The sequence below is a fragment of the Lysobacter daejeonensis GH1-9 genome, from assembly GCF_000768355.1.
Classification (GTDB): domain Bacteria; phylum Pseudomonadota; class Gammaproteobacteria; order Xanthomonadales; family Xanthomonadaceae; genus Aerolutibacter; species Aerolutibacter daejeonensis.
Genome location: NZ_AVPU01000002.1, coordinates 57,510 through 246,442, shown reverse-complemented (window position 1 = coordinate 246,442; position 188,933 = coordinate 57,510). Strand labels below are relative to the sequence as shown.

Genomic DNA, 188,933 nt, shown 5'->3' with positions numbered 1-188,933 from the left:
GAACCCATCGCTATCGAGCGCTCTAGCCAGTAGCGCCCCTCCCAACTGGGCAGTGCGCTTGTTGGGGCGTTTCACGTAAATGGGACGTAAGTGCAAGCTAGGACGGCCCGAGGAACGAAGTGCGGATGAAGATCATCCGCTGATACTTGCTGGAAAGCGTAAGCCATTGAACGACAAAGCCCCGCGTTAGCGGGGCTCTGAAGATGTGGTGCCGGAAATAGGAATCGAACCTACGACCTACGCATTACGAATGCGCCGCTCTACCAACTGAGCTATTCCGGCGAAGACCGGCAATTGTAAGGATCGCCCCGGCGAGGGTCAATCGACCAGCTGCAACCGCAGTTCCTTGGGCAGCGCGAAGACCATGTCCTCGGGCTCCCCATCCAGCTCGCGTACCTGCTTTGCGCCCAGCTCGTGCAGGCGCTCGATCACGCCGCGCACCAGCACCTCCGGCGCGGAGGCGCCCGCGGTGATGCCGATGTGGCGCTTGCCCTGCACCCAAATCGGGTTGATCTCCGGCGCGCCGTCGATCAGGTAAGCCTCCACGCCCTCGCGCTCGGCCAGCTCGCGCAGGCGGTTGGAGTTGGAACTGTTGACCGAGCCCACCACCAGCACCAGGTCGCAGGTCTTGGCGAGGTCGCGCACCGCATCCTGGCGGTTCTGGGTGGCGTAGCAGATGTCGTCGTGGCGCGGCCCCTGGATCGCCGGGAACTTGGCGCGCATCGCCTCGATCACCGCCTTGGTGTCGTCCACCGACAGCGTGGTCTGGGTGGTGTAGGCCAGGTTCTCCGGCCGGTCGACGACCAGCGCCTCCACATCGGCCACGTCTTCCACCAGGTAGATCCGGCCGCGACCCTGCTCGCGCTGCCACTGCCCCATGGTGCCTTCCACCTCGGGGTGGCCTTCGTGGCCGATCAGGATCACGTCACGGCCGGCACGGCAGTGGCGCGAGACTTCCAGGTGCACCTTGGTCACCAGCGGGCAGGTCGCGTCGAACACCTTCAATCCGCGGCGGTCGGCCTCGGCGCGCACCGCCTTGGACACGCCGTGCGCGCTGAAGATGACGGTGGCGCCATCGGGCACCTCGTCCAACTCTTCGACGAACACGGCACCGCGATGCTTCAGGTCATCCACCACGAAGCGGTTGTGCACCACCTCGTGCCGTACGTAGATCGGCGCGCCCAGCATCTCGATGGCGCGCTTGACGATCTCGATGGCGCGGTCGACGCCGGCACAGAAACCGCGGGGATTGGCGAGCAGGACGTCCATGGGCTGATTTTAACCCCTGCGGCCGGGGTCGGTCCTGCCGCCCTGCCCGCCCAGCAGGCCGAACAGGGCGATGCCGATGGCGCCACCGACGATGGCCATGTCGGCCACGTTGAACGCGGGCCAGTAGTGCTCCTTCCAATGCCACTGGATGAAGTCGACCACGTGGCCATGCAGCAGGCGGTCGATGACGTTGCCGATGGCGCCGCCGATCACCAGCGAGTACGGCAGCGCGGACTTCCAGTCGCCGCGGGCCGTGCGGCTGAGCCACCAGCCCAGCATGCCGCTGATGCCGACGGCCAGTACCACGAAGAAGTACTTCTGCCAGCCGCCCGCGTCACTCAGGAAGCTGAACGCAGCCCCCGTGTTGTAGGTGCGGTACCAGTTCCAGAAGCCCTCGATCACGGGGATCGCGGTGTATTCCGGCAAGTCGGACAGCACCCAGGCCTTGGTGATCTGGTCGAGCACGATGACCAGCGCGGACAGCGCGAGCCAGACGAGGGCGTTGGGCTTGGGACGGGAAGCAGTCAAGGGGTCTTTCCGGTTGCAAAAGGGGAATGGAGGCGGGCTCAGAACCAGCGACGGTCCTCGCCCTCGCCGTCCACGTTGTCCGCGCAGCGGCCGCACAGCTGCGGATGGGCGGCGACACTGCCGACGTCCTCGCGATGGTGCCAGCAACGCACGCACTTCGACTTTGCCGTGGCCGCGGCCTCGACGGTGATGTCGTGCGCGGCATCGTCGGCGATCAACCGTACGTCACCGCTGATGAACAGGAAGCGCAGTTCCTCGACCAGCGGCGACAGCCAGTTCTGGTCGGCCACGCCGCAGCGCAGGCCAATTTCTGCTTCCAGCGCCGCGCCAATCGTGCCGGCGGCACGCAGCGGCTCCAGCGTCTTGCTGACCTGCTCGCGCAGCGCCAGCAGCCGCTCGAAGTCCTCGGCCGACAGTTCGGCGTCGCCGCCCAGCGGCGCCAGCCCGTCGTACCAGGTGGCGAACAGCACATGCTCGTCGCGCTTGCCCGGCAGGTAGCCCCACATCTCCTGCGCGGTGAACGTCAGGATCGGCGCTACCCAGCGCACGAACGCCTCGGCGATGCGGTACATCGCGCTCTGTGCCGAACGGCGGCCGCGCGAATCCTCCTGCATCGTGTACAGGCGGTCCTTGGTCACGTCCAGGTACAGCGAACCCAGGTCGACGCTGCAGAAGTTGGCCAGCGACTGCACGATCTCGGCGAAGTCGTAGCGCTCGTAGGCGACCTTGATCTTCTCCTGCAGCTCATGGGCGCGGTGCACGATCCAGCGGTCCAGCGCGACCATGTCCTCCAGCGGACGCAGGTGCTGCGCCGGGTCGAAACCGTGCAGGTTGGCCATCAGGAAGCGCGCGGTGTTGCGCAGGCGGCGGTACACGTCGCCGCTGCGCTTCAGGATCTCGTCGCTCACCGCCATCTCATAGCGGTAGTCGGTCGACGCAATCCACAGGCGCAGCACGTCCGCGCCCATCGCATCCACCACCTTCTGCGGGGCGATGACATTGCCCAGGGACTTGGACATCTTGCGGCCGTCGGCATCGACGGTGAAGCCGTGCGTCAGCACCTGGCGGTACGGCGCCACGCCGTCCATCGCCACCGCGGTCAGCAGCGAGCTGTGGAACCAGCCGCGATGCTGGTCGGAGCCTTCCAGGTACAGGTCGGCCGGCTTGCGCAGCCCGTCCTGCGGGCGCTGCGCCAGCACGCATTCGTGGGTCACGCCGGAGTCGAACCAGACGTCGAGGATATCGGTGACCTTGTCGTACTGCGCGGCTTCATCACCCAGCAGCTCGGCGGCGTCGAGGTCGTACCACACGTCGACGCCGGCCGACTCCACGCGCTCGGCCACCTGGCGCATCAATTCGGGCGAGCGCGGATGCGGCAGGCCGGTCTCACGGTGGATGAACAGCGCAATCGGCACGCCCCAGGTGCGCTGGCGCGAAATGGTCCAGTCCGGGCGGCCTTCGATCATGCCGTAGATGCGCGCCTCGCCCCACTCCGGCACCCACGCCACCTTGCCGATGGCGGCCAGTGCGTCGCGGCGCAGGTGGGCCTGCTCCATCGAGATGAACCACTGCGGCGTGGCGCGGAACACCACCGGCGTCTTGTGGCGCCAGCAGTGCGGGTAGCTGTGGTTGAGCTTGGCCAACGCCAGCAGGTGGCCGTTGCCGCGCAGCAGCTCGACGATGGCGTCGTTGGCCTTCCAGATGTGCAGGCCGGCCAGCTCCACGCCCTCGGCGGAAGGGGTGCTGGGCAGGTACACGCCGCGGCCGTCGACCGGGTTCATCTGCGCGGCGGTGTAGCGCTCGATGATGTTGTATTTCTGGCTGACCGCGAAGTCCTCCTGGCCGTGGCCCGGCGCGGTGTGCACGGCGCCGGTGCCGTCCTCGGCGGACACGTGGTCGCCCACGATCAGCGGGATGTCGCGCTCGGCATAGAACGGGTGGCGCAGCAGCTCGCCTTCCAGTTCGCTGCCCATCGCGGTGCCGTGCACCACGACGTCTTCCACGCCGTAGCGGGCCAGCGCCTGGGTCGCCAGCGCTTCGGCCAGCACCAGCAGGCGACGGCCGCCGTCGGCGCGCTTGGGGCCTTCGACCAGTGCGTATTCGAGTTCCGGGCCGATGCTCACCGCCAGGCTGGCGGGCAGCGTCCACGGCGTGGTCGTCCAGATCGGCACGGCCACTTCCGTGCCCGCCTCCAGTGCCACGCCGAACAGCGCGGCCAACTTGGCGGCGTCCTGCGCGCTGTAGGCCACGTCGATCGCCGGCGACAGCTTGTCGGCGTATTCGATCTCGGCCTCGGCCAGCGCCGAGCCGCAGTCAAAGCACCAATAGACGGGCTTGGCACCGCGCGACAGGTGGCCGCGCTCCACGATCTTCGCCAGCGAGCGCAGCATGTCCGCCTCGAAGCGGAAATCCATGGTGCGGTACGGGTTGTCCCAGTCGCCCAGCACGCCCAGGCGCTTGAAGTCCGCGCGCTGCAGGTCGATCTGCTCGGCGGCGTATTCGCGGCACTTCTGCCGGAACTCGGCGGCGTTGAGCTTGTCGCCCACCTTGCCGAACTTCTTCTCCACCGCGATCTCGATCGGCAGGCCATGGCAGTCCCAGCCCGGCACATATGGCGCGTCATAGCCGTCCATCAGGCGCGACTTGACGATGATGTCCTTGAGCACCTTGTTGACCGCGTGGCCGATGTGGATTGCACCGTTGGCATACGGCGGGCCATCGTGCAGCACGAAGCTGCGCTCACGGCCCTGCGTCTTCTCGCGAATACGCTGGTACAGGCGCTCGCGCTCCCATTGCGCCAATGCGAGGGGCTCCCGCTTGGGCAGGTCGCCGCGCATCGGGAAGTCGGTCGCCGGCAGGTGCAGCGTGCTCTTGTAGGGGTTGGCGTCAGCGGTCACGCGTAGGCTCGTTGTTGGTCTTGTTCAAGGATGGCGCGGGCCTGCACGGCGTCGCGTTGCATCTGCGCGGTCAGTGCCGCCAGATCGGTAAATTTCTCTTCATCGCGCAGCTTGGCGACGAACTCGACTTCGATGCGGCGCCCGTACAGGTCGCCGGCAAAGTCGAACAAATGTGCCTCCAGCAGCGGCTCCACGCCGTCCACCGTGGGCCGGGTGCCAAAGCTGGACACCGACGGCCAGCCCGCTGCCGCCTTCATCGCGTCCACGCCCGGAAGGCCTTCCAGTCCGTGCACGCGCGTGGCGTAGATGCCCTGCAGTGCCGGCACCTTGCCGGCAAAGCGCAGGTTGGCGGTGGGGAACCCGAGCGTACGGCCGAGTTGCTTGCCGCGCACCACGCGGCCGCCAATCGCATAGGGGCGACCGAGCAGGCGCGCGACGCCTTCGAAATCGCCAGTCTGTAGCAGCACTCGGATGCGCGAGGCAGACACCCGCTCGCCATCCTGCAGCACCGGTGCGATCTCGCCGGCAATGAAGCCGTGCTCGGCGCCCAGCGCCTGCAGCAACGCCAGGTTGCCGTCACGCCCCTTGCCAAAGCCGAACTCAGGACCGACCCAGACCTCGCGCGCACCGACGCGTTCCACCAGCACCTTGCGGATGAAGTCCGCGCCCGGCAACGCGGTCAGCGCGGCGTTGAACCGCAGCAGGCCCACCTGGTCAACGCCCAGCCGGCACAACCCTTCCACTTTGGCATGCGGCAACAGCAGGCGCGGCGGAAGCACGCCCCTGGCGAAGAATTCGCGCGGCAAAGGCTCGAAGGTCAGCGCCACCGCCGGCACGCCCAGCAGGCGTGCGCGTGCCACAGCGTGGCGCACCAGTGCCTGATGCCCCAGGTGGAGGCCGTCGAAGGCGCCGATGCAGACCACACTGCCGTGCGGGCACCGGGGCCCGCCCTCGACGTCACGAAACAGCCTGCTCATCACCTTGAAGTATAGCCGCCGCGCGCCGGCTCAATGCCCGCGCAGGTCGCGGGGGCGGATGCCCTGCAGCCAGAGCACGGCCCCGTAGACCAGCCCACCAGCCCCGACCATGACGCCCAGACGGATGCCGCGCTGCCACCACGACCAGGCCGTCCAGTCCTGCCATAGCCACAGGAACACGCCAACCACGACGGTCATCGCCACGCTGGCCAGGCCGACCTGACGCAGGAACCGCGCCCAACCGGGCTGCGACTGGTAGACATTGGCCCGGCGCAGGTACCACCACAACTGCAGTGCGTTGGCCCAGCCCGCAACGGCAATGGCCAGCGCCAGCAGCGCATGCGCGCCCGGAATCCGGCCCAGTGCATCAATGGGATGCCCATCGGCTGCCGCCAATGCCTCGTGTCCTGCCGGGGTCAGGTAGACCAGTCCCGACATCAACGCGACCGTGCAGGCCAGGTTGATCACCACCGACGCCACCGCCGATTTCACTGGGGTCTTGGTGTCCTGCCGCGAATAGAACGCGGGCGCCAGCACCTTGACCAGCAGGAACGCCGGCACCGCAATCGACTGCGCAATCAGGCTCAATTGCGCCATCCGCGTGTCCTCGGCGCCGAAGCGTCCGTACTGGAACAGGGTGGCGATCAACGGCTCGGCACACAGGATCAGGCCCAGGCACGCCGGCACGCCGATCAGCAGACAGAGGCGGAAACCCCAATCCAGTCCCTTCGAATAGCCCAGCGGGTCCGACGCGGCATGCCGCCCCGACAGGTGCGGCAGGATCACCGTGCCGATGGCCACACCGAACATCCCCAGCGGGAACTCCAGCAGGCGGTCGGTGTAGTACAGCCAGGTCACGCTGCCGCCGATCAGGAACGAGGCCATCACGGTGTTCATGAGCAGGTTGACCTGCACGACCGACGAGCCGAACAACGTCGGCACCATCAGCTTCATGATCTTGCGCACGCCCGCATGGGCCACGCCCCAGCGCGGCCGGGGTAGCAGGCCAAGCCTGGCCAGCGACGGCAACTGGAACACCAGCTGCAGCAGGCCCGCGGCAAACACGCCCCAGGCCAGTGCCAACACAGGCTGCTCCATGCGCGGCGCCAGAAGCAGCGCCGCCGTGATCATCGAGATGTTGAGCAGCACCGGCGACAACGCCGGAATGGCGAAGCGGTTGAAGCTGTTGAGGATGCTGCCCGCCAGCGAAGCCAGCGAAATGAACAGCGCATACGGGAAGGTGATGCGCAGCATCTCCACCGCCAGCTCATGCTGCTCGCCATCGGGCGCGAAACCCGGCGCGAACACCTGCATCACCCACGGCGCCCCGGCGATGGCCAGGCCGGTGACCACCAGCAGCGCCGCGGTCAGCGTACCCGCGACCCGGTCAATCAGTTCCTTGACCGCGGCCTGGTCGCCCTTGGCCTTGTACTCGGCCAGCACCGGCACGAACGCCATGGCGAACGAGCCCTCGGCCGACAGGCGGCGCATGAAATTGGGGATGCGGAACGCCACCACGAACGCATCCATCGCGGGACTGGCGCCAAAGACGACGGCATACACCTGATCGCGGATCAGGCCGGAGACCCGCGAGATGAATGTCATTACACTGAAGATGCTGGCAGATCGAAGCAGGCCCTTAGCCATGAACGCTGCCCCACGCCACATCGGCCCCCATATCCCCCTTGACATCGGGCCAGTTGACGCAAGCTACTGAAACGGCCATACTTTCCCGTCTGATTTTCCGTTTCCCCATTCTACCTAGCTTCATCTACAAAATTTCAGGAATTCGCCGTGGCAAACATCAAGTCCGCCAAGAAGCGCGCCAAGCAGGCAGTTGTGCGCAATGCCCGTAACGCCAGCCAGCGTTCGATGCTGCGCACCGCCGTGAAGAAGGTGCTGAAGGCCCTGGGCGAGAACGACGCCGCCAGTGCCGAAGCCGCCTTCGCCGTGGCCCAGCCGGTCCTCGACCGCCTGAGCTCGCGTGGCCTGATCCACAAGAACAAGGCCGCCCGTCACAAGAGCCGCCTGACCGCTCGCATCAAGGCCCTCAAGGCCGCCTGATCGTTCGGTTGCACGCCTCACGAGAAAACCCGGCTCCGGCCGGGTTTTTTTGTGCCTGCGTTTTCCGGCCCACCCCATTGGGAAGAAATGCCAATACGGCAGGATTGATGATCGGCTGATCGGACAGTAGTCTCTTCCGGCCGTTCTTCACATGGATGAACGAACGGCCACAACATCACTCTTGGGGGAAAAACATGAAGTTGCTTCGCGCAGTGCTCGCCACTGCCATGCTGTTCGCCGTGCTCGTCCCGGCGCATGCCGGCAAGATGGCCAAGTCCAAGGAACCGCTCGCGGTCGCGCCGGACAAGGCCACCATTGTGTTCATGCGCCCCGGCAAATTCGTGGGTGCCGCCGTGGCGGTCCCGGTATTCGACGTCACGGGCGATGAAACCAAATTCGTTGGCCTGGCAGATGCCGGCAGCAAGGTTGCGTATACCGTGCCGGCCGGCGAGCACGTGTTCATGACCACGGTTTTTGGCGGCACCGCGGGCGTCCGGTTCTACAAGGCACAAGTTGAAGCCGGCAAGGTCTATTACTTCCGCGCGCGGATCATCCAAGGCATCTGGGGCCTGGAGCCGGTCCGCCAGGCTGAGCTGGCCACCGCGGACTTCAGTGGCGAGGACAAGGGCACCGCGCTGACGGTGAACTCCCCGAAGACCCTCGCCTGGGCCGAGGAAAACCACGAGGACGTCGCCAAGAAGCACCACGACCTCGAGCCTCAGTCGATCAGCGACGAAAATACGCTGCGCGTGGAAGACGGTCGCTGAAACCGGCCGGACGTTGCCTCCACAAAAAACCCGCCTTGTTCAGGCGGGTTTTTTTATGCCTCACTGCTGGGAAGCTTCCAGCGCGTCCTCACGCTGCCGGTCGAAGAAGGCCATGATGTCCTTCATGATCGGCCACGTGCCCTCGCGGCTGATGGCAGAAACCAGGTACCAGCGGTCGGTCCAGCCCAGCTCAGCGATGATTGCCTCGGCGACCTCCTTCTGCTCTTCCTCCAGCAGCAGGTCGGCCTTGTTCAGCACTAGCCAGCGCGGCTTCTTCAGCAGTTCGGGGTCGTGACGCTCCAGTTCGCGCTCGATGGCGCGCACCTGGTCGGCCGGGCTCATCTCCACCCCACCCTCCATCGGCACGATGTCGACGAGGTGCAGCAGCAGGCGGGTGCGCTGCAGGTGCTTGAGGAACTGGGTGCCCAGCCCCGCGCCTTCCGCAGCGCCCTCGATCAGGCCCGGAATGTCGGCGATCACGAAGCTGCGATGGGGCTCCACGCTGACCACGCCCAGGTTGGGGTACAGCGTGGTGAACGGGTAGTCCGCCACCTTTGGCGTGGCGGCGGACACTGCGCGGATCAGCGTGCTCTTGCCCGCATTCGGGAAGCCCAGCAGGCCCACGTCGGCCAAAAGCTTCAGCTCCAGCTTCAGGGTGCGCTCCTCGCCCGGCAGGCCCGGCAACGCCTTGCGCGGCGAGCGGTTGATCGAGCTCTTGAAGTGCATGTTACCCAGGCCGCCCTTGCCGCCCTTGGCCACCAGCAGGCGCTCGCCGTGGCGGGTCAGGTCGCCGATCACCTCGTCGGTGTCGACGTTGATGACCACGGTGCCGACCGGCACGGTGATGGTCAGGTCGCTGCCGCCCTTGCCATAGGCCTGCCGGCCCATGCCGTTCTCGCCGCGCTGCGCCTTGAACTTGGTCTCGTGACGGAAGTCGACCAAGGTGTTGAGGTTCTCGTCGGCGACCAGCCACACACTGCCGCCCGCGCCGCCATCACCGCCGTCGGGGCCGCCCAAGGGGATGAACTTCTCGCGACGGAACCCGATGCAGCCATTGCCGCCATCGCCCGCGGTGACCAGGATTTCGGCCTCATCGACCAGCTTCATGCAAACCTCTTTCAGTGTTCCAGAAAGCAAAAGGCCCCGCAGGAAGCGGGGCCCTTCGCAGCCAACGCGTCGCGATTACTCGCTGACGACGCTGACGGTGCGGCGCTTCTTCGGGCCCTTGGTCGAGAACTCGACCTTGCCATCAACCAGCGCGAACAGCGTGTGATCGCGACCGAGGCCGACGCCAGCGCCCGGATGGAACTGGGTGCCGCGCTGACGCACGATGATGTTGCCGGCTTCGATGGCCTGGCCGCCGTACATCTTGACGCCCAAGTACTTCGGGTTGGAGTCGCGGCCGTTGCGGGTTGAGCCTACGCCCTTTTTCTGTGCCATGGCGGCTTCTCCTTACTTGTTGCCACCGGCGATGCCGGTGATCTCGATTTCGGTGAAATGCTGACGGTGGCCCATCTGCTTGCGATGGTGCTTGCGGCGGCGGAACTTCACGATGCGCACCTTGTCGGCGCGGCCGTGGCCAACCACCTTGGCGGAGACAACGGCACCCTTCAGGGCGTCGCCGACCTTCACGCCATCGCTGCCGCCCAGCATCAGGACGTTGTCCAGCTTCAGCTCGCTGCCGACTTCGGCCTCGAGCAGTTCGACGCGCAGGGTTTCACCCTGCATCACGCGGTACTGCTTACCGCCCGTAACGATTACTGCGTACATTGACCAGATTCCTCTGTAGTTATTTTGGTCGCCTGCGCCGCCTTCGTGGGCGGACAGAAGCGGAATTGTAGGGGTTTCAGCGGGTTACGGCAACTATCGCGGACTCCCGCCGGGCCATGACCGCTCCGGGCCCGGCACCCCGTTGGCCTGAGGGCCGGTTCCGGCTCTCGCGGACTCCGCCCATTTCGCCATAATCCATTCAACATCAAGGACTTGCCCAATGTACGAGAAGATCGTCGAGCAGGCCGCCGCGGATTTCGGTGTGGACCAGCATCAGGTCAAGAAGGTCCTGGGCGAGATGATCGGCCTGGCCTTCAACCCCAAGCATGGCGGCCCCGAAGGGTTCCTGCAGGCTTTCCGGGAGGTGGGGCTGGGCGACGTAGTCAGCTCCTGGTTGGGCCACGGCCAGAACCGCCCCATCACCGCCCGTGAGCTGGAGGCGGCGGTGGGGCCCGATGCTCTACAGGCCATCGCCACCCACGCTGGGCTGCCCGTGCAGACGGTCGGCGACCTGGCGGCCGCGATGCTGCCCGATGCCGTGGATGTCCTCAGTGAGCAGGGCGAGCTGCCGGCACCGGGCTTGCTGGACAAGCTGCGAGAATGGTTCGGCGACATGGGCGAAGGCTGGGGCCACATCGAACGCTGGCGACGCGGCGGGATGTAACCCGCCAACGGCCGCCCGCTCGCGGCGCGGCTATCCGTCATTTAACGCGCACTGTGCTTCACTGGCTTGGGCGCCCAATCGCCCGCGCCTCCTGCAGGAGGAGACTCGCCGTGAAACCGCACATCATCGAACAGATCCAACGGCGGCTGCGCCATGAGCGCCCGATGCCGCCCCCGCAGGCCGAGGTCCAACAGCCCAGGAGCCGCCGGGAGCGCATCCACGACTGGCTCAGCGAGCTGAGCGAAGACCTCGCCAACATCGACCGCTCCCGCAAGGACACGCCGTCGCGGAAGGATTGAAAGCCGGGGCCGCGTACCGGGACCCGTGCTGCCTCGAGCACCGCAAGGGCGCGCGGCAGGCGGCGTGGTCGTGCCTGACCGTCCCGGACACGCATTTGCTAGTGCCCGCCCCAGTCGATACGCTCATCGGTTCGCCGTCGCTTTGACGGCCGCCCTCCCCCAGGCAGAGACCCAGAGACCCGATGGCGCTGGACTACATCCGCATCCGCGGTGCGCGGACGCACAACCTCAAGAACATCGACCTCGACCTGCCGCGCGACAAGCTGATCGTGATTACCGGCCTGTCGGGATCCGGCAAGTCGTCGCTGGCCTTCGACACCATATACGCCGAAGGCCAGCGCCGTTACGTCGAGTCGTTGTCGGCCTACGCGCGGCAATTCCTGAGCGTGATGGAGAAGCCCGACGTCGACCACATCGAGGGACTCAGCCCGGCGATTTCGATCGAACAGAAGTCGACCTCGCACAACCCGCGCTCCACCGTGGGCACCATCACCGAGATCTACGACTACCTGCGCCTGCTGTATGCGCGCGTCGGCCTGCCGCGCTGCCCCGACCACGGCTACCCGCTGGAGGCGCAGACCGTCAGCCAGATGGTGGACCAGGTGGTGGCGCTGGCCGACAAGCCCGAGACCGCCGAGCAGCGCTACATGCTGTTGGCACCGGTAGTCCGAGAGCGCAAGGGCGAGCACGCGCAGGTGTTCGACCAGCTGCGCGCGCTGGGCTTCGTGCGCGTGCGCGTCGACGGCGTGCTGCACGAGATTGATGCGGTGCCGCCGCTGGCGCTGCGGGTCAAGCACACCATCGAGGCGGTCGTGGACCGCTTCCGTCCGCGCGAGGACATGAAGCAGCGCCTGGCCGAGTCGTTCGAAACGGCGTTGAAGCTGGGCGACGGCATGGCCTCGGTGATGTCGATGGATGCCCCCGAGGCCGCCCCGTTGCTGTTCTCGTCCAAGTACAGCTGCCCCGTGTGCGAATACTCGCTTCCGGAACTGGAGCCGCGACTGTTCTCGTTCAACTCGCCGGTGGGCGCCTGCCCGACCTGCGATGGCATCGGCGTGGCGCAGTTCTTCGACCCGGCGCGCGTGGTGGTGCATCCGGAGCTGTCGTTGGCCGCAGGCGCGGTGCGCGGCTGGGATCGTCGCAACGCGTATTACTTCCAGCTGATCCAGTCACTGGCCAAGCACTACGACTTCAAGGTGGACACGCACTGGCAGGATCTGCCGGAGGACGTGCGCCAAGCGGTGCTGTTCGGCAGCGGCGAGGAACAGATCCAGTTCACCTACCTCACCGAAGGCGGCAGCAAGCACCAGCGCAAGCACCGCTTCGAGGGCATCGTCCCCAACCTGGAGCGGCGCTACAAGGAAACCGAGTCACCTGCGGTGCGCGAGGAGCTGTCCAAGTACATCAGCGAGCGCGCGTGCACCGAATGCGGCGGCGCGCGACTGAACCGCGCGGCGCGCAATGTGTTCGTGGCCGAGCGGCCGCTGCCGGACATCGTCGTGATGCCGGTGGACGAGGCGCTCTCCTTCTTCCGCACGCTCAACCTGCCGGGCTGGCGCGGCGAAATCGCCACCAAGATCGTGAAGGAAATCGGTGACCGGCTGCGCTTCCTGGTGGACGTGGGGCTCGATTACCTGACGCTGGAGCGCAAGGCTGACTCGCTGTCCGGTGGCGAGGCGCAGCGCATCCGCCTGGCCAGCCAGATCGGTGCGGGCCTGGTCGGCGTGATGTACGTGCTCGACGAGCCCTCGATCGGCCTGCACCAGCGCGACAACGAGCGCCTGCTCGGCACCCTCACCCGCCTGCGCGACCTCGGCAACACCGTCATCGTGGTGGAGCACGACGAGGATGCGATCCGCCTTGCGGACTACATCGTCGATATCGGGCCAGGCGCGGGCGTGCACGGCGGCGAGGTCGTGGCGCAGGGCTCTTACGAGGACGTGCTGAAGGCACCCCGCTCGCTCACCGGCCAATACCTGAGCGGCACCAAGCGCATCGAGATCCCCGCCAAGCGCCACAAGTCCAACCCGAAGGCGATGCTGCACCTGCGCGGTGCCAGCGGCAACAACCTCAAGGACGTTGACCTCGACATCCCGTCGGGACTGCTGACCTGTGTCACCGGCGTGTCCGGCTCGGGCAAGTCGACACTGATCAACGACACGCTGTTCACCTTGGCCGCCAACGAGCTCAACGGTGCCGCACACACCGTGGCGCCGCACCGTTCGGTGGAGAACATGGACCTGTTCGACAAGGTCGTGGACATCGACCAGTCGCCGATCGGGCGCACGCCACGCTCCAACCCGGCCACCTATACGGGACTGTTCACTCCGCTGCGCGAGTTGTTCGCGCAGGTGCCCGAATCGCGGGCGCGCGGCTACGCAGCGGGCCGCTTCAGCTTCAACGTGCGCGGCGGCCGCTGCGAGGCCTGCCAGGGCGACGGCCTGATCAAGGTGGAGATGCACTTCCTGCCGGACGTGTACGTGCCGTGCGACGTGTGCGGCGGCAAGCGCTACAACCGCGAAACGCTGGAGATCCTGTACAAGGGCTACAACATCAACGACGTGCTGGAGATGACCGTCGAGGATGCGCTGGCCCTGTTCGAAGCCGTGCCCTCCATTGCCCGCAAGCTTGAAACACTGATGGACGTGGGCCTGAGCTACATCAAGCTGGGCCAGAGCGCGACCACGCTGTCGGGCGGCGAGGCGCAGCGCGTGAAGCTGTCGAAGGAGCTGTCGCGCCGCGACACCGGGCGCACGCTGTACATCCTCGACGAACCGACAACCGGCCTGCATTTCCACGACATCGAGCACCTGTTGGCCGTGCTGCATCGCCTGCGCGATGACGGCAACACGGTGGTGGTGATCGAGCACAACCTCGACGTGATCAAGACCGCCGACTGGGTGGTCGACCTGGGGCCGGAAGGCGGCCATCGCGGCGGCACCATCCTGGCCACCGGCACCCCGGAGGACATCGCGGCGTTGCCGCACTCGCATACCGGACGTTTCCTGGCGCCGATGCTGGGCAAGGCACCTGCCACCACCAAGGGCAGGGCCGAGAAGGCCAAAGCTGAAAAGACCAAACCCAGCCCTGCCGGCACCACGGGCACCGGGCGCAAGACCAACAAGAAGAAATCCGCCGAATGAGCGACAACACTCCCACCGACGCCAAGCCGGCCCGTAAGCCGCGCAAGTCCGCTCCACGTCGGCGCAAGCCTGCGGCCCAGGCGGCTCCACCTGATACGCAGGCTGACGCCGCCTCCACGCCTACCGCCACGCAGCCACCGGTAACCGGATCGCAGAAGTCGGAAGCACACCCCACCAGGAGCGCTGAGGCCGCGACGCAGGCGGCACCGAACACCACCAAGACCAAGCCCCGCCCTCCGGAGAAACCAGCGCGCCCGGCAGCTTCATCGGCCAAGCCGGCAAATCCGACCGTCCGCGTAGCCACGCCTGGCACTGTCCCGGCGCCCCGCATCCTGATCCGCGTGCCGTTGAACGTGCGCTGGCGCGACCTGGACGCCTTCAACCACGTCAACAACTCGAAGTACCTCAGCTACCTGGAGGAAGCGCGCCTGCAGTGGATGCTGACCATGCCCGGCCAGGGCCTGGACGACCACGTGGCGCCGGTGGTGGCCGCCGCCAACCTCAACTACCGCCGGCCGATCGAATGGCCGAACGAGGTCATGGTCGAATTGTTCGTGGAGCGATTGGGCAACACCAGCGTGAGCATCGGCCACCGCATCATCGCCCGCGACGACGCCAGCGTGCTGTATTGCGATGGCAACGTGGTAATGGTGTGGATCGACCGCGGCACCGGTGCGGCCGCGCCCCTGCCCGCCGAAGTACGCGCCGCCTGCGGCTGAGCCTCAGCCCGCCGGCTTGTGCACCACGAATTCGCCGCGAAGGACGCCACCGTCCTTCAACGTGAATTCAATCACCACCTTGCTGCCTTCCTTCAAAGGCGCGCGCGGCTGCATCAACATCAGGTGCAGCCCGCCGGGCTTGAGCGTGGCGGCACCGTCGGGTGCGATGCGCAGTTCGGGCAAGTGGCGCATGCGGCTCACCCCCTCGACCACCCGCGTTTCGTGCAGCGAGACGTCGCCAAAGGCCGGACTGCTGGCCCCGACAATCGTGACCGGGGCGGCGCACGGATTCTCGATGCGTCCGAAGCCGGCCATCATCGGCATCGCCATCGGTGGCATTCGCACCCAGCCCTCCTTGACCTTGGCCGTACACTCGCGCGCCTGCGCGGGCGACAGGAAGGCGACGGTGGCGAGCAGGCACGCGGTAAGCAAGGGACGGAGTGCGTTCATGCGCCTATGATACCCAAGCGCACCTGACCGCCGGCCACACCTACGGGACCCCACGCCATGAGCCTCGTCGAAAGCACTTTCCAGGACGGAATCGCGGAGGTCCGCCTTGCACGGCCGCCAGTCAATGCGATGAACCCCGAACTGTGCCTTGCGGTCCGGGAGGCATTGGACGCCGCCATCGGCGCGGGCGCCCAGGGCATCATCCTCGGCAGCAGCGCCAAGGTGTTTTCCGCCGGCCTCGACGTGCCGCACCTGGTGTCATTGGGACAGGACCGCGATGCGCTTCGTTCGGCATGGCAGGCCTTCTTCGACACCGCGCTGGCGTTGGCCAACGCGCCGGTGCCCGTGGTCGCCGCGCTCAGCGGCCACGCGCCGGCGGGCGGCTGCGTGTGGGCACTGTGTTGCGATTACCGGGTGATGGCCTCGGGGCCCTTCCGGATTGGCCTCAATGAGACCCAGGTGGGGTTGGTGGCACCGGAGGGCATCCAACGACTGATGCGGCGCATCGTCGGTCCCCACCGCGCCGAGCGCCTGCTGGTGGCCGGCGAGATGGTCGAAGCCGAACAGGCGCTTGCCTATGGGCTCGTGGACGAACTGGTGGACGTCGACAGCGTCGCCACGCGGGCCCGGGTCTGGTTGGAGCAACTGCTCGCGCTACCCCGCGATGCGATGCTGGCAACGCGGGCCATCGCCCGTGCGGACGTGGTGGACGCCCTGCAACCGCACAACATCCAACTCGACCGTTTTGTCGACTCCTGGTATGCCGAAGGTACCCAAGCGGCACTACGCGCGCTTCTGGCCAAGTTGGGCAAGTAAGCGCGCGGCAGGGAGACAGGTCAGTTGACCCAGACCTCCACCCGATCGTTGACATAGTCCGCTTGTGGGTGCGCTGCCGCCGCCAGCGGCCTCATCATGCCCAGCCCGGCTGCGCGACGCACCACTACCCCGTGCCCTTGCAGGTAATCGGCCACCAGGTTGGCCCGGTCGCTGCTGACAAAAGTGGACACCAGGTTGCCCGCCGGATCGGCCGCACTGAATGCCAGCACCGTTGCCTGGCGGTTGGCATTGCCGGGCAGGCGCATGAACGCGACGATACGGTCCAGATCACGCTCGGCGCGGCTGTCGAACAGCGACTGCAGGCTGCCGACGTTGAAACGCAGACTTAGGGGTAAGCGCTGCGCGCCAGCCACCACGCTGCGGTATTCCTCCACCCCCGACGGCAGCGGCTGTTGGGGCGCCGGCCGCAGGGTGACGGCGATGTGCCCCGATGCTGCTACCGTCTGCTGCGCACGACGCCCCACGGCGAACAGCGCGAGACTGCGGCCCAGCGCCGACATCATCTGGCCACCGTAGAGGCTGTAACGCTGGACGAGCGGGTAGTCCTCGCTCTGGACGTTGATGCGCGTGGGCAACAACGCTTCCCCGCCGCGTCCGATCGCCAGTGGTCGCGACAGAGGGGCGACCGGACTGCGGAGGCCCATGATGCCGATGGCACCACGATCGTTTGCCACGGCGGCAGAAATGCGGCCCACGGGCGCTGATTGCCGCGCCGCGGTGAGCGCGGCACCTTCCATCACGCGGTGCTGCAGGAACTCCAGTTCGCCGCCGCGCGTGGGCGTGAAGACACGGATCGGCCCGGGCAAGCCGCCCAGATTGCGCCAGTCGGTGATGCGCCCGGACAGCACCTCACGCAGTTGCGCCACGCTCAAGGCGCGCACGGGGTTGTCCCGGTGCACCATCACCGCCAGACCATCCAGGGCGATCACGAATTCCTGGTCGGGCGAACCGAGTTCGCCCAGTTGCCAGGCCGCGTCGATCTCGGCGGCATTGGGCGCCCGCGCCATCATCGCAATTTCGGCGTTGCCGGCAACCAACGCACTCATCCCGCTGGCCGAACCATCCTTGGCAATCTCGACCACCAACGGCTCACCGTCACGCATGCCGCGCAACTCGGTGACGGACACACCGCGCTCGACGCGCTCGACGTCCTCGTAACCCAAGGACTCCATCCACGTGTGCACCACCGCCGGCACCAGCCTCGCACCCAGCGTGTTGGACCCGTGGATACGCAAACGCTCGGCATTGGCGTACTGCGCGGCGGCGGAAAGCGGAAAAGCAAACAGCATGCACATCGCGATCGCGATGCGCAGGAACTTCATGGACATTGAAATACTCCCCGAAAACGCGGGAAGTTTCTTTCCGTGCTGTTACGCCGTGATTACAACGAGACCTGGGTCACGCCCCACCGGTCGCCACCGGCCGCGCCGGATCGGCAATCCATCCACTCCACGAACCGGTGAACAAGCGCCCGCCCTTCAGTCCGGCACGCTCCATGGCCAGCAGGTGATGGCAAGCCGTGACACCCGAGCCGCACATCACCACCACCTGGTCCGGCGAATGCGTGCCCAGTAATGCGCGGAACTCTTCGGCCAGTTGCACCGGGGTCTTCAGATGGCCATCCACGGTGTTGTCCGTCCACGGGCGATTGCGTGCGCCAGGCACATGGCCCGCCACACGGTCGATGGTCTCGTTCTCGCCGCGGAAGCGATCGGCCGCGCGGGCGTCGATCAACAGGTCACCCGCCGCCAGCCGCTCCTGCACCTGGGCGGCATCGAGCAGGCGGTCCGCCTGGAACTCGCCGACGTAGCGCGTAGGCGCCGCCTTGGTCACGTGCGAGTCCACCGGGTGCAGGCCGTTGGCGGCCCATCGGCGCCAACCGCCATCCAGCACCGCGACCTTCTCGTGCCCCAGCGCGCGCAGCAGGAACCACAGGCGCGCCGCCTGCGCGCCTTCGCCATCGTCGTAGGCGACGACCTGATGCTGAGGGCTGATGCCCCAGTCGCCCAGCTTGGCAGTGAACGTCGCGGCATCCGGCCACGGATGGCGGCCCATGCCCGCCTTGCCCATGTCGGACAGGTCGCGATCCATGTGCGCGAACACCGCGCCCGGAATGTGCGACTGCTGGTACATCACTTCGCCGGCACCAGGGTTGGCGAGGGTGTGGCGGCAATCGACCACGACCAGGTCATCGCGCCCCAGGGCGATGGCGAGCGTTTCGGGTTGCACGATCGTGGTCCAGCCGGGCATGACGCATCCTCCGTGGGAGCCGGCGCCCCGCATCGAGCGCCATCAATCGGTCACTGTAACCAAGCGCTCGCGAAGGTTGTACAGGATGGAGGCAGTCACCCCCCAGATCCGGCGACGGCTGTCGCTGCGCTCAATGAATTCGAGTATGCGCCTGGGACGTCCCTGGAACTCGACTTCGCGAGCGATGAGGTTGTCGGGGGCCATCAGGAACTCCAACGGCACCTCGAACACTTCGGCCACCTCGCCGGGTTCGGGCAGGGCCTCGTAGGACGGCGCGACACGCGCGACCACGGGCATCACGCGGAAGCCTGTGACGGTCGCCAACGGATCCAGGAACCCCAGCGGAGTGACCAGGTCGGGACCGACGCCAATCTCTTCCCGCGTCTCGCGCAAGGCGGCACCAATGGGACCGCTGTCCTCGGGCTCGAGGCGACCTCCGGGAAAGCTCACTTGCCCGGCGTGATGGCGCAGGATGTCCGTACGACGCGTCAATAGCACCTGCGCGCCCTCGGGCCGTTCCACCAGCCCGACCAGCACGGCCGCCTCCTTCAGCGCGGCAGCCGGGTCCAGCAGGCCGTGCATTTCTTCCAGGTTCCAGGCGTGCATCTGCGGGGGCGCCGCCAGCGCGTGCAGCGCACGGTCCAGCCTGCCCAGCGCGAGCACCCGAGGGTTCACCCGCGAGCGGCCTCGCGTTCGGGCAGCACCACGTCCATCAGGTGCAGGCGCTCGTCGTCGCCCATGTGCACCCAGCGCGCGATCTCGGCGCCGGTGCGGTGGCAGCCTTCGCACAGCCCTTGGGCATCCAGCGTGCACACACCAATGCAGGGACTGAGGACGGCACGAAACGAACTCATGACGATACGACTCCAGATGCGATGGGGCGGCAAGACATTGCCCCCCAGAAACAGATTGCGCCGGACAGGCCGGCGCAATCGTTACCACGCTGCCAGTGGGCAGGTAGAGCTTACTTGACGCTAACGACCTTGAGCTCGAACTGGACCGCGACATTCGGCGGGAAACCGGTGCGCGGATCGGCGCCGTAGGCCTTGTCCGCCGGCAGCGTCACTTCCCACTTGGAGCCGGCCGGCATCTGCAGCAGGACCTCGCGCATCGCGGGCATCTCGACTTCGCTGACCTTGATGCCCGGGATGGTCTGCGCCGGACGTGCCTGCGCCGGACGCTCGCCCCACGCGAACGGACCGGCAACCTGCAATTCGACGGTGCTGGCCTGGGTCGGCTTGGCGCCGTTGCCGACCTCGATCACGCGGTACTGCACGCCGCTCGGCAGCGACTTCACGCCAGCTTTGGCCTTGTTGGCGGCGATGAAGCCGTCACTCTTGGTCTTGTTGGCCGCGGCCGCCTTTTCCCACTCGGCCTTGGCCTTGTCGGCCTGGCGCTTCTGCATGTTCTGCACGGCGGTGCGGAGCTGGTCGACCGGCACGGCCGGCTGCTTCTTGGCGATACCGTCCTGCAGGCCCTTGATGATGGCGTTGACGTCAACCGCCTCACCGCTCTCGATGGCATTGCGGCCGAGGTCGTACCCGAGCGCATAGCTGAGCTTGCCCTTCTCGGTCGAAGTGTCCTGCGCGACGGCGTTGCCGGCGGTCAGAGCCAAGGCTGCAACAGCGGCAGCAATCAAACGCAACTTCATTCGGTGCAATCTCCGGATATATGGCTCGGGACGGCAGGGGCCGTCCCGGTGGGTGACGCCCGTTGGCCACAGGGACCCGTACGGACGCGCTAGGATAGCGGCGCCCCGGCTTAACCGCCACTGACGCCAAGCCTTGTGACAACGGGCTTGGCGCAGAGTTCCGGAAAGCCTTCAGATTCCGTTATCCCAAGTCTTTTGCTCCCATGACCGACTTTCCCCTGCTGATTGCCGACCACGGCGCCGTCCGACTCATCACCGTCAACCGCCCCGACAAGCTGAACGCGCTGAACGCCGCGACGCTGGACGCGCTGCACGAGGCCTTCCGCGCCGCGGCTGCGGACGACACCGTCCGCGTGGTGGTGCTCACCGGTGCCGGGCCCAAGGCATTCGTGGCCGGCGCGGACATCGCCGAGATGAACACCCTTACCCCGGTGCAGGGCCGCGACTTCGCCCTGCGCGGCCAGCGCATGATGCGGTTCGTCGAAAAGATGCCCAAGCCGGTGATCGGCATGGTCAACGGTTTCGCGCTGGGCGGCGGCCTGGAGTTGGCGATGTGCTGCCACCTGCGTGTGGCCGCCGACACCGCCAAGGTCGGCCAGCCCGAGATCAACCTCGGCCTGATCCCGGGCTTTGGCGGCACGCAACGCCTGCTGCGCCTTGCGGGCCGCGCGGCCACGCTGGAGCTGTGCCTGGTCGGTGCGCCGATCGACGCGCAGCGCGCGCACGCCCTGGGCATCGTCAACCGGGTCGTCCCGGCGGCCGAGCTGGAAGCCGAGACGATGAAGCTGGCCGGGCAGTTGGCCAATGCCGCCCCGCTGGCCCTGCGTGGCTCGCTGGATTGCATCAATGTCGGTGGCGAGTGCGGCATCGAGGAAGGCCTGGAGTACGAGGCGGCGCAGTTCGGGCTCATGTTCGCCACGCAGGACATGCGTGAAGGCACCGCCGCCTTCCTGGAGCGGCGCAAGCCCGCGTTCCAGGGCACCTGATCCGGCCGGGCATGAACGCACCGCTGCCCTGCCCAAGTTGCACGTGCGCCAGTGCGTGCCCGGTTGGCTTGCCCACGGCCGCCCTGCTGCGCGCACTGCAGGCCGATGACGTGGACCTGGCTTTGAATCTGCGCCTGCTGGACTGCACGGGCTGCGGCGACTGCAGTCGCGCCTGCGGCTCCGGCGTTCCCGTCGCGCAGACGCTGATCGCCGCGCGCGATGAACGGCGTCGTGCACTGGCCGCGCGCGAACGTTTCCGCGCCCGCGCGTTGCGCCTGGAGCGGCGCGCTGCGGAGCGCGCCGCCAAGCGCATGCCGGCTGTGCACGCCGAAACCGTTGTGGTCACCCCGCAGCCGACCACCCTGTCCAGCGGCGCTGCCGCGGCGCTCGCACGTGCCAAGGCCCGGGCGGCGGAGCGGCACAAGCCATGACGCCACCCAAGGCGCCGACAAAGGCATCGAAGGCAACCATCGCGAAACGTCCGGCAGGCAAGGCAACGGCGAAAGCCGGCTCGAAGATCGCGCCGTCCCCATCGGCCACTCGTCGCAGAACGGCGGCGCGCATGCCCCAAGCGGACGTGGCCGAGATGTTCGCACGCCTGAAGGCACTGAATCCCGCGCCCAAGACCGAGCTTGAATACACCACGCCGTACGAGTTGCTGGTGGCGGTGACCCTGTCCGCACAGGCCACGGATGTGGGCGTGAACAAGGCCACGCGCAAGCTGTTCCCGGTCGCCAACACGCCGGCGGCCATCGCCGCGCTGGGCGTGGACAGGCTGAAGCCGTATATCGCCACGATCGGGCTGTACAACACCAAGGCCGTCAACGTGGTGGCCATGGCGGAACTTCTGCTGGAGCGCCACGATGGCGAAGTTCCGCACGACCGCGCTGCGCTGGAGGCCCTGCCCGGCGTGGGACGCAAGACCGCCAATGTGGTCCTCAACACCGCCTTCGGGGACCCGACCATGGCGGTGGACACCCATATCTTCCGCGTGGCCAACCGCACCGGGCTGGCACCCGGCAAGACCGTCCGAGCGGTGGAGGATGCGCTGCTGAAGGCGGTCCCGGACGAGTACCTGCGCGATGCCCACCACTGGCTGATCCTGCACGGCCGCTATGTATGCAAGGCGCGCAAACCGGACTGCCCGCACTGCGCCATCCGCGACCTGTGCCGGTTCGGGGAAAGAACCCCCGGTGAACCGGTGCCGGCCACTGCTTGACCTGACCCAAGTCATGCAGTCGTCACTCCAGCGAAATAAGTCAGTGCTGTCACATTTACGCAACCTTCACAATCTAGGCTACGCCTCATCTCTCCAAGCCCAGGGCATCCATCCCATGAAGCTGTCCCGTAACACTCTTGCCATCGCCATGCTGGCCGCGCTGGCCGCGCCGGCCGCCCATGCCGAGATCGCCATTGACGTGATCGGCGGTTCCGAAGTCAGCTTTGAGGGTCTGGTCCAGGCCGACTACAACGACTTCAGCAGCGACGTCGCCAACCTGAACGGCGACGGCCATGACGGCAGCGATTCCGACAACGAACTGCGCCGCGCCGAACTGATCCTGAAGGGCAAGGGCCCGGGCAACTTCGAGTGGGTGCTGGGCTACGACGCCAAGGCCGACAAGTACCTGGATGCCAACATCAAGTACAAGATCGGTGGTAACGGCAACCACTACCTGCAGGTCGGCCAGTACAAGCAGCCGAACAGCATGGAAGAGCTGTCGTCGACCAAGAACAACGACTTCATCGCCAAGGCCTCGATCACCAACACCTTCGCCGTCGCCCGCCGCACCGGCGTGGCCTATGGTCTGGGTGACAGCAACTGGGGCGTCACCGCCAGCTACTTTGGCCGCGAACTGACCCGCAACCTGGCGCACGGCTCGGGCTACGGCCTGCGCGGCACCTGGGCGCCGATCAGCGAGAAGGGCAACGTCCTGCACCTGGGCCTGTCGTACGCCGACTATGACACCGACGCCGACACCCTGCGCCTGCGTGCCCGCCCCATGGCCGATCTGGCTTCCGTGCGCCTGGTCGACACCGGCACCATGACTGACACCGACCGCGTGTCCACCACCGGCTTCGAGGCGCTGTGGATCCGCGGCCCGTTCAAGCTGCAGGGCGAGTACATGAAGTCCGACGTGCAGCGCTACCGCGCCGGCTCCAGCGACTTCTCCGGCACCGGCGGCTACATCACCGGCGTGTGGAACGTGACCGGCGAGACCTGGGGTTACAAGGGCGGCGTGCCGACCACCTCGGGCCCGAGCGATACCGCCAAGGGCATGTGGCAAGTGGGCCTGCGCTACGACACCATCGACCTGGATGACGGCAACGTGCTGGGCGGCCAGATGGACTCGGTGACGGCCGGCGTGAACTACTACTGGCGCTCGAACTTCAAGTTCATGCTGAACTACGTGAAGGTCGACAGCGAGCGTCGCAACGTGGAAGACAACCCGAGCATCACCGAGGCTCGCGTGCAGTTCTTCTGGTAATCGCTGCAGGTACGGTCCATCTCTCCCGGACCCGGGGGCGCGGCTCAAGCCGCGCCCCTTTTTGTTTTCACCGCGATGACAGGCGCTTCCGGCCTTCACACGGGCAGGCCTCCTGCCAACCGCACTGGCGGCGACACCATCCTTCCTCCGTCACCAAACTGCCATGTTGCAGACGCGTGACTGTAACGGGACGGTTATGAAATGGGCGCAGGGCGGGCTTCGCCCGCATCGTCCCATCGAGGAGCCTCACGTGTTCAAGTCCATCCAGTTCCGCATCGCCGCCATTGCATTGGCCACCGCCTTTGCCGCCAACGCGTCGGCCGCCGACGCCACCGGTGCGGGTGCTTCGTTCGTGTACCCGGTCATGTCCAAGTGGTCGGCCGACTACGCCGCAGCCACCAAGAAGAAGGTCAACTACCAGTCCATCGGTTCGGGCGGCGGCATCGCCCAGATCAAGGCGGGCACCGTCGACTTCGGCTCGTCGGACGCCCCGCTGAAGCCGGAAGAGCTGGACAAGTACGGTCTGGCCCAGTTCCCATCGGTCATCGGCGGCGTGGTGCCGGTGCTCAACGTGCCGGGCGTGGCCGCGGGCGCGATGAAGCTGGACGGCGACGTGCTGGCCGACATCTTCCTGGGCAAGATCACCAAGTGGAACGATCCGCGCATCGTCGCCACCAACGGCGGCCTGCAGCTGCCCAACCTGAAGATCACCATCGTCCACCGTTCGGACGGCTCGGGCACCACCTTCAACTTCGTCAACTACCTGTCCAAGGTCAGCCCGTCGTGGAAGGCGCAGGTCGGTGAAGGCACCTCGGTCAAGTGGCCGGCGGGCATCGGCGGCAAGGGCAACGAAGGCGTGGCCGCCTACGTGAAGCAGATCAAGGGCGGCATCGGCTACGTCGAGATGTCCTACGCGCTGCAGAACAAGATGACCTATTCGCGCCTGAAGAACCGCGCGGGCAACTACATCATCCCCAGCGATGAGACCTTCCAGGCCGCGGCCGCCAGCGCCGAGTGGGGCTCGTCGAAGGACTTCTACCTGGTGATGACCAACGCCCCCGGCGAGAAGTCGTGGCCGATCACCGCCACCAACTTCATCCTGATGTACAAGCAGCCGAAGAACGGCGCCGGCGCCAAGAACGCCAAGGAATTCTTCCGCTGGGTCTACGCCAACGGCGACGCCCAGGCCAAGAAGCTGGACTACGTGCCGCTGCCGGACGCCCTGGTGGAGCAGATCGAGGCCTACTGGGCCAAGGAAATGGCCTACTGATCCGATCCCGGACGTGAGTCCAGGTGGTCAAGGAAGCGGGCCTTCGGGCCCGCTTCTGCGTTAAGGGTGGCCAACGCTACAGAAACATGACGGTCATATGTCATTCGGTTGTAACAAAAACATCATTTCATAGCGTCATCCGCTGGCGATCCCGCCGGCACCGCCTTGGAGACGCCATGAACACCCCGGCCCGCCTTGCTGTCCTGTCCCTCGCCATCGCCCTGTCCGTGGCCGCCTGCAAGCCGGCCGGCGACACCCAGGCGCCCGCCGCTGACGCCGCCAAGCCAGCCGCCAGCGAAGCCCCGACCGCCGGCGACAAGGTCTCGGTGGAAATTACCGGCGCCGGCGCCACGTTCATCTACCCGCTGCTGTCCAAGTGGTCGGACGTCTACCACAAGTCCACCGGCGCCAAGATCAATTACCAGTCCATCGGCTCGGGTGGCGGCATCGCCCAGATCAAGGCCGGCACCGTCGACTTCGGCTCGTCGGACAAGCCGCTGACCAGCGAGGAACTGGCGGCCACCGGCCTCGGCCAGTTCCCCTCGGCCATTGGCGGAGTGGTGCCGGTGGTCAACGTGGAAGGCATCAAGGCAGGCCAGCTGCGCCTGACCGGCGCGCTGATCGCCGACATCTACCTGGGCAAGATCACCACCTGGAACGACGCCGCCATCGCCGCCGTGAACCCGGGCGTGACCCTGCCGGCCACCAAGATCAACGTGGTCAAGCGCTCGGACGGTTCGGGCACCACCTTCAACTTCGTCAACTACCTGTCCAAGGTGTCGCCGGAGTGGAAGACCAAGGTGGGCGAAGGCACTTCGGTCAACTGGCCGACCGGCATCGGCGGCAAGGGCAACGAGGGCGTGGCCGCCTACGTGAAGCAGATCAAGGGTTCGATCGGCTACGTCGAGCTGGCCTATGCCACCGAGAACAACATGGCCTACGCCGCCATGCAGAACGCGGCAGGCAATTGGGTGCAGCCGAGCGTGGAGTCGTTCCAGGCCGCCGCCGCGACCGCCGACTGGGCCAGCGCCAAGGACTTCAGCCTGGTCATCACCAATGCCCCGGGCGCCGACGCCTGGCCGCTGACGGCGACCAACTTCATCCTGATGTACAAGCAACCCAAGGACGCCGCGCGCAGCAAGGCCGCGCTGGACTTCTTCAAGTGGTCGCTGGAAAGCGGCCAGCCCCAGGCGCAGGAACTCCACTACGTGCCGCTGCCCGCGGACCTGGTCAAGCAGGTCGAAGCCTACTGGGCGGCTGAAATCAAGCTCTGATGACCTCCGCTCGCCGGCTGCGCCCGATCTCTCCCGGGCGCGGCCGGCGATGCACTTATTGCCCTCGCACGGATCCACATCCCCCCGATGAATGCCACCACCCTACCCGCTGCGCCCAACAGCGACCGTGACCTCAAGGATGCCCGAGCGGACCGGGGCTTCCGTTGGCTGGTCACGGCCGCCAGCCTGTTCGTCCTCGTCTCGCTGGTCGCCGTCGCGTTCTCGATGATCTGGGGCGGGCGCGAGGCCCTGCAGAAGTTCGGCGTGGGCTTCCTGTTCTCGAAGGACTGGAATCCGGTTGAGTTGACGTTCGGTGCGCTGGTGCCGATCTACGGCACCATCGTCACCGCACTCATCGCCATGATCATCGCGGTGCCGGTCAGCTTCGGGATCGCGATGTTCCTGACCGAGATCGCACCCAAGTGGCTGCGCGGCCCGGTGGGTGCGGCGATCGAACTGCTGGCCGGCATTCCGTCGATCATCTACGGCATGTGGGGCCTGTTCGTGCTGGTGCCGGTGCTGAGCGAGCACGTGTACCCGTGGATCGACGAGAACATGGGCCAGTGGCCGCTGGTCGGCGCGTTGTTCTCCGGCCCGCCGATCGGCCTGGGCATGCTCACCGCCGGCATAGTGCTGGCCATCATGGTGATTCCGTTCATTTCCTCGGTGATGCGCGAGGTGTTCCTCACCGTACCGGGCCGGCTGAAGGAGTCGTCGTACGCGCTGGGCTCCACCCGCTGGGAAGTGGTGTGGGACGTGGTGCTGCCCTACACCCGCTCGGCGGTGATCGGCGGCATCTTCCTGGGTCTGGGCCGCGCGCTGGGCGAGACGATGGCGGTGACCTTCGTGCTCGGCAACGCGCATGAACTGACCGCTTCACTGCTGATGCCGGGCAATTCCATCGCCGCGACCATCGCCAATGAATTCGCCGAGGCCGACTCGGACATGTACCGCTCGGCGCTGATCCTGCTTGGCTTCGTGCTGTTCCTGGTGACCTTCGTCGTCCTGGCGGCCGCCCGCCTCATGCTCCGCCAGCTGGCCAAGAAGGAAGGCAACTGATGGCTACGCTCTCGAACAACAGCCCCCTGTACGCGTACCGCCGCGTCAAGAACCTCGCCGCCCAGGCACTGGCGGTTGCCGCCACCGTGTTCGGCCTGTTCTGGCTGGTGTGGATCGTGTGGACCACGCTGACCAAGGGTCTTGCGTCGATCAACATGGACCTTTTCACCCAGATGACGCCGCCGCCCGGCGAGACGGGCGGCATGCTCAATGCGTTCTTCGGCAGCGCGGTGATGAGCCTGCTGGGCGTGGCGCTTGGCGCGCCGATCGGCGTCCTGGCCGGCACGTTCCTGGCGGAGTACTCGCAGAAGAGCTGGATCGGCAACACGGTTCGCTTCGTCAACGACATCCTGCTGTCGGCGCCGTCGATTGTCCTCGGCCTGTTCGTGTACGCGCTGGTGGTGGCCCAGATGGGGCACTTCTCCGGCCTGGCCGGCGCGATCGCGCTGGCGTTCATCGTGCTGCCGGTGGTGGTGCGCACCACCGACGAGATGCTGCAGCTCATCCCGGCACAGATGCGCGAAGCCGCCCTGTCGCTGGGCATCCCGCAGTGGAAGGTGACGCTGCAGGTGCTGTACCGCTCTGCCCTTCCGGGCATCGTCACCGGCATCCTGCTGGCGTTGGCCCGCATCAGTGGTGAAACCGCGCCGCTGCTGTTCACCGCGCTCAACAACCAGTACTGGACGACCGACATCTTCACGCCCATGGCCAACGTGCCGGTGGTGATCTTCCAGTACGCAATGAGCCCGTACGAAAGCTGGCACTCGCTGGCCTGGGCCGGTGCCTTTGTCCTGACCCTCTTCGTGCTGGTCGTGAGCCTGGTTGCGCGCGCCATCGTCGCACGCAACAAGGTGGCACATGACTGACCTCCCCTATTCCATTTCCCGGACCCCGGACATGAACGACGCCCGCATCCACCTCGCGACGGCCCACCACGCGCCGCTGGCCGATACCGCGCCGGTCAAGCTCTCGGCCCGAAACCTCGATTTCTACTACGACCAGTTCCGCGCGCTGAAGAACATCAACCTGGACATCCCGGAGAAGCGCGTGACCGCGCTGATCGGACCGTCGGGCTGCGGCAAGTCCACCCTGCTGCGCATCTTCAACCGCATCTACGCGCTGTACCCGAAGATGGAAGCGAAGGGCGAGGTGCTGCTCGACGGCCAGAACGTGCTGGACCCGAAGTACCCGATGAACCGCCTGCGCAGCAAGGTGGGCATGGTGTTCCAGAAGCCGGTGCCGTTCCCGATGACCATCTTCGAGAACGTGGCCTATGCGATCCGCCACCATGAGCGCCTGTCGAAGGCCGACATGACGGTGCGCGTGGAGCAGGCCCTGACCCAGGCCGCGCTGTGGGACGAGGTGAAGGACAAGCTCGGCCAGAGCGCGCTGGGCCTGTCCGGTGGCCAGCAGCAGCGCTTGTGCATCGCGCGCGCCGTGGCCCTGCGCCCCGACGTGCTGCTGTTGGACGAGCCGACCTCGGCGCTGGACCCGATCTCCACTAGCCGCATCGAGCAGCTGATCGAAGAGCTCAAACGCAATTACACGATCGCCATCGTCACCCACAACATGCAGCAGGCGGCACGCGTGTCGGACTACACCGCCTTCATGTACCTGGGCGACCTGGTCGAACACGGCGCCACCGAAACCATCTTCTCCAACCCGACCAAGCAGCAGACCGAGGATTACATCACCGGTCGCTTCGGCTGATCGAGGACACCCCATGAGCCCGACCCCAATGAACGAGCACATCGTGAAGAGCTTCGACGACGAACAGCGCCGCCTGCTTGAAGAGACCCTGCGCATGGGCGAGATGGCCGCCGCGCAGCTCGAATCCGCACTGGACGTGCTGGTGCGCCGCGACGACAAGGCCGCCGAACGCATCATCGCCAACGACGAGGCGATCGACGCACTCGAGAACGAGATCAGCCACGATGTCATGAAGCTGGCGCTGCGCGGCCCCATGGCCCGCGACCTGCGCGAGATCCTGGCGGCGATCCGCATCGCCTCGGACATCGAGCGCATTGGCGACTACGCGGCGAATGCGGCCAAGCGCTCGACCGCGCTGAACCTGCTGCCGCCGCTGCCGCAGATTGTCGGCCTGCAGGCGCTCGGCACGCTGGCGGTCAAACAGTTGCGGGCGGTGCTGCAGGCCTACCGCGACAGCGACGTGGAGCTGGCGCAATCGGTTCGCGCCGGCGATGCCACCATCGATGCCGCCTACACCGCGCTGTTCCGCGAACTCCTCACCTACATGATGGAGGATCCGCGCAACATCACGCCGTGCACGCACCTGCTGTTCATCGCCAAGAACCTGGAGCGGATCGGCGACCACGCCACCAACATCGCCGAGAACGTCTGGTTCCTGGTGCGCGGCGAAGAACCGCTGCCGCCGCGCGAAAAGCGCGACCTGAGCAATACGGCGACCTGAGCCCGCGGTGACCGGAGATACAGCCGTCTGATCGGCGGCAAAATCGCCCGGGCCACCGCCGGCTGACCGGCGGCGGAACCGGGCAGTTCGGCCGGCTGCCCGCACCGGCTGAAGCGGAGTAGCATGGGGATCCCACCGCGGCGGATGCCGCACCAATGGAGATCGACCCATGTCCCACAGCAAGAAGCCGATGCTGTCCGCCACCGCCCTGGCCGGTGGCCTGATCCTCGCTGGTTCCGCGTTTGCCGCCACCCCGCTGGCGCAGGGTTACATGCTGGGCACTCAGAGCACCCCCACCGCCGAAAAGGCAGCTGACGCCTCGTGCGGCGCCAAGCACGCTGCAGGCAACTGCGGCGGCATGATGATGCGTGGCCACGAAGGCGGCTGCGGCATGGCGATGATGGACGCCAACAAGGACGGCAAGATCACCCGCGCCGAGTTCGATGCCACCCATGCTGGCAAGTTCGCCCAGATCGACACCAACAAGGACGGCGTCATCGACGCCGCCGAGATGAAGGCCCACCACCAGGCCCGCATGGGCGCCGCCAAGGCCGGTGAAGGCAAGTGCGGCGAAGGCAAGTGTGGCGCCAGCGCCGACAAGAAGCCGGCTGAAGGCAAGTGCGGCGAGGGCAAGTGCGGCTCGATGTAAGCCGCGCGTTGTTGGCGTGACCATGGCCGCGACAGCACTTCCACCCACTGCCGCTGGCCTTGGTCTCCGGCGGGCCCTGCTGGGCCCGCTGCGCGCCGCCCCCGAGGGCAGTTTCGACTTCCTCGAGGCGGCACCGGAAAACTGGATGGGGGTTGGCGGCGCCTTGGGCGAGGCTTTTGATGACCTTGCCGCGCGCCACCCCATCGTCTGCCACGGCTTGTCGCTGTCGCTGGGCGGCACCACGCCGCTGGATGACCTGTTCCTGGTCCGCCTACGACAGTTCCTCGATCGCACCGGCTGCGTGCTCTACAGCGAGCACCTCAGTGCCTGCAGTGACGACCGCGGACAGCTCTACGACCTGATGCCGCTGCCGTTCAACCGGGGCGCGATTGACCACGTCAGTTCCCGCATCCGGCACGTTCAGGACATGCTCGGGCGACGCATCGCGGTGGAGAACATCTCCTACTACGCCACCTTGTTGCCTGCCGACAGTCCCGGAGCGATGCGCGAGAGCGATTTCATCAACGAAGTCCTGCACCGCGCCGACTGCGACCTCTTGCTGGACGTCAACAACATCATCGTCAACGCGACCAACCACCGCTACGACCCGCTGGATTTCCTCCACGCCATGCCGGGCGACCGCGTCGCCTACCTGCACGTGGCCGGCCATTATGATGAAGCCGAAGACCTGAAGATCGACACCCATGGCGCACCGGTCAGCCACCCGGTGTGGGACCTGCTGGCCGAAACCTACCGCCACTTCGGTCCACGCCCAACGCTACTGGAGCGCGACTTCAACCTGCCGCCACTGGACGAACTGCTGGGCGAGCTGGCCACCGTGCGCACGCACCTGGCCGCCACCGGCGCCGCGAGCCGTCGCGATGCCGCCTGAGTCACGTGACCCGCTTGCGACGCAACGCGCGCTCGCCGAACACATCCGCGACCCAGCCCACGCACCCGCGCCGGAGGGCATCGAGCCGCGACGCCTGCAGATCTACCGCGACCTGTTCTTCAACAACGTGCAGAGCCTGCTGGCTGGCAATTTCCCAGTCATCCGCCGCATCTTCGACGACGCGACCTGGAAGGCGCTGTTGCGCGACTTCTACCGCGAACATCCGGCCCGCACGCCCTTGTTCCCCGAATTGCCGCGCGAGTTCCTGTATTACCTGGACACCCGCGCCGAGCAGGGCCGCCCCGACCCCGCGTGGCTGCGCGAGCTGGCGCACTACGAGTGGGTCGAACTGGCACTGCAATTGCATGAGACCACGCCCGCGGACGTGGCCCATGATCCGGCCGGCGACCTGCTCTGCGGCCGGCCGATGCTGTCGCCGCTGGCGTGGCCCCTGGCCTACCAATGGCCGGTCCACCAGCTTGGTCCGGATTACCAACCGGAACTGCCGCCCGCGCAACCCACGCTGCTGCTCATGCTGCGCCGTGCCGATGGCCAAATCGACTTCCAGGCCCTGAGCCCGCTGACCTACCGGTTGCTGGAGCGTCTGGAGGCCTTTCCCGCGCTCACGGGTCGCGCGCAGTTGGAAGCCCTCGCCGAAGAGGCGTCCGCGCCCGACGTAGCTGCGTTCGTACGCGAAGGCGCGACGATGCTCTCGCAGTTGCGCGACGACGGCGTACTGATCGGCACACAGCGCGACTGACGCTTGCCGGAAGCCGGCAAGCACAGCGCCTCTGCTACGCTATTCCCGATGAATGACGCGAGTAACACCCCCACCACCCCATCGTTCCAGAGCATGGCCGCGCGTTTCCGTGGTTTCCTGCCGGTGGTGGTGGACGTGGAAACCGGCGGTTTCGACTGGAACCGGCATGCCCTGCTGGAGATCGCCGTGGCCCCGCTCGACCTGGATGCCCAGGGCCAGCTGGTGGTGGCCGAGGTCACCAGCAGCCACGTGATCCCGGCAGCGGGCACGGAGATCGACCCCAAGTCGCTGGAAGTCACCGGCATCGACATCGACAATCCGCTGCGCGGCGCCCTGCCTGAGCGCGCGGCGCTGGATGCGGTGTTCGCGCCGGTGCGCGAAGCCGTGAAGAAGCACGGCTGCCAGCGCGCCATCCTGGTGGGCCACAACGCGCATTTCGATCTCAACTTCCTCAACGCCGCGGTTGCGCGTTGCGGACACAAGCGCAATCCGTTCCACCCTTTCAGTGTGTTCGACACCGTCACCCTGGCCGGCGTGGCCTACGGGCAGACGGTGTTGGCGCGCGCCGCGCAGGCCGCCGGCCTGGACTGGGATGGCTCGTACGCGCACTCCGCGGTCTATGACACCGAGCGCACCGCGCAGCTGTTCTGCCGCATCGTCAACGCGTGGAACGCGAACCGGGCCGACTCAGCGTCGTAGCTTGCGCCGCAGCAGCCATGCAGCATAGACGCTGAAAACCACCGCCAGCACCGCCAATCCCACCAGCCACCAGCCTTCCCGGCGAACCACGCCTTCGCCGGCAAGCACGGTGCCCACCGCGTACGGCAGCTCGGCAATGGCCAGCGCCGACAGATACACCAGGAAGCGCACGCCCAGCAGCCCGCACAGGTAACCCGGCACCTCCGAGGGCAGCGCGAACTGCAGCAGCAGCACCACCGGGAAGTGCGCCTCGGCAGGGACCTTGTCGCGGTAGAAGTCGACCAGTCGCATCGCGCGCTGCGAGTGCACCAGGGGGCGACGGAACAGACGCCCCATCCAGTAGGCGCTCACCCCGCCCAGCAGCCAGCCCAGCCACAGCAGGCCGATGGTGACCGGCACGCCCCAGGTGTAGACCGCCACCGGCACCAGCAGCGCGCTGGAGAAGAACGCCAGCATCGCCGATGCCGCCGAAAGCGCCACGAACAGCAGCCCCCCGGTCACCGGGTGCGCCGCGATCACTGGCTCGGCCGCGGCCAGCAAGCGGTGCAGCGCGGCATTGGTGCTGTCCATCGACAGCAAAAGTGTCAACAACGCGAGCCCCAACAGGACGAAGACGGCCTGCCGCCAATGCGCTGCCACACGTTGCTGGAACGGAGTCATGACGCCAACTTGAGGCCGACCAGGCCCGCGACGATCAGCACCACGCTGGCCAATCGCAGTGCGCCCATCGGTTCGTTGAACAGCAGCACGCCCAGGATGACCGTGCCCACCGCGCCCACACCTACCCAAACGGCGTAGGCGGTGCCCACCGGCAGCGACTTCATCGCCAGCCCGAGCAGGCCGAGGCTGACGAGCATCGCCGCCGCGGTGCCCAGCGACGGCCACAGGCGGGTGAAACCTTCGGTGTACTTGAGGCCGATGGCCCAGCCCACTTCAAACAAGCCGGCCACGACCAGCAGGAACCATGCCATGGGGAAATCTCCATACCGCGTGGGGCCGTCCCCGGATGAGTATGGAGCGGCGGGGTCGTCCCCGCTTCCCGACTTTGGTGGCGACATCATCGAACGGGGCGGATGAACCGCCACGCACCCAACCGGTATCAGCCGGCGACGCGCTGGCGCACCGCCTCGAACAGGGTCACGCCCGCCGCCACCGACACGTTGAGGCTTTCCACCTCACTGCCACCGGGCATGGGGATGCGCACCAGTTGGTCGCAGTTCTCGCGGGTCAGGCGGCGCAGACCGTCGGACTCGCCGCCCAATACCAGCGCCACGTTGCCGCGCAGGTCCAGCGCATACAGCGACGCCTCCGCCTCGCCGGCCAGGCCATACAGCCATACGCCCTGCTTCTGCAGGTCGCGCATGGTGCGCGCCAGGTTGGTCACCGGCACCACCGGGATGCTGTCCGCGGCACCGGCCGAGGTCTTGCGCACCGTGGCGTTGACCTGCACCGACTTGTCCTTGGGGATGACCACCGCGGTGGCACCGGCCGCAGCGGCGCTGCGCAGGCAGGCGCCGAGGTTGTGCGGGTCCTGCACGCCATCCAGCACCAGCAGCAACGCGCGGCCCTCGGCCGCTTCGATCAGGCCTTCGAGGTCGTTTTCGCCATAGGTCTTGGCCGCCGCATAACGCGCGACCACGCCCTGGTGGCGCAGGTTGCCGACCACACCATCCAGCGCCTGCGTGGCCACCTTGCGCACGGCAATATCCAGGCGCTGGGCGCGGTTCTCGATCTCGGCCAGGCGCGGGTTCTTGGCGCCGGCTTCGATCAGCACCTCGCGCACGTGTTCGGCATCGTGCTCAAGCGCGGCCGAGACGGCATTGATGCCGGCAATCCACTGTTTCTGGCTCATTCGGGTTCCGGGGCGGGCGGCAGCGGAGCGCTGCGGCAATGCGTGGGGCGCCGCCCAAGGCGGCATGGCCGGCTATTTTCCCACATTCTCCCGGGCGTGGCCCCGGAGGCTGCCGGTTGTAGCCCGCCCATCTGCCCGTCCAGACCGCAACGTCCGGCGCGGCGTCAGTATTTCTGCTTCACCCGCTTGGCCGGCTTGCCGCGCGGTGGCAATGGCTTCACACCGCGCTCCTCCACCAAGCGGAAGTCGATCCGGCGGTCCTCCACACTGGCCTTCAGCACCACGATATCCACCCGGTCACCGAGGCGGAACTCGCGCCCCATGCGCTCGCCGCTGAGCGTGCGCCGGATCGGATCGAAGTGGTAGTAGTCGTACGGCAGCTGGGTCACGTGGATGAGGCCGTTGACCTTGGAGTCGTCCAACTCGATGAACAGCCCGAAGCTGGTGACGCCGCTGATCACACCGGAGAACTCGCCGCCGACGTGGCGCTCCATCCACGCGGCGCGGTAGCGCTCGTCCACCTCGCGCTCGGCCTCGTCCGCGCGACGCTCGCGCTCGGACGACTGCAGCGCCAGCTGCGCCATCTCGCTGGGCGAATACTTGAACTTTTCCGGGCGCACGCCGCTGAGCGCGTGCTTGATCGCGCGGTGCAACAGCAGGTCCGGGTAGCGACGGATCGGCGAGGTGAAGTGCGCGTATGCCTCCAGTGCCAAGCCGAAGTGGCCGACGTTGCCGGTGGCGTACACCGCCAGGCTCTGGCTGCGCAGCAACACCGACTCCAGCAGCGCGGCATCGGCACGCTCGCGGATCTTCTTCAGCAATTGGGTGAAGTCGCGCGGTTCCACCTGGGCCCAGGCGGGCATGCGCAGGCCGAACTCCTTGAGGAATTCCTGCAGGTCGGCGTACTTCTGTTCGGGCGGGCGCTCGTGGATGCGGAACGGCGACGGCACGTCGGCGTCGATGACGAACTTCGCCGCCTCCACGTTGGCCGCGATCATGCACTCCTCGATCAGCTTGTGCGCGTCGTTCCGCTGCAGCATGCCGGCCTGCACGACCTCGCCCTTGGGGCCAAGCACGAAGCGCACTTCGCTCGATTCGAACTCGATCGCGCCGCGGCGCTCACGCGCCTTCGACAGCACCTGGTACAACTGGTGCAAGCGCTGTACCTGCGGCAACAACGAACCGATCACGCCCAGCGCGTCCTCGCGCGCGTCGTCGGGGATGCCCTCGCCCACCGCGTTCCACACCTGGGTGTAGGTCAGGCGCGCGTGCGAATGCATCACGGCCTCGTAGAACTCAGACGAGGTCACCTCACCCTTGCGATTTACCTGCATGTCGCAGACGAAGCACAGGCGGTCCACCTTGGGCTTGAGCGAGCAGATGCCGTTGGACAGCGTCTCCGGCAACATCGGCACGACGAAACCGGGGAAATACACCGACGTGGCGCGCTTCTGCGCCTCGTCGTCCAGCGGTGTACCGGGGCGGACGTAGTGCGACACGTCGGCGATGGCCACCACCAGGCGATAGCCATTGCGGCTCGGTTCGCAGTAGACCGCGTCGTCGAAGTCCTTGGCGTCCTCGCCGTCGATGGTCACCAGTGGCAGGTGGCGGATGTCCACGCGGCCGGCGACTTCCGCCGGCTGCACATCCACCGGCACCGCAGCCGCTTCGGCCAGTACCGCAGCCGGGAATTCGTGGGGCAGTTCATGGCCGTGGATCGCGGCCTGCACGGCCAGCGAGGCGGTCAGGCGGTCGCCCAGCACCGTCAGCACGCGGCCGATCGGCGGGCGGTTGGTGTCCGCGGCATGTACCAGCTCGCACACCACCAGTTGGCCGTTCTGCGCGTCCATTCGCGCATCGGCGGGGATCATCACGTTGCGCTGGATACGGCGGTCGTCCGGCACGACGAAGCTGATGCCGGCTTCCACGGTGAAGCGGCCGATCAGGCGGTTGAGCCTGCGCTCCAGCACCTCGACGATCGAGCCTTCGCGACGGCCGCGGCGGTCCACGCCGGTCACGCTGGCCAGCACGCGATCGCCGTGCATGGCCTTGCGCATCTCGAACGGCGGCAGGAACAGGTCGTCGCCACCGCCCGCATCCGGGCGCAGGAAGCCGAAGCCATCCGGGTTGGCGATGACGATGCCGGGAATCAGGTCCATCCGCTGCGCGGGCACGAAGCCACCGCGACGGTTCTGCAGCAACTGGCCATCGCGCAGCATGGCGCGCAGGCGGTTGCTGAGGGCCTCGAAGCGGTCCGCGTCGGTCAGACCCAGGCGCTCGGCCAAGGTGGCGGCATCCATTGGGCCATCGGCTGCGGTGATGAGCTGCAGGATCAGTTCGCGGCTGGCGATGGGGTGCTCGTACCGCGCGGCCTCGCGCTCGGCGTGCGGGTCGCGTTGCACGGACTTGCCGGCGGCCCGGACTGCGGGCGCTACGGCTTTGGCCGCAGTGCGCGGCTTGAAGCCGGGAGGCGGTGGCTCCGGCATCCACCCTGGTCGCTTGGACGCGGACTTGCCCGCACCTGGCTTGGTCGCCCGGGCCTTGCCACCACCCGCCGCGCTGGCGCCTTGGCGTTTGCCGCCCGGCCCTGCCGGCTTGCCGGTGCCCGTGAACCCTGCGCCGGCCTTGCCCGCGCCACCCTTACCACGTCCTGCGGTTTTTCTTGTCATGCCGGTGATGGTCTCACATCGCCCCATTAAGACGGTGTGGGTGCGGGCGGATGCGCGGTTGGCCACAGCGGGCGTCCACGGCCTGCCGGCGGCGGAGTTGTCGCAAATCAAGGACGACACCTGCGCATCCCCCTAGCCTGCCAAGGTCACACCATTGGCCCCGCCATGCCTGCCCCTGCTTCCCATCTCGACCTGGCCTTGCGGCTGCTGCCGTTGCTCGACCTGACCAGCCTGGGCGAGGACGACACGCCCGCGCAGATCGCGGCGCTCTGTGCCGCAGCCGTGTCGGCCAGCCCTGGCCCGGCAGCGGTCTGCGTGTACCCGGAGCATGTCACTACCGCACGGCATGCCCTGGGCGAAGGCACGATCAGGGTCGCCACCGTGGTGAATTTCCCGGAAGGCAACGGGGGCGTGGAGCGCATCCACCGCGAGACCCGGCGTGCGCTGGCCGCGGGCGCCGAAGAGATCGACATGGTGTTCGACTACCGCGCCTTCCTGCGTGGCGACGTCGCGCTCGCCAGGGACGGTGTCATTGCCTGCCGCGAGGCATGCGGCAAGGACGTGCCACTGAAGCTGATCCTGGAGACAGGCGTCCTGGGCGAAACCAGCCTGATCCACCGCGCCAGCCGGATCGGCATCGAGGCCGGTGTCGACCTCCTCAAGACCTCAACCGGCAAAGTCGCGGTGAACGCCACGCTGTCCGCCGCAGGCGCGATGCTGGATGCGATCGAAGCCACCGGGGGACATTGCGGACTGAAAGTGTCCGGCGGCATCCGCACCCTCGACGACGCCGCGCCGTACCTGGCATTGGCCGATACGCGCATGGGGCCCGACTGGGCCACGCCACGCCACTTCCGCATCGGTGCCAGCGCACTGTTCTCCGCGGTGCTGGCCGCCATCCACTGACACGACCTTCCACATGAGCACACCCCACCTCGACGCCGAACCGGGCCAGATCGCCGATACCGTGCTGCTGCCGGGCGACCCGCTGCGCGCCCGCCACATCGCCCGCGAGTTCCTCGATGGTGCGATGGAAGTGAACACCCGCCGCAACATGCTGGGCTACACCGGCACGTTCCGCGGGCAGCGGGTGTCGGTGCTGGGCAGCGGCATGGGCATCCCGTCGTGCGCGATCTACGCCACCGAGCTGGCGCGTTTCCACGGGGTCAAGCGGATCGTGCGCATCGGCACCTGCGGCGGCGTGGGCGACGTCGCCCTCGGGGACATCCTGCTGGCGCAATCGGCCAGCACCGATTCGCGATTCAACCGGCTGCAGTTCGGCGGGCACGATCTCTCGGCGTGCGCCGACTTCGATCTGCTGCGCGCCGCTGTCGACGCAGCAGGGCAGCTGGACATCCGCGCTTCGGTAGCAGGGGTGTTCAGCACGGACAGCTTCTACGACGGCGATCCGCACCTGGTCGAGCGGCTGGTCCGTCACCGCATTGTCGGGGTGGAGATGGAATCCGCCGGGCTCTATGGGCTGGCGCTGCGCGAGGGGGTTCGCGCGCTATCCGTGCTGGCAGTCAGCGACCACCTGCAGCGTGGCGAGCACATGGCACCGGAGCAGCGCGAACAGGGCCTTTCGACGATGGTGGCGCTGGTGCTGGATGCTCTTGCCGACGACGCGGGTTAGGCGGCTGTTTGGGACGACGCGAGGGATTTGCGGGACCGACAGCGTCGTGGGCGACCGCAGACGCCCCAACAGAAGGCCTGTTTTCCCTACCTCAGAAACACAAAACCCCGCTCGTTGGCGGGGTTTGCGAAGGGATGTACCCTTTTGATTTGGTGCCCAGGAGAGGACTCGAACCTCCACGGTTTTACCCGCTAGTACCTGAAACTAGTGCGTCTACCAATTCCGCCACCTGGGCATTTCGTTCGGCGATGTTGCTGCCTTGCGAGCCGCGTATTCTGGGACTACACCCCCACCCTGTCAACACCTTTTTTGTCGGCTTGAAGAAGAATCCGTTCGGGGCTACGGTTTGGCCACAACCAGTGAACTTGCGGGCGGTGCGCACGGCGCGTCGCCCGCTTCTACTTTTGGAGAAGAGCGTGACCAAGCCCACCCCGCCCCCCTTGCTGATTTCCCGCTTCGATTGCGAGCGCCTGGAGGCGCTGCTGGAAACCCCCATCGCGCGCGGACACGACACCCAGGCCCTGCAGGCCGAGCTGGAACGCGCCGAGATCGTCGAGCCAGCCCAGATGCCCGCCGACGTCATCACCATGAATTCCACCGCCCGCTTCCTGGATGAGAACAGCGGCGAAGAACGCGAAATGACCCTGGTGTTCCCGCGCGATGCCGATGGCAGCGCCGACAAGGTGTCCATCCTCGCCCCGGTCGGCAGCGCCCTGCTCGGCCTGCGCATCGGCGACAGCATCGAGTGGCCCATCCCGGGCGGCCGCACCATCCGCCTGCGCGTGCTGTCGATCCAGTACCAGCCCGAGGCCGCCGGCGACTTCACCCGCTGAGCCTCGCGCGCCGTTTGCGGCCACGGCGGTCGCAGTGTTTGCGACCGCTGCCGCATATCGTCACCGCCCCGGCCCGACGGCCGGGCCGGCGGTTAGAATCGCCGGGACACCCGAGCGAGCGCACCGCCTCCGCATGACCGGTTTTGCCCAATGAATGATTCCGTACGCCCGGCCTTCCACGGCTTCGAGCAGATCCCGCTGCGCGAGTACGCCGAACGCGCCTACCTCGACTACTCGATGTACGTGGTGCTCGACCGCGCCCTGCCCTTCCTGGGCGACGGGCTCAAGCCGGTGCAGCGCCGCATCATCTATTCGATGAGCGAGCTGGGGCTGAACGCCGCCTCCAAGCCGAAGAAGTCCGCACGCACCGTCGGCGACGTCATCGGCAAGTACCACCCGCATGGCGACAGCGCTTGCTACGAGGCGATGGTGCTGATGGCGCAGCCGTTCTCGTACCGCTATCCGCTGGTGGAGGGCCAGGGCAACTTCGGCTCCACCGACGACCCGAAGTCGTTCGCGGCGATGCGCTACACCGAGTCCAAGCTGACCCCCATCGCCGAAGTGTTGTTGGGCGAGCTGGGCCAGGGCACGGTGGACTGGACGCCCAACTTCGACGGCACGCTGGAAGAGCCCTCGTGGATGCCGGCGCGCCTGCCGCACCTGCTGCTCAACGGCACCACCGGCATCGCGGTGGGCATGGCCACCGACGTGCCGCCGCACAACCTCAATGAAGTGGTCAGCGCCTGCGTGCGCCTGCTCGACGACCCGGACGCGACCACCCGCGACCTGTGCGAGCACGTGCTCGGCCCGGACTACCCGACCACGGCCGAGATCATCACCCCGCGCGCCGACCTGCTGCAGATGTACGAGACCGGGCTGGGCAGCGTGCGCGCCCGCGCGGTATACGAGAAGGACGGCAACAACATCGTCGTCACCGCACTGCCTTACCAGGCCTCGCCGGGCAAGGTGATCGAGCAGATCGCCACGCAGATGCGCGCGAAGAAGCTGCCGTGGCTGGAGGACCTGCGCGACGAGTCCGACCACGCCAATCCCACCCGCATCGTGCTGGTCACGCGCAGCAACCGCGTGGACACCGACCAGCTGATGGGTCACCTGTTCGCCACCACCGACCTGGAGAAGAGCTACCGGGTCAACTTCAACGTGATCGGCCTGGACGGCCGCCCGCAGGTGAAGGGGCTGAAGCAGTTCCTGAGCGAGTGGCTGCACTTCCGCACCGACACGGTCACGCGCCGCCTCAAGCACCGCCTGGACAAGGTCGAGCGCCGCCTGCACCTGTTGGCCGGCTTGCTGGTCGCTTTCCTCAACCTGGACGAGGTGATCCGCATCATCCGCACCGAGGATGAGCCCAAGGCCGTGCTGATGGCGCGCTTCGGGCTGACCGAGGAGCAGACCGACTACATCCTTGAGACCCGGCTGCGCCAGCTGGCGCGCCTGGAGGAGATGAAGATCCGTGGCGAGGAAGCCGAGCTGATCGCCGAGCGCGACCGCATCCAGGCCACGCTGGAAAGCAAGGCCAAGCTACGCAAGCTCGTGAAGGATGAGCTGCTGGCCGACGCCAAGAAGTTCGGCGACGCGCGCCGCTCGCCGCTGGTCGCCCGTGGCGCGGCACAGGCCATCTCCGAATCCGAACTGGTGCCCAGCGAACCGATGACCGTGGTGCTCAGCGAGAAGGGCTGGGTGCGCGCGGCCAAGGGCCACGACATTGATGCTGGCGGACTGAGCTATCGCGAGGGCGACGGCCTGCTCGGCGCAGCCAAGGCGCGCAGCACGCAGCAGGTGGCATTCCTCGACTCCACCGGCCGTGCGTATTCGACAGTGGTCCATTCGCTGCCCTCCGCGCGTGGCAATGGCGAGCCGTTGACCGGGCGGTTCTCGCCAGCCGCGGGCGCGTCGTTCCAGACGCTGGCCAGCGGCGCCGATGACGACCGTTTCGTATTGGCGTCCTCGCACGGGTACGGCTTCGTCACCCGTTTCGAGAACCTCACTGGTCGCAACAAGGCCGGCAAGGCGATGCTGTCGCTGACACCGGGCGCCAAGGTGCTGCAACCCGCGGCCGTAGGTGCGCTGGACCAGGATCGCGTGGTCGCGGTGACCAACGTCGGCCACCTGCTGGCGTTCCCGGTGGCCGAGTTGCCCGAGCTGGACAAGGGCAAGGGCAACAAGCTGATCGACATTCCGAAGGCGAAGCTGGGCACGGAACGCGTGGTGGCGGTGGCGGTGGTCCCGGCGGGCGGCATGCTGACGGTGAAGTCCGGGGCGCGCACGATGTCGCTATCGTGGAAGGACCTGGAGGCGTATGTCGGTGCGCGTGCGACGCGCGGTGGATTGTTGCCGCGGGGTTGGCAGAAGGTGGATGGCCTCGATGTCGGCTGACGATTCGACCGTAACCCGCGCCACGCCGCGCTTGAGATTGTCGTGCATCCATTGCACGGCGGCGCGCCTCTGACACACGCCTCCACCCACTGACGAGGAGCACGAATGGAACCGGAGTTCTGGCACGACCGTTGGCATGAAGGCCGCATCGGCTTCCACCAGGACAAGGCGACGCCGCTGATGCTCAAGCATTGGCCGTCGCTGGGCATCGCACCCGGTTCGCGAGTGTTCGTACCGCTGGCGGGCAAGTCGCTGGACATGCTGTGGTTCGCGTCGCAGGGCTACCGCGTGCTGGGCGTGGAGCTGTCGCGCGTGGCGGTGGAGCAGTTCTTCACCGAGAACGACCTGCCCTACACCATCACCGAATCGCCCTACGGCCGCCACTACCGTTCGGGCGAGATCGAGCTGGTGTGTGGGGATGCGTTCACCCTGGACGCGGGGCTCCTTGCCACGTGCGACGCGGTGTTCGACCGCGCGGCGTTGATCGCGCTGCCGCCGCCGATGCGCGAGCGCTACGCTCGTGAGTTGTACGCGCGCCTGCCCGGCCGCTGCAGGGGACTGCTGATCACGCTGGAATACCCGCAACACGAGAAGGAAGGCCCCCCGTTCTCGGTCGTCGAGGATGAGGTGCGGGCGTTGTACGGCGAGATCTGGCAGATCGAGACGCTGGAGCGGCGGGACATCCTGGCGCAGCAGCCCCAGTTCGTGGCCGAGGGGGTTACGGCATTGGAGACAGTGGTGTATCGGTTGCACCGCTGAACGCCACTCACTCCTGCTCCCACGGCGGAACCCCACCCAGGCGCTCCGCCAGGAAATCGACGAACGCGCGCACCCGCGGTGGCACCAGCCGCCGTTGGGGCATGACCGCGTGGATCCCGGTGTCGGCCAGCGGGTAGTCCGGCAGCACGCGCAACAGGCGGCCGACGCGCAGGTCGTCATGCACGTGCCAGGTGGAGTGCAGCGCGATGCCGAGTCCGGCAACCGCCGCGTCGCGCAGCAGTTCGCCCTGGTTGCTCTCGAGGCGGCCGCTTACCCGCACCGCGACTTCACCGTGGCCATCCTGTAGCCGCCACACGTCCTGCCGGCCTTGGCTGCCGACCAGCAGCAGGCACTGATGCGCGGCCAGGTCGGCCGGCGTCTGCGGCGTGCCGTGCGCGCCCAGATACGCCGGCGAGGCGCACAGCAGGCGCCGGTTGGTCGCAATCTGGCGCGCGACCAGGCTGGAGTCGTCGAGCGTGCCGATGCGGATCGCCAGGTCCATGCCCGCGCTCACCAGATCGACCTTGAGGTCGTTGAGGTCGACGCTGACCCGCACCGCCGGGTGCCGGGCCAGGAATTCGGGCAGCAGCGGCGAGACGTACAGCCGGCCGAACGTCGAGGACATGGTCACTCGCAGGGTGCCTGCCACGCCGCTGCCGGTGCGGCGCAGGCCATCGGCCAGTGCATCCAGGTCCTCGACCAGCGGCCGGCCCTGCTCGGCCAACAGCAGGCCTTCGGGCGTGGGATGCAGCTGGCGGGTGGTCCGGTGCAGCAGGCGCACCCCCAGGTCGCGCTCCAGCCGCTTCAGGCGCTGGCTGGCCACCGCCACCGACAGGTCCAGGCTGCGCGCGGCGGCGCTGATCGAGCCCAGGTCCAGCACCCGCAGGAACAGGGCGATGTCGCCGATCCGATCCATATTCTCAATCACTCATTGAAAGTGTTTGCACATATGCCCGGTTTCTGGCGAAGGTGCAACGAACCAGACTGGCGCCCTTCCTCCCCGGAACCCCGCCATGCACCCCTCCTCCCCCTCCCCGGCCGCCCCCGGCGGCGCCCGCATCCCGCCCGCGCTGTACGCGTTGACCATCGGCGCATTCGGCATCGGCACCACCGAGTTCGTGATCATGGGCCTGCTGATGCAGGTCGCGGCCGACCTCAAGGTGACCATCGCCGCCGCCGGGCTGCTAATCTCCGGCTATGCGCTGGGCGTGTTTGTCGGCGCGCCACTACTGACCGCGGCGACCGGCAAGCTGCCGCGCAAAGCGGCGCTGGTCGCGCTGATGGTGATCTTCACCCTCGGCAACCTCGCCTGTGCGCTGGCACCCAACTACGAGGTGCTGATGGCGGCGCGGGTGTTGACCTCGCTCGCGCACGGCACCTTCTTCGGCATCGGCGCGGTGGTCGCCACCGGGCTGGTCGCGCCGGACCGCAAGGCCTCGGCGATCTCGATCATGTTCACCGGCCTTACCGTGGCGACGCTGCTGGGCGTGCCCGCCGGCGCGTGGCTCGGCCTGCACCTGGGCTGGCGCGCGACGTTCTGGGCGGTGGCCGTGATCGGCGTGATCGCCACCGCGGTGATCGCGACCCTGGTGCCGAAGGACCACGGTGACCGCCAAGGCATCGCGATCCGCGAGGAGGTCAAGGTGCTCGGCCGCCCGCAGGTGCTGCTTGGCCTGGCCGCGACGGTGCTCGGCTACGCCGGCGTGTTCGCGGTGTTCACTTACATCCAGCCGATTCTGACCGAGATCAGCGGCTTCAGCGAAAGCGCGGTTTCGCCGATCCTGCTGGTGTTCGGCGTCGGCATGATCGCCGGCAACCTGATCGGAGGCCGGCTCGCCGACCGCCGCCTGCTGCCGACCCTGATCGGCTCGCTCGCGCTGCTGGCCGTGGTGCTGGGGGTGATGACCTTCGCCGTGCGCGACCCGATCGCCGCGGTGGTGTTCACCGGGCTGCTCGGCGCCGCCGCCTTCGCCACCGTCGCGCCCCTGCAGTTGCGCGTGCTGCAACAGGCGCAGGGTGCGGGTGAGAACTTGGCATCGAGCTTCAACATTGCCGCCTTCAACCTCGGCAATGCGATCGGCGCGTGGCTGGGTGGCGTGGTGATCGCGCGCGGCCCGGGGCTGGGCGCCGTGCCATGGACCGCGGCGGTGGTGACCCTGGCCGGCCTGGCGATCGTGCTGTGGAGCGTGCGCCGCGAGGTCCGCCCCGCGCCGCGCCTGGCCATCGTCGCCGCCGACTGAGTCGCTCGCGCCCTCGCACCACCCGGCCTCACGCCTTCCCAACCCGCGCGGTGCTGGACTGTGCCACGCCGCCCGCTTCCCCAAAGGTGATCCCCATGACTGCAACCCCGCAAAAACCCGTGCTGTTCGTCCTCACCAGCCACGGCCGCAAGGGCGACACCGGCCAGCCGACCGGCTTCTACCTCGGCGAGGTCACCCACCCGCTGGCCGAGCTCGATGCCGCCGGCATCCCGGTCGAGTTCGCCTCGATCCAGGGCGGGGAACCGCCGGTCGACGGACTCGACCTCGATGACGCGACCAACGCGCGCTTCTGGAATGATCCACGTTTCCGCGACGCGATCCGCACCACCCTGCGCCTCGACGACGTCGATCCGGCGAAGTACGCCGCGATCTTCTTTGCTGGCGGCCACGGCGCGATGTGGGACTTCCCCACCAGCGATGCGGTGCGCCGCGTGACCCGCGAGCTGTACGAAGCCGGTGGCGTGGTTGCCGCGGTCTGCCACGGCCCGGCGGCACTGGTGAACGTGACCCTGACCGACGGCAGTTACCTGGTCTCCGGCAAACGGGTCAGCGCGTTCACCGACAGCGAGGAGCGCGCGGTGCAGCTCGACGGCACGGTGCCGTTCCTGCTCGCCAGCCAGCTAGCGGCGCGCGGCGCCCACCACGAGGCCGCGCCCGACTGGACCGCGCAGGTGGTGGTCGACGGCCGCTTGGTCACCGGCCAGAACCCTCAGTCGGCCAGCGGCGTCGGCGCGGCGATCCGGTCGTTGCTGACCCAACAAGGCTAGGCACGCCGCGTGCCGGCTTGGGCGGCAAGTTTGACGCCAAGCAACTAATGGCGGCGCCACGCCCCCCACTCCGAGGCGGGGCGTGCCGGTGAAAAAAGGAAGCCCTGGCCCAGCTCGCAACCGATCTCCATCAGGTAATCGCACTGCTCACGGGTTTCGATACCCTCGGCGATAACGTCCATGCCCAGCGTACCGGCCATGGCAATCACCGCGCGCACGACGGCCTCACTGCCGGCCTTCTCTCCCCGGCGCAGCGCATTGACGAACGAGCGGTCGATCTTGAGCGCATGCAGGGGAAACCGGTGCAGGTAGCTCAACGATGAGTAGCCGGTGCCAAAATCATCCAGCGCGGCGACCACGCCTGCCTCGCGCAGCACTTCGAGCGTGGCCCGCACCTGGTCGGGGTTGTCGAGCAGCGCGCCCTCGGTCACTTCCACCCGGATGCGATCATGCGACAGATGGTGTTCGTCGAGCAGATTCAACAACTGCTCGGCCAACGCAGGTGAACGGAAATGGCGTGGCGACACGTTGATCGTGACGTAGCCCATGTCTTCCCGTTGCGCCTGCACCAGGCGACAGGTTTTTTCAAACATCTGCCAATCGATCTGCTCGACGCTGCCGTTTTCCTCGGCTGCCCCCAGGAAGTCACCAGGCGTCAAGATGCCACGACTGGGGTGTCGCCAACGCAGTAGTGCTTCGTAGCCCACAACGTGCCGGTCGTGCAGTCGCAGGATGGGCTGGAAATACGGGATGAACTCGGATCGCTGCACGGCACGCCGCAGGTCGCTTTCCAGTTCAAGCAGTTCGAGCGCCTCGCCGAGCAGCCGCTTGTCGAATATTTCAAAACGCTGCCTACCACGCGCCTTGGCCCGGTACATGGCGACGTCGGCATCGCGCAGCATCTCCTCCGCCCTCTCGTAACGCTCGTGGCCAAGGGCGATCCCGATGCTGGCAGACGTGAACAACTCCTTTCCATCGATCAGCATCGGCTTGCCCAGCGAATCAATCACGCGCTGCGCGAGATTGCAGGCTTCCTCGGGAAGATTCACGTCCTCGAGCAACATCGCGAACTCGTCACCACCCAGGCGAGCGACCACGTCGAAAGGTCGCACGCATGCCGCAAGCCTCGTTGCTGCCTGCTTCAGCATTTCGTCACCCGCGTGGTGCCCAACGCTGTCATTGACGACCTTGAAGCGATCAAGGTCGAGAAAGAGCACGGCGAAACTGTGGTCGGGGCTGCGCCTCCGCCTTGCCATTGCGCGATCAAGCGCACCGTAGAGGAAGCTACGGTTTGGAAGCCCGGTCAGCGAGTCGTGGAGGGTCTCGTGCATCAGTTGCTGTTCGACCCGCTCGCGCTCGCTGATCTGCTGGCGCAGTTCGCCTACCACCGACGCCAGTTCGCGCGTGCGGCTCTCCACCCGCCTTTCGAGGTCCGCCTGCGCCTGCTTGCGGTCCAATGCCGTCAAGATGTGCTGGGCGACGTAAGCAAGCAGCGCCTGATCCTCGCCGCCGTAATGGACATCAGGGTCGTAACTCTGCACGAGGATTGCACCCCGCACCGTACCTCCCGAAACCATCGGCACCCCGAGCAGATCTTCTGCAACGGACCCAACGAAAACGCCGGAGGGAATGCCAAGCCGGGAAATCGCCTGCTCCGGCGGCCCCACCACCGCCTTGCCACTGCGGACCAGCCCCAAGGTAATCGTGTCGCGCATCTCGTCGGCTGGGATGTCCACGCCGATACTAACCAGGCCCGGGTCCTTTTCATCGGAGTGGTAAATGAAACGGAGGGTGTCCCGCTCGCCATCGTAAAGTGCGATGATGAAGTTGCGCGCGTACATCAGCCCGCCAACGACTTCGTGAATGCACGCGAGCATCTCGCTCATGTCCAGCTCGGCACTGGCAAGGTCCGCAATGCGGTACAACGCCGCCTGCAGTTGCTCACCCCTTTTTCGCTCCCTTACCTCCTCCGTCAGCGCCTGGGTCCGCTCTTCCACGCGCTTTTCCAACTCCTCGTGTGCCTGCTTGCGCTGCAACGCAGTGAGGATGTGCTGTGCAACGAAGGCCAGCAGGGCACTATCTTCCTCCGTGTAGCGGTTGTGCTCGTCGTATGACTGCACCACCACCGCACCGCGCACCCGGCCTTCGGCGACCATCGGCACGCCCAGCCAGTCCGCACTATCGGGGCCGAACTCGCCCGCCGCCCCCAAGCCAAGCGCTTCCCGCAACTGGCGTGAGGGCCCCATCACCGGCCGGCCGCCGCGGATCACCGCCATCGTGAGGCTGTTTTCCATGCGGGCCGCCGGCATCTCCTCGCCTGCACGGATGGCATTGGGCGCCGCGACATCAGCGAAATAAACGAACCTGACGCTGTCCAGCTCCGGGTCGTACAGCGAAATGAAAAAATTCTCCGCGTACATCAATCCCGCGACCACCGCGTGCGTGCACCGAAGCGTTTCGGCCATGTCGAGCTTGCTGCTCGCCAGGTCGGCAATCAGATAGGACGCGCTCTGCAGCCTGGCCGCCTTCTCCAGGCGCCCGGTGGCGCGGCGAGCGGCGGCGAGCTCGGACTCGGCCCGCATCCGCACTGCCAGCAGCGCAAGGAATGCGCGCAGCCCCGGCGGGGCAGCGCCAGGCAGCCCCATCGTGTCCGGCCATTCAGCCAGGATGACTGACTGGGCGAAGGCCAGCGAGTATCCGACCTGTACCCAGCCGGACTCCCGGGACTGGCTCACCACACAACCTCGCCGACGCCGGGCTTGCTCAATCAGCGTCGACTCCGCGAGCGAAAGCGGCGTGGTCGGCCACTGATGGCGAAGCGGTTGGCCCTCGGGCGTGAGGCCGGCTACCCAGACCAAGCGGGCGTTGCGGCACCCAAAGACCGTCTCGGCCAAATCCAGCACCATCGCGTCCAATTCACTTGGGTTCGTCGGGACACGCGGAAGGCAGGCCGCCGAGGGCGCCAACGCCGCCTCGGTCTCGGCCCTTCGATCGCCGTGCTGCGCCTCATCATGTGTGGACTTGGACATTGCCTGTGTTGGCAACGTGCCGTGGTGCGGGAAGCGGCCGCCGGCAACTCCCGAGGCACCTTGGGGCCCTCAGGCGCCAACCTTTGCCCCCCCACGCCGGATTCAGCCCGCCGTCGCCGCGTGCACCCCCGCGACCGCCCGCCCAGAGGGGTCGGCCATCGTTTCGAAGGCGGCATCCCAGGCGATGGCGGCCGGCGTGGAGCAGGCAATCGACTTGCCGCCGGGGACGGTGCGCGCGCACGCGTCACCCGGAAACACCTGTTCGAACAGGCGGCGGTAGAAGTACGCCTCCTTTGTCTGCGGCGGGTTGATGGGGAAGCGCTGCTCGACCGCCGCGAAGTCCGCATCGCTGACTTGGCCCTCGGCGTGCGCCTTGAGCCCGTCGATCCAGCCATAGCCGACGCCGTCACTGAACTGCTCCTTCTGCCGCCACAGGATTTCCGGCGGCAGGTAGCCCTCGAAGGCTTCGCGCAGGACCGCCTTTTCGATGCGCACGCTGCCATCGGGGCGGGCGCCGGCCATCTTGTGCGCGGCGTCCATGCGCATCGCCACGTCCAGGAACTCCACGTCCAGGAACGGCACCCGCGGCTCGACGCCCCACGCCATCATCGACTTGTTCGCGCGCAGGCAGTCATAGCTGTGCAGGGCGTCGAGCTTGCGCACCAGCTCTTCGTGGAATTCGACCGCGTTGGGCGCCTTGTGGAAGTACAGGTAACCGCCAAAGATCTCGTCGCTGCCCTCGCCCGACAACACCATCTTCACTCCCATCGCCTTGATCCGGCGCGCCAGCAGGTACATGGGCGTGGAGGCGCGAATGGTGGTCACGTCGTAGGTCTCGATGTGGCGGATCACCTCGGGCAGCGCGTCCAGCCCCTCTTCGAAGGTGTAGGTGAAGCCATGGTGCACGGTGCCCAGGGCGTCGGCGGCCACCTGCGCCGCTTTCAGGTCAGGTGATCCCTCCAGCCCGATGGCGAAGGAATGCAATCGTGGCCACCACGCCTCCGACTGGTCGTCCTCCTCCACGCGTCGACGGGCGAAACGCGCGGCGCAGGCAGCCACCAGCGACGAGTCCAAACCACCCGACAGCAGCACGCCGTAGGGCACGTCGCTCATCAGCTGGCGGTGCACGGCGCGCTCGAAGGCTTCGCGCAACTCAGTCTTGTCCGCGGCCACGCCGGCCACGGCGGCGTAATCACGCCATGCGCGTTCGTAGTAGCGGATTGGCGCGCCGCTGGCACACCGCGAATCGGCACTGTCGTAATAATGGCCCGGCGGAAACGGCGCCACGTCGTCGCACACGCGCACCAGCGCCTTCATCTCCGACGCCACCCACAGCCGGCCGTCGGCATCATGCCCCCAGTACAGCGGGCAGATGCCCATGTGGTCGCGGGCGATCACCACGCGGCGTTGGGCCCGGTCCCACAGGGTGAAAGCGAAGATGCCATTGAGCTGCGCCAACCAGGCGCCGATGTCGCTGCCATCGCGGTACAGCGCGTTGACCACTTCGCAGTCCGAGCCGGTCTGGAAGGCATACGGTCGTGCGAGGCGGCGTTCCAGATCGCGGTGGTTGTAGATCTCGCCGTTGACTGCCAGCACCAGCTCGCCGCCGGCCGAGCGGATGGGTTGGGCGCCACCGGCCGGGTCCACGATGGCGAGGCGCTCGTGCACGAGGATGGCGGAGGCGTCAACGTGGACGCCGCTCCAGTCGGGACCGCGGTGGCGCTGCCGCGCGGACAGCGACAGGGCCAGCGGGCGAAGCGGCGAGAGGTCCACGCCGGGGCGGAGGTCGAACACACCGAGGATCGAGCACATGATTGAGTTCCTGGGAAAGGTGAAAACAAAAAGGCCCGCACTTCGCAGTGCAGGCCTTGGAGAGAGCGAGTTAGCGGTTACGCGTGCTAGTCGCCGGCCTGCGGGAGGCTGGCGTTGTTATTCAGGTTGTTGCCGCGCACCGACGCGCAACCGGACCCCATCGGGGTGGTGCTGGCGCTGGCAGGGGTGGCAACGGAGGTCATGGACCGATCCTGCTACATCGCCAGAAGGTGCGCAAGCGACGCTTTCACCTGAAACGAAAGACTGCGCGCCGCCACGCCCGCGTTGATTCGATAAGCTGGGCGTGGAGGAAACGATCATGAAATGGATGCTGCGCGGTTTTCTGCTCGTTGCCGGCATGGCCGCCCTGCTGGCGCTGCTGGCGTGGGCCCTGCTGCGCGGCAGCCTGCCCCGCCTTGATGGCGAGCTCGCGCTTGCCGGGCTCTCCGCACCGGTGACCGTGCAACGCGATGCACTCGGCACGGTCACGATCGACGCGGACAACGAAGCCGATGCCATGCGCGCGCTCGGCTACGTGCACGCGCAGGAGCGCTACTTCGAGATGGACCTGATGCGCCGTACGGCCGCCGGCGAACTGGCGGCGCTGTTTGGCCCGCGCGCGGTGGAACTGGACAAGTCACGCCGAATCCACCGCATGCGCGCCCGCGCCGTTCGCGACCAGGCACTCATCGCGGGCGACAAGCGCGGCGTGATCGACGCCTACGTCGAAGGCGTGAACGCAGGACTGGCGGACCTGCGCACCCGCCCTTGGCCCTACCTGCTGCTGCGTACCCAACCGGCGCCTTGGCGCGGGGAAGACAGCGCACTCACCGGCTATGCGATGTACTTTGACCTGCACGACTCCGCGAACGCACGCGAGCTGGCCCTTTGGCGGTTGCAACCGCGCCTGCCAGCGCCTCTGTTCAACCTGCTGGCCCATGACGGCAGCCGATGGGACGCCCCTATCGCGGGTCGATCGCGCGGCGACGCGGCGCTGCCCGCGGCCAGCGACCTGGACCTGCGTACGCTACCGGCCACGGGCTCGGCCCACGTGGAACGGCTTGACGATGTCGCCGCCACCGGCAGCAACAACTTCGCGGTGGCGGGCGCACTGACACGCGACGGACGCGCCATCGTCGCCGATGACATGCACCTGGGGTTGCGCACACCCAACATCTGGTTCCGCGCACGCCTGCGCTATGCCGATGCGAAGGCGGCCGGCGGTCGGGTGGATGTCAGCGGTTTCACCCTGCCGGGCTTGCCCACCGTTGTGGTGGGCAGCAACGGGCACGTCGCGTGGGGCTTCACCAACGGCTATGGCGACTGGCTCGACTGGCGTCGCGAGCGCCCTTGCCAGCAGCAGGAAGCACCCGGGCGTTGCGAGCCGATCGTCCGATACCCGGAACCCATCGCCGTTGCCGGCAGCCAGCCGGTGCCCTTCACCGTGGAGGAGTCCGCGTGGGGGCCGATCCTGCACCACGAGCCGGACGGAACGGCCCTGGCCCTGCGCTGGACCGCGCATCAGCCCGGCGCAATCAACTTCGGCCTGAGCCACTTCGCGCGGGCCGGGTCGCTGGATGAGGCACTCGCGTATGCCGATACCGCCGCCGTACCGGGCCAGAACCTGGTGATCGGCGACCGGAGCGGCCGCATCACGTGGCGCATGCTGGGCCCGATGCCCATGCGCGGTGAAGGCTGCTCGACGCACCACCTGGTCGAGGCAGGGAACGCGTGCCGCCCCTGGCCAGTCTCGACAGCCCATGCCCCGGCCGTGGTCGATCCTGCGGCCGGCCGGTTGTGGACCGCCAACAGTCGCGTCGTCGACGGCAACGCCCTCGACCGCATTGGCGACGGCGGCTATGTGCTCGGCACCCGCGCCCGCCAGATCCGCGATGCGCTCTTCGCGCAGGAACGCTTCGAGGAGCGTGACCTCCTGGCCATCCAGCTCGACGATCGCGCGGGGCTGTTGACCCCATGGTGGCACCTGTTGCGCGACAGTGCCGCGCGCACCCGCCTGCCGGCCCTGAACGCACTCGCCGATGTGGCATCGCACTGGGAAGGGCGCGCGGCGCCGGAGGCGGTCAGCTACCGGCTGGTGCGGACGTGGCGCCTCGCCGTGAATCGTCGCATCGAGGACGGGTTGCTGGCACCGGCCCGCGCAGTGCTGCGCGATGGCGAGCCACTGCCCGCGCTGCCCCAACTGGAGGGCGTGGCTTGGCCCATGGTCACCGAGCGGCCACCGCACCTGCTCCCGGCCGGCTACGCCTCGTGGGATGCGCTGCTGGAAGATGCCGCTGTGGAAACGCGCGACACGCTCACGCGCAATGGTCCACTTCAGCAACGCACCTGGGGTGAGCACAACACCGCCAACATCTGCCACCCGCTGGCAGGGGCGCTGCCCGCCTTCGCCAAGCCGTGGTTGTGCATGCCGTTCGAGCCGTTACCCGGCGACACGGCGGTGCCGCGCGTGCAGACGCCCGACAAGGGCGCGTCACAACGCATGGTCGTGGCGCCGGGACATGAGGTGGAAGGCATCGCGCACATGCCGGGCGGGCAAAGCGGCCATCCGCTGTCACCGTTCTGGGGTGCGGGTCACGACGACTGGGTGCACGGTCGGCCGACGCCGTTCCTGCCCGGGACGACGAAGCACACCTTGCGAATTACGTCGACGAACGCGAACGACTGAGTTCAGCCCAGCAACAGCCGCTTGATCAGCGCGTGGTACAGCGACGGCAGGGCTTCCAGGTCGGCCACCCGCACGTGTTCATCCACTTTATGGATGCTGGCGTTGACCGGCCCGATCTCGATGCACTGCGTGCCCAGCGGCGCGATGAAGCGTGCGTCCGACGTGCCGCCACCGGTACTTTCCTCCGGTGCGGCACCGGAGAACGCGCCCAGCACCTCGCGCGCGGCCGCGCGGAGCGCCCCTTCGGGCGTATAGAACGGCTCGCCACTGCGATGCCAGTGCACCGAATAGTCCAGCGCATGCGATACCAGCACGGCCTCGCATTCGCGCTCCAGTTTCTCGGCGGTCCAACTCGGGTTGTAGCGCAGGTTGAACAACACCTGCAGTTCACCGGGAATCACGTTGTTCGCACCCGTCCCCGCATGGATGTTGCTGACCTGCAGGCTGGTCGGCGGGAAGGTTTCGTAGCCGTCGTCCCAACACCGCGCGGTCAACGCCGCCAGTGCAGGCAGTGCAAGGTGTATGGGGTTGCGCGCCTTTTCCGGGTACGCCACGTGCCCCTGGATGCCGCGCACCGTCAGCGTCGCTGACAGGCTGCCACGCCGTCCGACGCGCAACAGGTCACCCAACACCGACTTCGACGAAGGCTCACCGGTCACGCACCAGTCCATGCGTTCGCCGCGCGCGCGGAACGCGTCGGCGACCTTGCGCACGCCGTCGATGGCGTCGCCTTCCTCGTCGGAGGTCAGCAGGATCGCGATGCGTCCCGGATGATCCGGATACTCGCGTGCGAATTCCTCGGCGGCCACCGCGAACGCGGCGACGCTGCCCTTCATGTCAGCGGCACCACGGCCGTACAGCACGCCGTCGCGCACCTCGGCGACGAACGGATCACTGGTCCAGGCCTCGCGCGGGCCGGGTGGCACCACGTCGGTATGGCCGAGCAGCACAAGCGTCGGCCCCTCCCGGCCATGTACGGCCCAGAGGTTGTCGACCTCGCCAAAGCGCAGGTGTTCGCATTGGAACCCCGCCTGCTCCAGCCGCTGCGCCAGTAAAGCCTGGCAGCCCGCATCGTCAGGCGTCACCGAAGGGCGCGCGATCAGCTCGCGCGTCAGCGCCAGCGTCTGCACCCCCATTGCGTTGGCCCGCGCGTCCACCTGCATCGCACTCCCCCCGCCCACGGCGCTATTCACGCGCCAACGCCAAAACGCTTCTTGAAGCCATTGTCACTGAAGCCCTGCGTGACCACGCCGTCGTCGGTCACCACCACCGGACGTCGGATCAACTGCGGATACTCCTTCAGCAACAGCTTCCACTCGGCATCGGACCCCGGCGACTTGCGCGCGTCCGGCAACGTTCGCCAGGTGGTGGACGACTTGTTGACCATCGCCTCCCAACCGCCGAGCTGATCCCGCCATGCCAGCAGCGTCTCGGGTGCCTGCCGCGCCTCACGGTAATCGACGAATGCGTGCGCCACGCCAAACCGGTCCAGCCACTTCATCGCCTTCCGGCAGGTATCGCAGTTCTTCAGTCCGTACAGGGTGGTCATGCCGCTCAATCCGCGAGACCGCGCAACAGGTCGTTGATGCTGGTCTTGCCGATGGTCCTGGCATCCACCTGCTTGACGATCACGGCGCAGTACAGCGAGTGCGAACCGTCCTTGGCCGGCAGCTGTCCCGACACCACCACGCTGTAGGGCGGCACGTAGCCGTAGCTGACCTCGCCCGTCATGCGGTTGTAGATGCGGGTGCTCTGGCCGAGGAAAACGCCCATGCCGATCACGCTGTGGTGGCCGACGACCACGCCCTCCACGACCTCCGAACGCGCACCGATGAAGCAATGGTCCTCGATGATGGTCGGGGTGGCCTGCAGCGGCTCCAGCACGCCACCGATGCCCGCACCGCCCGACAGATGGCAGTGCTTGCCCACCTGCGCACAGGAGCCGACGGTGGCCCAGGTATCGACCATCGTGCCCTCGCCCACGTGCGCGCCGATGTTGACGAAGCTCGGCATCAGCACCACGTCCTTGCCGATGTGCGCGCCGCGACGGGCAATCGCACCAGGGACCACGCGCGCGCCCAGCTTGCGGAAGTCGTTCTCGCCGTAGCCTTCAAAGCGCGCCGGCACCTTGTCCCAGAACGGCGCGGGCTGGGCGTCGACCACCTGCATCTCGTTGACCCGGAAATACAGCAGCACCGCCTTCTTGAGCCACTCGTTGACCTTCCAGCCACCTTCGCCGTCAGGCTCGGCCACTCGGAACTGGCCGTCCTCCAGGCCGGAAATCACGGTCTCCACGGACTCGCGCAGCGAACCATCGATCTCGTCGAGGGTGAGCATGGTGCGCCGCTCCCAGGCGCTTTCGATCATGAACTTCAGCTCATCCACGCCCGGCCCCTTGGGTGCGGCCTTCTTGCGAACGGTCTTGCGGGCGGTCTTCTTGGCGGGGCTCATCGGCTTTCTCCATCTAGGCAGGCCAGCAGCGCTTCGCGAAGCGCCAGCTGCTGGGGTTCGTCGAGCGGCAGGTCGCGCCCGTCGGTGATCTGGAACACGTCCTCGGCGCGCTCGCCAAAGGTGGCGATGCGCGCATCGTGCACGCGCAGGCCCTGGTCGCGCAGCGCGCACGCCACGTCGGCCAGCAGGCCGGGGCGGTCGTTGCATACCAGGCTCAGCATGGTGCGCGGCTTACCGCCGGCATCCAGGGTGTTGAAGGCCACCTGCGGCACGATGCGGAAGTGGCGCAGGTGCCGGGGCTGCGCGCGACGCGCCGGGCGGATGGCCTCCAGCGGGCCCGCCAGTGCGGCAGCGAGCCGACGCTCGATCTCTTCGGCCGAAGGAGTGCTGCGCGGGTCGGTCGACACCACTTCAAAAGTGTCGAAGATGGTGTCCTGCGGGCCGTCCAGCACGCGGGCCTGCTGGATGGCCAGGCCGCAGCGATCGAGGGTCGCGACGATGGCCGCGAACAGCCCGTCGCGATTAGGGGAATGCACGAACACCTCGAGTGCGCCCGCGTGTGCGGACACGGGGCGCGCACGCACGCGGGTCTCGCCAAGGGCCACGCCACGCAATGAGGCCGCCTGCCAAGCCAGCTGGTCGGACCGTCCGCGCTGGAATCCCACATCGGGCATGCGCGCGAACAGCGCATCCACTTCGGCGTTGCTGACGCCAAATGCCTCCAGCATCGCCCTCGCACCCGAGCGCGTTTCGGCGCTGCGCTCGGCGGCGGCAACGGGGTTCTCCAAGCCGCGACGCAGTGCCAGGCGGGTGGTGGTGTACAGGTCGGCGAGCAACCGGTCCTTCCACGCATTCCACAGCTTTGGCGACGTGCCCGCGATGTCGGCACAGGTCAACAGGTACAGGTGGTCCAGGCGCTCGCGATCTGCCACGAGCGTGGCAAAGCGGTGGATCACGTCGGGGTCGGCGATATCCTGCTTCTGCGCCGTCACCGACATCAGCAGATGTTGGCGCACCAGCCACTCGACCAGCGCGGTGGCGCCCTCGGACAACCCCATGGCCTCGCAGAACACCCGTGCATCCACGGCGCCCAACTCGGAATGGTCGCCGCCCCGCCCCTTGGCGATGTCGTGGAACAGCCCCGCCAGGAGCAGCAACTCCGGCTTGTGCAGTCGCGGCCAGACTTCGTGCGCCAGCACGAAGCGCTCGTCCGGCTGACCCGACGCAAACGACGCCAGGTTCTTCAACACCGCCAACGTGTGCTGGTCCACGGTATAGACATGGAACAGGTCGAACTGCATGCGGCCCGACACGTTGGAGAACGCCGGGATCCAGCGCCCAAGCACGCCCAACCGGGCCATGCGCGACAGGCAACTGACCGGCTGCGGCCCACGCAACAGCTGCATGAAGCGGTTGCGCAGCGCAGGCGACGCGTCCTCGTAGGAGGGAATCATCGGCAGCGTCTCTGCCAGCGCGCGGGCCGTACGCGAGTGCAAGCCGCGCACGTCGGTACGCTGGGCCCACACCGCGAACAGCGCGAACATCGCATCGGGCGTGCGCGGCCAGACCGGATCGCGCGCCGTCAGGTAGCCGCGACGCAGTTCGAACAGGTCGTCGATGGGCTCGGGCGCCGCCTCGCCTTCCAGTTGTTCCTCGAAGCGCTGCAGCAGGCGGTCGCCAATGCGCAACACCAGCGCGGCGCTGCGGTAGAACCCCTGCATCATCTGCTCGACACCGAGGTTGCCGGCGCTGTCCTCGTGCCCGAGGCGTGCCGCCAGCAGCTTCTGGTAATCGAAACGCAGGCGCTCTTCGCGCTTGCCTGCCACCAGGTGCAAGCCCCAGCGCAGTCGTGAAAGGGCCTGGCGCTCGCGGCGAACGGTCGCAACTTCGTCGGCGCCCATGAGCCCGATCGCGACCAACGATTCCATGTCGCCCGTGCCCAGGATGCGCAATGCCATCCAGCGCAGGGTCTGCACGTCCCGCAAGCCGCCAGGCCCTTCCTTCAGGTTGGGCTCGAGGTTGTCAGCGGTATCGCCGTGGCGGGCGTGGCGCAGCCGCAGCTCCTCGCGTTTTGCGCTGAAGAATTCCCGCGCCGGCCACACCAGCGAGGGGCTGATCGCGTCCACCAGGGCCGCGATGGCCGCATCGTCGGACACCAGGGGCCGCGATTCGAGCAATGCCGTCATGACCGTCAGGTCCGCGGCGGCCTCGGTGCACTGCCCCGCCGAACGCACCGCGTGTCCTGCGTGCAATCCCGCGTCCCACAGCAGCGCAATGAAGCGCGCTAGCGCATCGGCGTGCGTCGCCTGCGACTGCGGTTCGGCCAGCACCAACAGGTCGATGTCCGATTGCGGGAACAGTTCGCCGCGCCCATAACCGCCCACAGCGAAAAGTGCCAGGCCTTCCGCGCCCGCGACGCAGCGTTGCCACGCGGCCGCCACGTGCGCATCCACGCCCGCGGTGCGCGCCTTCAACAGGCGGTCGATGTCGCAATCGGCCTTGAACGATGCCGCCAACGTGGCATCCAGTTGTGCCAGGGCACCACGCGTCGCCGCCGCCCAGACAGCATCGTCCACAGGCTGTGCGACCGGGTCCGCGAGGCCGGCTGTCGGCTCCGGTGCAGGGGCCTCGCCGACGTCCGCGCCACTCATAGGTCGTTGTCGTCGCCCGGCAGGCGGGTCAGGATCTCCACGCCGTCCTCGGTCACCACCACGGTGTGTTCCCACTGCGCCGAGAGCTTGCGGTCCTTGGTGACCACGGTCCAACCATCGGGCAGCAGGCGCGTATGGCGCGTGCCCTCGTTGATCATCGGCTCGATGGTGAAGGTCATGCCCGGCTTCAGCACCACGCCCTCACCGGCGCGGCCGTAATGCAGCACCTGCGGATCCTCGTGGTAAACCCTGCCAATGCCGTGGCCGCAGTATTCGCGGACCACGCTGAAGCGCTCGGACTCCGCATACTCCTGGATGGCCGCGCCGATGTCGCCCAGCGTCACGCCCGGCTTGACCATGCGGATGCCTCGGAACATCGCCTCGCGCGTCACTTCGACCAGGCGCTTGGCCATGACCGAGGGCGTGCCCACGTAATACATGCGACTGGTGTCGCCATGCCACCCGTCCTTGATCACGGTGACATCGATGTTGACGATGTCGCCTTCCTTCAGCACCTTGCCGGGGCTGGGAATGCCGTGACAGATGACGTTGTTGACCGACGTGCAGACGGTCTTGGGGAACCCCTTGTAGCCAACGTTGGCCGGGATCGCCTGCTGCACCTTGACGATGTGGTCGTGGCAGATGCGGTCCAGTTCCTCGGTCGTCACGCCCGGCTTCACATGCGGGGCCACGACCTGCAGCACCTCGGCGGCCAGGCGGCCGGCGACGCGCATCTTCTCGATGTCTTCGGGGGTCTTGAGGGTGATTGCCATTCGCACATTATCCCTGATCCGCACTGCGGTTGCCTGATGGTTCCGGTCGCAAGCGCCCTTGACGGGCAGAGCGTGAGAGGGAGCCGTGCCATGGGGTCGCTCCAGCCCTCCGTCGCGGCATCCTGCCGTGAGTCGGGCCGCCGGCCATCCATGGCCGGCTTTTCCGCAACCCCATGGCACGGCCCCCTCTCCCGCCCCACCGCCCCGAGTTGCCCGGGATCTCCGTCCGGGCTATGCTTCTGCGGCTATGCGTCCGGCCTCGCCGGTTGTATGCCGCCCACGCCGGGTGTCAGTGAAGGGCTCCAAGCCCCTCGCAGGCGAATACACACCTGCCGCCACAGCCCGTCCCGGGGTGCCCTGAAGTCCTTACGGATCAATGGGTTCGGAGATGGAAGCGACAGGGAGGCCCAACCCCGGAACCCTCGCCCCGCACACAGCGCGGGCAGGCCGCCCACTTTCCCGCGGCCGGGTTCCACTGCCTGGAGTTACAAGCAATGCCCCAGATCACCATGCGCCAGATGCTGGAAGCCGGCGTCCACTTCGGCCACCAGACCCGCTACTGGAACCCGAAGATGGGTCCGTACATCTTCGGTGCCCGCGGCAAGATCCACATCATCAACCTCGAGAAGACCGTTCCGCTGTTCAACGACGCGATGAACTTCATCTCGGGCGTCGCCCAGAAGCGCGGCATGATCCTGTTCCTTGGCACCAAGCGCTCGGCGCGCGAAGCCATCAAGGAAGAGGCCGAGCGTTGCGGCATGCCGTTCATGAACCAGCGCTGGCTGGGCGGCACCCTGACCAACTTCCGCACCGTGAAGCAGTCGGTTGCCCGCCTGAAGGAGCTGGAAGCCGCTGAAACCGACGGCACGTTCCAGAAGCTGGTCAAGCACGAAGTGCTGGGCCTGCGCCGCGAGCGCGACAAGCTGGAGGCCTCGCTGGGCGGCATCAAGGAGATGAACCGCCTGCCGGACGCCATCTTCGTCATCGACATCGGCCACGAAGACATCGCGATCAAGGAAGCCAAGAAGCTCGGCATCCCGGTCATCGCCGTCGTCGACACCAACTACAACCCGGAGCTGGTTGATTACGCGATCCCGGGCAACGACGACGCCATCCGCGCCGTGCAGCTGTACGCCCGCGCCGCTGCCGACGCCGTGCTGGAAGGCAAGGCCGCTGCTCCGCAGGCCGGCGTCCGCGAGGAAGAGTTCGCCGCTGCCGCCGAGGGTGAAGAAGGCGCCGAGGCCCCGAAGGGCCGTCGCGCTCCGGCCAAGAAGGCCAAGGCCGACTCGGCCGAGTAAGCGAGCCGTAACGCCGCCGCGCCACACTGGTCGGCGGCGTTCACCGCGGTGGTCCCGTGCCACCGCCCACTTTCGCCGGTCCGGACGCAGCGGGGAGCCTGTGCCCCGCCCTATCCGACCCATCGCGCAGCCTGCCCGCTGCGCCCGGCCCGGCCACACATTCGAGGTAAATCCCCATGGCAGAAATCACCGCCTCCCTGGTCAAGGAACTCCGCGAGCGCACCGGCGCCGGCATGATGGAGTGCAAGAAGGCCCTGACCGAGAACAACGGCGACATCGACGCCGCCGCCGAGTGGCTGCGCAAGTCGGGCCTGGCCAAGGCCGACAAGAAGGCTGACCGCGTGGCCGCCGAAGGCCGCATCGCGGTAGCCCAGGACGGCGGCAAGGCCGTGCTGGTCGAGATCAATTCCGAAACCGACTTCGTGGCCAAGGACGAGAATTTCATCGCCTTCACCAACGCTGTCGCCCAGGCTGCCCTGGCCGCCGGCGCCACCGACGCCGACACCGTGAAGGCCGCCAAGGTCGCCTCCGGCGAGACCGTCGAGGAGTCGCGCGCCGCCGCCATCTCCAAGCTCGGCGAGAACATCCAGGTCCGTCGCCTGGCCGTGGTCAACACCGACAACAACGTCGCTGCCTATGTGCACGGCGGCAAGATCGGCGTGCTGGTCGAGGTCAAGGGCGGCGACGCCGATCTGGCCCGTGGCATCGCGATGCACGTCGCGGCGATGAACCCGCCGTACGTCAAGGCGACCGACGTCCCGGCCTCCTTCGTCGAGAAGGAAAAGGAAATCGAGCTGGCCAAGATGAGCGACAAGGACAAGGCCAAGCCGGCCGACATCCTCGAGAAGATCATCAGCGGCAAGATCAACAAGATCGTCAACGAGGTCACCCTGTACGGCCAGCCGTACGTGCTGAACAGCGACCAGACCGTCGAGCAGGCCGTCAAGGCCGCCGGCGCCGAAGTGATCGGCTTCCAGCGCCTGGTGGTCGGCGAAGGCATCGAGAAGGTGGTGGAAGACTACGCCGCCGAAGTCGCGAAGGCGATGCAGGTCTGATCTGCAGTCTCCGAGACACGAAAAAGCCGCGGGAAACCGCGGCTTTTTTGTTGCCCGTGGCTGGGAGCCGGGCAGAACAGCTACAATTCCACGGTTCGCCCGCCCTGCTTTGAGGTCACCATGTCCCAACTCGCCTACCGCCGCGTCCTCCTGAAACTTTCCGGCGAGGCGCTGATGGGCGACGAGGACTACGGCATCGACCCCAAGGTCATTGGCCGGCTGGCCCGGGAGGTCATGGAAGCCCGTGAAGCCGGGGCCGAGGTCGCCCTGGTGATCGGCGGCGGCAACATCTTCCGCGGCGCGGGCCTCGCGGCCGGCGGCATGGACCGGGTGACCGGCGACCAGATGGGCATGCTGGCCACGGTCATCAACGCCCTGGCCATGCAGGATGCGCTGGAGAAGCTGGGCGGCAAGGCCCGGGTCATGAGCGCGATCAAGATCAACGACGTGTGCGAGGACTACATCCGCCGCCGCGCGATCCGCCACCTGGAGAAGGGGCGGCTGGTGATCTTCGCCGCCGGCGTCGGCGCCCCCTTCTTCACCACCGATTCGGGCGCGGCGTTGCGCGCGGTCGAGATCGGCGCAGACCTGCTGCTGAAGGCCACCAAAGTCGATGGCGTGTACGACAAGGACCCCAAGAAGCACTCGGATGCGGTCCGCTACGACAAACTGTCATACGACGAAGTGATCGCCCGCGACCTGCAGGTCATGGACACGGCGGCGTTCGCGCTGTGCCGCGACAGCGACCTGCCGCTCCGGATCTTCGACATGAGCCAGCCCGGCGTCTTGCTGCGGATCCTGAGCGGCGAGCCCATCGGCACCCTGGTCCAGGGCCGCAACGGCACGGCGGCCTGACCCGCGCTCGCCAAAGGGCCGGCCATGTCGCTTCATCACGACGACCACACACACGGACATGACGGCACCCGCGCTTTCGCCGCGGTCACGCTGATCAACCTGGCGTACACCATCCTCGAGGCCGGCTACGGCTTCGCGACCAATTCGCTCGCGCTGCTGTCGGACGCGCTGCACAACTTTGGCGACGTGCTGGGCCTGGCCCTGGCCTGGGGGGCGGCGGTCATCGCCCGCCGCCCGCCCAGCGGCCGCCACAGCTACGGCTGGCGCCGCGCCACCCTGCTTTCGCCGCTGGCCAATGCGACCCTGCTGGTCGCCTTTTCCGGCGCACTGGGGTGGGAGGCGATCCGCCGCTTCATGGCCCCGCCCGAAGTGCCGGGCGTGCCGGTCATGGTCGTTGCCGCCATCGGCATTGCCGTCAACCTGGGCGCCGCGTGGTTCGTGCGCGATGGGCACGATCACGACCTGAACCGCCGAGGGGCCTTCCTGCACCTGATCGCCGACGCCGCCGTGTCACTGGCGGCCGTGCTGGCCGGCGCGGGCATGTGGTGGTTCGGCTGGGCGTGGCTGGACCCGACCACGGCGCTGCTCGTGGCCCTCGTGGTTGCCATGGGTGCTTCCAGCCTGCTGCGCGAGAGCTTCAGCGCGGCGATGGACGCGGTACCCAAGGCCATCGACCAGGAGGAGGTGACGGCGTACCTGCGATCGCAACCGGGCGTCATCGCGGTGCACCACGTGCACATCTGGTCGCTGGGCGCGGGCGAAATCGCCATGACCGCCCACCTGGTGCGTCCCTATGACGAGCACCACGACCGCTTCATCGACGAGCTCAACCATGCGCTCGACGACCGCTTCGGCATCAACCACCCCACGCTGCAGGTGGAGCACGGCCGGGCCTGTGAGCACGACCAGCACGAGCGGGCGCCACACGGACAGATCGAGGCCGGGCACGGGCACCATGCGCGCGACCACTAAGGTCGCGCGCCCGCGCCATGCAAGGCCCGCAAACCCGCGTGATGACACGCGACACCCCCGCTCCCTCTATAATCCCGCGATTACCGCTACAGGATCGGAGCCGGCGATGATCAACGACATCAAGAAAGACGCCCAGACCCGCATGGCCAAGAGCGTGGAGGCCTTCCGCCACGACCTGACCAAGCTGCGCACGGGCCGTGCGTCCCCCGCCATCGTCGACCACCTGAAGGTCAACTACTACGGCTCGGACATGCCGCTGACGCAGGTGGCCTCGGTCGCCGTCAGCGATGCCCGCTCGCTGGTCATCACCCCGTGGGAGAAGCAGATGGTGGCCGCCGTGGAAAAGGCGATCATCAATTCCGACCTGGGCCTGACCCCGACCACGGCCGGCACTGTCATCCGCATCAACCTGCCCCCGCTGACCGAGGAGCGCCGCAAGGACCTGACCAAGGTCGTGCACTCCAACGGCGAGGACGCCAAGGTCGCCATCCGCAACATCCGCCGCGACGCCAACCACCAGGTCAAGGAGCTGCTCAAGGAGAAGCTGGTGACCGAGGACGACGTCCGCAAGGCCGAAGATGACATCCAGAAGATCACCGACGGCGCGATCAAGGACGTGGACGAAGTGATCAAGGCCAAGGAACAGGAACTCATGGCGGTCTGACGGGTCTGTACCGTCTCGCATGAGCTCTGACACCACACCACCCGCAGCGTCCACCGGCCGGGTCCCGCGCCACCTTGCCATCATCATGGACGGCAATGGCCGCTGGGCCGAACGCCGTCGCCGCCCGCGCATGATCGGCCACCGCGCCGGCGCGCGGGCGGTCAACGCGTGCATCGACTTCTGCCTGGACCGCGGCGTCCAGGCATTGACCCTGTTCGCTTTTTCCAGCGAGAACTGGGGGCGGCCGGAGGATGAAGTCGGCGCGCTGATGAAGCTGTTCCTCAATGCCCTGGAAAGCGAGGTGCAGGAACTGCACCGTCGGGGCGTGCGCGTGCGCTTCATCGGCGAGCGCGAGCGTTTCAACGACGCCATCCGGGCACGCATGCAGGCCGCCGAAGCACTGACCGAGGCCAATACCGGCTTGCACCTGAGCATCGCCGCAAGCTATGGCGGCCGCTGGGACATCGCCCAGGCAGCCCGTTCGCTGGCGCGCGAGGTGGCCGAGGGCCGGCTGCGCCCGGAGGACATCGACGAGGCCGCCGTGGGCGCGCGCATCGCGCTGGCCGACCTGCCGCCCCCCGACCTGTTCATCCGCACCGGCGGCGACCTGCGCATCAGCAACTTCCTGCTGTGGCAGCTGGCCTATACCGAATTGTGGTTCACCGATACGCTGTGGCCTGACATGAACGCCGCCGTCCTGCAGCAGGCGCTGGACGACTATGCGAACCGCGAGCGCCGATTCGGGCTGACCGGCGCGCAGGTCGCCGGGCGGCAACACGAGACTTCCTGATGACCCGAACCCGTCTGCTCGCCGCCCTTGTGATGGCCCCCGTGGCCATCGGCGCGATCCTGCTCCTGCCCACGCCGTGGGTGGCCGCCCTGTCGGCCGTGATCTTCCTCGCCGGGCTGTGGGAGTGGTTTGACCTGGCCGAGATCGAAGACACGCTGGCGCGCACGGTGCTGCTGGCGGTGCACGTGGCCATGATCGCGGCCATCGTGTGGGCGTCGCGCACCAGCGCCGGCACCACCCTCGCCCTGTACCAACTGGCCTCGGTGATCGGCGTGATCTGGTGGCTGTTGGCGCTGGCCTGGCTGGGGCGCTACGAGTTCGCCAGCAACCATGACACCTACGCTCGCGTCTTCAAGTTGGCGGCTGCGGCCCTGGCCATGATCCCGGCGTGGTGCGCCCTGGTGTGGATCCATGCGACCGTGCCGAACGGCCATCGCTGGCTGCTGACGGCGCTTGCCATTGTCTGGGCCGCAGACTCGGGCGCGTATTTCGCGGGCCGCAAGCTGGGCAAGCGCAAGCTGGCGCCTCGGATCAGCCCCAACAAGACCATCGAGGGTCTGATGGGCGGCCTGGTGTGCGGCCTGCTGGCCGGCATCGGTTTCGCCCTGTTCGCCGGCGCAAGCGCCACGCAATTGCCGGCCGTCGCACTGGTGGCGGTGGTGGCCGTGCTGTTCTCCGTGATCGGCGACCTGTTCGAAAGCCTGCTCAAGCGCCATGTCGGCGCCAAGGATTCCAGCCACCTGATTCCGGGCCACGGCGGCATCCTTGACCGCGTCGACGGCGTTATCGCCGCGCTACCGGTATTCGCGCTGGGCAAGGCATTGCTGGGCTTCTGAGCATGCGCAACGTTGCCGTCCTTGGGGCCACCGGATCGATCGGCGCATCGGCGCTGGACGTGATCGCGCGGCATCCGGACCGGCTGCGCGCGACCGTGCTTGCCGCCGGACGCAACGTCGAGGCGCTGGTGGCGCTGTGCGTGGCGCACCGCCCGCTGCACGCGGTCATTGCCGATCCGGCCGGGCTCCCGGGCCTGGAGGCAGGGCTGCGCGCAGCCGGACTGGCCACGCAGGCCCACGCAGGTGATGAAATCCTGGATGCGCTTGCCGCCTCCGATACCTGCGACACCGTGGTCGCCGCGATCGTCGGGGCAGCGGGCCTGCCCTCCACGCTGGCGGCCGCCCGCGCCGGCAAACGCATCCTGCTGGCCAACAAGGAATCACTGGTGCTGGCCGGCGAACTGCTGATGCAGGCCGCCCACGACGCGGGCGCCACCATCGTGCCGGTGGACAGCGAACACAATGCCATCTTCCAGTGCCTGCCGGATGCACACGCGCACGCCGGGCTGCGCCGGATCGTACTGACCGCGTCCGGGGGACCGTTCCGCGGTCGCCAGCGCGGCGAGCTCGCGTCGGTCACCCCGGAGCAAGCCGTGGCCCATCCGAAGTGGTCGATGGGGCCCAAGATCTCCGTCGACTCGGCCACGCTGATGAACAAGGGGCTGGAGGTCATCGAGGCCCACCACCTGTTTGGCGTGGACGGCGACCGCATCGCGGTCTGGGTGCACCCGCAGAGCCTGGTGCATTCGCTGGTGGAGTTCGTCGACGGTTCGACCTTGGCGCAGCTCGGCCTGCCCGACATGCGCACCGCGCTGGCGGTCGGCTTCGGCTGGCCGGAACGGATCAGCTCGGGGGTGTCAGGCCTGGACCTGCTGACCCAAGGCGGCCGGTTGGATTTCGAGGCGCCGGACCTGGAGTCCTTCCCCTGCCTGCGCCTGGCGTTCGAGGCGCTGGCCACAGGCGGCACCGCACCGGCGGTGCTCAACGCGGCCAACGAAATCGCTGTTTCAGCGTTTCTTCAGCGACGGATGGGTTTCCTTGCCATACCCGCGCTGGTCGAAGAGACCCTGGCCACGCTTCCCGCCGCCCCGGCAAACTCGCTGGAGGTGTTGCGCGAAGCCGACCGGCAAGCGCGCCACCTCGCCGAGCAGTCGATTCCCCGCATGGCCGCCCTCGCATGACGCCCACCCGCGCCCCCGCCATGCCAGCCCTGCTTCGACCGGAGGCGAGCCATGTCTGAGTTCATCGGTTCTGTCTGGTGGCTGATTGTCAGCCTGGGCGTACTGGTCACCTTCCACGAATTCGGCCACTACTGGGTGGCTCGCCGTGCCGGGGTGAAGGTGTTGCGTTTCTCCGTCGGCTTCGGCAAGCCGCTGTGGCTGCGCCGCGGAGCGGACGGCACCGAATACGCCGTCGCCGCGATCCCGTTGGGCGGCTACGTCAAGATGCTGGATGAGCGCGAGGGCGATGTCGCACCCGCCGAAGTCGGCCAGGCCTTCAACCGCCAGTCGGTGTGGAAGCGCATCGCCATTGTCGCGGCGGGCCCCGTGGCCAACCTGCTGCTGTGCGTGGCGCTGTTCTGGCTGATGTTCGTGATCGGCCGACCCGACTACGCGCCGGTGGTGGGCCAGGCGGAAGGCATCGCGGCCGAGGCCGGCCTGCGGCGCGGTGACACGCTGCTCGCCATCGGCGACCGCGAAACGCCCACGTGGAGCGAAGCGCAGCTCGCACTGATCCCTGCAGCCCTGGACCATGCCGACGTTGCGGTCCACGTGCGCACGGCCGAGGGCATGGAACGCACCCGCACGCTGGCGCTGTCCCGTCTGCCTGCCGCATTCGACGAGCGCCGCGCAGTGGATGCCATTGGCCTGCTGCCCCGCCACCTGCTGGTTCCGCCGGTCGTAGGCAGCGTCTCCGAGGGCCTGCCGGCCTGGGGCGTCCTCGCCGAGAACGATCGCATCACCGCGATCGACGGCACCGCCGTGAATGACTGGACCGAGATCGGGCCGTTGGTGCAGCAACTGGGCCAACGAGGCGTTCCTGTGATGGTCGAAGTACAGCGCGGGGACGAACGTCTTGCGCTGGAGCTGACCCCTGGTCGCGTCACGCCTGCTTCGGGCGAGCCCTACTGGGCGCTGGGCGTGGCCGCCGCGCGCCCGGCTGAACCAGCGAAGGATGCGCTGCTGCAGTACGGCCCGGCCGCCGCGGTACCCGCGGCATTGCGCGAAACGGCGCACCAGGCCCGCGAGCTGATCGCCATGATCGGCCGTGCCTTCAGTGGACGGGTCTCGGTGGAGAACACGGTGGCCGGCCCGATCACCATCGCCCGGGCCGCCAATGCCTATGCCCATCATGGGGCGGCGTGGTACCTGTCGATGCTGGCGATGCTGTCGCTCAGCCTGGGCATCCTCAACCTGCTGCCGATCCCCGTCTTGGACGGCGGTCACCTGCTGTATTACCTTATCGAGCTGGTCAAGGGCAGCCCGGTGAGCGATCGCACCATGGCGGTCGGCCAATACGTCGGGCTGGCGCTGATCGCCGGTCTGATGGGGCTGGCGTTCTACAACGACATCCTGAACAACCTGGTCCGCTGATGCGGACCACCCTGCCTGCCCCGCTCCTGAACGGCAACGCCCCCAACCGGACGTAATGATGACGCGAACCCCCAATCGCCGCCTGCTTGCCCTTGCCCTTGCCGCAGCCATGGCGCCCGCCATGCCGGCCATGGCCCAGTCCGGGACGCCGTTCTCGCTGGGTGGCCTGCAGCCTGACGCCCCGCCGGCCGGCAGCTTCACGGTCAGCGACATCCGCGTCGACGGCCTGCAGCGCATCGCGGCCGGCACCGTCTTCACCTATCTGCCCATCGAGCGCGGCGACACGGTCGACTCCGCGCGGGTCGGCGACGCCATCCGCGCGCTGTACAAGACCGGTTTCTTCGAAGATGTCACGATCGGCCGCCAGGGCGACATCCTGGTGGTCACTGTCACCGAGCGCCCGGCGATCAACAAGCTGACGCTGACTGGCAACAAGGACATCAAGACCGAGGACCTGACCAAGGGCCTCAATGACATCGGCCTGAGCGAGGGCGGCACGTTTGACCGCCTGGCATTGGACCGCGTCACTCAGGAATTGACCCGCCAGTACAACAACCGTGGCAAGTACAACGTCGAGATCACCCCGACGGTGGCCAAGCTGGACCGCAACCGCGTCGACCTGACGATCACCGTCAAGGAAGGCAAGGCCGCGAAGATCCGTCACATCAACCTGGTCGGCAATGAGAAGTTCGCCGAGGAACAGATCCTGGACACCTGGGAGTCGCGCGAGCACAACTGGCTGAGCTGGTACCGCCGCGACGACCAGTACTCGCGCGAGAAGCTGTCGGGCGACCTGGAAAAGCTCAACAACTACTACCTTGATCGCGGCTACGTCGACGTCTCCATCGACTCCACGCAGGTCTCGATCAGCCCCGATCGCCGCGACATGTTCATCAGCGCGGGCATCACCGAGGGCGACCAGTACAAAGTCTCGGGCGTCGAAGTCACCGGCGATACCGTCCTGCCGAAGGAGCAGGTGCAGAAGATGGTCCTGGTGCAGAAGGACCAGATCTTCTCCCGGCGCCTGCTGGAGCTGAGTTCGGACGCCATCGTGGCGTCGCTGGGCAACATCGGTTACGCCTTCGCGCAGGTCAATCCGATTCCTGACGTGAACCGCGAAGCCAAGACCGTCGGCATCAACATGCAGGTCGTGCCGGGACCGCGCGTCAACGTGCGTCGCGTGGTGTTCAAGGGCAACTCGCGCACCAGCGACGAGGTGTTGCGCCGCGAGATGCGCCAGTTCGAGGGCAGCTGGTACTCGCAGGCGGCGATCGATCGCTCCAAGCTGCGCCTGCAGGGCTTGGGCTACTTCGAGACGGTGGACGTCGAGTCGCAGCCGGTCGCTGGCACCAATGACCAGGTCGACGTGGTCTACAACGTCAAGGAGACCCAGTCGGGCAGCTTCATGTTCGGCTTGGGCTACTCGCAGCTGACGGGCATGACCACGTCGGTGCAGCTGGCACAGAACAACTTCCTCGGCAGCGGCAACCGCATGTCGGTGAACGCGCAGCGCAATGACTATCTGCAGCGTTACGATTTCTCGTACGTCAATCCGTACTTCACCGACAATGGCGTGTCGCTGGGCTACAACCTGTGGTGGAAGGAGTACAACAGCTCCGACTTCAACACGGCCCAGTTCTCGACCACCAGTGGTGCGGCCCAGACGGTGCTGGGGATTCCGATCTCCGAAACCGACACCATCACCGCGCTGTTCGGCATCGACAGCAACGAAGTGCTGACCTTTGCGGGCGCGACCCCACCCAGCATCATCAACTACATCGACGCCATCGGGCAGCGGACCTTCCATGCCTGGCGCGGTGAGATCGGCTGGGGCCGCAACTCGCTCAACCATGGCCTGACGCCCACCGCCGGCATGTCGCAGCGTTTGTGGCTGGAAGCGACCCTGCCGGGCTCGACGGTCGAATACTTCAAGCTCAACTACAACGTCTCCAAGTTCTGGCCGCTGTCGCGCCACCTGGTGCTGAATACGCGCGCCGAACTGGGCTACGGCGACAGCTACGGCGATGCTTTCGTGCGGGATATCTGCTACACCCCGCAAGCGCCGGCCTATGACCATGACAACGATCCGAACACGCCGGTCATCATCCCGCCGCCCCCGCCGCCGCCCAGCGATCCGTGCATCCCGGGAACCTCGCCCGACTACCTGCAGACCGTCACCGCCGACGGCCTGCCGTTCTTCGAGAACTTCTACGCAGGCGGCACCCGCTCGGTGCGCGGCTTCCGCGACAACACGCTGGGTCCGCGCGAGGCACCGTTCGCAACCAGCAACTACACGCAGCCGATCGGCGGCTCGCTGAAGACCGTTGGCTCGGTGGAAATGTTCTTCCCGACCCTGTTGGATACGCCGGCGGCCCGCGTCTCGGCCTTCGTCGACTTTGGCAACGTGTTCCGCGACGTCGATGCCTTCGACGCCGGCGAACTGCGTGCGTCGGCGGGCGTGGCGATGATGTGGCGTTCGCCGATGGGACCGATTTCCATCAGCTATGCCATGCCGGTCCGCAAGGAAGACGACGACGAACTCGAACGCCTGCAGTTCACGTTCGGCGGCAACTTCTGACGCCGTGATCGCGGCTGGACACAACGATCGCCCGATGATCCGCGCCGCCGACCTGGCGGCGCGGTTCAATCTGGAGGTGCGTGGCGACGGGGAAACCCGGGTCGAAGGCGTGGGGACATTGGCGGGCGCTGGCCCCGGCCAGTTGGCGTTCCTGGCCAACCCCAAATACCGCAGCCAATTGGCGGCATCGAGCGCGGGCGTCGTGGTCATGCGCGAAGCGGACGCGACTGGCTTCGAGCGCACGGCACTGATCGCGCGGGACCCTTACGCGGCGTTCGCGCGGATCGCCGTGCTGTTCGAGCCGGTTCCCGTGCACGCACCGGGGATCCATCCCTCCTCCGTCGTGGACGCGTCCGCGCACGTCGCACCCGACGCCCATGTCGGGCCGTTCGTGAGCGTGGGGGCCCGCAGCCGTATCGGATCCGGTGCGGTGGTGGGCCCCGGTTGCGTGATCGGCGATGACTGCGTGGTAGGTGCCGGCAGCGAACTGGTTGCACGGGTCACGCTGGTCACACGCGTGGTGCTCGGCCAACGCGTGCGCGTGCACCCCGGCGCGGTGTTGGGCGCAGCGGGCTTCGGCCTGGCGATGGATGCGGGACGCTGGCTCAACGTGCCGCAGTTGGGCGGGGTTCGCGTCGGCGACGACTGCGAGATCGGCGCCAATACGACCATCGACCGCGGCGCCATCGAAGACACCGTGCTCGAGGAGGACGTGCGCCTGGACAACCAGATCCAGATTGGCCACAACGTCCGCATCGGGGCGCATACCGCCATGGCCGGGTGCTCGGCGGTCGCGGGCAGCGCGAAGATCGGGCGCTACTGCCTGATCGGAGGCGGGGCGGGGGTGGTTGGCCACCTCGAAATCTGTGACAAGGTGGTGGTTACGGCAATGAGCCTGGTCACCAGCTCGATCCGCGAGCCGGGCGAGTACTCTTCGGGGACGCCCTTGATGGACAATCGCAGCTGGCGCAAGAATGCCGCCCGCTTCAAGCAGCTCGACCGGATTGCCCGGCGAGCGGGGAACGTGGGCCAAGGCCACGACTGAGTCGGGCCCTAACTTGGGACGTCCGCGCACGGAGGCGCGGATGCACGCGATGGACCGCCCAGAGGATTGATGATGAACCAAACCGAAGCCACCGCGCTGAAGCTGCCGATTGACGTGCCGATGATCCAGCAGCTGCTGCCGCACCGTTATCCGTTCCTGCTGGTCGACCGCGTGGTCGAGCTGGAGCCCAACAAGCGCGTGCTGGCGTACAAGAACGTGAGCTGCAACGAGCCGTTCTTCCAGGGGCATTTCCCCGGCCACCCGGTCATGCCGGGCGTGCTGGTGGTCGAGGCCATGGCCCAGGCCGGCGGATTGCTGACCCAGCTTTCCGCGCTGGCGCTCAACGGCAAGCCCAGCACCGACAAGCTGTTCTACCTGGTCAAGGTGGACAACGCGAAGTTCTCGCGCATGGTGGTGCCGGGCGACCGTCTGGAACTGGAAGTCACCCTGACCCGCACCATCCGCAACATGGCCATGTACTCCGGCGTGGCGCGCGTGGACGGCGAACAGGCCGCTTGCGCCGAGATTCTGTGCGCCGAGGCCAAGGCCTGAGCATGGACAACGCGCCGATCATCCATCCCTCCGCCGTGGTCGAGCCGGGCGCACGATTGGGCGCGGGCGTGCGGGTCGGCGCGTTCTGCTACATCGGCGACGACGTGGTCGTGGGCGACGGCACCGCCTTCGGTCCGCACTGCAGCGTGCAGGGCCCCACGACCATCGGCCGCGACAACCGCTTCATCGGCCATTGCGCGATCGGTGGCGAACCGCAGGACAAGAAGTTCAAGGGCGAACGCGTCGAGCTGGTGATTGGCGACCGCAACACGTTCCGCGAGTTCTGCACCGTGAATCGCGGCACCGGGACCGGCAGCAGCATCACTCGCGTGGGCAACGACAACTGGCTGTTGGCCTACACCCACGTGGCGCACGACTGCATCGTTGGAGACCACTGCGTGTTCTCCAACAACGCCACGCTGGCCGGCCACGTCACCGTGGGGGACCACGTGATCCTGAGCGGTTTCGCGGGGGTGCACCAGTTCTGCCGCATCGGCGCTCACGCGTTCATCGGCATGGGCGCCTTCGTCAATGGCGACGTGCCCCCGTTCACCATGGTGGCGCAGGAAAGCTACGGTCGGCCGCGCGGGATCAACAGCGAAGGCCTCAAGCGCCGTGGTTTCGACGCCGAACGCATCGCCGCGATCAAACGCGCTTACCGCGTGCTGTACGTATCCGGCGCACCGCTGGCCGAGGCCCGCATCACGCTGGCCGAGCTGGCCGACGCCACCGGCAGCCAGGACGTGCAGGCCCTGATCGAGTTCATCGACAGCGCCGAGCGTCCGCTGTTGCGCTGAGGTCGAACACCGTGGCCACCACGGGCACTGCCGGCCTGCCCCACCCCATCCGCATCGCGCTCGTCGCCGGGGAAGCGTCCGGCGACATCCTCGGGGCCGGACTGATCACCGAACTGCGCCGCCGCTTTCCCGATGCCGAGTTCGCGGGCATCGGTGGCGATGGCATGCGCGCGGCGGGCATGGATGCGTGGTTCGACGCCAGCGAACTGGCGGTCATGGGGCTTGCCGAAGTGCTGCGGCATCTGCCTCGGTTGTTGCGCTTGCGCCGCCAACTGCGCGCACGTCTGATGGCCTGGCGGCCCACGGTGTTCATCGGAATAGATGCGCCAGACTTCAACCTCGGGATGGAGCGCTGGCTGAAGCAGCGCGGCGTCCGCACGGTGCACTACGTCAGCCCTTCGGTGTGGGCATGGCGTGAGAAGCGCGCCGAGAAGATTGGACAGGCCGCCGACCGCGTGCTGTGCCTGTTCCCGATGGAACCGCCAATCTATGCCCGGCATGGCGTGGATGCGCGGTTCGTCGGACATCCACTGGCCGACGAGATGCCGTTGGACCCCGATCGCGCGCAAGCCCGCACGGCACTCGGCCTCGCGGCTGAGCGTCCGCTGCTCGCGTTGCTACCTGGCTCCCGCGTCGGTGAGATCCAGCGGCTGGCGGATGACTTCCTGTCCGCTGCAACACGCGTGCTTGCGGCCGAACCGGGCTTGCAGATCGTGGCGCCGATGGCGAACGAGCATGCGCGCCGCGCGTTCGAGGCGATCTTGGCGCGCCACCCCGATGCCGCATCGCTGGCGACGGCGCTGAAAGTGATCGCCGGCCAGGCACGCACGCTGATGCGCGCTAGTGACGTGATCCTGTTGGCCTCCGGCACGGCCACGCTGGAAGCGATGTTGGCCAAGCGCCCGATGGTAGTGGCCTACAAGGTCGCCCCGTTGACCTACGCACTGGTCAAGGGCCTGGGCATGCTGAAGGTCGACCACTACTCGCTACCCAACGTGCTGGCCGCCGAGCGCGTAGTGCCCGAACTGATGCAGCACGACTGCACGCCGGACAAACTGGCGACGGAAACCTTGGCGTTGCTGCGCGATCCGGCGGCCGAGGCGACCTTGGCCGACCGCTTCACGGAATTGCACATCCAGTTGCGTCAGGATGCTTCGGCGCGCGCTGCGGATGCGGTTGCCGAACTCATCGCGCCCCGCGCGACGGGCGCCCCATGAAGGCCCCAACAACTCGCGAACGGATCGCCGGGGTGGACGAAGCCGGCCGGGGACCGCTGGCCGGGCCGGTGGCGGTCGCCGCGGTCATCCTCGATCCGGCACGCCCGATCGAAGGCCTGGACGACTCCAAGCGGCTCACCGAGGCACGCCGCGAGCAGTTGTTCCCGTTGATCCAGGCGCGTGCAGTCGCCTGGCACATCGAACTGGTCGAGCCCGACGAGATCGACCGCATCAACATCTTCCAGGCGACGATGGCTGGCATGGAACGCGCGCTGGCGGCCCTGTCCGTGGTGCCCTCGCTGGCACGCATCGATGGCAATCGCCTGCCACGTCGCCTGCCCTGCGCGGGGGAGGCTCTGGTGGGCGGCGATCGCCTTGATCCTGCCATCATGGCCGCGTCGATCCTGGCCAAGGTCACGCGCGACCGGCTCATGCTGGCAATGCATGCGCAGTGGCCTGAGTACGGCTTCGACGCGCACAAAGGCTACCCCACGCCGGCGCACCTGGCCGCGCTGCGCCTGCACGGTCCTTGCGCGCAACATCGGCGCAGTTTTGCACCGGTGCGCGCCTGCCTGCCCATGGGCGACAACGCGGTGCCGGCGTTCGAGCTCACCGCTGGATGATGATGGCTGGATCGGCCACCCGGTCCCCAACCCGCACTTCATAGGCGTACCGTTCCTCAGGCGGCCCCGCCTGGGCTTGCGGTGCCGCGGAGGCTGCCGGCCCCGGCGTCGCGATGATCGACGCCTGGTACACGCCCGCTTCGCGCCGCGACTCCAGACGCCTGCGCGGCTCACCCGGTTCGGGAACGCGCAGGTCGAAATCGAGGGTGAACGGGTGGTCGTGGCCGGGATCGTTGCGCCAGGTGACGCGCGTGCCGGCCTTGACGCGCAACTCGGCCGGTTCGGCGGCGGGATTGCCCTCGCCGTCGTACTGGATGGTCACGAACTCCTCACGCTCATGGGCCATGGGGTACTCCTCGCTGTCAGGCCTTGGGGGGCGCGGAGGAGGTGCCGGGGGCCGCACGGTCGGATGCCCCTTCGGCATCCATGCCCCGCAGCAGGGGTGACGTACGAATGCGGTCGGAGGGGACACCGGCCTTCAGCGCGCGCTGGATGCGCTCGCGGGTGCCCGCACGGTCGCCGAGCCGAGCCAGTGTCTGCGCAGCGAAGAACTCGACCTCCGCCTTCTCGGTACCCAGCGCGTCGGCGCGCTCCAGCAACTGGCGCACGCCTTCGGTTTCGCCCAGGTTGGCGCGGTACCACGCCAGGTGCGCCGGCGCCAGCGCGTCATCGCCCTTGAGTTTGATGTAGGCCTCGGCCAAGGACGCCGCACGCGCGTAGGGCGAACGGGCCTGCGCCGCGGTCGCGGGATCGGCGGACAGGGCGTCGCCGATGTTGCCCCACAGCCGGTAGTCGTCCGGCTCCAGTTGGGCGGCGCGGCGGTACAGGTCCGCCGCCTCGGCATAGGCGCCATCCTCAAAGCGCAGGCTGGCGAAGTTGCTCAGGGCGCCATAGGTGGGTTCGATGGCCAGCGAACGGCTGTAAGCCTCCGCCGCTTCGCGACGACGGCCGGCCACGTAATACACGCCACCCAGGCTGTTCCACAGGGTCGCGCGATCCGGTTGCAGCGTGGTGGCGACGCGGTAGGAAGCAATGGCCTTGTCGAATTGGCCGTTGAGGTAGTGGTAATAGCCCAGTTCGCTGTGGATCGTGGCGTCACCGGGCCGCAACTGGTGTGCGCGTTCGTAGTAGTCGAGCGCCAGCGGGTTGTTGCCCAGGGCCGCCTGGGTCGCCGCCAGGCCGACATAGGCATCCGAGCGCAGAGCCACGTCCTGCAGTGCGCGCGTGTAGTGCTCTATGGCCTGGGGGTATTCGCCGCGCACGCGGTCGAGGTCGCCCATGGCAAGGCTGACCTCCAGCAGTTTCGGGTCCATGCTCGCGGCCCGTTCGCAGGCATTCCGGGCGCGACTGAAGGCAGGTGCGTCGCGCGCGGTCTCGAAGCGCCGGATTTCCGCGCGGCAGATGCCCGCCTGCGCGCGCGCGAAGCCGGCATCCTCCTTCAGGGCTTCGCGGAAGAAGCCGACGGCGCGCCCGAGCGCCTGCTCGCTGCGCGGCACCAGCAACTGCTGCACGCCCTTGAGGTAGGCGTCGTAGGCGGCGGTGCTGACGGTGGGCTTCAGCCTTCGTGACAGTTGCGGCCGGGCGGTGGGCAACACGCCAACCAGAGACTCCACCACCTTGCCGGCGATCTCGCTCTGCATTTCAAACACGCCCGCCGCCGCGCGCTCGTAACTGTCGGCCCAGAGCGTGTAGCCGGTGCGGACATCGGTGAGCCGCGCATTGATGCGTACGCGGGGGCCTTCGCGGCGCACGGTGGCATCCAGCACGGTGGCCACGCCAAGCGTGCGCCCCAGCGTCACGGGATCTGCTGCGGCCTGTCCTGCCGCGGGAGGCGTAACCTGCGCGGCCACCTTCAAACCGGGAATGCCGGCCAGTGCGTCGTGCATCTCCACGGCCAGGCCCTCGGCGAAATAGCTGTCGTCGCTATCGTTGCTGAGACTGGTGAACGGCAGGACGGCGACGGAAGCCTCGGACGGCGTGGACGGAGGGGCTGATCGTCCCAGCCACAGCCAGCCCACCACGCCGAGTACGGCAGCGGCGGCCATCAGCAGCAGCCAAGACCGGCGGCGGGGAGGCCCGGGCGCCTCCGTGCGATCAGCTCGGCTTGCCGGGTCCGACACGATCCGGGCGTGGTCGCGTACGGTGGCCTCGTTCGGCGCATCGTGGGGATTCCAACGCGGCAGGACCTCGGCGTCCGGACTGATCGGCGCGGGTTGCCCTGTCGCGCTCGAGTCCGTGCGGGATCCCTCGAGCGGCATCGCAGCGTGCACTTCAGTCGAAACAGGGCCGCGGCCGGAATCCGTCAAATGAACGTGACCGCCTGCATCATGTCCCTCTTCCCCCGGCTCGCGCTCCAATGCGGCGATGAACCGGTACCCCAGCGCGTGCTGGGTCTGGATGAACCGGGGTTGCTGGGCATCGTCGCCCAGGGCCGCCCGCAACTGGGCGATGGCACGGGTCAGCACCCCCGGGGTGACGTGGCGATGGCCCCAGACAGCGTCCAGCAACTCGTCGCGAGCGACCAGCGCCCCGGGCTGACGCAACAGGGCCATCAGCACGGCGAACGCCTTCGGCTCCACGGACACGAGCTCGCCGGCCCGGGTCAGGGTGTGCGCACCGGCATCCACCACGACGTTGCCGAAGCGGTAGCGCTCGCTTGCCAAACCCTTGCCAGCCAACGGGCCGGGCGTCTCCATCACGGAAACCTCATGAACCCCTCATCAACCGCTTGGAACGCTGAGAGAAGGCGCTTCCAGCCATCATGACCCTCATGGGCCTTCCGCGGGACGCTATCCCCACGCCGGAGCCCCGGTGCCTCCCCAGACGAGAGCCCGAAAATGAACGCCATGACCGCCATCGCCGCCACCCATTCCGCTGCCAGCCACTCAGTCCGCCGCGACCGCCGCCTCCAGGTTCAGGTGCCGCGCGTTGAGCGCCGTACCAGCCGCGACGAGCAGCGCGCCTCCGCCGCCCTGCAGGCCCAGCTGCGTGACGTCCGCGAACACAGCTATCTGGCCGCGCCGACCGCCCGGTTCAGGATCTGCTGAGCACATGCCCGCTTGGGGGGCCGTCGGCCGTGTGCCGCCGCTCGCCCCCCGGCCGGCCCCCGACTTACGGGACAGGACAACCGGTCCGCAACGGCGCATAGTGTCCATGCAGCGACCGGCCCCACCGGACCGGTCGCGGTCGCGCGACATGCCGGCCGCCACGCGACCTCCCCGTCCCAGGCCGGACCGAGGAGGTGTGCCATGCGCCCGTCCGCCCCGACCCCGACTGCGGATCCGTTGCCCTACGACACCTGGACGGGTGCCAGCTCAGATCCGCGCGCCCGCGTGGCGTTGAGCCCGACCGCCGTTGCCGGCTTCGACGCGCTGCTGCACGAACTCCACCCCGATGCCACGCGCGTCGAGCCCGACCGCTTGCACCGGCTGATCAACTGGCTGCTCACGCTGCCTGACGAGACCGCGCACGACGTGCTCGAGCGTCGGCTCCGGCGCATCGACGAGTTGCGGATGATGCTGCTGGATCCCGACTGGGACTCGGATCCCGCGATGGCCGCGCGCCTGGGCAAGCTGTTCGACTACATCGACCGCGACGACGATCTCATCGCCGACCACGAGCCCTTGCTGGGCCTGCTCGACGACGTGCTGCTGATCGAGCTGGCTTGGCCGGCCTTCGCCAGCGAAGCCGACGAATACCGGGACTTCAGCGCCTACCGCTCCGAGGAGCACCCCACCGGCAGCGGCGACGAACAGCGTGCCGCATGGATCCGGGACCGGCTGGCCGAAATCGCGCTGTGGCGCCACAAGCTGCGCGTCAACGACAGCCATTACGTGCATCGGGGCCACCCGGAGGATCCGTTCAAGGTGGTCTGACCGCCGTGCGGTCCCGTTGCCGGGCGATTCCTTCCCCCGGGGCCGCTTTGAGGGAGACTGCGACCCACCCAGCATGGGCGCGCAGCCACCACCCGCCCTGTCAAGGCTTGTCCGCACGGCTGGGCCTGATACCCTGCGGGTTGCACCTCCGGTTGCCGCATGTCCGCACGCTTCGCCCACCTGCACCTGCACAGCGAGTATTCGCTCGCCGACTCGACGATCCGCATCGGCGAGCTGGTGAAGCGCTGCGCGATGCTGCGCCAGCCAGCCGTGGCGCTGACCGACATCAACAACCTCTTCGCCGCGGTGAAGTTCGTCAAGGCGTGCGAAGGCGCCGGCGTCAAGCCGATCCTTGGCGCCGACATCGGCCTGGCCGACGGCAACGAAGCGCCCTCGCGGATGACCCTGCTGTGCCGCGACCGCGGCGGCTACCTCACCCTTTCGCGCCTGCTGACCCGCATGTGGATGGAAGGCCACCGCACCGACGGCGTGGCAATGCGCCCGGAATGGCTGCGCGAGGACAACGAGGGACTGTTCGCGCTGGTCGGCCGCCACAGCCTCGCCGGCCGCCTGGCCACCAGCAATCGCCACGAACTGGCCGAAGCTTGGCTGGCCGACTGGAAGGGCGAACTGGGCGATCGCCTGCACCTGGAACTGACCCGCACCGGCCGCGAGGGCGAGGAGACGTTCAACAGCTTCGCCCTGCATGCCTCCACCACGCGCGGCATCCCGGTGGTGGCCAGCAACGATGCGCGCTTCCTCGACCGCGACGGCTTCGAGGCGCACGAGGCCCGCGTGTGCATTGCCTCCGGCCGCGTGCTCGACGACCCCAAGCGTCCGCGTGACTACAGCGCCGAGCAGTACCTCAAGTCATCCGAAGAGATGGCCGAGCTGTTTGCCGACGTGCCCGACGCGACCGACAACGCCATCGCGCTGGCCACCCGCTGCAACGTCGAGATGCACCTGGGCACGTATTACCTGCCCGCGTTCCCGGTGCCGGACGACCACACCATCGACTCGTGGCTGCGCAGTTCCGCGCGCGAGGGCCTCGAGAAGCGCTTGGCCAAGCACCCGCTGGCCCCGGGCAAGACCCGCGAGGAGTACGACGCGCGCCTGGAAACCGAGCTGGACGTCATCATCAAGATGGGGTTCCCCGGTTACTTCCTGATCGTGGCGGACTTCATCAACTGGGGTAAGGAGCACGACATCCCGGTTGGCCCGGGCCGTGGTTCGGGTGCGGGCTCGCTGGTGGCGTGGGCGCTGGGCATCACCGACCTGGACCCGCTGCCGTACGACCTGCTGTTCGAGCGCTTCCTCAATCCGGAACGCGTGTCGATGCCCGACTTCGACATCGACTTCTGCATGGACCGCCGCGACGAGGTCATCGACTACGTCGCGCGCAAGTACGGCCGCGACCGCGTCAGCCAGATCATCACCTACGGCACCATGGCGGCGAAGGCGGTGGTGCGCGACAGCGGGCGCGTGCTCGGCCACCCGTACGGCATGGTGGACGGCATTGCCAAGCTGATCCCCAACACCTTGGGCATCAGCCTGGACGATGCGCTGGGCGAGAGCGAGGCGGCACGGAAGAACCCTGAGCTGGCCTCGTCCGAGCTGATCACGCGCTACCAGACCGAAGACGACGTGCGCGACCTGCTCGACCTGGCGCGCAGCCTGGAAGACCTGACGCGCAACGCCGGCAAGCACGCCGGTGGCGTGGTGATCGCGCCGTCGCCGCTGAGCGATTTCTGCCCGCTGTTCGCCGAACACGACGGCGAAGGCCGCGGCAAGAGCCCGGTTACCCAATTCGACAAGGACGACGTCGAGTCGGTCGGCCTGGTCAAGTTCGACTTCCTTGGCCTGCGCACGCTCACGATCATCGACTGGGCGGTGAAGGCGATCAACAAGCGCCGCACGGCCGCCGGCGAGGCGCCGCTGGACATCACCGCGTTGCCACTGGATGACGCGGACACCTACAAGCTGTTCGCACGCGGCGACACGGTGGCGGTGTTCCAGTTTGAATCGCGCGGCATGCGCGAGCTGCTCAAGCGCGCGATGCCCGACGTGTTCGAGGACATCATCGCGTTGGCCGCGCTTTTCCGCCCTGGCCCGCTGGGCTCGGGGATGGACAAGGAGTGGTGCGACCGCAAGCACGGGCACACCGAGGTCAGCTATCCGCACCCGTCGCTGGAACCGGTGCTGGGGCCGACCTACGGCGTCATCGTGTACCAGGAACAGGTGATGCAGATCGCGCAGGTGCTGGCCGGCTACACGCTGGGCGGCGCCGACATGCTGCGTCGCGCGATGGGCAAGAAGAAGCCCGAGGAGATGGCCAAGGAGCGCGCCAAGTTCGAGAGCGGTTGCGCCGAACGCGGCATCCCGGCCAGCCAGGCCACGCCCATCTTCGACTTGATGGAGAAGTTCGCCGAGTACGGCTTCAACAAGTCGCACTCGGCTGCGTATGCGCTGGTGGCGTACCAGACGGCGTGGCTGAAGCAGTATTACCCCGCCGAGTTCATGGCCGCGACGTGCTCGTCGGACATGGACAACACCGACAAAGTGGTGAACTTCCTCGACGAGGCGCGGGTGATGGGGCTGGACGTCCTGCCGCCGCACGTCAACGCTTCCGAATACATGTTCGAGGCGGTGGAACCACGGGTGATCCGTTACGGCATCGGTGGCGTGAAGGGCGTGGGCCAAGGGGTCTGCGAGGCCATTGTCGATGCGCGCCGCGCCGGCGGGCCGTTCAACGACCTGCTCGACTTCTGCAAGCGCGTGGACAGCTCCAAGCTCAACCGTCGCGCACTGGAGGCGCTGGTGAACGCCGGCGCACTCGATGGTTTGGCGAAGAATCGCGCCAGCCTGATGCTGCAATTGCCCGAAGTGCTCAAGGCCACCGACCAGATGGCCAAGGAAAAGGCCGCCGGCCAGGTGTCGCTGTTCGGCGGCGTGGAAACCGCGGCCCCGGCCCTGCACCTGGACCTGCCCGAAACCGACGAGATGCCGCTGGGCCAGTTGCTCGCCGGCGAGCACGCCACGCTGGGTCAGTACCTCAGTGGCCACCCGTTCGACCCGTACCGCGAGGAAGTACGCGGACTGGTGGGCCATGACCTCGCCGGGCTGGAAGCGATCTGGGCCAACCGCCCGGAGCCGGCACGCGGCAGCTGGCGCCAGGAAGTGGAGACCGTGGTCGCCGGCCAGGTCGTGGGCCTGCGCAAGAAGGGCGACAGCCAGATGTTCGTGCAGATCGAAGACGGTCGTGGCCGCGTCGAATGTGCGTTCTTTGGCGAAACGTATTCGGAGTTCGCGCAGATGCTGGTGCGCGACCGCCTGCTGGTGATCCAGGGTGGGCTGCGCGAGGACAGCTTCAGCGGCGGCTTTGCGCTGAAGGCCAACCGCTGCTGGGACTATGCTCAGGTGTGCGCGCGCCATGCCCAGCGGGTCGCCCTGCGCCTGGACCTGCGCGTGCCAGGGACGTGGCAGCGGGTCAACGCACTGCTCGACAAGCAGCGCCCCGGGCAGACGCCCTTGCGGCTCGACCTGCTGGTGCCTGGTGCGGCCGGCATGGTGGACATCAACGGCAGCCATTCGGTCCGGGTCGATGCCGACCTGGCCGGCACCCTGCGCGCCACGCCGGGTGTACGCACGGTCAAGGTGCAACTGGCCAAGCCCTGGGCCCATTGAGCCACTTGCGTCACGGTCGCTGACCAGACGCCTCGGTACGTTGCCCCCCCTTGGGCTAGACTGTCGGCTTTCCCGGCAGCCGGCCTGCCACGAGCACGGCCCACCGCATGAACCCGAACTACCTCGATTTCGAGCAGCCCATCGCCGACCTTGAATCCAAGATCAGGGAACTCCGCGATTCCGCGCACAACGGTGCCTCGGTCAACGTCGACGCCGAAGTGCACGCCCTGCAGGAGAAACTGCGCAAGCGCACCGCGCAGATCTTCCGCGACCTGTCCCCGTGGCAGGTGTCGCAGCTGTCGCGCCACCCGGCGCGCCCCTACACGATGGATTACCTGCGCCTGATCTGCGACGAGTTCCAGGAACTCGCCGGCGACCGCGCCTTCGCCAACGACAACGCCATCGTCGGCGGCCTGGCCCGCATCGGCGGGCGCAGCGTCGTGGTGGTCGGCCACGAGAAGGGCCGCGACACCAAGACCAAGATCAAGCGCAACTTCGGCATGCCCAAGCCCGAGGGCTACCGCAAGGCATTGCGCCTGATGAAGCTGGCCGAGCGCTTCAAGTTGCCGCTGCTGACCTTCATCGACACCGCTGGCGCGTGGCCGGGCATCGATGCCGAGGAGCGCGGCCAGTCGGAGGCCATCGCCCGCAACCTGCTGGAGATGGCCGAGCTCAAGATCCCGGTGATCTGCACGGTGATCGGCGAAGGTGGCTCCGGCGGTGCGCTGGCCATTGGTGTTGGCGACCGCACGGTGATGCTGGAATACAGCACCTACTCGGTGATCACGCCCGAAGGCTGCGCCTCGATCCTGTGGAAGACTGCCGAGAAGGCCAAGGATGCCGCGGAGCAGTTGGGCATGACCGCACGCCGCCTGCACTCGCTGGGCCTGGTCGACAAGGTGGTGCGCGAACCCACCGGCGGCGCGCACCGCAATCCGAAGCAGATGGCCAAGCGCCTGAAGGCCGTGCTGCTGAACGAACTTGATGCGCTGGACGATGTGCCGGTGCCGCAACTGCTGCAGCGCCGTTACGAACGCCTGCGTGGCTATGGAGCGTACGAGGCGGCCTGAGCCACCTCGCCGCCAACGGCCGATCCTCGAAAACCGCGCCCCATGGCGCGGTTTTTCGTTACCAGGCCCGCAAGTACTGCGGCGGGGTCGTCAGATCGTCCCCGAGCACGTGTGCAGCACGGCGCGGGAAGTAGGGGTCGCGCAGCAACTCGCGCCCCATCAGCACAACGTCGGCAATACCCTCGGCCACTAGCGCTTCGGCGTGTGCCGGCTCGGTGATCAGGCCGACGGCGCCGGTGGCGATGCTCGCCTCCTGTCGCAGGCGCTGCGCGAATGGCGCCTGATAGCCCGGCTCCAAGGGGATGCGCGCGTTGGGCACCAAGCCGCCACTGGACACATCCACCAGGTCCACGTCGCGCTGGCGCAGGCGTTTGGCCAACTCGATGCTCTGTTCCACATCCCAGCCTCCATCGGCCCAATCGGTGGCCGAGATGCGCACCCATAGCGGCAGTTCGACGGGCCAAGCGGCGCGCACGGCGTCTACCACCTCCAGCACCAGACGTACGCGGTTGTCGAAGCTGCCGCCGTAACCATCCTGGCGGTGGTTGGACAACGGCGACAGGAACTCGTGCAGCAGGTAGCCGTGCGCGGCATGCAGCTCAAGCAGGCGGAATCCTGCGGCGTGCGCACGCATCGCCGCTGCCACAAAATCGTTCACCACCTTGCGGATGCCAGCCTCACCCAGCGCCAACGGCACCGGGGATTGCGCGTCGAACGCGAGTGCCGAGGGGGCCACGGGGGTCCAGCCGCCCAGTTCGGCCGCCACCGGCCCATGCCCGCGCCAGGGTGCGTCGGTGCTCGCCTTGCGCCCGGCGTGCGCCAGTTGCACTGCGGGAATCGCGCCCTGTTCGACGATGAATGCGTTGATGCGCGACCACGCAGCCACCTGCGCGTCATTCCACAGTCCGGTGTCGTGCGGCGAAATCCGGCCCTCCGGCGACACCGCGGTGGCTTCCGCGATCACCACCGCGGCCCCGCCCACCGCGCGACTGCCCAGATGCACGAGGTGCCAGTCGTTGGGCACCCCCTCTTCGGCCGAGTACTGGCACATGGGCGAGACGACGATGCGGTTGCGCAACTGCAATGACCGCTGCGCCAGCGGCTCGAACAGCTTGGACAAGGGGCAGCTCCAGCAGGATGGCATGACGGGATGGGGACAGATGCCCTTGTCGGAAGCTACGGCCGCGGCCCGCTGTTTTCCACCCATGCAACCAACACCGGGCGCGTGGATGTCTGGCACCATCTCCGGATGCCCTCGCCCCTACCCCCCGCGCTGACGCCGCCGCCCGACCTGCCTGCGGCCCCGCTGTGCGTGGGATACAGCGGCGGCCTGGATTCCACGGTGCTGCTGCACCTGCTGGTGGAGCTGCCGGACATGCGAGTGCGCGGATTGCGCGCGATCCACATCCACCACGGCCTGCATCCCGATGCGGATGCCTGGACCGCGCACTGCGTCGACACCTGCGCCGCGCTGGGAGTGCCGCTGATGGTGGAACGCGTGCAGGTCGCGGCCGACTCGGGCGAAGGCCGGGAAGCGGCGGCACGCCATGCACGCCGTGCCGCATTCGTCCGCCAACTGGGTGACGACGAGGTGCTGGTGCTCGCCCACCACCAGGACGACCAGGCCGAAACCTTCCTGCTGCGCGCGCTGCGTGCCTCCGGGCCCGACGGACTGGCGGCGATGCGACGCTGGAGCCAACTCGGCCCACACCGCGTGTGGCGACCGCTGCTGGACATCCCGCGCGACGTGTTGCGCACATACGCGGTCGGCCATGGATTGCGTTGGCTGGAGGACCCCAGCAACACCGACACCACGTTCGATCGAAACTTCCTGCGCAACCGGGTCATGCCACTGCTGCGCGAGCGCTGGCCCGGTGTCGACAGCGCGTTCGCCCAATCCGCTCGCCACTGCGAGACCGCCGCCGCACTGCTGCACGAGGACGATGCACGCCATCTCGCCGATGTCGCCACCGCGGACCCTGCGGTGCTGTCGCGCACCGCGTTGCTCCACCTGCCGGTAGCCCGTCGTGCGCGCGTGCTGCGGCTATGGGCGACACGGCTGGGGCTGCCGCCTCTCCCGGCGGAAGGGGTCAGCCGGATCGAAGACGAGGTGCTGCCGGCGCGCGCCGATGCCCGCGCGATGTTCGCCTGGGACGGGATGGCGGTGCGCAGTTGGCGCGACCTGTTGCATGCCGGGCCACTGCACCCGCCACCGCCCGCCGACTGGAGCGCCCACTGGGTCGGGGATGCGCCACTGGCGCTCCCCGGCGGCGGCGCTTTGACGCTGGAAGGCGCACCGCGTTTCCAGAGCCCATTGACCGTGGGCATGCGCGCCGGAGGCGAACGCATCACGCTGCCCGGCCGCACCCACACGCATGCACTCAAGCATGTGCTGCAGGACCTCGGTGTGCCGCCGTGGGAGCGCGAACACCTGCCCCTGCTCCGCACGGCAGGCGGAGAGGTGCTGGCCGCCGGTGACCTCGTGTACTCGGCGGATTTCGATGCCTGGCTGCGACAGGCGGGGGCCCGGCTGCACTGGCAACCCGCTGTCCAGCGCACCGCGTGATTGACCGCCCGCGGGCGGGGCAGCACACTTTACCCATGGCCCGCAAAACGACTTCCGAACCCTCGCCGGTCGCCGACTTCGAGACCTCGCTGGACGAGCTCGAGCAGCTCGTCGAGAAGATGGAACACGGCGACATGAGCCTTGAGGACTCCCTTGCCGCCTACGAGCGCGGCGTGGGCCTCTACCGCCGCTGCCAGACCGCGCTGGAACAGGCGGAGTTGCGCGTGAAGCTGCTCAGCGACCCGCAGGACCCGGCCAGCGCCGAACCGTTCGCCAGCGCCCCTGATGCTTGAGGACCGCCTGATCGGTTGGCGCCATCGCGCCGACGTCGCCTTGGCGCGCGTGCTGCCTGACCCGGATGTATCCCCGCGGCGCCTGCACGCCGCCATGCGCCATGCCGTGCTGCTGGGCGGCAAGCGCATGCGTCCATTGCTGGTGCATGCCAGCGGCGCACTGTTCGGTGCCGACGAAGCCCTGCTCGACGCCCCTGCTGCGGCGGTGGAGCTGATCCATGCCTATTCGCTGGTCCACGACGACCTGCCTGCGATGGATGACGACGCGCTACGCCGCGGCCAACCCACCGTGCACGTCGCCTTCGACGAGGCCACCGCCATCCTCGCCGGCGACGCGCTGCAGTCGTTGGCCTTCGCCGTGCTGAGCGAGGCGCCCGCGTCGGATGCCGTGCGCGTGGCGCTGTTGCGCAGCCTCGCCGAAGCCGCGGGAGCCGCGGGCATGTGCGGTGGCCAAGCGCTGGACCTGGATGCGACCGGCAACGGCACGACGCTCGACGTGGCCGCGCTGGAACGGCTGCACGCCCTGAAAACCGGCGCGCTGATCCGCGCCGCGGTGCGCATGGGCGCGCTGTGCGGCGGCGCCAGCGATGCCGAGCTGGCCGCGCTCGACCGCTACGCCACCGCCCTCGGGCTGGCGTTCCAGGTGCGCGACGACATCCTCGACGTGGAAGGCGACAGCGCCACCCTCGGCAAGACGGCGGGCAAGGACGCGGCACAGGACAAGGCAACCTTCCCGGCCCTCATCGGGCTGGAGGCGTCGAAGGCGCGGCTGCAGCAGTTGGCCACCGAGATGGAAGCCGCGCTGGCCCCGTTCGGTCACCGCGCTGATGCACTGGCCGCACTGGGCCGGATGGCGATCGAACGCCAGCACTGAGCGTGCCAGACCCAGATTTCGGTGCCGTCCGCGGGCCCCACGAATCCCGCCACGCATGAAGAGAAACGGCCGCACGATGCGGCCGTTTCACGTTCCAGTGCGCCCCAACGGAGCGCCGCGTTCACTTCAGCAGGCGGATCGTCAGCGGGTAGCGGTAGCTCTCGCCGTTGTAGGCCTTGAAGGTCGCGATCACGCTGCACACCAGCCACATCACCGCGATCGCACCGATCGCCAGCAGCAGCACGATGCCGGCCGGGGCGGTCAGGATGATGCCCAGGCCCAAGGTCAGGATCGTGGCACCGACCAGCAGGAAGCCGATCAGGCCCGCTGCGCAGGCGTAGATGAACATGCTCAGGTTGAAGTTGACCGCTTCCTTGGCGTGCTCGGCGACGAATGCGGATTCATCGCGCTTGAGGATCCAGATGCCCAGCGCGCCGAGCGCGCCGGCGATGCCGGCCACCCAACTGGTCAGCAATGCCAGCGCCAGTGCGGCCAGGTGTGCGCCGGCCGCCCACAGGCGCTCGTTCTCGGTCAGGTTGACGGGGGGCGGGTTGGTGTAGGCCTCGGTCATGACGGGCTCCTTCCGGAAACGCTCCGGTCTTACCCCCGATATTGAGGCATGGGGGTGACGGTACAAGCCAACTGAAGACACCCCTGCCCGCGCTGCCCCGCTGCTTGCCTCGGCCCAAGCGGCCGGCCGCGCATGGGCGGCCCCACGGCAGCGATGGCAAATCCCCCGGCGTGAGGCGCCACCACGCTACTTCTGGATCACTCTCCCGCGACGGTCATCGCGCCGATCAGGATCGAGCCGGTGCGGATGTGCGAGCGCGGGTCGACATCGCTGCCCACGGCCTCGATCGCTCGGAACATGCGCTTGAGGTTGCCGGCCACGGTCACGCCATCCACCGGATACTGGATGCGGCCTCCTTCCACCCAGAAGCCCGAGGCGCCGCGCGAGTAATCGCCGGTGATGCTGTTGACGCCCTGCCCCATCAGTTCAGTGACGAGCAGGCCGCGGTCCATGCCCCGCACCAGGGACTCGAAATCGCCCGCATTGCTGGCAACCTGCAGGTTGTGCACGCCGCCGGCGTTGCCGGTGGTCGGCAGGCCCAGCTTGCGCGCCGAATAGGTGCCCAGGATGTAGCGCTGCAGCACACCAGCGGTGACCAGCGGCGATTCGCGCGTGGCCACGCCATCGGCGTCGAACGAGGCGGAGCGGAAGCCGCGCGGCAGGAACGGAAGCTCCTCGATCGAGAACCACTCCGGGAACAGCTGCGTGCCCACGCTGTCGAGCAGGAAGCTGGCCTTGCGGTACAGCGCGCCGCCCGACACTGCGCCCAGCAGGTGCCCAACCAGCGAACGCGCGATCTCGGCACTGAACAGCACCGGGTATTCGCCGGTGGCGACCTGGCGCGGCGCCAGACGCGCGGCGGCGCGTTCGGCGGCTTTGCGACCGATGGCGGCCACGTCCTCCAGGTCCGAAGCCGCCAGCGCGATGCTGTACCAGCCGTCGCGCTGCATGGCGTCGCCTTCGCCGGCGATCAGCGCGCACCCGACGCTGTGCTGCGTGCTGCGCTCGCGGCCGACGAAGCCATGCGAATTGGCATACACGCTCACGCTGGTGCCGGTGCCAAGCGATGCCCCATCAGAGTTGCCGATCCGCACCTCGGCATCGCGCCCGGCCTGCTCGCAGGCCAGCGCCAGGTCGATGGCCCGGTCGGCGTCGATCATCCACGGGTGCCAACTGTCGAACTCGCGCAGGTCGTTGGCCATCAATTCGGGCTCGGCCAGGCCGGCCGCGTCATCGTCCTCGGTGTGGCGGGCGATGGCGCAGGCTTGTTCGACCGTAGCCTCCAGGCTTTCCTCGCGCAGGTCCGCGGTGCTGGCACTGCCCTTGCGCTTGCCAAAATACACCGTGACGGCAATGCCACGGTCGCGGGTGGATTCGACCGTCTCAACCTCGCCCATGCGCACGTTCACGCTCAGGCCGGCGTCCTCCGAGCACGACACCTCGGCCTGGCTGGCGCCACGCCGGCGGGCGCTGGCCAGCAGGCGCTGGGACAGGTCCGCCAGCGCATCCAGGCGCATCTGGCTGTCGACATGAATGGCCGGTTCGGGGATCAGGGCGTTCAATGGCTTATCCTTGCAACGTTGATTCCGCGGGCATCGCCGGCGGAACTGGAATGACGGAAACGGCCGCGCGCCATCGCGCCCGGGCCGGAGAAAGAGGAACCAACACGATGCGCGGCATTGACCCCGAAACCGGCGAATACCTGAGCCCCAGCCGCAGCGACAACCGGCGCGAGGCGCTGGAGGTGTTGGCGCTGGGTGAGAAACTGGTGTCGCTGAGCGAAGCCCAGCTGGCCCGCCTGCCGGTGCCCGACTCGCTGCTGCCGCACATCCGCGAGTGCAAGCGCATCACCTCGCACATCGCGCACAAGCGCCAGCTGGCCTTCCTGGCCAAGCAGATGCGGCGCGAGGACGATGAAGTGCTGGATGCGCTCCGCGATGCGCTCGACGAAGACGGAGAAGCCGCGCGCCGCGAGGTGGCCGCCATGCACCGCGTGGAGAAGTGGCGTGACCGCCTGCTCGAGGACGGCGACGCCGCGCTGGCGCAACTGCTGGACGAATACCCGGGCGCCGACCGCCAGTCGCTGCGCCAACTGACGCGCAACGCCCTGGAAGAGCGCAAGCGCAACAAGCCCCCGCGCGCGTTCCGCGAGCTGTTCCGTGCGCTGCGCGAGCTGATCGTGGAGGGCAGGCACGGCGACGAGGATGCCGGCGAGACGCCGCTGTACGACATCCCGCCCGACGACAGCGACGACTGAGCGGCGGCGGATCACGCCTGCGTTCCACCCACGGTCAGCCCGTCGATCAGCAGTGACGGCTGGCCCACGCCGACGGGCACGCTCTGCCCGTCCTTGCCGCACACGCCCACGCCTTCGTCCAGCGCGAGGTCGTGGCCGATCATGCGTACCTTCTGCATGGTTTCGGGGCCGTTGCCGATCAGGGTGGCGCCCTTTACCGGCGCGGTGATCCTGCCGTCCTCGATCAGATACGCCTCGGTGGCCGAGAACACGTACTTGCCGCTGGTGATGTCCACCTGGCCGCCGCCGAAGTTGACCGCGTACAGTCCCTTCTTCACCGAGCGGATCATTTCTTCCGGGTCATGGGTGCCGGCCAGCATGTAGGTGTTGGTCATGCGCGGCATGGTCAGGTGCGCGAACGATTCGCGGCGACCGTTGCCGGTGGGTGCCATGCCCATCAGGCGCGCATTGAGCGTGTCCTGCATGTAGCCGACGAGGATGCCGTCCTCGATCAGCGTGGTGCACTGGGTGGGCGTGCCTTCATCGTCGATGTTGAGCGAGCCGCGGCGGCCCTCGAGCGTGCCGTCGTCCACGATGGTGACGCCCGGCGACGCCACGCGCTGGCCAATGCGACCGGCATAGGTGCTGGTGCCCTTGCGGTTGAAGTCACCCTCCAGGCCGTGGCCCACCGCTTCGTGCAGCAGCACGCCCGGCCAACCACTGCCCAGCACCACCGGCATCACGCCCGCCGGTGCGTCAACAGCTTCGAGGTTGACCAGCGCCTGGCGCAGCGCCTCGCGCGCCCATGCCTCCGGCTTGCCACCGCCGAGCAGTTCGGCGTAGCTGTAACGGCCGCCACCGCCGGTGTAGCCCATCTCGCGGCGCCCGTCCTGCTCCACGATCACCTGTACGTTAAGCCGAACCAGCGGGCGCACGTCGGCGGCAAGCACGCCGTCGCTGCGCGCCACTAGTACGGTGTCCACGCCGCCCGACAGGCTCACCACCACCTGCTGCACGCGCGGATCGGCGGCACGCAGCATGCGGTCGATGCGGCGCAGCGCCTCGACCTTGTCCTCGTTGCCCAGCGAATCCACCGGGTCGACACTCGGGTACAGCGCGCGACCGCCGCCCTGCACCAGTGCATGCGGCGCCTGGCTGCGACCGTCGCGCGCGATGGCCCGCGCGGACTTCGCCGCGGCGATCAGCGCCTCGCCGTTGATTTCGTCGGAGTAGGCGAAACCTGTCTTCTCGCCGCTGATCGCGCGCACGCCCACGCCCTGCTCGATGGAGTGGGCGCCGTCCTTGACGATGCCGTCCTCCACCGTCCAGCTCTCGCGGCGTGCATGCTGGAAATACAGGTCGCCAAAGTCCACGCCGGGCCCGAGCAGCGTGCCGAAGGCGCGCTCAAGGCCACCGGAATCGAGGCCTGCAGGCAGGAGGAGGCGGGATTCGGCGAGCTGGAGCGGCAGGGTCATCGGAGGGTCCGGTTGGGGGGCGCGCAACCCACTATATGCGGGCCGAAGTGGGCCGCTTCAACCGGTGCCCGCTCAGCCGCCGCCGGTCGTGGCAGCCTCTTCGGCGGGCTTGCCGGCCTGCTCGCGGATCACGTCCACCTTGGGTTCCTTCCAGGGGCCCGTCACGCGATAAGTCTTGGCGGTCATTTCGCCCAGCGGTTTCTGCAGCACCGCATTGGCGGCCGCGCCGATCGCCGCGCCCACGGGCCCGCCTGCAATGGCCCCCACGGCGGTCAACAGATTGCCGGCCTTGGGGTGCACTTCGATGGTCTGGTTGAAGGTCTGCGCACGCAGATTGGTGGTGCCGCGGATTGCAATGCTCGCCGCCGGGCCATCGATACCCAGGTCACCACTGCGCGCGATGCCATTGGCGAACTGGACGGTGCCACCGGCACGATCGAACGCGAACCCCTTGGAGAAGAAATCACGGAAATCGAGCGTCAAGCGTCGCGGCAACTGCGCAAGACTGAGCAGACCCAGCACGCGGCCGGCGCCGGGCTCGACCTCCAGCAGCTGGCCACCGCGCACGTCGAGGGTCAGCTGGCCCTCCAGGCTCGACAGTGCGAAGCCGGCGGGGCTGCCGGGCCAGAGTGCGTCGAAATGCGCGCTGCCTTTGCCGCCGGACAACTGCCCGCGCATGCCGAAGCCGTCCAGCAATGCGCCTACGTTGTCGCTGGCGATGCGGATGTCCATCTGCGTGCGCTCGGCGGCGCCCATCCCGGACCATTCACCCTTGAGGTCGATGCGCTGGCCGGCCGCATGCGCCTGCACCTGCTCGAAACGCATGCCACGCCCGGTGGGGCGGGTGCGCACGGCGGCCTGGCCCAGCCTGGCCTCGGCCACGCGCAGGTCGTCGATGTCGAATACCAGAGGCGGAATGTTGGCGGGGTTGATCGGATCGCTGCCGCCGGTCGCCGCGCTCGGCGCACCGGACGCAGCCGCGCTGGCGGATGCCGATGCGCTGGTTACGGCCGCTGGCGACGACGGCGTGGAGATCACTTCCGCCGCGCGCCAATGTGCGTGCTCGAAATGGCCCGCAATCGTCGCGCTGCTGCTGGACGGTACCAGCAGCGCGCCCTGCAATGAGCGTCCCTCGGCGCGTACCGCAATGGCGCCATCGGCTGCGGGCGCGACGACGACATGCGTGTCCGGGAACACACCGCCCAGCAATTGCAGGCGTGCCGCCGTCACGTCGATGCGCTGCAGCGGGAAACCACCGCCACTGTCGGTACCGCCACGGGCGATGGCCACCCAGTCGATGGCATCCAGTCGGTCGGTACGACCACCCACCACCAGTCCGTTGGCAGGTGGCTCGGCGTCGGGCAAGCCGCCGCCAAGCTGCACCCGCACGCCGGTGCGTCCGTTCTGTGCGCGCGCGCGCAACGCCGCCTTTGTCCCCATCACCACGCGCACTTCGCCGGTTCCCAACGGCAACGGCGCTTCGATGGTGGTGGCCAGCGTTTCGCCCGCCGGTTTGCGCAGCGGCTCGGGCAAGGTGATCGCCGTGCCTTGCAGCTGCGAGGCCAATTGCAGGTGCGTGGCCGCGGACCGGCCATTTCGCGCGGGTTGGACCGCCACGCCGATGGTCCAGGGCGAACGCCCGTGCATGTACGGTTTCAGCCACCCCAGGTCAGGCGCCTGGTCCAACAGCGCGCTGGCCGCCAGCGTGGCATCCAGTGCAGCCTCGAACACGTTGGCGCGGTCCAGCACGTAGCCCTCGCCCACGCGCAACGACAGGTGTCCCGGCAGACCCTCGTGGCGCACCGCCAACCGCTCCGCCTCGAAGCCCTTCAGTGAGTACCGCGCCGCACCGTTGACCTGATCGAATGCCAGGTTCCAGCGCGAATCCGCGAGGCGCGCGCCCTTCAACCGGACCGCGCCCTCAACGCTTGTCTCACGCGCATGGCCCAGCGGCAGCACCAGCTTGAAATCCAACTCGGCAGGACCACTCGCTGAGATCTTGGCGAAGGTATCCGGGTCCAGTTTCTGCAGCGGGCTAACGCGCAGCACTTCCAGCATCCGCCCGGCGTCGCCCGCGCCATTGGCACTCACTTCCAACTGGCCGTCGTGGTAGCTGTCGATGCCGGCGTGCAGGCGCTGTATGGCGACCTCGCCGACGCGGCCGACACCATCCACGGTGAACCCGTTGCCGATGAAGCTCGCATCGGCCTCCACGCCCTCGGCCGCAGGCCAGTCAGGCTGGAACTTCAGCACGCCATTGGTGATGTGCGCATTGGCTTCGAAGCGGCCGTTCTGGCGGTCGAAGGGCCACTCGTCCAGGTCGCCGGAGACCACGGCGCGCCCGTTGCTCAACTGGCCCGAGACCAGCGCCATGTCCAGCCACTCCACCACAGGCTTGGGCATCAGGTAGTGGACCCAGAACCCCTTGGCCGCCGGCAGCGTGGCTTCCTCGATATCGGCGGCGATGTCGATCCACGGCCGCGTGCCATCACCCTGCCACCACAGGCCACCGCGCGCGGTGGCGGCATAGCCTTTGCCGTCCACGCGCAACGCCGGCGTGCCGATGCGCCAGCCCTTGCCCTCGCGCCAACCGCCAATGCGGCCATCGAGCTTGACGTCATGCACCACGCCAAAGCCCGCGGGCCAGTTGAAGCGCAACGCCGTACCCGGATCCAGCTGCACGTCGAAGCCGTCAGCATCGCCGTTGAACGCACCCGCCAACCCGTCCAACCCCGGCGTGTTGCCCACGGGATCGAAGCCCACCGAATCGATCCGTGCACGCGCGTGCACGGGGCCGCCGCGTCGGCCCGCGATCTCGATGCGCTGCAACGCCGCTCGCGGCTTGGATGCCAACAACCAGCGCCGCAGGCCCGGCGACACGCGATCGCTCAGCGCCAGCGCCTGCAGCAACGGGGCGGCGTCCAGGCGATCAGCCACGATGGCGTATTGCTGACCGCCTGCCAGCAATAGTCCGTCCAGCGTCTGCTGGGAATCCCCCGAGCCGATGCGCAATGTCGGCGCATCCACTCGCCAGCCGCCACGCACCAAGCGCCAGCGCGCCTTCGCCTGCAGTGCGTCGAAGACCACGTTCGACCTAGTGCGCGCACCGCCCTCGCCGTCCAGCGCCGCGCCACGCAGGCGCACGTCCTCCAGTTGTGCATCGGCAGTCACCAGCACGATGCGATGTCCGCGCAGTTCGCCCCAGGCTTCGGCACGCCCATGGCCTGCCTCAGCCTCAACGCCGGACACTCGCAACAACGATGACCAAGCCGCCAGGTCGGCCTCGCGCGCGCCCGCATACACACGACCATCGCCGCGCTTGCGGTTGAAATCGAGCATGCCGTGGAGTGGCGTCGCGCCCAACCTGGGCCAGATGCGCGCACCCACGCGTACGCGTTCACCGTTGACCTGCAAGCGCAGGTTGATGCGCGGAATGCGCGCGTCGATGCCATACGCCGGGGCGATCACCGCCAGCTTGCCGCCGATCACCTGCAACTCGCCCAGACCTTCCAATGCCGCAAACGGATCGCCACCCGTCTGCTGCTGGCCCGGCAGGCCACGCACCTGCCAACGACCATCCGCCGAGCGTTCCAGCGTCAGGTCGATGCCGCGCAACCGCAGCTCGGAGAACGCACGTCCCGGCAACATGCCGGCATACAGCGACACCAGCATCTCGGTATCGCCCACCAGGAACGACTGCGCACCCTCGCCCACCCGCAGGTTGTCCAGCTTGAGCAGCGGACCGCGGCGGGTCCACGCGGTTTCCACTTTGTCGAAGCGGATCGGCCGCCCGGCGCGTTCGCTGAGCCACTCGGCCACGCGGTCAGGATTGCGCTCGGCCATCGGCAGCACCTGGCTGGCGACGGACAGCAACAACGCCACCAGCACCAGCGCGATCGCGACGGTGTAGCCAAGGCCCCGGCGGGCCAGGCGCAGGCGGCGGCGCAACGGCGTGGGCATCAGCCGGCCCTGCGGACGTCAGAGCAGCACGACATCGAACTGCTCCTGCGCGTATTGCTCGTCGGCCTGGAACCGGATCGACTTGCCGAGGAATTCTTCCAGCTCGGCCACCGCCGCAGACTCCTCGTCGGTGATGCGGGCCACCACCTTGGGCGAGGCAATGACGAGCAGTCTTTGGGCATCGAACTGGCGCACCTGGCGCACGATGTCGCGGAAGATCTCGTAGGTCACCGTTTCCGGCGTCTTCAGCGTGCCGCGGCCGCCGCACTCGTGGCACGGTTCGCTGAGCTGGCGCTGCAGGCTCTCGGTGGTGCGCTTGCGCGTCATCTCAACAAGGCCCAACGGCGAGAAGTCGTAGACCGTGGTCTTGGCGTGGTCGCGGGCCAGCGCCTTCTCCAGCTGGCGCAGCACCTGGCGCTTGTGCTCGGCATCGGTCATGTCGATGAAGTCGATGATGATGATGCCGCCCAGGTTGCGCAGGCGCAGCTGGCGCGCCACCGACTGCGCTGCCTCCAGGTTGGTGCGGTACACCGTCTCCTCGAGGTTCCGCTGGCCAAGGAACGAGCCGGTGTTGATGTCCACCGTGGTCATCGCCTCGGTCTGGTCGATCACCAGGTAGCCGCCGGATTTGAGTGGCACCTGCTTGTCCAGCGCGCGCTGGATCTCATCCTCGACGCCATACAGGTCGAAAATCGGACGCTCACCGGTGTAATGCTCGATCTTTTCCGCCAGCCCGGGCATGTAGGCGGCAGCGAAACTGCGCAGGCGCTCGCAGGTCTCGCGCGAGTCCACCTTCACCTTTTCCACGTCGCGGCGCATCAGGTCGCGCACCGCGCGCAGCGGCAGGCTGAGATCCTCGTACACGCGCTCGCCCAAACGCGATGACGTCGACTTCTCCTCGATCAGCGCCCATGCGCGGTTGAGGTACGCGATGTCCTCGGCGATGGCCTCCTCGGGCTGGCCCTCGGCATTGGTGCGCACGATGTAGCCGTGCATCGCATCCGCTGGCGCCATGGCGGTGACATGCGACTTCAGCCGCATGCGCTCGGCCTCGTCCTCGATGCGCGCCGACACGCCCACCACGCGGGTACGCGGCAACAGCACCAGGTAGCGCGAGGGAATGCTGAGCTGGGTGGTCAGCCGCGCGCCCTTGGTGCCGATGGGGTCCTTGACCACCTGCACCACGATCTCCTGGCCTTCGCGCAACAGCTCGGTGATCGGGCGGTTCGGGGTGGGGGGCAGCGGGGCCTCATCGCCGGTCTCGGCGGCAATCTGCGCCGGTTTGACGATGTCGCCGGCGTGCAGGAACGCGGCACGCTCCAGCCCGATATCGACGAAGGCAGCCTGCATGCCGGGCATGACCCGCTGCACCTTGCCCTTGTAGATGTTGCCCACCACGCCGCGCGACCAGCCGCGTTCGATGTGCAGTTCCTGCAGCATGCCGTTCTCGACGACGGCGACGCGGGTCTCGCGCGGGGTGACGTTGACCAGGATCTCTTCGGACATGCCCGCGCCTCAGGCCTGGGCCGCGGCCGGCACCGCCGGCATGCGCGGGCAATCGATGCCGAACTCGCGCAGCAGGCGCGCGGTATCGTGCAGGGGCAGCCCCATCACCCCGGAATAGCTGCCGGACAGGTGGCTGATGAAGGCCTCGCCCCCGCCCTGGATGGCATAGGCGCCGGCCTTGCCGAACGGCTCGCCGGTGGCCACGTAGGCGGCGATGTATGCCTCGGCCAGTGGCGCGAACGTCACTTCCGACACGGATGTGGCCTGCGCCTCGCGCCCCGCGCTCACCAGCGACACCACCGAAATAACCTGGTGGGTGCGCCCGGACAGGCGGCGCAGCATGGCGGCGGCATCGTCCGCGTCGCGCGGCTTGCCGAAGACCTCGTCGTCCAACACGACCTCGGTGTCGGCGCCCAGCACCACGGCCCCCGGGGTGCCCACGACCTTCAGCAGGCCGGCTCCCGCTTTCTCGCGGGCCACGCGGCGCACGTAGTCTTCGGCCGGTTCGCCAGGCTGGCGCTGCTCGGGGATGTCGAGGTCGAGCACGCCGAAGTCCAGGCCGAGGCGGCCCAGCAGTTCGCGGCGACGGGGGGATTGGGAGGCAAGATGGAGCATGCTGCAAGGATAGCCTGCCCATCGTGTTCCCAGCCCTTCGCCAACTGAACCGATGGGCGACGGGCGTTCCAATACCGGTGTCAGGTCACGTCATCCAATGGCAACCTTGGCTTAACGTCGCCCCCGGTCGGCAACCCCGGAACGGCTCACGGGCCGTTAACCGCTTGCGCAAGACCCTCCCCACATCCACAAATGGAGTTGAACATGATCCGAACCCCCTTCCGGTCGACCCTGCGCCCCCTGGCGCTGGCCGCGGCCCTTGCCCTGGGAGCCACCGCAACCATGACCGCCTCCGCGCAGAATGCGCCGCACATGATGACCACCGATGGCACCCTGCTGTCGGTGTCCGCGCAGGCCGAGGCCAAGCGCGTACCGGACATCGCCACGGTGTCGACCGGCGTGGTGACCCAGGCCGCCGACGCCAACAGCGCCATGCGCGCCAACGCCGAGCAGATGGCCAAGGTCATCGCCGCGATCAAGGCCGCCGGCGTGGCCGAGCGCGACATCCAGACCAGCGGCATCAGCCTCGGGCCGCAGTACCACTACACGCCCGACAAGCCGCCGGTGATCACCGGCTACCAGGCCACCAACACCGTGACCATCACCGCGCGCGACATCAGCAAGCTGGGCAAGCTGCTGGATGCCCTGGTGGCGACCGGCGCCAACCAGGTCTACGGCCCCAACTTCGACGTGGACGACAAGGAGTCGGCCTACGACGAAGCGCGCCGCAACGCCATCAAGAAGGCACAGCAGCGCGCGGAGATGTACGCCAAGACGCTGGGCATGCGCGTTCGCCGCATCGTCAGCATCAGCGAGGGCGGCGGCATGGGCCGGCCGGGTCCGATCCCGATGATGGCCATGGCTCGCGCCGAAAAGGCCGCCGACACCCAGGTCGAACCGGGCGAGACCACGCTTTCGGTCAACCTCGACGTGGTGTTCGAACTCGGCCGCTGAGTTCGCCGCGTTTTGCGCAACGACAGGCCCGCTTCGTGCGGGCCTGTCGCGTTTTGTGCCCCCGCGAATGCCGTCCATCACCTCACGGCCGCCGCTCTTCCGCCAGCCATCATCCGTTCAGGTCCGCGCGAGCAGCGTCGAATGCAGGGCGCCATGCATGGCGTAACCCCGCCCGCGGCGTCCAGGCGTTGTGTTCTGTGCAGACCAACCAGGAGGTGGACCATGGTGTACGCGAATGCTTCCCACGCTGTAGCGGCCCACGCAGCCCCGCGCCATCGGCTCGATGGCACGCGCATCACGGCCGGTGCCGGCGCGATCGCCGCCAATGCCGCCATCCTGCTGTTGATGCTCGCGCCCGTGGCGATACCGGAACTGCGCCCGCAACTGATCCGGATGCCGGACGTCGTCTGGATTCCGCGGGAACGGACGACGCCTCCACCGATCCAGGTGCCGGTCAGACCTGTCCAGGCCCAGGTGCGCCCCACCCCGGCCGCACGACCGACACCCGTCGACCCGCCGCCGACACAATCGCGGCCGATGGAAGGCGATGCCAACGTACCGCCGCAGGCCGAGACCGGCACCACCGACAACCTGAGCCCGGGCGGCGACGGCGAAATCGGCGGACAGGACGAGGTGCTGACCGGCACGGTGCTGCAGTACGCCAGTGCGCCGCCGCCTGGCTATCCCCGCGAGGCGCTGCGCAATGGCCTGACAGGGATCGTGGTGCTGGAAGTGCTGGTCGGCGTCGACGGCCGCCCGCTGCAGGCCGAAGTGGTGACCAGCAGCGGCCACCGGGTACTGGACCTTGCGGCGCGGCGGCAGGTGTTGGCCCGCTGGATGTTCAAACCCGCGGTGCAGGCGGGAGTGCCGGTGCAGGCGATTGGCCGCGTGCCGGTAGAGTTCCGGCTGGACCGTTGAGTCATGCATGGCGGGCGGCTCCGGCCGCCCGCCGCGTTCCTCGCCTCGCGCCACCTCACGACTTGTCGTCGCCGCCAATTCATACAACGCATGCCGCCCCGGGCAACGCACCGGTAGCATGGCGCCCATGAGCGAATCCACGCTGCCCTTCCTGCGCACGTTGTGCCTGCTGCGCTGGGTCGCGGTCGCGGGCCAGGCCCTCACCGTGGCCGCAGTGACGGGACCGCTGGGCGTGCCGCTGGCCGCAATGCCCCTGTACGGCGGCATTGCGGCCCTCGCCGTCTTCAACCTGCTCGCGACCCTGCGCACGCGCCAGGCCCGTTCGGCCTCCAGCCTGGAGGCGTTCGCGCACCTGCTGGTCGACATCGCGGCCTTGGCCTGGCTGGTGGCCTGGAGTGGCGGCCTGGCCAACCCCTTCGCCTCGCTGCTGGTGCTGCCACTGGCGTTGTCGACGCTCGCATTGTCCCGGCGCTGGGTGGTCGCCACCGCCGCCGCGGGCGTGCTGGCCTACGCCGCCGTCGCCATGTTCGGGCGCGACCTGCCCCACGTGCACGGGGGCGCCACCGCCGGCTTCAACCTGCACCTGTGGGGCATGGCGGTGAACTTCCTGGTGATGGTCGGCGTGGTGCTGTATTTCTCAACGCGCCTGGTGAGCCTGCTGCGCCAACGCGAACGCGAACTTGCCGATCTGCGCGAACGCTTCGTGCGCAATGAAGGCATCGTCGCGTTGGCCACCCATGCCGCATCCGTGGCGCACGAGCTCAACACGCCCCTGGGCACGCTGACGTTGCTCGCGGACGACCTGCTCGACAGCCCCCTGCCTGCCGATACCCGCGAGGATGTGGCGACGATCCGCCAACTGGTGGACGTCTGCCGCGAGCGCGTGCGTGAGCTGGCCCGTCCCGCCGACCATGCGCACGATGATCTCCTCGACCTGGAACAGGCCATCGCCCGCTGGCAACTGGTGCGCCCCGAGGTGGCACTGCACCGTAGTGATGCGACACCCGCCGGGATGCGCGTCGACCCCGGTGTCGGCCACCTGCTGCTGGCGCTGCTCAACAATGCCGCCGATGCCGGCCTCGCCGTGGGCAACGCACGCGTCGACCTTTCGCTACGGGTTGAAGGCTGCCAGCTGCACGGCGGCGTGCGCGACCATGGCGCGGGCTTCGACCCCACGCGCCCGTTCCTGCCCGAGCTGTTCCGCAGCGGCAAGGCCCACGGCATGGGGGTTGGGCTGGCCCTGTCCCACGCCACCATCGAACGACTCGGCGGAGACCTGTGGGTGGAATCCACCGGTGCCCAAGGCAGCTGCGTGCGCTTCCGCGTGCCACTGGACTCCAGCAACGGAGACGCCGCATGAAGGGCCTGCTGGTCGACGACGACGCGCTGTACCTGCGCACGCTGCAACGCTCACTCGCGCGGCGCGGGATCGAGGCCGAGACCGCACTGGACATCGAATCGGCGCTCGCGCTGGCGCGCGCTGCTCCACCGGATTTCGCAGTGCTGGACCTGAAACTCGCGCACGAATCGGGCATGGCCCTGATCGAGCCCTTGCGCGCGCTGCACCCGGACATGCGCATCCTGCTGCTGACCGGCTACGCCAGCGTCGCCACCGCCGTGGAAGCCATCAAGCGAGGGGCCGACGATTACCTGCCCAAGCCCGCCACGCTGGAGTCGATCCTGCGTGCGCTCGCGCTCGCGCCGGCCGAATCGCCGCCCGAAGACAATCCGACGCCGGAAACGATGACCCCGTTGCACCGTCTTGAGTGGGAGCACATCCAGCAGGCACTCAACGACACCGGCGGCAACGTGTCGGCCACCGCGCGCCTGCTTGGGATGCACCGCCGCTCGCTGCAGCGCAAGCTGGCCAAGCGCCCCGGCCCCGAACGCACGCCGCGCGAGGATTAGGCGCGCGCGCATCAGTACTCGACACTGAGCTTGACCCACAGCGTGCGCCCGGGCTCGCCGATCCGCACCGGGTCGGCCGGATAGCCGAAGGAGCTGTTGCCGGCAAGGTTGAGATGCTCCGCGTAGGCGCGGTCGAACAGGTTGTCCACGCCGGCGCCGAGGCGCAAGTTGCGGTCGATGCGATAGGCACCGTTCACCGAGAACACGCCGAAGCCGCTGCTGGCCCCCAGGTCGCGCCCCACCACGTTGCCCTCGTCCAGGCTGGTGCGGGTCTGCGCGGCCACCCCACGCAGCAACGCCCCCGCCGACCATGCCATGCCCTCGTATGCGAGCGAAACCCGCGCTTCCAGCGGTGGCATCTGCGGCAACGCACGCCCGCTCCCGCGCTGTTCGCCCCAGGCGTAGGCCAACGAGCCGTCCAGCCTCCAGCCCTTGGCTGGCCGCAGACCGATGCCGCCTTCGCCTCCGCGGATGTTGGCATCCACGTTGAGCGCGCGACTCATGCCCGCCATCGTCCCGGTGCCGTAGCGGAACAGGACGTAATCGTCGATGCGGCCCACGTAGGCCGACGCCCAAGCTTCGAAGCGCTGGCGCTTGTAGTGCAGGCCCAGGTCCAACTGGGTGGTAGTTTCCACGTCGACGCCTGCGAAGGCGTTCGGCGTGCCCACCGGCCCCTGCGTCGGCGAGAACAGCTCCCAGTAGTCGGGCATGCGCTCGGTCCGGCCGAGGCCGGCATACCACGCCAACGGCACCCGCTCCGCCTCGTGCTCATAGCGGGCGAAGGCGGCCTGCAGGGTCTCCTCACGGGTCACGCCCGCGGTCGGATTGGGCTGCGGGCGCATGCCTCCGGTGGTCAGCCGCTGGTCCTTCGCATCGGCGCTGTCGATGCGCGCGCCGGCCACGACGCGACGCCGGTCATCGAACGACACCGTGGCCTCGGCGAACACGCCACTGCTGCGGAAACGGGCGTCTTCCACCCATGGCAGGGCGAGGTACATCCCCACGCCTGGCGCATTGCGGCGCCGATGCTGGTTGCGTTGGTGGTCAACACCCGCCTCCAGTTCGACGCCGGTCCACGCCCACGCCAGTGCCACCCGCGCACCTTGCGCCTGGCGCCCCACGTTGGAGGCCATGGGCATCGGCATGGACCCCATCGGATCGGGGTCGCGCAGCGTGTAGTTGTCCATCACGTGGTCCACGCGGTTGTCGTAGACGTTGGCCTGCACGCGTTCCAGCACTCCATCGAAGCCGCCGCGCACGAAACGCAGGCCGAAGCTGTCGCGGCGGAACCGGCTGCCGTCCATGCTGCGGCCTGCATAGGCCGCCTCGCCGTCACCGATGCCGGCGTTGAGTTCCAGCGCGGTTTCGGCATCGGGCGTCCAGCCCACGGCGGCGTCGGCGTTCCACTTGTTCCAGCCGGAGTGCACGCGGCGGCCGTCGCCGTCGACGTAATCGCCGGATTCCGAACGGTTGGCCGACACCCGCCCGTATCCCAGCGGCGTGCCGGCGGCCACGTCGAGTACCTGGTCGTTGCGGGCGTGGCTGCCAGCCAGCGCACTGGCGTGCAGCCGGGCGCCGGGGGCCTCGAAGTACTCGGGATCGCGCTCGAACCGCACCGTGCCCGCGGATGCGCCCGGCCCCCACAGTACCGTCTGCGGGCCCTTCACCACGGTCAGCCGGTCATAGGTCTCCGGCGCGACGTAGGACATCGGGTTGTCCATGCGCGAAGGACAGGCGCCGTGCATCGCGCCCTCGTTGGCGACCAGGTTGAGCCGCGAGCCGAACATGCCGCGCAGCACCGGATCACCGTTGGTACCGCCATTGCGCAGTGTGGTGAAGCCGGGAATGGTCTTGAGGTAGTCGGCGCCGTCGCTGGCCGGTACCGGCTGCCGCGGCAAGCGCGGGTCGGTGGCCACGGTCAGCGGCGCGGTCGGGGCAAGCGAGGTCACCACGACAGTGGGCAGGGTGACGGCCGCCGGGGCAACCGGCCCTGCGGAGGCGCCCCGCGAAGCCGAGGTAACCAGAGCCGCGGAAGCCTCGGCCTCATCCGCCAGCGGGAGCGACGTCAGCGCAGGCCCGATCTCGTCGCCACTGACGCCTTGCGCCCCAGCCATCGATTCGGCCCACGCGGGGTCAGCGCACAACAGCCCGATCAGGGCCATGGAAAGGGGGTGGAAGCGCATGCGGGTTACCCTTGGAAATCCTGGGCAGACTTCATCACGCCGCTTGCTGAACAGGGATGCGACACAGTGTCGCAGGCGATCGTTATCGCCCCTCCGTCAAGGCGTCAGGCCCGGTGATAAGGGTGGTTGGCGAGCAGTGCGGCGGCGCGGTAGAGCTGCTCGGCGGCCACCAGCCGCACCAGCATGTGCGGCAGGGTCAACGGCCCCAACGACCACTTCTCATCGGCGCGGGCCAGTACATCCGGCGCATGGCCTTCCGGCCCACCGATCAGGAAGGCCAGGTCCCGGCCCTGCCCTCGCCAGAATTCCAGCCGCTGCGCCAGGTCCTCCGATGACCATGTGCGGCCGCGTCCATCGAGGGCGACCACGCAGGCGCCCTTGGGCAGTGCCGCGACGACGCGCGCGCCCTCCTCCTGCATCGCACGCACGGCATCACGGCCCTTGCCGCGCAGGCCAGGCTCCACTTCCACCAGATCCAGCGGCAGCCAGTGCGACAAGCGCTTCTGGTACTCGCCGAAACCCTCGGCCACCCAGCGTGGCGCGCGTTCACCCACAGCGATCAGCTTCGCTTTCATGCGTGAATGTTACCGACCGCGGTCACGGTTCGTCGCGGAGACGCGCCACGGTCATACAACGGTTAACCGCGGGCCCCAGCGTCGGCGCCCGCCTGCAGGGCCTGACCCGCCGCGGCGGGAAGCCGCGCAAAAAACATCGGCGGCGCCATTAAGGCGCCGCCGATGCGGTTTCATGCGATGGCCTGATGCAGCCGGTTACAGGCGATCTTCCGCGCCCGTCTCGCCGATGGCCTCATCGCCCTCGGGACGCTGGTCGCCGACCGTCCACAGCCGCTCCAGTGCGTAGAACTCGCGCACGCGCGGCAGCATCACGTGGACCACCACGTCGCCCAGGTCGACCAGCACCCACTCGGCCTCACGCTCGCCTTCCACGCCCAGCGGCATGACGTCGAGCTTCTTGGCGAACTTCACCACTTCGTCGGCGATGGACTTCACGTGGCGGGTGGAGGTGCCGGAGGCGATCACCAGATGGTCGGTGACGGTGCTCTTGCCGCGCACGTCGATCTCGACCACGTCCTTGGCTTTGAGGTTCTCGACGGCATCACGAACCGTCTGGAGCAGGACGTCCACGGAGGGTGGCGGGCTCGGCAGGCGGGTCTTGATGACTTGGGCTTGGCTGGACAAGGGCGGGGGACTCTCGGTTCTTTAGAAGGGGACGCGGTTGTCCGCGTTCGACAAATTATAACGAAGCCGGGGCGCCAACCCGGTCCACGCCGTCGTCATCCCGGTACAGGGCGTTACGCTGGATATAGGTGGCCACCGCCGGCGGCACCCAGCCCCACCAAGTGTCGTCGCCCCGGGCGATGGCCGCGCGGATTGCCGTGGCCGACTCCTGCCGCAGCGGATGGCGCAGGCGCAGCACCCGGCCAGCGGGCGTCTCACGCAGCGACTGGGGATCGTTGGTCAACCGGCCTTCGACGACAGGCACCAGCGGCGCGGGCCACGGCAGCTCCAGATCATGCCCCGGGCGTTCGGCGACGATGAAGTGACAGAGGCTGAACAGGGCCTGCCATTCATGCCACGTGGGCAGTCCCAGGAAACTGTCGGCCCCGATCACCAGGGCGACGGGGCCACGCACGCCCTCGCCATCGCGCAAGGCCGTCAGCGTTTCGAACGTATAAGACCGGCTTTCGCGCTGCAACTCGCGGCGATCCACGTGCAGGCCACCCTCCCCGGCGACCGCCAGGTCCAGCATGCGCGCGCGCTGCGCGGCACTGGCCCCGGGCCGTGTGCGATGCGGCGGGTCCGCCGAAGGCATCAGGTGCACGTCGGCCTGCACGGTGTCGCGTACCAGTCGCGCGATGGCCAGGTGGCCGTTGTGGATCGGGTCGAAGGTGCCGCCGTAGAGGACCAGCAGGTCGTCCATCGGTCGTTACCCGGCCAGCAGCAAACGCGCCGCACGTGGCTCGGCCACGGCCAGCAGCACGCGCTCCAGTGCCACCCACGCGTCGCCGGCCTCGCGGCCCTTGGCCATGCGATCCACGCGGCCCACCGCCGCAAGGAAGCGGTCCCAGTGGCCTTCCGCATGGCGCTGCAGGGCGCGCTTGTAGGCGGGCTGCTTGGAGTCCCATACCCGCAGCGCCTTGAACTCGCCCATCAGGGCGTTGCCGCCACGGGTCTGCGCGCGGGCCAGCTTGGCCAGCAACTGCAACTCCCTCACCACCATGCCCAATACGGCGGGCACGGCCTCGCCTTCGGCGCGCATCCCCGCCAGCATGCGCGACACCTGTGCCGGCTGCCCGTTGAGCGCCGCATCCAGCACGCGGAACACGTCGAAACGCGCCGCGTCGGCCACCAGGTCCTGCATGCGCGCGGCGTCCAGCGGCGTGCCGTCGACCAGCAGCGCCAACTTGTCCACTTCCTGCGCAGCGGCCAGCAGGTTGCCGTCGATGCGCTCAACCAGCACCTGCACCGCGTCACGGTCGGCGCGCACGCCACGCGAGCGCAAGCGCTGGTCGATCCAGCCTGACAACTCGTGCGGCTTCACCTGCCACGCAATCGCCACGGTACCGATGCGGCCGATGGCTTCGCTCCACTTGCCACCGTGCTGCTTGCTCCACTCGCCGCCGGTCACCAGCAGGGTCACGTCGGCCGGTGGCGCCGCGCAGAATTCCTCGATCAGCCGGCCGCCTTCCTTGCCCGGCTTGGTAGTGGGCAGGCGCAACTCGATCAGGCGGCGCGACGCGAACAGGCTCGGGGCGCTGAAGCTGGCCTCCATGGCTGCCCAATCGGGTTCGCGATTGCCTTCCTGCTCGTAGACCTCGCGCTCGGTGAAGCCTTGCGCACGCGCGGCCACGCGCAGCGCGTCGGCCGCCTCCAGCACGCGCAGCGTCTCGGGGCCGGCGATCAGGTAGGCAGGCTTGAGCGGCCCGGACTCGAGCTGGGAGGCCAGCTGTTCGGGCTTCAGCTCCATCTCAGGGTTTGTCTTCGGCAGGCGTCGGCTGCGGCACGGGCGCGCCTTCCGCAGGCGCGTCTTCCACTGGCGCGTCCTCGACCGGGGGAACGTCGCCGACCGCGTCCATCGCGGCCTTCGCCGCGTCCGTTTCCTGCGGGGTCAGCGCGCTCGCGGCCGAGCTCCCTTCCTGGCGCCGCGCCACCGCGTCGATGCGACGCAGCACGGCCGCCGCCATCTCGCGGCGCAGCTCGCGCACCAGCACCTCGCGCTCGCCTTCGGTGCCGATGGCGTTGGTCGGCGCGGAGATGTAGTCACGCGACAGCTCGATCGCCTGCTGCGGCACCAGCACGGTGCCATCGGCGCGGCGCAGCTCAAAGATCACGGCGTAGCGCAGGCTGTACTCCTGCGAGCGGCCGAAGGCATCCAGCGCGATGGGCAGGTCGCCCCAGCGCTCGGACAGCAGGTCCAGCACCGCCGAGGGGGCAGCCTCGTCGGTGGCGGGCACCGCACCGGCGCGCGTCAGCGAGGTGGCCAGCGACTCGGCCAGGGGGCTGTAGCGATCCACCGACACCACCTTCACCGGACCAAGGTCGGGTGGCAGGGTCAGGGCATTGCGCAACTGGAAGCCACAGGCGGACAGCACCAGCCCGCAGGCCAGCACGAGGACAACGGGCGCAAGGGAGCGCAACGGGCGTCGGATCATGCTGGAAGTCTGGACGAGGCGGCGTTCTGCATCAAGGTTGCCACCTGAACAATTTCCCGGCGGACTAACCATTCCCTGCTCGGCGGCCGTCACCCGGCCACGATGTTCACGATCTTGCCCGGCACCACGATCACCTTGCGCACCGCCAGTCCATCAAGGTACTGGGCCACGTTCGGCTCGGCCAGCGCCAGGCGTTCGGCGTCTTCCTTGCTGACGTTGACCGGCACCTCGATCGTGCCGCGCAGCTTACCGTTGACCTGCACCGCCAGCGTGACCGCATCTCGCACCATCGCGGACGGGTCGGCGGCCGGGAACGGTACATCCTCCAGCACCGTTTCCGGATGGCCCAGCGCCTGCCACAACGCGTGGCACACGTGCGGGGTGACCGGGTTGAGCAGCAGAACCATCGCCTCCAGCGCCTCGTGGCGCACGGCACGGCCGGCATCGCTCATGTCGTCGAACTTGCCGACGTGGTTGAGCAGTTCCATCAGCGCGGCGATGGCGGTGTTGAAGCTGTGGCGGCGGCCGTAGTCGTCGCCCACCTTTTGAATCGTTTCGTGCAACTGGCGGCGCAGCGTCTTCTGCGCCGGGGTCAGCGTGGCGCCGGCCTGCAGCAGCGTGGCCACGTCCGGATGGTCGGGCTGCGACACGTGGGTGAGCACTTCGCGCCAGAAGCGGCGCAGGAAGCGCGCCATGCCTTCCACGCCCGCCTCGTTCCACTCCAGCGACTGTTCCGGCGGCGCGGCGAACATCGAGAACAGGCGCACGGTGTCGGCGCCGAACTTGCCCACCATCAGCTGCGGGTCGACGCCGTTGTTCTTCGACTTCGACATCTTCTCCGTGCCGCCGATCACCACCGGCTGTCCGTCGGCGCGCAGCGTGGCCCCGGTGATGCGGCCGCGCTCGTCGCGCACCACGTCCACGTCGGCCGGGTTGAACCAGTCCTTCGACCCGTTGGGCTGTTCGCGGTAGAACGTCTCGGCGATCACCATGCCCTGGGTGAGCAGGTTCACCGCCGGCTCGTCGCTGCTGACCAGGCCCTGGTCGCGCATGAGCTTGTGGTAGAAGCGGAAGTACAGCAGGTGGAGGATCGCGTGCTCGATGCCGCCGATGTACTGGTCCACCGGCGTCCAGTACTTGGCACGCTCGTCAACCTGCTGCGCGGCACCCGGCGAGGTGTAGCGCGCGTAGTACCAGCTCGACTCCATGAAGGTGTCGAAGGTGTCGGTCTCGCGCTCGGCCGCGCCACCGCAGCTCGGGCAGGTGGTCTTGCGCCACTCCGGATCGGCCTTGATCGGCGAGGTGACGCCACTGAAGGCCACGTCTTCCGGCAGCACCACCGGCAACCGGTCTTCCGGCACCGGCACGTCACCACAGCTCGGGCACAGGATCACCGGGATCGGGCAACCCCAGTAGCGCTGGCGGCTGACGCCCCAGTCACGCAGGCGGTAGTTGACGCGGCGCTGGCCACGGCCTTCGGCTTCGAAACGTGCAGCGAGGGCCTCGAGTGCCTGCTGGAAGTCCATGCCGTCCAACTCGCCTGAGTTCACCAGCCAGCCGCGCTCGGTGTACGCGCCCTGCTCGGCAATGGCGCGCTGGAACTCCTCGATGACCTGCACCGCGGCGTTGTTGTCGTACACGTCGCTGGAGCCGCCGGACAACGCGTTCGACATCGCGTCGACGTGGCGGCCGGCGTGCTGGCCCAATTCGGCCAGCGCATCGCGCACCGCGGTGGAGACGATCACCATCTTGATCGGCAGGTGGTAGGCCTGGGCGAACTCCCAGTCGCGCTCGTCATGTCCCGGCACCGCCATCACCGCACCGGTGCCGTAATTCATCAGCACGAAGTTGGCCACGAACACCGGCACCTGCTCGCCGGTGATCGGATGGATTGCACGCAGGCCCGTGTCGCGGCCGCGCTTGATCTGCGTTTCCAGCTCGGCCTCGGATACGCCGCCCTGGCGCAACTCGGCGATGAAGGCGGCCAGGTCGGCATCGGTCTGCGCGGCGTGCAGCGCCAGCGGGTGCTCGGCGGCGATGGACACGAAGGTCACGCCCATCAGCGTGTCGGGGCGCGTGGTGAACACGGTCAGCGGCTCGACCGCATTGCCGGCACCATCGACCACGTCGAAGCGGATCTCCAGGCCTTCGCTGCGGCCGATCCAGTTGCGCTGCATCGTCTTGACCGCATCCGGCCAGCCCGGCAGCGTGTCCAGGCCGTCCAGCAGCTCCTGCGCGTAATCGGTGATCTTGAGGAACCACTGCGGGATCTCGCGCTTCTCGACCAGCGCGCCGGTGCGCCAGCCGCGGCCGTCGATCACCTGCTCGTTGGCCAGCACGGTCTGGTCCACCGGGTCCCAGTTCACCACCGAGTTCTTGCGGTAGGCCAGGCCCTGCTTCATCAGGCGCACGAACATGCGCTGCTCGTGCACGTAGTAGTCCGGCATGCAGGTGGCGAACTCGCGCGACCAGTCGATCGCGTACCCCATCTGCTGCAGCTGCGCCTTCATGTGCGCGATGTTGGCGTAGGTCCACTTGGCCGGCGCGGTGTTGTTCTTGATCGCGGCGTTTTCCGCCGGCAGGCCGAATGCGTCCCAGCCCATGGGCTGCAGCACGTTGTGGCCGGTCATGCGCTGGTAGCGGCTGATGACGTCGCCGATGGTGTAGTTGCGCACGTGGCCCATGTGCAGCGCACCCGACGGGTACGGCAGCATCGACAGGCAGTAGTACTTGGGCTTGTCCGAGGCCTCGTCCACCTCGAAGGCCTTCACCCCGTTCCAGTAGCGCTGGGCGGCGCCCTCGACGGTCAGCGGGTCGTAGGCCCGCGGGTCGGTGGCGTTGGAATCGGTCTGGGCGGCTTCGGTGGACACGGCGGCGTGCTGGACGGTATGGGGACCGGACAGGGTACCGCAGCGCACCATGGGTGACCATCGCGGCGGCCCAGGAGGGGGGCGCCAGACTCCCGGCACGGCCATCCCCAACCAATGGCCTAGAGGCGACGCGCCGGACCCGGGCTACAGTCGGCGAATACTTCCCGGGGGAATCTTCGCCATGCGCTACTGCCTGCCCGCTCTCGTACTGATGATGACCGCGCTGCCCGCCGCGGCCGCCACCACCGCCCTCCAGTGCGGCGACGTGTTCGACGCGCGCAGCGGCAAGCTGGTGGGCGCACGCACCATCGTCGTGCGGGACGGCAAGGTGGCCGAGGTGTTGCCCAGCGGCTCCAGCGTGGCCGACGCCCGCGCCATCGACCTGTCTGGCCACACCTGCACACCCGGCTGGACCGACCTGCACGTGCACATGGCCAGCCAGTCCAGCCCGCAGAGTTATTCGGAAGGCTTCCGCCTTGACGACGTGGACTTCGCCTTCCGCTCGGTGGACTACGCGAAGAAGACCCTGATGGCCGGCTTCACCAGCGTGCGCGACCTCGGCGGCGAAGTGGCACCGCACCTGCGCGACGCGATCAACCAGGGCCTGGTCGATGGCCCGCGCATCTGGGCGGCCGGCAAGTCCATCGCCACTACCGGTGGCCACGCCGACCCGACCAACGGCGTCAACAGCGTGCTGGCCCACCTGATCGGCCCGCCGGGCCCCACCGAGGGCGTCATCAACTCCATCGACGACGCCCGCCAGGCGGTGCGCCAGCGCTACAAGGAAGGCAGCGACGTCATCAAGATCACTGCCACCGGTGGCGTGCTGTCATACGCCAAGTCGGGTGACGCACCGCAGTTCACCGTGGAGGAGGTCAAGGCCATCGTCGACACCGCCAAGGACTACGGATACCGCGTGGCGGCCCACGCCCACGGCACCGAAGGCATGAAGCGCGCGGTGCTCGGTGGCGTGACCAGCATCGAACACGGCACCTACATGACCGACGAGGTCATGTCGCTGATGAAGCAGAAGGGCACGTGGTACATCCCCACGATCTACGCCGGCCGTTTCGTGGCCGAGAAAGCAAAGATGGACGGCTACTTCCCGGAAGTGGTTCGCCCCAAGGCCGCGCGCATCGGCGCACTGATCCAGCAGACCGCGGAGAAGGCCTACAAATCCGGCGTGAAGATCGCCTTCGGCACCGACATGGGCGTCGGCCCGCACGGCGACAACGCGCGCGAGTTCCTCTACATGGTGGAAGCCGGCATACCGGCGGCCGTGGCATTGCAGGCGGCCACCATCCGCGCGGCCGAAGTGCTGGGCGTCGACGACCAGGGCGTGATCGAGGCCGGCAAGCGGGCCGACATCGTGGCGGTCCCGGGCAATCCGCTGCAGGATATCGGCGCGGTGCTGAAGGTCGATTTCGTGATGAAGGACGGCACGGTCTACCGCCAGCCCTGAGATCGCTGGGCCGCGTGGCGCGGCCCGCTCAACGCAGCGACCGCGCCACCATCGCGTAAGCAAGGAACCACGCCGCCAGCGCGACACGCTGCGCGATCGGCCCCGGCAGCAGCCACGGCGGCAGCGCCGCGAACAGCAGCATCAGCACGCCACCGCCCAAGGCCCAGGCGGCCGTCGCGCGACGCGCGCGCCACAGGCCCGTCGTCAACAGCAGCGCGCCGGGCACGAAGGCAATCCACCACAGCGTCCACATGCTGGCGTGGCGCTGGCTGGCGGCGCCATCCAGGTCACCAGGATCCAGCGACCAGACGCCCTGCGCGGCGAATGCGATGGCCGAGAGCAGCCACAGGCTCGCACCAATCCGTGCCCGCCAGCTCCCCAGCGGCGCCTTCCCTTCCGGTGCAAGGGCAACCGGACCGCCCACCAGCACCGCGCGCAGCCCCAGCGCGCTCCACGCCATCAGCGCGCCCGGCGTGATGAACGCCAGCAGGTTGAAGGCCTGCGCCCGCGGCACCCCGTGGGCGCCGAGCAGGCCCACCGGCATGAGGGCATGCACGTAGCCCGGCAAGGGCAGCGCGAAGCCCACCAGGCTGGCCAGGCAAAGCAGGCCCGCAGCGAGCGCGCACGAGGCTGCCATGGGGTTGGACGGCAATCGAGTCATCCGCCCATGCTAGCGTGCCCGCTGGCCGCGAGCCTCCTACCCTACCGGTTGCGCAGCGCCTGCTTCGCCCCCATCTGTGCCGCAGAACCCGCCGAGAGCCACGCAATGACTGCCAACGCCCCCGCCCCCCACATCTTCGACGCCACGGCCGAGACCTTCGAGACCGAGGTCCTGCAGAAGTCGCTGCAGACGCCGGTGCTGATCGATTTCTGGGCCGAATGGTGCGGGCCCTGCAAGCAGTTGGGGCCGATCCTGGAGAAGCTGGCCGCCGACTACAACGGCGCCTTCGTGCTGGCCAAGGTGGACGTGGACAAGGAGCAGCAACTGGCGGCCGCGTTCCAGGTCCGCTCCATCCCGACCGTGTTCCTGGTGAAGGATGGGCAGGTGGTGGACGGTTTCCCCGGCGCGCTGCCCGAAGGTCAGTTGCGCGAATTCCTGAAGCACCACGGCGTGGAGCCGGCCGAAGCGCTTGCCGAAGCCGAAGAGGTGGCCGCCCCGGTGGCAGTGGACCCGCACGCTGAAGTTATCCGCCTGCGCCACGAGGTGGCCGAGGCCCCGGACCGCGACGAACTCAAGCTGGACCTCGCCTTGGCGCTGCTCAAGACCGGCGCCGCGCAGGAGGCCGAACAGTTGCTGGATGCGTTGCCCGCCAACCTCGCGACGGACGACCGCGCGGTGCGCGCACGCGCGCGCCTCGGTTTCGCCACCGTGCTGAAGGACGCGCCGCCGTTGCCCGTACTGAGCGCCGCACTGGCCAGCAACCCCGACGACCTGCGCGCCTGGCACCTGCTGGGCGTGCAGCACCTGGTGGCGGGTGATTCCGAACAGGCACTGGAAGCCTTCCTCGAGCTGCTGCGCCGCGATCGCAACTTCGAGGACGGCCTGCCGCGCAAGGCCCTGATCGACGCCTTCCAGGTAGTCGAGGACGAGGACCTGGTGGGCCGTTACCGCCGCAAGATGGCCTCGCTGCTGTTCTGAACGGCGGCACCGACGGGCATCAGCCCCGGACTTGACTGTACGCATGCGTATGGCAGGCTGTTCAACCTGCCCCACGCTGTCCGCACATGAACGCCCGACTGCTTCGCCATGGCCTGAACTGGTGGCCGCCCTTCCTCTTTGCCGGCATCCACGTCACCGAACTAGCGGAGGATTTCCGCCATGCCCGGGTGGAGTTGCGCATGCGCCCGTGGAACCGCAACTACGTCGGCTCGCACTTCGGCGGCAGCCTGTTCGCGATGACCGATCCATTCTGGATGCTGCTGGCGCTCAAGGCGCTGGGCGGCGCGTATTACGTGTGGGACAGGGAAGGCGCCATCGAATTCATCAAGCCCGGTCGCGGCGTGGTTCATGCCGACTTCGACCTGACGCCCGCGGTGCTGGACCACATCCGCCAGGCCACGGCCAGCGGCGGGAAGTACCTGCACTGGTTCTCGACCGACGTCGTGGACGCCCAGGGCGAGGTGGTGGCCCGCATCCGCAAGCAGCTGTATGTGCGGCGCAAGCCCGAACACCGCCCCGAAGAGCCGCTGCCCGCGACGGAATGACATCCGCGTCAAGACACGCATCAGCGGGTCTGCGGTATGCTCGGCCGGCCACAGGGGGCCGTGATGACATCCACAACGCTTGAAACCCACGACGCGCAAGCGCCGCTGCCGGAAATTCGCGGCTTCAAGCTGATCCGCCTGATCAACCGTGGCGGGATGTCGTCGGTGTACCTGGGTGAACAGATCGCGCTGGGTCGCGAAGTGGCCATCAAGGTGATGGCGCCGCACGCCTTGGCCGACGAAACCAGCCGCCGTCGTTTCGAGAACGAGGTGCGCACCATCGCCCGCCTGGAGCACCCGCACGTGGTGCGCATCCACGACGTGGGACGCACCTCCACCGGCCTGCCGTACTACACCATGCCGCACCTGGCGCGCGGACACCTGGGCCGCCGCAACTTCAAGGGCGACGAAGCGCGGGTGATCGCGATCCTGCGCACCTTGCTGTCAGCGCTGGATTACGCGCATTCGCGCGGCGTGGTACACCGCGACGTCAAGGCCGAGAACGTCCTGTTCGACGAGGCCGACCGCCCGCTGCTCGCCGACTTCGGCATCGCCCTGCGCCGCGGCTTTGGTGCGCGCGTCACCTCAGCCGGGCTGGCCGTGGGCAGCACCGCGTACATGGCGCCCGAACAGGCGCGCGGCGAAGAAGTGGATGGCCGCGCCGACCTCTACAGCCTCGGTGTGCTCGCCTGGGAAATGCTCACCGGCCTGCTGCCTTACCGCGCAGCCGACGCACTGTCGATGGCGGTGATGCACGCCCAGGATCCGATTCCGAAGCTGCCGACCCCGTTGCGCCACTGGCAACGCTTCATGAACCGCGCGCTGGCGAAGATGCCAGCGGACCGGTTCGCCAATGTCGCGGAAATGTCCGCAGCCCTGGACCGCATTGAACGCCATCGCGGTTGGCCGCTGCTTGTCTCGCTGGGTGACCGGGCCACGCGACTGGGTCGCTCGTTGCGGGGCCGGCGCGGGCTCTGGACGGCAGTGGCCACCGTGGCTGTCATTGGCACGGCGTATGCGCTGGTGGGAGGCGGTATCGGGCGACCGGACTTCCTCACGCTGGGCACGACCAACGAGGCGACTGCAACGTCCCCGGCCGATGCGGTGGCGCCCATGTTGCGGCCACTGCCCGAGGCGCCGTTGCAGACGGCCTTGGAGGATGCGCGCCGGCAACTGACCCAACGCAAACTGCTCAAGCCCGTGGGGGACAACGCGCGTGCCAGCGTGCTGGCCGCGTGGCGCGTCGATCCGTCCAGCCAGCAGGTGCGCGAAGTCCTGGATGCAGTCACCACTGCCTTGGGTGACGCGGCTGCGGCCGCGGTGCAGAGCGGTGACGATGCCAAGGCGCGCGAGTACATGGCTGGCGCAAGGCAACTGGGCGAGCAAACCGGCACCGCCACCTCCGACGCGCAACGCGAGGTGATGGCCCAGGCCGCCAAGGCCATCGACACCCGCATGCGCGCCAAGGAAACCCGCTTCGACCGGACGGGCGCACGCGCTACCGCAGACCTTGCCCGCGACGTTGGGCTGCCTGCCGCCGCCATCAGCCGCCTGGTGAGCCGTGCCGATGCCCTCCCCGCCACCGGCGAGCCCGTGCCCGGCGACCCAGCCGGCAGCGTGATCGGCAGTACCGGCATCGCATTGGCCCGCCATCCCGTCACCGTGGGCGATTACGACCGGTTCGCGCGTGCAACCCGGCGGGAGGCCGCGCTTTGCCGCGAAAAGATCTCCGTGCTGCGCGTGATCAAGCCACGCTCATGGCGCGAGCCCGGCTTCAGCCAATCCGACACCGACCCCGTGGTCTGTGTGTCTCAGGCCGATGCCGAGGCGTTCGCACGCTGGCGCAGCGAGCAGACGGGCCATCGCTATCGGCTGCCCACCGCGGCCGAGGCGCTGGCGCTGGGCGCGGACACCGGTGACCGGCCGGTGTCGTTGTGGTCCCGGGATTGCGGGCCGAGCTGTTCACGCCGTGCCGCGCTGGGTGCGTCTTGGCGCAGCGGACAGGGCCGGCGTGTACTGCCCGGCGACCGCGGCTACGACGACATCGGATTCCGACTGCTGCGCGAGCTGTAGCGGTTCCGGGCGCCTATACAATGGCGCCCATGCGCAAACTCACCCTGCAACGCCTGTTCATCACCGGCCTGTTGACCCTGCTGCCGATCTGGCTCACCTGGGTCGTGGTCAAGTTCGTGTTCGTGCTGTTGTCCGACATCAGCCACCCGTTCACGACGCCCGTGCTTGAAGATCTGGCCCGCAACCATCCAGCCGTTTTGCATTGGTTGGTGGAGCCCTGGGTGCAGTACGGGATCGCGCTGCTGGCCACGCTTGCCGTGATCCTGCTGTCAGGGCTGATGGCCCGTCGCGTATTTGGCCAGCGCCTGTTGCGCTGGTTCGAATCGCTGATCCAGCGTGTCCCCTTCGCCAACATCATCTACGGCAGCGCACGGCAGTTGCTCGACATCCTGCAGACCAAGCCCGATGGCACGCAGCGCGTGGTGCTGATCGACTTCCCGCACACCGAGATGAAGTCGATCGGCTTCGTCACCCGCGTGCTGCGCGAACAGGGCACCGGGCGCGAACTGGCCGCGGTGTATGTTCCCACCACGCCCAATCCGACGTCGGGGTACCTGGAAATCGTGCCGGTGGAGAAGATCACGCCCACCGACTGGACCGTTGACCAGGCGATGAGCTTCATCATTTCCGGTGGCGCGGTGTCTCCGGAGACCATCCCGTTCTCGGTGCCGCAGAGAGCGGTCGATCCGGCCTGATGTCCACGCACGTACTGGGGGACCGTGCAACCCGGTTGTTCGTCGCGCTGGCGGCGTTCTTCTGTGTCAACGCCGCGCTGGCGGAGTTCATCGGGGTCAAGATCTTCGCGCTGGAAGACACCCTGGGCCTGCCGCCGTTCGAATGGAACCTGTTCGGACAGGCGGGCTCGCTGAGCTTCACCGCCGGCACGCTGCTTTGGCCCGTGGTGTTCCTCATGACGGACGTGGTCAACGAGTTCTATGGGCGCCGTGGCGTGCGCATGATCTCGTGGCTGGCTGCCGGACTGATCGTCTACGGCTTCGCCTTCGCGTTTGCGGCGATCTGGCTGGCCCCCGCCGGCTGGTGGGTCGGTGCGGCGCAGGCACAGGGCGTGCCGGATTACCAGGCTGCGTTCGCCGCGGTGTTCGGCCAAGGGTTGTGGACCATTGCGGGCTCGCTGGTGGCCTTCATCATTGGCCAGCTGATCGACGTCAGCGTGTTCCATCGCATCCGGCGCACGACGGGTGAGCGCCACGTCTGGCTGCGCGCGACCGGATCGACCGCGGTGTCGCAGCTCGTCGACAGCTTCGTGGTGTTGTACATCGCCTTCGTGCTGGGCCCGCAGAAGTGGTCGATGTCGCTGTTCATGGCGGTGAGCACGGTCAACTACCTGTACAAGATGGTCGCAGCGATGGCCCTGATCCCGCTGATCTACCTGATGCGAGGCGCGATCGTCCGCTACCTGGGGCATGCGCGCGCCGCCCAGTTGCGCGCGGACGCGGCCGCTTGACGGGGCGTGGGTGACCTTTGGCCCATGCCGTGGGGCCGAAGGCGGGCGAGGCTCCGGATATTCACCCCGAGCCGGAGCCACTCCATGCTGCACCGCCTGCCCCACCTTTCGTTGCTGACCGTGGCCCTGGCCGCCACGTTGGCCGGTTGCGCCACCACCGCGCCAACCTCGCCTTCGGCGACCGCTACCGCGCAGGTCGCGCCGGCCCAGGACAAGGCGGCCCGCCTCAACGCGCTGTACGACCAGTACTGGGAAGAGCAGCTCAAGCTCAACCCGCTGGCCGCCACGTTCCAGGGCGACCCGCGCTACAACGACCAGCTGCCCAATTTCTTCTCGGCCGAATACCGCGCCCAAGGCCGCGCCTTCACCGAGCGCTGGCTGCGGACGGTCGAGTCCGTGGGTTCGGAAGGGCTGGAGGGCCAGGACCTGCTGAGCTACGAGATCTTCGTGCGCGACGCGAAGATGTCGCTGGAAGGCGAGCGCTTCCCCGGCTGGCAGCAGCCGATCAACCAGTTCTACAACTTCGCCGCGATGGCGGTGCAGCTGGGCTCCGGCACGGGTGCACAGCCGTTCAAGACGGTGCAGGACTACGACAACTGGCGCAAGCGTGGCGCGCGTATCCCCGAGCTGTTCGACCAGGCCGTTGCCAACAGCCGCGAGGGCATGCAGTCGGGTGTGGTGCAGCCACGCGCGCTGATGGTCAAGGTGCTGCCGCAGCTGGACGCGCTGATCAAGGCCAAGGCCGAGGACACCCTGTTCTGGGCGCCGATCAAGAACCTGCCGACCTCGTTCTCCGACGCTGACAAGGCACGCATCACCGCCGACTACCGGCAGATGATCGAAGGCGAGCTGTTGCCGGCCTACAAGCGCCTGCGCAGCTTCATCAAGGATGAGTACATGCCCAAGACCCGCACCAGCGCGGGCATGGCGGCCTTGCCCGATGGCGACGCGTGGTACGCCTTCAACGCGCGCAGTTCCACCACCACCGACCTGACGCCGGCGCAGATCCACCAGATCGGCTTGGATGAAGTCGCACGCATCCACGGTGAGATGCGCAAGGTGATGGCCGAGGTGGGCTTCAAGGGCAGCCTGCAGGACTTCTTCAAGTTCATGCAGACCGACAAGCGCTTCAACTTCAAGAGCGAGGACGCGCTGCTGGCGCATTACCGCGGTCTGGAAGCCAAGATCAACGCGAAGATCCCCGAGCAGTTCTCGCTGGTGCCGAAGGCGCCGTTCGAGATCCGCCCTGTGGAACCGTTCCGCGCGCAGTCGGCGGCGGGCGGCTCGTACATGAGCCCGAGCGAGGACGGCACGCGTCCGGGCATCTTCTACGTGAACACCTACGACCTGCCCACCCGCAAGACGTGGGACGCCGAGGACCTGTACCTGCATGAGGCCATCCCGGGTCACCATTTCCAGATCGCGCTGCAGCAGGAGCTGACCAACCTGCCGAAGTTCCGCCGCTTCGGGGGCGAGACCGCGTTCGCCGAAGGCTGGGGCTTGTACGCCGAATCGCTGGGCAAGGACCTGGGCGTGTACACCGACCCGTACGATTACTTCGGCTATCAGCAGAACGAGCTGTGGCGCGCGATCCGCCTGGTGGTGGACACCGGCCTGCACAGCAAGGGCTGGACCCGCGAGCAGGTCATCAAGTACATGCTCGACAATTCGGCGGAGAGCGAAACGCAGGCCACCGCGGAAGCCGAACGCTACATGGCCATCCCGGGCCAGGCACTGGCGTACAAGATCGGTGAGCTGAAGATCAAGGAACTGCGCGCACGGGCCGAGCGGGAGCTGGGAACGCGCTTCGACGTTCGCGCCTTCCACGCCGAGGTGCTGAAGGATGGCGCGGTGCCGCTGGCGATCCTGGAGCGCAAGGTGGACCGCTGGATCGCCTCGCAGCGCGGCTGAAGCGCACGCCAGGTGGATTGAAGAAGGGAGGGCCGGCCATGCCGGCCCTCCTGCATTTGGGGCTGCCGACACATTCCGGTCGTAGGCGCCCTGGGGAGCCTGACGGTGCGGCTGAGCCCTTCTTGTCCAGCGCTGTCATTTTTGTCCGGAACAGGGCAAACTCCGGTGACGTCCACCGCGCCGGGCGACCGCCCGTGCCATCCGCGAATGCCCATGGCCACAGATCCGCACGCGCACAGCTTCATTGCCAATACCACTTCGCGAGGACCGGCGTCCGAAGCCGTGCACGGAGAGCGCCGATGAGCCGGCCAGGAGTCCTCCTGGCCGATATCGGCGGCACCAATGCGCGCTTCGCAATGGCCGGCGGCGGAATTGACGACGCACCGCTGGCGCTGGACACGGTGCGTGAATTCGCCGTCGCGGACTTCCCGTCCCTCGCCGAAGCCGCCCGTCATTACCTGCAACTGATCGAACGCCAGGCCAACCGTGGCGTGTTCGCAGTGGCCGGGCGCGTCGATGGCGACGAGGCACGCATCACCAACCACCCGTGGGTGATCTCGCGGACGCGAACCGGCGCCATGCTGGGCTTTGACTCTTTGGCGCTGATCAACGACTTCGCCGCCCAGGCGATGGCGATCACCCTGCTCGGAGCAGATGACGTCACCATGATCGGCGGCGCCTCATGGATACCGGAACGCGATGCCGACCACCGCACCTACGCGGTGATCGGCCCGGGCACCGGCCTGGGTGCAGGAGGACTGATGATCCGCGAGGGGCGCGCCCATCCGTTGGAATCGGAAGGCGGCCACACGAGCTTTCCTCCGGGAACGCCAGAGGAAATCCTGATCCTGGAACACCTGTCGGCACAGTTCGGCCGGGTCTCCAATGAACGGTTGATCTGTGGCCCCGGGCTGGTCAACATCCATCGCGCGCTGAGCGAGATCGCGGGCGAAGACCCTGGCCCGATGAGCCCGTCCGACGTAACCCGACGTGCGGCCGAAGGCGATGCCCGCTGCTTACGCACGCTGGACGTGTATTGCGCGGTGTTCGGTGCCATCGCGGGTGATCTGGTCCTCACGCTGGGCGCATGGGACGGCGTGTTCCTCACCGGCGGGTTGGTGCCGCGGATCCTGCCAGCGTTGCAGCACTCCGGATTCCGCCAGCGCTTCGAGCACAAGGGACGCTTTTCGGCCGCCATGTCGCGCGTTCCGACCGTGGCCGTGCTGCATCCACATGCCGGGCTGTTGGGCGCGGCAGCCTTCGCGCGTCGCGATGCAGCCATGACTTCGACGTGATCACCTTCTAATGCCCCAAGAGAAAAAGGCCCCGGTTACGGGGCCTTTTCATCTGCAAGGGACGTAGCCGCACTGGTTATGCGGCCCGCCACGAAATGCGGGCCGCCTACCCCGCCTGTCAGGGCTTCGCTGGGCAGCCCACCGCATCCGCGTGCTTGGCTGAACCCGCGACCACCTTGATGTCGGTGAACGCCGCGGAGAACGGCGCCGACGCCGACACCGCAAACGGCACCTCCACGCCGCCCAGGTCGAGGCCCCGCTCCGCAAAGCAGGCCAGCGGCACCTTCACCGTGTGCTTGCTCCCAAGCGCATAGCCCGACAGCGCCGCGGTGAGATCGACTTCGGCACCGCAACCCGTGCCGCACCCCATCGACAACATCACCGGGGCCTTGGACCGTGCGCTGACGACCACGTCGAACTGCACCGCGCCATCGGCACGGGCGAACGCCGCCAGGTTGTTGCGCGAGGGATTGATCGCATAGAAGCGCGCCGGCGCCAGCCAGGTCACCTGCTTGGCATCCTGCTGGGTGTTCACCTGCACGGTCTGCACCCGCACTGCAGGCTTGCCCGCAGGGAACTCGATGGTGCGATTGAGGTCCGCGCCCACCGCGCGACTGGCGTCACCCGTGGCGAGGTGCAATGCAAACGGGGCGATATCGGCCATCTTGAAGATCGGCAGCATGCTCGCCGCCGCGCAGGCCTGCGGCAGTTCGACCGGCAGTGTGCCGACCGGCTCGCGACTGCCATGGCGCAGGCCGTAGCCAGTGGCGAACAGCGGGGCCTTCTTCGCGTCGGGACACGCCACGGCCGGCCACGGGAAGGTCAGCGCGCCACGGAACTCATGCGCGACACCACCACCGCGCTTGGCAAACAGGACGTCGGTGACGCCCTTGCCTTCGGTGCCCGGCAGCCACGCCGCGACGAACGCCTGTGACAGGTTCATCAGGTCGTTGGTGTAAAGCGGGCGACCGGACAGGAACACGGTCACCACCGGCTTGCCCGCCGCTGCCACGCGCTGCAGCACCGCCAGGTCTTCCGGATGGCGGCGACTGTGTGCAACCGTGTCGGACGGCACGATGTCGCCGTTGGTCTCCGCGTATGGCGTTTCGCCGACCACCGCCAACACAACATCGAAATCGCCCTGCACGGCGGTGGTGCCATCGGCGCTATACACGACATTGTCCTTGCCAACCGCCTCACGCACGCCGGCGAGGATGGTGTCGGCGTTCGGATAGTCGGCATTGGTTGTGTCGGTACCCTGCCACGTCAGCGACCAGCCGCCAGCCTGCATGGGTACGCTGTCCGCGCCCTTGCCGACCACCAGCACGCGCTGATCACGGCGCAACGGCAACACGCCCGCATCGTTCTTGAGCAGTACCAGGGACTCACGCACGGCGCGTCGGGCGAGGTCGCGATGCTGCAATGCGTCCGGGTCACCTGCGTAGCGATTGGCCGCGGGGCTAGTCTCGAACAGGCCGGCGCGCAACTTCACGCGCAGGATGCGGGTAACCGCATCGTCGATCCGCGACAATGGAATCTCGCCGGACTCCACCTGGCGGATGGTGTTGGCGATGAACGCCTTCCAGTCATCCGGCACCATGATCATGTCGACGCCGGCGTTGATCGCCTGCGGGCAGCTCGAATTGGTGCAACCTGGCAATTGGCCGATGGCGTTCCAGTCCGAGACGATGAAGCCGTCGAACCCCATCTTCTGCTTCAGCGCACCGGTCAGCAGACTGCCGGCACCGTGCATCTTGCCGTACTCCGCTCCAGTGTCGGCGTCGGTCCAACTGTTGTACGACGCCATGACCGTCTGCACGCCGGCCTCGATGGCGCCGTAATAACCCTGGGCGTGGACGTTGACCATCTCGGCCTTGGTCACGCGCGCCAAGCCCTGGTCCTTGCCATTCTCGGTGGCGCCATCGCCAATGAAATGCTTGGCCGTGGCGACCACGTTGCCGTCCTCGCGGAACGCGCCCTGCATGCCACGCACGTAGGCGGCGCCGTAGTCACGCACCAGCGCGCCGTCGGAGGAGAAGCTCTCGTAAGCCCGACCCCAGCGCGCGTCCCGGGACACTGCCACCGTCGGCGCGAACACCCAGTGGATGCCGGTGGCACGCGTGGAGCGCGCAGTGGCGGCACCGATCTGCTCGATCAAGCCCACGTCATGCGCCGCACCAAGGCCCACGTTATGCGGAAACATCGTCGCGCCGTAGATATTGCTGTGGCCGTGCACGGCATCGGTGCCCCAGATGATCGGGACTGGAACCTTCGCGTCGGTGGCCATCGAGGCATCGTGGTAGCGCTGCGACAGTGCCAGCCAGTCCGCCACAGAGGCATGCTTGTTCTTGTCGGGCCAGGAGCCGCCGCCATTGAGTACCGAGCCGATGTAGTGTTCACGCACCTGTTCCGGCGTGATCGACTTGATCTCTGCCTGGGTCATCTGGCCGATCTTCTGCGCCAGCGTCATGCTGGCCAGAATCTCCGCCACGCGCGCTTCGATGGCCGGGTCCAGGGCGATGCTGCTGCGCAGGGCGGGCCAATCGTCCAGTTCCGCCGTGTTCCTGTTTCCACCGGAAGACGCCTGGGCGCCCTGCCCTTGCGTGGTGACGCAGGACACACACGCCAACAAGCTGGCGCACAACAGCGACACACGAATCGGATTCACCGGTAACTCCAAGGTAGCGCGGCGCGGGCACTCCAGGATGCCCGTCGCCTATCTGGTAAATGCAGGGGGACGCGGAATGGACCTCCGCGTTCCCCGGCCATGCCTGACCAAGCTGGTGGATTACAGGCTGTAGCGGAAGCCCAGCATGTATTGGCGACCGTACTCGGTGTACTCCTCGGGGAAGAACAGCCCCAGCCCGTTGGAGTCGCTGACCTCCGTGCGGAACGGCTCGTTGTTCAGGTTATTCACCTGGAACAACACCGACAGCCCCGACAGGCTGCTGGTTTCGGGGAAGTCATAGCCCAGTTGCAGGTCGATGGTCCGCTCGTTGAGCGTGTAACGGTAACTGCGCTGGCCAAAGATGTAGCTGTACTCGCCGCGGTACGGGTCACGGAAGCGCTGGCTGAGGCGCGCGGAGAAACCATTCTTCTCGTAGTACACGGTGGCGTTGGCCACGATCTTCGACAGCCCCGGGAAAGTATCGGTGCTGGAACCACCCGGGCCATCCGGGTCGATGGAGGACTCGGTGTACGAAGCATTCAACTGGGTGCCGAAACCGTCGAGCACCTCATGGAAGAGGCTCCCTTCCAGCGCGAGGCTGAACTCGACGCCACGCATATAACCGCCGCCGCCGTTGGCGGGCGCCGAGAACGTGCCCCAGTCCGATGCCGGTGGCGCAGTCGTTTCGAACTCGTACCCTGCAAAGTTCCACGGAATGGTCTGGGTATAGACGTACGATTCCAGGCCTTTGTAGAACGCTGCCAACGCAACGTAGCTGGCATCGCCAAAGTACTTCTCGACCGATAGGTCAACCGCATTGGCGCGGAATGGTTCCAGCTTCGGGTTGCCACCCGACCCCGCCCACTCGCCGGAGCCGTCCACCACGTTCACCCAGACGTTCGCGTAGGCACCCATCTCGTTGATGCGCGGTCGCATCAACTCCTTGGCGGCACCGAAACGCACGTTCCAACCGTCGCCGAATTCCGCAACGAGGTTCAAGCTGGGCAGGATGTCGCCGTACGATGCGCCGACCCCGCGGACCGCGGCGGGGCCTGCCCCGGTGATGGCAACACCATCCGAACGCTGGTCGGTGTGGATGTACTGAACGCCGACGTTACCGCGCAGCCGCACGCTGTCGGACACGTCGATGTCGAGGTTGGCCTTGGCGTAGAAAGTGCGGATTTCCTCTTCGATGGCCTGGTCCTTCTGCAGGTCGTCGTTGCTTTCGCTCAGGTAGACGTCGTAGTAGCGCGACAACAACGCGCGGGGGTCGTAGGTCAGCACGTCACCCATGCCGGCAAATCCCAGGCTGGTGGGCGCCTGCAGCAGGGAGGGATCGACCAGCGTGGGAACGCGGCCGGGCAGGTCGGCAAAGTACACCTGCGCACTCTTGTCCTTGGTGCGCTTGGTGTAGTTGAATCCCACGTCGTAGCTGCGCAGGAAATCCGAGGATTCCACCACTCGATTCAGGTCGAGCCGGAAGGACTTGAGTACGTCCTCCTGCTGGGAATCCTCCATTCGGCCATCGTGCCCCCAACCCTGCGGGTCGCGGAGGTAGACCGCATTGGGATCGGACAGGTCAGGAAGGCCGTAGCTTGCGTAGCCCGCCGTGAGCGGCACGGTGAAGTCGACGTCCAGGCCACCCAGCATCCCCGCATACGTCTCCAGCGTGGACTGTTCGCGCTCGGCGCGCGAATACGCTGCGTCCGCGGTCAGTGTGTAGACGTCCCACTTGAACTGGTTGTTCCAGCCGAATGCCGAGAGCTTGTCCTCGCGCAGGTTGTTGTCGTTGCGGATGACCGGCTCGATACCGCTCAGGGTGCCGCTGGTGACCACGGGGACGCCACCGTGCAGCGTCGTGTTGGCCTGGGTGTAGGTCACCTGGCCGCCGTTCCACCAGGGGTCGTTGGTCCACATCGCGCCGCGCATCCACTCCTCCTGGTCGAACTTCGAGTGGTACAGGTCAAGCACGCTGTGCCAGGTGTCGTTGGGCTTGAACTCCAGCACGGCCATCACGCCATCGCGCGTGGTGTCGCGCGACTTCACCCAGCCTTCCGCACCTTGGAGGGCGATCGCATCATCGGGCTTGGCACCCTGCGGAGCTCCCCACAACGAGGTATTGGCCCACCACCACGACTTGTAGTGCTTCTCCTGGAACGGCGAATTGAGGCGGGCGACGCCAATCGCCAGGCCAAACGTGTCGTTGGCGAACTGGTCCACGTACGAGGCGGAAACGCGATATCCCTTGTCGTTCCCACCGTCGGTCAGCTCGCCGAGCGAGTTGTACTCTCCCTGGCCACTGATGACGATGCGCTGCTCGCCAAAGTCCAGCGGGCGCACGGTCTGCATGTTCACCGTGCCGGATAGCCCCTGCCCGATGAGCGACGCGTCAGGCGTCTTGTAGACGGTGACGCCGTTGATCAACTCCGCCGGGTACTGGTCGAACTCGACGCCTCGACTGTCACCGGTACTCGCCTGTTCGCGACCGTTGAGCAACGTGCCCGCGAACTGCTCGGACATGCCGCGGATGTGGATGACCTCGCCACGACCTTCCTTGCGCTGCATGGTCAGGCCGGGCAGGCGCGAGATCGAGTCCGCGATGCTGATGTCGGGGAGCTTGCCCAGATCCTCGGCGGAAATCGCCTCGACGATCGACGTCGACTCGGCCTTGGTCTCGACGGCGGAAATGATCGCGGAGCGGATGCCGGTGACCTTCACGGTCTCGACGGTCGCATCGGCCTGAGCGGTCTGGGCGACAGCTTCGTCGGCCGCCTGCGCTTCCTGCGCATGCACCTGCGCGGTTGCGATCAGTGCCAGATAGCAGGCGGCTGCCAGCACATGGCGTTGCGGACGTTGGCGTTGGTTGCGTGCGGACGGGCCACGCGAGGTGGTCTTGCAGGTCATCAGGGTCCCCTCCCAAGGAAATTTGACAGCGCTGTCATACAGCGCTCTTATAGGGCTGTCAATGAACTTTTGGTCGCGCCGGCGGCCAGCTTGGCGTCCACTGGCTAGCGAGCGGCTGCCGACACCAGGTTTCGCGGCAGTGCAACATCAAGTTTGCGCACCGCTCCGGGACAATCCTTGAGGGGGAAAAGACGAAATGAACAAGCAGGACCGTGGCATCGAGACGTTGGGCAGGATCGGCTTGTGCATGGTGCTGGCGCTGGGCTTCGCATCCAGATCAGTGGCCGGCGACGCGGTCGCATCGCAGGCAGTTTCATCGTGGGTCACCACTGCCGACCACAGCCTCGCGTTGTCGCCTGCTGACCCCACCACGTTCGGCTCCCGGTCTCGGCTCCCGATCCACATCGAGGTGGACGGCACGCGCCATCAGCGCATGGTCGGGTTCGGTGCCGCCCTGACCGATTCCTCCGCTTGGTTGATCACCCACAGGCTCAGCGCCACGCAGCGCGATGCCCTGCTTCAGGAACTGTTCGGGCGCGAGGGACAGGGCATCGGCCTGGACTTCACCCGCCTCACCATCGGCAGCTCGGATTTCTCGCTGAGCCACTACAGCCTCGACGACATGCCGCGTGGCCAGACCGACCCGGAGCTGCGACATTTCTCAATCGCCCCCAACCGCGGCGACGTGATCCCCGTGGCGCGCGCTGCACTGGCCATCAACCCGCAGCTTAAGGTGATGGCGTCGCCTTGGAGTGCTCCGGGCTGGATGAAGACCAGTGGCAGCCTCGTCAAAGGCACACTGGCCGACGCACATTTCGACGCCTTCGCCCGCTACCTGGTGCAGTACACCGAAGCCTACGCCGACGCAGGCATTCCAATTTTCGCGCTGACCGTGCAGAACGAGCCGGATTACGAGCCTGCCGACTATCCCGGCATGCGCCTGAGTGCCGCCCAACGCGCCCGGCTGATCGGTCGCCACCTCGGTCCAATGCTGGCCGCGCGCGGGTCCTCCACGCTGATCTTCGACTGGGACCACAACTGGGACAAACCCGAGCACCCGCTGGAGGTGCTGCGCGACCCGGTCGCGTCACGGTACGTCGCCGCCGTCGCGTGGCATTGCTATGGCGGGGATGTAACCGCGCAAAGCAAGGTGCACGACGCCTTCCCGGACAAGGACGCTTACCTGACCGAATGCTCGGGCGGCGACTGGGAGCCAGTGAAAAGTGGCGGCCTGACGTTCCTGGCCCGCGAACAGATCATCCGCACATCCCGCCATTGGGCACGTGGTGCGCTGCTGTGGAACCTTGCGCTGGACGAACGCAAGGGCCCGTTCGCGGGCGGGTGCAAGACCTGCCGCGGCGTGGTCACCATCAACAGCGCCGACGGCAGCATCACCCGCAACGACGAGTACTACGCCCTCGCCCACGCCAGCCGCTTCGTCCGCCAGGGCGCGTGGCGCGTCGGCTCCAGCGCGGGTGGAGAGGGCATCGACAACGTGGTATTCGAGAACGCCGACGATGGCTCGCTGGTGATGCTTGTCACCAACGCCGAGCCGGCGCCCCGCCGCTTTTCCGTTGGCCACCGCGGCAAGGTATTCCACTACACCGCGCCGCCGCGCAGCCTGATCACCCTCACCTGGGCCGGATCGCCGCCATCGGCCGGCCCGGGCGGCCGCTGATTCCCAGCCGCCGGGCTCGCCCGCGCGGCGCGGTAGGATAGGCAACCGGGGAACGCATCCGAAGACGCCACAGGGACCGATGACGGCCAAGATGAGGGAAGCCAACGGAGCGCGCGCGCGCATCGAAGACGTGGCCGAAGCTGCCGGCGTCTCGATCAAGACCGTGTCGCGCGTGCTCAACCACGAGCCCAACGTCCGCGACGAGACACGCCAGCGCGTGGAGCAGGCCGTCGCGGAGTTGCAGTACAAGCCCAACCTGTCCGCGCGCAGCCTGGCGGGCCAGCGCGCGTACGTGATCGTGCTGGTCTACGACAACCCGTCGCGCAATTACCTCACCGAGATCCAGGGCGGCGTGCTGGAAGCCTGTCGCGCCCGGCACTTCAGCCTGGTGCTGGCCCCGGTGGATCCGGACGACCGCAACTACCTGCCCGAGCTCGTCGACCTTATCGACCACTCGCGCGCCGACGGTGTCGTGCTGGTGCCACCGCTGACCGACGACGCCAGGTTGCTGGACGCACTGCAGGAACGCCGACTGCCCTTCGCCTCCATCTCCCCGCGCACGCCCGAGGGGCGCTTCGGCGTCACCCTCGACGAACGCGGGGCGGTACGCGAGCTCATGGCCCACCTCATCCAGCTCGGCCACCGCCGCATCGGCCACATCAAGGGGCCGCCACAGCACGGCGCGGCTACGTGGCGCCATTCCGGTTATCGCGAGGCGCTGAAGCTCGCGGACATCCCTTACGACGCCGCGCTGGTGGTCAAGGGCGAATTCACCTTCGAGTCGGGCGTCGAAGGCGCCAGGCGCCTGCTCGACCTGCCCGATCCGCCCACCGCCATCTTCGCCGCCAATGACGACATGGCGGCCGGCGTGCTGCGCGTGGCAGGCGAACGCGGGCTGTCGGTGCCGCGCGACCTGTCGGTCTGCGGTTTTGACGATACGCCGCTGTCACGGCAGATCTTCCCGTCACTCACCACGGTGCGGCAGCCGACGAACGACATGGGTCGCGTCGCCACCGAGGAACTGCTCAAGGCGATCCGCGACCCGGAAAGCGGCGACATGGTGAAGATGGACTACGCGCTGCAGCTGCGGGAGTCGACCGGACCTCACCGCAGCCGCAGCTAGGCCGTCACCAGAAGACCGCGTACAGCGCCACCAGGATGGCGACGACCGCCAGGCTGGCCATGTTGAACGACACGTCGGTGCGATAGCTCACGTCGTCCACGCGGATGAGATCACCTTCGCCCGTGGGCTTGCCAACCAGCGACACCACCACCGCCAGGGCAAGGGCCAGCAGGAAGACCAGGCCCACGCGATCCATGAACGGCAGTGCAGGCCACGCCAGCTTGAGCACGATCGACAAACCGAACGAGCCGATCGCCGCGGCCAGCGCACCGGCTTCATTGGCGCGCTTCCAGAACAGGCCGAGCATGAAGATCACCACGATGCCCGGGGTGAAGAAGCCGGTGTATTCCTGGATGTACTGGAAGCCCTGGTCGAACCCGCCGATCAGCGGACGCGCCGTGGCGATGGCCAGCACAATGGCTATGGCCGCAGCGATGCGACCAATGCGCACCAGTCCGACCTCATCGGTGTCCTTTCGCCACTTGGCGTAGAAGTCGAGGGTGAAGATGGTCGCCACCGAATTGATCTTCGATGCCAGCGACGCCACGATCGCCGCCACCAGCGCCGCGAACACCAGCCCCAGCACGCCGCTCGGCAGCAGGCCCATCATCGTCGGGTAGGCCTGGTCCGGACGTGCCAGATCGGGCGCCAGCATCACCGCGGCAATGCCCGGCAGCACCACGATCACCGGCATCAGCAACTTGAGGAACGCGGCGAATACCACGCCCTTCTGCGCCTCGTGGATGTCCTTGGCCGCCAGCGCGCGCTGGATAATGTACTGGTTGAAGCCCCAGTAGCTGACATTCATGATCCACATGCCGCCGACCAGCACGCTGATGCCCGGCAGATCCTTGTAGAACGGGTTGTCCTTCGACAGGATCATGTGGAAGTGCTCTGGGCTCGTGTCCCACAGTTTGTGGAAGCCGGCCACGATGCTCCCGCCGTCGCCGATCTTGGCCAGCGTCAGGCCGGCAACCAGCAGGCCGCCCAGCACCAGCAGCGATACCTGCACGATATCGGTCAACGCCACTGCCTTCAGGCCGCCGTACAACTGGTACGCAAGCGCGAACGCGCCCAGCAGTGCCAGCGCCAGCATCTGGTCCATGCCCGTGACCTGGTTCACCGCGATCGACCCCAGCCACAGGATCGAGGTCAGGTTGACGAACACGTACAGGCCCAGCCAGAACACCGCCATCAGCGTGCGGATGCGGTGGCCGTAACGCTCTTCGAGGAACTGCGGCATCGTGTAGATGCCATTGCGCAGGAACACCGGCAGGAAGAACTTGCCCACGATCAGCAGCGTCAACGCCGCCATCCACTCGTACGACGCGATCGCCAGGCCGATGGCATAGCCGGAGCCGGACATGCCGATGATCTGCTCGGCGGAGATGTTCGCCGCGATCAGCGACGCGCCCACTGCCCACCACGGCAGCGCCTTGCTGGCGAGGAAGTAGTCCTTGGCGGACTTCTGGTGGCCGCCCTTCTCGCGCGAGACCCATTGCGCGAGGACGAAGATGCCGGCCAGGTAGGCCAGCACGATGGTGATGTCGAGAGCGGAAAGTCCCACGTAAAGCTCCTGGTTGGAGGATCGCGGAACCGGTTGTCGTGCGCCGCCGTGGCCCGCTCCGTCGGCGCCATCGGCGCCCAACTGGGCGTGATGACCATCGACAGGCGCACTGGCGGCCCCCTTCCCCCGGTCCGCTGTCGGCTGGCAGCGAACACGTCATCCGGATACTGCACGACATCGCCGGATGACAGCGCTGTCAGCATACCGCCCGGCGGAGGCAATGCATTTTGCAGTGCAACATCCACAACGCCGCGCCCGCCAAGCCGGTAACTGCCGCTCCACCAGAATGCTGCGGCCCGCACAAAGCAAAGGGGCCGGCAATGCCGACCCCTTTGGGGTACCCCAGGCGGATCAATCAGGCGCGCGAGTCGCGACGCTGACCACCACCGCCCGCACCGCGGCCACCCTGCCCGCCCCGATGCTGCTTCGGCCCGGCATGCGCATGGCGCGCAGCCGGCTTGCCGTGCGGCCGGTTGCCCGGCTTGCGCGGCGGCTGGTTGCCGCCGTTGCCGCGGCGCGGATTGGGGATGGCCGTGTCCAAGCGGATCGGGCGGCTCGGCGCGTAGCCTTCCACCTCGACCAGCTCGATGTCGGCCTTCAACAGGCGCTGGATCTGCCGCAGCAGGCCGCCTTCGTCGTGCGACACCAGCGACAGCGCCTCACCCGTGCTGCCGTTGCGGCCGGTGCGGCCGATGCGGTGCACGTAGTCCTCCGCCACCATCGGCAGGTCGTAGTTGATGACCAGCGGCAGGTTGGGGATGTCGAGGCCGCGCGCGGCGACGTCGGTGGCCACCAGGATGCGCACCCGGCTGGCCTTGAAGTCGTTCAACGCCTTCTGGCGCTGCGCTTGGCTCTTGTTGCCGTGGATCGCCGAGGCCTTCAGGCCGGCGTCTTCCAGTTGTTCAGCCAGTCGGTTGCAGCCGTGCTTGGTGCGGCCGAACACGATCGCCTGCTCGCCATGGCGCTTGGCCAGGATGTCGATCAGCAGGTCGCGCTTGAGCGCTCCGTCCACCGGATGCGCGCGGTGCGCGATGGTCTCGGCGATGGTGTTCTGCGCCGCCACTTGCACCTGCTGCGGGTTGCGCATGAACTCCAGCGCCAGCTGCTTGATCTGCGCCTCGAAGGTCGCGGAGAACAGCATCGTCTGGCGGTCCTTGGGCAGCTTGCCCAGGATGCGCTTGATCGCCGGCAGGAAGCCCATGTCCAGCATGCGGTCGGCTTCGTCCATCACCAGGATCTCGATCTCGTCGAGCTTGACGCTGCCGCGCTCCAGGTGGTCGATCAGGCGGCCGGGGGTGGCCACCAGCACGTCCACGCCGCGGCGGAACGCATCGACCTGCGGACCCATGCCGGCGCCACCGAAGATCGCGATGGTGTTCATGCGCAGGTGCTTGCCGTAGCCACGCAGGCTGTCGCTGACCTGCACGGCCAGTTCGCGGGTCGGGGTCAGGATCAGCGCGCGCGGGCGGCGGAAGCCCTTGACCGGGGTCTGTTTGGCCAGGCGATTGAGCAGCGGCAGGCCGAACGCGGCGGTCTTGCCGGTACCGGTCTGGGCGCCGCCCAGCACGTCATGGCCCGCCAGCGCCAGCGGGATCGCCTCGGCCTGGATCTGGGTGGGGGTGGTGTAGTTCTGCTCGACAAGCGCGCGCAGCAACGCGGGCGCAAGGCCCAGGGATTCGAACGACATCGGTAAAGCTCCATTTCGTCGCAAGCGCGCGGGATAGCCATGCGCCACGCGCACGGCCAGGAACCGGAGAACGGTTGCGTGATGACCCCAGCGTTCCCTTGAACCGCGCTGTGGGTGATCGGATGTGACGGCACCGGAAGCTCCGGACCGTGTCTGCGCGACGAAAGACGTGCGGGATAAAAGCCGCGGTCGCGTGAGGCACAAGGCCTGCGAGGCGGCGGGCATACCTGGGAAACGTACCCTTGCGGGAGGCAGCCGTGCGCTGAACAGGGCGGACTGTACGCTAACCCGCCCCGCTTGACCACCCAGCACCACCTTCCCGTTCAGGCAGGAGGCGCCCGACAGCGTCCATCACGCGTCAGCGTGCATCCCGGGGCAAGCCAAGGTGACGTGCACGCCAAACCGCTCCCAGACCTCGCCGGCAAGCGCCTCGCGGGCCTTGTCCTCGCCGTGCACCAGCACCAGCGGCGGCTTGGCGCCGAACTGCCCGTACCAGCCCAGCAGCCCCTGCTGGTCGGTGTGGGCCGACAGCCCACCCACCGTATGCACCTGCGCCGCCACGCGGTAGTCCTTGCCATGGATGCGCACCCATTTGGCGCCGTCCACCAGCCGCCGTCCCAGCGTGCCTTCGGCCTGGAAGCCGACGAACAACACGTGCGCGTGGCGGCGACCAAGGTTGTACTTGAGGTGGTGCACGATGCGGCCGCCGTTGGCCATGCCGCTGCCCGCGATGATGATCGCGCCGCCGTCCATCCGGTTGATCGCCATCGACTCCTCCGGCGATTGGGTAATGCGCAGGTTGGGCATGCGGAACGGGTGCGGTTTCGAGCGCCACACCCGCTGCGCCTCGGCATCGAAGAGGTCCTCGTGCCGGCCATACACGTCGACCACCTTGGCCGCCATCGGACTGTCGAGGAAGATCTTCCAGCGCGACAGCCCCCACTCATCCCAGTACTTGGCGAACCAGTAGAGCAGTTCCTGGCTGCGCCCCACCGCGAAGGCCGGGATCAGTACGTTGCCGCGGTCATGCCAGGCGCGCTCGAAGATCTCGCCGATCTCCTCCACGGTGGCCAGCCGCTCGCGGTGGTTGCGGTCGCCGTAGGTGGACTCCATCAGCACCAGGTCGGCTTCGGTAATGACCGCCGGATCGCGCAGGATCGGCGAGCCCTTGGGTCCGATGTCACCGGAGAACACCAGCTTGCGATCATCGCCCCATAGCTCCACGCAGGTGGAGCCGAGGATGTGGCCCGCCTCGCGGAACTGGATCTCCACCCCCGGCAGGATCTGCTCGCGTCGGTCATACGGCAGCGGCCGCACCAGTTTCATCGCCGCATGCACATCGTGTTTGGTGTACAGCGGCATCGCCTTGGGCTCGCCATGGCGACGGTTGCGGTTGGCGCGCTCCGCGTCGCTCTCTGCCAAGGAGGCGGCGTCCAGCAGCATCACCGGCATCAGGTCGGCGGTAGCGGCCTGCGCGTAGATGGGACCGCGGAACCCGCGGTGCACCAGCAGCGGCACGCGGCCGATGTGGTCGATATGCGCATGGCTGAGCACGAGGGCTTCCATGGCGGCCGGCTCGAACGGGAACGGCTCGCTGTTGCGCCGCTCGGCCTCGAAGCTGCCCTGGATCATGCCGCAGTCCAGCAACACCCGTTGCCCGGCGACTTCGACCTCATGCAGCGACCCGGTCACCTCGCCCGCGGCGCCGTGGAAATGAACGCGCATGCCCTGCTCCTGAATGGCCTGGAACCACGCTAGCACACCCCCCCGTGACCAATGACACCGGTGCTGGGCGCCAATCCGGGCTAATGTCGCCGGTGGCCCCGTGGGGGCCGCATCCCACTTGCCTGTCCGGCCGGAGCCACCGTGAACCAACCCAAAGTCCTGCTGCTGTCCCTCGCCATCGCCACCGGCCTGAGCGCCTGCGCGAAGAAGGATGAGGCCACCGCCACCGCCGATGCCGCCAAGCCGGCCGAAGCCGCCACCCTCACCCTCGACGAGAGCAAGCTGCCGGGCGTGAATCGCTTCCAGCTGAGCGATCTGGACACCACCAAGGACGCGTGCACCGACTTCGGCGGCTACGTCAACGGCAAGTGGCTGGCCGCCAACACCGTCCCGGGCGACCGCACCTCGTGGGGCGCGTTCGAGATGCTGGACGAGCGCTCGCAGGCCGTGCAGCGCCAGTTGGCCGAGCAGGCCGCGGCGATGAAGGACGCCAAGGGCGTGGAGAAGATCGTCGGCGACTTCTGGGCCACCGGCATGGACGCGGCCAAGATCAATTCGCAGGGCATCACCCCGATCAAGGGTGATCTGGACGCCATCGCCGCGCTCGACAGCCAGGACAAGGTCGCCGAGTACCTGCGCAGCACCGCCGCCAAGGGCCAGAACGTGCTGTTCGGGTTCGGCCCGGAAGCGGACTTCAAGGACCCCAAGAACAACATCGCCTATGCCATGCAGGGCGGCCTGGGCCTGCCGGACAAGGGCTATTACTTCGACGCCGACAAGAAGGAAAAGCTCGCCGCGTACGAAGCGCACGTCGCCAAGGTGCTGGAGCTGAGCGGCGTTGCCGCCGCCGACGCCGCCAAGCAGGCCAAGGACGTGATCGCGTTTGAAACGCGCCTGGCCAAGGTCTCCAAGTCGAGCGAGGAGCTGTCGCGCGACACCGAGCTGTACTACAATCCGGTCAGCCCGGCCGATGCGGACAAGCTGACGCCGAATTTCGCGTGGACGAAGTTCTTCGAATCGCAGGGCGTCGCGGTTCCGAAGATGTTCTCGCTGGCCATCCCTGCCTTCCACCAGGAAGTCAGCAAGATGCTGGCCGAGGTGCCCGCCGCGCAGTGGCAAAGCTACCTGCGCTTCCACACCGTCGACGGCGCTTCGCCCTACCTGGCCGACGCCTTTGCCGAAGAGCACTTCAACTTCTACAACAAGGCCCTGCGCGGCCAGAAGGAGATGAAGGAGCGCGGCAAGCGCGTGCTGGACACGATCGAGGGCGAGGCCGGCGAAGCGCTGGGCCAGATGTACGTCAAGGTCGCGTTCTCGCCGGAGTCGAAGGCGCGCATGGAGCAACTGGTCAAGAACCTCAGCGAGGCGCTCAAGGCCCGCATCGAGAACCTGGCGTGGATGGGCGACGAGACCAAGAAGAAGGCCATGGAGAAGTGGGCCAGCTTCACCCCGAAGATCGGCTACCCGGACAAGTGGCGCCCGTGGGACGGTCTGGCCACCGGCCGTGACAGCTACATCGGCAACGTGCTGGCCGCCAACGAATTCAACTACAAGTGGATGATGGGCAAGATCGGCAAGCCGGTCGACCGCACCGAGTGGGGCATGCCGCCGCAGATGGTCAACGCCTACTACAACCCGCTGCAGAACGAGATCGTGTTCCCGGCGGCGATCCTGCAGCCGCCGTTCTTCGACCCGAACGCCGACGACGCCGTCAACTACGGCGGCATCGGCGCGGTGATCGGCCACGAGATGACCCATGGCTACGACGACCAGGGCAGCCGCTTCGACGCCACCGGCAAGTTCGAAAACTGGTGGAGCCCGGACGATGCCAAGGGCTTCAGCGGTCGCACCGACAAGCTGGTCGCGCAGTTCAGCGGCTACGAGGCGCAGCCGGGCAAGAACGTCAACGGCAAGCTGACCCTGGGCGAGAACATCGCCGACCTCGGCGGCCTGGCCACGGCCTACGACGCCATGAAGAAGGCCGCCGAAGGCCAGCCCGACCCGAAGATCGACGGCCTGACCCGCGACCAGCGCTTCTTCCTCAACTGGGGCACCGTGTGGCGTCGCAACTTCACGCCGGAAGAGCTGACCGTGCGCCTGACCACCGACCCGCACGCGCCGGCCAACTTCCGCGCGATCGGCGCGCCGTCGAACCTGCCGGCCTTCGCCGCGGCGTTCTCGTGCAAGCCGGGCCAGCCGATGGTCCGCGAAGGCGACAAGCAGGTGGTGATCTGGTGAGTTGACGCGGGTCGCTGACCCGCACGCGTTTGGCCTTTTCTCGTCGGCCAACGGCGGAGGCCCGGGGTGACCCGGGCCTCCGTTTTCTTTTTGACGCCACGGCTTTGGCCCCTGGGGTTCCCCCTGCCGCGTGACGGCAGCGTTCAGGGTTGCCGGGAGGGCGTTGCTAGACTCCGTCCATTCCGCTGCAAGGACCCGTGAATGACCCCGCGCCCGCTTGCCTGCGCCTTGGCCCTCGGCCTCATCGCCACCCTCGCCCACCCCGCGGACGCCGCGAAAAGACGCGCCGGCAAGGCCTCGGCGCCCGCCGCCAGCATGGCATGCACCGACTTCTACACGCAGGCCAATGCGGACTGGCTCAAGGCCCACCCGTTGCCCAAAGGCGTGGGCGCGATCACTGCGCTTGGCGAACTCAACGCGCGCGCCTCGCAGCAGCAGGTGGACCTGCTCAACGCCGCCATGCGCCAACCGCAGGACAATGTGCAGAAACTGCTGGGCGACTTCTGGGCCAGTGGGCTGGATGAAGCCGCGGTCGAGCGCGACGGCGCCACACCGATCCAGCCGCTGCTGGCGCGCATCAATGCCATCCGCAAAGCCAAGGACGTCGCGCCCTCGATCGCCGCACTGCATCAGGTCGGCATCCCGGTCGCGTTTGATTTCGGCGCCGACGTCGACCTCGCCGACCTTGACCGCCACATCGGCTACTTCAGCCAGGGCGGACTGGGGCTGCCCGACCCGGCGTTCTACACCCGCACCGACGCGGCCACCACGCAAGTCATGGCGCGCTACCGCGACTACGTGCAGAAGCTGCTGGCGCTGACCGGCACCCCGCAGAAGCGACTTGCCGAAGAGGCCCAGCAGGTCATCGACCTGGAAACGCGCATCGCCCGCCTGCACCCGGCCGCGGCCACCGCATCGACCAACCCACGCATCCTGTACGCACCCGTGCCGACGGCGTCGCTTGGCAAGCAGTATCCGCGCCTGCAGTTGGACGCGTTCCTCAAGACGCAGGGCGTGAACGATGACAGCGTGTCGCTGGCCAGCCCCAACCTGTTCTCGCAGCTCGACGGGCTGATCGCCAACCTCAAGCCCGCCCAGTGGAAGACATACCTGCGCTGGCGCGTGGCCGACACCATGGCCCCGTACCTGTCCAAGTCGTTCCAGGACGCCAGCTTCGATTTCCGTGGCCGCCTGCTGGCGGGCCAGGACGCGCCGGCGCCCCGGCAACAGCGCGTGCTCGAGGCCATCAACCTGGCCGCGGGGCCGATGCTCGGCCGGCAGTACGTCACCGCCTACCTGCCCTCGACCACGCGCGACCGTGCCACGGAGATCGCCGGCCACGTGCGCGATGCCTTGATCGCCGCCGTCGAGCATGACAACCGCTTTGGTCCCGCGGCGAAGGCCGAGGCGAAGGCGAAGCTGGCCGCGCTGAAGATCGAAGTCGGCGCCCCACGCCGTGACCTCGACTACACCGTGCAGCCGATGGGCCGCGGCAGCTTCGGCAGCAACATGCTGATCGCGTCGACCTGGCGCCATCGCGAGGAAATGAAACGCATTGGCCGCGGCAACGCCGACCGCCGCTGGAACGTATTGCCACAGCAGCCGGCATTGACCTATGACGTGGCGCAGAACCGCCTGATCGTCACCGCAGCCATGCTGCAGCCGCCCGTGCTGGATACCAACCGCGACCTCGGCCGCCAGTACGGCGCATTGGGCGCGCTGGTGGGCCATGAGCTCAGCCACGCCATCGGTCCGCGCGGCCGCATGGTCGACGCCAAGGGCGAAGTGCGCGACTGGTGGACCGGCAACGAGGTGAACGCGTGGACGGATGTGGGCAACCGCATCGCCACCCAGCTCGGTCAGCGCACCTACCCGAGCCTGGGGAGCTCGCGGGTGGACGGCCCACGCGTGCGCGACATCGCCGTGGCCGACCAGTCGGGCGTGGAACTGGCATGGACGGCGTTCCGCAACGCGCAGCCGGCGGCCGGCAAGGACGCGCAGCAGGGCTTTTTCACCGGCTGGGCCGGCCTGTGGGCGGAGCAGCTTGACGCCGGCGTGGCCAGCGAACGAGCGCAGCACAGCGCCTATCCGCCGGGGGCGGCGCGCGCCAATGCCCCGCTGGTCCAGTTGCCCGCCTTCGGAACCGCCTACGGCTGCAAGCCGGGCCAACCCATGCAGGCCGCAGTCGCAGACCGCATCACGCTCTGGAAATAGGTCTAACCGCATGCGCCGCCCCGTGACGCGAGACGGCCATCGTGGGGCTCAGCGTACGATGCGCATCCGCGGCGGGCCCTTGCGACCAAACGGCGGCTGCCCACGCCAGTAGCGGATCAACAGCCAGCCGAACACCATGCCTCCCAAGTGCGCGAAGTGCGCCACGCCCGGCATGGTGTTGGTGATCCCCATGAGCAGCTCGATGACGCCGTAGACGATGACCAGCGTACGCGCCTTCATCGGGATCGGCGGAATCAGCAGCATCACCCGCTGGTTTGGGAACAGCATGCCGTAGGCCAGCAGCAGGCCGAAGATGCCACCCGATGCACCGACGGTGGGATACGCCTCGCCGCCCTGCGCCATCGTCCACCAGCCCACGCCCAACTGGAATGCGGCGGCGCCGACGATGCATGCCAGATAGTAGGTGAGGAAACGCTTCTCGCCCCAGGTGTGTTCCAGTGGTGCGCCGAACATCACCAGCGCCAGCATGTTGAAGGCCAGGTGCGCGAAGCCGCCGTGCATGAAACCGTAGGTCAGAACCTGCCACGGCAGGAAGCCGCCCTGCGCGTACGGGTCGCTGCCCGCATCCAGTGGCCACAGCATGAACGGCGCCAACGACACCTCGCCCACCACCATTTGCAGCAGGAAAACCAGTCCGTTGGCGATCAGCAAGGCCCGAGTGACGGGCGGCAGGTTGGCGAACATCGAGACTCCTTCGTGTCCGCACATGGTAGCCGCTGGCGGCCCTGGAAACGCCGTCAAAAAGTCTACGCTGGCAGATTCGCCAGCCCCTGTTCAGCCGGACATCGGCCCCCAGATCTGGTCATCCAGCGTGGGTGCCGCACGCTGTCCGCGGACGCGCCCGCGTTCCACCACCACGCCTTCGCCGCGCAGCCGAGCGCTCTGCTCCAGATACCCTTCCGAGCCGTCAGGGAACGCGATGCGGCCGTCCGAGCGCAGCACCCGATGCCACGGCAGGCTGGCATCGTCGTTGCTGCTGAGCAGCTTGGCCACCAGCCGCGCCCGCCCCGGCAACCCGGCCTGCCGCGCTACCTCGCCATAGCCGGCGACCTCACCCCGGGGGATGGCACGCACCGCCGCCAGGATCCGCCGGGCCGCATCTTCTGCAGGGGTGACCTTGGTCTTCGCGCGCATCGCGGTAGCATAGCCCCAAGCCCGCGAATGGAGCCGCCCGTGCGCAACTTCGAAACGATCCGCCGCCACATCAAGGCCTCCGGTTTCCACATCAAGATGGAAGACGAGGATGTCCTGTGCATCGAGCTGTCGCTGGAACAGGGCACGCGCCACCAGGCCATCTTCCTGTCCGAACTGGATGACGACGACGGCCGTCCGTACCTGCGGGTCAGCACCGCGGTGGCACCCACCACCGGCCTGGATGCGCGCCGGGCGCTGGTGTTCAACTGGGAAAGCCGGGTCGGCTACCTCGGCATAGGCGACCTGGACGGCGTGCCCTACCTGCAGCTTTGCGAAAACCGCCCCTACGACGGGCTCGATCCGGCGGAGGTCGATCGGCTGGTACTGGAGATCGGCGGCCTCGGCGACCGGATGGAGCGGATGATGTCTGCTGGTGGCGACCTGCTCTAGGCCCGCACGCGAGACAGCGGGCGTTGCGCTTCGCCCGCCGCAGCCCTAACGGAAAAGGCCCGCTTGCGCGGGCCTTTTCCGTCAAATCGGGGTTGGATCAACGCTGAACCGCGTCAGACCCAGCCCATGAGCAGGAACAACTCGTAGAACAACCAGGCCATGAAGCCGGCCGCCGGGATGGTGAGGATCCAAGCCCAGATCATCTTCTCGACCACGGTCCACTTGATCGAGTTGAAGCGCTTGGCCACGCCCACGCCCATGATGGCCGACGAGATGTTGTGCGTTGTCGACACCGGGATGCCCAGCGAGGACGCCAGCAGGATCACCGAGGCCGCACTGGTCTCCGCCGCGAAGCCATGGATCGGATGCAGCTTCACCAGCTTGTGGCCGAGCGTCTTGATGATGCGCCAACCACCAGCCGCAGTGCCGGCCGCCATCACGACGGCGCAGGTGATCTTGATCCAGGTGTCGATGTCGTTGTTGTCGATCGCGTTCTGCGACGGGTGCAGGAACGCCAGCCACGACGGTAGGTTGCTGAGCGTGCCGTCGGCCTGCGCCGCCACCAGGGTCAGCGCGATGATGCCCATGGTCTTCTGTGCGTCATTGGAGCCGTGGGCGAAACCCATGGTCGCGGCACTGGCGAGCTGCATCTTGCCGAACAGGCTGTTGACCCAGCGCGGCCTGGCCAGCCGGGCCAGCATGCCACCGCTGGACGCCATGCCGGAGATGATCGCGAACAGTATCCCCATCACCACGAAGCCGGCCATGAAACCCAGCAAGGGTGACGAGAACATCGGCACGATCACCTTCCACAGCACGCCCGCGCTCTTCCAGATCGGCTCCTTCGGCGCCGACCAGACAATGGCGTCGAAGTTGTTCATGGCCGCGGCAAACGCCGCGCCGCACAGGCCGCCAATCAGCGCGTGCGAGGACGAGGACGGCAGACCCAACCACCAGGTGATCAGGTTCCAGACGATGGCGCCCAGCAGCGCGCACAGGATCAGCTGCGAGGAGACATCGACCACGCCGGCATCGATGATGCCCGAGGCCACGGTCTTGGCCACCGCGGTGCCCCACAGGGCACCGACGAGGTTGGTGCCGGCGGCCAGCATCACCGCCTGCATGGGCGAGAGCACCTTGGTTGCCACGACGGTCGCGATGGAGTTCGCGGTGTCGTGGAAGCCATTGATGTACTCGAAGATCAGCGCCGCCGCGACGACGACGAGAACGAGGGTCAACATGGTCCCGCTCCCGTCAGGAATTCTTCAGCACGATCTCGTACGCCACCACGCCCGCCTCGCGGCAGCGGTCGATGGCCTTCTCCAGGATCTCGAAGAACTCCTTGAGCAGGAACATCTGCAGGTGGTCCAGCTTGCCGGAGTAGATGTCGCGGTACAGCTCGAGCATCAGACGGTCGGCCTCGTTCTCGATGGCACGGAGCTTGTCGTTGAGCTCCTTCATCGGCTCCAACTTCATGCTGCGCAGCGTCTTGACCATCTCCACCACCACGCCCGAGGCCTGTTCCAGCATCGCCGCGCGCGGCGCGAAGTCGATGTGGCCCAGGTGCTGGGTGGCAAGCGAGTAGCGGTCGGCGAACTTCTCGATCTGCTTGGGGATCTTGTACAGCGCCGAGCCCAGCGCTTCGATGTCCTCGCGCTCGATCGGGGTGATGAAGCTGTTGACCAGCTCCTGGCTGATCTTCTCCGACGCCGTGCGCTCGCGCTGGCGGGCCAGCTTGAAGGCGTTCAGTGCCGGCTCGCGATCGGCCGCCTTGAGCATGGCGTGCAGCGCCTTGGCGCTCTCGTGCCCCGCGGCCGCCGCTTCCTCAAGGAGGGTATAGAACTGGTTGCCTTGGCCGAAAATGGTTTGCAGGGAGAACATGCGGGGCCTCTGGGTGCCGGGGCTCGGGAGCCGGGTTATAGGGTAAGCGGGCGGAATTATGACGGTTTCGCGACGCCCGCGCTGCCCTCAAGACGCCGTGAAGGCCGGGCCTGCTAACATCGGAGCGCGGCACCCCCTGCCGTTTGCCTGCCCCTTCCATGGACGATGACCCTGCTCCGGCGCCTGCCAGCGCCCCCCTTCCAGCTCCGCTGACCGAACTTCGCAGCGCGCCCCTCCTGTTTGGCGCCGGGGAGCCCGGCTGATGCTGGAACTCCTGATCGTCCTAGCCCTCATCGTGCTCAATGCCTTCTTCGCGATGTCGGAGATGGCGCTGATGACCTCGCGCAAGCTGCGCCTCAAGCAGCTTGCGGAGACCAGTAGCGGCGCCCGCACCGCGCTGGCCCTGGCCGAACAGCCCGACAACCTGCTGTCCACCGTGCAGGTGGGCATCACCCTGATCGGAGTGCTGACCGGCGTGTTCGGCGGCGACGCCATCGGCCTGATCATCGCCGGCTGGCTGGAGGGCCTGTGGCCGGATGCCCGCGAGTACGCCCGCCCCATCGGCATCGGCACCGCGGTCGGCCTGATCACGGCGGCCCAGGTGATTTTCGGCGAGCTGATCCCCAAACGCCTGGCCCTGACCAACCCCGAGGGTATCGCCTCGGCGGTGGCCATTCCGCTCGACTGGCTGTCGCGCGCTGCGCGGCCGGTGGTCGCGGCCCTGGGTGCCATCAACCGCGGGGTGCTGCGCCTGCTGGGCTTTGGCGACGATGCCCGCAGCGAGATCAGCGAAGAGGAAATCCGCCTGCTGGTGACCGAGAGCCACGAGCAGGGCGTGATCGACGCGGACGAGCGCAAGATGATGAACCGCGTGCTGAGCCTCGGCGACCGCACCGCGGAAAGCCTGATGACGCCGCGCATGCGCATCACCTGGCTGGATGCCAACGCAACGCTGGAGGAAAACCTCGCCGCGATGCAGGACAGTCCGTTTTCGCGTTTCCCGGTGTATCGCGACAGTGACCAGGACGTGGTCGGCATCCTCGAGGCCAAGTCGCTGTTGCGCGCGCTGAAGCCGGGCGTGCGCCTGGACCTGTTTGCCGACTTGCGCGAACCGCTGTTCGTGTCCGAGTCCACCCACGCGCTCAAGCTGCTCGAGATCTTCCGCGAAGAGCAGCAGTCCATCGCGCTGGTGGTGGACGAGTACGGCGACGTCGCCGGCCTGGTCACCATCAACGACCTGATGGGCGCGGTGATCGGCCGCCTGCAGCCGGTGGAAGTCGATTCCGAGGCAACGGCCCCGGTGGTCCAACGCGCGGACGGCTCGTACCTGCTCGATGGCGCCCTCCCATTGGAAGACTTGCGCGAGTTGGTCGGCGGCGGTCGCCTCCCCGACGAGGACGAACACGACTTCCACACCGCGGCCGGCATGGTGATCGCCCACTTTGGCCGCATCCCGCACGTGGGCGAACACTTCGAATGGGCCAAGTGGCGCATCGAGGTGGTCGACCTGGACGGCCCGCGCATCGACAAGCTGCTGTTGCAGCGCCAGGTCGCGCCGGACGGAGAAGGCGATGACGCCGTCGCGGCCTGACCGGCACGCCCACGAGGTCGGAACCCGCGCGCTGCTGGACCTGATGGCCGGTGGCGACCCCGGTGACCGCCTTCGCCTGGGCGACCTGCTGGCGGGTCTGGGCAATCGCTCCTTTGGAATGATGTTGTTCATCGCCACCCTGCCCGCGTTCATCCCCATCCCGGGGCTCGCGGGCGCGATCAGTGGGCCGCTGGTGATGCTGGTGGGGCTGCAGTTGCTGGTGGGCCTGCGCCGCCCCTGGCTGCCGCGAGCCGTCGCGGAACGCGGCCCGCAGCGTTCGTCGCTGGTGCGTTTCCGCGATCGCCTGGCGCCTTGGCTCGACCGGCTGGAGCGCCTGGTGCGTCCGCGTGGCGAGGGCGTACTGGATGTGCGCCTGGCCGGCTGCTTCACCGGCTTGCTGCTGGTGCTGCTGGGCCTGCTGTTGTCGCTGCCGATTCCGTTCACCAACTTCCTGTTCGGCGCGATGCTGCTGCTGTTCGCGCTGGCGCTGCTGGAGCGCGACGGTTGGCTGATGCTGGTGGCATGGGCCACCGGGCTCATTGGTATCGCAGTGTTCGGCGTATTGTCGGGCAGCCTCGCGGGCGCGGCGACGCGCTGGATCGACCTGGCGATCTGAACCGGCGCCCCGGCGCCGGCCAAGGCGTCACCCCAACAGCGACATGAACTCGTCGATCGCCACCGGGTGGCCGATCCAGTAGCCCTGCGCCAGGTCGCAACCGCGCTCGCGCAACAGGGCGTATTGCCCTTCCTTCTCCACGCCTTCGGCCACCACGATGATGCCCAGCGAGTGCGCCATCGCGATGATGGCCGTGGTGAGGGCGAGGTCGTCGGGATCGCGCAGGATGTCGGCGATGAAGCTGCGATCGATTTTGACACCATCCACCGGCACTCGGCGCAGGTGGCTGAGGCCAGAGAAGCCGGTGCCGAAGTCGTCCAGCCACACCTTCACGCCGGTTTCGCGCAAGCGCGAAAGCAGGTTGCCGGCATGGATCTCGTCGCCGATCACGGCTGTCTCGGTCAGCTCCAGGTGCAGTTGCTTGGGTGACAGTCCGCTCTCGGCCAGGGTGGCCGCCACCACGCGCGGCAGGTCACCGCTGCGCAGTTGCCGGGGCGACACGTTGACCGACACGAACAGCGGTTGATCGCCGGGCGCCCGCGCATTCCAGCGCACTGCATCGCGGCAGGCCGCCCGCAGCACCTGCGGTCCCAGCGCTTCGATCAGACCGCTTTCTTCCGCCACCTCGATGAACACCGATGGCGCCACCAGGCCGTGCTTGGGATGCCGCCAACGCAGCAGCGCTTCGGCACCGATCATCGCGCCGTCGGCCAGCCGGAAGACCGGCTGGTAGGCCAGGCTCAGTTCGCCGCGCTCCCAGGCACCGCGCAGTTCCTGCTCCAGGTGCACGCGACGCTCCACCGCCTGGTCCATGGCCCGGCTGTAGAAGCGGTAGCAGTTCTTGCCCGCCACCTTGGCCTGGTACATGGCGATGTCGCCGTTCTTCATCAGCGCGGTCGCGCCAGAAGCATCCTCGGGGAACAGGGTGATGCCCACCGACGTGCCCAGGAACACCTGCCGGCCTTCGACGGTGATGGGTTGGCCCAACTCCTCCACCAGCGCATCGGCCAGGCGCGTCGCCGCGGAGCGGATCTCGTCGCCGTAGGCTGCGCCCGACTCCACCAGGATCACGAACTCGTCGCCACCAAACCGCGCGAGAAGCGCGGCGTCACCACCGAGGCGCTGGACCAGGTCCTGGATCCGGTTGGCAAACTGCACCAGCACGTCGTCACCGGCCTCATGGCCCAGCGTGTCGTTGACGCGCTTGAAGTCATCGATGTCGGCGAACAGCAATGCCAGCTGGCGTCCCGCGCCGTGCAGGGTCAACAGCCGCTGGTCCAGTGCCTCGCGGAAGGCCAGGCGGTTGTGCAGGCCGGTCAGCGCATCGGTGTAGGCCATGCGCCGGATCTCGCGATCGTGGCGCGCCACGCTGGCGCCCATGCGCGAGAACGCGTGCATCAGGTCGCCAATCTCGTCACGGCGCCCGTCGGCCGGCATGGGAGTGTCGAAGTGGCCGGCCTCGATGGCCCGCGCCGCGTCGGCCAGCTGCCGAATCGGCCGCACCAGCGAACGCTGTATCAGCCACGCCATGGTCACGCCCAAAGCCGCGAGCACCGCCCCCAACAGGCCGATCCACAGCAGGTGCTGCTGGCCCAACGCCTGCAGCTGGTTGCGCAGCCCGGCACTGGCGCGCTCCTGATGCTGGCGCACGACGTTGAGGTCGTAGCCCGCACGGACCCCGCCGATGCGCTGGCTGCCGATGGTGATCGGCGCCGACACATCCATGGTGTCCCCGGACATCTGGGTGTGGACGCCGCGCGCGCCGATGGCCTCGTAAGCCATCGGGTCGTCCATCATCTGCCCATACTCGGGAATGTCCTCGCTGCCGTCATGGACGACGCGGCCCTGCGCGTCGAAGACCTTGACGTACCGGGTGCCCGGCTGCCGCAACGTGGTCTGCCCCAACCGGCCGATGGCATCCAGATCGAAGTAGTACAGCGGATTGGCCATCGCCAATGCCAGCTCGCCCACCACGCCTTCGGCGTTGCGACGCAGCGTGTCGTTGGCCATTTCCTGCATGGCCACGCGGCTGGTGGTTTCCACTTGCGTCTGCATCCGCTCCTGGCGATGCCAAAGCACGGCCAGCACCGACAGAACCAGCACCATCACCAGCCCCATCAGCATCACGAACCGGGCCTGCAGCCCATGCCACACGGTCATTCGACCTCCCGTCGTACGCGGTCGATGCCCGTGGCGAGGCGCCGGAGCGATTCACCCGCCTGCTTATCAAGCGGCAGGAAACGGGTGGTCTTGAAGAATTTGAGGAGGGCCTCGCTCGCGTCCGGATCCGCCGCGGCGTCGGCCAGCACCTGCTCGAGCCGCTGCCGCACCCGTTCGTCCAGGTCGCCACGCACCAGTTCCAGCGCCCGGGGATATGGCTCCGACTTGCCGATGATGACGAAGTCACGCGCAAAGCTGGGGGGCATGTGCCGGGGATTGTCCCAGTCAAGGTTGCTCATGACCCCTGCGTCCACCAGACGCTTGTGCACCCAGGTGGAGATGTTCAGTTCCGAACGCGCGAAGAGGTAACCGACTTCCTGCGAGGCCACGCCGTCGGTCGGCGCCAGCAGGATCTCCAGTCGCATGCCGCGCGTAAGCAGCTCGGCGGCGGGCACGTAGTACGCGCTGGTCGAGGAAGGACGCTGGAAGGCCACGTTGTGGCCGCGCAGGTCCCCCAACGAGCGGATTCCGCTGTCGCGCCGGGCGAAGAACACGCTGTGGTAGTAACTGGTGCCGTCACGCTCGGTGAGCAGTATCGGCTCGGCGCCAGCCCGCTCCTGCAGCAGTACCGCGGAGGCGGCCGTTTCGGTGACCCAGTCCACGCGGCCCCGGCGCAGGTAACTGGCCATCTGGTGCGCGTCCTTGGCCATCAGGATATGGCCTTCGCGAATGCCCACGTCGGCCATCCGCGGCACCACGTAGTCGAGCAGCGGCTTGAGCTGCTCGTAGTGCTCCTGCGGGTTGTCGCTGATTCGGCCCAGCACGAGCACGCCGTCGTCCGAGGCGGCCTTGACCGGGAACAGCGCGCCGCAGGCAAATCCAAACAGGACCAGGGCGACGACGCGAAGCTGAACGATCAAGGAGCACATCCAGATGCCAGACCGTTTGGCAGCCTAAACGAAACCGGTGCCGGCGGGTATAGCGTGGCGGGCCATTTGGGACCCCGGACGCATCAAACCGTCTTGGGGCCCAGCCGGGCAGTGCGCTCCACGTCGGCCAGGATGCCGCGCAACAGGCGGACCTCGCGCTCGTCCAGGTCCGCCCGCAGGAACAGGCGGCGCAGCTTACGCATGGCCGATTCCGGCACCCGACCCTTGTGGAAGTCGATCAGGTCCAGCACGTCGCCCAACTGGCCGAAGAAGCCCTCCAACTGGGCGTGGGAGGCGGGCGGATCGGCGGGTGCGCCGGGCGTGGCTTCGACGGTGGTCGGCATCACCGTGTGCGCGCGGCCACCAAGGCCCAGCAACGCCAGCCGCAGTTCATAGGACAGCACCTGCACCGCCATCGCCAGGTTCAGCGAGCTGTACTCGGGGTTGGCCGGGATGTGCACCGCCGCGTGGCACAGCTGCAACTCGTCATTGTCCAGGCCGGTCCGCTCGCGGCCGAACACCAGCGCCACCTCGCCCCCCTCCGTGGCCCGGGCGACGGCCCGCGCGGCGGCCTCGGCCGGCATCAGCTCATCCAATGCCACGCGGCGGCTTCGCGCGGTGCAGCCCAGCACGAAATGACAGTCGGCCACGGCATCGGCCAGGCTGGCATGGGTCTCGGCGGCGCCCAGCACATCGTCGGCGCCGGCGGCCAGCGCGTAGGACTCGGCGTTGGGGGCCTTCTCGGGGGCCACCAACACCAATCGCGACAGGCCCATCGTCTTGATGGCCCGGGCCGCGGAGCCGATGTTGCCGGGGTGCTGGGTGCCGACCAGGACGATGCGCAGGCGGCCGGCGATTTCGTTGGGGGCGGTGTTCATCGCCGGTAATGGTAAACTGGTCGGCCGGCCCAGAGCCGGATCGTTCTTTATCGCCGCCAGTCCGACCCCAACCTCAGCCACGAGAGGCCCGTTGCCATGCAGAAACCCGCCGTCACCCTCATGGTCAAGGCCGCCCGCGCCGCCGGCAACGTGCTGTTGCGCCACATGTACAAGCTGGACGCGCTGAACGTGGTGGAAAAGGACCGCATGGACTTCGCCAGCGAAGTCGATAGCCTGGCCGAGAAGGAGATCATCAAGGAATTCCGTCGCTCCACCCCGGACTACGGCATCCTCGGCGAGGAAAGCGGCCCGCTCAACGGCGCCCAGAACAATGCCCGCTACGTGTGGGTCATCGACCCGCTGGACGGCACCAGCAACTACCTGCGCGGCATCCCGCACTTCTGCGTGTCCATCGCGCTGGTGGAAGCCGGCGAGCCGATCCACGGCGTGATCTTCGACCCGCTGCGCAACGAACTGTTCACCGCCAGCCGTGGCAGCGGCTGCCAGCTCAACGAGAAGCGCGTGCGCGTGGCCGACCGCAAGGACCTCAACGGCGCAATGATCATCACCGGCTTCCCGCCGCGTGAGCGTTCCCGCGCCAGCGCCCAGCTCAAGTGCGTGGACAGCCTGCTGACCGAGGCCGAGGACATCCGCCGCACCGGCTCGGCCGCGCTGGACCTGGCCTACGTGGCCTGCGGCCGCGCCGACGCCTACTTCGAGGCAGGGGTGAAGCCGTGGGACATCGCCGCCGGTGCGCTGATGGTGCGCGAGGCTGGCGGCAAGGTCTGCGACTTCCGCGGCCGCACCACCGGCCCGATGGACGTGCGCGGCATCAACCCGCGTCCGCTGGTGGCCGGCAACGTGCGCGTGGCCGAGGTGCTGCAGCAGCGCATCGTCAACACCGGCTACGCCGCGGCGTTCGACTGATACCCGTGCCGGGTTAACCCGGCAACGCCACCGCCGCACCTGAAGCGGCGACCACGCCTGACGAAAGGCCGCGGTGTCATCGCCGCGGCCTTTTTCTGTATGCACCCGTACGGCCCTCGCCTGCCCGGGTGCAACCATGCGTACCTCCGAACTCTCACCGCTGGAACGCGTCCTGCATCTGCTGGCCACGGTTCGGCCCGGCGAAGGTCGCAGCATCGCGCTGATGGTCACCCAGGTGTTCCTGGTGCTGCTTGGCTACTACCTCATCCGCCCCCTGCGCGAGGCACTGATCCTGGCCGAGGGCACCTCGGTGGTGCGCAGCTATGCCGTGGGCGCCGTGGCGCTGACGCTGATCTTCCTGATCCCGCTGTACAAATTACTTTTCGACCACCTCGACGGCAGCAGCGGAAAATCCACCGTGCTGCGCTGGGTGATGGGATTCTTCATCGCCAACCTGCTTGTGTTCTGTGGCCTTGGCGCCGCGGGCGTGGCCATTGCGGTGCCGTTCTTCATCTGGGTGGGCGTCTTCAGCGTGATGGTGGTGGCGCAGTTCTGGGCCTTTGCGGCCGACCTTTTCAACATCCGCAGTGGCCAGCGCCTGTTCGCGATCATCGCGGTCGGTGCGGCACTGGGCGCGTGGTGCGGCAGTCGTCTGTCGGGATGGCTGATCGCGGCGATCGGGCCATTTCCGCTCATGCTGGTCGCCGCCGCGCTGCTGGGGGCGGCGCTGTGCCTGAGCGTGTACGTGGAGCGAAGCGTGCCCACTGAATCGCGTGCCCAGGACGAGGCGCCAGCGCAGTCCAACAGGCCACGGGGACTTGGCGAATTGCGGTCCAGCTTCGACGTGGTGCTGCGCAACCGCTACCTGCTGCTGATCGCGTTCTTCGTCGCGCTGATCAACTGGATCAACTCCACGGGTGGCTTCATTCTTGCCAGCTTCGTCGAGGAGTACGCTGCCCAGCGCGTGGGCACGGGCAACGTGGACGCCGAGCGCGAAGTCATCGGCCAGTTCTACGGCGATTACTTTGCCTGGATCAGCGTGCTGCAGCTATTCCTGCAGATGTTCGTGGTGTCGCGCGTGCTCAAGCACCTGGGCGTGCGGGCGGCACTGGTGATGTTGCCGCTGGTGATGGTGGCCAACTATGGCCTGATGGCATGGATGCCGGTGTTTGCCCTGATCCGCGTAACCATGATCGCGGAGAACGGCATGAACTACTCGTTGCACGGCACCAGTTGCCATTCGCTGTTCCTGCCACTGAACCGCCAGCAGAAGTACGTGGGCAAGACGACGATCGACACCTTCTTCTGGCGCTTCGGCGACCTGCTGCATGCGGTGACGATCTTCGTGGCCGCGCAGTGGCTGGAACTGGCAATGGGCACGATCATGCTGTTCAACCTCGCTCTGGCACTCGTGGCGTTGGCGGTGTCGGTGCTCATTGGCCGGGAGCATGCGCGCGCCGTGCAGGCCCATACGGATACCCGGCCCACCCCGAAACCCGGCCTGCTGCACGACGTCTATATTCGCGCGGGTGAGCGGCGCACCTGATTGCCAGCATCGTTTCGATCAAGGCGAGGTGCGCAGCGCCTGGGCACGCGCCACCAGCGCCCGGATCTGGCGGATGTGCAGATACGGTGCCAGTGGCGCCAGCCTTGCTTCGGTGACATTGGCCAGCGCCGCGCGCAGTTGGGGCGACACCACGATGGGTGTCTTGCGCAGTTCCGGTGGCCGTCCTTCCTCCGTGCTGAACGCTCGGCTGTGGTCGATCATCCACGCCTGCCATTCACGGTCGTACAGGATGTTGCCGGTGTTGCGGTCCAGGTTGTGGACCAGCACGTCAAACGCGTTGATCAGCTGGTGCTGCCGCGCATAACTGCAATCGGTGTCGTACTGCAGCTTCTGTTGGATGCGCTCGGTCTCGTTGTGCGCGCCCTCCACCCAGTACTGGACCAGCCCGCGTTGCCCGTCCACGCGGCGCTCCACCGCCACCGGCACCATCTGCAGGCCGAGGATGCGATCGAGCCTGTAGGCCGCGATTTCATACAGGTAGCGGTCCGCCTTGTCGTAGCGCCGCTCCCAGCGACCGTTGGGTCGGATCTCCGGGTCGCTGTCGAAGGTCTTGAACACGGCGCGGATCCGCTTTCCGTCGCGCTCCAATGTCAGACGGCGTGGATTGGTCACGCCGAGGTCCAAGGCTTCATCCTGGGTGATGGGTGCATTGAGCAGGAAGTCTTCCAGTTGGGCATCGCTCATGCCGTAGGGACGCGCCCATTCACGGTTGAGCTCGGTGCGCGGCGCAACCATGCCCTCGCCCAGGTGGAACGCGCGGGTGACCCCGCGCTCGATCACCAGGGCCGCGGGGATGCCTTCGTACGCCGCCTTGTTCATGCCGGTGTCGATGCGTGCCACCTGCGCCTCCAGGCGCAGGCTGACGTGGTGATCCAGCGTGGGCGTGTGCCCTACCACCACGCGTTGCGCTCCCAGCGAACGCAAGGCCGCCCGGACCACCTCGGATTCGGTGTAGGGATGGCAGACGGAACTGCCCCGATACCAGACGGGTCCGTTGGACTGGAACGGCAAGCCCTTCACGGCTGCCACGATGGCTTGCGCGGGCGCCTGCAGCGGCGACGGCGGCTCGCCGGCCACGACGGGAGCTGTCGCAAGGACGTTGGCGGCCGCCAGGATGCGGTCGAAATCGTCGGTGGGCTGCAGGGCACCACCGGCCACCAGGGCATGCCAACTCGAGGCGAAGGTACGCACGTCTCCGATGGCGCTGGCATTGACCTGTTCCAGCGTTTTCCCTGCCAGCTTGTCCGACAACCCGCCGTGCACGAACAGGTCGTCGTTGATCACGATCATGACCGGTCGCTGCAGCAGCCACCTGCCGATGCGCCCGTCGGGCGCCAGTGCCTGCATGCGTTCCAGGTAGCCCGGGCGGGCGCCGATGGCGGCATCGCGCCGCGCTCCGTCCTGGGTGGCATAGGTGGCGAACTCCCCCGGGCTGACATAACGCAGGTCACCCGTGAGGGACATCACCTCGTGGTTGCCCAGCAGGGCGTGCACGGCCCCACCCGCCGACACGGCTTCGCCCTGCAGGCGCATGAGCAGCTCAACGACTTCCAGCGCCCGGTCGCCCCGACTGAACAGGTCGCCGGTCGACACCAGGTGCGTGCGTCCGCCAGTCCAATGCAGGTTGGCATCCACCAGCCCCGTGCCCTTGAGTACCTGCACGAACTCGGGGTAGGCGCCATGCACGTCACCGATGGCGACGACGCGCTCGACGTTGCTGAACCGGTAGGTTTGTGCGGCAGCCGACGATGCCGCAAGCACCAGCAGAAAGCCGCAAACCAGGGCGCTTGCCAGGCGCCGGGCACGTCCAGACAGGATTGACGGTTGCATCGCGGCCACTCCCTCCGGAGATGACCACTACAACGGAAAGAGGCCGCCAAGGGCGGCCTCCTCCGGTCAGGCGATACGCGAGGGGTTACGGGCGGCGCGCCAGCGCAGCCTCGTCCTTCGCCTTGGGCATCAGGTCCTGCTTGGTGACCTTCAACGGCCCCAAGGTCAGCAGCGGCGCCGCCACGAAGATCGAGGAGATGGTGCCCAGCACGATGCCGACGATCATCGCCTCGGCCATGCCTTCAAGCGAACCGCCGCCGTAGACATACAACGCCACCACGGTCAGCAGAGCCACCACCGAAGTGATCACGGTACGCGACAGGGTCTGGTTGATGGAGGTGTTCAGGATCGACACCGGGTCGGCGCGCATCGAACGGAAGTTCTCGCGCACGCGGTCAAACACCACGATGGTGTCGTTGATCGAGAAGCCCATCACCGACAGCACACCGGCGAGCACGGTCAGGTCGAACTCGCGGCCGGTGATCGCAAACCAGCCCAGCACCACCACCACGTCGTGCAGGGTGGTGAGCACGGCCGAGACGGCGAACTTCTTCTCGAACCGGAACGAGATGTACATCAGGAAGCCGACGACCACGAAGATCAGCGCCCACACGCCGTTCTGCGCCAGGTCCTTGCCGACCTGCGGGCCGACGAACTCGCTGCGCAGCACCTTGCCGGCGTTGCCTTCGAAGGCCAACGCCTTCTGCACGGCCTGCGCGGTGTTGTGCTGTTCGTCGGCACCCGGCTCACTGCCCTCCTTGGGCTGCAGGCGGATCAGCAGGTCGTTGCCCGAGCCGAAGGTCTGCACCTGGGCGCCTGAGAAGCCGGCGTTGTCCAGGCGCGAACGCACATCGTCGATGTCCACCGGCCGCTCGAAGCGCAGCTCGGTGACGGTGCCGCCGGTGAAATCGAGGGCGAAGTTGAAGCCCTTGAACGCCATCGCACCGATGGAGACCAACAGCAAACCCAGCGCCAGCGACAGCGACACCCAGCGCAGACGCATGAAGTTGAAGTTGCTGTCATACGGGAAAACATTGAACGGTTTCATGGTCGTGCGCTTCCCGTCAGATAGCGATGGACTTGAGCTTGCGGCGGCCGCCGTAGATCAACGTGGCGATGCCACGCGAGACCGAGACCGCGGTATACATCGAGGTCAGGATGCCGACGATGGTGGAGATCGCGAAGCCCTTCACCGGGCCGGTGCCGAAGGCGAACAGCGCCACGCCGGCCAGGATCGCGGTCAGGTTGGCGTCGGCAATCGTGCCCGAAGCCTTTTCGTAACCGGTGGCAATGGCGGCCTGCGGCGGCACGCCCGCTCGCAGCTCTTCGCGTATGCGCTCGTTGATCAGTACGTTGGCGTCCACCGACATGCCGACCGTCAGCGCGATGCCTGCCAGGCCCGGCAGGGTCAGCGTCGCACCGAACAGCGACATCACCGCGATCAGTGCCAGCATGTTGATCAGCAATGCCAGGCAGGTGATCACACCGAACATGCGGTAATAAACCAGGAAGAAGCCCAGCGCGAACAGGAACGAGAACGCCACGGCGCGCATGCCGCGCTCCACGTTCTCACGGCCCAGGCTGGGGCCTACGATGCGCTCTTCGATGAAGTCCATCGGCGCGGCAAGCGAGCCGGAACGGATCTGGCGGGCCAGGTCGGTGGCGAACTGGGCGCTCTCCAGGCCGGTGGTCTGGAAGTCCTTTCCGAAAACGCCGTTGATGGTGGCGACCGAGATCACTTCCTCGCTTACGCGGGTGGTGCGGACTTCCTGCCCGTCGACCATGCGCACCTCGGGGATGCGCTCGATGTACACCACCGCCATCGGCTTGCCGACGTTGTTGGAGGTGAAGTCGAACATGCGCTGGCCGCCCGCACTGTTCAGGGTCACCGATACCGCCGGCGAACCCGATTGCGAATCGAACATCGAGGTTGCGCGGACGAGCTGGTCACCGGTGGCGATCACGCGCTTGCTGAGCAGGATCGGCATCGGCTTGCCGTCCGGACCCTTCTCGGTGCGGTAATAGAGCTTGGCGTCGGGCGGAATGATGCCGCTGGCCACTGCGTCGTAGGCATTGCCCTCGAGCGCCGCGCGGTATTCCAGGGTGGCGGTGGCACCCAGCACGCGCTTGGCCTGCGCGGTGTCCTGCACGCCGGGCAGCTGGACCACGATGCGATCCTCGCCCTGGCGCTGGATGATTGGCTCAGCCACGCCAAGCGAGTTGATGCGGTTGCGCAAAGTGCCGACGTTCTGCTCGATCGCCTCGATGGCCAGGCGCTTGATTTCCGCCTCCGGCAGCAACACCGTCACGATGTTGCCCTCCGCATCCACCTGCATGCCCTGCTGGCTGGTGAGCAGCAGCTCGCGCACCTTCACGGCGTCCGCCGGGCTGGAGAGCGTGGCGACCACGGTGTTGTTGGCGCGGCGCTCCACCGACTCGTAGCGGATGCGGCTGTCGCGCAGTTGCGCGCGGATGCCTTCCGCGGTGGCGTCCAGTCGCTTCTCGATCGTCGCCTTCTGGTCCACCTGCATGGTGAAGTGCACGCCACCTTGCAGGTCCAGGCCCAGCGTCATGGCGCGGGCACCGATCTTCTCCAGCCACGCCGGCACGGTGGATGCCAGGTTCAGCGCGACGGTGTACTCGTTGCCCAGGGCCGGGCGCAGCACGTCGGCCGCCTTGCCCTGCGCATCCGGGTCATTCAGGCGCACCAGCAGGTTGCCCTTGTCGATCTCGACCAGCTTGGGCGTGACCCCCGCCTTGGCCAGGTCGGCCGAGACACGGGTCTTCAATGCCTCGTCCACCACCGCGCCGCGGTTGGCGGTGACCTGCACGGAACTGTCCTGCGGGTACATGTTGGGCAACGCATACAGCGTGCTCAGCACGAGTACGACCAGGATGACGAAGTACTTCCAGCGTGCGTAAGTCAGCATCGATTGGACCCCACGGCGGCGCTTGGGCCGCCGTCTATCGGCGTAAGGTTGGCGTCAGCGGGTGTTGGAGCCGGCTCAGGCCGACTTCAAGGTGCCCTTGGGCAGGACGTTGGCAATCGCGCCCTTCTGCACGCGGATCTGCACGTTGTCCGCCACTTCGACCGTGATGAAGTTCTCACCCATGTCGGTGACGCGGCCGGCGATGCCGCCATTGGTCAGAACCTCGTCGCCCTTGGAGAGCTTTTCCAGCATCGCCTTGTGTTCCTTGGCGCGCTTCATCTGCGGGCGGATCATCAGGAAGTACATGATCGCGATCAGGACGATCGGGAACAGCAGGGTGCCCATGCCGCCACCCGGGGCCGGAGCGGCCTGGGCATACGCGGGGGCGATCACGAGGTCGAGCAGGTTCATGTCGGTCTTCCGTCAATCAAATAAGCGGGGGATTATGCCATGGGTCCCGGCACACCCGGTTTCAAGCAGGCATTGGGCCGAGCCGCCGTGGCCAGCAGCCACGGCGCCAGGTCCGGGCAGGGCCGGACACTCGGACCGGCAGTTCTGACCGAGGCCGGGCCGAACAGTTCCCGCAGGTCAGTCTCCACCCGCGGCGCGGGTGGCATAGAAGGCCTCGCGGAAGGCCTGGAAGGTACCCTGCTCGATCGCCGCCCGCATCTGCGCCATCAGGCGCTGGTAGTAGCGAAGGTTGTGCAGCGTGCCCAACATCGGCGCCAGCATCTCGTTGCAGCGGTCCAGGTGACGCAGGTACGAGCGGCTGAACCCGCGCGAGCAGGCGTAGCAGTCGCAGCCTTCCTCGATCGGGCGCAGGTCGCGCTCGTACTTGGCGTTGCGCACCCGCACCGTGCCGAATGAGGTGAAGTAATGGCCATTGCGCGCGTTGCGGGTGGGCATCACGCAGTCGAACATGTCCACGCCGCGCGCGACCGCCTCCACCAGGTCCTCTGGCCGGCCCACGCCCATCAGGTAGCGCGGGCGGTCCTCGGGCAGTTGCGGGGCGATGTGGTCGAGCGTGTGATTGCGCACCTCTTCCGGCTCGCCGACGGCCAGGCCGCCGATGGCATAGCCGTCGAAGCCGATCTGCTTCAGCCCCTCGGCCGAGCGCGTGCGCAGTTCGGGGTACATGCCGCCCTGCACGATGCCGAACAGCGCCGCGTCGTTGCCCTCATGCGCCTTCTTGCTGCGCTCGGCCCAGCGTAGGCTCAGCTCCATGGACTTGCGCGCCACCTGCTCACTGGCCGGTTGGCCATCGACCAGGTACGGCGTGCACTCGTCGAAGATCATCACGATGTCCGAGTCGAGCACCTTCTGGATATGCATGCTTTCCTCGGGACCGAGGAACACCTTGCGCCCGTCGGTGGGCGCGGCGAAGGTCACGCCCTGCTCGGTGATCTTGCGCTTGTGCGCCAGCGAGAACACCTGGAAGCCGCCGGAATCGGTCAAGATCGGCCCGCTCCAGCGGCCGAAGCCGTGCAGCCCGCCGTGGTCGGCGATCACGTCCAGGCCGGGGCGCAGGTACAGGTGGAAGGTGTTGCCCAGGATGATCTCGGCGCCCAACTCACGCACCTGCTCGGGCATCACGCCCTTCACCGAACCGTAGGTGCCCACCGGCATGAAGGCCGGCGTCTCCACAGTGCCGCGCGGGAACGTCAGGCGGCCACGGCGGGCCTGTCCATCGCTGCCGAGCAATTCAAACGACATGCGGCTCATGCGCGGAACTCCGGCGCAGCCTCGGGGAACAGCAGCATCGCGTCACCGTAGGAGAAGAAGCGGTAGCCTTCCCGGATCGCATGCGCGTAGGCCTCGAACACCCGGTCCTGGCCGGCAAACGCCGAGACCATCATCAGCAGCGTGCTTTCCGGCAGATGGAAGTTGGTGACCAGTGCGTCGACCGCCGTGATCCGGTAACCGGGCAGGATGAACAACCGGGTCTCGCCCGCATACGGCTGCAGTTCGCGCTGGCCCGTGTCGTTGGTGCGCGTGGCGCTTTCCAGCGCGCGCACCACGGTGGTGCCCACGCCGACCACGCGACCACCCGCGTCACGCGTGCGACGGACGGCTTCCACCAGTTCCGCGCCCACGTTGAGCCATTCACTGTGCATCACGTGCTGGTCCAGGTCGTCCACCCGCACCGGCTGGAAGGTGCCCGCACCCACGTGCAGCGTGACGTGGCCGAACTCCACGCCCTTGGCCTTCAGTGCGGCCAACAGTGCCTCGTCGAAGTGAAGGCCGGCGGTCGGCGCCGCAACGGCGCCCACCTCGCGGGCGAACACGGTCTGGTAGCGCTCGGTGTCATCCTGCCCGGGCGCACGCTGGATGTAGGGCGGCAGCGGCAGGCGGCCCGCGTGCAGCAGCCACTGTTCCAGCGATTCGGGCACGTGGAACTGCAGCACGTAGAACTCGCCGTCGCGACCGAGCACCTCGGCCTCGCCGCCTGCGTCCAAGGCGATGCGCGCCCCCGCCTTGGGCGACTTGCTGACGCCCAGCTGCGCACGCGCCTGGTTGCCGCCCAACAGGCGCTCGATCAGGATCTCGACCCGTCCGCCGGTGGCCTTCTGCCCGAACAGCCGCGCCGGAATCACGCGCGTGTCGTTGAACACCAGCAGGTCACCCGGGGCCAGCAGGTCCAGCAAGTCGCGAAAGTGGCGGTCCTGCAAGGACGCGGGAGCCGGCGGCACCACCAGCAGCCGGCTGGCGGAACGCTCGGCCAACGGTGCCTGGGCTATCAGCTCGGGCGGCAGGTCGTAATGAAAGTCGGACTTCTTCAAGCGGGCGGGATGGGCGACGGGAACCGGTCATTGTATAGGGCCGGGCTCGCGGCGCCGTTGAGGCGATCCCGGCGGCCGTACCGCCGAACGGACGCGCCCGCGCAATCAGCGCTCGAACTTGGCCGACAGGATGATCGACGAGGTAGTCCGCTCCACGCCATCGATCGCGCCGATGCGGTCGGTCAGCTCGTCCATCTGCACCACCGTGGGTGTCACGCCCAGCGCCACCAGGTCGAAGGGGCCGCTGACCGAATGCAGCGTGCGCACCTCGGGCATGGCGTGCAGGGCCTTCACCACCGCCGGCGCCTGCTTGGGCAGCACGGTGATCATGATGTGCGCCCGGATCCAGCCACGCTCGGCCTCATCGTCCACGCGCACGGTGTAGCCTGCGATCACCCCCTGCCGCTCCAGTCGCTCGATGCGGCTCTGCACCGTGGTGCGCGAGAGCTTGAGGCGCCGCGCGATCTCGGCGGTGGAGGCACGCGCGTTCTCGCGCAGGATGGATAGAAGCTGCTGGTCGGCCGGCGTTATGCTCATTTCGCGCAATTGTGATCGTCATTTCGACGAAACATGATCTTATTCCGCACGGATTCACGCTGTCTATCGACGAATCAATCCGGATAATGAACAGATACGCAATAAGTTCACGCCGGGAGCGCGCCATGACCATCCTCGACCATCTCGCGCCGCTGCGCGCCCACGGCGGTGCCCGCCGCACCACCGGCCTGGACGACGCCACCGTCCTGCGTTTCGGCGCCAGCCACCCGGAGCTGGCCGAGGCCATCGAAGCCGCCGCCGCGGAATACGCGCGGGTCAAGGCCGATGTCGCCGACCTGCTGGACCTGGACGAAGAAGCGCAGATCCGCGCCCTCCAAGCCGGCTACGTCAACTTCTACGCCGATGACGCGGTGAACCCGTACGTGGCGCTGACCGCCCGCGGCCCCTGGGTTGTCACCCTCAAGGGCGCGGTGCTGCATGACTCAGGCGGCTACGGCATGCTCGGCTTCGGCCATGCGCCCAAGGCGGTGATCGAGGCGATGGCCAAGCCGCAGGCGATGGCCAACATCATGACCCCTTCGCTGTCGCACCTGCGCTTCGAGCGCGCCCTGCGCGCGGCCATCGGCACCACGCGTGGCGGCTGCCCGTACGACAAGTTCCTGTGCCTGAACTCCGGTTCGGAGTCGGTGTCGCTGGCCTCGCGCATCGTCGATGCCAACGCCAAGCTGATGACGGACGCGGGCGCGCGCCACGCCGGTCGCGCCATCAAGCGCCTGGTGGTCAAGGGCAGCTTCCACGGCCGCACCGAGCGCCCGGCGCTGTACTCCGATTCCACCCGCAAGACCTACCTGCAGCACCTGGCCAGCTTCCGCGGCGAGGACACCGTGCTGGCGGTGGAGCCGTACGACGTTGACGCGCTGAAGAAGGTCTTCGCCGATGCCGACGCCAACGGCTGGTTCATCGAGGCGATGTTCCTGGAGCCGGTGATGGGCGAAGGCGACCCGGGTCGCGGCGTGCCGGTGGAGTTCTACAACGCCGCCCGCGCGTTGACCAAGGCGCACGGGGCGATGCTGCTGGTGGATTCCATCCAGGCCGGCCTGCGCGCGCAGGGCGTGCTGTCGATCGTCGACTACCCCGGCTTCGAGGGCGTCGATGCGCCAGACATGGAGACCTACTCCAAGGCGCTGAATGCCGGCCAGTATCCGCTGTCGGTGCTGGCGGTCAGCAAGCATGCCGCCGAGACCTACAAGAAGGGCCTGTACGGCAACACCATGACCACCAACCCGCGTGCCCTGGACGTGGCCTGTGCCGTGCTGGCGCAGGTGACGCCGGCCGTGCGCGACAACATCCGCGCGCGTGGCGCCGAGGCGCTGCAGAAGCTGGAGGCGCTGAAAACGCAGCTGGGCGGCGCGATCACCAAGGTGCAGGGCACGGGCCTGCTGTTCTCGTGCGAACTCTCGCCAGAGTACAAGTGCTACGGCACCGGCTCCACCGAGGAGTGGCTGCGCGAGCATGGCATTGGCGTGATCCACGGCGGTGCCAATTCGCTGCGCTTCACCCCCACCTTCACCATCACCAGCGCAGAGCTGGACCTGCTGGTGGCGATGGTCGGTCGCGCATTGAAGGAAGGCCCGCGCGCCACGCAGGCCGTGGCCGCCTGATCAAATCCAGACATGCGGACCACAGCAACGAAGCCGGGCATGCCCGGCTTCGTTGTTTTCTGGCACGCCATCGTCCGCTAGGCTGACGGCGTACCCGTTCCCGGCCACGTGCATGAAGATCATCGAAGTCCAGCACCCACTCGTGCAGCACAAGATGGGCCTGATGCGCCGCAAGGACATCAGCAACAAGGAGTTCCGCGAGCTGGTGGCTGAAGTGGGCACGCTGGTGGCATTCGAAGCCACCCGCGACCTGGAAACCGAGGACGCGGTGATCGAGGGCTGGGCCGGCCCCACCCATGTGCGGCGACTGGCCGGCAAGGTCACGCTCGTGCCGATCCTGCGCGCTGGGCTGGGCATGCTGCAGGGCGTACTCGCGGCACTGCCCACCGCCCGCATCGGCGTGGTCGGGCTGAAGCGGAACGAATCGACGCTTAGACCGGACCGTTACTACCTCAACCTGCCCGCACGCATGGCCGAGCGCGTGGCGATCATCGTCGACCCGATGCTGGCCACCGGAGGCAGCACCATCGCCGCCATCGACCAGCTCAAGGCGCAGGGCTGCACGCGGATCAAGGGTGTGTTCCTGGTGTCCGCACCGGAAGGCCTGCGTGCGGTGGAAGCTGCGCATCCCGACTTCGAGGTCTACACCGCCGCCATCGACGATAGGCTCAATGAAATGGGTTACATCCTGCCCGGACTGGGTGACGCCGGCGACAAACTGTTCGGCACCGATCTGATCTAGCGTCTCGCGCCCGCAGAGGTGCCGCGACGTCGGCGCAGCGTCACCAAGGTGACCAGCGCCACGCCCACCAGGCCGCCCACACCCCACAGCCACCAGTGCAGCGTCACGCGGTCATCAGTACCCGCCGGCTCCAACGGGTCCTCTACAACCGCCACGGACGCCGGAGGCAATGCCGCGGCCGGCAGCGGGTACCAAATGCCATCACGCAACTCGACCTTGCCCTGCAGCGGCGGCAGGGTCAGCTCGCGCCATGTGACACGCAGGTCGCCGATCTGCGGATCCAGCGGATTCTCGCTGCTGCTGAGTCCATCGCCATCGGGCTGGAACGTGGCCGACAGGTTGGCGGGCAAGCTCCGGTAACTGGGCCGGAACTCGTGCCACTCGCCCAATGTACGCAGCACCTCCGGCGCCAATGGTTGACCGCTGAGCGTGGCATCGGTGCCCCACCAGCGTTCGCCACCAATGGGCAATTCGCCGGGATTGCGGTGCGCCTCATCGAAGCCGTTCGAGTCGATGACCGCCGCGTTCCACACGGGGGCATACCCGGCGCCTTCGCGTCGCCACTGCAGCATCTCAACCCGACGATCAAGGCCGAATTGACGCGTTTCGACACGGAAATCGGGGTCGCGGATGGCGTCGCCGGCACGCGGCACCAGCTCCGGGATCTCCTGCGCCTGCGCCATTTGGCCCGCCAGCAGCAGCGCCAGCATGGCCAGCGCCGACCTCATGCCGCGAGCGCCCTTGCGTGCAATTCGGCAACCTCGTGGGTGGTGCCGAACTTGCCCTTCTCGTCACGCGTGACCTGTGCCAGGGCACAGCCCGGGTCATGGGTGAAGAACAGGTGCACGTTGCGGGCAAGCTTGTCGGCAAGGAAGTCTTTCTTCTCGTCGATCAGCAACTCGGCGTTGCGGTCGTAGCCCATGGTGATGGGCACGTGCACCCACGGCCGGCCGGGGATCAGGTCGGCGCAGAACACCACGCCGCCATGCGGCTGTCCGTCCACGGTCTCGGGCCCCACGATTTCCGCCAGCATCAGGCCGGGGGTGTGGCCACTACTGAAGTGGAAGCGGACACTGTCGCCCAGCGTCCGGCTATACGCGCCCTCCACCAGTTCCAGCCGGCCGGTGGCTTCGATCAGCGCAGGCAGTTCCGGGATGAAACTGGCGCGGTCGCGCGGGTGCGGCTGCAGCGCGCGCTCCCAGTGCTCGCGTCCCACCACGTAGGTGGCGTTCGGGAAAACCAGCCGCGGCGGCTGCCCGTCCTCCCACTGCGCCAGCAGGCCGCCAGCGTGGTCGAAATGCAGGTGCGAGAGCACCACCACGTCGATGTCCTCGGGCTTGAAGCCCGCGGCTGCAAGGGAGTCCAACAGCACGTGACGATCTTCGACCACGCCATAGCGTTCGCGCAGCTTGGGCTCGAAGAACGCGCCAATGCCGGCTTCGAACAGCACGGTCTTGCCGTTGAGCGGGCTGGCCAGCAGCGCGCGGCACGCGAGGTCGATGCGGTTCTGCGCGTCGGGTTGCGCCCATTTGGCCCACATGGCGCGCGGCGCGTTGCCGAACATGGCACCGCCATCGAGTTTCTGGCTGTTGCCCAGCAGCGACCAGAGTTTCATGCCAACCACCTCGCGCGCACATCCTGACGACGCATCAATGATACCGCCGCCAGCTGCACAAGGGCTGCATCGCGCGCAACGATGCAGCCCGCAGGCGAGCACTGCCCACATGCGAGGCGGCGCTCGCCGGAAGGGTTGGCGTCGTTATTTCGACGGCGCCGGCATCACGTCCGCCTTGCCCACGGGGTTGCGGGGATCGGTGCCGCCTTCCAGCGTGTTGCCTGCCTTGTCCCAAGCCACGGTCTGCAGGTTGCCCCACGGCTGCTCGGCGGCATTGACCTTGTGCCCCATCGCCTCCAGCGCCTTCACCGTCTCCGGGGCGAGCGCGCCGGCCTCGGCGGAAATGACATCAGGCATCCACTGGTGATGGATGCGTGGCAGGGCCGCCACCTGCTGCGGCGCCAGGCCATCGTCATACGCCAGGATGCCCAGCAACACTTCGGTGATGATCCGGCTGCCACCTGGCGCGCCGATGGCGGCGACCTTGTCCTTGGATTCGATGAAGCTGGGCGTCATCGAGCTGAGCATGCGCTTGCCGGCCTTGGGTGCATTCGCCTCGAAGCCCATCACGCCAAACGCGTTGGGGGTGCCCGGACGCAGCGCGAAATCGTCCATCTCGTTGTTGAGCAGCACGCCCGTGCCCGGTGCGACCAGGCCGGAGCCGTACAACAGGTTCACCGTCTGCGTGGCCGACACGCGGTTGCCGTCGGCGTCGATGATGGAGAAATGGGTTGTCTCGTCGTCCTCCAGCGGCGCTGGCTTGCCAGACAGCAACGCACTGGGCAGCGCCTTGTCCGGGTGGATGGAGGCACGCAGGCCGGCCGCGTACTCGCGGCTGGTCAGGCGCGCCACCGGCACCTGCACGAAGTCCGGATCGCCCAGGTAGATGGTGCGGTCACGGTACGCGCGACGCATGGCCTCCACCACCAGGTGGGTGCGCTGCGCGGGATCCAGCTTGGACAGGTCCCAGCCTTCCAGGATCTGCAGGATCTGCGCCATCGCCACGCCGCCCGACGACGGCGGCGGTGCGGTGGTGACGTCCCAGCCGCGGTATTTGAAGCACAACGGCTCGCGCTCCTTCACCCGATAACCGGCGAGCTCGTCGGCGCGCCACTTGCCGCCTTCCTCCTTGACCGAGGCGAGCAGCTTCTTCGCGACATCGCCGCGGTAGAAACCATCGAAACCCTTCTCGCCCAGCAGTTCCAGCGTGCGGGCAAGGTCGGGCTGCCTGAGGGTCTCGCCCACCTGCGGCGGCGTGCCATCGGCGAGGAACACTGCACGGGTGCCGCGGTAACGCTCCATCACCTCGCGGCGCGAGCCGTAACCCCTCTCCAGCCGTGCATAGATCGGAAAACCTTCGCGTGCGATGCGGATCGCCGGCGCCAGCGAGGTCTTCAGCGGCAAACGGCCGTAACGCTCCGCCAGATGCACCAGCGCCGCGGGAAGCCCGGGAATGCCCGCCGACCACGGGCCGTTGACCGAACGGTCGCGGTTGAGCTCGCCCTTGCCGTCAAGGAAAGCCGCGGGGGTCGCGGATTCCGGCGCGGTCTCGCGCGCGTCCACGAACACATCGCGGCCCGTGCGCGCATCGTGCAGCAGGAAGAAACCGCCGCCACCGATGCCGGAACTGATCGGCTCGACCACCGACAACGTGGCCGACACCGCAATGGCGGCGTCGAACGCATTGCCACCGGCGCGGATGATCTCCATGCCTGCATCGGTGGACAGCGCATGGGCGCTGGCAATCACCGCACCCGGCGGCGTGGCCCGGGACGAGCCGCTAGGCGCCGGCACGGGCGGCTCCAGCGTGGACGATGTCGCAGGCGCGGCCATGACCGGCGCGAACGACAGACCCACCGCCAACAACATCATCGCGGTCCGTGCGCGCAGATCAAAAGGCATGCGAAGTCACTCCTGTTGCAGCCTCGCCAGCTTGGCGAGCAGCTGTTCGTGGGTCTCGGGGAAGGAGGGATCGGGGTCGATGCACTCGACAGGACAGACGACCACGCACTGTGGCTCGTCGAAGTGACCGACGCATTCGGTGCAGCGTGCCGGGTCGATCACGTAGATGGTCTCGCCCTGCGAAATGGCCTGGTTGGGACAGGCGGGTTCGCAGACGTCGCAGTTGACGCAGAGCTCGTTGATCTTCAGCGACATGGCGGTGGGGGCGCCTGTACGCCGGCAAGGCCTGCCGCGCCCGTTGCGGGCGCGGCAGGCACGAGGCCGGTTACTTGGTCTCGATGAACTTGTAGTCGACGCCGGTCGGCGCGATGGCCGCCTTGACGCGCTCGCCGTCGGCGGGCTTGCCCAGGAACAGCACCTTCACCCCCTTCATGGAGCCGGCCTGTACCTTTTCGAACGAGGCGATCATCAGGTCCGCCATGCGGGCCGACGAGGGCGAGCCGTATGCCACGAGGTTGCCTTCGACGATGCCGCGCTGCATGTCGGTGGAGGACTGCTCCAGCAGGCGGTCGTAGTAGCCCTGGAAATCCGGGGTTTCCTCGGCCGGCAGGAAGTACAGGTACGGCTGGCCGGTCACACCATCGAGGTTGCGCTTGACGACTTCCTGCAGGTAGCTGCCCCAGGCGTTTTCATCATTGGTGGTCGGCGCGACCAGCGGCGCCTGGACGACGGCTTCCGGCTTGGCGGCCTCTTCCTTCTTGCACGCGGCCAGCAGCGGCAGCGCGAGGCAGGCGGTGAGCATCAGACGGGTGGTGGTCTTCATCGGGGAGCCCCTGTTGTTGTGGGTGTTACGGTTGGAAGCGTTGATGGAGTCAATCGTACAGGGCATGTGACCAGTCGCCCCGGAGCATCCCTGCGGTCAACTTGTCGTGCGCTGCTGCCACTGTGCCTGCAGCGCCGCATCCACGGCCGGCGGCACGAAACCGGACACGTCGCCGCCCAGGCGGGAGATTTCCCGCACCAGCGACGATGAAATGAAGCCGTACTGCTCCGCTGGCGTCAGGAACAGCGTTTCCACCTCGGGAATCAGATGCCGGTTCATGCTGGCCAGCTGGAACTCGTATTCGAAGTCCGATACCGCGCGCAGGCCACGCAGCAGCACCCCGCCCCCCACTTCGGCCACGAAATGGGCCAGCAGGCAATTGAAACCGCGGACTTCCACGTTGGCGTGGTGGGCCACCGCCTTGCTCGCCAGCTCGACCCGCAGCTCCAGGGGCAGCGCCGGGCCCTTGCCAGGACTTTCGGCCACGCCAATGATCATCCGTTCAAACAGCGGCGCCGCGCGGTCGACGAGATCGACGTGGCCATTGGTGATCGGGTCGAACGTGCCGGGATAGACGGCGATGCGTTGTCGGGCCGCGGTCATGCTTGGGTCATTCGCTGGAGGTAGCGTAACGGAAAGTGTCGGCCGTACCGGCCGCGTTCACGCCAGTGTATCAGTGGCCGCCGGGTGCCGCCGGTACAGGGCGTAGCGGACCTCGCGGGTGCCGCCCTCCCGGTGCAAGTGCCAGTCCGCGGGCAGCGGCGGAGCCTGGTCGGCCGGGGATTCCACGTACAACCAGGCGCTCGGCGAGAGCCGATTGACCAGCCGGGGAACAACCAACTCCCACAATCCGGCCGCAAAGGGCGGGTCCAGGAAAGCCAGGTCGAAGTGCTCCCCGCCACCGGTGGCCAGCCAGGCCAGTGCGTCGGCATTGACCACCTCGGCGGCCTCGCCCCCTTCCAGGCGGGACAGGGTCCGCGTCAGCGCCGTGGCCAAGCCTCGGTCGCGCTCCACCAACACAGCGGAGGCGGCCCCACGCGACAGCGCCTCCAGCCCCAACGCGCCACTGCCGGCGAACAGGTCCAATACCCGCGCGCCCGGCAACACCGGCATCAGCCAGTTGAACAGCGTCTCGCGCACCCGGTCGGAGGTGGGTCGCAGGCCGGGGGCGTCCGGCACGTCCAGCCGCGTGCCGCGCCACTTGCCGCCGATCAGCCGCACCCGCCCGGGCGTGCCAGCGGCAGGCGGACGGGGAGCGGAAGGCCGGGGGAATCGAGGCGTTTTCATCGGGGGCTCGCGGGGGCCGGTGCTAGCATGTGCACATTCTCGCGCATTCACGGAATGTCCCCACGCGATGCTCAGTTTTTTCCGCCGCAAGAAGCCCGAAGCGGCCCCCGCCGATGCCAACAAGCGCCCCAGCGTCGATGAATTGGCTGCGGCGTTCCCCCATTCGGACGCCCCGGCCGTGGCCGACGCGCCGCTCGATGCCCCGCTGCATGCCACGTCGAATCTTGATGCTGGCGGCGCCCCGGACAGTTCCGCGCTGGGCGCCGGCCTGACGCCGGAGCCGGTGCCGGCCGAGGTGATTGCCGCTGCACTCGAAACGGAAGCTGAGCCGGGCCACTCGGCGCCCGAGGCCCCGTCCGCCACCTCAGACGCCAGGACGGGCTGGCGCGACCGCCTGCGCGGCACCGCCTTCGCGCGCGCGTTCGGTGGACTGTTCTCGCGCAATCCCAAGCTCGACGACGACCTGCTGGACGAGATCGAGACCGCCCTCCTCACGGCCGACGTTGGCGTGGCCGCCACCACCCAGTTGGTCGAAAGCCTGCGCAAGCGCATGAAGGCACGCGATTTCGCCGACGCGCAGGCATTGCTTGCCGCGCTGCGCGTCGACCTGCTGGCGATGCTCCGCCCGGTGGCCGTGCCGCTGCAGATCGACACCACCGCAAAACCCTTCGTGCTGCTGACCGTGGGCGTCAACGGCGTCGGCAAGACCACGACCATCGGCAAGCTGGCCAAACGCTTCAAGGACGAAGGCCGCTCCCTGATGCTGGCCGCCGGCGACACCTTCCGCGCCGCGGCCGTCGCGCAGTTGCAGGCCTGGGGCGACCGCAACGGCGTGCCGGTGGTGGCGCAGGGTCAGAATGCCGACGCCGCCTCGGTCGCGTTCGACGCGTTGCAGGCCGCCAAGGCACGCGGCACCGAGGTGCTGATCGCCGACACCGCCGGGCGCCTGCACACGCAGCAGGGGCTGATGGCCGAACTGGGCAAGATCAAGCGTGTGTTGGCCAAGCTGGACCCCGCTGCGCCGCACGAAGTGCTGATGGTGATCGATGGCACCACCGGCCAGAACGCGTTGTCGCAGTTGCGCCAGTTCCACGCGGCAGTGGGCGTCACCGGACTGGTGGTGACCAAGCTCGATGGCACCGCCAAGGGCGGCGTGGTGTTCGCGCTGGCCCGCGAGTTCGGCATCCCCATCCGCTTCGCCGGCATCGGCGAACGCCCGGAAGACCTGCGCGTGTTTGACGCAGAGGCCTTTGTGGATGCGTTGCTGCCCGAGGCGCTGGGTGCGTAAGGGCGATGGCCGCATGACCTCCCCCGACGAGGCCACGACCGGATGATGACCAGGCGCAGGCTGATCCTGCTGGCGGGGCTGGCCCTGGTCATGGCGGGCTTCGCGGCGCTGCTGTACTGGACCAGTCGACCGCCCCAGTTCGCCTCGCTCGTCACCGGCACCCTTGGGCGCTCGCTGGGCCTGGAGATCACCATTGGCGGTGCCAGCGAATACCGCCTGCGCGACACACCACTGCTGGTGGTACGCGACGTGGTGGTGCGCGAGCCCGGCGCGGCTACGCCGCTGCTGCGCGCCGACCGCATCCACGTATCCGTGCCGTGGTCGACCGTCCGCAGCCGCGGGCAGACGCTGGCCATCCGTCGCATCGAGTTGGACAACCCGCGCCTTGACGTGCCCGCGCTGCAGCACTGGCTGGCCACGCGCCCGCCGAGCGAAGAGCGCATCCCCACCCTCACCGACGGACTGCAGGTCAACAACGGCACCATCACCAACATCGGCTGGTTCATTGACGGCATCGACGCCAGCCTGCCCTCGGTGCACCCCGGGCGCCCGACGCAGGCGCGCCTACGCGGCCGCTACGTCGATGCGCCCCTCACCATTCCCTTCGACCTGGACGTGGCCCTGTCGCGACCCGCGCGCCAAGCCGACCTGCGCGCGCGTGGCGACCTCACCCTGGACCACGGTGACTGGTCGATGCCGTCGTCCATCACCGTCTCGGGCCCGCTCGACCTCGGCCGCGATGCGATACGCCTGACGCCGGCCCGCATTGGCATCGCGACGCAGTACGTGAGCGGCGAGCACCGCATCCCGTTCGTGCTGGGATTGCACGGCCCGCTGCTCTTCGATGAAGCCACATGGACGCTGGCACCGGCAAGCGCGGTACTGCGCGAGCGGACAGGCCCACCGAGCTCGAAGCCGATGCCATCGATCGTCCCCGATATGCATGCACACGGCCGACTGGCCATCGGCAAGGGGCTTTCGCTGCAACTCGGCGGCATGATCGCGCAGTGGCCGGCCGGATGGCCCGCGCTACCGCCTCCGATTGGCCAATCAACTTCGCCACTGCCGTTCGGGCTGGCCTACGACGGGGCCGTCGATCTCTCGGACACCACGGCCCTCGCACTGCGCCGCGACGCCACCCGGTTCAACGGGCGCCTGCGGGTTCCCGTGGTGCTGGAGTGGTCGCGGGCTGCCGCAGCCGGCGGCCCGCTTCCGCCGCTTACCGGCACGCTGAGCACGCCACGCGTGGACATCGCAGGCGCACAACTGGAAGGTGTTGAAGTGCAGTTCGAGGACGACGACGTGGACGCGCGGGACACGCCACCAGCCGCTCACAACGGTCCGCCGCCCGCACGCACCACCGCGAGCGGTGCGAACCGGTGAACAAGGACGCCTTCGCCACCCGTCTGCTGGCCTGGTTCGACGTGTCCGGCCGCCACGACCTGCCTTGGCAGCACCCACGCACGCCTTACCGCGTGTGGCTGTCGGAGATCATGCTGCAGCAGACTCAGGTCAAGACGGCGGCGCCCTACTTCGAGCGGTTCGTTGCGGCTTTGCCCACGTTGCCGGCGCTGGCCGCAGCCCCGCTGGACGACGTGTTGGCGCTCTGGTCGGGCTTGGGCTACTACGCCCGCGCACGCAACCTGCACGCCGCGGCGCAGCGGTGCGTGGAATTGCACGACGGCGAGCTGCCGCGCGACATCGGCGCCCTCACCGCGCTGCCCGGCATCGGCCGCAGCACCGCCGCGGCGATCCTGTCGCAGGCATGGGGCGATCGCCACGCCATCCTCGACGGCAACGTGAAGCGCGTGCTCAGCCGCTACCACGGCGTCGATGGCTGGCCGGGCCAACCGGCGGTGGAAAAGCAGCTCTGGGCATTCGCCGGTTCACACCTGCCCGATGACCGCATGGCCGACTACACCCAGGCACAGATGGACCTGGGCGCCACGCTGTGCAGCCGCAGCGACCCTGCGTGCGTGCTGTGCCCGTTGCAGGACGAATGCGTCGCGCGGCGCGAAGGCCGCACTGCGGAACTGCCCACGCCCAAGCCAGGCAAACCGCTGCCGCAGCGATACGCCCAGGTGTTGTGGCTGGAAGACGCCGACGGCCGCATCCTGCTGCAACGGCGCCCGCCCACCGGCATCTGGGCCTCGCTGTGGACACTGCCACAGGCCGAGGATGCCACCGGCGCGCACGCGTGGTTCAGTGGCCACGTGGAAGGCGATCTTGGGCGCGGCGACATCCTTGCGCCCATTGCCCACGCCTTCAGCCACTACAAGCTGGAATTGCAGCCGCTGCGCGTGCGCCCGGTCGCCCTGCGTGCCCGCATGGGCGACAATGGCGACCTGCGCTGGGTCGCCCGCGGCGAACTGGAATCGCTGGGCATCCCCGCGCCGATCCGCCGGCTGCTGGCCAGCGCCTGATCCCGGTCAAAGATGCCGGGCCCGGGCGGCCGCATCCTTGCCCCCTGCCGCCTCTCTCGGAACCGCCATGCCCCGCACCGTCTTCTGCCAGTACGAACAGCGCGACACCGAAGGCATGGACTTCATCCCTTGGCCCGGCGAACTGGGCAAGCGCGTATTCGCCGGCATCGGCAAGGCCGCCTGGGGCAAGTGGCTGGCGCACCAGACCATGCTGATCAACGAGAACCGCCTCTCACCCATGGACCCCAAGCACCGCGCCTTCCTCGAAGGCGAGATGCAGAAGTTCCTGTTCGGCGGCGGCGCCGACAAACCGGCCGGTTACGTCCCGCCGGAAGGCTGAGCCATCTCGCGGCGATCCTGTTCCGCGTGGCGGATCGCCTTGATGTCCACCGGGCGGATCTCGCGGATCTGGCACGGCATGGTCATTGCGTTGCGGTCCAGCACGATGATCTTGTCGAACCGGGCACTTACCGTACCCATCTGGCTGGTCACGCTGATGGCCTGCGCGAAATCCAGCTCCGGACAACGGCCGCTGAGCTCCAGCAGGTAGACGTCATTGGGGCGCGCCCACACCGCCACCGCGGAGTCGCCCAGTGGCGTCCAGCCATTGAGCCCGGTGAAGTAGTGGAAACTGGAAACAGGCGCGCCGGCATGGGCGCGGTAGATGGCCAGCCGTTCGGCATCGCCCAGCCGGTTGGTGGCGCAACCGGCCATGGTCAGCACGGCCCCGGCGGCAATCAGCAGCATCTTTTTCATCGTCGCCTCCTCGCTCGTGGTGAGCGGCTTGCGGGGATTCACCGCCATCTTGCGCCTTCCCGCGCAACGCGGCACGCCGCCCTCAACTCCATTCAGCCGCGGTGAGGCTTGCCAGCCGGCGCCACTACCCGTATGATGCCGCCTCTCGCGTTACCGGCGAGTTCTTGGCCGGGTAGCTCAGTTGGTAGAGCAGGGGATTGAAAATCCCCGTGTCGGGGGTTCGATTCCCTCCCCGGCCACCATTTCTCAGGTAACGCTGAAACGTAAGCCCTGCAAGGCCCTGAGCCCTGCGGGGCTTTTCGTTTGCTGGGAAGCAGCGATGCATGCGCGGATGTTCGGGGGTACACCGGGGGCACGCCAGCGCCAACCGGCCCACTTTGAGAATTTGTCCTGCAGCGCAGCAGCACCGCCGATACGCCAGATTGAGCAAACGCGAACCATGAGCTCGCGTTCGCAATCCCTGCGACCGGAAGCGGGATACTCGCCCCATGGCACGCGCGCTCCCTCCCCTGCCCCCGGGTTATGCATGGCGCTCTCACGAGGGCCGCAGGGATGCGTTTGAGTTGGTGCTAAGGGGCACCTACGACGTCGCGCTAGCCGAGCGCATGCCTGACGGTCGATGGCTGACCACGACCAATGTCTGTTTTGGACAGGCCAAGCAGCGGCAATGCATTGCGGCGACGCCTCGCCAAGCCAGGCAGTGGCTACAGGCGTGGGTTCGGGTTGCGGACCCACGTATCCAGCGGGCTCGGCCCGACGTCACCCAGTTCTGCACCGCGCACTCGTACTTTCAACCGTCATCAACCACACCAGCGGGAGACCAGCCCCATGCCCGTGACCTTTGATGCCCTGATGGCCCGCTGCGACGCCTTGGAAGCCAGCCTCGCCGCCTTAGGGCTTGAGTACGAATGCCCAGGCGACCGCATGGAGGCATTCGCGGGGATTGCCGAAGAGATCCTCCACGATGCCGCTCTTAGCGACGACCCCCACGACCACTGCATCGCCCACCTGGCAGTCCAGGAGCGGCTAGACGCAATGCTCATCAAGGTAGGCTGGATTGATCCGGCCGCCTGACTAGGCCGCCATCCGGTGTTCGTAATAGGGCCGGTCGCGGTCATCCAAGATCGCGTACAGGGCCGCTAGGTTGTTGGGGTCAGGATTGAGCCAGGCGTCCACGTTCTCGGGCTTGATGGGAATGATGCATCGGTCATGGCCAGCCGCCGCCACTTCCGGGGGTGGTTCATCCGTGATCGCGGCGAACGACCACAGGTCCTCTCCGTCCTTCCCGATCCAATGCGACCACAGGCACGCCACTAGCATGGCGTGGGCTGGACGGGGGCGAAACTCTAGAACGACGTTTTCCTCTGCCTCGCCAGGTGCCAGTTCCCGCCCCTCTGCTGCGTGTCGGGCCACGTTCTCGTAGAACGCACTCACCACCATGATTCCGTGGGTGTGGCCGAACTGGCCCTTCCAGAACCCTTCCAGGTTGTCCCTGCGGGCGTTGTAGGTGCCGGGGTACTTTGTGTCGTAGAGCGGGGGCTTCCCCTCTGGCCGGCATTGGTAGCGCATTGGCTTGACCACCCGTCGGCCGTTCTCCCAGATCATTACGGGTGCGTACCAGCCCGGGAAGATGCGGCTGTCCTTGGCCTTCAGCTCAGTCCGCTTGATGTCCGCAAGCTTTCCCTTCGTCCATTCAATCTTGGTGGTCGCGATGCGCTGATCTTCCAGCGCCTTCTTGGTGGTCTTGGTCTGCAGGGTGCGCTCCGCATCCGCCAAGCGCTTCTTCTGCTTGAACAACTCCTGTTCCAACTTAGCCACCTGCGCCGCGTCGTAAGCCAGGATCAGGTCGTGGATTTCGCGCTCTTCGGGCGTTTTTGGATTGGCAAACGCCGCATCCATGGCCTTGGGGAATCTGAAGTGCCCTCCCCCGTGTCGGTCGGCATACCGCTTAACGAACTCCTTCAGCGAGATGTCCGCACCGAACATCCGGACGTACTCCTGGTAGGCGGCTTCGACTTGGGCGGAGTAGCACATAGGGGCCTCCGAGAGGATTACGAAGGTAGAGCATGCCGCAGGCGACGCGGCTTTCCCATCCGTCCCGATGCAGACTCCCAACCCAAGTGACTCACCCCTCGGTGGTCGGCCGCATAGTCTTGAAGGCACAATCCCCTCACCCAATGCCTCGCGAGCCCACCATGACAAGTCACCTGAGACGCCTGGCCGTCGCCTTCTTGGTTGCAGTCGCCGCCTCTGGCACGCTCTACGCTCAGGCGATGCCTTCCGTTGACAACCTTATCGCGAGGCTCCAGTCCCAGTCCGTTGCCGAGCGAACCAGAGCGTCCCAAGACATATTCGGGGCCGGCATCAACAGCAAGGCGCTGTATGCGGAAGTTGCCAAACGAATCGGTGAGGTGCTTCCAACCGTGACAAAGGATTCGCCCAAGGTTGACGAGTTGGCGTGGCATGCCAAGGCCATTGGCACTTCTGGGGATATGGCGTACATGCCGCTCTTGGAACAGCTTTCTAGGTCCGACATTCGCGGGATCGCTCGCCACGCCAAGGGTGCGCAGGAGACGCTGAGGGAAGCGGCCGAGGCCGGCACTGCATACCTCGACTACACAAAGGTTATGGTCCTGACCGAGAAGCAGGCCGAAGGCTGTCGCTATGTCGCCCAGCGTTCGTGCGAAACATCACGCTCAGCGGACAAATGTGTCGATTCCCACAAGGACAACGCGGTCGAAGCTGGGGCAAATGCCATCATGCTGCTAATGACTAGTTCGCAGTCGGGCGCCCTATTCTCAGTGTTCGGGAGCGATACAACCATGCTGGCCAACTATTACGCCTGCCCGATTGCGGACGCCTCCAGCCCCCAAAGCCAGTGATCGGCCGGACCAAGGCCCAGCCTGTGTAGGAATCTTCCTACACGACAAAGCGTGATCTGCTGACAGACAAGGCCAATCGGCGCTGCGAGCCTATCTCCACCCCGGACGCCTAGGCCAATTCGGGCCACCACGGAAGGTGGCTGTTTGAAGGCAGGAAGCCAAGCGTCGGCGCCGGGGCCTTCTGTCCTCTCTGGCCGATTCCTGCAGTCCTAGTCGTTCTCGACTGGGCAGGGGTAGCCACGGCCCGGAGCGGAGTATTGCAGCCGCCCCAAGGGCGAGGACATCAAGATGCTTCGAGTGCTCGCAGTTGTCGCAGCTTGTGCTGCGCCGCTAACCGCTTCTGGCCAAGGAAAGGTCATCATTGGAGGCAGTGCGACCAAGCCTCCAATCGTGGCCGATATGTGGTCAATTGTGGCCGGTCCAGCGTCTGTCGCGGATGCCTCAATGGACCAACGCCCGACACCTTCTGGAATCCCTGGTGCGGTCGTACACACCATTACAGGTTCGTACTCAGTGAGGTTGGATCGCGCTAGCGGCGTCCAGACTGGCTTCATGGGGGGAGCATGTCTCATTGCCGACCTCAGTCTCCACGGCGTAGGCGGGACCAAATGCTCAACCGACGACGGCTGCCAAGACGTCAAGTACAAATATCCGGATTGGCATGGCTACTGCGTAAAGGAGGGGCAGGCCCATGAGGGAAGATGCTGGGTGCGTCCAGGCCTAACCACAACGCATTGTGTTCGAAGCGCCGACACAAGTAAGCCAATTAGCTTTGGCATTAACCCACTCCCCGAGGTTGCCGCGTACCCATTGGGGGACGGCAGGCCTGTCAGGTGGGTAGTCACCGCGTGCCTGAACCCTCTCAGCGACGGACGCGCCTGTGGAACCAGTGGCAATCAAGGGGAGTCTGTGGATCTCGGGCCGATCCTCGATCTTCCGTAGTGAGACGAAGCAAGTGACGCACACCGCGAACGCCCAGCCAAGCCAGAGTCGCAGCTGGGTTTCCGCCACCCTACTGAGAAAGTGAAGCGGACCATTGCCTAGCAAGTGATCCAGGCGGCTTCCTCAGGCCATGCACTGCGGTACGCCTTCGCCCAAGAGTCGATTGCTCGCTATGTCGCCCAGGGCTACACGGCCCGCGAAGCCAGAGCCCATACATCAATGGACCTGGGCACGGGGACGGCCGGGGGCGCTATGTCGCCACGGTGTACGGGCAGAAGCCGACGGACACCTAACGGTGCTTCTCAGCGCAGCCAGACTCGTCAGTCTTGAGGCAGCAGACGTAGGACCAGGGGCCTTCCCTCCTCTCCTCCATGACCGTGGCCATACTCGAAGCTGCCATCCCGCACGCTTCTAGCCCGACAACTTGACCGGCAAAGAGGTTGCGCTCTTCGCCGGCATCCTTCGGAACGTCGTAGTAATAGACGTTGAATGTCTGCCGCTTCAACTGCTCACAGGAGTAGTCGGAGTACTTCCGGCATTCGTCGGTCGAGCATCCTTGAACGGCAAGGAGCGATACAGCCAGTGCCAGCGCGACTGGAAAACGCCAACTAGTCACAAAGGTCATCCCCATCGTCGTCCTCACACTCGCCGTCTTCAATTCGCTGTGCGTGGAGTTCTTCCGCGTGCGCCTGGCACCCCTCGATAAACGATTGTGACCGACCACCGCAGTCGTCGGGGTGTTCAATCCCCCTGCCTTCAGCCCATGCGTAGCCCGCCTCATGGCCTGAACAATCGACGGTGCACGCATAGCCTCGGTACGTAGGTCCAAGGGGCACCGCCGGCGCAGCCAGACCATAGTGGGACACTGTGACGCAGGTTCCGACTGGCTTGGACGTGTACGTACGGGCTCCGTTCGGCAGCGTGCAACGGAAAACCGGAAGAGTCGCAGAACTTCGTTCTTGCAGGTAGGAATAGGGGATGGCGCGAACAGAGCCGGCATCAGCTTTTTCCGGCGGTCGGGCGCTGTAGTACCGAGTGCCACCGTTGGTGTAGCTGTAGACCGTCCCCCGTACTACCGAATGTGCCGGGGATTGTGACCAAACAGCACCACTCCATGCGAGCAGCGCCATTACGACACCGACCCTAGCCTTATCCATAGGACTGAGGCTCACGTTCAACATCCCGAGGGAACCTGGGCGCAGGCTTCTTCAAGCCGCGCTTCCAGATCATCCAGTCGTTGTCGGAGTTGCTCCGTTTCAGCTTGAGCCTCTTCCGCAACCGCCTCCGCTCGCTCAAGACGATCCGAGAGCGAATCACTACACCCTGTAGCCGTCCAAACCAGCGCTAACCCCAGGAGAAATGCCTTCACTAGATTCCTCCCCCTCACAGAAAACTGGCCCCATCTCGCCATGCTGGGACTACAAGCGGGGTCGCGCAATCAATCAGGAGCCATCTTGAGACGTTTTCTCAGTTGGCGCTATTAGCAGATCCATGACGGACGCGATGTAGGGCACGTCAGGGTCGCGGGGCTTGAACCGGGCATGTTCCTTGGCAAGGAACCCCAGCCAATGGGCCGCCATCAGGTCGCCGACGGCAAGAATCCAGTACAGGGCGGCGGCCACTGCCAAACATATCGCTACCTGCCCAAGTGGCCCCGGAAGTAGCTGCCAAAGCACAACCAGGCCGAACACGAGATAGCCGCGCCATTTGACCCGCCAGGCCTCGGCCAGCGAAGTCGCCTCCAGCGCCCTTACCAGCTGTTCGTTCGGTGTCAGGCCGTCCGTGTTTTCGTGTTCCATCGCCCCTCCTGGGCTGGTTTCCATCAACTTGCCCTTGCTGGGCAACCGTTGAGGGGGCCCCGATTACAGGGCCTCGTGCCACTCTCTTTGCTCGCGCAGTAGCCGCGCAAGCTCACGCAGCGCAGGGCGCGCGCCACCCTTCCACGCATTGAGCGATGAGGCCGCTTTACCCGCGTCCGTTCGCGGCCCGGTCGCGTGTTCCCACGGTTTCCAGCGTCGAATCATCTCCGCCTGACGCGCGCGTCGTTCTGGTGTCCAGCCGTGCGACATTCCCACCCTCCAAAAGTTTGTTTGGCGCAAAAGGGTTTTCCTCCCCACGCGCGTGGTCCCTATCAGTGGCCACGCCGTTGTTGACCTGCTGGTGCCCGTTCGCAATGTTGGCCTGTTTCACGAAGGCCACCGGACGTGGGTTCTTGATCTCCGCAATGGTTTCCAGAGTCGTCCTGCACTGACTCTGTGCCTTCAAACCCAAGCGCATGTATTGCTCCATCAACTTGGGGTGTGTGCCCATGGCTGTCGCCGCTCGTTGGACGCAGGCATTGAACATTGCCGACAACGCCACCGCCTGCCCCAAGAGCATGCTTTCCAGCCCTGCAAGGTCACCACCGTTCACGGCCTTCACCTGGTCGCGAAGGCTATGCACGCAACTCGTCAGATCCAACCCGGCCCAAGACGGGCTTGCGAAAACATGGGCGGTGACGGCGCTATGGGTCACCCCCTGCATGATTGCGTCCGCCACCTGGTCCGGCTCGGGACGACCGTCGTCCTTCATCTGAAGGACGCCCGGGTCCCTCTTCTCATTTTCTTTCGTCATCGCTAATCAGCCTCGCTGGCGTTCACGGCCGGTAGCCGAACTCGCGCTCAAATTCGTCGTCCGTGATTGGGCGTCCGCCCGTCACTTCAAACTCCAGTCCCGCCCGGTTGGTAGCCGCGCCGGCAGCGGGCATCACGCGGGGATTTGCCCCCTGCAGGAGCTTGGCCAGCTTGCTCGTAGGCAAGCCCCTGTTTTCCCGAAGCAGCAACTTGGCAAGGGCGTTACTGTTCGCCGCGCGCCCAAGCGTTGCCCCGCCTAGCGCCGCCTGCCCAACCATCGGAATCAAGGCCGGGTTGGCGATGCTCGTGCCGCCCATCAGGACGTTGTAGATCATCGACCGCTGCGCAGTGCCGGAGTCGGCAATCGGGTCCTTCAGGATGGTCTGACCCATCCGAGCAAGCTCCCGCATTTCCTTGGTGCTGCCGTTGCGGATCAGGGGCCACAATGCGCCGGGGCGAATGTCGTCACTCGCGCCGGCGGCCTGCTTCCGCGCGTTCTCCACGGTCCGGAAGTTCGCCCACTGAGATCGCAGTGCCTTGAGTGCTGCAGCGTCCTCCGGGCCCACTGAGTCGGCGGCCAAGTCGTCCAGAGCCTGCCGCATATCCCGCACGGCAAGGCCCAACTTGGTCTTGTCCTCAGCCTTCTTGAGCGTGGTGCGCACAGCCTGGTACTTCTGCCCGGTGAGGAGCCCGTCGTCTGCGTTAGCCAGAATGTCGTCCAGCTGGTTCCGTAGGACTTGGGCCTCGTCATTGGTCAGACGGCGCGACGCTTCCCGCTCAATCTCGGCCAGCTTGCGGACGCCCTTCTCGGTCAGAGGTACAGCGTTCCGCTCGTAGATGCCCTCAAACTGCCGGCTCATGGCTTGGCGGGCATCCCGCATCACGTCATCCGTGATCTTGGGAACATCCACGCCGAAGGTACGGCCCACCGCTCGGTTGAACGCCTCTTGCTGCCGCTTTGCCGCACCGCCATAGCCACTAAAGGGCAGGTACTTGCCGGCGCTGGCCGCGACCTTCACCGGCAACGAGTCGGACACCTGCGATGCATGCAGGGGAATCCCCATGGCCTGCGCTCGGCGCCCAAGCGCCTGCGTCAGCTCAGGCACGGCGTTGGCCGCACGCTGACCGACTTGGCCCAGAGCATTCCCCACCCACTGGCCACCCGCACCGAACGCAGCACCCACAGCCGCATTTTGGCCTCGGCTCTCCTGGTGGGCTACAGGCTGTAGTGCGTTGTAGCCCGCAGCCAATGCCGCATTGCTCGCAACTGCAGCCCGCCCGGTCGTTCCAAACGTCCGCGCCACAGCACCACCCGGCGCAGCCATCAAACCAATGTCACCGGCAACGCCACCCAACGTGGCGGCCAGATCACCCTGCATATACGCGTCGCGGTTGCGGGCTTCGACTTCATTGGCCAGCGCCCGTCGATACCGCGACGTGGGCTCACCGGTAATCAGCCCGGACAGGCTTTGATTTTGCGGCGCAATGAAATCAGCGGCAGCTGCATACAACTGGTTAGCCCCGCGCCCAGCCCGCCCGACGCTAGAGCCAACGCCGATCAATGCGCGAACCGGCGCAGGAAGCTCGCGGAAGGCGTCACGCTTGGCTTGTTCTGGCGTGCGACGAATCGCGCCACGCTCGGACTGCGCCATGATCTGAGCAATCTCAGCGTCAGACTTAGAAGGTCCAGCGCCGGGCCCCGAAAGCAACGGCCCTGTGTACGGGTGTCCTTGGCCGCCAATCGCTCGCACTTCCAACGGGTCGCGTCGCTTGGCGCCAGCGCCGTCAAAAGCGACACCTGCGCGGACGTTGCCGAAATCGGCGCGGCCTGCGCGGTTGGACTCAGGTGGCGGATTCAGGCCAACTTTTGCGGCGTACTGGCCGTACGACATTTGGCCCGCGTAATGCTTCTGATATACGCGCCGGGCGAACTCGTCATCACTCATTGCCGCATAGGCGGGCGATGAAGCCTTGAGCTCGTCAAACTTTGCCCGCGCAGTCATCTCCGCGAGTCGCCGGGTAGGCGCCCTGGTCGCATTGCCGTCGGTTGACTGCGGAATCAGGTCATCAAAGTCCCCTCGCTGCTTGGGGATCAGGTCATCGAAGTCGCCACCGCCAACCTCGGCGCCTTGTGCCCGCTGCCAGCGGATCTGATCCGCTAGCTGACGCGCACCGGCCACGTCCCCTGCTGCGTGCGCCTTCTGCAGGGCGCTGCCTAGCTGCGCCTCGGGGTAGGTCTTTCGACCCTGCCCATAGTTGGCCTGCGCGTACGCCAATACCTCGTCTTGAGACGCGCCCTCAGGTGCCTGAACTTCAAACACACTCCCATCAGGAGCCTGTACCCGGTACTTCGCCATTTGTCGTCCTTGACCCACCCGCCAGGTGGAGTTAATGAAGGGCCGCAGTCATTGCGACCCAGAAAAAGGGGCCGCCCGTATACCGGGGCGGCGCGGTCGTCTTGAGCCTGACGAGGCGGCGGGTGTTGTCCGGATAGACCGCCGGACACGGTGGACAACCGAGCGCCCATCTCCGCCAAGATGGAAGCGCCACCAATCTCCCCCTAATCACCCCGTCTTGAACGGGAATAGGGATTGCCACCCGTATCGCGGGGTGGCGCGCGAGGTGACATAGCCGGGGGGCGAGTGTCCCTATCCCTATAGGTCATTGGCCGGGTGTAAACCGGTCCCGCCCCTTCGGTTCATCGCCAGATGGACTTAGGAGACTGCGGACAACGGAACCTAACGAACTCCGCCCCGCTGTCACTAGTCGAAATTAGACGATCTTCACCCGGGGAGAGCTTGAATTGCTCTGTTGTCAGCCACGTTTGACCCTCGCCGGAAAGCTCTAGAATCAACGCCACCTCATACCGGCCGTTGATAACCACAGCACGAGCCGGCCCTTCGCTTTCGTAGTAGGAAATATCGCGAGCTCGAACGGATAGGGCCGAATCGTTTCGGCCAGAACCGCAGTCCTCCAACCGAGCATCCCAACTCCCGCGAAATTGCGGGGGGATTTCGTCTACACGTTCCGCCGCATTCAAGCTTGCGCTGGCGGCAAGCAGCAGCGCAGTCACTATCGCGCGCATACCAACTCCGAAGAAACGGTAATAACCCATGGGAATGGTGTGTCTCTCGGCATTCTGGGTCAAGCATCGCTGCGAAACGCCAAGAGAAATCGGACTGCGGCGTTCTCCGTCCAGCCACCCAGCATCTCTTCAGCACGTACTCGAGCCAGGCGATATGCGTCCTTGCGTACACCCAGCGACTTTGCCCGCGCCTCCAAGGCCATGACCGGCCGCCGCCACATGATCCGATGCATGGCATCCGTCAGCGCCTCCTCCGCGAACCGGTGCGCCAGGCGGACCCGTCCGTAACGCAACACGGTGGGCCACTGGCTCAGATCCTCGCAACAGACCAGCAGCAGGATGGCCTCTAAGGGGCCATCCAGCTGCGCCATGGCCAGCGCGGCAGCAATGTCCGCCCCGGACCTGTGCTTGGGAATGACCACCTTTGTTCCGGACGCCTTCCATTCGCGCATTTGGCCGACTCGCCCACTACCCCGCAGCGACTTAGCCGCCCCCTCCAACAACCGGGCCCGCTTCACGACACGCAATGCGGCCAACTCGGGGTTATCGGGCTGGTCAGGCGCCACCCAGTCCAAGTCCGCATGCCAAGCCATGCCGGCGCCCTTCCATGACGACAGGTAGCGGGCCGCCTGATCCACCGCAGAGCCAGGGTACTGCTCACTCTTCTGGAAAACGTTGCGGCCGTAACCTGCCAGGTTAGGTCGTCCAGTCATGGCGCACCTGCCGCTAACGCCGCTGCAAGAGGTCTGTCTGACTGTGCGACGGGTTCGCTGAAAATGGCCGAGTGCTCTGAAGCCTCAAATCCAGAGCTAGAGCAGAGCGGCCGTCCCCAACACCCCCCTTGGTAACCTATAAAGGTGTTCGAATAGCGACCAATTGAAAGCTCAATCCAACCCGAGACTGATTCACATAGCGACCAATGGGTCATTTTTGACCCCTTTCGGACGCTTCCTCAGTTCGCATAGCGACCACATTGGTTCGCATAGCGACCACAGATTTTGTTTTCTGCCATGAGTTGCTGGCGGTCGCAGTTGCCCGCACCTCCAGCCCTTTGCCCTCGCAAGGGTCAATTGGCCACCAGGTCACTGCATACAGGGCGCAGCGGTTACGGCTGCCCGTGCGGGTAGCGATGATCCAGCTGCGCGCCAGTAGCCCGTTTAGCGCCTTCTGGCGGGTTCCGCTGCTGCGCCAACCACGATGCTTGAGCTGTGAGAATGCGCAGCTCAGATCACCGTTGTTGAAGCCGGTGTACTTGCCGGCAAGCTCAATCAACAGCTTGAGCTCCCAGCCGTCCAGCTCGCCAAACTCAGCAGACCTGAAAACGTAATGCGGGACGCCCAGATAGGTGGCCGCACTTCGCCCGGTCGTCTTGCGCCGACGAGTCGTGTCGTTTGCCATTCCGCCCCCCGGCGACTTAACGGCTAGGCGGGTCGCCCCGCTCCAGCTGGGTTTGCAACCGGCGAACGACCGTGGACACTTCCGCCAAGGCGCGGAGCATCCAGTCACACCGGTCGGCGGACGGCTCTCGGGCAAGCTCAAGAAGCTGAGACCGCGTCAGGTCGCCCAAGTCGGGCAGTCGCGTAGCTATCGGGTGACGGTCAATCACGGTCACCTCCCCTGGACACAGGACGAACAGGCCAAAGGGCGCATGAAGTGATCCGACACGCGCCGGTCTGCTGCCGCCAGTTGCCGAGTCCAGAGGCGGGGTCGTGGCAACACCAGCGGCAGTGGGCGTCGATAGCCGCGCGGAGGCCCTTTTTCGGGGCCTCTGGGGCCTCGCCTGTACCGTCGTAGCACCCGGGCCCTGCGTCGGCTGTAGCGGAGCCAAATTGGCCGCTCTTGAAGGCTTCCCGTGTCATTTTGGCCTCCTGCGGGACTTGCCGGGATGGTGGCCACCGAAGGTGGTACTAAGCCCCCCACGGGACCGCCCTCGGCAGGCCACGTGACGCCAGGTTGTGCCGTCGCGCGCACTGCGGATCGTTGCGGGGTCCACGCCCAACTCACGGGCCCACTGTGCGACTGTTTTTTGCCCCGCTTTGGTAGTGCGCCTGATCTGGCGGACCAACTCAGCGGTCAACTTGGAGTCCGAGCGCGCCTCACCTACGGGTGCCAGCCCCATCGCGATTGCCCGCCGAACGTTCTCGGATTGAGTCACGGCGTCCAGGTTCGCAATACGGTTGTCGTGCTTGATCCCGTTGAGATGATCGACTTGATAGCCTTCCGGGATGCGCCCGTGAACCGCCTCCCAGATGATCCTGTGCGGGTATTGGTAGTTGGTGAGCCCTTGGCGGGGACCGACGCGCACGTAACCGTCCGCGCAGTCGCTCCCGATGACCTCTCCACTGCGGCCGTAGATCAGCCCTTTGGCTGGCCAAGTTAGGAAGCCCGATGGCTCGTGGAGGACAACGTCCGCGATCTGCACCGGATGGGGATGCAGCCCCATATCCAGCGGCCTCAAGATGCACCCTTTGGCGCGACGCGCGCGGACATCAGGAATGCGTCCAGGTCTCTTACCGGATATGCCACCCGCCGACCAAGTCGCAGATAGGCAGGACCAGTACGCTTGCGCCTCCAGTCTTGGAGGGTCCGAACGGAAAGGACGCCCAGATAGTCGGCGGCCTCCTGTTCGGAAAGGTTGCGGCGGGGTGCGTTGTCGCTCTCAGTGTCGGGCTTCGTCATAGGCACGACGTTAGGGGCGGGAAATCCAGTCCCGTTGCCGTAACCGGCCCCGATTGAGTGGCAGTTAGCCGGCATTGGCGACCTCCAATGCAGGCGTCCCGCTGTCAGATTTTTGACGGTCGGAATTTTGACGTGTGATCCAACGGTCAAAGCCGTCGGTATCCAGATAGACGCGCCGTCCAATGCGGACAACCGCCCCGGCCTCAGCTAGGCCATTCGAATCAGCGTGGAAGATCCACCAGCGCAGCTGGGCTTCCGTAAACGGGGTATCCCCCGCGAACTGTGAAACCGTCTGAAGGTTGCGTGCCACCGTTGTTGCTCCATCCCGGCGAGTGTTGGCCGAGTTGGAACGTATTCAATAGCGGTTTTGTCGCATTAGTCGGGAATTACCGCGACTAACTGAGTAATTACCGGCCTAGTCCAGCTTGCCCAACTCGGACACGACGCCTCGGATCGTCTTTTCCTTGGGGCCATCAAACCCAGCAGTGGCCACGGCCGCTTCAATCTGCGCAGCCGCCTTGCCGTTGGTTACGTCTATTCCAGCGTACTTTGCCAGGCCGGCGATAATTCGCAGGAGCGTATTTCGCTCGCGCGTGGTAAGTGACTTATCGTTTGCGTCTGTTGGCCCCGCCTTTGATCCGCTCATCAATTTCGCCAAAGTTTCATCGCGGAACCACAGGTCGCTAAGGGTTGGTGCGATAGTCCAATCTTCCTCGAAGTACGGCACGCCCTCGTACTCGTGATACGTCTCGGTTGAAAGCTCCCAAACGTCGCCATCATTGAGCCCATCGCACTCCGGCGCTGGCAGGACCGTGGGAGTAGATCGAAACTCGCCGACCAATCCAGCCTGGCGTAGCGTGTAGGGGTCAACCTGAAACCAACCCGTGAGCTTGTAGTAGCTCCCGCCAGCACCAGGAAATGGCTTTTCTGTCCGGTGCCACATGGATACTTCACCGTGGCCACTTGCTGGCTCTACCCCTCCTTGAAACGAGAGTAACTGGAGCTGCGCGGTAGTGCCTCGTAAGTGCAGGTACGCGGGGAGTTCGCCACGTGCAACCGCCTGACGGACAGCTTCCCCATCGACACCCAGTTCCTTACAGAAGTCGAACCACGTGAAAAACTTCTTCTGAATCACAAGCGCAACCCTCCGCGCCCCTGAAAGAGTCCCGCACCAGGCCGGCAGGGTCACCGACTTTTCGTCCCGTCGGACTAGGTGCGGGATAGTCGTTCAACTCTCGTCGCCTGCCAGGATATGGCGGGCAACGGGGCATTCGCCCACAACACAGGAGTGCTGCCGCAGCAACTGGCGCAATTGCGACAGCTCGGAATCAGTTAGCGGTGGCTCCCGCCCTTCACGCCTGCGACTCGGATCGAATCCAACCACGTTGTCAGCGTCCATGATCACGCCGCCTTCGGTGTCTGGCGCGCCCGGGCTTCGCTGTACTCACGGTCTGTCACCTCGCCCGTCGCCCCCGTTAGAGCCAGCATCAGCCCCCCGATTGTCGGGATGGTCTCCTTGCTCAGCATTTCCGTATTGGCGCACATCATCAGGTCGGACAATGCCTCCATCCATGCGAAATAGATCGAGGAATCCCAGCCAGCGAAGGCCTTGGGAGCGTCGTTTACAATCTCTGTTGCCATGGTCGTTCTCCTCCTGAACGGTCGTGGGAGGCGGGGCCGGGTGCCACTAACACCCGGCTCCGCCGTTACCGGCCTTAGCCGGATCTCTTGTGCCCTATGGAAACCACGTGGGCAGTTTTCTTTCCTGACAGAAGCGCTGTTTCAAGCCGCTCCATAGGTGAGCGTAGCCGGTGGACGTCGTCCGCCAAGTAACCAGCGGTAACGTCAGATTCTTGGCTGTGCGCAGCGATGCGCTTGAGGGCATAGGCAGATACGTCCATGGATTCCAGGACGGATAGCGCCGTGCGCCGAAGGTCATGGGGTGACCAGGTAATTGGCTGTCCCTCGGCGTCCTTGATCTTGGCCAGGAAGCGCGAGGACAGCCGCCCAATGGGGGTGAGCCCCCTTTCCTCGTGCGGCAGTCCGGGGAATACGTAGACCTTGGACCGCGCCTCGGACTTGCGATGCTTGAGCATGGCCAGCATCGCCGGCCCCAGCGGCAAGGTGTGTTCCTTCTTGCCCTTCATGCGGTCGGCTGGGATGGTCACGGCCTTGGACTTGAAGTCCACTTCCGACCACTGCAGGCCCGCCGCACTCGACCAGCGCAGGGCGGTGCACAGGAGGAATAGGGTCAGGTCGCGCTGAGTCCCGGTTAGATCCGGCGGCAGGTCATCCGGCAGGGCTCGGACGGATGCGACGAACTCGCCCAACGCGTCGCCAAGAAGGGCCCGTTTCCGGCGGGGAACGTTGCCCCAACCCTTGGTAGCCACAATGCGGCGCGCGACGTCAGGGAGGTCTAATTGCCGCTCGGAGCGAAGGTAATTGACCACCGCGCGGAGAGCCCTAACCGCGCCGTCCGCTCTGGACGGGCTGGCCTTGATCCGCTTGCGGTCCGCCGCCTTCTCGACCTTGGCCTGTGCCCGTACGTCGCGGGTCTTGCGGTCCTTATGGCGGTCGCGCACCCGTTCCGGGGTCAATTCGGACAAGGGGCGGTCCCAGAAGTCGCCAAACGTGGTCCGGAGGTCGCGTTCGTATGTGGCTTTGGTGGCCGGGCGGAGCTTGTCCCGCTCAGCCAAGTAGATGGCCAACCCCTCAGATAGCGTCAGGCTGTCCCGGGTTTGCGTGACCCTCCGGGCGCGCTTTTCGCTTTGGACGTCCTGACCAGCCATCAAGCGACCGATCACCTTCTGGGCCTCGACCCGCGCCGCCGCAACGGAGACCTCGTCCGCCTTGCCAAGCAGAACGCGCTGGCGCTGGCCGCCCGGTATGCGCTTGATCACGTACCAAGAGGCGGACGTCGGGCTCACCCTGAGCCAAAGGGCCGAGACCTGCTCGTCCTGGTACTCGACACGGCCGTGCTTCGCCTCAGAGCGCAGCGCGGCAACGCGAGCTTCTGTGAACTTGACCGTGATCGGCATACCATCCCCATTGGGGGTACGCAGGGGGTACCGGAATGCCCGTAAACCCTCGTACTCCTAGGGCGATAATGCGTCGTATCTTAATGATTTACAAGAGGGGTACGTAAATCCCCGTACCTAGCAGACGAACGGTAGCAAGGATTGAAAATCCCCGTGTCGGGGGTTCGATTCCCTCCCCGGCCACCATTTCGGTGGATAGCGTGAAACGTAGGCCCTGCAAGGCGACAAGCCCTGCGGGGTTTTTCGTTTTGGGTGCTTGCGGCCATCCGCCCAGACGCGAAGTAGCACGGGGATAGCCATTGTAGGAATTTTCCTACACGACGACGCGACATCCCCCTACATACAACGCGCGCGCCAAGCGTGACCCTTGTCCCACTCCGCTCGCGCCCACCGGCCATGCGGTGCTACAGCACACGGGAGCAAGGACAGACCATGGGTTACCGAGTCGAGTTCCGGGCCACGACGCCCGCGCCGCGCACCATCGACCACCGCGTCAGCCACTGTCGCTTCCCTACCCTGCTCGACGCCTTGCGGATAGCGAAGGTAGAGGCCAATGCCATGACCGTGGTGCAGGCCACGGACGTGGAGGTGCGGATCTATGACCGCCGCAATCAGCTGGCGCGCAGCCTGCTGGCCTCGTACGCCTTCAAGTGCGCATAGGCGATGTGCAACAGCGGGATGCTGGCGCGCCGACGGCCAGCGCGTTCGATCATGTCGCCGACGATATGATCCGCCTCGATGGGGCCGCGGCGCTGGATGTCGCGGAGCATCGACGCGGTCAACGTTGAGCCTGGCTCCGTCAGTGATTGCCGGGTGCGCTCGTTGGCGGCTTCGTCCGGCGCATGGCCTGCCTCGGCGGCGACGGCAAGGCAGTTGCCCAGCAGTTCCAGGGTGATCTCGCGCCCGCCGGGGGCGGCCATGATGTCGCCCACGGAGGCGCGCATCAGGCAGGTGACGCCGGCCAACGTGGCCAGGAACACCCATTTGTCCCACATGTCCTGGACGATGTGCCCGCTGGGCCGCGCATCGAACCCGGTATTGGACAACGCCGCGGTGATGCGCTGCATGCGGGCGGAGTCGCTGCCGTCGCGCTCGCCGAAGGTCAGGCTGTGCGTGCGGTTGAGGTGGCGGATCACGCCTTCACCGTCCAGCGTTGCGGCGATGTGGCACTGGCCACCCAGCACGCGCGCGGCGCCAAAGCGGGCATCCAGGGCGTCCAGATGGGCCATGCCGTTGAGCAGGGGCAGGACCGCCGTGTCCGGCCCCACCGCAGGCACGATGTCGTCGATCACAGGCGCCAGGTCATACGCCTTGCAGCCCACGATGACCAGGTCGAATGCCGTCGTGAGCGTGTCGCGCGTAACGGTCTGCGGTGACGGCAGGTCGATGTCGCCAAACGGGCTGCGCACCCGCAGGCCATCGCGGGCCAGCGTGGCCGCACGCGCCTCGCGCACGAGGAAGGTGACATCACGGCCCGCGGCGGCCAGCCGCCCGCCGAAGTAGCCACCCACGCCCCCAGCGCCCACCATCAGGATCCGCATCACCCACCTCTCCATTGCCCGTGGGCCATCATCTTAGCGGCGCCGTGCGAGCTGACCCGTCGCCCTTTGGTCGCACGCAAAAGAAAGGGCCCGGCGGTGCCGGGCCCAAGGGGTTGGAGCTCTGGATGTGCGCTTAGTCTTCGGCGCTCTGGTAGTGGGCCATGTAACGACCGGCGGCGACGGCATAGGCTGCGCGGGTCACGGTCTTGCCGGGGTCGAAGTACGCATGCAGGGTCGGCTGCAGGTCGAACGGCCCCTGGGTCAGGGCGAAGCGCGCGTTGATCAGTCCGTGATCCAGCGCCAGTTGCACGTAGCCACGCAGGCTGGCCGGGATGCTGGCGGCGTCTTCCACCGGGATGCGGCGGCCGTCGTAGAACGCGGTCAGCTCACCAGTGAAGGCCTGGGCCTGCGACTGCAGCGCCAGCGACTGCACCAGCGAGTAGGCCAGGCTGACACGGGTCACGCTGTCGGTCGGTCGGAACGCGCCGTTGACGGTACCCATCACCGCGTCCTGCTTCTGGCTGAGGTCGCGCAGCGAACCGCCGCGGGCCACGACCGATTCGACGAAGGCATAGGCCGGGTGGGTGGTATCGACGTCGTTGATGGTGCGTTTGCCGTCAAACGGCAGGTGCTGGCGGACGCTCGTGCCCATCACCAGGTACTGCGCCAGTTCGCTGCGCTTGAGGGTCTGGTCGGGGCGGAACTTCTTGTCCGAGTAGCCATCGACCAGGCGGTTGGCCACCGCGTACTCGATCGCCTGGCGTGCCGCGTGGTTGGCCACG

The 188,933-nt window shown here is 67.2% G+C and carries 165 protein-coding genes, 3 tRNA genes and 1 pseudogene (1 of these 169 only partly in view); 83 read left to right on the top strand and 86 right to left on the bottom strand.

Annotated elements, in window-relative coordinates; genetic code table 11:
- Positions 1–206: 206 nt before the first annotated feature.
- The 6 genes from N800_RS02235 to murJ form a co-directional block, all read right to left on the bottom strand.
- Positions 207–282, bottom strand: a tRNA-Thr gene (locus tag N800_RS02235).
- Between the two features lie 36 nt (positions 283–318).
- Complete coding sequence (gene ispH, locus N800_RS02230) at positions 319–1,269, bottom strand: 4-hydroxy-3-methylbut-2-enyl diphosphate reductase (RefSeq protein WP_036134247.1); 951 nt, start codon at positions 1,267–1,269, stop codon at positions 319–321.
- A gap of 9 nt (positions 1,270–1,278) precedes the next feature.
- The gene (lspA, locus tag N800_RS02225; protein ID WP_036134245.1) at positions 1,279–1,797 is read right to left on the bottom strand and encodes a signal peptidase II; all 519 of its coding nucleotides are present in this window, start codon (positions 1,795–1,797) and stop codon (positions 1,279–1,281) included.
- Positions 1,798–1,835: 38 nt separating this feature from the next.
- Positions 1,836–4,634 (bottom strand): isoleucine--tRNA ligase, encoded by a 2,799-nt coding sequence (gene ileS / locus N800_RS02220; protein ID WP_232227518.1) that lies wholly within the window; start codon positions 4,632–4,634, stop codon positions 1,836–1,838.
- A 56-nt stretch (positions 4,635–4,690) separates the two neighbouring features.
- Positions 4,691–5,671 (bottom strand): bifunctional riboflavin kinase/FAD synthetase, encoded by a 981-nt coding sequence (locus tag N800_RS02215; RefSeq protein WP_036134241.1) that lies wholly within the window; start codon positions 5,669–5,671, stop codon positions 4,691–4,693.
- A 30-nt stretch (positions 5,672–5,701) separates the two neighbouring features.
- Positions 5,702–7,318, bottom strand: coding sequence for a murein biosynthesis integral membrane protein MurJ (murJ, locus tag N800_RS02210; protein WP_036134349.1), 1,617 nt, complete (start codon positions 7,316–7,318; stop codon positions 5,702–5,704).
- 147 nt (positions 7,319–7,465) lie between these two features.
- Here murJ and rpsT point away from each other — a divergent pair, with 147 nt between their 5' ends.
- Together rpsT and N800_RS02200 are read left to right on the top strand one after the other, a co-directional pair.
- Positions 7,466–7,735 (top strand): 30S ribosomal protein S20, encoded by a 270-nt coding sequence (gene rpsT / locus N800_RS02205; protein WP_036134239.1) that lies wholly within the window; start codon positions 7,466–7,468, stop codon positions 7,733–7,735.
- Positions 7,736–7,929: 194 nt separating this feature from the next.
- Positions 7,930–8,502, top strand: a complete 573-nt coding sequence (locus N800_RS02200; protein WP_036134236.1) for a hypothetical protein — start codon at positions 7,930–7,932, stop codon at positions 8,500–8,502.
- Between the two features lie 60 nt (positions 8,503–8,562).
- On the opposite strand, the gene obgE is transcribed toward N800_RS02200, so the two are convergent.
- From obgE to rplU, 3 genes are all read right to left on the bottom strand, one after another.
- Positions 8,563–9,609: a GTPase ObgE gene (gene obgE / locus N800_RS02195; RefSeq protein WP_036134234.1), complete on the bottom strand. Its 1,047-nt coding sequence runs from the start codon at positions 9,607–9,609 to the stop codon at positions 8,563–8,565.
- A gap of 75 nt (positions 9,610–9,684) precedes the next feature.
- Positions 9,685–9,942, bottom strand: a complete 258-nt coding sequence (gene rpmA, locus N800_RS02190) for a 50S ribosomal protein L27 (RefSeq protein WP_036134232.1) — start codon at positions 9,940–9,942, stop codon at positions 9,685–9,687.
- A gap of 12 nt (positions 9,943–9,954) precedes the next feature.
- On the bottom strand, positions 9,955–10,272 hold the full coding sequence (gene rplU, locus N800_RS02185) for a 50S ribosomal protein L21 (protein ID WP_036134229.1): 318 nt from the start codon (positions 10,270–10,272) through the stop codon (positions 9,955–9,957).
- Between the two features lie 220 nt (positions 10,273–10,492).
- Here rplU and N800_RS15145 point away from each other — a divergent pair, with 220 nt between their 5' ends.
- The 4 genes from N800_RS15145 to N800_RS16230 all read left to right on the top strand — a co-directional run bounded on the left by N800_RS15145 (position 10,493) and on the right by N800_RS16230 (position 15,097).
- On the top strand, positions 10,493–10,936 hold the full coding sequence (locus N800_RS15145) for a YidB family protein (protein ID WP_052107817.1): 444 nt from the start codon (positions 10,493–10,495) through the stop codon (positions 10,934–10,936).
- A 110-nt stretch (positions 10,937–11,046) separates the two neighbouring features.
- On the top strand, positions 11,047–11,235 hold the full coding sequence (locus N800_RS02175; RefSeq protein ID WP_036134227.1) for a hypothetical protein: 189 nt from the start codon (positions 11,047–11,049) through the stop codon (positions 11,233–11,235).
- Between the two features lie 182 nt (positions 11,236–11,417).
- Entirely contained in the window at positions 11,418–14,378 is a 2,961-nt protein-coding gene (uvrA, locus tag N800_RS02170) for an excinuclease ABC subunit UvrA (RefSeq protein ID WP_084087082.1), read from the top strand.
- 329 nt (positions 14,379–14,707) lie between these two features.
- Complete coding sequence (locus N800_RS16230) at positions 14,708–15,097, top strand: acyl-CoA thioesterase (protein WP_036134343.1); 390 nt, start codon at positions 14,708–14,710, stop codon at positions 15,095–15,097.
- A gap of 3 nt (positions 15,098–15,100) precedes the next feature.
- Here the strand turns inward: N800_RS16230 and N800_RS02160 are convergent, their stop codons facing one another.
- Complete coding sequence (locus tag N800_RS02160; protein WP_036134225.1) at positions 15,101–15,547, bottom strand: copper chaperone PCu(A)C; 447 nt, start codon at positions 15,545–15,547, stop codon at positions 15,101–15,103.
- A gap of 57 nt (positions 15,548–15,604) precedes the next feature.
- Here N800_RS02160 and N800_RS02155 point away from each other — a divergent pair, with 57 nt between their 5' ends.
- Positions 15,605–16,363: an enoyl-CoA hydratase/isomerase family protein gene (locus N800_RS02155; RefSeq protein WP_036134223.1), complete on the top strand. Its 759-nt coding sequence runs from the start codon at positions 15,605–15,607 to the stop codon at positions 16,361–16,363.
- A 20-nt stretch (positions 16,364–16,383) separates the two neighbouring features.
- Here N800_RS02155 and N800_RS02150 read toward each other — a convergent pair whose 3' ends face one another.
- From N800_RS02150 to N800_RS02135, 4 genes and pseudogenes are all read right to left on the bottom strand, one after another.
- Positions 16,384–17,712 carry a substrate-binding domain-containing protein gene (locus N800_RS02150; RefSeq protein WP_036134221.1) on the bottom strand — a complete coding sequence of 443 codons (1,329 nt, stop codon included), beginning with the start codon at positions 17,710–17,712 and terminating at the stop codon, positions 16,384–16,386.
- A gap of 70 nt (positions 17,713–17,782) precedes the next feature.
- Positions 17,783–18,634: a sulfurtransferase gene (locus N800_RS02145; RefSeq protein ID WP_036134219.1), complete on the bottom strand. Its 852-nt coding sequence runs from the start codon at positions 18,632–18,634 to the stop codon at positions 17,783–17,785.
- Between the two features lie 42 nt (positions 18,635–18,676).
- A pseudogene (locus N800_RS02140) lies at positions 18,677–19,488 on the bottom strand (NUDIX hydrolase).
- A gap of 110 nt (positions 19,489–19,598) precedes the next feature.
- Positions 19,599–20,285 (bottom strand): FKBP-type peptidyl-prolyl cis-trans isomerase N-terminal domain-containing protein, encoded by a 687-nt coding sequence (locus N800_RS02135; protein WP_036134217.1) that lies wholly within the window; start codon positions 20,283–20,285, stop codon positions 19,599–19,601.
- A gap of 203 nt (positions 20,286–20,488) precedes the next feature.
- On the opposite strand from N800_RS02135, the gene N800_RS02130 reads away from it, so the two are divergent.
- The 14 genes from N800_RS02130 (at position 20,489) to rnt (ending at position 32,791) form a co-directional block, all read left to right on the top strand.
- Positions 20,489–21,271 (top strand): enoyl-CoA hydratase/isomerase family protein, encoded by a 783-nt coding sequence (locus N800_RS02130; RefSeq protein WP_036134215.1) that lies wholly within the window; start codon positions 20,489–20,491, stop codon positions 21,269–21,271.
- Positions 21,272–21,339: 68 nt separating this feature from the next.
- Positions 21,340–21,702, top strand: coding sequence for a hypothetical protein (locus tag N800_RS02125; protein WP_036134213.1), 363 nt, complete (start codon positions 21,340–21,342; stop codon positions 21,700–21,702).
- Between the two features lie 131 nt (positions 21,703–21,833).
- Positions 21,834–22,490, top strand: coding sequence for an endonuclease III (nth, locus tag N800_RS02120; RefSeq protein WP_052107815.1), 657 nt, complete (start codon positions 21,834–21,836; stop codon positions 22,488–22,490).
- 115 nt (positions 22,491–22,605) lie between these two features.
- A complete protein-coding gene (locus N800_RS02115; RefSeq protein ID WP_036134211.1) occupies positions 22,606–23,757 on the top strand; it encodes an OprO/OprP family phosphate-selective porin in 1,152 nt (383 codons plus the stop codon).
- 250 nt (positions 23,758–24,007) lie between these two features.
- Positions 24,008–25,027 carry a phosphate ABC transporter substrate-binding protein PstS gene (gene pstS / locus N800_RS02110; RefSeq protein WP_036134339.1) on the top strand — a complete coding sequence of 340 codons (1,020 nt, stop codon included), beginning with the start codon at positions 24,008–24,010 and terminating at the stop codon, positions 25,025–25,027.
- Positions 25,028–25,203: 176 nt separating this feature from the next.
- Positions 25,204–26,301, top strand: coding sequence for a phosphate ABC transporter substrate-binding protein PstS (pstS, locus tag N800_RS02105; protein WP_036134209.1), 1,098 nt, complete (start codon positions 25,204–25,206; stop codon positions 26,299–26,301).
- An 87-nt stretch (positions 26,302–26,388) separates the two neighbouring features.
- Positions 26,389–27,360 carry a phosphate ABC transporter permease subunit PstC gene (gene pstC, locus N800_RS02100; RefSeq protein ID WP_036134207.1) on the top strand — a complete coding sequence of 324 codons (972 nt, stop codon included), beginning with the start codon at positions 26,389–26,391 and terminating at the stop codon, positions 27,358–27,360.
- Positions 27,360–28,226, top strand: a complete 867-nt coding sequence (gene pstA, locus N800_RS02095; RefSeq protein ID WP_052107814.1) for a phosphate ABC transporter permease PstA — start codon at positions 27,360–27,362, stop codon at positions 28,224–28,226. The genes pstC and pstA overlap by 1 nt, the downstream gene beginning before the upstream one ends.
- Before the next feature lie 31 nt (positions 28,227–28,257).
- Positions 28,258–29,070 (top strand): phosphate ABC transporter ATP-binding protein PstB, encoded by an 813-nt coding sequence (gene pstB, locus N800_RS02090; RefSeq protein WP_036134204.1) that lies wholly within the window; start codon positions 28,258–28,260, stop codon positions 29,068–29,070.
- Between the two features lie 13 nt (positions 29,071–29,083).
- Entirely contained in the window at positions 29,084–29,791 is a 708-nt protein-coding gene (gene phoU / locus N800_RS02085) for a phosphate signaling complex protein PhoU (RefSeq protein WP_036134202.1), read from the top strand.
- Between the two features lie 169 nt (positions 29,792–29,960).
- Positions 29,961–30,440, top strand: a complete 480-nt coding sequence (locus tag N800_RS16225; RefSeq protein WP_052107813.1) for an HvfA family oxazolone/thioamide-modified RiPP metallophore — start codon at positions 29,961–29,963, stop codon at positions 30,438–30,440.
- A gap of 22 nt (positions 30,441–30,462) precedes the next feature.
- Entirely contained in the window at positions 30,463–31,332 is an 870-nt protein-coding gene (locus N800_RS02075; protein WP_036134200.1) for an HvfB family MNIO-type RiPP peptide maturase, read from the top strand.
- Positions 31,322–32,092, top strand: coding sequence for an HvfC family RiPP maturation protein (locus N800_RS02070; protein WP_036134198.1), 771 nt, complete (start codon positions 31,322–31,324; stop codon positions 32,090–32,092). The genes N800_RS02075 and N800_RS02070 overlap by 11 nt, the downstream gene beginning before the upstream one ends.
- A gap of 48 nt (positions 32,093–32,140) precedes the next feature.
- On the top strand, positions 32,141–32,791 hold the full coding sequence (gene rnt / locus N800_RS02065; protein ID WP_036134196.1) for a ribonuclease T: 651 nt from the start codon (positions 32,141–32,143) through the stop codon (positions 32,789–32,791).
- Here rnt and N800_RS02060 read toward each other — a convergent pair.
- From N800_RS02060 to rnr, 4 genes are all read right to left on the bottom strand, one after another.
- The gene (locus N800_RS02060) at positions 32,780–33,451 is read right to left on the bottom strand and encodes a VTT domain-containing protein (RefSeq protein WP_036134194.1); all 672 of its coding nucleotides are present in this window, start codon (positions 33,449–33,451) and stop codon (positions 32,780–32,782) included. The two genes, rnt and N800_RS02060, sit on opposite strands and share 12 nt — an antisense overlap.
- On the bottom strand, positions 33,448–33,762 hold the full coding sequence (gene sugE, locus N800_RS02055; RefSeq protein ID WP_036134192.1) for a quaternary ammonium compound efflux SMR transporter SugE: 315 nt from the start codon (positions 33,760–33,762) through the stop codon (positions 33,448–33,450). The genes N800_RS02060 and sugE overlap by 4 nt, the downstream gene beginning before the upstream one ends.
- Before the next feature lie 128 nt (positions 33,763–33,890).
- Positions 33,891–34,643 carry a 23S rRNA (guanosine(2251)-2'-O)-methyltransferase RlmB gene (gene rlmB / locus N800_RS02050; RefSeq protein ID WP_036134190.1) on the bottom strand — a complete coding sequence of 251 codons (753 nt, stop codon included), beginning with the start codon at positions 34,641–34,643 and terminating at the stop codon, positions 33,891–33,893.
- 164 nt (positions 34,644–34,807) lie between these two features.
- Positions 34,808–37,312: a ribonuclease R gene (gene rnr / locus N800_RS02045; protein ID WP_084087076.1), complete on the bottom strand. Its 2,505-nt coding sequence runs from the start codon at positions 37,310–37,312 to the stop codon at positions 34,808–34,810.
- Between the two features lie 165 nt (positions 37,313–37,477).
- Here rnr and deoC point away from each other — a divergent pair, with 165 nt between their 5' ends.
- Positions 37,478–38,218, top strand: a complete 741-nt coding sequence (gene deoC, locus N800_RS02040; protein ID WP_036134186.1) for a deoxyribose-phosphate aldolase — start codon at positions 37,478–37,480, stop codon at positions 38,216–38,218.
- 13 nt (positions 38,219–38,231) lie between these two features.
- Complete coding sequence (gene deoD, locus N800_RS02035) at positions 38,232–38,945, top strand: purine-nucleoside phosphorylase (protein WP_036134183.1); 714 nt, start codon at positions 38,232–38,234, stop codon at positions 38,943–38,945.
- A 150-nt stretch (positions 38,946–39,095) separates the two neighbouring features.
- Here deoD and N800_RS02030 read toward each other — a convergent pair.
- A tRNA-Leu gene (locus N800_RS02030) sits at positions 39,096–39,180 on the bottom strand.
- A 181-nt stretch (positions 39,181–39,361) separates the two neighbouring features.
- On the opposite strand from N800_RS02030, the gene rnk reads away from it, so the two are divergent.
- The 3 genes from rnk (at position 39,362) to N800_RS02015 (ending at position 42,931) form a co-directional block, all read left to right on the top strand.
- Positions 39,362–39,778, top strand: a complete 417-nt coding sequence (rnk, locus tag N800_RS02025; protein WP_232227514.1) for a nucleoside diphosphate kinase regulator — start codon at positions 39,362–39,364, stop codon at positions 39,776–39,778.
- Between the two features lie 150 nt (positions 39,779–39,928).
- On the top strand, positions 39,929–42,172 hold the full coding sequence (parC, locus tag N800_RS02020; RefSeq protein WP_036134179.1) for a DNA topoisomerase IV subunit A: 2,244 nt from the start codon (positions 39,929–39,931) through the stop codon (positions 42,170–42,172).
- Between the two features lie 105 nt (positions 42,173–42,277).
- Positions 42,278–42,931, top strand: a complete 654-nt coding sequence (locus N800_RS02015) for a thiopurine S-methyltransferase (RefSeq protein ID WP_036134177.1) — start codon at positions 42,278–42,280, stop codon at positions 42,929–42,931.
- A 7-nt stretch (positions 42,932–42,938) separates the two neighbouring features.
- Here N800_RS02015 and N800_RS02010 read toward each other — a convergent pair whose 3' ends face one another.
- The gene (locus N800_RS02010; RefSeq protein ID WP_036134175.1) at positions 42,939–43,847 is read right to left on the bottom strand and encodes a LysR family transcriptional regulator; all 909 of its coding nucleotides are present in this window, start codon (positions 43,845–43,847) and stop codon (positions 42,939–42,941) included.
- A 97-nt stretch (positions 43,848–43,944) separates the two neighbouring features.
- Here N800_RS02010 and N800_RS02005 point away from each other — a divergent pair, with 97 nt between their 5' ends.
- Positions 43,945–45,171 (top strand): MFS transporter, encoded by a 1,227-nt coding sequence (locus tag N800_RS02005; RefSeq protein ID WP_156962833.1) that lies wholly within the window; start codon positions 43,945–43,947, stop codon positions 45,169–45,171.
- 95 nt (positions 45,172–45,266) lie between these two features.
- On the top strand, positions 45,267–45,959 hold the full coding sequence (locus tag N800_RS02000) for a type 1 glutamine amidotransferase domain-containing protein (protein ID WP_036134174.1): 693 nt from the start codon (positions 45,267–45,269) through the stop codon (positions 45,957–45,959).
- Between the two features lie 44 nt (positions 45,960–46,003).
- Here the strand turns inward: N800_RS02000 and N800_RS01995 are convergent, their stop codons facing one another.
- Together N800_RS01995 and asnB are read right to left on the bottom strand one after the other, a co-directional pair.
- Positions 46,004–48,988, bottom strand: a complete 2,985-nt coding sequence (locus N800_RS01995) for a bifunctional diguanylate cyclase/phosphodiesterase (protein ID WP_084087070.1) — start codon at positions 48,986–48,988, stop codon at positions 46,004–46,006.
- A 102-nt stretch (positions 48,989–49,090) separates the two neighbouring features.
- Positions 49,091–50,800, bottom strand: coding sequence for an asparagine synthase B (gene asnB, locus N800_RS01990; protein ID WP_036134172.1), 1,710 nt, complete (start codon positions 50,798–50,800; stop codon positions 49,091–49,093).
- A gap of 319 nt (positions 50,801–51,119) precedes the next feature.
- Here asnB and N800_RS01985 point away from each other — a divergent pair, with 319 nt between their 5' ends.
- Positions 51,120–53,486 (top strand): penicillin acylase family protein, encoded by a 2,367-nt coding sequence (locus tag N800_RS01985; protein WP_036134328.1) that lies wholly within the window; start codon positions 51,120–51,122, stop codon positions 53,484–53,486.
- Between the two features lie 2 nt (positions 53,487–53,488).
- Here N800_RS01985 and dapE read toward each other — a convergent pair whose 3' ends face one another.
- The 5 genes from dapE to map are packed head-to-tail and all read right to left on the bottom strand — an operon-like array spanning position 53,489 to position 59,361.
- A complete protein-coding gene (dapE, locus tag N800_RS01980) occupies positions 53,489–54,622 on the bottom strand; it encodes a succinyl-diaminopimelate desuccinylase (RefSeq protein WP_036134326.1) in 1,134 nt (377 codons plus the stop codon).
- 53 nt (positions 54,623–54,675) lie between these two features.
- Positions 54,676–55,035, bottom strand: a complete 360-nt coding sequence (locus N800_RS01975; RefSeq protein ID WP_036134171.1) for a Spx/MgsR family RNA polymerase-binding regulatory protein — start codon at positions 55,033–55,035, stop codon at positions 54,676–54,678.
- Between the two features lie 5 nt (positions 55,036–55,040).
- Positions 55,041–55,937 carry a 2,3,4,5-tetrahydropyridine-2,6-dicarboxylate N-succinyltransferase gene (dapD, locus tag N800_RS01970; RefSeq protein ID WP_052107811.1) on the bottom strand — a complete coding sequence of 299 codons (897 nt, stop codon included), beginning with the start codon at positions 55,935–55,937 and terminating at the stop codon, positions 55,041–55,043.
- Entirely contained in the window at positions 55,934–58,588 is a 2,655-nt protein-coding gene (glnD, locus tag N800_RS01965) for a [protein-PII] uridylyltransferase (RefSeq protein WP_052107810.1), read from the bottom strand. The genes dapD and glnD overlap by 4 nt, the downstream gene beginning before the upstream one ends.
- Entirely contained in the window at positions 58,585–59,361 is a 777-nt protein-coding gene (gene map, locus N800_RS01960) for a type I methionyl aminopeptidase (RefSeq protein WP_036134168.1), read from the bottom strand. Before map ends, glnD begins: the two co-directional genes overlap by 4 nt.
- Positions 59,362–59,855: 494 nt before the next feature.
- Between map and rpsB the strand changes: the two genes are divergently transcribed.
- From rpsB to rnhB, 15 genes are all read left to right on the top strand, one after another.
- Complete coding sequence (gene rpsB / locus N800_RS01955; RefSeq protein ID WP_036134166.1) at positions 59,856–60,659, top strand: 30S ribosomal protein S2; 804 nt, start codon at positions 59,856–59,858, stop codon at positions 60,657–60,659.
- Between the two features lie 176 nt (positions 60,660–60,835).
- Positions 60,836–61,714: a translation elongation factor Ts gene (tsf, locus tag N800_RS01950; RefSeq protein ID WP_036134164.1), complete on the top strand. Its 879-nt coding sequence runs from the start codon at positions 60,836–60,838 to the stop codon at positions 61,712–61,714.
- A gap of 120 nt (positions 61,715–61,834) precedes the next feature.
- On the top strand, positions 61,835–62,569 hold the full coding sequence (pyrH, locus tag N800_RS01945; protein ID WP_036134162.1) for a UMP kinase: 735 nt from the start codon (positions 61,835–61,837) through the stop codon (positions 62,567–62,569).
- Between the two features lie 24 nt (positions 62,570–62,593).
- The gene (locus N800_RS01940; RefSeq protein ID WP_052107809.1) at positions 62,594–63,541 is read left to right on the top strand and encodes a cation diffusion facilitator family transporter; all 948 of its coding nucleotides are present in this window, start codon (positions 62,594–62,596) and stop codon (positions 63,539–63,541) included.
- 106 nt (positions 63,542–63,647) lie between these two features.
- Positions 63,648–64,205 (top strand): ribosome recycling factor, encoded by a 558-nt coding sequence (gene frr, locus N800_RS01935; protein ID WP_036134159.1) that lies wholly within the window; start codon positions 63,648–63,650, stop codon positions 64,203–64,205.
- Positions 64,206–64,224: 19 nt separating this feature from the next.
- The gene (gene uppS / locus N800_RS01930; protein WP_052107808.1) at positions 64,225–64,995 is read left to right on the top strand and encodes a polyprenyl diphosphate synthase; all 771 of its coding nucleotides are present in this window, start codon (positions 64,225–64,227) and stop codon (positions 64,993–64,995) included.
- A complete protein-coding gene (locus tag N800_RS01925; protein WP_036134155.1) occupies positions 64,995–65,831 on the top strand; it encodes a phosphatidate cytidylyltransferase in 837 nt (278 codons plus the stop codon). Before uppS ends, N800_RS01925 begins: the two co-directional genes overlap by 1 nt.
- Positions 65,816–67,012: a 1-deoxy-D-xylulose-5-phosphate reductoisomerase gene (locus tag N800_RS01920; protein ID WP_036134153.1), complete on the top strand. Its 1,197-nt coding sequence runs from the start codon at positions 65,816–65,818 to the stop codon at positions 67,010–67,012. The genes N800_RS01925 and N800_RS01920 overlap by 16 nt, the downstream gene beginning before the upstream one ends.
- 51 nt (positions 67,013–67,063) lie before the next feature.
- Positions 67,064–68,425 (top strand): RIP metalloprotease RseP, encoded by a 1,362-nt coding sequence (gene rseP, locus N800_RS01915; protein ID WP_036134151.1) that lies wholly within the window; start codon positions 67,064–67,066, stop codon positions 68,423–68,425.
- 157 nt (positions 68,426–68,582) lie between these two features.
- Positions 68,583–71,003, top strand: coding sequence for an outer membrane protein assembly factor BamA (gene bamA / locus N800_RS01910; RefSeq protein ID WP_425476489.1), 2,421 nt, complete (start codon positions 68,583–68,585; stop codon positions 71,001–71,003).
- A 34-nt stretch (positions 71,004–71,037) separates the two neighbouring features.
- Entirely contained in the window at positions 71,038–72,048 is a 1,011-nt protein-coding gene (gene lpxD, locus N800_RS01905) for a UDP-3-O-(3-hydroxymyristoyl)glucosamine N-acyltransferase (RefSeq protein WP_036134149.1), read from the top strand.
- Between the two features lie 72 nt (positions 72,049–72,120).
- The gene (gene fabZ / locus N800_RS01900; protein WP_036134147.1) at positions 72,121–72,600 is read left to right on the top strand and encodes a 3-hydroxyacyl-ACP dehydratase FabZ; all 480 of its coding nucleotides are present in this window, start codon (positions 72,121–72,123) and stop codon (positions 72,598–72,600) included.
- A gap of 2 nt (positions 72,601–72,602) precedes the next feature.
- The gene (gene lpxA / locus N800_RS01895; RefSeq protein ID WP_036134145.1) at positions 72,603–73,397 is read left to right on the top strand and encodes an acyl-ACP--UDP-N-acetylglucosamine O-acyltransferase; all 795 of its coding nucleotides are present in this window, start codon (positions 72,603–72,605) and stop codon (positions 73,395–73,397) included.
- An 11-nt stretch (positions 73,398–73,408) separates the two neighbouring features.
- The gene (gene lpxB, locus N800_RS01890; protein WP_232227513.1) at positions 73,409–74,614 is read left to right on the top strand and encodes a lipid-A-disaccharide synthase; all 1,206 of its coding nucleotides are present in this window, start codon (positions 73,409–73,411) and stop codon (positions 74,612–74,614) included.
- On the top strand, positions 74,611–75,237 hold the full coding sequence (gene rnhB / locus N800_RS01885; protein ID WP_052107807.1) for a ribonuclease HII: 627 nt from the start codon (positions 74,611–74,613) through the stop codon (positions 75,235–75,237). Before lpxB ends, rnhB begins: the two co-directional genes overlap by 4 nt.
- Here the strand turns inward: rnhB and N800_RS01880 are convergent.
- Together N800_RS01880 and N800_RS01875 are read right to left on the bottom strand one after the other, a co-directional pair.
- Positions 75,224–75,583, bottom strand: a complete 360-nt coding sequence (locus N800_RS01880) for a cupredoxin domain-containing protein (protein ID WP_036134143.1) — start codon at positions 75,581–75,583, stop codon at positions 75,224–75,226. The two genes, rnhB and N800_RS01880, sit on opposite strands and share 14 nt — an antisense overlap.
- Positions 75,584–75,599: 16 nt before the next feature.
- Positions 75,600–77,933, bottom strand: coding sequence for a winged helix-turn-helix domain-containing protein (locus N800_RS01875; RefSeq protein ID WP_036134141.1), 2,334 nt, complete (start codon positions 77,931–77,933; stop codon positions 75,600–75,602).
- Between the two features lie 141 nt (positions 77,934–78,074).
- Between N800_RS01875 and N800_RS01870 the strand changes: the two genes are divergently transcribed.
- From N800_RS01870 to N800_RS01855, 4 genes are all read left to right on the top strand, one after another.
- The gene (locus N800_RS01870; RefSeq protein WP_198032442.1) at positions 78,075–78,284 is read left to right on the top strand and encodes a hypothetical protein; all 210 of its coding nucleotides are present in this window, start codon (positions 78,075–78,077) and stop codon (positions 78,282–78,284) included.
- Between the two features lie 201 nt (positions 78,285–78,485).
- Complete coding sequence (locus tag N800_RS01865) at positions 78,486–79,112, top strand: hypothetical protein (protein WP_156962832.1); 627 nt, start codon at positions 78,486–78,488, stop codon at positions 79,110–79,112.
- A 159-nt stretch (positions 79,113–79,271) separates the two neighbouring features.
- Positions 79,272–82,796 (top strand): DNA polymerase III subunit alpha, encoded by a 3,525-nt coding sequence (gene dnaE, locus N800_RS01860; RefSeq protein ID WP_036134135.1) that lies wholly within the window; start codon positions 79,272–79,274, stop codon positions 82,794–82,796.
- Between the two features lie 107 nt (positions 82,797–82,903).
- Entirely contained in the window at positions 82,904–83,866 is a 963-nt protein-coding gene (locus tag N800_RS01855; RefSeq protein ID WP_036134133.1) for an acetyl-CoA carboxylase carboxyltransferase subunit alpha, read from the top strand.
- A 58-nt stretch (positions 83,867–83,924) separates the two neighbouring features.
- On the opposite strand, the gene N800_RS01850 is transcribed toward N800_RS01855, so the two are convergent.
- Entirely contained in the window at positions 83,925–85,010 is a 1,086-nt protein-coding gene (locus N800_RS01850; protein ID WP_036134132.1) for an NADH:flavin oxidoreductase/NADH oxidase, read from the bottom strand.
- A gap of 105 nt (positions 85,011–85,115) precedes the next feature.
- Here N800_RS01850 and tilS point away from each other — a divergent pair, with 105 nt between their 5' ends.
- From tilS to ispA, 3 genes are read left to right on the top strand one after another with little or no spacing between them, the layout of a single operon-like run.
- Entirely contained in the window at positions 85,116–86,432 is a 1,317-nt protein-coding gene (gene tilS, locus N800_RS01845) for a tRNA lysidine(34) synthetase TilS (RefSeq protein ID WP_052107823.1), read from the top strand.
- 35 nt (positions 86,433–86,467) lie between these two features.
- Positions 86,468–86,725 (top strand): exodeoxyribonuclease VII small subunit, encoded by a 258-nt coding sequence (locus N800_RS01840; RefSeq protein WP_036134130.1) that lies wholly within the window; start codon positions 86,468–86,470, stop codon positions 86,723–86,725.
- Positions 86,718–87,599: a (2E,6E)-farnesyl diphosphate synthase gene (ispA, locus tag N800_RS01835; RefSeq protein ID WP_036134128.1), complete on the top strand. Its 882-nt coding sequence runs from the start codon at positions 86,718–86,720 to the stop codon at positions 87,597–87,599. Before N800_RS01840 ends, ispA begins: the two co-directional genes overlap by 8 nt.
- 121 nt (positions 87,600–87,720) lie before the next feature.
- Here ispA and N800_RS01830 read toward each other — a convergent pair whose 3' ends face one another.
- Together N800_RS01830 and pmbA are read right to left on the bottom strand one after the other, a co-directional pair.
- The gene (locus N800_RS01830; protein ID WP_036134126.1) at positions 87,721–88,170 is read right to left on the bottom strand and encodes a DUF4870 domain-containing protein; all 450 of its coding nucleotides are present in this window, start codon (positions 88,168–88,170) and stop codon (positions 87,721–87,723) included.
- A 197-nt stretch (positions 88,171–88,367) separates the two neighbouring features.
- A complete protein-coding gene (gene pmbA, locus N800_RS01825) occupies positions 88,368–89,732 on the bottom strand; it encodes a metalloprotease PmbA (RefSeq protein ID WP_036134124.1) in 1,365 nt (454 codons plus the stop codon).
- 107 nt (positions 89,733–89,839) lie between these two features.
- Here pmbA and yjgA point away from each other — a divergent pair, with 107 nt between their 5' ends.
- Positions 89,840–90,427, top strand: a complete 588-nt coding sequence (gene yjgA / locus N800_RS01820) for a ribosome biogenesis factor YjgA (protein ID WP_036134122.1) — start codon at positions 89,840–89,842, stop codon at positions 90,425–90,427.
- An 11-nt stretch (positions 90,428–90,438) separates the two neighbouring features.
- Here yjgA and tldD read toward each other — a convergent pair whose 3' ends face one another.
- The 4 genes from tldD to N800_RS01800 all read right to left on the bottom strand — a co-directional run bounded on the left by tldD (position 90,439) and on the right by N800_RS01800 (position 97,962).
- Positions 90,439–91,881, bottom strand: coding sequence for a metalloprotease TldD (tldD, locus tag N800_RS01815; protein ID WP_036134120.1), 1,443 nt, complete (start codon positions 91,879–91,881; stop codon positions 90,439–90,441).
- A 72-nt stretch (positions 91,882–91,953) separates the two neighbouring features.
- On the bottom strand, positions 91,954–95,841 hold the full coding sequence (locus N800_RS01810) for a YhdP family protein (protein WP_036134118.1): 3,888 nt from the start codon (positions 95,839–95,841) through the stop codon (positions 91,954–91,956).
- Positions 95,842–95,859: 18 nt separating this feature from the next.
- Positions 95,860–97,347 (bottom strand): ribonuclease G, encoded by a 1,488-nt coding sequence (gene rng / locus N800_RS01805; protein WP_036134116.1) that lies wholly within the window; start codon positions 97,345–97,347, stop codon positions 95,860–95,862.
- 9 nt (positions 97,348–97,356) lie between these two features.
- Positions 97,357–97,962 carry a Maf family protein gene (locus tag N800_RS01800; RefSeq protein WP_052107806.1) on the bottom strand — a complete coding sequence of 202 codons (606 nt, stop codon included), beginning with the start codon at positions 97,960–97,962 and terminating at the stop codon, positions 97,357–97,359.
- Between the two features lie 204 nt (positions 97,963–98,166).
- On the opposite strand from N800_RS01800, the gene N800_RS01795 reads away from it, so the two are divergent.
- From N800_RS01795 to N800_RS01780, 4 genes are all read left to right on the top strand, one after another.
- Positions 98,167–98,916, top strand: a complete 750-nt coding sequence (locus tag N800_RS01795; protein WP_036134310.1) for an SIMPL domain-containing protein — start codon at positions 98,167–98,169, stop codon at positions 98,914–98,916.
- A gap of 222 nt (positions 98,917–99,138) precedes the next feature.
- Entirely contained in the window at positions 99,139–99,834 is a 696-nt protein-coding gene (locus N800_RS01790) for an energy transducer TonB (RefSeq protein WP_052107805.1), read from the top strand.
- A 127-nt stretch (positions 99,835–99,961) separates the two neighbouring features.
- On the top strand, positions 99,962–101,194 hold the full coding sequence (locus tag N800_RS01785) for an ATP-binding protein (protein ID WP_036134114.1): 1,233 nt from the start codon (positions 99,962–99,964) through the stop codon (positions 101,192–101,194).
- Positions 101,191–101,742, top strand: a complete 552-nt coding sequence (locus tag N800_RS01780; RefSeq protein WP_036134112.1) for a response regulator transcription factor — start codon at positions 101,191–101,193, stop codon at positions 101,740–101,742. The genes N800_RS01785 and N800_RS01780 overlap by 4 nt, the downstream gene beginning before the upstream one ends.
- A gap of 11 nt (positions 101,743–101,753) precedes the next feature.
- Here the strand turns inward: N800_RS01780 and N800_RS01775 are convergent, their stop codons facing one another.
- The 7 genes from N800_RS01775 to leuS all read right to left on the bottom strand — a co-directional run bounded on the left by N800_RS01775 (position 101,754) and on the right by leuS (position 110,468).
- Positions 101,754–103,856 (bottom strand): TonB-dependent copper receptor, encoded by a 2,103-nt coding sequence (locus N800_RS01775; RefSeq protein ID WP_052107822.1) that lies wholly within the window; start codon positions 103,854–103,856, stop codon positions 101,754–101,756.
- Between the two features lie 173 nt (positions 103,857–104,029).
- Positions 104,030–104,500 (bottom strand): 23S rRNA (pseudouridine(1915)-N(3))-methyltransferase RlmH, encoded by a 471-nt coding sequence (gene rlmH, locus N800_RS01770; protein ID WP_036134110.1) that lies wholly within the window; start codon positions 104,498–104,500, stop codon positions 104,030–104,032.
- Between the two features lie 195 nt (positions 104,501–104,695).
- On the bottom strand, positions 104,696–105,124 hold the full coding sequence (rsfS, locus tag N800_RS01765) for a ribosome silencing factor (RefSeq protein WP_036134108.1): 429 nt from the start codon (positions 105,122–105,124) through the stop codon (positions 104,696–104,698).
- Between the two features lie 55 nt (positions 105,125–105,179).
- On the bottom strand, positions 105,180–105,866 hold the full coding sequence (nadD, locus tag N800_RS01760; RefSeq protein ID WP_052107804.1) for a nicotinate-nucleotide adenylyltransferase: 687 nt from the start codon (positions 105,864–105,866) through the stop codon (positions 105,180–105,182).
- Between the two features lie 6 nt (positions 105,867–105,872).
- Positions 105,873–106,913 carry a DNA polymerase III subunit delta gene (holA, locus tag N800_RS01755; protein WP_036134107.1) on the bottom strand — a complete coding sequence of 347 codons (1,041 nt, stop codon included), beginning with the start codon at positions 106,911–106,913 and terminating at the stop codon, positions 105,873–105,875.
- A gap of 1 nt (position 106,914) precedes the next feature.
- Complete coding sequence (locus N800_RS01750; protein WP_036134105.1) at positions 106,915–107,598, bottom strand: LPS-assembly lipoprotein LptE; 684 nt, start codon at positions 107,596–107,598, stop codon at positions 106,915–106,917.
- An 89-nt stretch (positions 107,599–107,687) separates the two neighbouring features.
- Positions 107,688–110,468 (bottom strand): leucine--tRNA ligase, encoded by a 2,781-nt coding sequence (gene leuS / locus N800_RS01745; RefSeq protein ID WP_052107821.1) that lies wholly within the window; start codon positions 110,466–110,468, stop codon positions 107,688–107,690.
- A gap of 181 nt (positions 110,469–110,649) precedes the next feature.
- On the opposite strand from leuS, the gene N800_RS01740 reads away from it, so the two are divergent.
- Positions 110,650–111,930, top strand: coding sequence for a metal-dependent hydrolase family protein (locus N800_RS01740; RefSeq protein WP_036134298.1), 1,281 nt, complete (start codon positions 110,650–110,652; stop codon positions 111,928–111,930).
- Between the two features lie 28 nt (positions 111,931–111,958).
- Here N800_RS01740 and N800_RS01735 read toward each other — a convergent pair whose 3' ends face one another.
- Positions 111,959–112,591, bottom strand: a complete 633-nt coding sequence (locus tag N800_RS01735) for a DUF998 domain-containing protein (protein WP_156962830.1) — start codon at positions 112,589–112,591, stop codon at positions 111,959–111,961.
- 105 nt (positions 112,592–112,696) lie between these two features.
- On the opposite strand from N800_RS01735, the gene trxA reads away from it, so the two are divergent.
- The 7 genes from trxA (at position 112,697) to glk (ending at position 120,879) form a co-directional block, all read left to right on the top strand.
- A complete protein-coding gene (trxA, locus tag N800_RS01730) occupies positions 112,697–113,569 on the top strand; it encodes a thioredoxin (protein ID WP_036134101.1) in 873 nt (290 codons plus the stop codon).
- Positions 113,570–113,655: 86 nt separating this feature from the next.
- Positions 113,656–114,135 (top strand): DUF4442 domain-containing protein, encoded by a 480-nt coding sequence (locus tag N800_RS01725; RefSeq protein WP_036134099.1) that lies wholly within the window; start codon positions 113,656–113,658, stop codon positions 114,133–114,135.
- A 63-nt stretch (positions 114,136–114,198) separates the two neighbouring features.
- Positions 114,199–116,208, top strand: coding sequence for a bifunctional serine/threonine-protein kinase/formylglycine-generating enzyme family protein (locus tag N800_RS15140; RefSeq protein WP_052107803.1), 2,010 nt, complete (start codon positions 114,199–114,201; stop codon positions 116,206–116,208).
- A gap of 20 nt (positions 116,209–116,228) precedes the next feature.
- Positions 116,229–116,903 carry a DUF502 domain-containing protein gene (locus tag N800_RS01715; protein WP_036134097.1) on the top strand — a complete coding sequence of 225 codons (675 nt, stop codon included), beginning with the start codon at positions 116,229–116,231 and terminating at the stop codon, positions 116,901–116,903.
- Complete coding sequence (locus N800_RS01710) at positions 116,903–117,673, top strand: queuosine precursor transporter (protein WP_036134095.1); 771 nt, start codon at positions 116,903–116,905, stop codon at positions 117,671–117,673. The genes N800_RS01715 and N800_RS01710 overlap by 1 nt, the downstream gene beginning before the upstream one ends.
- An 84-nt stretch (positions 117,674–117,757) precedes the next feature.
- The gene (locus N800_RS01705) at positions 117,758–119,584 is read left to right on the top strand and encodes a DUF885 domain-containing protein (RefSeq protein WP_084087060.1); all 1,827 of its coding nucleotides are present in this window, start codon (positions 117,758–117,760) and stop codon (positions 119,582–119,584) included.
- A gap of 299 nt (positions 119,585–119,883) precedes the next feature.
- On the top strand, positions 119,884–120,879 hold the full coding sequence (gene glk / locus N800_RS01700; RefSeq protein WP_036134093.1) for a glucokinase: 996 nt from the start codon (positions 119,884–119,886) through the stop codon (positions 120,877–120,879).
- Positions 120,880–120,997: 118 nt separating this feature from the next.
- Here the strand turns inward: glk and N800_RS01695 are convergent, their stop codons facing one another.
- The gene (locus N800_RS01695) at positions 120,998–123,547 is read right to left on the bottom strand and encodes a glycoside hydrolase family 3 protein (RefSeq protein WP_232227510.1); all 2,550 of its coding nucleotides are present in this window, start codon (positions 123,545–123,547) and stop codon (positions 120,998–121,000) included.
- 120 nt (positions 123,548–123,667) lie between these two features.
- Positions 123,668–126,451 carry a TonB-dependent receptor gene (locus N800_RS01690; protein ID WP_036134092.1) on the bottom strand — a complete coding sequence of 928 codons (2,784 nt, stop codon included), beginning with the start codon at positions 126,449–126,451 and terminating at the stop codon, positions 123,668–123,670.
- Positions 126,452–126,647: 196 nt separating this feature from the next.
- Between N800_RS01690 and N800_RS01685 the strand changes: the two genes are divergently transcribed.
- Positions 126,648–128,129: a glycoside hydrolase family 30 protein gene (locus N800_RS01685; RefSeq protein ID WP_052107802.1), complete on the top strand. Its 1,482-nt coding sequence runs from the start codon at positions 126,648–126,650 to the stop codon at positions 128,127–128,129.
- Positions 128,130–128,208: 79 nt separating this feature from the next.
- Entirely contained in the window at positions 128,209–129,252 is a 1,044-nt protein-coding gene (locus N800_RS01680) for a LacI family DNA-binding transcriptional regulator (protein ID WP_036134091.1), read from the top strand.
- 4 nt (positions 129,253–129,256) lie between these two features.
- Here N800_RS01680 and N800_RS01675 read toward each other — a convergent pair whose 3' ends face one another.
- The 3 genes from N800_RS01675 to N800_RS01665 all read right to left on the bottom strand — a co-directional run bounded on the left by N800_RS01675 (position 129,257) and on the right by N800_RS01665 (position 134,231).
- Positions 129,257–130,819 (bottom strand): sodium:solute symporter family transporter, encoded by a 1,563-nt coding sequence (locus N800_RS01675; protein WP_036134288.1) that lies wholly within the window; start codon positions 130,817–130,819, stop codon positions 129,257–129,259.
- A 355-nt stretch (positions 130,820–131,174) separates the two neighbouring features.
- Positions 131,175–132,506 carry a DEAD/DEAH box helicase gene (locus N800_RS01670; RefSeq protein ID WP_036134090.1) on the bottom strand — a complete coding sequence of 444 codons (1,332 nt, stop codon included), beginning with the start codon at positions 132,504–132,506 and terminating at the stop codon, positions 131,175–131,177.
- 351 nt (positions 132,507–132,857) lie between these two features.
- Positions 132,858–134,231 (bottom strand): MBL fold metallo-hydrolase RNA specificity domain-containing protein, encoded by a 1,374-nt coding sequence (locus N800_RS01665; protein WP_036134088.1) that lies wholly within the window; start codon positions 134,229–134,231, stop codon positions 132,858–132,860.
- A gap of 159 nt (positions 134,232–134,390) precedes the next feature.
- Here N800_RS01665 and N800_RS01660 point away from each other — a divergent pair, with 159 nt between their 5' ends.
- Together N800_RS01660 and N800_RS01655 are read left to right on the top strand one after the other, a co-directional pair.
- On the top strand, positions 134,391–136,469 hold the full coding sequence (locus N800_RS01660; RefSeq protein WP_036134286.1) for a M13 family metallopeptidase: 2,079 nt from the start codon (positions 134,391–134,393) through the stop codon (positions 136,467–136,469).
- A gap of 201 nt (positions 136,470–136,670) precedes the next feature.
- Positions 136,671–138,683 carry a M13-type metalloendopeptidase gene (locus tag N800_RS01655; protein ID WP_036134086.1) on the top strand — a complete coding sequence of 671 codons (2,013 nt, stop codon included), beginning with the start codon at positions 136,671–136,673 and terminating at the stop codon, positions 138,681–138,683.
- A 48-nt stretch (positions 138,684–138,731) separates the two neighbouring features.
- Here N800_RS01655 and N800_RS01650 read toward each other — a convergent pair whose 3' ends face one another.
- Positions 138,732–139,388 carry a rhomboid family intramembrane serine protease gene (locus N800_RS01650; RefSeq protein ID WP_036134084.1) on the bottom strand — a complete coding sequence of 219 codons (657 nt, stop codon included), beginning with the start codon at positions 139,386–139,388 and terminating at the stop codon, positions 138,732–138,734.
- 90 nt (positions 139,389–139,478) lie between these two features.
- On the bottom strand, positions 139,479–139,838 hold the full coding sequence (locus N800_RS01645; RefSeq protein ID WP_052107801.1) for an MGMT family protein: 360 nt from the start codon (positions 139,836–139,838) through the stop codon (positions 139,479–139,481).
- Positions 139,839–139,877: 39 nt separating this feature from the next.
- On the opposite strand from N800_RS01645, the gene N800_RS01640 reads away from it, so the two are divergent.
- The gene (locus N800_RS01640) at positions 139,878–140,288 is read left to right on the top strand and encodes a hypothetical protein (RefSeq protein WP_036134282.1); all 411 of its coding nucleotides are present in this window, start codon (positions 139,878–139,880) and stop codon (positions 140,286–140,288) included.
- Between the two features lie 113 nt (positions 140,289–140,401).
- Here N800_RS01640 and N800_RS01635 read toward each other — a convergent pair whose 3' ends face one another.
- Both N800_RS01635 and N800_RS01630 read right to left on the bottom strand, forming a co-directional pair.
- Complete coding sequence (locus tag N800_RS01635) at positions 140,402–141,529, bottom strand: inorganic phosphate transporter (RefSeq protein ID WP_036134082.1); 1,128 nt, start codon at positions 141,527–141,529, stop codon at positions 140,402–140,404.
- Positions 141,530–141,542: 13 nt separating this feature from the next.
- Positions 141,543–142,169, bottom strand: coding sequence for a DUF47 domain-containing protein (locus N800_RS01630; protein WP_036134080.1), 627 nt, complete (start codon positions 142,167–142,169; stop codon positions 141,543–141,545).
- A gap of 262 nt (positions 142,170–142,431) precedes the next feature.
- Between N800_RS01630 and N800_RS01625 the strand changes: the two genes are divergently transcribed.
- Together N800_RS01625 and N800_RS01620 are read left to right on the top strand one after the other, a co-directional pair.
- Positions 142,432–143,760 carry a hemolysin family protein gene (locus N800_RS01625; protein ID WP_036134078.1) on the top strand — a complete coding sequence of 443 codons (1,329 nt, stop codon included), beginning with the start codon at positions 142,432–142,434 and terminating at the stop codon, positions 143,758–143,760.
- Complete coding sequence (locus N800_RS01620; protein WP_036134075.1) at positions 143,741–144,376, top strand: exopolysaccharide biosynthesis protein; 636 nt, start codon at positions 143,741–143,743, stop codon at positions 144,374–144,376. The genes N800_RS01625 and N800_RS01620 overlap by 20 nt, the downstream gene beginning before the upstream one ends.
- A 27-nt stretch (positions 144,377–144,403) precedes the next feature.
- Here the strand turns inward: N800_RS01620 and N800_RS01615 are convergent, their stop codons facing one another.
- From N800_RS01615 to N800_RS01605, 3 genes are all read right to left on the bottom strand, one after another.
- Positions 144,404–146,536 carry a GGDEF domain-containing phosphodiesterase gene (locus N800_RS01615; protein ID WP_036134073.1) on the bottom strand — a complete coding sequence of 711 codons (2,133 nt, stop codon included), beginning with the start codon at positions 146,534–146,536 and terminating at the stop codon, positions 144,404–144,406.
- Entirely contained in the window at positions 146,533–147,465 is a 933-nt protein-coding gene (locus N800_RS01610; protein ID WP_084087058.1) for a phosphate/phosphite/phosphonate ABC transporter substrate-binding protein, read from the bottom strand. The genes N800_RS01615 and N800_RS01610 overlap by 4 nt, the downstream gene beginning before the upstream one ends.
- Positions 147,466–147,548: 83 nt before the next feature.
- Entirely contained in the window at positions 147,549–148,343 is a 795-nt protein-coding gene (locus N800_RS01605; RefSeq protein WP_036134070.1) for an RNA methyltransferase, read from the bottom strand.
- 96 nt (positions 148,344–148,439) lie between these two features.
- Here N800_RS01605 and N800_RS01600 point away from each other — a divergent pair, with 96 nt between their 5' ends.
- Together N800_RS01600 and N800_RS01595 are read left to right on the top strand one after the other, a co-directional pair.
- Positions 148,440–149,270: an inositol monophosphatase family protein gene (locus N800_RS01600; protein WP_036134068.1), complete on the top strand. Its 831-nt coding sequence runs from the start codon at positions 148,440–148,442 to the stop codon at positions 149,268–149,270.
- 136 nt (positions 149,271–149,406) lie between these two features.
- The gene (locus N800_RS01595) at positions 149,407–150,816 is read left to right on the top strand and encodes an NTP/NDP exchange transporter (RefSeq protein ID WP_052107800.1); all 1,410 of its coding nucleotides are present in this window, start codon (positions 149,407–149,409) and stop codon (positions 150,814–150,816) included.
- 18 nt (positions 150,817–150,834) lie between these two features.
- Here the strand turns inward: N800_RS01595 and N800_RS01590 are convergent, their stop codons facing one another.
- From N800_RS01590 to N800_RS01560, 7 genes are all read right to left on the bottom strand, one after another.
- Complete coding sequence (locus N800_RS01590; RefSeq protein ID WP_036134066.1) at positions 150,835–152,667, bottom strand: metallophosphoesterase; 1,833 nt, start codon at positions 152,665–152,667, stop codon at positions 150,835–150,837.
- Between the two features lie 85 nt (positions 152,668–152,752).
- Positions 152,753–153,715, bottom strand: coding sequence for a protein translocase subunit SecF (gene secF, locus N800_RS01585; protein ID WP_036134064.1), 963 nt, complete (start codon positions 153,713–153,715; stop codon positions 152,753–152,755).
- Between the two features lie 16 nt (positions 153,716–153,731).
- The gene (gene secD, locus N800_RS01580; protein WP_036134062.1) at positions 153,732–155,597 is read right to left on the bottom strand and encodes a protein translocase subunit SecD; all 1,866 of its coding nucleotides are present in this window, start codon (positions 155,595–155,597) and stop codon (positions 153,732–153,734) included.
- Between the two features lie 75 nt (positions 155,598–155,672).
- Entirely contained in the window at positions 155,673–156,008 is a 336-nt protein-coding gene (yajC, locus tag N800_RS01575; protein ID WP_036134060.1) for a preprotein translocase subunit YajC, read from the bottom strand.
- Positions 156,009–156,185: 177 nt separating this feature from the next.
- Entirely contained in the window at positions 156,186–157,319 is a 1,134-nt protein-coding gene (tgt, locus tag N800_RS01570; protein WP_036134058.1) for a tRNA guanosine(34) transglycosylase Tgt, read from the bottom strand.
- Positions 157,316–158,377: a tRNA preQ1(34) S-adenosylmethionine ribosyltransferase-isomerase QueA gene (gene queA, locus N800_RS01565; RefSeq protein ID WP_036134056.1), complete on the bottom strand. Its 1,062-nt coding sequence runs from the start codon at positions 158,375–158,377 to the stop codon at positions 157,316–157,318. Before queA ends, tgt begins: the two co-directional genes overlap by 4 nt.
- A gap of 105 nt (positions 158,378–158,482) precedes the next feature.
- Positions 158,483–158,914 (bottom strand): Lrp/AsnC family transcriptional regulator, encoded by a 432-nt coding sequence (locus N800_RS01560; protein ID WP_036134054.1) that lies wholly within the window; start codon positions 158,912–158,914, stop codon positions 158,483–158,485.
- Between the two features lie 125 nt (positions 158,915–159,039).
- Between N800_RS01560 and N800_RS01555 the strand changes: the two genes are divergently transcribed.
- A complete protein-coding gene (locus N800_RS01555; RefSeq protein ID WP_036134052.1) occupies positions 159,040–160,536 on the top strand; it encodes an aminotransferase class III-fold pyridoxal phosphate-dependent enzyme in 1,497 nt (498 codons plus the stop codon).
- Between the two features lie 112 nt (positions 160,537–160,648).
- Positions 160,649–161,278 carry a uracil phosphoribosyltransferase gene (gene upp / locus N800_RS01550; RefSeq protein WP_036134050.1) on the top strand — a complete coding sequence of 210 codons (630 nt, stop codon included), beginning with the start codon at positions 160,649–160,651 and terminating at the stop codon, positions 161,276–161,278.
- Here the strand turns inward: upp and N800_RS01545 are convergent.
- The 7 genes from N800_RS01545 to rsmD form a co-directional block, all read right to left on the bottom strand.
- On the bottom strand, positions 161,275–162,006 hold the full coding sequence (locus N800_RS01545) for a TMEM43 family protein (protein ID WP_036134048.1): 732 nt from the start codon (positions 162,004–162,006) through the stop codon (positions 161,275–161,277). The two genes, upp and N800_RS01545, sit on opposite strands and share 4 nt — an antisense overlap.
- Positions 162,003–162,893 (bottom strand): MBL fold metallo-hydrolase, encoded by an 891-nt coding sequence (locus tag N800_RS01540; protein WP_036134046.1) that lies wholly within the window; start codon positions 162,891–162,893, stop codon positions 162,003–162,005. Before N800_RS01540 ends, N800_RS01545 begins: the two co-directional genes overlap by 4 nt.
- Before the next feature lie 144 nt (positions 162,894–163,037).
- Positions 163,038–164,765, bottom strand: a complete 1,728-nt coding sequence (gene ggt / locus N800_RS01535; RefSeq protein ID WP_156962835.1) for a gamma-glutamyltransferase — start codon at positions 164,763–164,765, stop codon at positions 163,038–163,040.
- Positions 164,766–164,801: 36 nt separating this feature from the next.
- The gene (locus N800_RS01530; protein WP_036134042.1) at positions 164,802–165,050 is read right to left on the bottom strand and encodes a YfhL family 4Fe-4S dicluster ferredoxin; all 249 of its coding nucleotides are present in this window, start codon (positions 165,048–165,050) and stop codon (positions 164,802–164,804) included.
- A 70-nt stretch (positions 165,051–165,120) separates the two neighbouring features.
- Complete coding sequence (locus tag N800_RS01525) at positions 165,121–165,618, bottom strand: hypothetical protein (RefSeq protein ID WP_036134040.1); 498 nt, start codon at positions 165,616–165,618, stop codon at positions 165,121–165,123.
- A gap of 96 nt (positions 165,619–165,714) precedes the next feature.
- A complete protein-coding gene (coaD, locus tag N800_RS01520) occupies positions 165,715–166,221 on the bottom strand; it encodes a pantetheine-phosphate adenylyltransferase (RefSeq protein WP_036134038.1) in 507 nt (168 codons plus the stop codon).
- Positions 166,222–166,278: 57 nt separating this feature from the next.
- The gene (gene rsmD, locus N800_RS01515) at positions 166,279–166,905 is read right to left on the bottom strand and encodes a 16S rRNA (guanine(966)-N(2))-methyltransferase RsmD (RefSeq protein WP_052107799.1); all 627 of its coding nucleotides are present in this window, start codon (positions 166,903–166,905) and stop codon (positions 166,279–166,281) included.
- A gap of 67 nt (positions 166,906–166,972) precedes the next feature.
- Between rsmD and ftsY the strand changes: the two genes are divergently transcribed.
- From ftsY to N800_RS01495, 4 genes are all read left to right on the top strand, one after another.
- Positions 166,973–168,193 (top strand): signal recognition particle-docking protein FtsY, encoded by a 1,221-nt coding sequence (gene ftsY, locus N800_RS01510; RefSeq protein ID WP_036134034.1) that lies wholly within the window; start codon positions 166,973–166,975, stop codon positions 168,191–168,193.
- A 45-nt stretch (positions 168,194–168,238) separates the two neighbouring features.
- Positions 168,239–169,576 (top strand): AsmA family protein, encoded by a 1,338-nt coding sequence (locus tag N800_RS01505; protein ID WP_156962829.1) that lies wholly within the window; start codon positions 168,239–168,241, stop codon positions 169,574–169,576.
- Positions 169,573–170,616 carry an A/G-specific adenine glycosylase gene (mutY, locus tag N800_RS01500; protein WP_036134030.1) on the top strand — a complete coding sequence of 348 codons (1,044 nt, stop codon included), beginning with the start codon at positions 169,573–169,575 and terminating at the stop codon, positions 170,614–170,616. Before N800_RS01505 ends, mutY begins: the two co-directional genes overlap by 4 nt.
- A gap of 67 nt (positions 170,617–170,683) precedes the next feature.
- Positions 170,684–170,956 carry an oxidative damage protection protein gene (locus tag N800_RS01495; RefSeq protein ID WP_036134029.1) on the top strand — a complete coding sequence of 91 codons (273 nt, stop codon included), beginning with the start codon at positions 170,684–170,686 and terminating at the stop codon, positions 170,954–170,956.
- On the opposite strand, the gene N800_RS01490 is transcribed toward N800_RS01495, so the two are convergent.
- Positions 170,935–171,372, bottom strand: a complete 438-nt coding sequence (locus N800_RS01490; protein WP_036134276.1) for a DUF6491 family protein — start codon at positions 171,370–171,372, stop codon at positions 170,935–170,937. The genes N800_RS01495 and N800_RS01490 overlap by 22 nt on opposite strands.
- 166 nt (positions 171,373–171,538) lie before the next feature.
- Between N800_RS01490 and N800_RS01485 the strand changes: the two genes are divergently transcribed.
- Positions 171,539–171,614: transfer RNA gene (locus N800_RS01485), tRNA-Phe, on the top strand.
- Positions 171,615–172,200: 586 nt separating this feature from the next.
- A complete protein-coding gene (locus N800_RS01480) occupies positions 172,201–172,446 on the top strand; it encodes a hypothetical protein (protein ID WP_036134026.1) in 246 nt (81 codons plus the stop codon).
- On the opposite strand, the gene N800_RS01475 is transcribed toward N800_RS01480, so the two are convergent.
- A complete protein-coding gene (locus N800_RS01475) occupies positions 172,447–173,406 on the bottom strand; it encodes an SOS response-associated peptidase family protein (RefSeq protein WP_036134024.1) in 960 nt (319 codons plus the stop codon).
- Between the two features lie 161 nt (positions 173,407–173,567).
- Between N800_RS01475 and N800_RS01470 the strand changes: the two genes are divergently transcribed.
- Positions 173,568–174,254 carry a hypothetical protein gene (locus tag N800_RS01470; RefSeq protein WP_156962828.1) on the top strand — a complete coding sequence of 229 codons (687 nt, stop codon included), beginning with the start codon at positions 173,568–173,570 and terminating at the stop codon, positions 174,252–174,254.
- 1,231 nt (positions 174,255–175,485) lie between these two features.
- Here N800_RS01470 and N800_RS01465 read toward each other — a convergent pair.
- From N800_RS01465 to N800_RS01420, 12 genes are all read right to left on the bottom strand, one after another.
- Positions 175,486–175,821: a hypothetical protein gene (locus N800_RS01465; RefSeq protein WP_156962827.1), complete on the bottom strand. Its 336-nt coding sequence runs from the start codon at positions 175,819–175,821 to the stop codon at positions 175,486–175,488.
- 817 nt (positions 175,822–176,638) lie between these two features.
- Positions 176,639–176,995, bottom strand: a complete 357-nt coding sequence (locus N800_RS01460) for an SLC41A family transporter (protein ID WP_036134019.1) — start codon at positions 176,993–176,995, stop codon at positions 176,639–176,641.
- Positions 176,996–177,161: 166 nt separating this feature from the next.
- Positions 177,162–177,809, bottom strand: a complete 648-nt coding sequence (locus tag N800_RS01455) for a hypothetical protein (RefSeq protein WP_036134016.1) — start codon at positions 177,807–177,809, stop codon at positions 177,162–177,164.
- A gap of 22 nt (positions 177,810–177,831) precedes the next feature.
- Entirely contained in the window at positions 177,832–180,165 is a 2,334-nt protein-coding gene (locus tag N800_RS01450) for a hypothetical protein (RefSeq protein ID WP_036134014.1), read from the bottom strand.
- Between the two features lie 787 nt (positions 180,166–180,952).
- Positions 180,953–181,606, bottom strand: a complete 654-nt coding sequence (locus tag N800_RS01445; protein ID WP_036134013.1) for a hypothetical protein — start codon at positions 181,604–181,606, stop codon at positions 180,953–180,955.
- Between the two features lie 211 nt (positions 181,607–181,817).
- Positions 181,818–182,291, bottom strand: a complete 474-nt coding sequence (locus N800_RS15785; RefSeq protein ID WP_156962825.1) for a hypothetical protein — start codon at positions 182,289–182,291, stop codon at positions 181,818–181,820.
- A gap of 457 nt (positions 182,292–182,748) precedes the next feature.
- Positions 182,749–183,336, bottom strand: a complete 588-nt coding sequence (locus tag N800_RS15135) for an HNH endonuclease (RefSeq protein WP_156962824.1) — start codon at positions 183,334–183,336, stop codon at positions 182,749–182,751.
- An 11-nt stretch (positions 183,337–183,347) separates the two neighbouring features.
- Positions 183,348–183,572 (bottom strand): helix-turn-helix domain-containing protein, encoded by a 225-nt coding sequence (locus tag N800_RS15525; protein WP_084087054.1) that lies wholly within the window; start codon positions 183,570–183,572, stop codon positions 183,348–183,350.
- Positions 183,573–183,636: 64 nt separating this feature from the next.
- Positions 183,637–183,882, bottom strand: a complete 246-nt coding sequence (locus tag N800_RS15520) for a DNA-binding protein (RefSeq protein ID WP_084087052.1) — start codon at positions 183,880–183,882, stop codon at positions 183,637–183,639.
- 105 nt (positions 183,883–183,987) lie between these two features.
- Positions 183,988–184,707: a hypothetical protein gene (locus N800_RS01430; protein ID WP_036134011.1), complete on the bottom strand. Its 720-nt coding sequence runs from the start codon at positions 184,705–184,707 to the stop codon at positions 183,988–183,990.
- Positions 184,708–184,973: 266 nt separating this feature from the next.
- Positions 184,974–185,213, bottom strand: a complete 240-nt coding sequence (locus N800_RS01425; RefSeq protein WP_036134007.1) for a hypothetical protein — start codon at positions 185,211–185,213, stop codon at positions 184,974–184,976.
- A gap of 74 nt (positions 185,214–185,287) precedes the next feature.
- A complete protein-coding gene (locus N800_RS01420) occupies positions 185,288–186,610 on the bottom strand; it encodes a tyrosine-type recombinase/integrase (RefSeq protein ID WP_036134005.1) in 1,323 nt (440 codons plus the stop codon).
- Positions 186,611–187,042: 432 nt separating this feature from the next.
- Here N800_RS01420 and N800_RS01415 point away from each other — a divergent pair, with 432 nt between their 5' ends.
- A complete protein-coding gene (locus N800_RS01415; RefSeq protein ID WP_036134003.1) occupies positions 187,043–187,270 on the top strand; it encodes a hypothetical protein in 228 nt (75 codons plus the stop codon).
- On the opposite strand, the gene panE is transcribed toward N800_RS01415, so the two are convergent.
- Both panE and N800_RS01405 read right to left on the bottom strand, forming a co-directional pair.
- Positions 187,222–188,151 (bottom strand): 2-dehydropantoate 2-reductase, encoded by a 930-nt coding sequence (gene panE / locus N800_RS01410; RefSeq protein WP_036134002.1) that lies wholly within the window; start codon positions 188,149–188,151, stop codon positions 187,222–187,224. The genes N800_RS01415 and panE overlap by 49 nt on opposite strands.
- Positions 188,152–188,284: 133 nt before the next feature.
- Positions 188,285–188,933: the 3' portion of a S8 family serine peptidase gene (locus N800_RS01405; RefSeq protein ID WP_198032441.1), read on the bottom strand. It continues 1,841 nt past the right edge of the window; 649 of the gene's 2,490 nt are visible here — the last part of the coding sequence; the start codon falls outside the window, past its right edge; it ends in the stop codon at positions 188,285–188,287.

Excerpts from the sequence above, each read along its gene's own strand:
- dapE (WP_036134326.1), bottom strand. The coding sequence starts at position 54,622 with ATGGGGGTGCAGACGCTGGCGCTGACGCGCGAGCTGATCGCGCGCCCT.
- N800_RS01785 (WP_036134114.1), top strand. The coding sequence starts at position 99,962 with ATGAGCGAATCCACGCTGCCCTTCCTGCGCACGTTGTGCCTGCTGCGC.
- N800_RS01600 (WP_036134068.1), top strand. The coding sequence starts at position 148,440 with ATGCAGAAACCCGCCGTCACCCTCATGGTCAAGGCCGCCCGCGCCGCC.
- N800_RS01530 (WP_036134042.1), bottom strand. The coding sequence starts at position 165,050 with ATGTCGCTGAAGATCAACGAGCTCTGCGTCAACTGCGACGTCTGCGAA.
- coaD (WP_036134038.1), bottom strand. The coding sequence starts at position 166,221 with ATGACCGCGGCCCGACAACGCATCGCCGTCTATCCCGGCACGTTCGAC.
- N800_RS01625 (WP_036134078.1), top strand. The coding sequence starts at position 142,432 with ATGCTGGAACTCCTGATCGTCCTAGCCCTCATCGTGCTCAATGCCTTC.
- ispA (WP_036134128.1), top strand. The coding sequence starts at position 86,718 with ATGCTTGAGGACCGCCTGATCGGTTGGCGCCATCGCGCCGACGTCGCC.
- rplU (WP_036134229.1), bottom strand. The coding sequence starts at position 10,272 with ATGTACGCAGTAATCGTTACGGGCGGTAAGCAGTACCGCGTGATGCAG.
- N800_RS01685 (WP_052107802.1), top strand. The coding sequence starts at position 126,648 with ATGAACAAGCAGGACCGTGGCATCGAGACGTTGGGCAGGATCGGCTTG.
- ftsY (WP_036134034.1), top strand. The coding sequence starts at position 166,973 with ATGCTCAGTTTTTTCCGCCGCAAGAAGCCCGAAGCGGCCCCCGCCGAT.
- N800_RS01610 (WP_084087058.1), bottom strand. The coding sequence starts at position 147,465 with ATGTGCTCCTTGATCGTTCAGCTTCGCGTCGTCGCCCTGGTCCTGTTT.
- N800_RS02160 (WP_036134225.1), bottom strand. The coding sequence starts at position 15,547 with ATGAACGCACTCCGTCCCTTGCTTACCGCGTGCCTGCTCGCCACCGTC.
- N800_RS01460 (WP_036134019.1), bottom strand. The coding sequence starts at position 176,995 with ATGGAACACGAAAACACGGACGGCCTGACACCGAACGAACAGCTGGTA.
- panE (WP_036134002.1), bottom strand. The coding sequence starts at position 188,151 with ATGCGGATCCTGATGGTGGGCGCTGGGGGCGTGGGTGGCTACTTCGGC.
- lpxA (WP_036134145.1), top strand. The coding sequence starts at position 72,603 with ATGGACAACGCGCCGATCATCCATCCCTCCGCCGTGGTCGAGCCGGGC.
- N800_RS01865 (WP_156962832.1), top strand. The coding sequence starts at position 78,486 with ATGCGCCCGTCCGCCCCGACCCCGACTGCGGATCCGTTGCCCTACGAC.
- N800_RS01780 (WP_036134112.1), top strand. The coding sequence starts at position 101,191 with ATGAAGGGCCTGCTGGTCGACGACGACGCGCTGTACCTGCGCACGCTG.
- N800_RS02150 (WP_036134221.1), bottom strand. The coding sequence starts at position 17,712 with ATGTCCATGAAGTTCCTGCGCATCGCGATCGCGATGTGCATGCTGTTT.
- N800_RS02005 (WP_156962833.1), top strand. The coding sequence starts at position 43,945 with ATGCACCCCTCCTCCCCCTCCCCGGCCGCCCCCGGCGGCGCCCGCATC.
- fabZ (WP_036134147.1), top strand. The coding sequence starts at position 72,121 with ATGAACCAAACCGAAGCCACCGCGCTGAAGCTGCCGATTGACGTGCCG.
- N800_RS02135 (WP_036134217.1), bottom strand. The coding sequence starts at position 20,285 with ATGAAGTTGCGTTTGATTGCTGCCGCTGTTGCAGCCTTGGCTCTGACC.
- rseP (WP_036134151.1), top strand. The coding sequence starts at position 67,064 with ATGTCTGAGTTCATCGGTTCTGTCTGGTGGCTGATTGTCAGCCTGGGC.
- rpmA (WP_036134232.1), bottom strand. The coding sequence starts at position 9,942 with ATGGCACAGAAAAAGGGCGTAGGCTCAACCCGCAACGGCCGCGACTCC.
- N800_RS15140 (WP_052107803.1), top strand. The coding sequence starts at position 114,199 with ATGACATCCACAACGCTTGAAACCCACGACGCGCAAGCGCCGCTGCCG.
- N800_RS01605 (WP_036134070.1), bottom strand. The coding sequence starts at position 148,343 with ATGAACACCGCCCCCAACGAAATCGCCGGCCGCCTGCGCATCGTCCTG.
- pstC (WP_036134207.1), top strand. The coding sequence starts at position 26,389 with ATGAATGCCACCACCCTACCCGCTGCGCCCAACAGCGACCGTGACCTC.
- phoU (WP_036134202.1), top strand. The coding sequence starts at position 29,084 with ATGAGCCCGACCCCAATGAACGAGCACATCGTGAAGAGCTTCGACGAC.
- ggt (WP_156962835.1), bottom strand. The coding sequence starts at position 164,765 with ATGATGTTGTTGGCGGTGGGTCTGTCGTTCGCGCCGGTCATGGCCGCG.
- glnD (WP_052107810.1), bottom strand. The coding sequence starts at position 58,588 with ATGAGTGGCGCGGACGTCGGCGAGGCCCCTGCACCGGAGCCGACAGCC.
- N800_RS01870 (WP_198032442.1), top strand. The coding sequence starts at position 78,075 with ATGAACGCCATGACCGCCATCGCCGCCACCCATTCCGCTGCCAGCCAC.
- N800_RS01940 (WP_052107809.1), top strand. The coding sequence starts at position 62,594 with ATGTCGCTTCATCACGACGACCACACACACGGACATGACGGCACCCGC.
- N800_RS02115 (WP_036134211.1), top strand. The coding sequence starts at position 22,606 with ATGAAGCTGTCCCGTAACACTCTTGCCATCGCCATGCTGGCCGCGCTG.
- N800_RS01875 (WP_036134141.1), bottom strand. The coding sequence starts at position 77,933 with ATGGAGACGCCCGGCCCGTTGGCTGGCAAGGGTTTGGCAAGCGAGCGC.
- lpxD (WP_036134149.1), top strand. The coding sequence starts at position 71,038 with ATGATCCGCGCCGCCGACCTGGCGGCGCGGTTCAATCTGGAGGTGCGT.
- N800_RS01855 (WP_036134133.1), top strand. The coding sequence starts at position 82,904 with ATGAACCCGAACTACCTCGATTTCGAGCAGCCCATCGCCGACCTTGAA.
- rpsB (WP_036134166.1), top strand. The coding sequence starts at position 59,856 with ATGCCCCAGATCACCATGCGCCAGATGCTGGAAGCCGGCGTCCACTTC.
- rnhB (WP_052107807.1), top strand. The coding sequence starts at position 74,611 with ATGAAGGCCCCAACAACTCGCGAACGGATCGCCGGGGTGGACGAAGCC.
- N800_RS01635 (WP_036134082.1), bottom strand. The coding sequence starts at position 141,529 with ATGTTGACCCTCGTTCTCGTCGTCGTCGCGGCGGCGCTGATCTTCGAG.
- N800_RS01545 (WP_036134048.1), bottom strand. The coding sequence starts at position 162,006 with ATGAGGTCGGCGCTGGCCATGCTGGCGCTGCTGCTGGCGGGCCAAATG.
- N800_RS01555 (WP_036134052.1), top strand. The coding sequence starts at position 159,040 with ATGACCATCCTCGACCATCTCGCGCCGCTGCGCGCCCACGGCGGTGCC.
- N800_RS01495 (WP_036134029.1), top strand. The coding sequence starts at position 170,684 with ATGCCCCGCACCGTCTTCTGCCAGTACGAACAGCGCGACACCGAAGGC.
- N800_RS01480 (WP_036134026.1), top strand. The coding sequence starts at position 172,201 with ATGCCCGTGACCTTTGATGCCCTGATGGCCCGCTGCGACGCCTTGGAA.
- N800_RS16225 (WP_052107813.1), top strand. The coding sequence starts at position 29,961 with ATGTCCCACAGCAAGAAGCCGATGCTGTCCGCCACCGCCCTGGCCGGT.
- N800_RS02200 (WP_036134236.1), top strand. The coding sequence starts at position 7,930 with ATGAAGTTGCTTCGCGCAGTGCTCGCCACTGCCATGCTGTTCGCCGTG.
- glk (WP_036134093.1), top strand. The coding sequence starts at position 119,884 with ATGAGCCGGCCAGGAGTCCTCCTGGCCGATATCGGCGGCACCAATGCG.
- N800_RS01740 (WP_036134298.1), top strand. The coding sequence starts at position 110,650 with ATGCGCTACTGCCTGCCCGCTCTCGTACTGATGATGACCGCGCTGCCC.
- N800_RS02000 (WP_036134174.1), top strand. The coding sequence starts at position 45,267 with ATGACTGCAACCCCGCAAAAACCCGTGCTGTTCGTCCTCACCAGCCAC.
- N800_RS01450 (WP_036134014.1), bottom strand. The coding sequence starts at position 180,165 with ATGGCGAAGTACCGGGTACAGGCTCCTGATGGGAGTGTGTTTGAAGTT.
- N800_RS01710 (WP_036134095.1), top strand. The coding sequence starts at position 116,903 with ATGTCCACGCACGTACTGGGGGACCGTGCAACCCGGTTGTTCGTCGCG.
- uvrA (WP_084087082.1), top strand. The coding sequence starts at position 11,418 with ATGGCGCTGGACTACATCCGCATCCGCGGTGCGCGGACGCACAACCTC.
- N800_RS01490 (WP_036134276.1), bottom strand. The coding sequence starts at position 171,372 with ATGAAAAAGATGCTGCTGATTGCCGCCGGGGCCGTGCTGACCATGGCC.
- obgE (WP_036134234.1), bottom strand. The coding sequence starts at position 9,609 with ATGAAGCTGGTCGATGAGGCCGAAATCCTGGTCACCGCGGGCGATGGC.
- N800_RS01775 (WP_052107822.1), bottom strand. The coding sequence starts at position 103,856 with ATGGCTGGGGCGCAAGGCGTCAGTGGCGACGAGATCGGGCCTGCGCTG.
- tsf (WP_036134164.1), top strand. The coding sequence starts at position 60,836 with ATGGCAGAAATCACCGCCTCCCTGGTCAAGGAACTCCGCGAGCGCACC.
- N800_RS01810 (WP_036134118.1), bottom strand. The coding sequence starts at position 95,841 with ATGCCCACGCCGTTGCGCCGCCGCCTGCGCCTGGCCCGCCGGGGCCTT.
- N800_RS01840 (WP_036134130.1), top strand. The coding sequence starts at position 86,468 with ATGGCCCGCAAAACGACTTCCGAACCCTCGCCGGTCGCCGACTTCGAG.
- rsmD (WP_052107799.1), bottom strand. The coding sequence starts at position 166,905 with ATGAAAACGCCTCGATTCCCCCGGCCTTCCGCTCCCCGTCCGCCTGCC.
- N800_RS01505 (WP_156962829.1), top strand. The coding sequence starts at position 168,239 with ATGACCAGGCGCAGGCTGATCCTGCTGGCGGGGCTGGCCCTGGTCATG.
- dnaE (WP_036134135.1), top strand. The coding sequence starts at position 79,272 with ATGTCCGCACGCTTCGCCCACCTGCACCTGCACAGCGAGTATTCGCTC.
- pyrH (WP_036134162.1), top strand. The coding sequence starts at position 61,835 with ATGTCCCAACTCGCCTACCGCCGCGTCCTCCTGAAACTTTCCGGCGAG.
- pstS (WP_036134209.1), top strand. The coding sequence starts at position 25,204 with ATGAACACCCCGGCCCGCCTTGCTGTCCTGTCCCTCGCCATCGCCCTG.
- N800_RS01560 (WP_036134054.1), bottom strand. The coding sequence starts at position 158,914 with ATGAGCATAACGCCGGCCGACCAGCAGCTTCTATCCATCCTGCGCGAG.
- N800_RS02215 (WP_036134241.1), bottom strand. The coding sequence starts at position 5,671 with ATGAGCAGGCTGTTTCGTGACGTCGAGGGCGGGCCCCGGTGCCCGCAC.
- rnr (WP_084087076.1), bottom strand. The coding sequence starts at position 37,312 with ATGACAAGAAAAACCGCAGGACGTGGTAAGGGTGGCGCGGGCAAGGCC.
- N800_RS01540 (WP_036134046.1), bottom strand. The coding sequence starts at position 162,893 with ATGAAACTCTGGTCGCTGCTGGGCAACAGCCAGAAACTCGATGGCGGT.
- N800_RS01750 (WP_036134105.1), bottom strand. The coding sequence starts at position 107,598 with ATGATCCGACGCCCGTTGCGCTCCCTTGCGCCCGTTGTCCTCGTGCTG.
- N800_RS01645 (WP_052107801.1), bottom strand. The coding sequence starts at position 139,838 with ATGCGCGCGAAGACCAAGGTCACCCCTGCAGAAGATGCGGCCCGGCGG.
- nadD (WP_052107804.1), bottom strand. The coding sequence starts at position 105,866 with ATGGACGACCTGCTGGTCCTCTACGGCGGCACCTTCGACCCGATCCAC.
- murJ (WP_036134349.1), bottom strand. The coding sequence starts at position 7,318 with ATGGCTAAGGGCCTGCTTCGATCTGCCAGCATCTTCAGTGTAATGACA.
- tilS (WP_052107823.1), top strand. The coding sequence starts at position 85,116 with ATGCCCTCGCCCCTACCCCCCGCGCTGACGCCGCCGCCCGACCTGCCT.
- N800_RS01790 (WP_052107805.1), top strand. The coding sequence starts at position 99,139 with ATGGTGTACGCGAATGCTTCCCACGCTGTAGCGGCCCACGCAGCCCCG.
- dapD (WP_052107811.1), bottom strand. The coding sequence starts at position 55,937 with ATGAGCCCCGCCAAGAAGACCGCCCGCAAGACCGTTCGCAAGAAGGCC.
- N800_RS01445 (WP_036134013.1), bottom strand. The coding sequence starts at position 181,606 with ATGACTGGACGACCTAACCTGGCAGGTTACGGCCGCAACGTTTTCCAG.
- map (WP_036134168.1), bottom strand. The coding sequence starts at position 59,361 with ATGGCAATCACCCTCAAGACCCCCGAAGACATCGAGAAGATGCGCGTC.
- N800_RS01830 (WP_036134126.1), bottom strand. The coding sequence starts at position 88,170 with ATGACCGAGGCCTACACCAACCCGCCCCCCGTCAACCTGACCGAGAAC.
- rlmH (WP_036134110.1), bottom strand. The coding sequence starts at position 104,500 with ATGAAAGCGAAGCTGATCGCTGTGGGTGAACGCGCGCCACGCTGGGTG.
- N800_RS15785 (WP_156962825.1), bottom strand. The coding sequence starts at position 182,291 with ATGGCAAACGACACGACTCGTCGGCGCAAGACGACCGGGCGAAGTGCG.
- N800_RS01525 (WP_036134040.1), bottom strand. The coding sequence starts at position 165,618 with ATGAAGACCACCACCCGTCTGATGCTCACCGCCTGCCTCGCGCTGCCG.
- pstB (WP_036134204.1), top strand. The coding sequence starts at position 28,258 with ATGAACGACGCCCGCATCCACCTCGCGACGGCCCACCACGCGCCGCTG.
- N800_RS01735 (WP_156962830.1), bottom strand. The coding sequence starts at position 112,591 with ATGACTCGATTGCCGTCCAACCCCATGGCAGCCTCGTGCGCGCTCGCT.
- secD (WP_036134062.1), bottom strand. The coding sequence starts at position 155,597 with ATGCTGACTTACGCACGCTGGAAGTACTTCGTCATCCTGGTCGTACTC.
- N800_RS01690 (WP_036134092.1), bottom strand. The coding sequence starts at position 126,451 with ATGACCTGCAAGACCACCTCGCGTGGCCCGTCCGCACGCAACCAACGC.
- N800_RS02145 (WP_036134219.1), bottom strand. The coding sequence starts at position 18,634 with ATGCCCGGCTGGACCACGATCGTGCAACCCGAAACGCTCGCCATCGCC.
- N800_RS01475 (WP_036134024.1), bottom strand. The coding sequence starts at position 173,406 with ATGTGCTACTCCGCCCAAGTCGAAGCCGCCTACCAGGAGTACGTCCGG.
- yajC (WP_036134060.1), bottom strand. The coding sequence starts at position 156,008 with ATGAACCTGCTCGACCTCGTGATCGCCCCCGCGTATGCCCAGGCCGCT.
- N800_RS01670 (WP_036134090.1), bottom strand. The coding sequence starts at position 132,506 with ATGTCGTTCGAATCCCTGGGCCTTGCGCCCGCGTTGCTGCGCGCGCTT.
- upp (WP_036134050.1), top strand. The coding sequence starts at position 160,649 with ATGAAGATCATCGAAGTCCAGCACCCACTCGTGCAGCACAAGATGGGC.
- N800_RS01470 (WP_156962828.1), top strand. The coding sequence starts at position 173,568 with ATGACAAGTCACCTGAGACGCCTGGCCGTCGCCTTCTTGGTTGCAGTC.
- rlmB (WP_036134190.1), bottom strand. The coding sequence starts at position 34,643 with ATGAGCCAGAAACAGTGGATTGCCGGCATCAATGCCGTCTCGGCCGCG.
- N800_RS01995 (WP_084087070.1), bottom strand. The coding sequence starts at position 48,988 with ATGTCCAAGTCCACACATGATGAGGCGCAGCACGGCGATCGAAGGGCC.
- N800_RS01465 (WP_156962827.1), bottom strand. The coding sequence starts at position 175,821 with ATGACCTTTGTGACTAGTTGGCGTTTTCCAGTCGCGCTGGCACTGGCT.
- N800_RS02130 (WP_036134215.1), top strand. The coding sequence starts at position 20,489 with ATGACCGACTTTCCCCTGCTGATTGCCGACCACGGCGCCGTCCGACTC.
- N800_RS01615 (WP_036134073.1), bottom strand. The coding sequence starts at position 146,536 with ATGACCGTGTGGCATGGGCTGCAGGCCCGGTTCGTGATGCTGATGGGG.
- N800_RS02015 (WP_036134177.1), top strand. The coding sequence starts at position 42,278 with ATGGAACCGGAGTTCTGGCACGACCGTTGGCATGAAGGCCGCATCGGC.
- N800_RS02075 (WP_036134200.1), top strand. The coding sequence starts at position 30,463 with ATGGCCGCGACAGCACTTCCACCCACTGCCGCTGGCCTTGGTCTCCGG.
- N800_RS01665 (WP_036134088.1), bottom strand. The coding sequence starts at position 134,231 with ATGCGCGTTCATTTCCACGGCGCCGCGGGCGAGGTGACCGGGTCGCTG.
- N800_RS01650 (WP_036134084.1), bottom strand. The coding sequence starts at position 139,388 with ATGTTCGCCAACCTGCCGCCCGTCACTCGGGCCTTGCTGATCGCCAAC.
- N800_RS02010 (WP_036134175.1), bottom strand. The coding sequence starts at position 43,847 with ATGGATCGGATCGGCGACATCGCCCTGTTCCTGCGGGTGCTGGACCTG.
- trxA (WP_036134101.1), top strand. The coding sequence starts at position 112,697 with ATGACTGCCAACGCCCCCGCCCCCCACATCTTCGACGCCACGGCCGAG.
- deoD (WP_036134183.1), top strand. The coding sequence starts at position 38,232 with ATGAGCACACCCCACCTCGACGCCGAACCGGGCCAGATCGCCGATACC.
- N800_RS02155 (WP_036134223.1), top strand. The coding sequence starts at position 15,605 with ATGAGCCTCGTCGAAAGCACTTTCCAGGACGGAATCGCGGAGGTCCGC.
- N800_RS01595 (WP_052107800.1), top strand. The coding sequence starts at position 149,407 with ATGCGTACCTCCGAACTCTCACCGCTGGAACGCGTCCTGCATCTGCTG.
- deoC (WP_036134186.1), top strand. The coding sequence starts at position 37,478 with ATGCCTGCCCCTGCTTCCCATCTCGACCTGGCCTTGCGGCTGCTGCCG.
- yjgA (WP_036134122.1), top strand. The coding sequence starts at position 89,840 with ATGCGCGGCATTGACCCCGAAACCGGCGAATACCTGAGCCCCAGCCGC.
- N800_RS01455 (WP_036134016.1), bottom strand. The coding sequence starts at position 177,809 with ATGACGAAAGAAAATGAGAAGAGGGACCCGGGCGTCCTTCAGATGAAG.
- N800_RS01425 (WP_036134007.1), bottom strand. The coding sequence starts at position 185,213 with ATGGCAACAGAGATTGTAAACGACGCTCCCAAGGCCTTCGCTGGCTGG.
- N800_RS01630 (WP_036134080.1), bottom strand. The coding sequence starts at position 142,169 with ATGTTCTCCCTGCAAACCATTTTCGGCCAAGGCAACCAGTTCTATACC.
- pstA (WP_052107814.1), top strand. The coding sequence starts at position 27,360 with ATGGCTACGCTCTCGAACAACAGCCCCCTGTACGCGTACCGCCGCGTC.
- frr (WP_036134159.1), top strand. The coding sequence starts at position 63,648 with ATGATCAACGACATCAAGAAAGACGCCCAGACCCGCATGGCCAAGAGC.
- N800_RS01725 (WP_036134099.1), top strand. The coding sequence starts at position 113,656 with ATGAACGCCCGACTGCTTCGCCATGGCCTGAACTGGTGGCCGCCCTTC.
- N800_RS01715 (WP_036134097.1), top strand. The coding sequence starts at position 116,229 with ATGGCGCCCATGCGCAAACTCACCCTGCAACGCCTGTTCATCACCGGC.
- N800_RS01850 (WP_036134132.1), bottom strand. The coding sequence starts at position 85,010 with ATGCCATCCTGCTGGAGCTGCCCCTTGTCCAAGCTGTTCGAGCCGCTG.
- N800_RS01880 (WP_036134143.1), bottom strand. The coding sequence starts at position 75,583 with ATGGCCCATGAGCGTGAGGAGTTCGTGACCATCCAGTACGACGGCGAG.
- asnB (WP_036134172.1), bottom strand. The coding sequence starts at position 50,800 with ATGTGCTCGATCCTCGGTGTGTTCGACCTCCGCCCCGGCGTGGACCTC.
- N800_RS15135 (WP_156962824.1), bottom strand. The coding sequence starts at position 183,336 with ATGGGGCTGCATCCCCATCCGGTGCAGATCGCGGACGTTGTCCTCCAC.
- secF (WP_036134064.1), bottom strand. The coding sequence starts at position 153,715 with ATGAAACCGTTCAATGTTTTCCCGTATGACAGCAACTTCAACTTCATG.
- N800_RS01925 (WP_036134155.1), top strand. The coding sequence starts at position 64,995 with ATGACCCGAACCCGTCTGCTCGCCGCCCTTGTGATGGCCCCCGTGGCC.
- ileS (WP_232227518.1), bottom strand. The coding sequence starts at position 4,634 with ATGCGCGGCGACCTGCCCAAGCGGGAGCCCCTCGCATTGGCGCAATGG.
- rnt (WP_036134196.1), top strand. The coding sequence starts at position 32,141 with ATGAATGACGCGAGTAACACCCCCACCACCCCATCGTTCCAGAGCATG.
- N800_RS01705 (WP_084087060.1), top strand. The coding sequence starts at position 117,758 with ATGCTGCACCGCCTGCCCCACCTTTCGTTGCTGACCGTGGCCCTGGCC.
- N800_RS15145 (WP_052107817.1), top strand. The coding sequence starts at position 10,493 with ATGTACGAGAAGATCGTCGAGCAGGCCGCCGCGGATTTCGGTGTGGAC.
- ispH (WP_036134247.1), bottom strand. The coding sequence starts at position 1,269 with ATGGACGTCCTGCTCGCCAATCCCCGCGGTTTCTGTGCCGGCGTCGAC.
- N800_RS01620 (WP_036134075.1), top strand. The coding sequence starts at position 143,741 with ATGACGCCGTCGCGGCCTGACCGGCACGCCCACGAGGTCGGAACCCGC.
- sugE (WP_036134192.1), bottom strand. The coding sequence starts at position 33,762 with ATGGCATGGTTCCTGCTGGTCGTGGCCGGCTTGTTTGAAGTGGGCTGG.
- N800_RS01680 (WP_036134091.1), top strand. The coding sequence starts at position 128,209 with ATGACGGCCAAGATGAGGGAAGCCAACGGAGCGCGCGCGCGCATCGAA.
- N800_RS15525 (WP_084087054.1), bottom strand. The coding sequence starts at position 183,572 with ATGACGAAGCCCGACACTGAGAGCGACAACGCACCCCGCCGCAACCTT.
- N800_RS01795 (WP_036134310.1), top strand. The coding sequence starts at position 98,167 with ATGATCCGAACCCCCTTCCGGTCGACCCTGCGCCCCCTGGCGCTGGCC.
- N800_RS02070 (WP_036134198.1), top strand. The coding sequence starts at position 31,322 with ATGCCGCCTGAGTCACGTGACCCGCTTGCGACGCAACGCGCGCTCGCC.
- N800_RS01590 (WP_036134066.1), bottom strand. The coding sequence starts at position 152,667 with ATGCAACCGTCAATCCTGTCTGGACGTGCCCGGCGCCTGGCAAGCGCC.
- nth (WP_052107815.1), top strand. The coding sequence starts at position 21,834 with ATGCCCCAAGCGGACGTGGCCGAGATGTTCGCACGCCTGAAGGCACTG.
- parC (WP_036134179.1), top strand. The coding sequence starts at position 39,929 with ATGAATGATTCCGTACGCCCGGCCTTCCACGGCTTCGAGCAGATCCCG.
- uppS (WP_052107808.1), top strand. The coding sequence starts at position 64,225 with ATGAGCTCTGACACCACACCACCCGCAGCGTCCACCGGCCGGGTCCCG.
- rng (WP_036134116.1), bottom strand. The coding sequence starts at position 97,347 with ATGTCCGAAGAGATCCTGGTCAACGTCACCCCGCGCGAGACCCGCGTC.
- N800_RS01415 (WP_036134003.1), top strand. The coding sequence starts at position 187,043 with ATGGGTTACCGAGTCGAGTTCCGGGCCACGACGCCCGCGCCGCGCACC.
- tldD (WP_036134120.1), bottom strand. The coding sequence starts at position 91,881 with ATGACCCTGCCGCTCCAGCTCGCCGAATCCCGCCTCCTCCTGCCTGCA.
- N800_RS01420 (WP_036134005.1), bottom strand. The coding sequence starts at position 186,610 with ATGCCGATCACGGTCAAGTTCACAGAAGCTCGCGTTGCCGCGCTGCGC.
- N800_RS01975 (WP_036134171.1), bottom strand. The coding sequence starts at position 55,035 with ATGACCACCCTGTACGGACTGAAGAACTGCGATACCTGCCGGAAGGCG.
- N800_RS01985 (WP_036134328.1), top strand. The coding sequence starts at position 51,120 with ATGAAATGGATGCTGCGCGGTTTTCTGCTCGTTGCCGGCATGGCCGCC.
- N800_RS01800 (WP_052107806.1), bottom strand. The coding sequence starts at position 97,962 with ATGCTCCATCTTGCCTCCCAATCCCCCCGTCGCCGCGAACTGCTGGGC.
- holA (WP_036134107.1), bottom strand. The coding sequence starts at position 106,913 with ATGGAGCTGAAGCCCGAACAGCTGGCCTCCCAGCTCGAGTCCGGGCCG.
- N800_RS01655 (WP_036134086.1), top strand. The coding sequence starts at position 136,671 with ATGACCCCGCGCCCGCTTGCCTGCGCCTTGGCCCTCGGCCTCATCGCC.
- N800_RS02060 (WP_036134194.1), bottom strand. The coding sequence starts at position 33,451 with ATGACTCCGTTCCAGCAACGTGTGGCAGCGCATTGGCGGCAGGCCGTC.
- tgt (WP_036134058.1), bottom strand. The coding sequence starts at position 157,319 with ATGAGCCGCATGTCGTTTGAATTGCTCGGCAGCGATGGACAGGCCCGC.